The sequence below is a fragment of the Marinobacter sp. F4216 genome (genome assembly GCF_019931195.1).
Taxonomy (GTDB): Bacteria; Pseudomonadota; Gammaproteobacteria; order Pseudomonadales; family Oleiphilaceae; genus Marinobacter; species Marinobacter suaedae.
Genome location: NZ_JAIOUO010000006.1, coordinates 1 through 230,686, shown reverse-complemented (window position 1 = coordinate 230,686; position 230,686 = coordinate 1). Strand labels below are relative to the sequence as shown.

At 59.2% G+C, this 230,686-nt stretch carries 191 protein-coding genes, 2 tRNA genes and 1 riboswitch (1 of these 194 cut by a window edge); of the genes, 102 read left to right on the top strand and 91 right to left on the bottom strand.

Annotation, left to right across the window (positions count from 1 at the left end; all coding sequences use genetic code 11):
- The 3 genes in view from K8I84_RS13100 to K8I84_RS13090 are tightly spaced (at most 24 nt apart) and all read left to right on the top strand, a layout consistent with a single transcriptional unit that may run on beyond the window.
- Positions 1 to 970: the 3' portion of a CmpA/NrtA family ABC transporter substrate-binding protein gene (locus K8I84_RS13100; RefSeq protein ID WP_223795224.1), read on the top strand. 419 nt of this gene lie to the left of the window's left edge; the window shows 970 of its 1,389 coding nt (coding positions 420-1,389); the start codon falls outside the window, past its left edge; it ends in the stop codon at positions 968 to 970.
- A 24-nt stretch (positions 971 to 994) separates the two neighbouring features.
- Complete coding sequence (locus K8I84_RS13095; protein WP_223795223.1) at positions 995 to 1,987, top strand: ABC transporter permease; 993 nt, start codon at positions 995 to 997, stop codon at positions 1,985 to 1,987.
- 11 nt (positions 1,988 to 1,998) lie between these two features.
- Positions 1,999 to 2,868 (top strand): ABC transporter ATP-binding protein, encoded by an 870-nt coding sequence (locus tag K8I84_RS13090; protein ID WP_223795222.1) that lies wholly within the window; start codon positions 1,999 to 2,001, stop codon positions 2,866 to 2,868.
- A 6-nt stretch (positions 2,869 to 2,874) separates the two neighbouring features.
- On the opposite strand, the gene K8I84_RS13085 is transcribed toward K8I84_RS13090, so the two are convergent.
- Positions 2,875 to 4,173, bottom strand: coding sequence for a nitrate regulatory protein (locus K8I84_RS13085; protein WP_223795221.1), 1,299 nt, complete (start codon positions 4,171 to 4,173; stop codon positions 2,875 to 2,877).
- 332 nt (positions 4,174 to 4,505) lie between these two features.
- Between K8I84_RS13085 and K8I84_RS13080 the strand changes: the two genes are divergently transcribed.
- From K8I84_RS13080 to nirD, 3 genes are read left to right on the top strand one after another with little or no spacing between them, the layout of a single operon-like run.
- Entirely contained in the window at positions 4,506 to 5,738 is a 1,233-nt protein-coding gene (locus tag K8I84_RS13080; RefSeq protein ID WP_223795220.1) for an NAD(P)/FAD-dependent oxidoreductase, read from the top strand.
- 30 nt (positions 5,739 to 5,768) lie between these two features.
- On the top strand, positions 5,769 to 8,276 hold the full coding sequence (gene nirB / locus K8I84_RS13075) for a nitrite reductase large subunit NirB (RefSeq protein ID WP_223795219.1): 2,508 nt from the start codon (positions 5,769 to 5,771) through the stop codon (positions 8,274 to 8,276).
- Positions 8,277 to 8,295: 19 nt separating this feature from the next.
- The gene (gene nirD / locus K8I84_RS13070) at positions 8,296 to 8,664 is read left to right on the top strand and encodes a nitrite reductase small subunit NirD (RefSeq protein ID WP_223795218.1); all 369 of its coding nucleotides are present in this window, start codon (positions 8,296 to 8,298) and stop codon (positions 8,662 to 8,664) included.
- Here the strand turns inward: nirD and K8I84_RS13065 are convergent.
- Both K8I84_RS13065 and K8I84_RS13060 read right to left on the bottom strand, forming a co-directional pair.
- A complete protein-coding gene (locus K8I84_RS13065) occupies positions 8,654 to 11,821 on the bottom strand; it encodes an efflux RND transporter permease subunit (RefSeq protein ID WP_223795217.1) in 3,168 nt (1,055 codons plus the stop codon). The two genes, nirD and K8I84_RS13065, sit on opposite strands and share 11 nt — an antisense overlap.
- Positions 11,821 to 12,867: an efflux RND transporter periplasmic adaptor subunit gene (locus tag K8I84_RS13060; RefSeq protein WP_223795216.1), complete on the bottom strand. Its 1,047-nt coding sequence runs from the start codon at positions 12,865 to 12,867 to the stop codon at positions 11,821 to 11,823. Before K8I84_RS13060 ends, K8I84_RS13065 begins: the two co-directional genes overlap by 1 nt.
- A gap of 232 nt (positions 12,868 to 13,099) precedes the next feature.
- Here K8I84_RS13060 and K8I84_RS13055 point away from each other — a divergent pair, with 232 nt between their 5' ends.
- A complete protein-coding gene (locus tag K8I84_RS13055; protein WP_223795215.1) occupies positions 13,100 to 14,467 on the top strand; it encodes a WS/DGAT/MGAT family O-acyltransferase in 1,368 nt (455 codons plus the stop codon).
- Here K8I84_RS13055 and K8I84_RS13050 read toward each other — a convergent pair whose 3' ends face one another.
- Complete coding sequence (locus tag K8I84_RS13050; RefSeq protein ID WP_223795214.1) at positions 14,468 to 14,884, bottom strand: NINE protein; 417 nt, start codon at positions 14,882 to 14,884, stop codon at positions 14,468 to 14,470.
- A gap of 93 nt (positions 14,885 to 14,977) precedes the next feature.
- Positions 14,978 to 16,078 (bottom strand): helix-turn-helix domain-containing protein, encoded by a 1,101-nt coding sequence (locus K8I84_RS13045; RefSeq protein WP_223795213.1) that lies wholly within the window; start codon positions 16,076 to 16,078, stop codon positions 14,978 to 14,980.
- Positions 16,079 to 16,299: 221 nt separating this feature from the next.
- Here K8I84_RS13045 and K8I84_RS13040 point away from each other — a divergent pair, with 221 nt between their 5' ends.
- Positions 16,300 to 17,205, top strand: coding sequence for a metal-dependent hydrolase (locus K8I84_RS13040; RefSeq protein WP_223795212.1), 906 nt, complete (start codon positions 16,300 to 16,302; stop codon positions 17,203 to 17,205).
- 50 nt (positions 17,206 to 17,255) lie between these two features.
- Here K8I84_RS13040 and K8I84_RS13035 read toward each other — a convergent pair whose 3' ends face one another.
- From K8I84_RS13035 to K8I84_RS13025, 3 genes are all read right to left on the bottom strand, one after another.
- On the bottom strand, positions 17,256 to 18,038 hold the full coding sequence (locus K8I84_RS13035; RefSeq protein ID WP_223795211.1) for a class II glutamine amidotransferase: 783 nt from the start codon (positions 18,036 to 18,038) through the stop codon (positions 17,256 to 17,258).
- A gap of 54 nt (positions 18,039 to 18,092) precedes the next feature.
- Positions 18,093 to 19,199: a GGDEF domain-containing protein gene (locus tag K8I84_RS13030; protein WP_223795210.1), complete on the bottom strand. Its 1,107-nt coding sequence runs from the start codon at positions 19,197 to 19,199 to the stop codon at positions 18,093 to 18,095.
- Positions 19,200 to 19,309: 110 nt separating this feature from the next.
- Positions 19,310 to 20,125, bottom strand: coding sequence for an SDR family NAD(P)-dependent oxidoreductase (locus K8I84_RS13025; RefSeq protein ID WP_223795209.1), 816 nt, complete (start codon positions 20,123 to 20,125; stop codon positions 19,310 to 19,312).
- A 248-nt stretch (positions 20,126 to 20,373) separates the two neighbouring features.
- Here K8I84_RS13025 and K8I84_RS13020 point away from each other — a divergent pair, with 248 nt between their 5' ends.
- Both K8I84_RS13020 and K8I84_RS13015 read left to right on the top strand, forming a co-directional pair.
- On the top strand, positions 20,374 to 20,832 hold the full coding sequence (locus K8I84_RS13020) for an NfeD family protein (protein ID WP_223795208.1): 459 nt from the start codon (positions 20,374 to 20,376) through the stop codon (positions 20,830 to 20,832).
- Between the two features lie 2 nt (positions 20,833 to 20,834).
- Complete coding sequence (locus tag K8I84_RS13015) at positions 20,835 to 21,869, top strand: SPFH domain-containing protein (RefSeq protein WP_223795207.1); 1,035 nt, start codon at positions 20,835 to 20,837, stop codon at positions 21,867 to 21,869.
- An 18-nt stretch (positions 21,870 to 21,887) separates the two neighbouring features.
- On the opposite strand, the gene yfbR is transcribed toward K8I84_RS13015, so the two are convergent.
- Positions 21,888 to 22,481, bottom strand: coding sequence for a 5'-deoxynucleotidase (gene yfbR, locus K8I84_RS13010; RefSeq protein WP_223795206.1), 594 nt, complete (start codon positions 22,479 to 22,481; stop codon positions 21,888 to 21,890).
- A gap of 104 nt (positions 22,482 to 22,585) precedes the next feature.
- Here yfbR and K8I84_RS13005 point away from each other — a divergent pair, with 104 nt between their 5' ends.
- A complete protein-coding gene (locus K8I84_RS13005) occupies positions 22,586 to 23,425 on the top strand; it encodes a substrate-binding periplasmic protein (RefSeq protein WP_223795205.1) in 840 nt (279 codons plus the stop codon).
- On the opposite strand, the gene K8I84_RS13000 is transcribed toward K8I84_RS13005, so the two are convergent.
- Together K8I84_RS13000 and K8I84_RS12995 are read right to left on the bottom strand one after the other, a co-directional pair.
- Positions 23,406 to 26,147 (bottom strand): DUF748 domain-containing protein, encoded by a 2,742-nt coding sequence (locus K8I84_RS13000; protein ID WP_223795204.1) that lies wholly within the window; start codon positions 26,145 to 26,147, stop codon positions 23,406 to 23,408. The genes K8I84_RS13005 and K8I84_RS13000 overlap by 20 nt on opposite strands.
- Positions 26,148 to 26,231: 84 nt before the next feature.
- Positions 26,232 to 27,518 (bottom strand): MHYT domain-containing protein, encoded by a 1,287-nt coding sequence (locus K8I84_RS12995; protein ID WP_223795203.1) that lies wholly within the window; start codon positions 27,516 to 27,518, stop codon positions 26,232 to 26,234.
- Between the two features lie 226 nt (positions 27,519 to 27,744).
- Here K8I84_RS12995 and pdxH point away from each other — a divergent pair, with 226 nt between their 5' ends.
- The 5 genes from pdxH to K8I84_RS12970 are packed head-to-tail and all read left to right on the top strand — an operon-like array spanning position 27,745 to position 30,524.
- On the top strand, positions 27,745 to 28,380 hold the full coding sequence (gene pdxH / locus K8I84_RS12990; protein WP_223795202.1) for a pyridoxamine 5'-phosphate oxidase: 636 nt from the start codon (positions 27,745 to 27,747) through the stop codon (positions 28,378 to 28,380).
- Positions 28,349 to 29,116: a 4'-phosphopantetheinyl transferase family protein gene (locus K8I84_RS12985; protein ID WP_223795201.1), complete on the top strand. Its 768-nt coding sequence runs from the start codon at positions 28,349 to 28,351 to the stop codon at positions 29,114 to 29,116. Before pdxH ends, K8I84_RS12985 begins: the two co-directional genes overlap by 32 nt.
- A gap of 9 nt (positions 29,117 to 29,125) precedes the next feature.
- On the top strand, positions 29,126 to 29,707 hold the full coding sequence (locus tag K8I84_RS12980; protein ID WP_223795200.1) for a DNA-3-methyladenine glycosylase I: 582 nt from the start codon (positions 29,126 to 29,128) through the stop codon (positions 29,705 to 29,707).
- 56 nt (positions 29,708 to 29,763) lie between these two features.
- Positions 29,764 to 30,069, top strand: coding sequence for a DUF6482 family protein (locus K8I84_RS12975; protein ID WP_223795199.1), 306 nt, complete (start codon positions 29,764 to 29,766; stop codon positions 30,067 to 30,069).
- Positions 30,066 to 30,524, top strand: a complete 459-nt coding sequence (locus tag K8I84_RS12970) for a DUF3429 domain-containing protein (RefSeq protein ID WP_223795198.1) — start codon at positions 30,066 to 30,068, stop codon at positions 30,522 to 30,524. Before K8I84_RS12975 ends, K8I84_RS12970 begins: the two co-directional genes overlap by 4 nt.
- Before the next feature lie 4 nt (positions 30,525 to 30,528).
- Here the strand turns inward: K8I84_RS12970 and K8I84_RS12965 are convergent, their stop codons facing one another.
- The 8 genes from K8I84_RS12965 to K8I84_RS12930 form a co-directional block, all read right to left on the bottom strand.
- The gene (locus K8I84_RS12965; protein WP_223795197.1) at positions 30,529 to 31,530 is read right to left on the bottom strand and encodes an RNA polymerase sigma factor RpoD/SigA; all 1,002 of its coding nucleotides are present in this window, start codon (positions 31,528 to 31,530) and stop codon (positions 30,529 to 30,531) included.
- 269 nt (positions 31,531 to 31,799) lie between these two features.
- Entirely contained in the window at positions 31,800 to 33,254 is a 1,455-nt protein-coding gene (locus K8I84_RS12960; RefSeq protein ID WP_223795196.1) for an aspartate kinase, read from the bottom strand.
- 50 nt (positions 33,255 to 33,304) lie between these two features.
- Positions 33,305 to 34,573, bottom strand: a complete 1,269-nt coding sequence (gene ectB / locus K8I84_RS12955; protein ID WP_223795363.1) for a diaminobutyrate--2-oxoglutarate transaminase — start codon at positions 34,571 to 34,573, stop codon at positions 33,305 to 33,307.
- 193 nt (positions 34,574 to 34,766) lie between these two features.
- The gene (gene ectA / locus K8I84_RS12950; protein ID WP_223795195.1) at positions 34,767 to 35,282 is read right to left on the bottom strand and encodes a diaminobutyrate acetyltransferase; all 516 of its coding nucleotides are present in this window, start codon (positions 35,280 to 35,282) and stop codon (positions 34,767 to 34,769) included.
- A gap of 151 nt (positions 35,283 to 35,433) precedes the next feature.
- The gene (locus K8I84_RS12945; RefSeq protein ID WP_223795194.1) at positions 35,434 to 36,411 is read right to left on the bottom strand and encodes a hypothetical protein; all 978 of its coding nucleotides are present in this window, start codon (positions 36,409 to 36,411) and stop codon (positions 35,434 to 35,436) included.
- A 20-nt stretch (positions 36,412 to 36,431) separates the two neighbouring features.
- Positions 36,432 to 37,835, bottom strand: coding sequence for a sodium:solute symporter family transporter (locus tag K8I84_RS12940; protein ID WP_223795193.1), 1,404 nt, complete (start codon positions 37,833 to 37,835; stop codon positions 36,432 to 36,434).
- A gap of 283 nt (positions 37,836 to 38,118) precedes the next feature.
- Positions 38,119 to 39,087 carry a radical SAM protein gene (locus K8I84_RS12935; protein WP_223795192.1) on the bottom strand — a complete coding sequence of 323 codons (969 nt, stop codon included), beginning with the start codon at positions 39,085 to 39,087 and terminating at the stop codon, positions 38,119 to 38,121.
- The gene (locus K8I84_RS12930; protein ID WP_223795191.1) at positions 39,074 to 41,263 is read right to left on the bottom strand and encodes an FAD-dependent oxidoreductase; all 2,190 of its coding nucleotides are present in this window, start codon (positions 41,261 to 41,263) and stop codon (positions 39,074 to 39,076) included. Before K8I84_RS12930 ends, K8I84_RS12935 begins: the two co-directional genes overlap by 14 nt.
- 277 nt (positions 41,264 to 41,540) lie before the next feature.
- Between K8I84_RS12930 and K8I84_RS12925 the strand changes: the two genes are divergently transcribed.
- Both K8I84_RS12925 and K8I84_RS12920 read left to right on the top strand, forming a co-directional pair.
- A complete protein-coding gene (locus tag K8I84_RS12925; protein ID WP_223795190.1) occupies positions 41,541 to 42,158 on the top strand; it encodes an RNA polymerase sigma factor in 618 nt (205 codons plus the stop codon).
- Positions 42,152 to 42,412, top strand: a complete 261-nt coding sequence (locus K8I84_RS12920) for a zf-HC2 domain-containing protein (protein ID WP_223795189.1) — start codon at positions 42,152 to 42,154, stop codon at positions 42,410 to 42,412. Before K8I84_RS12925 ends, K8I84_RS12920 begins: the two co-directional genes overlap by 7 nt.
- A gap of 28 nt (positions 42,413 to 42,440) precedes the next feature.
- Here K8I84_RS12920 and K8I84_RS12915 read toward each other — a convergent pair whose 3' ends face one another.
- The gene (locus tag K8I84_RS12915; protein WP_223795188.1) at positions 42,441 to 43,154 is read right to left on the bottom strand and encodes a DUF6969 family protein; all 714 of its coding nucleotides are present in this window, start codon (positions 43,152 to 43,154) and stop codon (positions 42,441 to 42,443) included.
- Positions 43,151 to 43,903 carry a cytochrome c peroxidase gene (locus tag K8I84_RS12910; protein ID WP_223795187.1) on the bottom strand — a complete coding sequence of 251 codons (753 nt, stop codon included), beginning with the start codon at positions 43,901 to 43,903 and terminating at the stop codon, positions 43,151 to 43,153. Before K8I84_RS12910 ends, K8I84_RS12915 begins: the two co-directional genes overlap by 4 nt.
- A gap of 492 nt (positions 43,904 to 44,395) precedes the next feature.
- Here K8I84_RS12910 and K8I84_RS12905 point away from each other — a divergent pair, with 492 nt between their 5' ends.
- The 3 genes from K8I84_RS12905 to K8I84_RS12895 are packed head-to-tail and all read left to right on the top strand — an operon-like array spanning position 44,396 to position 46,583.
- On the top strand, positions 44,396 to 45,148 hold the full coding sequence (locus K8I84_RS12905) for an amino acid ABC transporter substrate-binding protein (protein WP_223795186.1): 753 nt from the start codon (positions 44,396 to 44,398) through the stop codon (positions 45,146 to 45,148).
- 17 nt (positions 45,149 to 45,165) lie between these two features.
- Complete coding sequence (locus tag K8I84_RS12900) at positions 45,166 to 45,840, top strand: amino acid ABC transporter permease (protein WP_223795185.1); 675 nt, start codon at positions 45,166 to 45,168, stop codon at positions 45,838 to 45,840.
- A complete protein-coding gene (locus K8I84_RS12895) occupies positions 45,837 to 46,583 on the top strand; it encodes an amino acid ABC transporter ATP-binding protein (protein WP_223795184.1) in 747 nt (248 codons plus the stop codon). The genes K8I84_RS12900 and K8I84_RS12895 overlap by 4 nt, the downstream gene beginning before the upstream one ends.
- Positions 46,584 to 46,595: 12 nt before the next feature.
- Here K8I84_RS12895 and K8I84_RS12890 read toward each other — a convergent pair whose 3' ends face one another.
- The 8 genes from K8I84_RS12890 to K8I84_RS12855 all read right to left on the bottom strand — a co-directional run bounded on the left by K8I84_RS12890 (position 46,596) and on the right by K8I84_RS12855 (position 55,574).
- Entirely contained in the window at positions 46,596 to 47,294 is a 699-nt protein-coding gene (locus tag K8I84_RS12890; protein WP_223795183.1) for an SDR family NAD(P)-dependent oxidoreductase, read from the bottom strand.
- A 64-nt stretch (positions 47,295 to 47,358) separates the two neighbouring features.
- Positions 47,359 to 47,592, bottom strand: coding sequence for a formate dehydrogenase subunit delta (locus tag K8I84_RS12885; protein WP_223795182.1), 234 nt, complete (start codon positions 47,590 to 47,592; stop codon positions 47,359 to 47,361).
- The gene (fdhD, locus tag K8I84_RS12880; protein WP_223795181.1) at positions 47,585 to 48,460 is read right to left on the bottom strand and encodes a formate dehydrogenase accessory sulfurtransferase FdhD; all 876 of its coding nucleotides are present in this window, start codon (positions 48,458 to 48,460) and stop codon (positions 47,585 to 47,587) included. The genes K8I84_RS12885 and fdhD overlap by 8 nt, the downstream gene beginning before the upstream one ends.
- On the bottom strand, positions 48,441 to 51,341 hold the full coding sequence (gene fdhF / locus K8I84_RS12875) for a formate dehydrogenase subunit alpha (RefSeq protein ID WP_223795180.1): 2,901 nt from the start codon (positions 51,339 to 51,341) through the stop codon (positions 48,441 to 48,443). Before fdhF ends, fdhD begins: the two co-directional genes overlap by 20 nt.
- A gap of 17 nt (positions 51,342 to 51,358) precedes the next feature.
- The gene (locus K8I84_RS12870) at positions 51,359 to 52,897 is read right to left on the bottom strand and encodes a formate dehydrogenase beta subunit (protein WP_223795179.1); all 1,539 of its coding nucleotides are present in this window, start codon (positions 52,895 to 52,897) and stop codon (positions 51,359 to 51,361) included.
- 13 nt (positions 52,898 to 52,910) lie between these two features.
- The gene (locus K8I84_RS12865) at positions 52,911 to 53,435 is read right to left on the bottom strand and encodes a formate dehydrogenase subunit gamma (protein WP_223795178.1); all 525 of its coding nucleotides are present in this window, start codon (positions 53,433 to 53,435) and stop codon (positions 52,911 to 52,913) included.
- A gap of 143 nt (positions 53,436 to 53,578) precedes the next feature.
- Complete coding sequence (locus K8I84_RS12860) at positions 53,579 to 54,202, bottom strand: YbhB/YbcL family Raf kinase inhibitor-like protein (protein WP_223795177.1); 624 nt, start codon at positions 54,200 to 54,202, stop codon at positions 53,579 to 53,581.
- 151 nt (positions 54,203 to 54,353) lie between these two features.
- On the bottom strand, positions 54,354 to 55,574 hold the full coding sequence (locus K8I84_RS12855) for a CaiB/BaiF CoA transferase family protein (RefSeq protein WP_223795176.1): 1,221 nt from the start codon (positions 55,572 to 55,574) through the stop codon (positions 54,354 to 54,356).
- A 222-nt stretch (positions 55,575 to 55,796) separates the two neighbouring features.
- On the opposite strand from K8I84_RS12855, the gene K8I84_RS12850 reads away from it, so the two are divergent.
- Complete coding sequence (locus tag K8I84_RS12850; protein WP_223795175.1) at positions 55,797 to 55,973, top strand: hypothetical protein; 177 nt, start codon at positions 55,797 to 55,799, stop codon at positions 55,971 to 55,973.
- An 11-nt stretch (positions 55,974 to 55,984) separates the two neighbouring features.
- Here K8I84_RS12850 and K8I84_RS12845 read toward each other — a convergent pair whose 3' ends face one another.
- The 4 genes from K8I84_RS12845 to K8I84_RS12830 all read right to left on the bottom strand — a co-directional run bounded on the left by K8I84_RS12845 (position 55,985) and on the right by K8I84_RS12830 (position 59,346).
- A complete protein-coding gene (locus tag K8I84_RS12845) occupies positions 55,985 to 57,376 on the bottom strand; it encodes an alanine/glycine:cation symporter family protein (protein ID WP_223795174.1) in 1,392 nt (463 codons plus the stop codon).
- 35 nt (positions 57,377 to 57,411) lie between these two features.
- A complete protein-coding gene (locus K8I84_RS12840; protein ID WP_223795173.1) occupies positions 57,412 to 57,972 on the bottom strand; it encodes a TIGR00730 family Rossman fold protein in 561 nt (186 codons plus the stop codon).
- 43 nt (positions 57,973 to 58,015) lie between these two features.
- Entirely contained in the window at positions 58,016 to 58,567 is a 552-nt protein-coding gene (locus tag K8I84_RS12835) for a carboxymuconolactone decarboxylase family protein (RefSeq protein WP_223795172.1), read from the bottom strand.
- A gap of 224 nt (positions 58,568 to 58,791) precedes the next feature.
- Positions 58,792 to 59,346 carry a carboxymuconolactone decarboxylase family protein gene (locus K8I84_RS12830; RefSeq protein WP_223795171.1) on the bottom strand — a complete coding sequence of 185 codons (555 nt, stop codon included), beginning with the start codon at positions 59,344 to 59,346 and terminating at the stop codon, positions 58,792 to 58,794.
- Positions 59,347 to 59,459: 113 nt separating this feature from the next.
- Between K8I84_RS12830 and K8I84_RS12825 the strand changes: the two genes are divergently transcribed.
- The 3 genes from K8I84_RS12825 to K8I84_RS12815 all read left to right on the top strand — a co-directional run bounded on the left by K8I84_RS12825 (position 59,460) and on the right by K8I84_RS12815 (position 63,044).
- The gene (locus tag K8I84_RS12825; RefSeq protein ID WP_223795170.1) at positions 59,460 to 60,065 is read left to right on the top strand and encodes a TetR/AcrR family transcriptional regulator; all 606 of its coding nucleotides are present in this window, start codon (positions 59,460 to 59,462) and stop codon (positions 60,063 to 60,065) included.
- A 168-nt stretch (positions 60,066 to 60,233) separates the two neighbouring features.
- Positions 60,234 to 61,544, top strand: coding sequence for an NAD(P)/FAD-dependent oxidoreductase (locus tag K8I84_RS12820; RefSeq protein ID WP_223795169.1), 1,311 nt, complete (start codon positions 60,234 to 60,236; stop codon positions 61,542 to 61,544).
- 174 nt (positions 61,545 to 61,718) lie between these two features.
- Entirely contained in the window at positions 61,719 to 63,044 is a 1,326-nt protein-coding gene (locus tag K8I84_RS12815; RefSeq protein WP_223795168.1) for a fibronectin type III domain-containing protein, read from the top strand.
- Between the two features lie 141 nt (positions 63,045 to 63,185).
- On the opposite strand, the gene K8I84_RS12810 is transcribed toward K8I84_RS12815, so the two are convergent.
- Positions 63,186 to 63,259: transfer RNA gene (locus K8I84_RS12810), tRNA-Gly, on the bottom strand.
- Between the two features lie 71 nt (positions 63,260 to 63,330).
- Between K8I84_RS12810 and K8I84_RS12805 the strand changes: the two genes are divergently transcribed.
- From K8I84_RS12805 to K8I84_RS12795, 3 genes are all read left to right on the top strand, one after another.
- On the top strand, positions 63,331 to 65,082 hold the full coding sequence (locus K8I84_RS12805) for a potassium/proton antiporter (protein WP_223795167.1): 1,752 nt from the start codon (positions 63,331 to 63,333) through the stop codon (positions 65,080 to 65,082).
- Positions 65,083 to 65,163: 81 nt separating this feature from the next.
- Positions 65,164 to 65,724 (top strand): murein L,D-transpeptidase family protein, encoded by a 561-nt coding sequence (locus K8I84_RS12800; RefSeq protein WP_223795166.1) that lies wholly within the window; start codon positions 65,164 to 65,166, stop codon positions 65,722 to 65,724.
- A 196-nt stretch (positions 65,725 to 65,920) separates the two neighbouring features.
- Positions 65,921 to 66,199, top strand: coding sequence for an Lpp/OprI family alanine-zipper lipoprotein (locus K8I84_RS12795; protein ID WP_223795165.1), 279 nt, complete (start codon positions 65,921 to 65,923; stop codon positions 66,197 to 66,199).
- A 60-nt stretch (positions 66,200 to 66,259) separates the two neighbouring features.
- Here the strand turns inward: K8I84_RS12795 and K8I84_RS12790 are convergent, their stop codons facing one another.
- The 8 genes from K8I84_RS12790 to K8I84_RS12755 form a co-directional block, all read right to left on the bottom strand.
- Positions 66,260 to 67,054 carry a slipin family protein gene (locus K8I84_RS12790; protein ID WP_223795164.1) on the bottom strand — a complete coding sequence of 265 codons (795 nt, stop codon included), beginning with the start codon at positions 67,052 to 67,054 and terminating at the stop codon, positions 66,260 to 66,262.
- A gap of 34 nt (positions 67,055 to 67,088) precedes the next feature.
- On the bottom strand, positions 67,089 to 68,534 hold the full coding sequence (locus tag K8I84_RS12785) for an NfeD family protein (RefSeq protein ID WP_223795163.1): 1,446 nt from the start codon (positions 68,532 to 68,534) through the stop codon (positions 67,089 to 67,091).
- Between the two features lie 25 nt (positions 68,535 to 68,559).
- A complete protein-coding gene (locus K8I84_RS12780; RefSeq protein ID WP_223795162.1) occupies positions 68,560 to 69,312 on the bottom strand; it encodes an SDR family oxidoreductase in 753 nt (250 codons plus the stop codon).
- A 47-nt stretch (positions 69,313 to 69,359) separates the two neighbouring features.
- Complete coding sequence (locus K8I84_RS12775) at positions 69,360 to 70,397, bottom strand: L,D-transpeptidase family protein (protein WP_223795161.1); 1,038 nt, start codon at positions 70,395 to 70,397, stop codon at positions 69,360 to 69,362.
- 54 nt (positions 70,398 to 70,451) lie between these two features.
- The gene (locus K8I84_RS12770) at positions 70,452 to 71,021 is read right to left on the bottom strand and encodes a TMEM165/GDT1 family protein (protein WP_223795160.1); all 570 of its coding nucleotides are present in this window, start codon (positions 71,019 to 71,021) and stop codon (positions 70,452 to 70,454) included.
- Between the two features lie 226 nt (positions 71,022 to 71,247).
- The gene (locus tag K8I84_RS12765; protein WP_411722684.1) at positions 71,248 to 72,564 is read right to left on the bottom strand and encodes a DHA2 family efflux MFS transporter permease subunit; all 1,317 of its coding nucleotides are present in this window, start codon (positions 72,562 to 72,564) and stop codon (positions 71,248 to 71,250) included.
- Positions 72,565 to 72,642: 78 nt separating this feature from the next.
- Entirely contained in the window at positions 72,643 to 73,068 is a 426-nt protein-coding gene (locus K8I84_RS12760; RefSeq protein WP_223795158.1) for a MarR family transcriptional regulator, read from the bottom strand.
- 156 nt (positions 73,069 to 73,224) lie between these two features.
- Positions 73,225 to 74,514: an MFS transporter gene (locus tag K8I84_RS12755; RefSeq protein WP_223795157.1), complete on the bottom strand. Its 1,290-nt coding sequence runs from the start codon at positions 74,512 to 74,514 to the stop codon at positions 73,225 to 73,227.
- Between the two features lie 268 nt (positions 74,515 to 74,782).
- Between K8I84_RS12755 and K8I84_RS12750 the strand changes: the two genes are divergently transcribed.
- The 3 genes from K8I84_RS12750 to K8I84_RS12740 all read left to right on the top strand — a co-directional run bounded on the left by K8I84_RS12750 (position 74,783) and on the right by K8I84_RS12740 (position 78,687).
- Positions 74,783 to 75,685, top strand: a complete 903-nt coding sequence (locus K8I84_RS12750) for a WYL domain-containing protein (RefSeq protein ID WP_223795156.1) — start codon at positions 74,783 to 74,785, stop codon at positions 75,683 to 75,685.
- 9 nt (positions 75,686 to 75,694) lie between these two features.
- Positions 75,695 to 77,446: an ExeM/NucH family extracellular endonuclease gene (locus tag K8I84_RS12745; RefSeq protein ID WP_223795155.1), complete on the top strand. Its 1,752-nt coding sequence runs from the start codon at positions 75,695 to 75,697 to the stop codon at positions 77,444 to 77,446.
- Positions 77,447 to 77,616: 170 nt separating this feature from the next.
- Positions 77,617 to 78,687: an AraC family transcriptional regulator gene (locus K8I84_RS12740; RefSeq protein WP_223795154.1), complete on the top strand. Its 1,071-nt coding sequence runs from the start codon at positions 77,617 to 77,619 to the stop codon at positions 78,685 to 78,687.
- Here the strand turns inward: K8I84_RS12740 and queE are convergent, their stop codons facing one another.
- Complete coding sequence (queE, locus tag K8I84_RS12735) at positions 78,688 to 79,344, bottom strand: 7-carboxy-7-deazaguanine synthase (RefSeq protein WP_223795153.1); 657 nt, start codon at positions 79,342 to 79,344, stop codon at positions 78,688 to 78,690.
- Positions 79,344 to 80,009: a 7-cyano-7-deazaguanine synthase QueC gene (gene queC / locus K8I84_RS12730; RefSeq protein ID WP_223795152.1), complete on the bottom strand. Its 666-nt coding sequence runs from the start codon at positions 80,007 to 80,009 to the stop codon at positions 79,344 to 79,346. Before queC ends, queE begins: the two co-directional genes overlap by 1 nt.
- A gap of 188 nt (positions 80,010 to 80,197) precedes the next feature.
- Here queC and K8I84_RS12725 point away from each other — a divergent pair, with 188 nt between their 5' ends.
- Positions 80,198 to 80,713: a hypothetical protein gene (locus K8I84_RS12725; protein ID WP_223795151.1), complete on the top strand. Its 516-nt coding sequence runs from the start codon at positions 80,198 to 80,200 to the stop codon at positions 80,711 to 80,713.
- 512 nt (positions 80,714 to 81,225) lie between these two features.
- The gene (locus tag K8I84_RS12720) at positions 81,226 to 81,498 is read left to right on the top strand and encodes a hypothetical protein (protein WP_223795150.1); all 273 of its coding nucleotides are present in this window, start codon (positions 81,226 to 81,228) and stop codon (positions 81,496 to 81,498) included.
- Between the two features lie 24 nt (positions 81,499 to 81,522).
- Here the strand turns inward: K8I84_RS12720 and K8I84_RS12715 are convergent, their stop codons facing one another.
- From K8I84_RS12715 to K8I84_RS12705, 3 genes are read right to left on the bottom strand one after another with little or no spacing between them, the layout of a single operon-like run.
- The gene (locus tag K8I84_RS12715; RefSeq protein ID WP_223795149.1) at positions 81,523 to 81,936 is read right to left on the bottom strand and encodes a response regulator; all 414 of its coding nucleotides are present in this window, start codon (positions 81,934 to 81,936) and stop codon (positions 81,523 to 81,525) included.
- A gap of 48 nt (positions 81,937 to 81,984) precedes the next feature.
- Positions 81,985 to 82,527, bottom strand: a complete 543-nt coding sequence (locus K8I84_RS12710) for a hypothetical protein (protein ID WP_223795148.1) — start codon at positions 82,525 to 82,527, stop codon at positions 81,985 to 81,987.
- A gap of 27 nt (positions 82,528 to 82,554) precedes the next feature.
- Positions 82,555 to 86,142, bottom strand: coding sequence for a response regulator (locus K8I84_RS12705; protein ID WP_223795147.1), 3,588 nt, complete (start codon positions 86,140 to 86,142; stop codon positions 82,555 to 82,557).
- Between the two features lie 78 nt (positions 86,143 to 86,220).
- Between K8I84_RS12705 and K8I84_RS12700 the strand changes: the two genes are divergently transcribed.
- On the top strand, positions 86,221 to 87,291 hold the full coding sequence (locus K8I84_RS12700) for a hypothetical protein (RefSeq protein WP_223795146.1): 1,071 nt from the start codon (positions 86,221 to 86,223) through the stop codon (positions 87,289 to 87,291).
- A gap of 16 nt (positions 87,292 to 87,307) precedes the next feature.
- Here K8I84_RS12700 and K8I84_RS12695 read toward each other — a convergent pair whose 3' ends face one another.
- Positions 87,308 to 87,559 (bottom strand): hypothetical protein, encoded by a 252-nt coding sequence (locus K8I84_RS12695; protein ID WP_223795145.1) that lies wholly within the window; start codon positions 87,557 to 87,559, stop codon positions 87,308 to 87,310.
- Between the two features lie 195 nt (positions 87,560 to 87,754).
- Here K8I84_RS12695 and K8I84_RS12690 point away from each other — a divergent pair, with 195 nt between their 5' ends.
- Positions 87,755 to 88,099: a hypothetical protein gene (locus K8I84_RS12690; RefSeq protein WP_223795144.1), complete on the top strand. Its 345-nt coding sequence runs from the start codon at positions 87,755 to 87,757 to the stop codon at positions 88,097 to 88,099.
- Here the strand turns inward: K8I84_RS12690 and K8I84_RS12685 are convergent.
- On the bottom strand, positions 88,096 to 89,388 hold the full coding sequence (locus K8I84_RS12685) for a serine hydrolase domain-containing protein (RefSeq protein ID WP_223795143.1): 1,293 nt from the start codon (positions 89,386 to 89,388) through the stop codon (positions 88,096 to 88,098). The two genes, K8I84_RS12690 and K8I84_RS12685, sit on opposite strands and share 4 nt — an antisense overlap.
- 233 nt (positions 89,389 to 89,621) lie before the next feature.
- On the opposite strand from K8I84_RS12685, the gene ybaK reads away from it, so the two are divergent.
- Positions 89,622 to 90,092: a Cys-tRNA(Pro) deacylase gene (gene ybaK / locus K8I84_RS12680; RefSeq protein WP_223795142.1), complete on the top strand. Its 471-nt coding sequence runs from the start codon at positions 89,622 to 89,624 to the stop codon at positions 90,090 to 90,092.
- Between the two features lie 3 nt (positions 90,093 to 90,095).
- Entirely contained in the window at positions 90,096 to 91,259 is a 1,164-nt protein-coding gene (locus K8I84_RS12675; protein WP_223795141.1) for a cation:proton antiporter, read from the top strand.
- A 104-nt stretch (positions 91,260 to 91,363) separates the two neighbouring features.
- On the opposite strand, the gene K8I84_RS12670 is transcribed toward K8I84_RS12675, so the two are convergent.
- The 9 genes from K8I84_RS12670 to K8I84_RS12630 all read right to left on the bottom strand — a co-directional run bounded on the left by K8I84_RS12670 (position 91,364) and on the right by K8I84_RS12630 (position 104,567).
- The gene (locus tag K8I84_RS12670; RefSeq protein ID WP_223795140.1) at positions 91,364 to 93,607 is read right to left on the bottom strand and encodes an NADP-dependent isocitrate dehydrogenase; all 2,244 of its coding nucleotides are present in this window, start codon (positions 93,605 to 93,607) and stop codon (positions 91,364 to 91,366) included.
- A gap of 306 nt (positions 93,608 to 93,913) precedes the next feature.
- Positions 93,914 to 95,902, bottom strand: a complete 1,989-nt coding sequence (locus K8I84_RS12665; RefSeq protein WP_223795139.1) for an acetoacetate--CoA ligase — start codon at positions 95,900 to 95,902, stop codon at positions 93,914 to 93,916.
- A gap of 16 nt (positions 95,903 to 95,918) precedes the next feature.
- Positions 95,919 to 96,698, bottom strand: a complete 780-nt coding sequence (locus K8I84_RS12660; RefSeq protein ID WP_223795138.1) for a 3-hydroxybutyrate dehydrogenase — start codon at positions 96,696 to 96,698, stop codon at positions 95,919 to 95,921.
- A 13-nt stretch (positions 96,699 to 96,711) separates the two neighbouring features.
- Positions 96,712 to 98,076: a TRAP transporter large permease subunit gene (locus tag K8I84_RS12655; protein WP_223795137.1), complete on the bottom strand. Its 1,365-nt coding sequence runs from the start codon at positions 98,074 to 98,076 to the stop codon at positions 96,712 to 96,714.
- On the bottom strand, positions 98,076 to 98,714 hold the full coding sequence (locus tag K8I84_RS12650; protein WP_223795136.1) for a TRAP transporter small permease subunit: 639 nt from the start codon (positions 98,712 to 98,714) through the stop codon (positions 98,076 to 98,078). Before K8I84_RS12650 ends, K8I84_RS12655 begins: the two co-directional genes overlap by 1 nt.
- 116 nt (positions 98,715 to 98,830) lie before the next feature.
- Positions 98,831 to 99,883, bottom strand: a complete 1,053-nt coding sequence (locus tag K8I84_RS12645; RefSeq protein WP_223795135.1) for a TRAP transporter substrate-binding protein — start codon at positions 99,881 to 99,883, stop codon at positions 98,831 to 98,833.
- Between the two features lie 332 nt (positions 99,884 to 100,215).
- Positions 100,216 to 101,628: a sigma-54 interaction domain-containing protein gene (locus tag K8I84_RS12640; RefSeq protein WP_223795134.1), complete on the bottom strand. Its 1,413-nt coding sequence runs from the start codon at positions 101,626 to 101,628 to the stop codon at positions 100,216 to 100,218.
- A gap of 147 nt (positions 101,629 to 101,775) precedes the next feature.
- A complete protein-coding gene (locus tag K8I84_RS12635) occupies positions 101,776 to 103,881 on the bottom strand; it encodes a D-(-)-3-hydroxybutyrate oligomer hydrolase (protein ID WP_223795133.1) in 2,106 nt (701 codons plus the stop codon).
- Positions 103,882 to 104,207: 326 nt separating this feature from the next.
- Positions 104,208 to 104,567, bottom strand: coding sequence for a DUF6164 family protein (locus K8I84_RS12630; RefSeq protein ID WP_223795132.1), 360 nt, complete (start codon positions 104,565 to 104,567; stop codon positions 104,208 to 104,210).
- 104 nt (positions 104,568 to 104,671) lie between these two features.
- Between K8I84_RS12630 and K8I84_RS12625 the strand changes: the two genes are divergently transcribed.
- From K8I84_RS12625 to K8I84_RS12610, 4 genes are read left to right on the top strand one after another with little or no spacing between them, the layout of a single operon-like run.
- Entirely contained in the window at positions 104,672 to 106,084 is a 1,413-nt protein-coding gene (locus K8I84_RS12625) for a DUF2868 domain-containing protein (protein ID WP_223795131.1), read from the top strand.
- On the top strand, positions 106,081 to 107,511 hold the full coding sequence (locus K8I84_RS12620; RefSeq protein WP_223795130.1) for a GTPase/DUF3482 domain-containing protein: 1,431 nt from the start codon (positions 106,081 to 106,083) through the stop codon (positions 107,509 to 107,511). Before K8I84_RS12625 ends, K8I84_RS12620 begins: the two co-directional genes overlap by 4 nt.
- Before the next feature lie 50 nt (positions 107,512 to 107,561).
- On the top strand, positions 107,562 to 107,957 hold the full coding sequence (locus K8I84_RS12615; protein ID WP_206644867.1) for an ectoine synthase: 396 nt from the start codon (positions 107,562 to 107,564) through the stop codon (positions 107,955 to 107,957).
- A gap of 11 nt (positions 107,958 to 107,968) precedes the next feature.
- Entirely contained in the window at positions 107,969 to 109,156 is a 1,188-nt protein-coding gene (locus tag K8I84_RS12610; RefSeq protein ID WP_223795129.1) for a CynX/NimT family MFS transporter, read from the top strand.
- A gap of 12 nt (positions 109,157 to 109,168) precedes the next feature.
- Here the strand turns inward: K8I84_RS12610 and K8I84_RS12605 are convergent, their stop codons facing one another.
- On the bottom strand, positions 109,169 to 109,987 hold the full coding sequence (locus K8I84_RS12605; protein ID WP_223795128.1) for a RimK family alpha-L-glutamate ligase: 819 nt from the start codon (positions 109,985 to 109,987) through the stop codon (positions 109,169 to 109,171).
- A 148-nt stretch (positions 109,988 to 110,135) separates the two neighbouring features.
- Here K8I84_RS12605 and K8I84_RS12600 point away from each other — a divergent pair, with 148 nt between their 5' ends.
- Positions 110,136 to 111,008: a translation initiation factor eIF-2B gene (locus tag K8I84_RS12600; protein WP_223795127.1), complete on the top strand. Its 873-nt coding sequence runs from the start codon at positions 110,136 to 110,138 to the stop codon at positions 111,006 to 111,008.
- Here K8I84_RS12600 and hrpB read toward each other — a convergent pair.
- The 6 genes from hrpB to K8I84_RS12570 all read right to left on the bottom strand — a co-directional run bounded on the left by hrpB (position 110,950) and on the right by K8I84_RS12570 (position 117,609).
- A complete protein-coding gene (gene hrpB, locus K8I84_RS12595; RefSeq protein ID WP_223795126.1) occupies positions 110,950 to 113,451 on the bottom strand; it encodes an ATP-dependent helicase HrpB in 2,502 nt (833 codons plus the stop codon). The genes K8I84_RS12600 and hrpB overlap by 59 nt on opposite strands.
- Before the next feature lie 69 nt (positions 113,452 to 113,520).
- Positions 113,521 to 114,186 carry an SCO family protein gene (locus tag K8I84_RS12590; protein ID WP_223795125.1) on the bottom strand — a complete coding sequence of 222 codons (666 nt, stop codon included), beginning with the start codon at positions 114,184 to 114,186 and terminating at the stop codon, positions 113,521 to 113,523.
- Between the two features lie 19 nt (positions 114,187 to 114,205).
- Positions 114,206 to 115,126, bottom strand: coding sequence for a heme o synthase (gene cyoE, locus K8I84_RS12585; RefSeq protein ID WP_223795124.1), 921 nt, complete (start codon positions 115,124 to 115,126; stop codon positions 114,206 to 114,208).
- Positions 115,123 to 116,178 carry a COX15/CtaA family protein gene (locus K8I84_RS12580; protein WP_223795362.1) on the bottom strand — a complete coding sequence of 352 codons (1,056 nt, stop codon included), beginning with the start codon at positions 116,176 to 116,178 and terminating at the stop codon, positions 115,123 to 115,125. Before K8I84_RS12580 ends, cyoE begins: the two co-directional genes overlap by 4 nt.
- A 65-nt stretch (positions 116,179 to 116,243) precedes the next feature.
- Positions 116,244 to 116,885: a hypothetical protein gene (locus K8I84_RS12575; RefSeq protein WP_223795123.1), complete on the bottom strand. Its 642-nt coding sequence runs from the start codon at positions 116,883 to 116,885 to the stop codon at positions 116,244 to 116,246.
- The gene (locus tag K8I84_RS12570) at positions 116,866 to 117,609 is read right to left on the bottom strand and encodes an SURF1 family protein (protein ID WP_223795122.1); all 744 of its coding nucleotides are present in this window, start codon (positions 117,607 to 117,609) and stop codon (positions 116,866 to 116,868) included. Before K8I84_RS12570 ends, K8I84_RS12575 begins: the two co-directional genes overlap by 20 nt.
- Before the next feature lie 82 nt (positions 117,610 to 117,691).
- Here K8I84_RS12570 and K8I84_RS12565 point away from each other — a divergent pair, with 82 nt between their 5' ends.
- Positions 117,692 to 117,895, top strand: coding sequence for a twin transmembrane helix small protein (locus K8I84_RS12565; RefSeq protein ID WP_223795121.1), 204 nt, complete (start codon positions 117,692 to 117,694; stop codon positions 117,893 to 117,895).
- A gap of 11 nt (positions 117,896 to 117,906) precedes the next feature.
- Here K8I84_RS12565 and K8I84_RS12560 read toward each other — a convergent pair whose 3' ends face one another.
- Genes K8I84_RS12560 through coxB form a run of 4 tightly spaced genes read right to left on the bottom strand, consistent with a single transcriptional unit; the run spans position 117,907 to position 122,197 of the window.
- On the bottom strand, positions 117,907 to 118,794 hold the full coding sequence (locus K8I84_RS12560) for a cytochrome c oxidase subunit 3 (RefSeq protein ID WP_223795120.1): 888 nt from the start codon (positions 118,792 to 118,794) through the stop codon (positions 117,907 to 117,909).
- Between the two features lie 16 nt (positions 118,795 to 118,810).
- Complete coding sequence (locus K8I84_RS12555; RefSeq protein WP_223795119.1) at positions 118,811 to 119,413, bottom strand: cytochrome c oxidase assembly protein; 603 nt, start codon at positions 119,411 to 119,413, stop codon at positions 118,811 to 118,813.
- 18 nt (positions 119,414 to 119,431) lie between these two features.
- The gene (gene ctaD / locus K8I84_RS12550; protein WP_223795118.1) at positions 119,432 to 121,015 is read right to left on the bottom strand and encodes a cytochrome c oxidase subunit I; all 1,584 of its coding nucleotides are present in this window, start codon (positions 121,013 to 121,015) and stop codon (positions 119,432 to 119,434) included.
- A gap of 57 nt (positions 121,016 to 121,072) precedes the next feature.
- Positions 121,073 to 122,197: a cytochrome c oxidase subunit II gene (gene coxB, locus K8I84_RS12545; RefSeq protein WP_223795117.1), complete on the bottom strand. Its 1,125-nt coding sequence runs from the start codon at positions 122,195 to 122,197 to the stop codon at positions 121,073 to 121,075.
- Between the two features lie 203 nt (positions 122,198 to 122,400).
- Here coxB and K8I84_RS12540 point away from each other — a divergent pair, with 203 nt between their 5' ends.
- From K8I84_RS12540 to K8I84_RS12530, 3 genes are all read left to right on the top strand, one after another.
- Complete coding sequence (locus K8I84_RS12540; protein ID WP_223795116.1) at positions 122,401 to 123,729, top strand: MATE family efflux transporter; 1,329 nt, start codon at positions 122,401 to 122,403, stop codon at positions 123,727 to 123,729.
- A gap of 208 nt (positions 123,730 to 123,937) precedes the next feature.
- Entirely contained in the window at positions 123,938 to 124,588 is a 651-nt protein-coding gene (locus K8I84_RS12535) for a hypothetical protein (RefSeq protein WP_223795115.1), read from the top strand.
- 89 nt (positions 124,589 to 124,677) lie between these two features.
- Complete coding sequence (locus tag K8I84_RS12530; RefSeq protein WP_223795114.1) at positions 124,678 to 125,064, top strand: DoxX family protein; 387 nt, start codon at positions 124,678 to 124,680, stop codon at positions 125,062 to 125,064.
- A gap of 64 nt (positions 125,065 to 125,128) precedes the next feature.
- Here K8I84_RS12530 and K8I84_RS12525 read toward each other — a convergent pair whose 3' ends face one another.
- Positions 125,129 to 126,952: a diguanylate cyclase gene (locus K8I84_RS12525; protein WP_223795113.1), complete on the bottom strand. Its 1,824-nt coding sequence runs from the start codon at positions 126,950 to 126,952 to the stop codon at positions 125,129 to 125,131.
- 157 nt (positions 126,953 to 127,109) lie between these two features.
- Between K8I84_RS12525 and K8I84_RS12520 the strand changes: the two genes are divergently transcribed.
- Complete coding sequence (locus K8I84_RS12520) at positions 127,110 to 127,340, top strand: DUF1653 domain-containing protein (RefSeq protein ID WP_223795112.1); 231 nt, start codon at positions 127,110 to 127,112, stop codon at positions 127,338 to 127,340.
- Positions 127,341 to 127,463: 123 nt separating this feature from the next.
- On the opposite strand, the gene K8I84_RS12515 is transcribed toward K8I84_RS12520, so the two are convergent.
- The 4 genes from K8I84_RS12515 to prlC all read right to left on the bottom strand — a co-directional run bounded on the left by K8I84_RS12515 (position 127,464) and on the right by prlC (position 134,385).
- A complete protein-coding gene (locus K8I84_RS12515; RefSeq protein ID WP_223795111.1) occupies positions 127,464 to 128,525 on the bottom strand; it encodes a ribonucleotide-diphosphate reductase subunit beta in 1,062 nt (353 codons plus the stop codon).
- A gap of 208 nt (positions 128,526 to 128,733) precedes the next feature.
- Positions 128,734 to 131,502, bottom strand: a complete 2,769-nt coding sequence (locus K8I84_RS12510; RefSeq protein ID WP_223795110.1) for a ribonucleoside-diphosphate reductase subunit alpha — start codon at positions 131,500 to 131,502, stop codon at positions 128,734 to 128,736.
- A gap of 110 nt (positions 131,503 to 131,612) precedes the next feature.
- Positions 131,613 to 131,826: riboswitch (cobalamin riboswitch) on the bottom strand.
- 205 nt (positions 131,827 to 132,031) lie between these two features.
- Positions 132,032 to 132,283 (bottom strand): YheV family putative zinc ribbon protein, encoded by a 252-nt coding sequence (locus K8I84_RS12505; protein ID WP_223795109.1) that lies wholly within the window; start codon positions 132,281 to 132,283, stop codon positions 132,032 to 132,034.
- A gap of 56 nt (positions 132,284 to 132,339) precedes the next feature.
- A complete protein-coding gene (gene prlC, locus K8I84_RS12500) occupies positions 132,340 to 134,385 on the bottom strand; it encodes an oligopeptidase A (protein WP_223795108.1) in 2,046 nt (681 codons plus the stop codon).
- Between the two features lie 97 nt (positions 134,386 to 134,482).
- Between prlC and K8I84_RS12495 the strand changes: the two genes are divergently transcribed.
- Positions 134,483 to 135,025, top strand: coding sequence for a gamma carbonic anhydrase family protein (locus tag K8I84_RS12495; RefSeq protein WP_223795107.1), 543 nt, complete (start codon positions 134,483 to 134,485; stop codon positions 135,023 to 135,025).
- Between the two features lie 176 nt (positions 135,026 to 135,201).
- Positions 135,202 to 135,651 (top strand): Hsp20/alpha crystallin family protein, encoded by a 450-nt coding sequence (locus K8I84_RS12490; RefSeq protein WP_223795106.1) that lies wholly within the window; start codon positions 135,202 to 135,204, stop codon positions 135,649 to 135,651.
- Positions 135,652 to 135,688: 37 nt separating this feature from the next.
- Here the strand turns inward: K8I84_RS12490 and K8I84_RS12485 are convergent, their stop codons facing one another.
- Positions 135,689 to 136,006: a PA4642 family protein gene (locus K8I84_RS12485; RefSeq protein WP_223795105.1), complete on the bottom strand. Its 318-nt coding sequence runs from the start codon at positions 136,004 to 136,006 to the stop codon at positions 135,689 to 135,691.
- A 214-nt stretch (positions 136,007 to 136,220) separates the two neighbouring features.
- Here K8I84_RS12485 and K8I84_RS12480 point away from each other — a divergent pair, with 214 nt between their 5' ends.
- Genes K8I84_RS12480 through K8I84_RS12470 form a run of 3 tightly spaced genes read left to right on the top strand, consistent with a single transcriptional unit; the run spans position 136,221 to position 140,288 of the window.
- Positions 136,221 to 137,582, top strand: a complete 1,362-nt coding sequence (locus K8I84_RS12480; protein ID WP_223795104.1) for a glycine cleavage T C-terminal barrel domain-containing protein — start codon at positions 136,221 to 136,223, stop codon at positions 137,580 to 137,582.
- Positions 137,583 to 137,632: 50 nt separating this feature from the next.
- Entirely contained in the window at positions 137,633 to 138,568 is a 936-nt protein-coding gene (locus K8I84_RS12475; RefSeq protein ID WP_223795103.1) for a methylenetetrahydrofolate reductase, read from the top strand.
- Complete coding sequence (locus K8I84_RS12470) at positions 138,552 to 140,288, top strand: formate--tetrahydrofolate ligase (protein WP_223795102.1); 1,737 nt, start codon at positions 138,552 to 138,554, stop codon at positions 140,286 to 140,288. The genes K8I84_RS12475 and K8I84_RS12470 overlap by 17 nt, the downstream gene beginning before the upstream one ends.
- Here the strand turns inward: K8I84_RS12470 and K8I84_RS12465 are convergent.
- Both K8I84_RS12465 and K8I84_RS12460 read right to left on the bottom strand, forming a co-directional pair.
- The gene (locus tag K8I84_RS12465) at positions 140,280 to 141,392 is read right to left on the bottom strand and encodes a GlxA family transcriptional regulator (RefSeq protein WP_223795101.1); all 1,113 of its coding nucleotides are present in this window, start codon (positions 141,390 to 141,392) and stop codon (positions 140,280 to 140,282) included. The genes K8I84_RS12470 and K8I84_RS12465 overlap by 9 nt on opposite strands.
- Positions 141,393 to 141,528: 136 nt before the next feature.
- Positions 141,529 to 144,099, bottom strand: coding sequence for an FAD-dependent oxidoreductase (locus K8I84_RS12460; protein WP_223795100.1), 2,571 nt, complete (start codon positions 144,097 to 144,099; stop codon positions 141,529 to 141,531).
- A gap of 237 nt (positions 144,100 to 144,336) precedes the next feature.
- Between K8I84_RS12460 and K8I84_RS12455 the strand changes: the two genes are divergently transcribed.
- Both K8I84_RS12455 and K8I84_RS12450 read left to right on the top strand, forming a co-directional pair.
- Positions 144,337 to 146,043, top strand: coding sequence for a chloride channel protein (locus tag K8I84_RS12455; RefSeq protein WP_223795099.1), 1,707 nt, complete (start codon positions 144,337 to 144,339; stop codon positions 146,041 to 146,043).
- Positions 146,030 to 147,169 (top strand): ABC transporter substrate-binding protein, encoded by a 1,140-nt coding sequence (locus tag K8I84_RS12450; RefSeq protein ID WP_223795098.1) that lies wholly within the window; start codon positions 146,030 to 146,032, stop codon positions 147,167 to 147,169. The genes K8I84_RS12455 and K8I84_RS12450 overlap by 14 nt, the downstream gene beginning before the upstream one ends.
- 16 nt (positions 147,170 to 147,185) lie before the next feature.
- On the opposite strand, the gene aroE is transcribed toward K8I84_RS12450, so the two are convergent.
- From aroE to K8I84_RS12425, 5 genes are all read right to left on the bottom strand, one after another.
- The gene (gene aroE, locus K8I84_RS12445) at positions 147,186 to 148,013 is read right to left on the bottom strand and encodes a shikimate dehydrogenase (RefSeq protein WP_223795097.1); all 828 of its coding nucleotides are present in this window, start codon (positions 148,011 to 148,013) and stop codon (positions 147,186 to 147,188) included.
- The gene (gene hemF / locus K8I84_RS12440; RefSeq protein ID WP_223795096.1) at positions 148,003 to 148,932 is read right to left on the bottom strand and encodes an oxygen-dependent coproporphyrinogen oxidase; all 930 of its coding nucleotides are present in this window, start codon (positions 148,930 to 148,932) and stop codon (positions 148,003 to 148,005) included. The genes aroE and hemF overlap by 11 nt, the downstream gene beginning before the upstream one ends.
- 8 nt (positions 148,933 to 148,940) lie before the next feature.
- Complete coding sequence (locus K8I84_RS12435) at positions 148,941 to 149,513, bottom strand: L-threonylcarbamoyladenylate synthase (protein ID WP_223795095.1); 573 nt, start codon at positions 149,511 to 149,513, stop codon at positions 148,941 to 148,943.
- Between the two features lie 43 nt (positions 149,514 to 149,556).
- Entirely contained in the window at positions 149,557 to 150,726 is a 1,170-nt protein-coding gene (gene dprA / locus K8I84_RS12430; RefSeq protein ID WP_223795094.1) for a DNA-processing protein DprA, read from the bottom strand.
- A 73-nt stretch (positions 150,727 to 150,799) separates the two neighbouring features.
- Positions 150,800 to 151,822 carry a LysM peptidoglycan-binding domain-containing protein gene (locus K8I84_RS12425; protein WP_223795093.1) on the bottom strand — a complete coding sequence of 341 codons (1,023 nt, stop codon included), beginning with the start codon at positions 151,820 to 151,822 and terminating at the stop codon, positions 150,800 to 150,802.
- Positions 151,823 to 152,224: 402 nt separating this feature from the next.
- Between K8I84_RS12425 and def the strand changes: the two genes are divergently transcribed.
- The 8 genes from def (at position 152,225) to K8I84_RS12385 (ending at position 160,380) form a co-directional block, all read left to right on the top strand.
- Positions 152,225 to 152,728: a peptide deformylase gene (gene def, locus K8I84_RS12420; protein WP_223795092.1), complete on the top strand. Its 504-nt coding sequence runs from the start codon at positions 152,225 to 152,227 to the stop codon at positions 152,726 to 152,728.
- Positions 152,729 to 152,830: 102 nt separating this feature from the next.
- Positions 152,831 to 153,766: a methionyl-tRNA formyltransferase gene (gene fmt, locus K8I84_RS12415; RefSeq protein WP_223795091.1), complete on the top strand. Its 936-nt coding sequence runs from the start codon at positions 152,831 to 152,833 to the stop codon at positions 153,764 to 153,766.
- A gap of 1 nt (position 153,767) precedes the next feature.
- On the top strand, positions 153,768 to 155,069 hold the full coding sequence (gene rsmB, locus K8I84_RS12410; RefSeq protein ID WP_223795090.1) for a 16S rRNA (cytosine(967)-C(5))-methyltransferase RsmB: 1,302 nt from the start codon (positions 153,768 to 153,770) through the stop codon (positions 155,067 to 155,069).
- Positions 155,066 to 156,439 carry a Trk system potassium transporter TrkA gene (trkA, locus tag K8I84_RS12405; protein WP_223795089.1) on the top strand — a complete coding sequence of 458 codons (1,374 nt, stop codon included), beginning with the start codon at positions 155,066 to 155,068 and terminating at the stop codon, positions 156,437 to 156,439. Before rsmB ends, trkA begins: the two co-directional genes overlap by 4 nt.
- Before the next feature lie 131 nt (positions 156,440 to 156,570).
- Positions 156,571 to 157,596 (top strand): glycine--tRNA ligase subunit alpha, encoded by a 1,026-nt coding sequence (gene glyQ / locus K8I84_RS12400; RefSeq protein ID WP_223795088.1) that lies wholly within the window; start codon positions 156,571 to 156,573, stop codon positions 157,594 to 157,596.
- Positions 157,597 to 157,598: 2 nt separating this feature from the next.
- The gene (glyS, locus tag K8I84_RS12395) at positions 157,599 to 159,680 is read left to right on the top strand and encodes a glycine--tRNA ligase subunit beta (RefSeq protein WP_223795087.1); all 2,082 of its coding nucleotides are present in this window, start codon (positions 157,599 to 157,601) and stop codon (positions 159,678 to 159,680) included.
- 30 nt (positions 159,681 to 159,710) lie between these two features.
- Positions 159,711 to 160,289 carry a D-glycero-beta-D-manno-heptose 1,7-bisphosphate 7-phosphatase gene (gene gmhB / locus K8I84_RS12390; RefSeq protein ID WP_223795086.1) on the top strand — a complete coding sequence of 193 codons (579 nt, stop codon included), beginning with the start codon at positions 159,711 to 159,713 and terminating at the stop codon, positions 160,287 to 160,289.
- Positions 160,290 to 160,303: 14 nt separating this feature from the next.
- A tRNA-Pro gene (locus K8I84_RS12385) sits at positions 160,304 to 160,380 on the top strand.
- A 54-nt stretch (positions 160,381 to 160,434) separates the two neighbouring features.
- Here K8I84_RS12385 and K8I84_RS12380 read toward each other — a convergent pair.
- A complete protein-coding gene (locus K8I84_RS12380; RefSeq protein ID WP_263283147.1) occupies positions 160,435 to 161,973 on the bottom strand; it encodes a phospholipase D family protein in 1,539 nt (512 codons plus the stop codon).
- A 222-nt stretch (positions 161,974 to 162,195) separates the two neighbouring features.
- Between K8I84_RS12380 and K8I84_RS12375 the strand changes: the two genes are divergently transcribed.
- Positions 162,196 to 164,559 carry an EAL domain-containing protein gene (locus tag K8I84_RS12375; RefSeq protein WP_223795084.1) on the top strand — a complete coding sequence of 788 codons (2,364 nt, stop codon included), beginning with the start codon at positions 162,196 to 162,198 and terminating at the stop codon, positions 164,557 to 164,559.
- 45 nt (positions 164,560 to 164,604) lie between these two features.
- On the opposite strand, the gene K8I84_RS12370 is transcribed toward K8I84_RS12375, so the two are convergent.
- Entirely contained in the window at positions 164,605 to 165,045 is a 441-nt protein-coding gene (locus tag K8I84_RS12370; protein WP_223795083.1) for a DUF4864 domain-containing protein, read from the bottom strand.
- 141 nt (positions 165,046 to 165,186) lie between these two features.
- Here K8I84_RS12370 and K8I84_RS12365 point away from each other — a divergent pair, with 141 nt between their 5' ends.
- The 4 genes from K8I84_RS12365 (at position 165,187) to recD (ending at position 175,202) form a co-directional block, all read left to right on the top strand.
- Positions 165,187 to 165,477, top strand: a complete 291-nt coding sequence (locus K8I84_RS12365; protein WP_223795082.1) for a DUF6482 family protein — start codon at positions 165,187 to 165,189, stop codon at positions 165,475 to 165,477.
- Between the two features lie 202 nt (positions 165,478 to 165,679).
- Positions 165,680 to 169,255, top strand: coding sequence for an exodeoxyribonuclease V subunit gamma (gene recC / locus K8I84_RS12360; RefSeq protein WP_223795081.1), 3,576 nt, complete (start codon positions 165,680 to 165,682; stop codon positions 169,253 to 169,255).
- The gene (recB, locus tag K8I84_RS12355) at positions 169,252 to 172,980 is read left to right on the top strand and encodes an exodeoxyribonuclease V subunit beta (RefSeq protein WP_223795080.1); all 3,729 of its coding nucleotides are present in this window, start codon (positions 169,252 to 169,254) and stop codon (positions 172,978 to 172,980) included. The genes recC and recB overlap by 4 nt, the downstream gene beginning before the upstream one ends.
- Positions 172,977 to 175,202 carry an exodeoxyribonuclease V subunit alpha gene (recD, locus tag K8I84_RS12350; protein WP_223795079.1) on the top strand — a complete coding sequence of 742 codons (2,226 nt, stop codon included), beginning with the start codon at positions 172,977 to 172,979 and terminating at the stop codon, positions 175,200 to 175,202. Before recB ends, recD begins: the two co-directional genes overlap by 4 nt.
- Positions 175,203 to 175,209: 7 nt before the next feature.
- Here recD and K8I84_RS12345 read toward each other — a convergent pair whose 3' ends face one another.
- On the bottom strand, positions 175,210 to 176,997 hold the full coding sequence (locus tag K8I84_RS12345) for an ABCB family ABC transporter ATP-binding protein/permease (RefSeq protein WP_223795078.1): 1,788 nt from the start codon (positions 176,995 to 176,997) through the stop codon (positions 175,210 to 175,212).
- Positions 176,998 to 177,228: 231 nt separating this feature from the next.
- On the opposite strand from K8I84_RS12345, the gene gabT reads away from it, so the two are divergent.
- Positions 177,229 to 178,506, top strand: a complete 1,278-nt coding sequence (gene gabT / locus K8I84_RS12340) for a 4-aminobutyrate--2-oxoglutarate transaminase (RefSeq protein ID WP_223795077.1) — start codon at positions 177,229 to 177,231, stop codon at positions 178,504 to 178,506.
- Between the two features lie 153 nt (positions 178,507 to 178,659).
- Positions 178,660 to 179,415: a VC0807 family protein gene (locus K8I84_RS12335; protein ID WP_223795076.1), complete on the top strand. Its 756-nt coding sequence runs from the start codon at positions 178,660 to 178,662 to the stop codon at positions 179,413 to 179,415.
- Between the two features lie 91 nt (positions 179,416 to 179,506).
- On the opposite strand, the gene gyrB is transcribed toward K8I84_RS12335, so the two are convergent.
- From gyrB to dnaA, 5 genes are all read right to left on the bottom strand, one after another.
- A complete protein-coding gene (gene gyrB / locus K8I84_RS12330; protein WP_223795075.1) occupies positions 179,507 to 181,921 on the bottom strand; it encodes a DNA topoisomerase (ATP-hydrolyzing) subunit B in 2,415 nt (804 codons plus the stop codon).
- 73 nt (positions 181,922 to 181,994) lie between these two features.
- Entirely contained in the window at positions 181,995 to 183,125 is a 1,131-nt protein-coding gene (recF, locus tag K8I84_RS12325) for a DNA replication/repair protein RecF (RefSeq protein ID WP_223795074.1), read from the bottom strand.
- Positions 183,126 to 183,246: 121 nt separating this feature from the next.
- Positions 183,247 to 184,518 (bottom strand): ABC1 kinase family protein, encoded by a 1,272-nt coding sequence (locus K8I84_RS12320; RefSeq protein ID WP_223795073.1) that lies wholly within the window; start codon positions 184,516 to 184,518, stop codon positions 183,247 to 183,249.
- A gap of 14 nt (positions 184,519 to 184,532) precedes the next feature.
- The gene (gene dnaN, locus K8I84_RS12315; RefSeq protein WP_223795072.1) at positions 184,533 to 185,636 is read right to left on the bottom strand and encodes a DNA polymerase III subunit beta; all 1,104 of its coding nucleotides are present in this window, start codon (positions 185,634 to 185,636) and stop codon (positions 184,533 to 184,535) included.
- Between the two features lie 61 nt (positions 185,637 to 185,697).
- Positions 185,698 to 187,149, bottom strand: a complete 1,452-nt coding sequence (dnaA, locus tag K8I84_RS12310; RefSeq protein WP_223795071.1) for a chromosomal replication initiator protein DnaA — start codon at positions 187,147 to 187,149, stop codon at positions 185,698 to 185,700.
- A 655-nt stretch (positions 187,150 to 187,804) separates the two neighbouring features.
- Here dnaA and rpmH point away from each other — a divergent pair.
- The 6 genes from rpmH (at position 187,805) to K8I84_RS12280 (ending at position 192,696) form a co-directional block, all read left to right on the top strand.
- Positions 187,805 to 187,939 carry a 50S ribosomal protein L34 gene (gene rpmH, locus K8I84_RS12305; protein WP_004579611.1) on the top strand — a complete coding sequence of 45 codons (135 nt, stop codon included), beginning with the start codon at positions 187,805 to 187,807 and terminating at the stop codon, positions 187,937 to 187,939.
- 13 nt (positions 187,940 to 187,952) lie between these two features.
- On the top strand, positions 187,953 to 188,354 hold the full coding sequence (gene rnpA / locus K8I84_RS12300) for a ribonuclease P protein component (RefSeq protein ID WP_223795070.1): 402 nt from the start codon (positions 187,953 to 187,955) through the stop codon (positions 188,352 to 188,354).
- Between the two features lie 5 nt (positions 188,355 to 188,359).
- Positions 188,360 to 188,656, top strand: a complete 297-nt coding sequence (gene yidD / locus K8I84_RS12295; protein WP_223795069.1) for a membrane protein insertion efficiency factor YidD — start codon at positions 188,360 to 188,362, stop codon at positions 188,654 to 188,656.
- 4 nt (positions 188,657 to 188,660) lie between these two features.
- Positions 188,661 to 190,358 (top strand): membrane protein insertase YidC, encoded by a 1,698-nt coding sequence (gene yidC / locus K8I84_RS12290; protein WP_223795068.1) that lies wholly within the window; start codon positions 188,661 to 188,663, stop codon positions 190,356 to 190,358.
- A 68-nt stretch (positions 190,359 to 190,426) separates the two neighbouring features.
- Positions 190,427 to 191,797, top strand: coding sequence for a tRNA uridine-5-carboxymethylaminomethyl(34) synthesis GTPase MnmE (gene mnmE, locus K8I84_RS12285; protein WP_223795067.1), 1,371 nt, complete (start codon positions 190,427 to 190,429; stop codon positions 191,795 to 191,797).
- A gap of 149 nt (positions 191,798 to 191,946) precedes the next feature.
- The gene (locus K8I84_RS12280) at positions 191,947 to 192,696 is read left to right on the top strand and encodes a substrate-binding periplasmic protein (RefSeq protein ID WP_223795066.1); all 750 of its coding nucleotides are present in this window, start codon (positions 191,947 to 191,949) and stop codon (positions 192,694 to 192,696) included.
- 93 nt (positions 192,697 to 192,789) lie between these two features.
- Here K8I84_RS12280 and K8I84_RS12275 read toward each other — a convergent pair whose 3' ends face one another.
- Complete coding sequence (locus K8I84_RS12275) at positions 192,790 to 194,610, bottom strand: acyl-CoA dehydrogenase C-terminal domain-containing protein (protein WP_223795065.1); 1,821 nt, start codon at positions 194,608 to 194,610, stop codon at positions 192,790 to 192,792.
- A gap of 248 nt (positions 194,611 to 194,858) precedes the next feature.
- On the opposite strand from K8I84_RS12275, the gene K8I84_RS12270 reads away from it, so the two are divergent.
- From K8I84_RS12270 to K8I84_RS12140, 27 genes are all read left to right on the top strand, one after another.
- Positions 194,859 to 195,422: a DUF3833 domain-containing protein gene (locus K8I84_RS12270; RefSeq protein WP_223795064.1), complete on the top strand. Its 564-nt coding sequence runs from the start codon at positions 194,859 to 194,861 to the stop codon at positions 195,420 to 195,422.
- 24 nt (positions 195,423 to 195,446) lie between these two features.
- Entirely contained in the window at positions 195,447 to 196,544 is a 1,098-nt protein-coding gene (locus K8I84_RS12265) for an efflux RND transporter periplasmic adaptor subunit (protein WP_223795063.1), read from the top strand.
- Positions 196,545 to 196,546: 2 nt separating this feature from the next.
- On the top strand, positions 196,547 to 199,693 hold the full coding sequence (locus K8I84_RS12260) for an efflux RND transporter permease subunit (RefSeq protein ID WP_223795062.1): 3,147 nt from the start codon (positions 196,547 to 196,549) through the stop codon (positions 199,691 to 199,693).
- Between the two features lie 228 nt (positions 199,694 to 199,921).
- Positions 199,922 to 201,220, top strand: a complete 1,299-nt coding sequence (locus K8I84_RS12255; RefSeq protein WP_223795061.1) for an MFS transporter — start codon at positions 199,922 to 199,924, stop codon at positions 201,218 to 201,220.
- A gap of 340 nt (positions 201,221 to 201,560) precedes the next feature.
- Entirely contained in the window at positions 201,561 to 203,447 is a 1,887-nt protein-coding gene (gene mnmG / locus K8I84_RS12250; protein WP_223795060.1) for a tRNA uridine-5-carboxymethylaminomethyl(34) synthesis enzyme MnmG, read from the top strand.
- Positions 203,448 to 203,456: 9 nt separating this feature from the next.
- Positions 203,457 to 204,089: a 16S rRNA (guanine(527)-N(7))-methyltransferase RsmG gene (gene rsmG, locus K8I84_RS12245; protein WP_223795059.1), complete on the top strand. Its 633-nt coding sequence runs from the start codon at positions 203,457 to 203,459 to the stop codon at positions 204,087 to 204,089.
- 33 nt (positions 204,090 to 204,122) lie between these two features.
- Positions 204,123 to 204,917, top strand: a complete 795-nt coding sequence (locus K8I84_RS12240) for a ParA family protein (RefSeq protein WP_223795058.1) — start codon at positions 204,123 to 204,125, stop codon at positions 204,915 to 204,917.
- Positions 204,918 to 204,977: 60 nt separating this feature from the next.
- Positions 204,978 to 205,853 (top strand): ParB/RepB/Spo0J family partition protein, encoded by an 876-nt coding sequence (locus K8I84_RS12235; protein WP_223795361.1) that lies wholly within the window; start codon positions 204,978 to 204,980, stop codon positions 205,851 to 205,853.
- Positions 205,854 to 206,119: 266 nt separating this feature from the next.
- Positions 206,120 to 206,521, top strand: a complete 402-nt coding sequence (locus tag K8I84_RS12230) for a F0F1 ATP synthase subunit I (RefSeq protein ID WP_223795057.1) — start codon at positions 206,120 to 206,122, stop codon at positions 206,519 to 206,521.
- 19 nt (positions 206,522 to 206,540) lie between these two features.
- Complete coding sequence (gene atpB, locus K8I84_RS12225; RefSeq protein ID WP_223795056.1) at positions 206,541 to 207,413, top strand: F0F1 ATP synthase subunit A; 873 nt, start codon at positions 206,541 to 206,543, stop codon at positions 207,411 to 207,413.
- Positions 207,414 to 207,486: 73 nt separating this feature from the next.
- A complete protein-coding gene (gene atpE / locus K8I84_RS12220) occupies positions 207,487 to 207,744 on the top strand; it encodes a F0F1 ATP synthase subunit C (protein WP_012138088.1) in 258 nt (85 codons plus the stop codon).
- Between the two features lie 67 nt (positions 207,745 to 207,811).
- The gene (locus tag K8I84_RS12215) at positions 207,812 to 208,282 is read left to right on the top strand and encodes a F0F1 ATP synthase subunit B (protein WP_223795055.1); all 471 of its coding nucleotides are present in this window, start codon (positions 207,812 to 207,814) and stop codon (positions 208,280 to 208,282) included.
- Between the two features lie 15 nt (positions 208,283 to 208,297).
- Positions 208,298 to 208,834, top strand: a complete 537-nt coding sequence (locus tag K8I84_RS12210; protein ID WP_223795054.1) for a F0F1 ATP synthase subunit delta — start codon at positions 208,298 to 208,300, stop codon at positions 208,832 to 208,834.
- Positions 208,835 to 208,862: 28 nt separating this feature from the next.
- Positions 208,863 to 210,407 carry a F0F1 ATP synthase subunit alpha gene (gene atpA, locus K8I84_RS12205; protein WP_223795053.1) on the top strand — a complete coding sequence of 515 codons (1,545 nt, stop codon included), beginning with the start codon at positions 208,863 to 208,865 and terminating at the stop codon, positions 210,405 to 210,407.
- Positions 210,408 to 210,481: 74 nt separating this feature from the next.
- A complete protein-coding gene (gene atpG, locus K8I84_RS12200; protein ID WP_223795052.1) occupies positions 210,482 to 211,342 on the top strand; it encodes a F0F1 ATP synthase subunit gamma in 861 nt (286 codons plus the stop codon).
- A 55-nt stretch (positions 211,343 to 211,397) separates the two neighbouring features.
- Positions 211,398 to 212,789, top strand: coding sequence for a F0F1 ATP synthase subunit beta (atpD, locus tag K8I84_RS12195; RefSeq protein ID WP_223795051.1), 1,392 nt, complete (start codon positions 211,398 to 211,400; stop codon positions 212,787 to 212,789).
- 48 nt (positions 212,790 to 212,837) lie between these two features.
- Positions 212,838 to 213,260: a F0F1 ATP synthase subunit epsilon gene (locus tag K8I84_RS12190; RefSeq protein ID WP_117618963.1), complete on the top strand. Its 423-nt coding sequence runs from the start codon at positions 212,838 to 212,840 to the stop codon at positions 213,258 to 213,260.
- Between the two features lie 137 nt (positions 213,261 to 213,397).
- The gene (gene glmU, locus K8I84_RS12185) at positions 213,398 to 214,768 is read left to right on the top strand and encodes a bifunctional UDP-N-acetylglucosamine diphosphorylase/glucosamine-1-phosphate N-acetyltransferase GlmU (RefSeq protein ID WP_223795050.1); all 1,371 of its coding nucleotides are present in this window, start codon (positions 213,398 to 213,400) and stop codon (positions 214,766 to 214,768) included.
- 29 nt (positions 214,769 to 214,797) lie between these two features.
- A complete protein-coding gene (gene glmS, locus K8I84_RS12180) occupies positions 214,798 to 216,630 on the top strand; it encodes a glutamine--fructose-6-phosphate transaminase (isomerizing) (RefSeq protein WP_223795049.1) in 1,833 nt (610 codons plus the stop codon).
- A 226-nt stretch (positions 216,631 to 216,856) separates the two neighbouring features.
- On the top strand, positions 216,857 to 217,183 hold the full coding sequence (locus K8I84_RS12175; protein ID WP_223795048.1) for a hypothetical protein: 327 nt from the start codon (positions 216,857 to 216,859) through the stop codon (positions 217,181 to 217,183).
- A gap of 8 nt (positions 217,184 to 217,191) precedes the next feature.
- Positions 217,192 to 217,410 carry a hypothetical protein gene (locus K8I84_RS12170; RefSeq protein WP_223795047.1) on the top strand — a complete coding sequence of 73 codons (219 nt, stop codon included), beginning with the start codon at positions 217,192 to 217,194 and terminating at the stop codon, positions 217,408 to 217,410.
- A gap of 436 nt (positions 217,411 to 217,846) precedes the next feature.
- Complete coding sequence (nhaB, locus tag K8I84_RS12165) at positions 217,847 to 219,352, top strand: sodium/proton antiporter NhaB (protein WP_223795046.1); 1,506 nt, start codon at positions 217,847 to 217,849, stop codon at positions 219,350 to 219,352.
- 214 nt (positions 219,353 to 219,566) lie between these two features.
- Positions 219,567 to 220,268 carry a substrate-binding periplasmic protein gene (locus tag K8I84_RS12160; protein WP_223795045.1) on the top strand — a complete coding sequence of 234 codons (702 nt, stop codon included), beginning with the start codon at positions 219,567 to 219,569 and terminating at the stop codon, positions 220,266 to 220,268.
- Between the two features lie 358 nt (positions 220,269 to 220,626).
- On the top strand, positions 220,627 to 222,537 hold the full coding sequence (locus tag K8I84_RS12155) for an efflux RND transporter periplasmic adaptor subunit (RefSeq protein ID WP_223795044.1): 1,911 nt from the start codon (positions 220,627 to 220,629) through the stop codon (positions 222,535 to 222,537).
- A gap of 14 nt (positions 222,538 to 222,551) precedes the next feature.
- Entirely contained in the window at positions 222,552 to 224,699 is a 2,148-nt protein-coding gene (locus K8I84_RS12150) for a hypothetical protein (RefSeq protein ID WP_223795043.1), read from the top strand.
- Positions 224,700 to 224,730: 31 nt separating this feature from the next.
- Positions 224,731 to 226,131 (top strand): efflux RND transporter periplasmic adaptor subunit, encoded by a 1,401-nt coding sequence (locus K8I84_RS12145; RefSeq protein ID WP_223795042.1) that lies wholly within the window; start codon positions 224,731 to 224,733, stop codon positions 226,129 to 226,131.
- A 45-nt stretch (positions 226,132 to 226,176) separates the two neighbouring features.
- A partial coding sequence (locus K8I84_RS12140) for a DUF4347 domain-containing protein (protein ID WP_223795041.1) occupies positions 226,177 to 230,686 on the top strand: 4,510 nt, incomplete at its 3' end.

Sequence of the window (230,686 nt, the reverse complement as noted above, 5' to 3'; positions counted from 1 at the left end):
GCACATTGAAAAAGAGGGCGACAAGCCAGTCCACCCCATCAGCGCCAGCGCCCTCAAGCCTGTGGTTGAAGAATCCCGCGCCAACGGCGAACGTTTCCGCATGGGCATGGTGTTCCCTGTATCTACCCACAACTACGAGTTGCGCTACTGGCTGGCCGCCGGCGGCCTGAATCCGGGGTTCTACGCTCCCCAGCGCGGTGATACCAGTGGCACCCTGGAAGCCGACGTGCACCTGTCGGTGACCCCGCCCCCCCAGATGCCGGCCACCATGGAAGCCGGCACCATCGCCGGTTACTGTGTGGGCGAACCCTGGAACCAGCAAGCCGTGTTCAAGAACATTGGCGTGCCGGTGATCACCGACTACGAGATCTGGCCCAACAACCCGGAAAAGGTGTTCGGTGTCACTGAATCCTGGGCCGAGGAGTACCCCAACACCCACCTGCGCCTGCTGCGTGCCATGATTCGTGCCGCCCACTGGCTGGATGAAAACAACAACGCCAACCGGGAAGAAGCGGTTGAGATCCTGGCTCGCCCGAGCTACGTGGGTGCCGATGCCGAAGTCATTGCCAACTCCATGACCGGCACCTTCGAATACGAAAAGGGCGACGTGCGTGAAGTACCGGACTTCAACGTGTTCTTCCGCTACAACGCCACCTACCCGTACCCGTCGGATGCCATCTGGTATCTGACCCAGATGCGTCGCTGGGGCCAGATCGCCGAAGCCAAGCCGGATGACTGGTATATGGAAACGGCTGCCAAGGTGTACCGCGGAGACATCTACGCCAAGGCCGCCCAGTCGCTGATCGACGAGGGCCTGCTCAACGCCGAAGACTTCCCGAATTTCAGCGAAGAGAACTTCGAGCGCCCGTTCCAGGGCAAGCTGATCGACGGTGTGGCGTTCACACCCCGCCAGCCCAATGCCTATATCGACAGCTTTGAGATCGGCCTGAAAGGCACCGACACCCCCTGATCGGGCGTCGTCCAGGAGAACGCTATGAATACGCTAACCACTACCTCCAGCCCCGAGCAAAGCACCTGGCTGAAATCCCTGCCCAGCCGCATCAACGATGTTGAATGGGGGCAAGCCACTAAACAGCTGCTGCTGCCCATACTCGGGATTCTGATCTTCTTGGCTTTCTGGCACCTGACGGCCCCCCGGATCGACACGTCCCTCGGGGCGTTTCCGGGGCCCACCCAGGTCTGGGAGCAGGGTGGGCAGCTCTGGCAGGAGCACGTGAACCAGCGCGAACGAGCCGACAAGTTCATCACCATGCAAGAGGAGCGCAATGCCCGGATTCTGGCCAAGAATCCGGACGCCGAGGTGAGGATCCGCGACTACCCCGGTGCGCCCACCTTCATCGACCAGATTGGCACCAGTATGATCACCGTGCTGGCCGGCTTCGTGCTCGCCACCCTCATAGCGGTTCCCCTGGGCATCGTGTTCGGTCTGAACAAACACTTTCAGGCGGCGGTTAACCCACTGATTCAGGTGTTCAAGCCTGTGTCGCCCCTGGCGTGGCTGCCGCTGGTGACCATGGTGGTTTCCGCCACCTACGTCAGCGACGACCCGATGTTCGAGAAATCCTTTCTGACCTCCATGATCACCGTCACCCTGTGCAGCCTGTGGCCCACGCTGATCAATACCAGTGTTGGGGTGGCCGCGGTGAGCCCGGACCTGGTCAACGTATCCCGGGTGCTTCGGCTACCATTCCTGACCCACGTGCGCAAAGTGGTACTGCCCTCGTCCGTGCCGATGATTTTTACTGGCCTGAGGGTGTCCCTCGGGATTGCCTGGATGGTGCTGATCGCCGCGGAAATGCTGGCTCAGAGCCCGGGCCTGGGCAAGTTCGTCTGGGATGAATTTCAGAATGGCAGCAGCCAGTCCCTCAGCCGGATCATGGTGGCGGTACTGACCATCGGCTTTATCGGCTTCCTGCTGGATCGCGCCATGCAGGTGATCCAGAAGAAAGTGGCCTGGAACGAATAACGGAGAAGACCATGAGCAAAACGCATCTTGAACTGACCGGCGTCGACATGAGCTTCGACACCCCCAAGGGCGAGTTCCTGGCGCTGGACAACATCAACCTGAAGATCAAGAAGGGCGAGTTTGTTTCGCTGATCGGCCATTCCGGCTGCGGCAAGTCCACCGTGCTGAACATTGTCGCCGGCCTGCTGCAGGCCTCCAAGGGCGGCTGCGTGCTGGATGGCCACGAGGTCAACTCGCCGGGCCCCGAGCGGGCCGTGGTGTTCCAGCACCACGCCCTGATGCCCTGGCTGACGGTGTATGAGAACGTCGAACTGGCGGTGCAGCAGGTATTCCGCAAGACCATGAGCAAACAGGAACGCCGGGACTGGATCAACCACAATCTAGAGCTGGTCAATATGACCCACGCCGCCAGCAAGCGACCGGGGGAAATCTCCGGGGGCATGGCTCAGCGGGTGGGTATCGCCCGGGCCCTGGCCATGAAACCGTCCGTTCTGTTGATGGATGAGCCGTTCGGGGCGCTGGATGCCCTGACCCGGGCCCATTTGCAGGATTCACTGATGGATATTCAGAAGGACCTGAATAACACCGTGATCATGATTACCCACGATGTGGACGAGGCGGTTCTGCTGTCCGACCGCATCATCATGATGACCAACGGTCCGGCCGCCACGGTGGGAGAGGATCTTCGCATCGACCTGCCACGCCCCCGTAACCGGGTGGAACTGGCAGACGACCCAACCTACGTGCATTACCGTCAGGAAGTACTGAAATTCCTGTACGAAAAACAGCGCAAGCTGGAAACCATAGCTCCCCGTCGGGCTGCGCAGGCAGCGGAAGAAACCAGCGAAAAAACGGAGGAGGCCAAGGCCGCGCGGGCCTGAGCCGGATTACTTCAGCACATCCGCCATGGACAACAGGGCACGGGCGACATCCGTCAGCTTCTTGCCCTGATCCATGGCCAGCTTTCTCAGCAGGCGATGGGCCTCGTCGTTGTTGATTCCCCGATGATCCATCAACAGCAGCACCGCTTTTTCCTGGGTGCGACGTTCCTCCAAGGCATCCCTGGCACTCTGTAGTTCATCGTCCATCTGTTGCAGACGGCGGGTCTGCTCCTGGACGAGGTCAAACAGCGAGCGACCAAATCGCTCGCCCACGCCCTCACTGTTCCAGGCATTTCCTTGGCCAGTGTCATCACCCGAGTCAAACAACACCACCACCGGCTTGGGATCTGGAGCCTGCGCATCCAGGGACGCTATCAGGGTTTCCTGGTGGGCCAGGGAATTCCTCGCTTCGGCAAAACGCTCGACGCAACGGCTGTGAAAGCAGCCCTCCACCGCATCTTCCACCGTTTTCAGCTCGTCCATCCGCTCCGACAGGAGGGCAAACCATCGGTCTGCCAGCTCAGGGTCCATGGACTTGTAGCGCCCGGCCGAACAGCCCAGCTGCCGCAGACGTTCAATTTCTGCTTCGCGCGGATGTGCCCGGAGGTTCTGCCAGAGCGCTTTACTCTCCGCATCGGCGAAGCTGACGAACACCTCGAAACAGCGCTCCTGTGCTTCGACAAGGTGCATCATGCGCTTTGACTGTGCATTGCTGAAGGTGCCGCTGGAAAACCCGGCCGAGCCAACGGCGCGTTCCTGACCGCACAGTTCCTTGCCATTCATCAGATGAACCATCGCCACCAGAAGCCCGGCGATGGACGGATCCACGACGGTTTCGGCGGCCTCGAAGACCACCGTGATCAATTCCTGCACCAGCTTGCAATACGCCTCGGTGGCGTCCTCTACGGGCAACACCCGCTTCTCGACACGGGCACGCAACGATGGCAGTTGCTCCAGACCGTGCAGGGCGCTGGCCAGGCGGTTCAGTAACCGGCTACTGACCGGATGCGCGGTTAATTCCCGGTGAACCTCGGCCAGTGCCTGCTCGAACAGATCGCGCAGGCGATCGGACTCCTGGACCATTGCCAGGCGCTCCGCCGAAAATTTCTCACCACCGGAGCCCAGCAACACATTCGACGCCCCTCGTTCCCGCTGCAGACCGTGCACCAGATTACTGATGCTCTGCACAACCTTCCCCATCTGCAGGAAGTACTGCAGGTTCATCAACTCGCACTGGCGTGAGGCAATCAGGTAATCCGCGGCAGAGGGGGTGACCTCCCTTTGCGTCTGCTTTCTGGTACTCATGGCAAAACTCCAGTCCTTCAACTCCGAATAACAGGATTGGAGCAATTACCGGGCCACTGTACGGCCTTAAAAATGGGCATTCGCCCCAGTTCGGGGCAGTTTTCCCGCATTCGGACCGGGCCTTTACCGTCAAAACCCCTCCAACTCACTGATTTTTATAGAGGCTGAAAACTGGCATGAAGATCGCTAACTAACCCGTAAGGATGAACGCTTTGGCCATGGATTTGGCTGGATCATCAGATCATTGTTGTTGGCATTGGCGCCGGACCATTGATTCCCTGAGGGGATGAGATGCTCCGGCTTTTTTCGTTTCTGGACACAAGGATTTGGGCATGGACCGGAACAGCGAGCGCACACTCATCGTCTGCGGCCACGGCATGGTGGCGCAGCGATTTCTTGAAGAGTTAATGGCAAGTGCCAAACGGCCCTTCGAGCGTATCGTGGTGTTCAATGGCGAATCCTACGCGGCGTACAACCGGATACAGCTGCCCGCCTTGCTGAGCGGCGAAGCGCAGGAACCCAGTCTGATCCTGCAACCGGAAAACTGGTTCACCGCCCACGGAATCGAAGTTCACTACGGCGAACGGGTCACCGCCATCGATCGGCACAAGCAAACCATCATCACCAGTGCTGGCCGGTCTGAAACTTATGACACCCTGGTGCTCGCTACCGGCTCGCGCCCGGCCAGTCTCGGCATTCCGGGCGAGCAGCTTCAGGGGGTCCGTTATTTTCGGGACATCAACGACGCACGACACCTGATCGATCAACGCCGGCGTCGGCGCCGGGCCATGGTGGTCGGCGGTGGATTTCTCGGGCTGGAAGCCGCGGACGGACTGCAGCGACTGGGCCTGTCAGTAACAGTCCTGCACCGCTCCGGGCATCTGCTGAACCGGCAGGTGGATAGGACCGGCGGCCAGTTGCTGGCGGCCCAACTTGCCTCCCGTGGGCTGGACATCATGACGTCGTCGGCTCCCATACGGATTCTGGGTGACCACGATGTGCACGCGGTTCAACTCGCCGACCAGACCCTGCTCAGTACCGACCTGGTGGTGATTGCCACCGGCATTGTGCCCAACAAGGAACTGGCTCAAGACGCCGGACTGTCCTGCGGTCGGGGTATTCAGGTGAACAACCGCATGCAGACCAGCGATCCCGCCATTTATGCGCTGGGCGAATGCTGCGAAGTAGAGGGCGAAACCTTCGGCCTGGTGGAGCCCGGTTACCGGCAAGCCAGGGTGCTGGCCGGTGTCCTGGCTGCCACGGAACGCGCCCCGGCGTTTGAAAGCGCTGTGCTCGCCACCCGCCTGAAAATCAGCGGTATGCCGGTGTTTTCCTGCGGCCAGCACGCTCCGGACGACACCACTGAATCGTTGGTCTGGCAAGACCTGGGGACGGACACCTACGGCCATCTGATGATCCGCGACGAACGCCTGGTGGGGGCGGTCCTGTTGGGCGACACCCGCCAGGGCCCCTGGTACCAGGAGTTGATCAAGAAACAAACCGAAGTTACCGCCTTTCGGGCTCAACTGGCCTTCGGCAAACCGTTTTGTGAGGCGGCGGCCTGAGCCGACTGCCCAAGTAATGAGGACGACACCGTGAGTAAAAAGAACCTGATCGTTGTTGGCAATGGCATGGTCGGCCATCACTTCCTGGAACAGTTTGTTGTCAGCGACGTGGCAACGGAATATCGCATCCTCGTGTTCGGCGAGGAAAAACAGCTCGCTTACGACCGGGTGCACCTGTCCGAATACTTTGCCGGCTCCACCCACGCCGATCTCGCCATGGGCACGGCGGACTGGTACGCCAGCAACGGCATCGACCTGCATCTGAACGAACAGGTCACCGCTATTGATCGTGTCCGGAAGATCGTCACCACACCCAGGGGTGACTACTCGTATGACGAACTGGTGCTGGCCACCGGGTCCTATCCGTTTGTGCCCCCCATCGACGGCCGGGACCGGAATCACTGTTTTGTCTACCGCACCCTGAAAGATCTGGATGCCATTCGCGCCAGTGCACAGGGCGGAAAAACCGGCGTGGTTGTGGGCGGCGGACTGCTGGGTCTGGAGGCGGCGAATGCCCTGAAAAGTCTCGGTCTGGAAGCCCACGTGGTGGAATTCGCCCCGCGACTGATGCCGGTGCAGCTGGATGCCGAAGGCGGCGCGCTGCTGCGCCAGAAAATCGAAGACCTGGGCGTGTCAGTGCACACCGAAAAGGCCACCACCGCCATTGTGGAAGGCGAAGCCGCCCGGCTACGGATGACCTTCAGCGATGACACCCACCTGGAAACCGACCTGATCGTGTTCTCGGCGGGTATCCGCCCCCAGGATACCCTGGCCCGGGCCAGTGGTCTGGAGGTGGGTGAGCGGGGTGGCATCGTGGTGAACAACCAGTGCACCACTTCGGACCCACACATTCACGCCATCGGCGAATGCGCGCTCTGGAACCAGCGCATTTTCGGTCTGGTAGCGCCGGGTTACACCATGGCCCGCACGCTGGCAGCGGCCCTGAACAAGGATTCATCAGCAGCGTTCACCGGTGCCGACATGAGCACCAAGCTCAAGTTGCTGGGCGTGGACGTGGGCTCCATCGGCGATGCCCACGGGCAAACCCCGGGCGCCCGCAACATCCGCTTCAATGACGAGCAGGCCGGCTACTACCGTCGCATGGTGGTCAGCAACGATGGCAAGAAACTGCTGGGCGCCATCCTGGTGGGCGACAACAGCAAGTACGACACGCTGCTGCAGTATGCCCTTAACGGCATTGATCTGCCCGCAAACCCCGAGAGCCTGATCCTGCCAGATAGCGAAGGCGGCGCACCGGCGCTGGGCCCAGATGCACTGCCGGAAGGGGCCACCATCTGTTCCTGTCACAACGTGTCCAAGGGCGATATTTGCTCGGCCATCGACGCCGGCTGCTCGGACCTCGGCAGCGTCAAAGGCGAAACCAGGGCCAGCACCGGCTGCGGCGGCTGTACGGCACTGTTGAAAACGGTGGTGGACAGCGAACTGGCCAAGCGCGGCGTTTCGGTCAGTAAGGATCTGTGCGAGCACTTCCCCTATACCCGTCAGGAACTGTTTCATCTGGTCAGGGTGAACGGCATCCGCACCTTCGGGACCCTGATCAGCCAGCACGGCAAGGGCCATGGCTGCGATATCTGCAAGCCGGCGGTGGCGTCCATTCTCGCCTCCTGCTGGAACGAGCACATTCTGGCCACCGACCACGTGCCGCTGCAGGACACCAATGACACCTTCATGGCCAACATGCAGAAAAACGGCACCTATTCGATTGTGCCCCGGGTGCCCGGTGGCGAGATCACCCCGGACAAGCTGATCGCCCTGGGCGAAGTGGCGAAGGAGTACGATCTGTACACCAAGATCACCGGCGGCCAGCGCGTGGACCTGTTCGGGGCCACCCTGAGTGAATTGCCGGAGATCTGGGAAAAGCTCATTGCCGCCGGATTCGAGACCGGGCACGCCTACGGCAAGGCCCTGCGGACGGTGAAGTCCTGTGTCGGCAGCACCTGGTGCCGATACGGCGTTCAGGACAGTGTCGGCATGGCCATCGAACTGGAAAACCGCTACAAGGGCCTGCGGGCCCCCCACAAGGTAAAAATGGCGGTATCTGGCTGCACCCGCGAATGCGCCGAAGCCCAGAGCAAGGACTTCGGGGTGATTGCCACCGACAAGGGCTGGAACCTCTACATCTGTGGCAATGGCGGTATGCGCCCACGCCACGCTGACCTGTTCGCCACCGATCTGTCCGACGAGGAACTGATTCGCACCATTGACCGGGTGGTGATGTTCTATGTCCGCACCGCTGACCGACTGCAGCGGACCAGTGTTTGGATGGAGAACCTGGAAGGCGGCATCGACTACCTGAAACAGGTGGTTTTGAAAGACAGCCTGGGTATCTGCACCGAGCTGGACCAGCACATGGCCGACATTGTCAGCACCTACCAGTGCGAATGGAAAACCGCCGTGGAGAACCCGGAGCAACGCAAACGTTTCCGGGAGTTCGTCAATGCGACGGAGCAGAAGGATCCCGTTCAGCAGTGGACCGAAGAGCGCGGTCAGCGCCGCCCGCTGGCCGACCCGGCTTGATGGCCAAAGGAGACAAACAATGAGCAACAACACCCAGCAATGCAGCGTATGCCGGCTCCGGGATTTGATTCCCGGCTCGGGTATTGCCGTCTGGACACCCGCCGGCCCTGTCGCCATTTTCTATCTGCCAGAGCAAACGCCGTCGATGTATGGGATCAGCCATCACGATCCTTTTTCCGGCGCCAATGTGCTGGCCCGTGGCATCACCGGCGATCTCAAGGGGCATCTGGTCGTGGCGTCTCCCATCTACAAGCAGCATTTCGACCTCCGCACGGGCGTCTGTCTTGAAGATGAAAACGTCCGGATCCCCACCTATCAGGTGCATGTGGACGGCGGCGATGTGCTCGTCGACGTGCCGGCCGAAGAGGACGAGGCCGCTACCGCCTGACCGTACCCGTGACGGTGCGGTCCCGGAGCGAAAACACCAGGATCGCCAGGGCCGGCAGGAAGGTGACCGTCACAATGGCCGCCCCCATCAGCCCGAACAGGACGATGGCTCCCACGCCCCGGTACAGTTCGGTGCCTTCCCCGGGCAGGAATACCAGCGGCGACAGGCCGCAAATGGTGGTCAGGGTGGTCATGGCAATCGGGCGCAGCCGGGTGGCCACCGCATCGACCACCCCCTCGACCACATTGCCGCCCTGGTGGCGGAGGTTCTGGCGGGCCTGATCCAGTACCAGAATCGGGTTGTTCACCACGGTGCCCATCAGGATCAGGAAGCCCAGCATGGTGATCATATCGAACGGCTGGCTCAGGGGCTGAAGCCCCAGCAGCGGCAGCATACCGCCCACCAGATTCATCAGCGCCAGCCCGACGATGCCTCCGGCAACGCCGAGCGGAATGGCGGTCAGGATGAGCAGCGGGAATCCCCAGTGGGCAAAGATGGCCACCAGCACCAGGTAAACAATGGCAATGGCGATGATGAAATTACCGGTAAGGGCGTCACGGGTGGCATTGAGCTGATCGCTGGCCCCGGAGATTTCCACATCCACGCTGGCCGGCAGTGTTCCCTCTTCCCGCATGGTCTGGAGCAGCTCAGTGCGTACGCGTTCCACCCCGGTTTCCAGCGGCACCTTGCCCGGCGGGATGACATTCAGGGTAACTGTGCGCCGACCGTCCACGCGCCGGACCACACTGGTATCCACTGTTTCCTCCAGAGTCGCAATGCTGGAAAGTGGCAGGGTGGCGCCATCCGGCGTATGCACCATGACATCGGGCAGACTGGCCAGTTGCACCCCCTCGCTGGCCTGACCGTAGACATAGATGTCCACCTTGTCGTCGTCCAGAAAGAAGTCGCCGATATAGCTGCCTTCCGTCAGTGAGGCCACCGTGAAGCCGATGGCCTCGGTGTCCAGGCCCAGCTCTGCCACGCGGTCCCAGTCCGGCCGGACCTGCACCAGTGGCTGAGCCAGGGACAGGGTCGGCGGCTGGCTCTGGATACGTGGGTTGTCAAAAATGGTTTCGGCCTGGCGATAGGCCGCGTTGGCAGCCCGATAGACCGACGCCAGATCCGGGCCGGAGATATCGAGGTTGATGCTGCGGGTGCCTCCATCGTTGCTCGATATGATGGAGCCTTTCGCGGCAAACGCGCGCATGCCCGGGAACTCTTCGTAGACCCGGGTGATTTCATCCATCAGCGCCTCAATGTGGGTGGGCTCCAGGGTTTCGGCGATGATCCGCATACCGGTGGGTGACACCTGCATGTTCAGGTACGCCATGGGCGGGACTCGGGTCTCGCCTGCAGCATACGCCAGGCCATCGGCATTCACGTGGGGCAGGAAATGGTCCTCGACCTGCCGGGCAATGGCGGCCATTTCACTCAGATTGTAACCAGGCGGTGCGTTCATAAAGGCGAAGGTCTTGGGTTCTTCGCCCTCAGGCAGGTACTCTGCCGGCGGCGTCAGGGCCAAAATGACCCAGGCACTGACCAGAACGGTCACAACAATCACCAGGGTGCGGCGCAAGGATTCAGACACCAGCCACCGAACCGCCCGCAGCACCGACGTGGACCAGCCGCCTGCGGTCACATTGCCATACTGATCGGTTTCCGTGGCGCTGCGGCGAAAATCGAGCCGGGCGCACAGGGTGGGGATGATGGTGATGGCCACCAGCATGGAAGCCAGGATGGCCGCTGAAATGGCAATGGCCACATCGGAATACAGTTGCCCGGCTTCCTCTTCGATAAACAGGATCGGCAGAAACACCAGCAGCGTGGTGGCGGTCGAAGCGAACACCGCTGGCCACACCTCCTGCACACCCTTGAGCGCCGATTCGAAGCGGTCCAGCCCCAGACGCCGATGGCGCTCAATGTTCTCCAGTACCACAATGCTGTTGTCCACGGTCATGCCGATGGCAAAGGCAATGCCGGCCAGGGAGATGACGTTGATGGTCCGCCCGGTAAGCAGCAGCCCCATAAACGCGGCGATGGCGCACAGAGGAATGCCGCAGACACCGGCCAGGGTGGCCCGGCCCGAGCGCAGAAACAGATACATCACCAGGGTGGCGAAGACAGCGCCAATGCCCAGGTTGGTCCAGACATTGGCGATGGACGCCTCCACGTAGCGGGCGTCGTCCGCTGTGAGCTCCAGGATCATGCCCGCGGGTTCAAGCACTTCCTCGTTGATGGACGCCACCTCGTCCATCATCGCGTGCTTGATATCAATGACATTGGAACCGCTCTCGCGCCGGACCTGCACGCCGATCACCCCTTGGCCGTTGACGATCGCCAGCTCCCGGATGCGGGAATGGCCGGTCTGGACCCGGGCCACGTCTCTGAGCCGCACCACACTGTCGCCCTGACGGCGGATAACCAGCTGTTCCAGCTCGGAAATATCCTCAAACCGCCCGACCGTCCGCAACAGGTAGCGGCGCTTGCCCGCCTCCAGTTCCCCCCCGGAGACATCCCGGTTGCGCTGGTTGATGGCGTTACGCAGATCCACAAGGCCAAGGCCCCGCTGTGCCAGCGCCGCTTCGTCGACCAGGATCTGAATCTGCCGGTCAGCCCCCCCCCCGATCTCAACCTCGGACACCCCGGACACACTTTCCATTCGTGGCCGCACCCGGTCTTCGATGAAATCACGCATCAGCTGGATATCCAGTTCCCGGGGGTTTCCCGGCAGGGTGGACACTCTCAGATACATGAAGGAATTAGAGGAGAAGGACGCAGCGACAATCCGGGGCTCGTCCACGTTCAGAGGGTAATCAGGGACCTGGCTGAGGGCATTGTTGATCTGGATAAGGGTTTCGGTGATGTCCACTCCGAACGGAAATTCCAGTTCAATCTCCGCGCTGCCACTGAAGGCGGTAGCCATCATCCGGCTCAGGTTGGGCACGTTGCGGAGATAACGCTCCTGCTCGATCAGGATTTCCTTCTCAATGTCCTGGGGCGTCGCGCCGGGCCAGCGGGTTTCCACGGTCACCGTGCGCACTTCCAGATCCGGAATCATCTGGACCGGGATGCGAAAGGCAGCCGCAGTGCCCAGGATCGCTATGATAAGGGCAACGACAGCGACCAGCGTGCCGCGCCTGATGATGGCTGAAAACATTACCGGGCCTCTCGGGCAGCCAGCCGGACCGTGATGCCCTCCGTCAGCGACTCGTTGCCGCGCACCACCACCTGCTCGCCCCCGTCAAGACCACGGGTGATTTCCACCTTGCCCTGAAAGGCCAGACCAAGCTGGACCCGCTTTTCGCTGACGGTGTAGGTGTCATCCCCCGCAGGCGTGGCAATCCACACGGTAACGCGGCCTTCGGGGTAACGGTTGAGGGCATCCCGGGATACGGTCAGTCCGGATTCGCCGGTGCTCACCTGCAGGGTGGCCTGCACCGCCATGCCCGGCCAGACCGTCTCACCTTCCGGTGGCCGCGCCCTCAGCAGAAAGGTACGGGCCTGGGGGTCGGTCACCGGCACCCGCACAGTGATCGGCGCTTCCTTCAGTTTGCTGTGCTTTCCGACACGAGCCAGTAACCGGGAACGTTCGTCCAGGCGATGCAGGTATTCCTGGGGCACTTGAAAGTCGAGGCGCAGGTGGGTGATGTCCACCAATTGCATGATCTCACCGCCGGGTGTGATCCACTCGCCCAGGTCGACACTCCGGCTGCTGACCACCCCGTCGAACGGAGCCAATACCTGATGTCGGCGCACCATGACTTCCATCAGGTTGAATCTCGCCTGATTTCGGGCCAGGGACGCCCGTGCCGCCACGACATCGTTCTCCCGGCTGCGCACCTCGGTGGCGGCGATGTTCCGTCCGGCGCCAACAGACTGGGCTTCCTGTAACCGGCGTTCAGCCTCCGCCAACAGCGCCCGGGCCTGGCTGGCTTCCGCTCTGGCCGCCGCCAGTTCGTAAACCGCCTGCTCATCGTCCAGCTCTACCAGGACATCGCCCCGGGCCACCTGGTCGCCCGTGTCCACCGGCACCGAGTCCACCAGACCGGCGACAGCCGGGGAAATACCCGAGGCCTTCAACGGATTCACCGTGCCATTGAGCGGGATCTCATGCAGAACCGGTTCCCGGGCGACCGTTTCCAGACGCACATCGGGCGCCTGCTGCGCCCTGACCCCGGCCGACAGCCCCGTCAGCAGGATCAATACTGCGACACACCCAGCCCAGCACCTTGTCTTCACGCCATGTATGCCTGACTCTGTCGGCAAAGACTCACCTCTTGCGTATTGATTTCCCTGATTAACTGCTACGACCCTAACCTTAGTTCAGACCTGACCGGCAGAAACCGTCAATTCTGCGGACCGGTCAATGTCCGGGTGCCAAACCTTCGGCTACCATCAAAGTCATCCACACCAAGCCCAGAACAAGGATCGTCATTTGAAATCTCTCAGCCCCACCGATCAGCTGTTTCTCTGGCTCGAAAAGCGCCAGCAACCCATGCACGTGGGCGGGCTCCAGCTGTTCTCTTTTCCTGACGATGCGCCGGACGATTACGTGGCCCAGCTGGCCGGGCAGCTCCGCCAGCACACTCATGTGACAGCACCGTTCGATCGCCGCCTCGACACCCGCCTGACGCAGCCGGTGTGGGTGCACGACGACCACCTGGATCTGGAGCATCACTTCCGGTTCGAGGCACTGCCCACACCGGGACGAATACGGGAATTGCTGACCTTCATTTCGGCCGAGCATTCACACCTGATGGATCGGGAACGGCCCCTGTGGGAATTGCATCTGATCGAGGGCCTGCAGGACCGGCAGTTTGCCCTGTACATCAAGGTGCATCATTCGCTGGTCGATGGTATGTCTGCCATGCGCCTGATTCGGCGCATGTTGTCGTCCGACCCGTCCCAGCGGAACATGCCGCCCATCTGGGACCTGCCGGCTCGCTCCGGGCGGGACGATGGCCCGGAGCCAAGTCTGTGGCGTACGCTCCGACACTGGCTGGGCGAATCGGGCAAGCAGCTGGGCACCTTGCCCACCGTTGCCCGGGAGATTCTTCGCACAGTCAACGAGGCCCGCAAAAACCCCGTGTACGATTCCATCTTCCACGCGCCGCGCAGCGTCCTGAACCAGAAGATCACCGGTTCACGCCGTTTCGCCGCCCAGTCGTTCGGCATGGAGAGAATCCGTCGGATATGCCATGCCTATGGCACCACCGTAAACGATGTGGTGATGGCCATGTGCGCCACGGCGTTGCGGGTGTACCTAATGAACCGGGACGCCCTGCCGAAAAAGCCACTGGTGGCCATGGTGCCAGTGTCCCTGCGGCACGACGACAGCAGTGCCGAAGGTAATCAGGTGGGCATGATCCTGGCTTCGTTGGCAACCGACCTGAGCGAGCCGGCAGAACGGCTGATGCACATTCACCGGGAGGTTCAGGAGGCCAAGGATCGCTACGCCCAGATGTCGTCCGAGGAAATCATCAACTACACCGCGCTGATGATGGCACCGGCCGCCTTCCACCTGCTCACCGGCATGGCGCCGGACTGGCAGACCTTCAACGTGGTCATCTCCAACGTGCCCGGCCCGAAAGAGACACAGTACTGGAACGGCGCGAGACTGGAAGGCATGTACCCGGTGTCCATTGCGATGGACCGTCTGGCCCTGAACATGACGCTGACCAGCTATAACGATCAGGTCGAATTTGGCCTCATCGGTTGCCGGCGCACCCTGCCCAGCCTCCAGCGGATGCTGGATGGGCTGGAGCAGGGGCTGGAAGAGCTGGAACAGGCGGCGGGGCTGTAATCAGCCGAACCGCCGTTCCCGGTTGCGGATGGAAATCTGGTCGTTCAGGGTCCAGAAATCATAGAGCACACCAAGCAGGAACAGACCGCCGGTGAGCAGGTAGATGATGCCGCTGATCCACTTGCCCATGTACATCCTGTGCAGGCCGAAGACACCGGTGAACGTGAGCAGTAACCAGCCAATGTTGTAGTTGACTTCCCCGCTTCGGAACCGGATGTCCGCCTCCCGGTCCATGGCCGGGATCAGGAACAGATCGATGATCCAGCCGACAAACAATAGGCCCAGGGTGAAGAACCAGATGGTGCCGGTCACTGGCTTTCCATAGTAAAACCGGTGAGAACCCAGGAACCCGAAGATCCAGAGCAGGTACCCGAACAGCTTGCTGTGCGTATCCTTCACGTCCAAGTCAGTGGTCATAAAACGTCCCGATAATGATTGGTTTCAAACAGTTATATGGGTGCCCGGACGAAAATACACAAGGGCTGATGAGACGTTTTTTGCCAGCGCCGGTCAGGGACCAACGTCGGGCGCCGGATCGGTTTCCCGGAATTCGCCAGCCGACTTGCCGGTCCACTTCCGAAACGCACGGCTGAAATTGGACAGATCCGCATACCCCAGTTCATAGGCAATTTCGGTTGCTGACTTGTTGGTATAGCGCAGCAACTGAATGGCCCGGTCTTTCAGTACCGCCTCAACGATTTCCCGATAACTGGTATCGCGCTCTGCCAGCCGTCGTTTCAGGGTTCTCGAGGATACGAAAAAGCGCTCGGCGGTGGCCTCCAGCGAGGGCAAAGGCCCCGGCATCATCCGCAACATGTTTCGAATGGCCAGACTGATGTCCCCTTGCTCCTTCAGCGCCTTTTGCAGTTCCAGCTCGCACTGCTCCCGGGCCATGCGGGACGCATCCGCATCGGCCAGCCGCATCGGCACGGTCATCAATTCGAGGGGAAACACCAGCGTGTCTTCAGGCTGCCCATACTCGAAGCGCACGGGCAACTGGCGCTCAAAACGCGGGTAGTAAGGTGGCTCAAGCGCCCTCAGACGGACAATCACACCTGGCAGCTTGCCCTGTTCCATGATCAGCCCCCGCTGCCCCGCGATGCCACGGTCCAGTAGCTGTTCGGTCAGGTAAATCAGGGTCGCGCTGACGGTCTCCAACAGGAAGTCATACAGCTCCGGCAGTCCAGGCTCTGCGTGCAGATACATCCGCACCTGATTACCGGTGATGGAATAATCCATACTCAGAAAAGGGGCCCGCAACTGCAGATAACGCTGCACCGAGGCGACCGCAGCCGAGAAGGTCGGACTGGTGAGGGCCGCGAAGCCCAGCGTGCCATGAATGGTCAGGCGCAGCTGCCGTGCCAGCGCAAAGCTCAGGCCATCCGATCCCGCCAGATGGAGGGCACGCTGGGCCAGCACAATCGCATCGGTCGCGAAGACGCGGCTGTCGCTGGATTTCAGGTCATCGGGAGTAACATTCAGGCCCTGGAACATCAGCCGGTCATTGTGCCCAAGCCGGCGGACCGTCTCGGCCAGTACCTTCATGTAAACGCCGGGAACCAGCGACAACCCCGCTGTCCGTCGTTCCTGACCCGGTCCGGTTCTGGTCATGGTGGTTCCTTCCCGGTTAAGAGTACAAAGCAATGTCACCGACTCTATCAAAAGCCCTCATGGCCGACAGTGGGGCCGGCCCTGGGTCCACTCCGTCAATCCGGCCAATCGACAGGCCCCGTGTCCCAACCTGAACGGAGACCGTCCCCTAATCGCATTCCGACACTCTCTGGATTTCCACAAACTGGGGCCATGACATCCGCCCACAAGGGAGTACAGACATGCAGACGTCAGATGCCTCAGCCAAATCGGGGGCGATTCCGCGAAAAGCCTCACACACGCCAGAGACCGTGACCATCAAGCCCCAGCGTATGGGCTTTACCTTTGATGCCAGGGTGCCCCGGTACTGGGTCAACAACAATTACCTGGTCAGCCACACCATGAATGCCCTGTCCGTTCTATTCCCCCAGGGCGAACAGTTCTTTGTTGACTCTGTGCGCGCCTTCCGAAAGGACATTCAGGACGAAAAACTGAAGCGCGAGGTACGAGGCTTTATCGGTCAGGAAGCCATGCATTCCCTGGAACACGACGCTATGAATCAACACGTTGCCGAACTGGGCATGCCCGTGGAAGCCATGGAACAGGACCTGAAACAACTGCTGGATGTGGTGAGGTTGCTGCCGGAGCGCCACCAGCTGGCCATCACCTGCGCCCTGGAACACATCACTGCCATGATGGCGGACTTGCTGCTGGAGCGTGACGATGTCCGTGCAGACCTGCACGAGAGCATGCAGCCATTGTGGGTCTGGCACGCCATCGAGGAAACCGAACACAAGGCAGTGGCCTACGATGTGTTCAAACAGGCCGGCGGCACCTATACCGAACGTGCGTTTTACCTGTTACTCAGCACTGCCGTTCTGGGAGTGGTGGCAAGTTGGTTCACTGCTCGCATGATGCTCAGGGATCGCAAGCGCTTCTCGCTGACAGACTCGGCCCGGGGCCTCTGGCAGCTATGGGGCAGGAAGGGCGCGTTTTCGAGCCTGATTCCCTCGTGGCTGGATTACTTCCGCCCGGACTTCCACCCCTGGGACAAGGACAACAGCGAACGGGTCGCTGAGTTCAAGAAACAGATCGAGCAGCACATCGCGCCGGAGTACCAGGCAACCAACCGGCGAACATTGCAGTAATTCGAGCATGGCTGGCCTGTCGTAGCCGACTGGCAAGCAGGCCGGCAGCATCATGCTTCGCCAGCGTGTCCCTGCAAGACAACACCGCCCTGACGCCACAACCGCCACTCCCCGGGCTGGTAGATATCCCAGACTTCGTCGGCCGTGAGCGGTTCGGTCACGATCACACTGACCACATCATCGGGCGTGGTTTCAGACTCGAAATCGACAATCACATCGGCATCCCTGAGTCGTGCCGGCCCAAACGGTGCCCGGCGGGTGATGCAAGCCATCTTGGTGCTGCAATAGGTAAAGAGCCAGTCGCCGTTACTCAGCAACAGGTTGAAGACCCCGAGCCGGGAAAACTCGACCGACAGCTGGACCAGATGCTGCACCAGGTCCTCGGCCGGCGTTTCCCTGTTGCAGTGATCCCTCAGGTGATTGAGCATCCGGCAGAACAAGGCCTCGCTGTCGGTGGAGCCGACCGGCTCGTAAAACCCAGGCTGTGGTTTGACGTCCGAAATCTGGCCGTTGTGGGCAAACACCCAGTACTGCCCCCACAGCTCCCGGATAAAGGGATGGGTATTGGCCAGGCAGACACTGCCCACATTGGCCTGACGAATATGGCAGATGGCCACTTCACTCTTGATCGGGTGGGTCTGAACCATTTCGGCAATGCGGGAATTGGCGCTGGCGTCCACGTCGTGGAACGCCCGCACACCCTTGCCTTCATAAAACGCGACTCCCCAGCCATCCTTGTGCGGACCGGTTGCGCCGCCGCGTCGGGTCAAGCCGGTGAAACTGAAGCACAGGTCGGTGGGGGTATTGGCGCTCATGGCCAGCAATTCACACATAGGGCAGTCCGTTCGTTCAGGGATAGCTCAGAACCTGCTCCAAGGGTACCTGATTCAGGCGGCGCCGCCAGCCAATATATCCCGTGAACGGAGCAGACCCGGGGCCTCTGCCGACACCACGCAGTTGCGCCCGGCCGTCTTACCCTTGTATAGCGACCGGTCGGCCATGGAGAACAGGGTTTCCGCCGTATGGCCGTGTCTGGGCCAGTGGGCAATGCCAAAGGATGCGGTCACCCGTATCCGGTCTTCGCCGTACCGCAAGTCCCTGTCAGCAATCACCTGCCGGAGCTCATCCATCAGCTCAAAGGCATGGTCGGGCCGGACGTTACGCAGAATCAGACCAAACTCCTCGCCACCAATGCGCCCGACGAAGTCCGTGGCCCGCAGTCTTTCCTGCAATCGGCTGGCGATGTGTTTCAGGACCTTGTCGCCGGCAACATGACCGAGGGTGTCGTTAATCAGCTTGAAATGGTCGATATCCATGATCACCAGAGCAAATTCGGCGCCGCTGCGTTCACTTTCGGCCAACGTGCGGGCCAGCGTTGCCTGGAAGCTGCTGCGGCTGGGCAGGCCGGTAAGGCCGTCGGTCTGGGCCACCTCCACCAGCCGGCTCTCCGCCTCTTCCCGTCGCACTTCGTACAGGTGAACAAAGGTCAGCATCAGGCCCGCGCATAACACCATGTTCAGAAGATCGATGGCGACCTGGGGGCTGTCAACGCTTCCGAGGTAACGGTAGTAGAAATAACAGCCCAACATCATGAAGGGCATACTGAGGATCAATCCCTCATGCTTGCCCAGCAGCAAATAGGCCAGCACTGGCATCATCAGTACCCAGACGAATGCGGTCACCGAGGCATTGGGCAGGATCATGATGATCAGGAAGAAGGAGAACAGAGAGGCCAGATAGAGATAGATCCACTGCTGCAGCTGTGGTGTGGTTTTCAGCCACCAACACCCGATAAACAACACGACACTGGCCAATAGCTCTGCACCACCCACCCAGAACGCGCCCGCCAGAAACTGCATGCACGCAAACAGCACAAGGGCTGTGCCGGTTACGGTAAACAGGAGTCGTGTCAATGAACGGCGATGACTCTCCCTGAGGCCGGAGCGGCTGTGCTCCAGTGTTGCCCCCAAATCCATTTGGTTTGGCTTATCCATGCTGATCGTTTTCTTTCCCTGACGTCTCAGCAAGTATAGGTGGTTTTTCCTGTCTGCCAACAGGACAAGCACTGCCGTGTGATGGCCGGATGACTCCGGCCATCCGTTCCTTACACGTAAAGGTTCTTGCGCGAGAAACGCTCCACCAGAGGCTGGTAGGCGGCGCCCAAAAGCCGGTTGATGGCGTCGATGCCCCAGGCGTCCGGACCGACAAGGATGCGGGATTCATTGCGCAGGATACCTTTGACGATGGTGTTCGCAGCCTTTTCCGGGGTCGTGAGAGCCAGCTTGTCAAACCCCTTGCGGAGTCCTGCGGCATTCTCCGATTTGCCCATGCGCGCGGCGTTGGCGATGTTCGTCCGGATGCCCCCCGGGTGTACGCAGCTCACTTCCACCGCCTGTTCCTCCAACTTCATTTCCTGCCGCAACGCCTCGGTAAAGCCACGGACGGCGAACTTGGCTGAGTTGTAGGCGCTTTGCTTGGGCACGCCAATCAGCCCAAACACACTGGAAATGTTAACCACATGGCCATCACCGGATTCGATCAGATGCGGCAGGAAGGCACGTGTGCCGTGGGCAACCCCCCAGAAGTCGATGTCCATCACCCACTTGAAGTCTTCGTCGGTCATTTCCCGGACCGACGCCGACAGAGCGACACCGGCATTGTTGATCACCAGGTTGACCTGACCAAAATCCTTCCGTACCTGTTCAGCATGGGCGTAGATTGCATCCCGGTCTGACACATCCAGGTGGTAGCTTTTGACCTCAACATCACCGAGCGACTTCACCGTTTCCGCCAACCCGGTGTCATTGACATCGGACAACGCCAATCGGCACCCCTTGGCAGCTAGCGCCTGGGCCAGTGCCCGCCCAATTCCAGAACCCGCACCGGTTACCACAGCCACCTTGTTGTTCAGATCCTTCATAAGTGTCAGTTCTCCTCGCTGACTGAGTTGAATGCAACGCCCCGTTTATTTTGTCACGCGCGGGAAGCCGCCCTTCTTTAGTAAGGCAGATTCTTTATCAATTGGCCTCCCCCTGAACATGACTTCGCCCACAGAACTGAGAGGCACTTCGGTCACCCGAAGACTCGGCACACGGATTTGGATACAATCAGGGCCCGAAGGCCAACTTCCTGATTTGGCCCAACTCTCTGAATTACTGGACGTTACCTATGGAATGGAGCCTCACGCATTTCTGGCTGATCCTGGCCCTGGTGCTGAGCCTTGCTGAACTTACCTCCGGCGTTCTGGTGCTACTGGCACTGGGCGTTGCCGCTGCGCTGACCGCCCTGGTGGCGTTTCTGGGCGCGTCGCTCGAAGGTCAGCTGGTCGCCATGGGCATTTTCTCCGGCATCCTGGTACCGGTGGCAATCCGCTGGATACGTCCCCGCTTCTCGCCCAAGGGCGTGGCCTATGGCACGACCGGCACTGGCGTAGAACACCAGCAGCGCTATCGCACCCTGAAACGGGATTTTGATGGTGCCACCGGCATCAAGGTGAACGGGGATTTCTACCGGCTGCGCGTTAAGAGCACGGGCCAGACCGACCTGCCCGAAAGCACCGAAGTCATCTTTCAGCAGTTTGACGGCACCACCGCCGTTGTCGAAACGACCCACAACACGGAGCAGTAAACATGGAAGCATTCATCTCACCGGGACTGGTGATCAGCCTGGTTTTCGTTGTTATCGGCATTTTTATCATCGCCAAGGGGCTGGTGATTGTCCGCCAGTCGGAGGTCATGGTCATCGAGCGCCTGGGTTCCTTCAACCGGGTGCTGGAAAGCGGGGTAAACATCATCATCCCGTTTATCGAGCGGCCACGCCCGATCACCATGATCCGCTACGTGCGCATGGGCGAGGACTACCATCCGGTCACCAGCGACGAAACCCGCATTGATCGCCGCGAGACGGTGATGGATTTTCCGGGCCAGCCGGTGGTGACCACCGATAACGTGACGGTCAAAATCAACGGCGCGCTCTACTACCAGATCATCGATCCTCGCCGGGCCGTGTACGAAGTCGCCAACATGAGCCAGGCCGTTGAAGTTCTTGCCAAGACCACCCTGCGTTCGGTGGTGGGCAAGATGGAACTGGACAAACTGTTCGAGTCCCGCAGCGAGGTCAACAACGCCATTCAGGCTGAAATGGAGGAGCCAGCCTCCAAGTGGGGGGTCAAGCTGACCCGGGTGGAAGTCCAGGACATCAGCATGCCGGAAGAAGTGGAAGAAGCCATGCGCCTGCAGATGGCAGCCGAGCGTAAGCGCCGGGCGACCGTGACCGAAGCCGAAGGTGAGAAGTCGGCAGCCATTGCCATGGCCCAGGGCCAGCGGGAGTCCGCCATCCTCAATGCCCAGGGCGATAAGGAATCCGCCATCCTCCGGGCCCAGGGTGAGCAGGAATCCATCCGCCTGGTGCTCAGTGCCATGGGCGAAACGGAACAGAACAAGCAGACCGTTATTGGCTACCTGCTGGGGCAAAGCTACATCAAGGTATTGCCCAACATGGCCAAAGACGGCGAGCGGATCTTCGTGCCCTACGAGTCTTCTGCGCTGCTCGGTTCCATGGGCATGTTCCGCGAACTGACTGGCAGCCCGGAAGACGTGGTTCGACAGTCCCTGCAACGGGATGGCCTGCGTGCCGGCGTGCTCGGATCAGCCGCCGACGCCTGACCCATCCGGGAAGCGGGGTTACTCCAGCAGGTTGTCCAGAGGGCGGTCGTAGCTGGGCGCAAACACCTGCAGGAAATACTCCACTTCCCGTAATCCCTCCTGTACGAGCCGTGCCCGGATTTGCCGGGCCGCCGGCTCGAATTCTGAATTGCCAGCCCGGATCTCCGCCTCGCACTTCAACAATGCCGACAGGCGATCGGCAGCCTTGATCAGTTCCTTGTCTTCCGCCGGCAAGCGCGATTCCCGCACATAGGGCGAAAAATCGTCCCGCAGATCCTCCGGTAACAACGCCAGCAGTTCCGCTTCCGCTTTGTGTTCGATATCGCCAAAGGCTTCTCGCATGACTTTGGAGTGATATTTGACCGGCGTGGGCATGTCCCCGGTGATGACCTCGGTGGCATCGTGATACAGGGCGGCCGCCGCGATGCGATCGGCGTTCACCTGGCCGCCAAAATGCCGGTTGCGGATCAACGCCAGGGCATGGGCTAACGTCGCCACTTCCCAGGAGTGGGTCGCGACATTCTCCTCAATGGCGTTGCGCATCAGGCCCCAGCGCTTTATCCACCGCAGGCGCGATACGTAGGCGAAGAAGTGGCTGGCAACGTGTCCCATGTTTCTTAATCCCATTTTGCAGAACTTTATAATCTTGTCATTCAGGGTCTGTGTTGCAGGTGGTAGGCTGCAACTGAGTCATCTGATCCAGAGGCAGTCACCCTATGTCCGTTACTGGTCGGTTTTCACGAACCTTCTTGCAGCTTGCCAGCACAGCCCTGCTGGCCGGTTGGCTGCCCATTGCCCAGTCGGAAACCGTCATCACCCTCGGCGCCTATCATTTCCCGCCGATTGCGGATATGGGCAGCAACCAGAAACCCAAAGGGCTATTAGGTGATCTGATCACCGCTTTGGAAGCGGCCCACGACGACCTGGACATCCGAGTTTTTCACACCTCGCCGAAACGGCGCTACCTCGATTTTGAAGCCGGACGGTACGACATCATCCTCTTTGAAAGCGCCGACTGGGGCTGGTCGGACCGGGATGCCTTGATCAGCCAGCCCATCCTCGTTGAAGAGGAAGTGTATGTTGCACTGAACAAACCCGACCGGGACCAGTCGTTTTTCGATGCCATTGCCAGTCGCAGCATTGTCGCCATGTCCGGCTACCATTACGGTTTTGCCAACCGTGAGACCGATCCAGACGTGCTCCGGCAGAACTTCCGTATCGAGTTCTCCGACAACCACAGTCGAAGCCTGCAGCTGATCAAAGCGGATCGACCGTCACTGGCGGAAGTTGCCATCATCAACCGATCCTATTTACGCGACATCCTGGCAGAGAACGACGTTTGCCGGTCCGAGCTGCTTATTTCGGACAAGCCAGACCAGCGTTACCAGTTGCGCGTGATCGGCCGCAAGGAAGGCCGGGTAACCGCGGACGACCTCATGCGGCTACTGCTCCCGCTGATCGCCAACGGCTCCTATGCTGAACTGGTCCACAAGTGGGGCCTTCAACTACCGGATAACCTGCCTGCCCAGCTCGCTGCTAACGGGCATCCAGAGTAAGCTCGATGCTCACAAGGCCTTCGTCGGGCACCGTGGCATTACTGGATGCGTCTAGCAGGTAGAGTCGGTCCGGGGACACGCCCTGACTCTCTGCCAGGAAATTGCGAACCACCTGAGCCCGCTCAGAAGCCAGGTTGCTCAAGGCGTTCGGGGACAGGTCACTGCCATCTACATCCGGGGCCACAGCGCCACGAATATTCAGGATCAACTCTGGCCGGTCTGCCATGCCTTTTGCCAGAGCTGCCAGTTTTTCCTGTTCCGGCTTCGACAACTCGGCACTGCCGGCCCCGAAGTTGACCACGCCCAATTCTTCGCTGGTGAAACCAGCCAGATCGACAATCGAACCCAGAATAGTGAAGGGTGCTGCCGCCGCTTTGACCAGTAAATTCACAAAGGTTTTCCGGATCACATCCCGGACACTGAAACTCGGGTCTGACAGATCGCCACTTACCGGCAGGTCCAGTTCGATCACCCCGTCGCCGTCCTTCAGTACCGCCAGCCCGAGGGCCACCGGTGCGTCTACCGCCTCATCGCTGTCGACCACTTGACCCAGTTCGATCTTATCGAGCACAACGTGATTGTTGGCATCAAGGCGGGTCCCGGCAATCTTGTAGTCAAGATTCAGATCCATCTTGCCACTGTCGACGTGATAACCAAGCCTCCGACTGAAATAGGGTGAAAGCTGGGGCAGGGAAAGACCATCCACTGTGAGCTGCAGATCGTTGGTGGCATCGGAACCCAGGGTTCCGATGGTGCCGGCAAACTCAAGATCAGCGACCTTGTCGATCCGACCCCGCAGGCTGACTTTACCCTCCTGGGGCTTGATATTGCTCAGCCCGGTAACGCTACCGGAGAAGCGGTCTAACGAGGTGGTGACCGGCGGTTTCAGGCTTCGGTCGGTGTACGCCACCGAACCCTCCTCCAGCATTAGCTGGCCGATTCGGAAAATGAAGCCGGGGGTATCACCGGCAGCCGAGGGCTGTGCGCCGGAGTCCCCCGTTTTTGCGCCACCCTGAGGCCCAATCGAAGCCACGTTGAGCGCATTATTCGCCCCCCGGATCAGTCCGACAGCCGGCTGGGTGAGTGTGACCGTGCCGATTTCCAGGCGTGCGGGGCTCACGTTGTATTCAATGGGTGCCAGCCTCAAGGCTTTCCAGGTCAGCAACTCGCCCTCCTGCTCGGGAAGGCGGAGTGCCAGATCGGCAATCTCTGCCGTGCCGCTGAACGTGCCCGTGAGTGGATCCTGCTGACCATCCAGATCCAGGTTTCCATCAAGGCCGAGCGTGCCATTGACCACCCTCAGGTTGGCATTTTGCTGTACATAGGGACTGACAGCTTCCAGCGCCACCCCGGAGACCGCCACCGCACCTTCGAACGTAAACGGCTGCGGTGTGACCTGGCCATCGAGGGAAAACTGGCCGCCGCTGGCCAGGGTGGCCCGCAACTGGTAACCGATCGGCTCATCCAGCCGGTGGCTGGCGTTCCCCACCTCAAGAGACAGCTGTTCCAGGGCCAGTTCGGCCGGTGTGTCCAGCATGGCATCGCGCCAGGCAATGCGACTGTCCGCCAGGGCAATCCCCTGCACCGACCAGCGGAAGGGTGAGGCGACCGGCTCGGCGGAGGGACTTTCTGCATTCGGTTCTCCGGAGGTTTCTCTCGGCGCTTGCCCCGGAGACAGTGGCACCAGCCAGTCGATCTGCCCGGATTCATTACGGGCCAACGCCATGTCCAGGCCGGTGATGCTGACCTCGCCGATGGCGGCCTCCCGACGAGCCAGATCAAAGGTTATCCGGTCGACCGTGAATGCCCCCGTGGACAGGGCGGCCAGCTCGCTATCCGGCGACAACGCCAGTGCCAATCCCTGAAGGGATACTTCACCGTTGCGGGTGGTTAACTGGAATACCTCACCGCCGGCCAGATCATAATCGGCACTCAGACTGATCTCTCCGCCACGAAAGTCGTAGGGCAGAAAGGGCGCGAGGAAGTGCTTGAGGTTATCGTAGCCAAGGCCAGTGACGTTTATAGAACCCTGCGATGCCAGCGGCACCACGCTCAGGTCGCCCTGCCATTCGATGGTGTCGTCCCCGAGGGCGGCCTGCACATTGTAGGTGCTGCCGGAATCGTCCCGGCGCCAGGTGGCCAGATCCAGAAGATTCAGGTCCAGCGGGGTGATCCGGAACTCTGCCGGCTGGGCCGTGCCCCGGCTGAAGTCCCGGAACAGCAGTTCGCCACCGTCGATCGCGAGTTCACCAAAATACAGGCGCGGTGGCGCTGCCTGATCGGCGTCGGTCGCTTCCTGCTCAGGCGCACTGCCGACGGGATTATGGGTTTGCCAGTCACGGGCAAAATTGACTGAATAGTCTTCCAGCAAATCCAGACGGATAAACGGTTCCTGGAGCTGAATGGCCTCAAAGCCAACAATGCCCCGGACCAGCTGGAACAGGTTCAGGTTCACAAACAGGCGGTCGAAACCGAGCACCGGTTCGCCACTGTCGTCCTCTGCGGACAGTCCCAGCGCTTCTACACTGAGCGCGAAGGGATTGATGGAAACCTGGGAAATCTCCCCCTGCCAACCCATGCGCTCGCTGAGCTGCTCTGGCAGATTCTTCTCGAGCCACCATGGCAGAATCAGAAAGCCGACGATGGCGTAGAGCAGCACCAGAACAGCCAGTACGATGAGCAGTGTGCGTGCCAGAGGGGTATGTTTTCGGCTTTCGGCCACAGCGTTCTCTCCTTTTAAGCACCTAGCCCAAGGCCTTCATGGCTTGTGCCTTGTGACTAGAATAGCCGCCAAGGCACTGTTTTGTCAGCTATGTCCCAGATGCCCCGGCAAGGTCAACTCGGCATCCGCTGTCACCTTGTCAAAGTGACCAATCTGATCCAGCGGACGTGGCACCATGGCAGCACGAATCAGTTTCCGGCTGGAGGCGCCGGTGAGCGGGTATACCGACTGTCCGGCCCGCCAGGTAATCGGTCGGCCCGCCACCGAGATGGTTTCATCGATCTGGCGCAGACGGCGATACAGGAATCCGTAATCTGACCGCTGGTAGTCCTTCAAGACAATCACAAAGGCGCTGGAGGAGTATCGGGCCAGGTACGCGGACCCGGGCAAATACTCTTTCAGGGTATTGCAGACATCCATGGCAAGCTGGTCCAGCACATCGGGTTCCAGCCAGCTGGCCAGGTCGCGGAAGTTCGCCATATCCAGATAGATCAGCGCGAACTGATCTTCCCGGTCCGGATCCCGGGCCAGACTATCCAGCAGGGTTTGCTCCAGCCCCGCCCGATTGGGCAGACCAGTGAGCCGGTCGACAAAGGCCATCTGTCTGACCCGGCGGTTTTCCTCGGCCTTGCGCCGGTCCAGGGCGCGGCGATCGCGCACATCCACCACGGTTATCACCAGGGCCACCGCCAGCAACGCGACGCTGGCCACGGCCAGGGGAATGCCCATCCACTGGCCCGACAAACCGTTATCTGCGGCAGGCACCGCGCCTTCCGGATACATGAACGCCAGCATGCCGGTGTAGTGCATGCCGCAAATGGCCGCCGCCATCACCAGGGCGGCGACAAACTGGAACAGCACGACCCGACCGCCTTCCACGCTTCGCAGGTACCGGCAAATTGCCAGCGCTGCGCCGGAGGCCAGCACCGCAATCACCACCGACAGCAGCAGGAAGCCTGAATGGATTATCGGCGCTTGGGACATGCGCATGGCATACATGCCGAGGTAATGCATCACCACAATGCCGCTGGCCATGGCCAGGGCCGCCGTGGAAAACGGCACCGCGCCCACCCGGTCGCGACTGATGATGTTGAGCGCCAGACCCGAGGCGAGCACCGCAGCCACCCAGGACAGCCCGGTCATCAGGGTATCGAAGGACATGGGCACATCCATGGGCATGGCGCGCATGCCGACGAAGTGCATGGTCCAGACACCGGATCCCATCACCAGTGAGCCACCAATCAACCAGCGACGCCGTTCCTCTCCCCGCGCGGTATTCAGGCGGGTACCAAAATACAGGGCGGTGTAGGCCGCCAGCACAGCCACCACATAAGACGCTGTTACCAGCGATGAATCGTAATCCGCCAACATCGTATTGACCTCTCTGCTAATTCGACTTGCGGGATTTGTGTGGGCGTTTCCCCTACCGGGCGAACACTTAACTGCCGGGATTTACGGAACAGACTGACTCCGGCCTTCCCGGTTTTGTTGTCATTCTGTAACCGTGTGACTTAATACCGGCCCTGACAGGGCCTGCGGAACCCGATATGCTCTGCGCTCGTACCGATGACAGTTTCTTGATCAGGGGGAAGAGGTTATGGACATCGGCGATATGCGTCGGGACTTTGAAAGCGAAGGCCTCGACCGTGAGGGTCTGGAAGACGATCCGGTCCGCCAGTTCCAGCACTGGTTCGAGGATGCCCGCAGAGCGGAACTGCTGGAACCCAATGCCATGTCCCTGGCCACCACCGGTCGGGACGGTATGCCGAACCTTCGCACCGTATTGCTCAAGTATTTCGACCCGAACGGCTTTGTGTTCTACACCAACTACAGCAGCCGCAAGGCCCATGAACTGGAGGAAAACCCCCAGGCGGCACTGCTGTTCCCCTGGATTGGCCTGAACCGGCAGGTGCGCATTCAGGGCAGGGTGGAAAAGGTCAGCAAGGCCGAATCCCTGCGCTATTTCGCCTCCCGGCCCCGGGGCAGCCAGATTGGCGCCTGGGTGTCGGAGCAGAGCAAGGCCATTATCTCCCGGGGCCTGCTGGAGCAAAAAGTGGCGGAAATGAAGCGCAAGTTCAGCGCGGGGGATGTGCCACTGCCCAGCTTCTGGGGCGGCTATCGGGTACGACCGGAGCGAGTCGAGTTCTGGCAGGGTCGCCCGAGTCGCCTGCACGATCGGTTCGAATACGTAAGGGATGGCGATGGCTGGACCATTCAGCGACTCCAGCCCTGACCAGCTCCCTTCCATCTGGCTATGTCAGGAAGGCAGCACCTGCCTGGCCGAGGAACCACCCTGGCTGATCCGTCACGAGCGGGAAACCCTCCGCTCACTGACTGGGCTGCGCAGGAGCGAATACCTACTCAGCCGATGGCTGATCCGTCAGGCACTGGCCGGCGCCAGTAACCAACCGGCGGACGCCTGCAGACCTGTGTCCGGTCGGCCGGTCCGGTCAGAGGCACCAGGGGGCTGGCGCTTGTCACTCAGCCACAGCCAGGGCCTGGTCGCCTGTGCCACAAGTCACGGTGTGCCGGTCGGCATCGACCTGGAACCGATCCAGCGAAGGCCGCGCTGGCAATCCATCGTGCGCCGCTGGTTCAGCCTGAGGGAGCAAACCTGGCTGCTCGAGGCAGACGATCCAATGGCCTTTCTGACGGTGTGGACCCTGAAGGAAGCGTGGCTCAAGGCCACGGGACGCGGCATCGCCGGCAACCTGCAAACCCTTGAGGTCCTGCCCGGATTCGAGCTCATCGGTGATCGGCCCGAACCGGACTGGCAGGCCTGCTGTTTCCGGTTACCCGATTGCCTGGTTACCCTGGTGTGGAAAGGCACCACAAACGGTCTCCCAGCCGTTCATCAGGTCAGCGCGCCGCAAACGACTCAAACCCTCTTGGGGTCTGAGCACCGGCAACTGGATGCATCGGTCGCGCTCAGGCAAACCATACAATCAATACACGTTGAACAGGAGTAAGACGGTCTCATGTCCGAAACCCAGCGCTGCCCCTGGTGCGGCACCGATCCACTCTACGTTCACTACCACGATACCGTCTGGGGGCGGCCGGAATGGAACCCGCAGGCCCTGTTTGAAAAGCTCTGCCTGGATGGCCAGCAGGCCGGCCTGAGCTGGATTACCATCCTGCGTAAACAGGAGACCTACCGCGAAGCCTACGACGGCTTCGATCCGGAAAAAATCGTCCGTTACAACGACCAGAAAGTGGCCGAACTGCTGGCCAACCCGGGCGTGATCAGGAACCGCTTGAAAGTGCAGTCGATCATCAAAAACGCCCGAGGATTCCTGGATCTCCAGGAAAAAGGCGACAACTTCGCCGATTTTCTATGGAAGTTCGTCGACGGCGCACCAATCCAGAATCACTGGCAAACCTTCGGGGAAGTGCCCGTCACTACCCCGGAAGCCGAAGCCATGTCCAAGGCGCTGAAGAAAGCCGGCTTCACGTTTGTCGGCCCCACCATCGTCTACGCCTTCATGCAGGCGGTGGGCATGGTGAACGACCATCTGGTCGCGTGTCCCCAGCACCGGGAGTGCCGGGCCCTGGGTAACTGATCTCAACCCCGCACCGGGTCGTAAGTACCTCACACCCGCAGCCGGGGAGCAACACGGTGAGAATTACCCTCGAAGAATTGAGAGAACAGGCCAGGCCTGAGATCGAGCTGCTGGAGATCCTTTCCCTTGAGGGCCAGCACTACATGGCCCGACTTACCCTGAATGGCGGAACATTCCTGCTGTCTGACAAAGCCGGGCATACCCGTCTGTTCCGCAGCTCATGGGAAGTTCAGGACACCCTCGGGAGTCTTGACGTCTGGGAAACCGAGATCGTTCATCCTTCCGCCTACCATGAAATGGTGGGCATGCCTGCGGATGACATCGAACCGCTTCGTATCCGCATTCACAAGGATCGGTCATGATTTCGGTATCCCGTATTGCCGTGCTGGTGGGTCTGGCGGGGCTGGTTCCCTTTCTGGCGGGCGTCCTCTCGCTCTATCTGCTGCCCCAGTATCACGGCTCCATACTCTACTGGTTCTACCTTTACAGTGCGGGCATTCTTGCATTCATGGCTGGTGTCTACTGGCCCATTGCCATGCAGCTGGGTGACCGGACCTATCCGCAATCCCCGGTCGTGACCATTGTGCTGAGCCAGGTCTTTTTCCTCACCGCCGGCCTGGGCCTCATTCCTCCGGTCGGCGCCCAGGTGTTCATTTATACCGCGGCTTTCGTCGGGCTTTGCCTGGTCGATGTGAAGTGGATGAAAAGTTTCTGGCCGTCGTGGTACCTGCGCCTTCGGTTACTGCTCACGTCGGTTGTGGTGGTGTGCCAGATACTGGTCGCTGCCTGGTATTTTGCCGTCACATCCGGGGCCTGAGAATTCAGGCCCCGAATACCTCGTCCGGATCGTCAAACAGGGTTTGCAGCTTCTTCAGGGCCAGTTTCTCAATCTGACGCACCCGCTCCCGACTTATACCCATGTCATCGGAAATCACCTGCAAGGTTTCCGGCGCTGGTAAACCCAGCCCGTACCGACGGGACAAGATCGCCTGTTCGCGGTCCGTCAGTTTGTCGAACATGGATTTCAGGGCTCGCCGGTTATCCCGTTGCGCCATCGAATGCTCGGGCACAGCCTGCTCCTCACCGGCCAGGCTGTCGCCGAGGGTAACGGAGCCATCCTGCACCAGCGGCAGTTCGGTGGACACTTCCCGCAATGCCAGCGCCCGAAGCTCACTGATGCGTGAGGGCGACGCCTCCATCTCCCGGGCCAGTTCAGCCTGGGACGGCGTCCTGCCCAGGCTCTGGTGCATCCTCAGGGACGCCTTCTGTAACTGCCGGATCTCATCCACCACGTTTTCCGGGGTATGAACCACCCGGTTACCGCGCTGCAGACAACGCTTTACCTCTTCGCTAATCCACCAGTAGGCGTAAGTGGAAAACTTGAAACCCCGGCTCGGATCAAATCGCTCCGCGGCCTTGATCAGACCCACGTTGGCGTCCTGAATCAGGTCAGACATGGGAATACCATGCTGGCTGTATCGACGAGCGATGTGTACCGCCAGTCGCAGATTGCTCTGAATCAGCTTACGGCGGCAGGCAGCGGCCAGACGTAGGGCGCGGCGGGGGCGGACAGGGAGTTGGCAGACAGAGCTGTCGAGCGCGCCAATCGCCGTCCGGTAGGTTCGTGGCGTCTCCTCCGGCAGGTCCAGCGCAGCGCTGATTACCCGGTAACAGGTATTCAGCTTGCGTGACAGACGCCGTTCCGCCTCATCAGTCAGCAATTCATACCGGGACGCATCCCTGAAATACAGCCCAACCAAGGTTTCCCTGTCGCCGTCCTGCGGCGAGGTCGGAGTCGGTCCCAGCCTTTTGGATTCAAGCATGGCAAAGGGTCCGGTGTGAAATTTAAAGAGGATACGTAATCGGGTAGGGGGTGGATTCCCGGAGAAACCGACGGGAGGATCGTGGCAATACAGAGTAAGAGGGAGGCGATCGCAGGAGAAAGCGGGCAGAAGCGGGGGAAGGTGATCGGTCAGCGCCCGGCATGAAAAACCTGCGTAAGCAGGCCGGCCAACCGGGCGCCCCGATCTGGAGGCAAGACGTCCTCCATTATCGTCAGGCGGAGCGACCGGTTCCGCCTGACGATAACCCGTTACCCGACGGTCGATGCAGCGACGATCGCGTATTCGTGGTTGTGCGGCTCAATCAAAGCCGCGTGCAGGGCCGCGATGGCCTTGTCGTAGTGGTCTTCGTCCACCACGAACTGGAGATCCACCTGGCGCATACTGTGGTGCAGGGCCAGCACGCTGATATCCGCGTCCATCAGGGCATTCACCGAACGGCCCAGAATATCCGTTGCCTTCATATCACTGCCGATGGCAGACACCAGGGCCACCTTGCGCGTGTTGATCTCAGCGTTCGGGAATTCTTCCTTCAGCGCCTTGACCACCCGCTTGACGTTCTTCAGGGTGCCATCCACGTAGTGGGTAATCGTGTTGGCATTGGTGTCCTTGGACATGAACCGAACCTTGAAGCGGCTCAGCACGTCCAGGATCCGACGGTCCGAACCCGGCTCGCCCTGCATATCCTGATCGAACACCTCAACCGCAAACACACCCTTGGTGCCGGCGATGATTTCCACCTGCGGTGTTTCACTGACGTAGTCGCCGGTGATCAGCGTACCGGTGTGCTCCGGCTCGAAAGTGTTCATCACCCGCAGGGGAATCTCGTTCTGGCGCAGACCTTTACCGGCACGGGGATGGATCGCTTCCATACCCAGGTTCGCCAGTTGGTCGGCCACGTCGTAGTTGGTGCGGCCAAGGGGAACCACTTTCTCTTCGCCCACGATCTTCGGATCGGCGGAGCTCAGGTGGTATTCCTTGTGGATGATCGCTTCGCGAGCATCGGTGATCACCGCCACCCGGCTGAAGGTCATTTCGCTGTACCCCCGGTCAAAGGTACGCATCAGGCCTTCTTTACACTGGGTGTAGCCGGTCACGATCGGCAGTTCGCGGCTCAGGTCCACCGCATCAAACGCCTGCTTCAGTTTCTGGTCCAGTGGCAGCAGTTCCGCATCACGCCAGCCGGTCAGATCGACAAAGCGAGCATTGATGCCTTCCTGCTGGAGCTTCAGGGCGGTATTGAACGCACTATGTGCCTCACCGATACCAGCGAGCATTTCCCGCACGGTCAGCAGATGCTCTTCCAGCTGGAACTGGCCATAGGAGCACAGACGCTGGAGATCGATCAGACAGCCGCGAACACCTTCGATACGGTCGGTGATGAACTGGTCCGCCTGCTGCTTGAGCATCGGGTCTTCAAACAGCTCACCGTTGATGTCGGTGAGGAATTTCACCAGCTTGGTGAGATCGTCGCCCCAGGCCCAATCGGATTCTGCGTCGGCAAACAGGGCGTAAACGCCCGGCTCACCGGTTTTCTTGTGTTCCAGAAGTTCGTTGGTGACGCCACCGTAGGCAGACACCACGAAAATCCGTTGATAGAGGTCGTCCTTGCTGCGATTACCAATAATGATGTTATCGCGGACGGCCTCGTAATTACTCATCGAGGTACCGCCGATTTTCTCGACGGTATGTTGTTGTGAAGCCATACCTGTGCCTTCGTTAACTGCAGAATGTGTGGAGTGGATGAGAAGGCGCCTTACGACGCCTTTTTGACCCCTTCCTGCATAATTTCATCCACGCTTTCTGCAAGAATAGCAGCACCTTTCTTCAGGTCGTCCTCGCTGGTGGTTAGCGGCATGAGGCACTTGATCACCTCATCGTTCGGACCACTGGTCTCAATGATCAGGCCTTTCTCGAAGGCACGCTTGGTGATCGCGCCGGTGATATCGGCGTTTTTGGCCTCGATACCACGCATCAGGCCGCGGCCCTTCATCTTGAACTCACCCTGGTACTTGTCGCAGATAGCCTGCAGGGCATCGCCCAGTACCTTGGTCTTGGCTTTCACTTCGTTGGCGAAAGCGTCATCTTTCCAGTAAGTCTCGACAGCGGTACGGGCGGTGATGAACGCCATGTTGTTACCACGGAAGGTACCGTTGTGCTCACCCGGGCCCCATACGTCCAGTTCCGGCTTGAACAGGACCAGTGCCATTGGCAGGCCATAGCCGCTCAGAGACTTGGAGACTGTGACGATGTCCGGCTTGATGCCGGCAAATTCGAAGCTGAAGAACTCACCAGTACGGCCATTACCCGCCTGGATATCGTCAAGAATCAGCAGGATGTCGTGCTTCTTACACAGCTCGGACAGTCCCTTCAGCCACTCAGCGCGACAGGCATTTAAGCCACCTTCACCCTGTACGGCCTCAACAATGACCGCCGCTGGCAGTTCAATACCGGAAGAACTGTCGCTCAGCAGCTTGTCCATGATGGCCAGGCTGTCTACGTCTTCGCCCAGGTAGCCGTCGTAGAACATGAAGTCGACGTTACCCAGAGGGGTGCCAACGCCGCCACGGTGGTGCTTGTTACCGGTCGCAGCAACCGCGCCCATGGTCACACCGTGGAAACCGTTGGTGAAGGAGATAATGCCGTTACGGCCTTTCACCTTACGGGCCAGCTTCATGGCCGCTTCTACACAGTTGGTACCGGTCGGGCCAGTGAACTGCATTTTGTAGTTCAGGCCGCGGGGCTCAAGGATGTGCTTCTTGTAGGACTCGATGAAGTCGTGCTTGGCCGTGGTAAACATATCCAGGCCCTGGGAAACACCGTCAGACTCGATGTACTCGATCAGGGCTTTCTTCAGGATGTCGTTGTTGTGGCCGTAGTTCAGGGAACCAGCGCCAGCCAGGAAGTCGAGGTATTCAGTACCATCTTCGGCGTAAATGTGCGCGTTCTTGGCACGGTTAAAAATCACCGGGAAGGCACGGCTGTATACACGTACTTCGGATTCAGTCGTCTTGAAAAGTTCCATTGTCTTGCCTCTTAGCATGTCAGGTTCGAGGTAGATGCGCGGGAGTTTGCCGGTTATTGCATAGTCGGTCGCGACAAACTGCCGTGCGTTGATTGAAGCCATCTGGCAGGCCTACCTCAGTGGCCTGCCGGCTCGCCAATTCAAAGCTCACGATTGTTCGCAGTCGGATTGCTCGTTGTAAGGAGCGATGCGATCAGGGCGACTTCGTGAAAGGACCGATCCGCAGCAGATGCTCTGAATCGTGCACGCCACCGAAGTGGGCGTCTTTCTCGAAGTGCTCGTGATGGATCAGCTCAGCGCCCATATCACGAGCGAATGAGCGGAACAGCGCCCAGGATGCCTCGTTATCCGGAGTGATCGTAGTCTCCAGGTGTGTGACGTTCTTGCACACATCCCGGCCAACGATTTCCTTCAACATCCGCTTGGCCAGACCGGCGCCACGACCTTTCTCGTGGACCGCTACCTGCCAGACGAACAAGGTCTCGGGCTGCTGGGGGAGGATATAACCGGAGATAAAGCCGACCAGATCGCCGTCTTTCTCCGCCGCCACGCCGGTGTCGGCAAAGTGGCTGCACTGCAACAGGTTGCAGTAAATCGAATTCGGATCCAGTGGCGGACACTCGTCAACCAGCTGGTGGAGTCGGTAGCCATCATCCTTCGTCGGTACGCGGAGGGTGATGGCGGTGGTATTCGAACCTTCAGATGTCATAACGTGATTTAGTTCGTCTCAAAAAGTTAGTGGTGAATTATATAGACCACGAAATATTTATCAAGTCGGGCCTTCCTGAAGCGAAACCGCCCGGCCAGCACACGCCTATCAAGCGTAGCCCGGCTTTTGTTTAACGCCAGTGACGAATCCGTTACGAAATTGAAACAAAAGAGACCCGCCCGAGCTCCAGAGCGGTTCCCTGGACCAGGCGTTGCCGGTAAGACACGGCCGCATCCGAGCCGTCAGGCCAGATACGGTCGAACTGCTGAAGCCAGGCATCAGACTCGAAGGCCACCGGCTGGAGAGATACACACACCGCGCCCAAAGAAGCCTCGATCAGCGTATCGTCAGGCGTTCCAGGGTACTCGGGGCCGGCAAGGGCTATGCGAGTGACCAGGCCACGGGCGTCTGCTTTGAGATTTCCCATCCCGGCCGAGCCGTTGTTGACCACCACCCGGTCCCGCCCATCAACCTGCCCGCCCCATAGCACCGGCAGGCAGGTATGAGTACAGGCGATAACATCGGCACCGGTGGCCGCAAGCCATTGTTCCACGACTCCAGAATCCGACGCAGTGTTTGCACCACTAAACGACTCATGAGCCAATCCCCAGCCCGCCAGGGACTCCGGGTCTCCATGCAACACCAGAACCTTTAGGCCTCCAAAGAACAGACAGCGATACCGGGGGAGATCAGACAGTTTTTCTTGGAGGTCAGAATGTCGGCTCGCAACCGCTTGCAACCGATCCATAATGCGATTGGAGCGATTGACCACACCCTGATCAACAAAGTCCGGGTAGGCACAACCACAGCCGGCACCGTCACTGGGATTGGCCAGCTCGTACTCGACGTTGCCCAGGCTCACCGTATGCTGCAGAACCCGGGTGTTAATATCCCGGAACAGCGCATCCTCCGCGTTGAACCAGTTGAAATCGCCATTGAACACCAGCCGGATACGCCGCCCCTGCTGTTCCTCAAACCAGGCCATCCGTTCGATTTCATCAAGAGCCAGAGGGTTTCCATACAGGCCACCGACGATATAGAGAACATCGGCCTCTGCCGGTTCAGGCTCCTTGCACAGATCCTCCGGGCGGTATCGATAAGCCAGTGGGCAACTTCGTCCTTCCGTCATGATTCCTCCTTGATGGACGTCTATGCCTCACCGGCCGCCAGTGAACGCCCCGCCAACCGACGCACCACCAGCGGCAGGAAAAATCCGGCCGAACACAATAGGAAGCCGTAGGCGTTCACGCCCAGCAGCATGGCATACTTGCCCTCACCAATGGCCCAACTGGCCGGAATCAGGCCCGCCGCCAGCAACACACCAAGGCCGAGTCCAGTCCAGAAACTCAGGTGGAAGCTCCACGGTGACCATTGGGTGAAGCCGTAAAACAGGAACACCGGCGCCAGCCCCATCACCATGGTGCCTGAGATGGTGGTGGCCTTGAGTATGTCGGTACCGGCGAACATGGGCAGGTTACCGGCAACGGCAAAGATCACCATCACCACCGCCCCCACGCGAATGCTCGGCAACCGCTCACTGGCCCGACGCGCCAGCCGTGGCAGGTCCACCGCCAGCGACTTGGCCAGCGAGGTGAAGGTGGAGTCCAGCGTCGAGCCGGCCGAGGTCATCATCACCACGCTCATAAAGAACAGTGCTGCCAGGCCGAGGGACTGCCCCACGGCTGCGGGCGCATTGCCCATGGCCTCGATGCCGTTGATGCGGGCATGGACCCCTACCAAGCTGAAGATGAATACCGCGACGAAGCCCAGCAGACCAGCCACCACGAAGCTCTTGAGCATGGTCTTTTCCCTGTTCACAAAGCCCCGGTCGGTCAGCACCGGATCGTGGAACGGGTAACTGAACATCTGCAGCAGGGCCACCAGCAACAGGTCAAAGCCGGCATCCAACCGGAACTCGCCATTACTCAGCAGGGAACTGGTGTCGTTGGCCGGAATAATCAGAAACAGCACCGCACCCACGAAGAACACGAACACCACCGCCTGAATGACATCGGTAAAGATTGACGACCGCAGCCCGCCCTTGAGGCTATAGGCCAGGGTGAAGGCGGTAAACAACATGGCTGCCACGTAGTATTCCCACTCGCCCGGCAGGCCGAAGTAACCACCCACTACCGCAGTGTTACTCCACACCTCGTTATACAGCCGAATCAGGATGGCCGCCGCAAAGGCCAGCGCGGCCAAACGGCCAAAGCGGGAAGTGAGGAAATCCTGCAGGCTGCGGGCACCGGTCTGGGTGCGGATCAGGTAGATGATGTAGCCGGCCACCGGAATCGACAGCCAGTAGCTGGCGTAGGCCAGGCCACCGGTGACACCGTAGGCCGCGCCGAGGTTGGCGGCGTTGGTGACGGATTTGGCGAAGATCCAGCTGATAAAGATACTGGCGGTCAGTGACCACTGACCCACCGGGTTACCCTGATCATCCGCACCCTTGTAGAACGAATTGGCGGTCTTGCTCTTGGGCGACAGCACGTACATCACCACGCCGTAAACCAGCAAAAAGCCCCAGAACAGGGCGCCTTCAAATGTCGTCATTATTCACATCCACGTTTTTTAGTATTCGATCCAAACATCGCCGTTCGGTCGGTGGAGCGGGTGTTTATTTGAATTGAGAAAAATGTCTGAGCGCAGCGAGTTCTTTTCTCAATTCAAATGAATGCCCGGTTCACCAGCCACCCGACGGTTTAACAGGTTGCGCGATAGTGCGGGGGCGGCGGGGCGATACGCCTTTCTCTGGGAAAAGAACTCGCTTCGCTCAGACACCTTTTCCCGGCCGAAAATTATCTCCCCCCGCACCTGGCTCAGTTGCATACTGTTATCAGGTGGGCGCGGAGCAACTGGCCCCGAACCGGTAGCAGGAAAAACACCGGTGGTGCCGCAACATAATGCGTTCATCCATACTCTCGGCCAGCGAGGTGCCCAGATCGTACTGGGGGTCGTCATCCACCAGCGTGCAGGCATACACCCGCACCTGATCGCCCTTCTTCACCAGCATCCGGGTGTAGGTACACATGAAGTGCGCCCGGCTCTCCCTGGTCGGGTACTTCTCCATGCAGCCCTCGGTGATCTCCGGGCTGCCATCGTCAGACCCCGGTGTCCCCAGGTCCGGGAACGCCGTGAATGCAAGGTCCTCAGGGATACCAGCCTTCCGAAAAATCTCCCGGAACGTCGTTTCCACCTCCGCCGGGTTCTCGCTCGCATCGGTCTGGCGAGCGATGGACACTTTGAAGCCGAGATCCACCAGCAACCGAATACCGTCCAGCGCGCCGTCGAAACTGCCCTCGCCCCGATCCTTGTCGTGACGCTCCCGGTCCGGGAAATCGAGGCTGACCCGGAAATGGATCGGATAGGGATTATTGAGCAGGGGTTTCACCTGATGAATCCGCTTGTGCAACGGCTCGGTGGCGTTGGTCAGCACGAAACAGGGGCGGTGCTGGCTGGCATAGTCCAGGATGTTGACGAAGTCCCGGATCACGAACGGTTCACCACCGGTGAAGGAAAACTGCTCCACGCCCATATCCAGCGCTTCGTGGATAAACGGCTTCACATCACTCAGCTTCATCCCGGGAATCCGGCCATCTCCCGGGTGCGACCCCTCAAGACAGAATGGGCACGCCAGGTTGCAGGCGGTGCCGGTGTGAATCCACAGTTCTTTGAGCTTGTCGGCGTCGATGTACCCCCTGGGGTCGCCGTTTCGGGTGTGGGTCCAGCTGTCGAAGGCCCGCGGTTCCAGGATTTCCACCGCGGGAATCCGCTTGCGGGCCTCTCGTGTTTCAATCAGGGGCATACACGCTCCTTGGGGTATTGGTGTCTTTGCCACGGCGCCAGCCGTGCAGTTTTTCCAGCAATTTCAGAACGCCTTCCGGCGCATGGGCACGCTTCCATTCACCGGCCGCGAACTTGGCCGATTCATTCCAGGTCGGGTAGGGATGGATGGTGCCCAGAATCTTGTTCAGGCCCAGGTTGTGTTTCATGGCCAGGGTGAATTCCGCGAGAATTTCCCCGGCGTGGGCACCTACCACCACAGCGCCCAGGATCTTGTCCTTGCCCGGCGGGGTGAGCACTTTGATAAAGCCGTAATCCTCACTTTCGGCAATGGCCCGGTCCAGGTCGTCCAGGCCGTAGCGGGTTACCTCGAACTTGATACCCTTAGCCTTCGCCTCGCTTTCGCTCAGTCCAACCCGGCCGACTTCCGGCGAGGTGAAAGTCACCCAGGGCATCACTCGGTAATCCACGTTAAAGCGCTTGAACTGACCGAACAGACCGTTCACCGCGGCGTACCAGGCCTGGTGGGAGGCGGCGTGGGTGAACTGGTAGGGGCCAGCCACATCACCACAGGCAAACACGTTCGGATAACGCACGCTCATGTCTTCTTCCACCGGCACCGTGCCGTTGGCCAGCGGTTCGATACCGAGCTTTTCAAGACCCAGCCCGTCGGTATTGCCGGTGCGGCCCACTGCCACCAGTACCTGATCGAAAGGAATACGCACCCGTTCGCCCTCGTGTTCGCAGTACAGGACTTTCTCGCCGTCCTCGATGCGGAATTCGCTGGCGCTGTGGTTCAGGCGAACATCGATGCCATCGGCTTCAAACTGCTTCTGCACCACCTCGGCCACATCCGGGTCTTCCTTGGCGAGCAACTGCCCACCTCGCTGTACCTGGACGACCTTCGAACCCAGGCGGGCAAAGGCATGGGCCAGTTCCGACCCGATCGGCCCGCCACCAAGCACCAGCAGGCGCTCCGGCTGGTCTTCGATGGACCAGAGGTTGTCGGAATGCAGCGGGTCCATACCCTCAAGGCCGGGAATCGGCGGCAGCGCCGGCTTGCCACCGGTGGCGATGACAATACTGCGGGCAGTCAATCGCTCGGTGTGGCCGTCGTTATGGGTCACTTCCAGTTCCCAGGGCGACACGAAGGTGGCCTTGCCGGCGATGCAGTCCACACCCAGCTTGCGATAGCGCTCGGGCGAATCGTGGGGTTCCACCTTGGCAATGATGCGATGCACCCGGTCCATGATGTTCTTGAACGAGCCTTTTACCGGCACCGACTCCAGGCCGTAGCGATCGGCATGGCGCAGGGTATCGGCCGCCCGGGCCGAGCGGATCAGCGCCTTGGAAGGCACGCAGCCGGTGTTCAGGCAGTCACCACCCATCTTGTTCTGTTCGATCAGGGCCACCCTGGCCTTCACGGCCGCCGCGATGTAAGCGGACACCAGACCGGCGGAACCCCCGCCAATCACCAGCAGGTTGTAATCGAAGGTCTCCGGCTTTTCCCAGCCCGCGTACACACGCCGGCGGCGAATGAAGCCAACCACAAACTTGGCGATCAGCGGGAACAGGCCCAGCAGAGCAAACGACAGCAGCAGGTCAGCGGACAGAATGTCGCCGGTGGACTGGACCTGGGCCAGCTGGGTGCCGGCATTCACGAACACGAAGGTGCCCGGCAACATACCCAGCCAGCTGACCAGAGCGTAAGTGCCCAGCTTCATGCCGGTCAGGCCCATGGCAATGTTAATCAGGAAGAAGGGGAACACCGGCACCAGCCGCAGGGTGGCCAGGTAAAAGGCACCGTCTTTCTCGATGCCACGGTCCATTTTGGCCACCGTTGCCGCGTATTTCTCCCGCAGGTTATCGCGGACCAGGAAACGGGCCACCAGGAACGCCAGGGAAGCACCGATGGTGGAGGCAATCGATACGGCCGCCAGGCCGTACAGATTTCCGAAGAAGGCACCGCCGGCCAGGGTCATGATGGCGGCACCCGGTAACGACAGTGCCGTGACCATAATGTAGATCAGCATGTAACCGCCGATGGCCAGCCCGGTGTTATCGGCTATCCATGCCTGCAGGCTCTGTTGATGGGTTTTCAGGTAATCCAGGGTCAGGACATCCTGAGCACCACTGGCCCAGAAGGCGACCACCACCGCGAGGATTACCAGGATCATCAGCCATTTTTTCCGATTCATCACTTCTTCCCGTGTTGTGGATTCGATACTGCACTGATGCCAAGTCCCGGCCATTGTTACAGTTGTCTTGAAAAAATTCTCCCAAATCCAGATCGTTAAGAAAGAGATTACGCCGTAAACCTCACAAAAGTTTCACCAGACGGTCCCAATCCCCGCACAATTGCAGGATCTGTTATAAGCTGAGACAGGCCACTGATTTTCTCTGGGGGATGGGAAACCTTCAGCCCCGACGACGGACAAAGCAGGACTGGTTGAAAGGACAACAGGGAGCCAATCCGTGAGCACGCCCAACGCGCTGGACGAACAGAACCTGATCGAAGCCCTGAAGCGGGGCGACCAGTCCGCCTTCGAACAGGCCGTATCCGAACACACCGCTGGCATGATGTCCGTGGCCCGTTTCTATGTGGACCCGTCCTCCGCCGAGGAAGTCGTGCAGGATTGCTGGGTGACCGTGATTGAGGCCATCCAGCGCTTTGAAGGGCGCTCCAGCCTGAAGACCTGGCTCCACAGAATCGTCGCCAACCGGTGCAAGAACCGTCTGCGAACCAGCAACCGGGAAATCAACACGGACTTTAGTGAAGCGCTGGAGCCGGAGCTGGATAACCGGTTCAAACCCTCGGGCCGCTGGGCCACGCCCCCCAGGCTTCGCTTTGATGAATCGGCCGATGCTCTGATGGAAAACGGTGCCCTGAGCGACTGCCTCGACAAACATCTGGGCCAGTTGCCGGAAACCCAGCGCTCGGCGCTTATTCTGTACGAGGCCCATCAGCACAAATCCGAGGATGTCTGTAACATTCTGGATGTCAGCGCCTCCAATCTACGCGTGATGCTGCATCGCGCACGGCAAAAAATTTTCCTGATGGTGGAAACATTCCAGGAGACAGGCGAATGCTAATGTGTCGGGACCTGGCGGGCATTGCCAGTGACTACATCGACGGCGAACTGGGCTTTGGCAAATCCCTGTCGATCAAGGTGCATCTGATGATGTGTAAAGACTGCCGCTCCTTTATCGGCAACCTGCGCATGAGCGCACGGCTGATGCAGGGGCACTCCTCCGCACGGGTGGACGGCGACGTGATCGACCGGATTCAGGATCGGGTGACTGCCGCACTCGAGGAACGCAAGCCACCCAACAACCCCGGCCAGTAAACCCCGCAGCCCGGCTCCCTGACCCCAATTATGCCCTACGCCGCCCGGCGCGTTGGCGTTGTTCCTCGGCCAGCGCCGTGGCCCAGAGCTCCACATCGATCGGCAGGTTACCGGTGATGTCCAGCGACCGGTCTTCCAGTGTTTCCTCCAGCGGCAAGGGATGAGCCGCCACCACCTGATCCCGGTGCAGCAACAACGCTTCAATCTGGGGCCGGAAGCATCGCACCATGGCGGTCAGCCAGCGGTTAACCGGCCAACTGGGGTAGGCGTGGTCCATCTCGAACCGTTCCAGAACCTGAACAATCCGATTAGCCGGCAGCCAGCTTTCGTCGGTGACCCAGCGGTTCACAGCGAACAGGTCGGTGGGGTATCCCCAGGCGTCCATGGCAATCGCCACCAGATGCACTACCTGATCGTCCCCCGCTGGCCCCAGCACCGGCGCCTCACCCAATGGAATAGCGCCGTTGCGCAGGAACAGGTGAAAGTGGCCGTGCTCGTCGTGATCGTCGCGATGGGCATGGTAGTAATACTGGGAAGCGGACTCGGCATCGAACACGTCGCCCTGCGGGTAATGGTCCAGCTCGTAAAACGGACCCTGCCCTTTGAGGACCTCGCCAACGATGTTAAGACCGGCTTTCTCCAGTACCCGGTAGCTTTCCCGGATATCATCCACCGCCGCCAGGCTGGTGAGAATCTGCTGATCCGTCAGTGCGGATAACGCCGGTATCTGAAGTTCTGTCATTGCGCCTGCTCCTTGCCGCCTTTCAGGGCACAGGGATTAGCCGCCAGCTCAAGCCGGACCTTCTCGGTGTAGGCCGTCAGGGCCGCCAGTTCTTCGCTGTCCCAGGGCAAGGGATCGGCCGCCATGGGCTGCACCATGCAGATCTGGACCATTTCATCAAGATGCACGCTGTCCATGCCGAAAATATTCTTCGCCATTTCCACGGAATGGGGGTAAGCGCTGGCGAAGGTGGCCTGGTAGCCCGCACCATCGGCATGGCAGCTCTGGCAGGACAGGCCATTGGTACTCAGGGACGTATCACTGAACAGTTTCTTGCCCATGGCCACCAGCGCACAGGGATTGCCCTCGTAGGGCTGATAACCGGCCGGGCGGGTGACTCGCTTGGCGGCACAGGGGTTGGGCTTGGCCGCGCACTTGCCCCCGGCCGCACAGGGATTGCAGCCCTTGGTGGCACACGGGTTACAGCCTTTGGCGGCGCACGGATTACATTTCATAGCGCAAGGGTTTTTGGCAGCACAGGGATTCTTTGCAGCGCAGGGGTTCTTACCTGCACAGGGATTACACCCTGCCTTGCACTGCTGGCTGGCCTTGCATTTGCCTTTGCACGGAGAGCAGGGATTGCAGGCGGCCGAAACAGCTGCCGGCACCGCCAGCAGTGCGGTCATGAGCATGGCCGACCACCAGGCCGTGCAGCGGTGTTCGCCCGATGCCCGGATTGCTTGTCGAAGTGGGTGGAGGTTCTTGTTCATGGTGTTCTCTCCCTCGTTTCATCGTCAGTGGCCCGCTTCGGGCCGATGCACCGCGCACAGCGGTTAAACGGGAGACACTTGAGTTCTGCAACCATTACACCCGTGAACCAATTTATTCATGTTCGAAGACCCGGGTGTCCGGGTGAAAGGTATACCAGGCAAACCAGAACCCGCGGGTGGCGGGCAACAAAGCCCACTAGCCATTGGTTAGATAGAAAACGGTGAACAGGTAGCTGGAACATGGAGCGACTCCGATTCTTGCCAGCGGCGAACTCCCGAAACCCGCCCACAGCATCAAGGACACCGGGGACAACGATTTGTTACCAGGCCGGCCAGAACATCGCTGAAATCGCCAGAAGACAGGGCTCTGGGAAAGCCCGTATCGATGCAAAGCCTTGTCGTGTTAGGCTAAGGCGCCCTTTTGGCTCTATTATTCAACGTCGTACGCCGCAGATGCGGCACCCACTCAGGAAATTCAGGAAGGAAACGATAATGAAAACCCTGCTAGCGACTGTTCTTGTATTACTGTCCCTGGTGTCTGCGCCACTGTTCGCGGAAGAGACCAAGCTCCGTGTCGGAATGTCTGGCCAATACTTCCCGTTCACCTTTGTTGAGCAGGATACCCTGAAGGGGTTTGAGGTGGATGTGATGGACGCCATCGCGGAAGAGATGGGCCGCGAGGTGGAATACCGCACCGCAGCGTTCTCCGGCCTGTTTGGTATGCTCGGTTCCGGCCGAATTGATACCGTAGCCAACCAGATCACCATCACCGAAGAGCGCGAGAAGGCCTACCTGTTCAGCAAGCCCTACGTTTACGACGGTGCCCAGGTAGTGACCAAGCAAGGCAATGACACCATCAATGGTGTGGAAGACCTCAAAGGCAAGACCGTGGCGGTCAACCTGGGTTCCAACTTCGAAGCCCTGCTGCGCGAGTTGCCCTATGCCGACGAGATCAACATCAAGACCTACGACAGCAACATCGAGCGTGACACCGCCCTGGGCCGGGTTGATGCCTTCGTGATGGACCGTGTCAGCGCCAGCCAGATCATCCGGGAAAAGCCGCTGCCCCTGCAGCTGGCCGGCCCGACCTTCTCCAGCATCGCCAACGCCTACCCGTTCCCGAATACCGATGAGGGCCGTGCCCTGCGGGATGAGGTGAATGCCGCCCTGAGCACCCTGCGCCAGAACGGAACGCTGAAAGCGATTTCCGAGAAGTGGTTCGGTACTGACATCACCGCTCCCTGAGCACAGGCGATAGCACAATGAGCACCCTCGACGTCGACTACATGCTAGGGCTGGTTCCGGTCCTGCTCGGATACCTGCCCCTGACCCTGCAGCTGGCGTCGATCGGTATGCTCCTGGCGCTGATCCTGGCGTGCCTGTTTGCGGTGGTTCGGGTCCTGAAGATTCCGGTACTTAACCAGTTCACCATTGTCTTCATCTCGTTCTTCCGGGGCACGCCGCTGCTGGTGCAGCTTTTCCTGTTCTACTACGGGCTCCCCCAGCTGTTCAGCGCGCTGACGGTGATCGATGGCATCACTGCAACCATCATGGGCCTGACCATGCACTTCGCCGCCTACATGGCCGAGTCCATTCGGGCCGCCATTGTCGGCGTTGACCGCAGCCAGACCGAAGCGGCGCTGTCCATCGGCATGACCAACGGCCAGCTGATGCGCCGGATTATTCTGCCCCAGGCCACCCGCGTGGCCCTGCCCACCCTGATGAACTACTTCATCGACATGATCAAGGCCACCTCCCTCGCTTTTACCCTGGGTGTGACCGAACTGATGGGCGCCACTCAGAAAGAAGCCTCCGGCAGCTTCCTGTATTTTGAAGCCTTCATTGTCGCGGCTGTCATGTACTGGATCGTGGTGGAGATTCTGTCGTGGCTGCAAGGCAATCTGGAAACCCGCCTGAACAAGGCCTATAGCCGATGATCAAACTGACCGGCCTGCGCAAACAGTACGGTGAAACCGTGGTACTCGACGGTATTGACCTGACCGTGGAGAAAGGCGAAATCGTGGTCATTATCGGCCCGTCAGGGACGGGTAAATCCACCTTGCTGCGATGTGTGAACTTTCTCGAACAACCCACCGCCGGCGAGCTGACGGTGGGCGACCTGACGGTTGATGTGGAGAGGGCCAGCAAGCAGGACGTCCTGCAACTGCGCCGACATACCGCCTTCGTGTTCCAGAACTACGCCCTGTTCGCCAACAAGACCGCGCTGGAGAACATCGCCGAACGGCTGATCGTGGTGGACCGCTGGCCGAAGGCCAAAGCCCACGCACGGGCGCGGGAAATCCTTGAACGGATTGGCCTGGCCGACAAGGCCGATGCCTACCCGGCATCGCTGTCCGGCGGCCAGCAGCAGCGCGTGGGCATTGGCCGGGCCATGGCCACCGGCGCGGAAGTGATTCTGTTTGACGAGCCCACCTCGTCACTGGACCCGGAATGGGTGGACGAAGTGCTGGGCCTGATGAAGCAGCTGGCCGCCGAACACCAGACCATGATTCTGGTGACTCATGAAATGGCCTTTGCCCGGGACGTCGCGGATCGGGTGGTGTTTATTGAGGGGGGCCGGATTGTGGAACAGGGGCCGCCAAGCGACATCTTCTACCACCCCCAGGACCCACGCACCCGGGATTTCCTGCAAAAAATCCTCGCTACTCATCAGGTGTGAGGGGCAAGAAGCCTACCAGGACTCCCCGAAGGGCCTGAGATCCAGCTCGAACGTCCAGGCCGACGGTGCTTGTTGTGTCAGCATCCACACTGCATCGGCTACGGCAGATGGCTGGATAAAGAACTCATCGGGTTTGTCTGGCAGGGCCCGACGGGTGCGCGGCAGGTCCACCACGCCGTCGAGGATCACGTTGGCCACATGAATTCCCTCGGGCCCCAGCTGCCGGGCCAGCGACTGGGCCAGACTCCGCTGGGCCGCCTTGGCCGACGCAAAGGGTGCGGTGTTGGCCCGGCCACGCAACGCAGCGGAGGCACTGGTGACCACGATACTCGCGTGTTCCTGTTGGCGTAGCTGGGGTAACAGCGCCTGGGTGGCGGCCACCAGCCCCGCCACGTTGATGCGCCAGCTCGCCTCAAATTCTTCCAGGCTGGCTTCTTCGGCACTTTTGAAGATACCGCCACCTGCGTTATAGAGCAGCACTGACACCTCACCCAGCTGCTGCCGGATACTCTCGAAGACCGCGGGTACAGCATCCAGATCGGTGGCATCGTAAACCAGCGCATGGGCATTGGGCAGCTCATCGGCCAATCGGGTGAGGTACTCTTCGCTCCGGGCCAGCATCGCCACCTGATAGTCTTCAGCGCAGAATCGCCGAACCAGGGCTTCGCCATTCCCGGGGCCTACACCCACCACCACACATACCTTGTTCATGTTCCACCTCCGTTTCATTGCCAGCTGTGGGGCGCATCCCGCAACGCGTGACGGAGGCGCCTGTTTACGATGGCTGAAGTTCGCTCAGGCGGGCAATCGCCAGTTTCGACACGTCAGACAGCTGCGCCCCATCAGCACGGGCGTACTCCGTGATTCTTTGCTTCATACTGCGCGCCCAGAATTTGCGCAGATGGGTAGCCACAGCCTCTGCCGCGCGGGCCTCGTCTCCGTGATAAATGTTGTTGTCGCTGATCTGGTTGATCATCTGGATCAGGTGGGCCAGCTCCTGGTCAGTCATGGTTAGCCTCTTCCGTCTGCGGTTCACTGCGATGGTAGATAACGTGGCGTCCGGGCCGGGCAAACGCGATCAGCGTCATACCTGCCTGCCGGGCCAGCCTGATCGCGAGGGCCGTGGGCGCAGACAAGGCCACCAGACAGGCAATTCCGACACTGGCGCACTTCTGCACCATTTCGTAGCTGGCGCGACTGGAAACCAGCACAAAGCCATCCCGAAACGCGTCGTCGCCAAAGCTTTGAAGCTGCGCACCGATTAACTTGTCCAGTGCGTTGTGACGGCCCACATCCTCCCGGGCACACACAATGTGGCCCCGACTATCGCACCAGGCGGCCGCATGGGTGGCACCGGTCTGCTCCTGAAGCTGCTGATGCTCGCGCAGGTGGGCCAGGCCACGCTGTACCGCCCCATCTCCGGGTACCGGGGCAGGCGTCACCCGGGCGACCGCTGGAATTGCCTGCTCCAGCGATTCCACACCGCACAGGCCACACCCCGTGCGTCCGGCAAAGTTTCGACGCCGCGCCTTCAAACGAGCCAGGCACTCCCCGGCAATGTGCATTTCCACACTGAGCCCCAGCTCACTGGCTACCACCTCGAGGTCGAACAGCTGGTCAGCACCATTCAGGATGCCTTCGGTCATGCTGAATCCCAGCGCAAAATCCTCAAGATTGGTAGGCGATGCCATCATCACTGCATAGGACACGCCGTTGTAGACCAGAGCCACCGGGATTTCCTCAGCGACACTGTCCAACCCGGGCGTGCCGACGACGCCACCTTGCACCTCAACCACCAGCTCCCGAACCGGAAGTGGCAGAGAGCTGTCGGCCGCGCCCGGAGGCTGGCCACCCAAATTACTTGAGCGCTGGGGCATCGGTTGCCTCCGGATCGGGGCTGGCTGTCTTCAGCAACTGGTGCTGACGTTCATCGAACTGCTCGAAGTGCCGCTGCCAGGCAGAGGGCTGGGAAACCTTCTCCACCTGCACCGCCGTAACCTTGTATTCCGGGCAGTTGGTGGCCCAGTCAGAGTTTTCAGTGGTGATGACATTGGCCCCGGTTTCCGGGTGGTGGAAGGTGGTGTACACCACCCCGGGCAGCATCCGCTCACTGATGCGGGCCCTGACCACCGTCTGGCCGACACGGCTGGTGATACCCACCCAGTCACCCTCACGGACGCCCCGCAGTTCCGCATCACTGGGATGAATTTCCAAAACATCCTCCGGATGCCACTTGCTGTTGTTGGTTCGACGGGTCTGGGCACCCACGTTGTACTGGGTCAGGATCCGCCCTGTGGTCAGCACCAGCGGGTACTTGCGGGTGGTTTTCTCGTTGCTGGCCACGTATTCGGTCACCGCGAAATGCCCCTTGCCAATGGGGAAGTCCTGCACGTGCATGGTGGGCGTGCCTTCCGGATGGGCGTCGTTGCAGGGCCACTGGATACTGCCAAGACGATCCAGCTTGTCGTAGCTGACGCCGGCAAAGCTGGGGGTCAGACGGGCGATTTCATCCATGATGTCAGATGGATGACTGTAGTTCATGGGGTAACCCATGGCATTGGACAGCGCCATGGTGACTTCCCAGTCCTCCAACCCGGCAATCGGGGGCATGACCCGGCGTACCCGGTTGATCCGCCGCTCGGCGTTGGTGAAGGTGCCGTTTTTCTCCAGGAAGGTGGAACCGGGCAGTAACACATGGGCGTACTTGGCGGTTTCGTTCAGGAAGATGTCCTGCACGATCAGGCAATCGAGCGAGGTCAGCGCCGCCTCCACATGCTGGATATTCGGGTCGGACTGGGCCACGTCCTCGCCCTGCACATACAGCCCTTTGAAATGGCCCGCCACCGCAGCATCAAACATGTTGGGAATGCGCAGCCCCGGCTCGTCATCCAGGGTCACGCCCCACTCGGCCTCAAAGTGCTGGCGAACCGCAGCGTCGCCGACATGCTGGTAACCCGGGAATTCGTGGGGGAAGGAGCCCATGTCGCAGGAGCCCTGTACGTTGTTCTGACCCCGAAGCGGATTCACACCAACGCCCTCTCTGCCCAGGTTGCCCGTGGCCATGGCCAGATTGGCAATGCCCATGACCATGGTGGAGCCCTGGCTGTGCTCAGTCACCCCCAGGCCATAATAGATGGCGCCGTTGCCCGCTTCGGCAAACAGCCTGGCGGCCTGACGCACCAGAGCAGCAGGTACTCCGGTTACGACCTCCATGGCCTCCGGCGAATTCCGCTCCTCGGCAATGAACTCGCGCCATTCCCGATAGGCCTCGGGGTCACAGCGATTGTCGATAAAGTCATGATCTTCCAGACCTTCGGAGACCACCACATGACCCAGGGCGTTGATCATTGCCACATTGGTGCCCGGGCGCAGGGGCAGGTGGATAGCCTCACCACCATGGGGGGTATGGAGCAGGTCAATCCGGCGAGGATCGATCACGATCAGTTTGGCGCCCTGGCGCAGACGTCGGCGCATCTGGGAAGCAAACACCGGGTGGGCGTCGGTGGGATTGGCGCCGACAACAATCATGGCGTCCGACTTCATCACCGAATCGAAGGTCTGGGTGCCGGCGGACTCGCCAATGGTGGTTTTCAGGCCGTAGCCGGTGGGGGAATGGCAAACCCGGGCGCAGGTATCGGTGTTGTTGTTGCCGAACGCGGCCCGGATCAGTTTCTGCACCAGATAAGTTTCCTCGTTGGTGCAGCGGGAGGAGGTAATACCTCCGATACTCTCCCGGCCATACTTATCCTGGGTGGCCCGCAGCCGGCGGGCGGCGAATTCAATGGCTTCGTCCCAGGATACAGTCCGCCATGGGTCGTTGATGGCATCCCGGATCATCGGCTCGCGAATGCGATCCTTGTGGGTGGCGTAGCCAAAGGCGAAGCGGCCTTTCACGCAGGCGTGGCCGTGATTGGCATCGCCGCCCTTGTAGGGCACCATGCGCACCAGCTTGTCGCCCTGCATCTCGGCCTTGAAAGAGCAGCCCACGCCGCAGTAGGCGCAGGTGGTCACCACGCTGTGCTCCGGCTGACCGGACTCGATCACACTCTTTTCCATCAACGTGGAGGTGGGGCACGCCTGCACACAGGCGCCACAGGAGACGCACTCGGAATCCATGAATGGCTCGTTCTGGCCCGCCGACACCTTGGACTCGAAGCCACGGCCGTCGATGGTCAGGGCAAAAGTACCCTGCACCTCTTCACAGGCCCGCACGCAGCGGGAACAGACAATGCACTTGCTGGGATCAAAACTGAAATAGGGATTGGAGGCGTCGGTTTCCGCATCCAGATGGTTCTCACCGCTGAAGCCATAGCGCACCTCCCGCAGTCCCACGACACCGGCCATGTCCTGCAATTCGCAGTTGCCGTTGGCTGGACAGGTGAGGCAGTCCAGCGGATGGTCGGAAATATACAGTTCCATGACGTTCCGGCGCAGCCGGGCCAGCCGATCGTTCTGGGTGGTCACCGCCATACCGTCAGCCACCGGTGTGGTGCAGGCCGCCGGGTAGCCACGCCGCCCTTCCACCTGAACCGCGCATAACCGGCAGGAACCAAAGGCTTCGAGGTTGTCCGACGCACACAGCTTGGGGATGTTGATGCCTACCATGGCCGCCGCCCGGAGCACGGAGGTGCCCTCGGGCACCCGGATCGCCTTGCCGTCGATGGTCAGCTCAACCAGTGTCTCCGATGTGCTGGGCGGGGTGCCGTAGTCCAGATCCGGATCCAGATGCCGTTGATCGGGCTCGTAGTATTGCAGCATGCCTTGCCTCCCTCCGGTCAGCCTGTCAGGTCGTCCGGAAAATGTTTCATGACACTTTGGACCGGGAACGGGGTCATCCCGCCCATGGCACAGAGCGAACCATCCACCATGGTTTCACACAGATCTTCCAGTAATGCGAGATTCTCTTCCGGGCGCTCGCCGGCCCGGATGCGGTCAATCACTTCCACTCCGCGCACCGAACCAATGCGGCAGGGCGTACACTTGCCGCAGGATTCCACAGCGCAGAATTCCATGGCGAAGCGGGCCTGCGCGCCCATGTCGACGGTGTCGTCGAAGACCACGACCCCTCCGTGGCCAATGCCGGCGCCGAGCCCGGCGAAGGCCTCGTAATCCATGGGGGTATCCCACTGGCTTTCCGGCAGGTAAGCCATCAGCGGCCCACCCACCTGTACCGCCTTCATGGGCCGGCCCGACAGGGTTCCGCTCCCGAAATCCTCCAGGATCTCTCGCAGCGTCACACCGAACCCCAGCTCAATGAGACCGCCCTGGCGAATGTTGCCCGCCAGTTGGATCGGCAGTGTGCCCCGGGACCTTCCCATACCCACGTCGGCATAGGCCGATGCACCCTGGGCCAGAATGAACGGTACGGTCGCCAGGGACAGCACGTTGTTAACGATCGTGGGCTGACCGAACAATCCGTGAATGGCCGGCAGTGGAGGCTTGGCGCGCACCAGCCCGCGCTTGCCTTCCAGACTCTCCAGCAGGGACGTCTCCTCACCGCAAATGTAGGCCCCGGCCGCCAGCCGGACTTCCAGATAAAAACTCTGCCCCGTGCCGCGGACGTCTGCCCCCAGGTAGCCCTCGGCCTCTGCCCGGGCGATGGCCTCGTCGAGGATGCGGTGGGCCACCGGGTATTCCTCCCGGAGGTAGATGAACCCCTGGTCCGCGCCCACCGCCAGACCGGCAATCACCATGCCCTCGATCAGCAGGTAGGGATCACACTCCATCACCAGCCGGTCGGCGAAACTGCCGGAATCGCCTTCATCGGCGTTACACACAATGTATTTCTGCTGGTCATCCGGCTGGTCCAGCACCGTTTGCCACTTGATGCTGGTTGGAAAAGCCGCGCCGCCCCGGCCTCGCAATCCAGATTCCTTGACCTGATCGACAATGGCCTGGCCCGACAGTTCTACCGCCCGGGCGAGGCCCTGAAAGCCACCGTGATCGCGATAGTCGTCGATGGAAAGCGGATCGGTCAGGCCGATGCGAGCAAAGGTCAGACGCTGCTGCCGCTTGAGGTAGGGGTGATCTTCAATGTTGCCGAGGCAGGATTCGTGGTCCCGGCGGGCTTCGAGCAGCCCAGCCTCAATCAATGCAGACACGTCGTCGGGCTCCACAGGGCCATAGGCGATCCGGCCCTGACCGGTATCCACCTCCACCAGGGGCTCCAGCCAGCACAGGCCACGGGAACCATTGCGTACGAGGGTAATGGACTGTCCCCGATCATCGGCCGCCTGCTGGATCTGTCTCGCTACCTCATCCGCCCCCAGTGACAACGCCGTGGTGTCACAAGGCACATAGATTCGAATTGCCATGCGTTTCCCCTGTTTATTGCACTTCGAGTGTCGAGGTGGTGAGTTGTTCCGCCAGCAGGTCAAATTTCTCCGGCGTCATCCGGCCGAGAATCCGGTCGTCCAGGCGGATGGAGGGCGCACACGCGCAGTTGCCCAGGCAATAGACGGGCTCCAGGGTGAATTCACGATCGTGGGTGGTCTGGTGAAAGCCGATCCCGAGGCGCTGCTGTATGTGCGATTCCAGCGCCCGGCAGCCCATCGACTGGCAGGCCTCGGCCCGGCAGATTTGCAACACATGGGTCCCGGCAGGCCGGGTTCGGAAATGATGATAAAAACTGATGACGCCGTGGATTTCGGCGCGGGTCTGCTGGAGGGCCTCGGCGATGACGGCAACCGCTCCCTCGGGAATGTAGCCGATGCGGTCCTGGATTGCGTGCAGGATCGGCAGGAGTGCGCCGGGCTTGTGCCGCAGTGCATTCACCTCCTGCCGGATGGAATCCTCATTCCACTCGCCCTCGGCTCCCTCCGTGGGCAGCGGGTATTCTGTCGGGGTAGCCATGGCCTGTCCTGCCGTGATTAAGCGCTTTCCCTAATCGTGGTCCCTTAGCGGCAAGTTTTCCAGCTGTATACAAGATCAACCAGGGCAATTTATCGCTGTGCCCGGAGACCGGTCACAGCAAAGAATCCCAAGCTCGTTCGGAGTCAGCGAAGATCCGGGTTCAGGGTGTAGGTACCGGTGACTCGCGCACTGTCGAGCACGTGCCCTTTCATGGCCTCGCGCACCGCATTGCCATCGAATTCACCTTCAAGGCCCAGGCTGTCCACATCCAGGGCAAAAATCTCGAAGTGATAATGGTGAATGATTTCATCATTCCACGGTGGGCAGGGGCCGTCGTATCCGCAATAGGTACCACCCATGTCCGGGTTGCCGGCGAGAAACTGGGTGTAGTTGTTCACCCCACGGACGCCGATCGGACCGGGGCCACCCGCTTTTCCTTTCGGGGCGACGCCATCGCTGTCCTCGCCTTCGGGGATACGGCGGGTATCTGCCGGAATATCCACCAGCAGCCAGTGGAAGAAGTCCACCCGGGGTAAATCCGCGGCGACCGTCCGGCCTTCCTTGTTCACATCGTCGGCAACACTGGGCACATCCGGATCGAACATGATCACCGCAAAGCTCCTGGTGCCGTCGGGAACCTGGTCCCACACCAGTTCCGGATTCTTGTTCGGGCCAAAGCTCATGTGATCGGTCGAACTGTAGACTCCGAACGCAAATCGCTCCGGAATCGGCTGCCCATCCTCAATACCTCGGACTTCTAGTTTCACAACCATCCCTCCTGTTGATTGTCAGACGCCAGTCGGCCGGCCCCGAAGGCCACACCGGAATTGACCACACCCGGTTGTATCAATGGCGTCCGCCTGTTGTCCAGATTAGCAGAGCCCGGAAGATCCGAATGACAGACCACAACCACCCGCGTCAGATCACCCGCTTGTCCCTGAGTTCTTCCCGACGTGCCTCGTCCAGCCCCAGAATAGAACTGAGAACCTCGTCGGTATGGGCGCCAAGTGCGACACCCACGTGCCGAACCCGCCCCGGGGTATCGGACAGGCGGGGAAACACCTGTTGCATGGGCAGTGGGTCGCCATGACGGTCGGGGACTTCAACGATGCTGTCGCGCGCCCGGAAATGGGGGTCGTCCAGCATTTCCGGTGCACGGTAGACCAGACCGGCCGGAACGCCGGCCTCTGCCAGTACATCGACAATCTGCTGGGCGTCATGCTGACGGGTCCAGGCCGCCACCAGATCATCAATGGCCAGCTGGTTCTCGCCCCGCGCCCGATGAGTAGCGTAATCCGGATGGTCTGCCAGCGTCGGCTGCCCCATGGCGTTGCACAGGCGGGCAAACACCGTGTCCTGATTGGCGCCAATGACCACATCACGGCCGTCACGGGTCGGATAGGCGTTGGACGGTGCCAGACCTGGCAGGAAGCTGCCACTCCGCTCCCGCACCTTGCCCGCCCGGGCGTAGTCCGGGATCAAGCTCTCCATCATCGCCAGTACCGATTCGTAGATGGCGCTGTCGACCATCTGCCCTTTGCCGGTCCGTTCCCGGTTTTGCAGCGCCACCAGCGCGCCGAGGGCTCCGTGCAGTCCCGCCAGCGAGTCGCCAAGAGAAATACCCACCCGCACCGGGGGCCGGTCCGGGTAACCGCTGATGTAGCGCAACCCGCCCATGGCCTCGCAGACGGCGGCAAAGCCTGCCCGCCTGGCATAGGGTCCGTCCTGCCCAAAACCGGTGACCCGGACCATCACCAGTCTACGGTTCAAGGCGGACAGCACGTCATAACCCAGGCCCCATTTTTCCATGGTGCCGGGTCGGAAGTTCTCGATCAGCACGTCCGCTTTGGCCACCAGCTCCTTCAGGAGTTCCTGGCCCTCCGGCTGGCGCAGATCCAGGGTCACGGACTTCTTGTTGCGACCAATCACGTTCCACCAGATCGGGTCGCCGTGTTGATCTTCGGTCCCCCACTGGCGCATGGCATCGCCCTTGCCGGGCGGTTCAATCTTGATCACCTCGGCACCGAAATCGGCCAGGATCTGGCCACAATAGGGGCCGGCAATCAGCTGACCCAGCTCCAGAACCCGGATGTTCTCCAGAGCCATGGGGGAAGAGGGGGATGGGGTTGTTGTGGACATTCTTGGTTCAATCCCTTGTCACTTTTGTTGCTGTTCTGCGCGAGATCGTCAGCGGGCTCGGAACCCACTCTGCCAAAAGCATACACCGTTTGGTCACCGGAGAGCCGCCGGGATGCACACGCCAATGAGCCGGAACCTTCTCCCGCCTGGGCGGACCAACTTGATCATGCCGGCGAATGAGCCATAGTTGAACAGATTGAAGCCCCCGGGGAGGATCCAGCCATGGCCGACGAAGACTATAAAAAACTGCATCCCATTCTGAGTTCGGTGACCCAGACCTACGTGGACCTGTACACCAACAAACCCAACGAGAAAAACCGTGAGCAGCTGATCAAACTGGAGCAGTTGCTGCACGAGAAACTGGAAAAGCTCAAGCAGGCCCGGGAAGCCGGGGAATAATCCGGAAACCTTCAATCCTGCGACACGGAGAGGCTGCGGGTTCTGAAATACTCCCGAGTGAGCCGGACCACAAGGGGCGACAACAGAACGATGGCAATCAGGTTGGGAATCGCCATCAGGCCGTTTGCAATGTCGCACAGGCCCCAGATCAACTCCAGATCCATCACAGCCCCGACCGGCAGCAGACAGCAGAACAGGTTTCGGTAAAGGGTAATTCGTTCCGACCCGAACAGGTATCCGGTACCCCGTTCGCCGTAGACGCTCCAGCCCACCACACTGGAAAACGAGAAGAACAGCAACGAGAGCGTGACGGCGAGCTTGCCCAGATCCGGTACCGCTGCATTGAACGCCATGGTAGTGAGTTCGGAGCCACTGACGCCAGTGGTCCATACGCCCGTGGTAATAATCACCAGGGCAGTAATCGTGCACACTACCAGCGTGTCGAACAGCGGCCCGTTCATGGCTACCAGCCCGGCCCGCACCGGTTCATCGGAACGGGTCGCGGCCATGGCCATGGGGGTGGTGCCCAGTCCCGCCTCGTTACTGAACACCCCCCTTGCCACCCCGAACTGGATCGTGGTCATCACTGCCGCGCCAGCGAAGCCGCCAGTGGCCGCCGTTCCGGTGAAGGCGTCACCGAGTATCAAGGCCAGGGCACCGGGAATGCGATCCACATGAATGCCCAACACCACCAGGGCACTGCCCACGTAGACCACGAACATCAGAGGCACCAGTCGGGACACCACCTTGCCAATGCGGCGAATACCGCCGACGATCACCAGCCAGATCAGGACGGCGTACACCACGCCGATGCCCAGCTTGACACCTAGGACGTTGGCCTCGTCCGGTGCATACGCCAAAACGTCTCGAAGCGAGAACTCCAGGGTATCGGCCACCGAGTTGGCCTCCACCATGTTGCCGGTGCCAAAGGCCGCCAGTATTGCGCAGAAGGCAAAAAACCGGGCCATTGGCTTCCAGCGCGGGCCAAGGCCACGCTCGATGTAGTACATGGGGCCGCCGGCATAGCCCGTTTTCGGGTCATAGGTGCGATAGACCAGCGCCAGGGTGGTGCTGGCGAACACCGTTGCCATGCCGACGACTGCGGTCACCCACATCCAGAAAATGGCACCGGGGCCGCCCAGGGCGATGGCGGTGGCGACACCGGCAATGTTGCCATTGCCAATGGCGGCGGAGAGGGCGACGGTCAATGCACTGAAGTGGCTGAGTTCACCCGCCCGGGAGGTTTCGGCATCCCGGCCACTGACAATGCGCAGGGACAGCCAGAGGCGAAAAAGCTGAATAAAGCGAAGGCGAACGGTGAGGTAGAGGCCGGTTCCCACCAGCAACAGAATGGTCAAGGGACCCCAGACAAATTCTCCGACGCCTTCAACCAGCTCCAGCACGCAACAAGGCCCCTCCTCTGGGCGTGATGGTCAGATCAGCCCCATTTGTCGTGGGGTGCCGTGTAGTTGCGGAAAGCCATCAGCAACTGCTCCGGTGTGTCCGTGAGCACCAGCATGTCGATGTATTCCTGCCTTAAAAAACCGGCTGCGGCCATGGTGCCCGCCATGTCCAGCAGATGATCGTAAAAGCCGTCCACGTTGTAGAAGGCGCAGGGTTTCTTGTGCAGGCCAAGCTGGCCCCAGGTCCAGGCTTCGAAGATTTCTTCCAGCGTGCCGATGCCCCCGGGCAGGGCAACAAAGCCATCGGCCAGTTCCGCCATCTTGGCCTTGCGCTCATGCATGTCCCGGACAACAAACAGTTCGGTAAGACTGCTGTGCGCAAGTTCCTGGTTCCGGAGGTGTTCGGGAATAACCCCGTAAACCTTGCCGCCATTGGCCAGCACCGAGTCAGCGACAATGCCCATCAGCCCTACGTGACCGCCACCGAAGACCAGATCAATACCATTGTGCCCAAAGAAGGCGCCCAACTCGGCGGCCTTTTCGGCAAACCGGGCGTGATTGCCCGTGCGGGAGCCGCAGTACACCGCGATTTTCATAGTCTGGTGGTCCCTCCTGAACGGATGTTTCCTTCCATACCAATCATTCCTTCTTCCATTCAAAGGGTCGGAAAGGCTCGTCGATGGGGGTCTCGGCGATGTGATTGATGTAGTTACTCATCACTTTCTGAGACAAGATAAGGATTACTTCCATCACCTGCCGGTTGCCGTAGCCGGCCTTGTAAAAGGCATCCAGATCCTCACGGCTGACTTTCCCACGCTTGCGCACCACCGCCAGGGTAAAGGCTCGCAACGTTTCCAGTTTCGGGGTGGGCAACGGGCTCTCGTTGCGCAGCGCTTCAATCAGCCCCTCGGACACCTGCATACTCCTGGCGATACCCGTATGGGCCGGCACACAATAATGACAGGCGTGTTCCACATTGATGGATTGCCAGACCACGGTGCGCTCGTCGTTATCGAAACTGCTGACCATCACCAGCTCATGCAGAGTCTGGTAGGCGTTCAGTACACCCGGCGCCTCGGCCATCACCGCGTGCAGGCCCGGAATCATGCCGAACACCCGGCAGGATTGTTCCAGCAGGGGTTTGGATTCTTCCGGCGCGGAATTCAGATCGTGCAGTGTAAAGTCATTCATCACCGCCTCCTCACATTCGATACACCCATCTGACCTCAAAGCAGTATGGCACGGGAATCCCGGCCCAACCGCCAACCGGTTCCTGATCCGGATAGATGGTCCGGTCGTTCAACGAGTTCTGTCAGTGCAGGGGGAGGGAGATGGATTGACCGGGCGAAAGCCGCCCGGCCTGGAAGGCGGCGCCCCGACCGAGGCGCCGGTTTAAGCACCCGATTGCCGGGCTATTACTTCGCTTTCTGCCATGCGAAGGGCTTGAACGGCTCATCCACCGGTGTCTCGGCGATGTGATTGACGTAGTTGCTCATCACCTTCTGGGACAGCACCAGAATGATTTCCAGCACCTGCCGCTGGCTGTAACCGGCACCGTAGAAAGCGTCCAGATCTTCGCCGTTGACTTCACCACGCTTTCGAACGACCGCCAGGGTGAAGGTGCGCAGGGCTTCCAGCTTGTCGCTGGGCAGTGGTGTTTCGTCCCGCAGGGCGTTTGTGATCTCGTCCGAGACCTTCATGCTCTTGGCAATGCCGGTATGCGCGGGGACACAGTAATGGCAGGCATGCTCCACGTTGATGGTCTGCCACACGACGGTGGTCTCGTCGTTGTCAAAGCTGCTGCCCAGAACCAGTTCATGCAGTTTCTGATAGCCATCGAGAAGACCCGGGGCCTCAGCCATAACCGCGTGCAGATTGGGAATCATCCCGAACGCCTTCTGAGATTTATCCAGCAGCGGTTTGGATTGCTCTGGCGCGGAATCGATATCGTGCAGGGTAAAGTCTGTCATGTCGCTCTCCTTTCTTGAATGATCGCTCAACAACGCGAACCCTAACTATTTTTGAGCGATCATTCAAGTTATAATTGAGTGAGCATTCAACAAATAATCTGATGATCACGGATATGGCCCGACAAGCCCGGTACGACAGACCAACATTGCTGAATAAAGCCATCTCGCTGTTCTGGGATCGCGGTTACCACGGCAGCTCCATGAAACAGATCGAGCAGGCCCTGGATCTCCGTCCCGGCAGCATTTACGCCGCCTTTGGCAGCAAGGACGGATTGTTTGCCGAGGCCCTGGCCACCTACGCGGATCAGGGTCGGCTAGAGCTGATGGGGTATCTGGAGAGCTCGGAGTCCATCGTCGATGGCCTGCAGACCTATCTGCGTGCAATGGCAGGCACCGCATCAGCGTCCGCCGACAAACCGGCACGGGCCTGCATGATCATCAAGACCCTGCTGGAATCGAGCCGGACCCACCCGGAACTGGCCGGGCAGGCCGAGCAGATTCTGGCGGACGTCCGCAAGGCACTGGCTGAAGCGCTGGAACAGGCCAAAATGGCGGGCGAGCTGGCCGACCATACCGATTGCGAGCGCCTGGCCCGCCTGATCCAGGCTCAGATCGTGGGCCTCCGTTCCATGGCCGAACGAGGCCTGAGTCCGGAAGAACTGACAGAACTGGCCAGCGACGTGTCAGCCATACTGGACGCCTACCGGGCCCGGCACTGAACCCGGCCCGGCAGAAGCGGCACCGGTCGCCAATTGTGCCCACTTGCATCGGCAGGCTACTATAGCCCCCTCAGCCCACACCCACCCTTTCCCGACAATGCCGAGTGATAACAGCCAAGCGTTTTGGTCCCAGAGCGTTTGCCTCTTTTCACTTCTGGATCGGACACTATGGATAACCTTCAGCACATCGTGGTGGTGGGTGGCGGCGCAGGCGGATTGGAACTGGTCACCCGGCTGGGCAACAAACTGGGCAAGAAACGCAAGGCGCGCATCACGCTGGTAGACGCCGGCCTGACCCACGTCTGGAAGCCCCTGCTGCACGAAGTCGCCTCCGGCTCCCTGGACGCCAACGCCAACGAGATCAACTACCGGGCCCACGCCCGCAAGCACCACTACGAGTTCCAGCTGGGCCGAATGTGTGGCCTGGATCGCCGAAAGAAGGAAGTGGTGATTGCCCCCTTCCATGACCAGGACGGTGAGGAAGTGGTGCCGGAACGACACCTCCAGTACGACACCCTGGTGATTGCCGTGGGCAGCACTGCCAATGATTTCGGTACGCCGGGGGCGCAGGACCATTGCCTGTTCCTGGACAGCCTGAAGCAGGCCCGGCGATTTCATAACCTGATGCTCAACGCCTTCCTCAGGAAAAACCACGAAGCGCAGCTCGATCGGCCCCATACCCTGAATATCAGCATCATCGGTGCCGGTGCCACCGGTGTGGAACTGGCGGCGGAGCTTCGACTGGCGTCCCGGGAACTGCCAGTCTACGGCATGAACCACCTGACTCCCTCGGATGTGTCTATCAACATCGTCGAGGCCGCTGACCGGATCCTGCCCGCGCTGCCGGCCAGATTGTCTGCCGCGGCAACCCGGGAACTGGAGCGCCAGCAGGTACAGGTACACAGCGGGCAGCCCGTAAGCGAGGTCAAGGCCAACCGGATCATCATGCAGGATGGATCCGAACTGGCTTCGGAAATGACCATCTGGGCCGCGGGCATCAAGGCACCCGCGTTTCTGGCCAATCTCAACGGGTTGGAAACCAACAAGAGCAACCAGCTGTTGGTCGAGCAGACCCTGCAAACCACACAGGACACCGATATTTTCGCCCTCGGCGATTGCGCGGCCTGCCCGCAGCCAGACGCCGACCGTCCGGTACCGCCCCGGGCCCAGGCCGCCCATCAACAGGCCGATACCCTGTTCAAGACACTGACTCGCCGCCTGCAGGGAAAAGAGCCCGTGCCGTTTGTCTACAACGATCACGGCTCGCTGATCAATTTCAGTCGCTATACCACTGTGGGCAACCTGATGGGCAACCTGTCGGGGCGGAGCATGTATATAGAAGGCAAGGTGGCACGGTTGTTTTACGTGTCGCTCTACCGCATGCATCAGGTGGCGCTACACGGCTTCGTACGGACAGGCGTCATCTGGCTGATGGATAAAATCAGCCGGGCCATGCACCCGAGGCTGAAACTGCACTAGGGTCAGGGTGGCCAGGCTCCAAGCCTGGCCAAAACCAGACAACCTAAAAGAATAAAAAGAACTCGTATATAAACACATGAACTAGGCGCTCCCTGTGCATATCGGCATTATCTGCCATCTTTAACCGTGACGAGTAAGGTTCCTGTCTTCAAAGCACCCACAGAGGACGCTGTCATGGTTAAAGCCAGCACCGCGATACTTCTGGCTGTCGTCGCCTCATTCTTTGCAGGTTGTGCCACACAAACTCCCGGCCCGGGGGACCTCCCGCCGCCCGCTGCGGTCCCCACCACCAGCGACCCGGGTTTTGTCCAGTTTCGTTACTTTGACAACATCAGCGGCTCTGACATTTCCAACCTGACCGAAACGCCGGCATTTCCCGATAACCCGGACCGGGTGGAAAGCCTGACCTCGCTCGAAATGAGCAATCGTGGCAACAACTATGGGGCCTGGGTGCGGGGTTTTATTATGGCACCAGCGACCGGAGACTATCGGTTCTTCATCAGCGCTGACGACGCCGCACAGTTATTGCTGAGCCCGTCGGACCAACCAGGGCAGGCCGGGATCATCGCAACCGTGCCCGGTAAAACCTCCCAAGGGGACTACAGCAAATACAGCTCCCAGGCGTCCGGTATCCAGAGGCTGACGGAAGGGCAGCCCTATTATTTTGAGGTTCTCTTCAAACAGGGCGGCGGACCGGACCATTTCAGCGTTGCCTGGGAAGGACCTGGCCTGGCCCAACAGGTGATCGGCACCGATTACCTGTATAGTTGGTCCGAATCCGGCTTTGGCGACGGGGAAACCACTCAGGAGGCCTACTCCCTCGGTTATCGCGTCGGTTACCTGGATGGCAGCGAAAACCTGGCGTTCAATCAGCTTTATCCGCCCCTGGACGAAGACGGTGATGGCCTCTACGACAACTGGGAAATCGCCAACGGCCTGAATCCCGGTGATCCGAACGACAGCAATAATGACCCGGATGGCGATCTGATCTCTGCAGCGGATGAATTCCTGATCGGAACCCGGGAAAACAATCCGGATTCCGACGCCGATGGCATGCCCGATGGCTTCGAGTATGCCTCCGGGCTGGATCCCCTCGACTCCGCCGATGCCAGCACGGATCTCGACAACGATGGCTTTACCAATCTTGAGGAGTACGAGGCCGGCACGTCTATCAATGACTCGCAAAGCTTTCCGGTCGTTGACGATGGCGGCACAACAACCGATCCGGTACCCACCACCGGAACAGCCATCATCAGCTGGACGGCACCTTCCACCCGTTCCGACGGCACCTCTCTCGCCCTGAGCGAGATCAACTCATACCTGGTCAAATACGGGACAAGCGAGACAGCACTGGACCAGTCGGTGGTTATCCCCGGCTATGAGACCTCGGCAACCATCGAAGGTCTGTCAACGGGCACCTGGTATTTCACCGTGCAGACGGAAGACACCGGTGGACTGCTCAGCCCGCCATCTCCGGCCGTCTCGAAGACAATCAACTAGGCCAGGAGTAAGAGAACACAAGTTCGCCGATCAACCTCTCCGGTTTCCTCGGAAGCCGGAGAGTGCCTGCCCAGCAAAAAATCATAGAACTCTGATATATAGTAGTGTTTTGGCTCATCGACAGGTAAGAGTCGTGTAGAGTGGAGCGGGTGAAGGGAATCGAACCCTCGTATGCAGCTTGGGAAGCTGCCGTTCTACCATTGAACTACACCCGCGTATGCAATGGGCCGCGCAAAAATATAGAGTGCTGGCACACGGTTAGGCAAGCACAGAGTCTGGAGTTGTGATGGACCCCACCCTTACCCTGATGGGTGCCCTGATGCTGGTGATCAGCATTCTGCTCAGCCCGCTGTCCAGCCGGGTTGGCATGCCGGTGCTGCTGATATTCCTGGTTGTCGGCATGATGATGGGCCAGGACGGCCCCGGTGGCATTGAATTCGACAACTTTCCTCTGGCATTCCTGATGGCCAACCTGGCGCTGGGGGTCATACTGCTGGATGGCGGCATGAGGACCCGTGCCGAGACCTTCCGGGTAGGACTGCGACCAGCCCTGATGCTGGCCACACTCGGGGTATTCCTGACCGCCGGGGGCGCTGCCGTGGTTGCCCACTGGGTGTTTGACCTGCCCTGGCTGCTATCACTGCTGATCGGCGCCATCATTTCCTCTACGGACGCTGCCGCGGTCTTCTCCCTGTTGCAGGGCCGGGGCCTACACCTCAACGAACGGGTCAGTGCCACACTGGAGATCGAATCCGGCAGTAACGATCCCATGGCCATCTTTCTGACGCTGCTACTGGTCACCCTGATCGGTAACGAGGACGCCAGCGCCGGCGGTGAAGCGGCGACGATGCTGGCCAAACAGATGGGCATTGGGGGCATCGCGGGCGTGCTGGGAGGACGCCTGATCGCCGAACTGACCAACCGGATCCGGCTGACGCCCTCCCTGTATCCACTGCTGGTCGCCGCCGCCGGCATTGCCGTATTTGCCGGAACCAACGCCCTGGGTGGCAGTGGCTTCCTGGCGATTTATCTGGCCGGTGTGGTGATCGGCAATCGCGAGGTCCGGATGATGCCGATGATCCTTCAGGTACACGACGGCCTGGCCTGGCTGGCCCAACTGTGCCTGTTCCTGATGCTGGGCCTGCTGGTATCGCCCTCCGAGTTGTGGCCGCTGGCCGGTGGTGGCCTGATCATGGCCCTGGCACTGATTCTGATTATTCGTCCGCTGGCCGTTACACTCACTTTGCTGCCATTTGGCTTCAACCGCCGGGAGCTGGGATTTATTGGCTGGGTCGGTCTGCGGGGTGCGGTTCCCATCGTACTGGCACTGTTCCCGGTAATGGCCGGGTTGCCGGAGTCCCAACTGATATTCCACATCGCGTTCTTTATCGTCCTGGTCTCGCTGGTGGTGCAGGGCACCACCATGGCACCTCTGGCCAGAAAGCTTAAACTGGAGGTGCCCTCCGGCGAAGACCCGTACCGGCGATTGCCACTGGATGTGCCGGCGGCCGGTGGCCATGAGCTCATGCTGTTCCCCTTACGGGGCAAACCCTGGGAGACCCCCCGGCCACTGGGCCAACTTCACCTTCCGGAAAAAACCGCCGTGGCTGGCGTATTCCGGAATCAGGTCTGCCTGCAGCCAAACGTGGACCTGCAGGTGGTCAGCGGTGATGTGCTGGCCATGTTTGCCACCCCCGGTGTCCTGCCCGAACTGGGCAAGGCCCTGAGTGGTCGGCACGCGCCCGAATATCTGGCCGAACGGGCCTTTTTCGGGGACTTTGTGCTCAATGGCGATGCGCTGCTGGGGGATGTGGAGCAGGTTTACGGCATCGAATTCGACGACTTGCCACCCGAGCTGTCACTGGCGGAGTGCTTCGCCAAACGCACCAGAGGCCACCCGGTAGTGGGCGATACCGTTTTGCTGGGGCCGGTGACGCTGGTGGCGAGAGCAACCGAATCCGATCGGGTCACCAAGGTAGGCCTCAAGATGGAGGGGCCAGGCACGAAACATCAGAAAAAAGATCACGCCAAAAGTTAACAAAAGCTCTCAACATTGGCCTGGCGGCCTATGTTATAAATGCGCCTGTGCAAAGATTAACCATTGGTAAGTTCACTAAACATGTTTTCCCGATTTTTTTTAAGCGCCTGTCTACTGGCAGCCACCCTGATTTCTCCAGCCGCGGTGTCGGCAACTGAGCTGTTGGCCAAGGCTGACACCCATATGCCAATGCCGGCCTCGTCTCAGGCTGAGTCGCTGGACATCAGTCAGGTGCTGGTGCGAAAAGGTGAGCGTCGGCTCTACCTGATGGATGGTGAGCGGGTGGTGAAGAGCTATCGCGTATCCCTGGGCGATAACCCCGAGGGCCACAAGCTCTATGAGGGTGACGAACGCACCCCGGAGGGTGATTACGTTCTGGACTGGCGCAACGCCAGCAGTGATTTCTACAAATCGATTCACATCTCCTACCCGAACGAACAGGACAGGGAACAGGCGAGGGCCTGGGGACAGGACCCCGGCGGCAGCATCATGATCCACGGACTACCCAACGAAGTCGGCGACATGGCATTTGCCTACCGCGGACTGGACTGGACCGATGGCTGTATTGCCGTGACCAACGAAGAAATGGATGAAATCTGGCAACTGGTCGCGGACGGCACCCCAATTCGAATTGTTCCGTGAACTTTCCGTGACAGCAGCATTAAGTTGTTGTCACGTGGTCGAAAAATTTACGTACCCTTTGTTAACATTTTGGCTCTGAGTGTTTTACACTGAGAAACGATCCGGTTGTCAATGCCCTTTGGGCGCGATTGACAGGAAGTCATCTATACTGATTTCCGGAGCATAGGAAATAACTCGACCAATAAGGGGAATCATAATGCGTAAACTGACGATCGCCGGGTTCGCTCTGGCCACTGCTATGACTGCAGGCTGCGCCTCCAACCAGGCTGCCGTTGACGAAGCAACTGCAACCGCGAATTCTGCCGAGCAGACTGCCGAAAATGCTCTGAGCACCGCTAACAGCGCTGCTTCCTCTGCTCGCACTGCACAGCAGACTGCTGAAGAAGCACTGGCTGCTGCCAAGGCAGCTGAGCGCGCTGCTAACGAAGCAAACGAGCGCGCCAAGCGCATGCTTGAGCAGTCCAGCATGAAGTAAGACTCGGCCTGAGCCGACGTCTAAAAGGCCGGTTTAACCGGCCTTTTTTATGCCTGCTTTTTAAGCCTCCGCATCCGGAGCCGCATCCCCGGTTCCCTTGCCATCCTTCGATTCCAGAAAGCCTTTTACCAGCTCCAATGGTAGCGGGAAGACAATAGTGGAGGCGTTGGTGTTGCTCATATCCGCCAGGGTTTGCAGGTAACGCAGCTGCATGGCCCCATGATTGGCAGACATCACCTGAGCGGCTTCTACCAGTTTCTTCGAGGCCTGAAGCTCGCCTTCCGCATGGATCACCTTAGCCCGACGTTCCCGCTCTGCCTCGGCCTGACGGGCAATCGCCCGGATCATTGATTCGTTCAGGTCAACGTGTTTGATCTCCACATTCGCCACCTTGATACCCCACTCCTCCGTCTGTGCATCAATGATGTCCTGAATATCGGAATTGAGTTTGTCTCTCTCGGACAACATTTCATCGAGATCATGTTTACCCAGAACCGATCGTAGTGTGGTCTGCGCCAGCTGGCTGGTCGCGGAATGATAGTCCTCCACCCGGATAATGGCCCGTTCCGGGTCCACCACCCGGAAATACAGTACGGCGTTTACGCGCACCGTGACGTTATCCTTGGAAATCACGTCCTGACTGGGCACATCCAGAACGATCACCCGCAGATCGACCCTCACCATTTGTTGAATCCCGGGGATCACGATAATCAGGCCCGGCCCCTTCACACCCTGGAAGCGACCGAGGAAGAACACCACGCCACGCTCGTATTCCGGCAGGATCTTGATAGCCGACGCGAGGATCAGCAGCAGCACCACCGCGGGCGCAATGTATGGAATCAGTTCACCAATCATAGATCCTCCTTGGTTTCATTCGACCGTTTACGGATCAGGCGTTGTCGTGCTTCACCTCAACCGAAACCGTCAGCCCCTCAACCCCGGTTACCCGAACGCTATCGCCCGACTGCACGGGCTCCTGGCTCACTGCGTTCCAACGCTCACCACTTAATCGGACGTGCCCTCGGAAATACTCGTGTTCGCGGACAAATTCATCCAGCGCGACACCGCTCTCATGGGCAAGTTGCTCGCCGCCACTGACCGGATGATGGCGGCGCAAGCGAATGAACTTGGTCACCGTCCACAACATAAATCCGGCGGCGACAATCGCTGTACCACCAATGGTGGGCAATGAGATATCCCGATGCGAGCCATCCATCAAAATGACCGAACCGGTGACAAAGGCAACTATGCCCCCGATTCCCAGAATCCCGAAGCTGGGGACAAACGCCTCCCCGACCATAAACGCCAGCCCCAGCAGGATCAGCGCCAGTCCGGCGTAATTGACAGACAACACCTGAAACGCAAAGAGCGCCAGAATCAGGCAGATCGCACCGATCACACCCGGTACCACCGCCCCAGGATTGGCCAGTTCAAAGACGATGCCGTAGAAACCGATGATCATCAGGAAGTACGCGACATTCGGATCGGTGATCACCGACAACAGGCGGGTTCGCCAATCCGGCTGTGCCCGCACCACCGACAGGCTCGCGGTGTCCAGTGTGCGCTCACCGGTAGCCATACGCACCGTGCGACCATCAATCTGTTCCAGAAGTTCGCTGAGGTTATCCGCCACCACATCAATCACATTACGCTCCAGCGCCGCGGCAGCACTGAGGTTTACCCCTTCCCGGACCGCTTCTTCAGCCCAATCGGCATTGCGGCCGTGACGATTTGCCAGCCCCCGAATGTAACTGACGGCATCCTCCAGCACCTTGCGTTCCATGGCGGTGCCGCCCCTGCGCTTGCCGTCCTCATCCTTGCTTCCATCCTGGGCTTCATCGCTGGTGTCAGGCTGCTCAGACGGTTGAGGATCGCCCCCTGGCAGTCCGCCCATCTGTACCGGGGTTGCAGAACCGAGGTTGGTGGCTGGCGCCATCGCAGCAATGTGGCTGGCGTACATAAGGTAAGTGCCCGCACTTGCCGCGCGGGCCCCGGCGGGAGACACATAGCTGACCACCGGCACATCAGAGGCCAGAATCACCTTGATGATGTCGCGCATGGAATCCATCAGGCCACCGGGCGTATCCATTTCCAGTACCACCAGGTCGGCTTCACCGCTCTCAGCTCGTCGAATGCCACGGGTAACGTAATCCATGGTGGCGGGGCCGATCGCGCCTTCGATGGAGAGGACAAGCACGGTATTGGTGGATTTGGAGTCGGCCGAGAGTGGCTGTATGAGGGCGGCCAGACCAATCAGGCACGCGAAAAAAGAGATAAGCGCCCACAGCCGAAGCATGGGGTAAGGGAGGGTCCTGGCGGGTCGGTGACTCTGCATACGTCCTCCCCGTCTTGGGGAACGATCAGAACATTTTTGCCAGTACCGGTTCCGGCAGCCGTTTCAGGAGGAAGCCAATGGGCGACCAAGGCCAACTCGGTACGTAGCATTCCTTTTTGCCGGACTCGATGGCCTTAACCATCGCCTTGCAGCCGGTCCGGACATCCACGGCGAAGGGCTTGTTTTTCACCTTCTCGTTAATCGCGGTATTGATATAGCCTGGATACAGTGTAGTCACCCGGATCGGAGATTTCGTCCTCGTCAGTTCGACACGCAAGCCTTCCGATAGTGCCGCGAGGCCCGCCTTGGTGGCACCATACGTAGTGATATTTGAGGGCATACCGCGCACTGCGGACACCGAGGACACGGTCACCAGGTGGCCATGGTTCTGGGCCCGGAAAATTTCCATGGCCGCTTCCATCTGCGCGAGGGCAGAGACAAAGTTGGTTTCTGCCGTCTGGCGATTGGCATCGAACTGGCCTGTCCCCAGTGGCCGGCCCATGCCGACACCGGCATTGACGATGATCCGGTCGATGGTGCCGAAGTCGTCCCGGAACGCGCGAAAAACGTCGAAAACTTGTGAGTGATTGTCCACATCCAGTGCACGAACACTCACCGTAATATTGGCGTGGGAGGCCTCTAGCTCGGTTTTCAGAGCGTCCAGGCGCTCTGTGCGGCGGGCACACAGGGCCAGATTGTTGCCCCGGGCGGCGAATTCGCGGGCCATGCCCTCGCCCAGACCAGAGCTTGCGCCGGTAATCAGAATGGTCGAACTCATACACACCTCCCTGTTGAGATAAGGTCCCCCGATCACCGGCCTGCCCGTCAGAAGTATAGCGTTTCCCGGGGATCGCCCGGGGTCCGGGGCTTTTTCTTGCGCTCGTCGGCCACGGTGGCCACCTGCTCGCCAATCATGGTCGGAATACCATCCGCCTGTTCCACCGCCAGCTCGATGGCGCGACGCTTGACCTCCACACCCGGATGCCGGAGGCGGAAAGCTTCCACTTCTTCAGACACCTGGCGCCAGAGTCGATCCCGCTCCTGCTGCGGGTACTCTTCTTCCGGGCGGTGCACTTCCAACCACACCTCGCCGCCAGACAGACCGATCTTTACCGGGTCGTGGATGACCTGCACCGGGGTGCCTTTGTCTACCTGATAAACGAAACGGGAAATGTCCTCGTTGTACATCCGGAAACAGCCATGGCTGACGGCGGTTCCCACTCCAAACTTTTTATTGGTGCCGTGAATCAGGTAACCCTCTTCACTGAGTAGCAGCGCATGAGTGCCCAGAGGATTATCCGGCCCCGGTGGAATCATCTTGGGCAGGTATTCACCACTGCGCTCGTACTCGGCCCGGATGCTGGCCGGGGGGTACCAGGCCGGAGATTCCAGGCGCATGGTGACCTCTGCGCTGGTCAGCGGCGAGGGGTTTTCTGCCGTGCCCACGCCAACCGGATACACCTGGACCCCATTGTCGGTGAAGTAATACAACCGGTATTCGGCCAGGTTAATCACAATGCCCTCACGGCGGGTTTCCGGTAGCACATACTGACGTGGCAGAGTGATGGTGGTACCTTCACCCGGCAACCAGGGATCCACGTCCGGATTGGCCTTGACCAGTTCCAGGTAACCCAGTGCGTTGCGGATTCCGATGTTAGCGAAGGTGTCTTCGTACCGGGTTGTGAATACATCCAGCCGACCCGCCAGGTCACCGTTCAACTCAAACGTCGGCACCCTGGGGGCGCGGTCATCCGCACTCTCACCGGCACCCTCGGCCTTATCAGCCAACGGCGCACTGGCTGTCGCATAGGCCGCAGGAGCTGCCAGGGCCAGCACGGTCAGGGTCAACACTCTGAACAACATACAATTCTTTTCCACATTCAACAGGTTATCTGTCTTCAGAGACCGTCTCCGGGCTCATGAGTTCATTACCGTGGCGGCCACCGTGACGACCGCCAGGACGACAAACAGCAGGCTCGCACCGATACGTGCCGTCGTCAGTGGCAGTCGCTCCATCAGCCAGCGGCCCGCCATAATAACCGGGATATTTGCTACCAACATACCCACGGTGGTTCCAATAATAACCCAGACGGTTTCCGTAAAACGCGCCGCCAGTACGACCGTCGCGATCTGGGTCTTGTCGCCGATCTCCGCCAGGAAGAACATGACGGTGGTGGCAGCAAAGGCGCCGAGCCCGAGAAACCGGGAATCGTCGCTGTCGTCCTTGTCGGGAATCAGCAACCATCCCGCAATGGCAATGAAGCTGATCGCCAGTATCCAGGGCAGCCAGGCCTCCGGAATCCATCCGGCAATCCAGGCGCCCAGCCATGCCGATAACGCATGGTTCAGAACCGTAGCCAGCAGTATGCCAAGGATGATGGGCAGGCGCTTGCCATAACGTACGACGAGAAACAGGGATAATAACTGGGTCTTGTCACCGATTTCGGCGATGGCTACTGCAGCCGTCGATGCGAGAAAGGCTTCCATATTGTGCTCCGGGGCGGATAACAGACATGAGGCAGCACATCTTCCGCCCCTCGGAGATGTCCTGCCTCAGGTCTTGCCAATTCCACCGAATTGTCGGTGGGACACGACAGCCATGGAGATTGAGCCCCAAGTGTGTTGACTGCCGTCCGCCATGTACTGAAGCGTTATGCGGAGGCTACTCCCCTGAAGGAGGGCAAATTTTAACCACTGCGTCACCGGCACGCAACTAGTCCCGCATTTTCCACACCGGAATCACCGCCAGGGCGACAAAGATGGCCACCAACCACCAGGCCGAGTGGAACGCCGTCAACGTCGGCACACCACCGCTGTGCTCCCCGAATTCAATGGTGAGGGCCACCATATTGACCCCCAGGGCACCGCCCAGCTGACGGGTAAAGTTGATGGTGCTGGAACCGGCACCCAGTTGCTCAGGAGGCAGGGGATTCAGGGCTCCGGTAGACAGTGCCGGCAACATGAAACCAATGCCGACCCGCCCGAGAACGGCCCAGAAGGCCAGCCAGAAGAACGCCAGCTCCAGATCCGACAAGGCAAACAGAACCGCCGAGCTGGCAAACAGGCCGATACCGATGATGACCAGCCGACGGGCGCTCTGCCTGTCGGCCAGTCGGCCAGCGATTGGAAACGTGATGCCAAGCACCACCCCGGCCGGCAGCATCAGCAAGCCGGCTTCCGTGGCCGAGAAGCCCAGCGCCGTCTGCACAAACAGGGGGATCAGATAGGTAGAGCCGAACAGGGCCAGCCCCAACGCCAGCGCACCAAGATTGGCACACAGGAATACCGGTTGTTTCAGCAAGGTCAGACGAGCCAGGGGGTGAGGCGTGCGGCGCTCATGGGCCACAAAGCAGACCAGCAATGTCGCGGAGACCAGCGCCCCGGCCACCACTCTCCACTCCTGGCCGGCCAGATCCTGCAAGCGGTTGAGGGTATCCAGAGTCACCCCGAGGGTTGTGCCCAGCAGTGCAAGACCAGTCAGATCGAACCGGTAGGATTCGGGGCGCCCCTCGGGCAACGGAAGAAAACGCCAGGCCATGAACACACCCAGCAGGGTGACTGGCGCAGGTGCAAACATCACGAAGCGCCAGCTCAGCTGATCGACGAGGAAACCACCCAGAACCGGGCCAAGCGCCGGCGCAAGGATCACCCCCATGCCATAAATGCCCATGGCGCGCCCCCGCTGATCCCGGGGAAAAATCCGGAACACCAGGTACATGCCCATGGGCTGCATCAGGCCGGCCATCGCGCCCTGCGCCACACGGGCAGCAATCAGCTGATCCGGTGACACGGCGAAGCCGCCGGCCACGGAAATGACGGCAAACAGGAACATGGCGCTGGCGAGGGTTTTCCGGATCCCCAGGTGATCCAGCAACCAGGCGGAGGCGAGCATGGTGGTGGTCATGGCCGCAATGAAACCGGTAGCCAGCCAGTGCACCTGGCCCTGACGGATACCAAACTCCAGCATGATGTCGTGCAGGGCCACGTTCACCACGGTGGCGCTGAGCACCGAAGCCATGGTGCCCAACATGACTGTCGCTACCGCCAGCCAGCGCCAGCGGGAACCGTAGCGGGCTATGAGGCCATCAACGGTTTGCTCGCTCAAGGCTTATTTCTGCTTTTCAGCGTTTTCCAGGATCTTGTGAAACACCCTGACAGTGCACTCGATGTCCTCGTCGCTGATGCCTTCCAGCATGTCTTCCCGAAGCTTTTCAGCGCGTTCGGACAGTTCATCCATAAAATCTCGACCAGCCTTGGTGAGATAAAGGCGACGGGCACGGCGATCGCTCGGGCAGGGGCGACGCTCAATCAGATCCTGCTGTTCCAGGCTGTCCAGCAGCCGAACGAGGGTGGGATTTTCAATCGCCATCAGGGACGCCAACTCTCGCTGGGTCAGTCCTTCACCGCCCTTGGACAGGTACACCATGGTGCTCCATCGGGCCTGGGTTACGCCGAGGTCCTTAAGGCGCTCATCGAGCATCTTGCGCCAGCGGCGGGTTACCCGGGCCACGGCAAAGGGGAATTGGTCTTTCATGGCGTAAACTCCATCATTAAGGCAGACATGGGGTCCGCCGAACACCGCATGGGGCCCTAAAAGCACCCACATACTCACCATATCGGAAGGCCAATAATAGTATGCTAATCATTCCGATAAAGACAAGTTCAACAACGAACAATCCAGCCTGTCGTGCTACGGGCTCTCCTGCCGTTGCTCCTGCAGTTTAAGCTCCTCGACCTCATGGGATTCGTGAAATTCGGTGTTCCGCGGATCCATCTCGGTGAGCACCGGCGATGTTTCCGGCATGGCCGGCACATAGTGCTCCTGCGCTTCCACGGGCACGTCTTCGGTATGACTGATCCGATAGCTGGTGATCACACACAGCAAGAACAGGAACCCGGCATTGCCCATAAACAGGCCAGCCGGCCCCAGTACGTTGATCAGCTCTGCCATCACTACAGGGCCAATCACGCTGCCCACGCCATAACTCAGCAATAGGGTGGCGCTGGCAGCGACGATCCGGTTGCTTTCCATGCGGTCGTTCGTGATGGCAACGGCAATGGGGTAGAGAGCAGCCGACAGCCCGATCATCAGCCCAACCGCAAAAGTGAGCAGCCAGAAATTGGCCGCCCCGAAGTAGGCCACCACCCCGGCAGAGCCAGCAGCCGTCATCGCCACCCAGAACATGACCCGACGACGATCGAAGTGGTCACAAAGCCGACCCAGTGGCCAGGCAACGATCATGGCTGCCACAATGGCGCTGGCCATGAAGCTGGAGGTCTTGGCCACATCCAGTCCAGTCAGTGTGGCGTACACCGGACCAAGCGCGTAGAAACCGCCCACCAGTACCCCGCAAATCAACGCCCCGGCCACGCCGGAGAAGGACTCCCGCGCGAGGGTGAATATCGAAATACGGTGTACCTGCTCGATGATGGGCGCCTCCATTCGGGTGAGGGCCAGGGGCACCAGAGCCAACGTGAGCAGAATAGCGGCCAGCGAGAAGGGCATGAAGTTGGCGGGATCGCTGACATTTACCAGCAACTGGCCACCGGCCGCCGAGAGATAAAAGACAATCTGGTACACCGCAAACAGAGCGCCGCGGTTTTCATTGGTTGCCCGGCTGGAAAACCAGCTTTCGATCACCACCAGAACACCTGCAACACTGAACCCGGACAGAGCCCGGAACAGGCCCCACACAGGCTCATAGATAACCATGGGGTACAGGAGCGCAACCACCGCTGCGACCGCAGCAAAGGCGGCAAACGCCCGGATATGGCCTACCCGTTCAATGATGGTGTGAACGTACAGGGTGCCGAGTACAAAGCCGATCGAGTAACAGACCAGGATCCAGCCGATAACGTCCGGAGAGACCTGCTCAAAGCTAAGGCGAATGCCCAAAAGCGTCATCAGAAAGGCATTGCCACTGACCAGCAGGACGATGCTGATGATCAGGGCAGACAGGGAGGCGACCATTCGGGTCATAACCGAAGACTCCGGGCATACCGCGGGGACGGCGAGGAAAAGGTGGCTTTAAGATACTGATTTAAGGACAATATTGTAATTCATATCTGTACCTGACTACCTACTAAGCAGTTCCCGAGATATCTCGGCAATTCTTACAAATCGGCCTGCAGCGACCGCCACCAGTGCATTTAACACTGTTTTACATTAAGGTCACGTAACACACCGGTTTTGTTATAGCGGGTAACATGAAAACAGATATCCATTCTCAACCCTTGAGCGCCTGGTTATGAAAAAGACGGACTGGCCCATCCGCTGGGATTTGCTGCTTCGCTATCGACTGATTGAAACCATTGCCCTGTGGGAAGGTCGTCTAACCACGAACCATATCTGTCATAGCTTTGGCATCGGCCGCCAGCAGGCCTCCAAGGACATCAACACCTACCTGCGAGAACTGGCACCGGATAATCTGGAGTACGACCGCCACCTCAAAGGTTACGTTCCGTCTGACCAGTTCCGGCCGGTGGTCACTCATGGCACCGTCAATGAATACTTTGACCTGCTGGCGCGTCAGCAAACCCTGAGCAGCACCTTTGAATCGCTGAATATCACCCTCCCGGAAAGTACCATACTGCAAGTGCCGGGCCGGGTGATTGAACCTGAAACCATGCGGGCAGTCATTTATGCCACCCGTCATGGCCGCCAGCTGAAGGCCAGCTATCTGTCCCTAAGCCGGCCGGAACCGGTAGAAAGCTTCCTCGAACCCCATACCGTCGTTTGCATCGGAAACAGCTGGCATGTGCGGGCCTGGTGTCACGCCAACCGGGAGTTCCGGGACTTCGCTCTCCACCGCTTCGTACGGCCACCGGAAGCCCTGCGTCAGCGGGCCAAACAGAGCAGCCAGCAAGACGAGGACTGGAATCGAGAGGTCACCATGGACCTGGTGCCTGACCAGCGCCTCAGCGAAGCCCAGCAGCAGATCATTGCCCGGGATTACGGCATGGAACACGGGCACCTGCACATCCGCACCCGCGCAGCGCTGGCGGCGTATACACTGTCCGCGTTGGGCATTACGCTGGACAGCCAACACCCCGACCCCCTGGTGCAGCAGCTGGAACTGGTTAACCCGGACCAACTCGGCTTTGGCAGCCGGCGCGAGCGTGCACTCAAGGCCGTTGCCGGCCTTAGCTAGAACACCGGTTTGAGCCTGCCTCCCGTGTTCCGACGAACACTTTCTGCGGCTCTGCTCCTCCTTATCCCCATCGGGTCGGTCGCCAGTGAGTGCGGCGCACCGGCCACGCCCATTTCCGAGATTCAGGGCTCAGGCCCCAGCTCGCCCCTGGCTGGCCAAACGGTAACGGTGGAAGGGATACTCACCCTGGACTCGCGGATGACCGGTGGCTGGCGAGGCTTTTACCTTCAGCAGGCGGACCATCAAACCGATGGAGACCCCGGGACCTCTGAAGCCATCTTCGTTTACACCCAACGTAAAGGGGGCAGAGCAGGCGACCGCCTGAGAATTACCGCCTCCGTTAAGGAATACCACGGACTCACCGAACTGGTGGGGGTAAAGCAGCTGAGCAACTGCGGCAAGGAACTCCTGCCGGAAGCCATCACGGTAACGCACCCCTGGAGCACGCCACCGGAAGCGCTGGAGAACATGCGCATCAGGCTCGATACCCCGCTGGTGGTGGTCGATAACTACCAGCTCGCTCGTTACGGCACACTTGCTCTGGCCGCCGCTGACGGGATCATCCCCACGGAAGTTTCCACCCCGGACGCCGCCACCAAAGGCAACGCCCAGCGCCTGGTTCTCGACGATGGTCGGGCAACCGAGCATCCCCGACCAATTCCCTGGCCGCCAGGCGGGTTATCGACCACACAGACGATCCGGGCGGGCGATCAGGTAGCGGGGTTGTCCGGTGTGCTGGATTTTCGGTTCGGGGAATGGCGGCTACAGCCGGACAGCGCTCCCGACTTCCAGAAAACAAACCCGCGAACACCCGCCCCCGAACGCCTACGGTCGCCTCACATCCGTGTAATGACCATGAATCTGGGCAATCTGTTTAACGGCAACGGCAACGGCAAGGGCGATGGATTTCCTGCTTCCCGAGGCGCCCGCTCAAACAAGGACTTTGAGGAACAACAACGTCGCCTGGTCAACGCGCTGACCGAACCGGACCCGGACATTCTCTCGCTCGCCGAGCTGGAGAACGACGGCTACGGCGCGAACAGCTCGGTCAGGGAACTGGCCAGCGCGTTAGGACCGGCCTGGCGCGTTGTGGAAACGCCCGGCGCTGATGGCTCCGATGCCATCCGGACAGCGTTGCTGTACCGGGCCGATCGCGTCCAGCCAGCTGGCAACCCCCGGCGGCTGACGACAGGACCGTTCCACAATCAGGGACGACCACCCATTGCCCAGGTATTCCGCCCCCTCAGTGGTGGTCCAGGCGTACGGGTGGTTTCCGTGCACTTCAAATCCAAAGGCTGCGGGGGCGCCCGGGGAGCCGATCAGGACCAGAAGGATGGCCAGGGCTGCTTCGCCAGCCGACGAACCCGCGAAGCAGAAGCAGTGCTGGACTGGCTGGCCACACAGCGGGATGATGACACCGTCGGAAGCCTGGTGACCGGTGACCTGAACTCCTACGCCAGAGAAACGCCGCTGCAGCGTTTCTACGCTCGTGGCTACACCAGCACGGTGCACGATCGGCATCCCTGCTCGGCGGAGCATTGCCCCTACTATACATTCCGGTTCAAGGGCGCCAGAGGCACGCTGGATTACGCCCTAGCCTCCCCCGGGCTGCAAGCAAGAGTTCTCGACGCGCGGGTCTGGATGATTAACGCCGATGAACCTCCCGTCATCGGGTACCAGAGTGACCTCGATCCCAAAACGGCCATTCCGTGGCGAACCTCAGACCATAACCCGGTCATCACCGACATCGGGCTCCATTAAGCGCACAACCATACGCTGAAACAGAGACTTATCGCACGGATTGTCGGGCCAGTTGGCCTGACAAGACTTCCATGGCCGTCATCAGAGCCATGGTACAGATGTACGAATACCCCATAATCGGAAACGTTGAGCAATACCCTGGAAGAGAACTTCACGGACGAGGACACACCATGCAAACCTCAACAGCAACGGCCCCGGATCTTGGGATGCCGGCTATCTACCTGCACCTGCTGGCCGAATTACTGGGTACCCTGGGCGTCGACGAGCAGGAGCTTTTACATCGCGTAGGCCTGAACCCACATCGGCTGAACTCCATGGACCTTCGGGTAAGCCAGTCCCAGGCCAGCGAGTTTGTTACCCGGGCCATTATCGAAAGCGGCGAACCCGGTCTGGGTATCATGCTCGCCAGGGAACTGAAGCTGCCCCTGCACGGTACCCTGGGTACGGCCGTCATGAGCAGCCAGACCCTGGCCGAAGCACTGGACCTGATGACCCGCTTTCTCACCCTTCGGGCACCTCAGCTGGAGGTAAGCCGGCTGATCAAAGGCGACAACGCCATCTACCGCGTCCACTGCGCCCGGGATCTGGGTCCGCTGCAAGGCTTCATCCTGGATGCCATGCTCTATGGCTGCGTCTACATGGGCAGCCAGCTGACGGGCACACTCGTGAAAGGCTGTCGCATGGAGCGAAGAGGTCCGGAGCCCGGCTACATCCACCGCTTCCGCCAGCAGATTCCCGTGCCGGTGATCTATGGAGCCATTGACGATGCACTGATCATCCCCGTGTCCCAGCTCGATTTACCGATTCGGTTCAGCGACGACCAGCTGGCTGCCGACTCCCGCTCCCAGTGCGAAGTCGCTCTGAAACAGTTAACCGAGGATGCGGGTTTCGCCTGCCGGGTGCGCTGGGTCATTGAAACCAGCCACCCCTTCCCGCCCAAACTGGCCAGGGTTGCCGCCACGCTGTTCGTGTCCGAGCGAACGCTCAAGCGACGCCTCCAGGAGGAGAGCATAAGCTTCCAGGCACTGGTGGATCAGGTAAGGCTGAAACAGGCCTGCGACCTGCTGGAGAAAACCGGGCTGAACCTCGGCCAGATTGCCGAGACCCTGGGCTACGCCGATGCCGCCAACTTCACCCGGGCCTTCAAGCGCTGGACCGGCATCAGCCCCAGCCAACACCGCAATGAATCGAGAAAGCCCCGACTTCGGGAACCACAGCATCCGGTGGCGGCAGCACTGTGATCAGTCGATGCCAAGGATCTTGTGCATCTGAAGGGTCAGGCGCCACTGGGGATGGGCGAGGCAGTACTCTGTCGCTTTGCGGGTGTTGCTTTGCTTGACCGGGTCCGCCCCCTGCTCAGGCATGGCCGGTGAGGCCATGGGGGACAGAAAGTAATGGCTGGCCTGGACGTGCTGGAACCGCTCCGGCATGGCCAGCGGCTGGGGATACACCAGTTTCAGCTCGTCACAGGTGGTGATCACCACCGGAGCATCGGCCTTGGGACTTACGCACAGCCAGTCGATGCCTTCCGGAGCGGGTAGTGTGCCATTGGTTTCCACCCCGACCTCGAAGCCTTCCTTATGGAACGCCTCGATCAACGGCTCATCCAGCTGCAGAAGGGGCTCGCCGCCAGTACACACAACATAAGGACGCCCCGGAGCGTCCGGCCAGAGTTTCCGAATGTGGGCAGCCAGTGCCTCGGGCGTGTCAAACCGTCCACCATTCTGGCCGTCTGTGCCGATGAAATCCGTATCGCAGAAGTTACACACCGCACCAGCACGATCCTTTTCCCTTCCGGTCCAGAGATTGCACTTGCTGAAACGACAGAAAACCGCCGCCCGGCCTGCCTGGGCACCTTCGCCCTGCAGGGTGTAGAACGCCTCTTTTACCCGGTACATCAGACCTGCACCTCATAGGTCAGCGGGTCTTTCACGCCATTAACGGAGAAGGCTTCCAGCCGCTCAACGCAGGAACCGCAAACACCACAGGCTTTATCCCGGCCGTTGTAGCAGGTCCAGGTCTGGCCGTAGTCCAATCCCAGCTTCAAGCCCTCGGCAAGAATTCCGCCCTTGTCCATCCGCAGGAAGGGCGCCTCAATAGCCACCGGCTGGTAGTTGGCAATACGGCATACCGCGTCCATTTTCTCGACAAACTCCGGACGACAGTCCGGATAAATGGCATGGTCCCCCCCATGGGCGCCATACCAGACGGCGCTGGCCCCCACTGTCACTGCGTAACCGGTGGCCAGGGAGAGCAAAATCATGTTGCGGTTGGGAACCACCGTCGACTTCATGCTCTCTTCTTCGTAGTGCCCTTCCGGCACATCGCGGTCATAGGTCAGTGCCGATCCGGACATGACCTCGCCCATGGCACGAATATCAATGACCTTATGGGGAATTGCCAGGGCTTCGCACACCGACCGGGCACACTCCAGCTCACGTACATGACGCTGACCGTAATTGAACGACAGGGCATAGACCTGGTAACCCCGGGCGCGAGCCCGGTGCAGCAATGTGAAGGAGTCCATGCCTCCGGAATAGATAACGACCACAGAATCGGTCATTCGGTAACCCCATATGGTAACAGTTGAACTTCAGTGGCTTACTGCCACCCCCCTGAAACACAGGGTTGTCATCAAGCCTTTACATTCAAAGGACAGATTGTAACAGCGCCGGACCCGACATGGTTCGCCTAACCGGTCCAGTACCGGTAAACTCGTCCAAAAAATAATGCATCAACTACACTGAGCCAATGATTAATAGCACCTGCCCGGCATTCATCGATTTCGAGGCCTCCAGCCTCGACCTGATCGCGAGCTACCCCATCGAGGTCGGAATCTGCATGCCGGACGGCACACTCCATAGCTGGCTCATCACCCCCCATGTTCTGTGGAAGGACTGGTCCGAGAGCGCAGAAGGCATTCATGGCATATCCCGCACGCTGCTTGATGCCGAAGGAATCGCCGTGCGCGAGGTTGCTCATCAGCTCAATGGCATGCTGCCGTCCCAGGTGTTCTGTGATGCCTGGACGTTCGACAGTTTCTGGCTGCACCGACTGTTCAAAGCCGCACGGGTACAACCGGCTTTTCAGCTGGAGTCGATCTCCTCACTGCTCAACCCGGCTCAGGTCCGCGAATGGTCAACGGTGCGCCAGGGTGTGATCGCAGATCTGGGCCTCCCCGTGCACAGAGCCGCCAACGATGCGCTGATCCTGCACAAGACCTGGCAGCAAATTCAGCTGCTCGGTTCATCGACGAGTGCGAGCTGATCCCGCCAGCGTCCCCTCCCCAATTCACGATGCGGTTAATCTCTCCTGGAGTCGGGAGTCCCTGACTTTTCTGCGGGCAAAAAAAACGCAGCCAAAAGGCTGCGTCAAAAAAAGGAGAGATCCATTGGGTTCCCAGCGCGGCGGGAACCTAGGATTGCACAACGTAAAAACACGTGACGATGCGAATTATGGCTCTGAGCCCTTGGTACGTCTGTACGGGTTTGCCGAAGCCGGCACCCTATTGCAAAGCGTCCATAACCCGATACACTGAGCTACAACCAAACCCAAGGGATACATGACCAGATGATTTTGAAAGCCCGACTCAGTACCACTGCAGTCTGCCTGCGAGCGCAGTCTGTTCAGCTGATGGTAAACGATTCATAACGGCTTTCGGTCAGTCCCGGGAGCCTTCTGAGCGACCGGGGCCGCTTCTCTGCTAACCCCCGGTCGCCTTTTGGCACCGGGGGTTTGTGTTTTTTGCAGCCGCAAAACAACAGTAGGGAGAAAACGTCATGAGAAGACATTCAACACGGCCCGCTACCAAGACCGCACCCAAGAGTGGAACTGGCCCGCTCAAGCGGCCGGAAAAACTGCCGCTACTGGATGCCATTTGCCGAAAACTGAACCAACGGGTCAATCTGGACGACGAACAGCGTGTCCTGGGTGTGTATGAGCGGGGCTGGATTTTCAAAGGCGTTCTGGGCAATCTGGATGGCGCCGAGGCGCGCTACGTTCGCGCACTCGCTGCCCGTTACAATTCCTGGATAGCCCGACAGGTAGCCTGAGAGGAAAACTGCGGGCCTGTCCGGTCAGTGTTGCCGGCTCAGGCCCTGCAGGGCTTGAACCTCCGCGCCGTGAACCATCACGTAATTGTTCACCACATCAAACACTTTTTCCTGAGAGTAGGGCTTGACCACGTAGCCGTTGGCACCGGCGCCGATTGCCCGCTGGATGCTGTCGATGGAGTCGTCCGCCGTCACCAGAACCACGTACTGCTCATCGCGAATCGTCTTGAACTCCTGCATCAACTCATGGCCATCGCCATCCGGCAATCCCAGATCCAGAAGAATAATCTGGAACTCCTGATCGGCGAAGGCGGCCCGGGCTGACGCCGCGTTCGCGCAGCCGACGACCTGGGTTGCACCGGCCTGGTACAACATGTCGATCAGACGCTCCTGCATAATCGGTTCGTCCTCAACCACCAGTACTCTGATCTCACTCATCGACTGCCTCCTGCCAAAGGTCCAAATACAGTCATTGTATTACTCCGGTTACAGTGCATCGTTGCCCGTCCGACGGGGTAAATCCAGCGGCTCCGGTCGTGCCCGGGTGGCCGGTGGTACATCCTGGTCCGCCCTGGTCTCGGAAGACGCCTCAGCATCGCCCCTGATCAGGATGTTGCTGATTCCCACCGCCGTGGAATACAAGGCAATGGCCAGAATCAACAGAACGGGCTGGATAAACGCGACGAAGCCCGGCACTTCCACGCTGCCAAGTATACTCAGGATCAGGATCATTGCGGGCCCCAGAACCGTGAACAGGGTCAAGGCAATAAAAAAGACAATCCGCTCCTTGTAGGGCCCCAGTTCCCGGTTACTGACCAGGCCAAGAACAAACTTGCCGATGGCAAGGCCCGCGAGAATGGCGGCAGCAATACTCAAATCCGGTCGTAACAGGGTTTCGTAGAGTCGGCCATCCCACAGCCGCTGCATGAGAATGACCAGGAACGGGAAGAGTACAAACAATACATCGGCGTAAGTCCCATACATCAAGCTCAGGGAATGACGCTCTTTGTGGTACGGGTTGTCAGTCATGACTTCTCTCCAACCTTACTTTCTCGGTTAATCCCTAATGGAGGATTCAGACGCCGCACGGGCCTGATCAATCAACTCCACCAGGCTATCCAGCTCTGTTCGGACGCGCTGCCAGTCCGGAGACTCAGCCTTCAGCAGGCCCTCGATCATGCCGGCCTGGCGGGTCATCCGGGGATATCCCATGGCACCGGCAGTGCCCTTGATCTGATGGACCTGGGACCGAAGAGCCAGAGCATCTCCGGTGGCAAAGGTCTGCTCCATCTGATCCCGATGCCCCGCCAGGCTCCGCCGGAACTTTCGGACCAGGTGCTTGATGTCTTGATCTTCCGACACCCGCCCGTGCTGACTTTTTGCCGGTGGCAAATAGCGCTCCAGCAGAGCCAGCAAATGGCCCTGCTCAACGGGTTTGTTCAGCGCCGCCTCACACCCGGCTTCGATAAGCGCATCGATTTCCTTCCGGTCACCGGCGGTAAACGCCACAATCGGCCGGCGGAAGCCCGCCTGTCGCAGCAAGCGGGTGGCGGCTACACCATCCATGTCGGGCATGTGCCGGTCCATCAGAATCAGTTGAACCGAGTCGGACAAGGCACGACGCACGGCTTCCTCTCCACTCGACACAGTGGTCACACCAAGGCCCTGACGTGTGAGCAAGCGCTCCATCAACTGGCGATTCTGTTCGTTGTCCTCAGCCACCAGTACCTGACCCTTGAACTTCGGTTCCAGTGATTCCACCGTGTCAGCATGCACATGGAGGTAACGCGCCAGCACCTCGTAGAAACGCTGTTTGTCGATCGGTTTGGCCAGATGCTCGTTGCAGCCGGCAAGCTTGTAATCCGCGATATCCTCGGCCATCACGTTGGCGGTCAGGGCGATGACCGGGGTATTGTTACCCGCTTCCCGCAGCGCGGCTGTGGCATCGCGACCGTTCATGACCGGCATCTGTATATCCATCAGAATCAGGTCGAACTCTTGCCGCAACGCCAGTTCCAGCGCTTCCGCGCCATTGCCCACATGCACCAGCTCAGCCCCGGTTCGGGCCACCAGCAGCGACACAAGGCGCCGATTCACCTCGTTGTCTTCAGCGCACAAGATGCGGCCGGACAGCTTCGGCGCCATCACCATCGGCAGATTACGCCGACGCTGGCTGAGCTCAGAAGCATCCCGCAGGAAGTGCACATCCGCCAGGGAACCGGTGCGAATCGACACCTCAAACTCACTGCCCTCACCGTAGGTACTGCTGACCGTGATGGTGCCGCCAAGCAGTTCCGCCAGACGACGGGAAATACTCAGCCCAAGACCGGTTCCACCATACTGACGGGAGATGGACGCACTGCCCTGGGCGAAAGGATCGAACAATCGCTCGAACTGCTCCGGCTTCATACCAATGCCGGTATCAACGATCGTAGCGATCAACCGCTCGCCCGGCGCATCGCAACGCACAATCAGGGAGATGGAACCCTTTTCCGTAAATTTCAGCGCATTTCCGCATAGATTAATGATGATCTGGCGCAATCGTGTGGGGTCGGTACGGATTTTCTCGGGCAGTGGGTACTCGCAAATAATCGAGAAATCGAGCCCTTTCTCCTTGGCCCGCGGCGCAAAAAAGGCGCGGATTTCGTCCAGCAGCTCGGGAAGGTGCACGGAAACTATATCCACACTGAGCTTGTTGGCGTCGATCTTGGAATGGTCAAGAATGTCGTTCACCAGATCCAGCAGATGTCGACCGCTGCTTACCACGGTTTCCGCACTGGTCTTCTTCTCCGATTCACTCAGCCGGGGATCCAACAGGGTTTCCCCATAACCGATGATGGCAGCAAGAGGGGTGCGGATTTCATGGCTCATGTTGGCGAGAAACTGACTTTTGGCCTGCGCCGAGTTGCGGGCAAGATCCTTCTCCAACCGCTCCTGTTCCCGTTCGCGCTCGATCCGCCGGCGCTGGTGGGTTTCAGTCAGGTCAATGCAGGTGCCTTCCAGATACAGCGGCTCACCATCGGAATCGTAGACCGTGTGCAGTGACAGGTTGGCCCATCGCTCCTCGCCATCGCGGTTCAGATACCGGGCCTCAATACCTTTGGCAGCACCCGTGCTTTCCAGCAGTTCAATGACCCGGCGCCTTAGCTCGTCATCGGCAATACAGCTTTCCAGTACATCCGGATTGCGCTCAAGCAATTCCTCGTTGCTGGCATACCCCATCAAGTCGGCCATGGCGGGATTCGCTGTCAGCAGGCGACGGTCCGGGGACATCTGGAACACGCCCTCAATGGCGTTATCAAACAGCGACTGGTAGCGCTTGAGGTTAGAGAGCGCCCGGCGACTCCAGTCCAGGGCTTCGCCCTGGACCTGCTTGATCTGGTCGGCGAGGGCAAAAGAAAACAGGATTACCTGGGCAACCACGCCAATCTGCAGGGAATAGTTGGTAAGCGGGTTCAGGGGCAAAACCCCCATCACCGTCAGCGCATAAACACCGAAGCCAATCAGCGCCATGGTCCAGGCGAAGAAGTAGGATTTCGCCGCCGGATTGTAATAGCGCCAGGAAACGTAACTCACCACGATCAGGTTGAGGCTGATCAGGATGGAGCCGATCACACTCCATTCCATCGCCACCTGATACGGCATGAAGAAACACAGTACAAAGGTGACAGCCACGACCCACAAACTGACCTTGATAACCGTGTCTAGATGGGGGGAACGCTCCTTCGTTTCCAGCAGGTGACGCGCCATCAGGAATCCCCAGAGCCAGATCGCAATAATCTGGAAATGCAGGTATTCCTTGCTCAACAGGGCAGGACGGCTCTCCAGCAACTGGATTCCGTGTACCTGTTCGGTGACGATGAAAATACCGGCCGATACCAGGTACAGCACGTAGTAGATAATACTGCGCTCACGGACCGACACGGCAACAAACAGGTTATAGGCCAGGATGGCGAAAATCGCCCCCAGCAGAACACCCCGGAAGGCTTCGTCGATGGAGATCTTCTCGATGTAGCTGTCCGGATGCCAGATACTCAGCGGAAGTCGAAAGGTGTTGGTATTGGTGATTCGGAGATACACGGAGGTGACCACCCCCGGATCCAGATCCAGACGGAAGGTCGGGTTGGGAACGGCCAAATCTCGCTCGGACCAGTTATCCCGGTATCCGGCCCGGGCCTGCTGTAGCAGTTCACCATCCCGCACCAGAAACAGGCGGACATCGTCCACCAGCGGCAACGCCAGCTCCAGAATCCAGTTGGTCCCTGCGGCGGTGCCCACTGGCCGCATGTCCAGCCGAACCCAGTAAGCGGAATCGGTATAGCCGAAATTCAGCGTGCCGCCATCGTGCAGGTTAAAAGCCCGGAGCCCGCGATCCTTGATATCAAAGAAGGCCATGCTCTGGTCCGGATCTTCCAGGTACCAGAGACAACCACCGAGGTCCTGGACGCTGCTGGTTCCGCTGCCGAGAATCAGCATTCCATCACGGCAAGGAGTCTGGCTTGCCTGCACTGGGGACAGCAAGGCCGACAGGAAAAACAAAAGCAGTAGCGTGCGGATAACTGCTGTGAGTGCTGGCGAACACCGGTGCCGCAAAATGTGATCTCCGCGAGGGCAGATGCCTGTTTTATGATTTATTGTCAGCATTCGATCCTGGGAACAACATCCCACTAAATTAGTACTTTAGTCCTAAAACCCTGGTAGCGCACCTCAAGGCTTTTCGAAATGAGACATTCCTGCATTTTCGTGGCGGTTGCCGCCGGAACACTCAGCCTTGCGGGCTGCGGACTCGAATCGTCCGGATCTTCATCCTTCAATCCAGCCATCAATGTCAGTCTCGGTTTTTCCTCGTTCACCCTGACAGAGGCGATGGACACCACCCTTTTCAACGACCTTTATCAAGCCGTCGAAGCCGACCCGGCCGATCCAGATTTCTCGGATGCTCAACGGGTGGCCGAAAACATCCGTGAGGAACTGTCCGTTTTTCTGAACCTTGGGCTGTCGGAAGATAAGTCGACCATCACAACGGTCAGGAATCCCCTGGATCTGATGCGCAGAGTTATCGGTGAAGACGAGGTTACAAGCTTTACTGAGGCCAGGCAGTACATCAGTGAAAAGATTGACGCCAAAGAGGTCGGAATCTACGACACCACCACCAACGGCGTCTCAGTTCAGTTCACGGATCAGGGCGCTGCAGAGGCAGAGGCAGGGGCGGAACTGACTGACTATTTCTGGGTATACCCTACGGTCAAGTGGGTTCACACTCCCGACACCACCGGCAACGTCATTCGAACTCTGGTCTGGGTCGCTGCTGGAACCTTTCCGGAAAACAGCACCCGCCCGAGTGCAGCGCTGGGCACGGAGTTCCTGGGCAGGGATTTTGCAACCGCCGGCTACAATGATGAAGCCCGGATTGTCACTGAAGGTACGGTGGTGATTGAGGGCGAGCGGGAAATGAGCTTTTCACGAACCTACACCGGCTTACAAGCCGACACCGTCATCATTGACGGCACCCGGATTGGAACCAGTGAATTTCCAGAGGATCCTGACAAGCCCAGCGGAACCAAAGAGGGCGCCAAATTCAGCTTTGCCGGCCAGCCTGAGGACATCTCCTGCCTGAAGTTCGAAATGGACTACTCAGTGCCCGAGGTAAGAATCTATACTTCGAGCGGGGAGGCACCCAGGCTCGCCAATCCGGAAAGTCCTGATGAGACAATAATCAATCCGGATTATTGCACCAATCTGGAATCACCGACCTTCAAGTACTCATCGGCGCCCACAGGCTTGCGATCCTGACCCACGAACGGGCCGATCACCACAGGGGCCGATCTGTCAGTAACGCGGTTTCCAGAAACCCTTTCTTACGATTAATCATCCGCTGGAAGGCGGAAATCATGATCTCGGCGTGGGGCGCCCGGTTCAGACGAAGCGTCTCGATGCGACGCTCCAGGTGCTCGACTTCGGAGCAGACCTTCTGTTGAACGTGGTCCCGAACACTGTCGTGGTGGTCCAGCATCACCGGGCGTTCCGAATAGGCACTGCAGTTCTCAACAGGCTTGTCCATATGGCCTCTCATCCAATGAGTCGTGGTTGTCCATTGACCATGGTCGAATTCTGCACACCTGACGGACAAAGCGCAATAAAAATGAATGGAGTTTCATTTTTATCGAGAGGCGTGTCACAGGTCATTGTTCATTTAACGCCAGATTCACTGCTATAGTTCCAATTAACAAACACTTATCGGCGGCCCGGAACCACCATGACCCAGACGTCTGTTGCCCACACCCTGCGCGAATACCTCTCCCTGCTTGAACTGCTGGACGATGCCTACTGGGAAGCTGGCAGCATCCGCCACAAAGACATGGTGTATGACATCATCAGCATCTTTCATCAGGAAGTGGCGGAAATGAACAAGCTCAGTGTTCAGGATCATCACTACCCCTACGAGATGATCACCGAAGGAATCCGACGGGTGGTTCCGAAACTGGAATACCTGGATGAAAACCGTGAGGACGTGATTCAGAGGACCCAGACACTGACGGACTTCCGGGATGTGGCGTCGTCAGTGCTGGGCATACTCGAGGCACAGCTGAGATCGGTTTAACTGGCCGTCATGGCAAGCGGCCGCTGCGCCTCTGGAATAATGGGAAACTGATTGCAAACAGTGTAAACAAACCTGGCCAGTGCCGGCAGGTGGTGACCCACAATGGATATGCCGGTATTCACCAGGGACACGGATATATCCCGCGCCGGATCGGCCCAGCAGAGTTTGTTGATCAGCCCGATATGGCCAAAGGCATAGCGGCTCTGGGGCCCCCACAACCCCACCGGATTACCCCCGAGCATCAGGCCCGCGCTGAATCTCATCGGGATCATCATGGTCCGGTCGATCTGCAGCGACCCATATTGCTGAACGGCCCGATGTACGGTGGCTTCACTGCAGATTCGTTTACCGTTCCAAACCCCGCCGTTGAGCATCATCTGGAAGAAACGCCCCATCTCCTCGGCAGTACCACACAGATTGCCAGCCGGAATCACCGCCTCCTGAAAACGGGGATCATTGGACACCCTCTCCACCGTATTGATATCCGCGCCCAGTGCGCGCCGAATGACCCAGGACACCGGAAATCGCGGCGTCGGCCCGGTGGCGTAGTTGGAAGCCAGATCGTTCAGGTGCTCAGGTTCAATGCCGTAGGTAAACCATCTCATACCCATCGGCTGGCGCAGGTGGACATCCAGGAAGTGCTCAATGCTCTGGCCAGTAACTTTCTCCAGCACTCGTTGCAGCACGAACCCGCCCGTGATGGCGTGGTAGGCCACCTTGGCACCGTCCACTTCCACCGGCCGGGCTTCGCACAGCAGGCGCCAGACTTCATCGCGATCCCACAACACGTCAATGGGGGTATCCGTGCGCAGGGCGGGAATACCGCCGCGATGGGATAACACCTGATGCAGGGTAATGGTGCGCTTGCCGTTCTGGGCGAACTCCGGGCAGTAGTAAGACACCGGGTCCGTCAGGTTCACCAGACCCTGTTCGGCCAATATGTGCATCAGTAGAGCCGTCACCGCCTTGGAGGCAGAAAAGAAGCAGACCGGTGTCTCGGTAGTCATCGGTACCGTGGGTCCGTTGGCCGGGTCATGGGGGCCATTGCCATGGGCGTGCCCGATGGCCCGATGAAGGATTTGCTCGCCTTTGTGGCGCAGGGACAGCTGCATGCCGGGATGGACGCCGGTGCGGTAGAGGCATTCCACGCTGTGCCAGATTGCTTCCGCCGTTTCACTGCTGACACCTACGGCTTCCGGCTTTTCACCCGCCACATCACGAACGGTGACGGAGGACAGGTCCTTGGGTATCCGGCTGCTGTGCAGGACATGGCGAGCAATTCGATTCATCCGATAAACCTTCTTCAAGCATACGTTGGGCCCAGTGTCGTCACTGAGCCCGGGAGGGTCATTGGCCACAGGCAGGTACTGTGGCTGTCAGCCAGTCCAACACCTGACGACCATAGGTAGCCATTATGAACAGACACACCTTTCGGTACCAGAGACAAGCGAAGCGGTCTGCTGTGGCTGCGGACTGTGTTAAGTTTTAGGCATTCAAGAACAAAAAGGACAAGGACCTCACCATGACCCCCGGCATCAACGCGCTCAAGAAGGCAGGTGTGGCCTTCAGGGTGCATGAATACGAACATGATCCCGACAGCCAGAGTTATGGCCTTGAAGCCGCCCAAAAGATGGACGTGGAGCCTGCCCGGGTATTCAAAACCCTGGTGGTCCTGGTTGACGGAAAGTCCATGACCGTTGGCATCGTGCCTGTACAGACCCAACTCAGCTTGAAACGGATAGCGAAGGCGACGTCGGGAAAAAAAGCCACCATGGCGGATCCAAAGGCGGTAGAACGAAGCACCGGCTATATACTCGGTGGGGTAAGCCCTCTCGGCCAGAAACGCCCCCTGAAAACGTTTATCGATCAGTCGGCCGAAAGCTTCGAGACCATCTTTGTCAGCGCAGGGCGCCGGGGACTGGAAATTGAATTGTCACCACAGGATCTGAGCGCACTCCTGAACGCTGCCTTCGTCCCGTTGCAGCAGGAGTAAACCGTGGAACACACCCAGGACCTGCTCCTGATTGGGGGCATCATGTTGCTGGCGCTGGGCGCCCACACCCTGGGCCAGCGACTCCATGTTCCCCGGGTCACGCTGCTGATCCTGGTCGGTACGCTGGCCGGCCCGGAAGTGCTGGATCTGGTGCCAGCGTCGATCAGCGACAACTTCCCTCTGGTGACCGAACTAACCCTGGCCATGGTGGGCTTCCTGCTCGGCGAACGGATGTCGGTCCGGGATCTGAAACAGGGCCGGGAAGCCATTATTGTCAGCCTCGCGGTCACGCTGGTCACCGCGGGGCTGATCTTTGTCGCGATCTGGGCCGTCACCGGAGAGCTTCTGGCCGCACTGATCCTGGCCGCCATTGCCACCGCCACCGATCCCGCAGCAACCCTGGATGTGGTTCGACAAACCCGGGCCAGGGGGCCGCTCACTCGCCTGGTCACCCAGGTGGTGGCCATTGATGATGCCTGGGGGGCACTGCTGTTCAGCGTACTGCTGGTGTTCGCCATGCTGGTTTCCGGCAACGGCGCAGACGTGACCGGAACGGCGCTGCACGGACTGTACGAAGTGGCGGGCGCGATTCTTCTGGGTGCCATTCTAGGTCTGCCCATGGGTTGGTTGACCGGCCGACTCAAACCCGGCGAGCCCATGTTGCTGGAATCCGCGGGGTTCGTATTCCTTGCCGCCGGCCTGGCCGGTGCCCTGGAAGTGTCCTACCTGCTGACCTGCATGACACTGGGGGTCACAGTCGCGAACGTGGCCAGCCACCATGTACGCCCGTTTCGCTCGATCGAGGGCATCATCGAGCCCTTCCTTGCCATGTTTTTCTTTCTTGCCGGCTTCCGGCTTGATTGGTCTGTGCTGCCAACCGTGGGCGGCATTGGCATGGCGTATATCATCGTGCGAATCATCGGACGCGTGGCGGGTGGCTTTGCGGGTGGGGTGCTGGCCGGCTCAGACCCGAGGGTCCGCTTTCATTCCGGCGCGTGCCTGCTGCCCCAGGCGGGGGTGGCCATGGGGCTGGCACTGGTCGCCTCAGATCGCATTCCTGAACTCACCTACTTGGTCCCCCTGGTTATTGCTTCCACCGTGTTGTTCGAACTCATTGGCCCGCCGGTCACCATGCACCAGCTCAAGCAGGCAGGCGAAATTCGCTAGCACCGGGGCCACAAGCCCAAAACCCCATAAAAAAACCGGAGAGCCCCTGCGGACTCCCCGGTTTTCCTTGTTCCTGACCATCCTGCTTACCGCAGGACCGGAGATCAGCTCACCGACGCGCGGGCGTCGGACAGGATCTTGTTCAGGGTTTCGCTCGGCTGCATCACCTCGCAGACCATGTCCTTCGGTGCGTGGTAGTAACCACCGATATCGGCCGGATGGCCCTGGATCACGGTCATTTCCTCAAGGATCTTGTCCTTGTTCTCTTCGAGCTGCGCGGACAGCTTGCTGAAGAATTCCTTCAGCTGCGGATCGTCGTCCTGCTTGCTCAGTTCCTCAGCCCAGTAACGGGCCAGGTGGAAGTGGCTGCCACGGTTGTCCAGCTCACCGGTTACGCGAGACGGCGACTGGTTGTTTTCCAGCAGGCGCTCAGTGGCCTTGTCCAGGGTCTGACCCAGCAGACGGGCGCGGTCGTTGGACTGCTTTTCACCCAGCTCATCCAGTGACACGGCAATGGCCAGGAACTCCCCGAGGGAATCCCAGCGCAGGTGATTTTCCTGAATCAGCTGCTGTACGTGCTTGGGCGCGGAACCGCCAGCGCCGGTTTCGTACAGGCCACCACCGTTCAGCAGCGGAACAATGGACAGCATCTTGGCGCTGGTGCCGAGCTCCAGGATCGGGAACAGGTCGGTGAGGTAGTCGCGCAGTACGTTACCGGTGACCGAAATGGTATCCAGGCCACGGATCAGGCGCTCCATGGTCCAGCGGATGGCGCGAACCGGGCTCTTGATCAGGATTTCCACACCTTCGGTGTCCATCTCGGCCAGGTACTTCTCGACCTTCTGGATCAGCTGGGCATCGTGGGGACGCTCGTCGTCCAGCCAGAACAGAACCGGCATACCGGAGGAGCGACCACGGTTCACCGCCAGCTTCACCCAGTCACGGATCGGCAGATCCTTGGTCTGACAGGCACGCCAGATGTCACCTTCTTCAACCTTGTGCTCGGTCAGAACGCGGCCGTCGGCATCAACGATGCGCATGATGCCGTCTTCCTGCATTTCGAAGGTCTTGTCGTGGGAACCGTACTCTTCAGCCTTCTGCGCCATCAGACCAACGTTCGGTACCGTACCCATCGTGGTGGGATCAAACGCACCATGGGTCTTACAGAAGTTGATCACTTCCTGGTAGATGGTGGCGTAGGTGGACTCCGGCATAACCGCCTTGGTGTCCTTCAGCTTGCCATCACGGGCCCACATCTTGCCGGAATTACGGATCATCGCAGGCATGGAGGCATCAACAATCACGTCGCTCGGTACGTGCAGGTTGGTGATGCCCTTGACGGAATCGACCATGGCGATTTCCGGGCGGTGCTCGTAGCACTTGTGCAGCTCTTCCTGGATTTCTTCCTGCTTGGATTCCGGCAGCTCCTTGATCTTCTCGACCACGCTGGACAGACCGTTGTTCGGGTTCACACCCAACTCGTCGAACAGGTCACCGTACTTGTCAAAGAGGTCCTTGTAGTAAATCTTCACCGCGTGTCCGAACACGATCGGGTGAGAGATTTTCATCATGGTCGCCTTCACGTGCAGGGAGAACATGACGCCGGTCTTTTCGCAGTCGGCGATCACGTCCTCGAAGAATTTGCACAGGGCTTTCTTGCTCATGAACATGGCATCGAGGACTTCGCCTTCCTGCAGCGGCAGGCTGTCCTTCATGATGGTTTGCTCACCCTTGGTGTTTTCAAACACGATCTTGGCATCGGTGGCCCGATCCAGGGTCAGGGACTGCTCGCTGGAGTAGAAGTCGCCGCCACGCATGTGGGCAACGTGAGTGCGGGAAGCTGGGCTCCACTCACCCATGGAATGGGGGTACTTGCGGGCAAACGCCTTCACCGCGGTGGGCGCACGACGATCGGAGTTACCTTCACGCAGCACCGGGTTGACCGCACTACCTAGCACTTTGGCGTAACGGGCCTTGATCTGCTCTTCTTCCTCAGTCTCAGGGTGTTCCTTGTATTCCGGAACCTTGTAACCCTGCTCGTTCAGCTCGTTGATGGCCGCACGCAGCTGGGGGATCGAAGCAGAAATGTTCGGCAGCTTGATGATGTTCGCATCCGGGTCCTTGGTGTACTCGCCCAATTCAGCCAGGGCATCCGGAACCCGCTGGTCTTCCTCAAGGTAGTCCGGGAAGTTCGCCAGGATACGCGCCGCAAGGGAGATATCACTGGTTTCAAATTCAATACCAGCCGGCTTGGCATAGGTTTCCAGGATGGGAAGCAGTGACCGGGTGGCGAGAGCAGGTGCCTCGTCAGTCAGGGTATAGACGATCTTGGCTTTGGATGATGTCATTTTCGTCCTCAGGCAAATGGGTGGGTTCAGGACGGTCACGGCACAGTCATGCGTCTTGTGAACGCGAGACACGAGCAATGACTGATCAGAAACTATTGATAGGCTTATTAAGATAACATTTTTTCGGAAATCAGCGTTACGATCTTAGTATAAAAACGGAGTATCCAAGCTCAAAAAGCGATAAACAGACGCCGATGCACTGCTAATTTACGAAACTTTCATACATTCCGATGGTTAACGGGAGGGATGTCCGACCACGAGGCGCCGGAGCACGGACGGGGCCCGTGGAGGCCCCGTCCGGCAGGATCAGGCGGGCAGCAACTCAGCCTGCCGGAAGCGTTCCCGAATCTGGTCCAGCGCTTCGGGATTGGCCAGCGCATCGCGGTTATCCGCCTTGGCGGACCCGTTGATTAGACGGGCGACGGCCAGTTCCACTTTCTTACCACTGCGGGTGTAGGGAATATCCGGCACCTCGACGATGTGTCGGGGCACGTGGCGTGGACTGGCTCCCTCACGGATGCGGGTTTTCAGAGTTTTCTCAAGGCCCTCCGTTAAGGCCTGGCCCTGGGCCGGTACCACCAGAAGAACCACTTCCACATCGCCATCGATCTGGCGTCCTACTACCAGGCTGTCCTTCACTTCGGCCACCGTTTCCACCTGGCGGTAGATTTCCGCCGTACCGATGCGCACACCACCCGGGTTCAGGGTGGCGTCGGAACGGCCATAGATAATGGCGCCACCGTGCTCGGTGAACTCAATGAAATCGCCGTGGGCCCAAACGCCGGGGAAGGTTTCGAAATAGGCGGAGCGATAACGGGCACCGTCCGCATCATCCCAAAACGACACCGGCATGGACGGCAAGGGCTGCCGGCACACCAGCTCACCCCGGCCTTCGCTGACCGGCCGCCCGTCATCCCCGTAAGCCACGGCGTCGACACCGAGGAAGCGGCACTGGATTTCACCCCGGCGCACCGGGAGCAGCGGGGTAGCCCCGACAAAGCAACCACAGATATCGGTGCCACCGGCGATGGAGCCAAGCAGAACGCCCGGTGCGCCGTCTTCGTAGACCCAGTCGTAGTCCTCGGGCAGCAGCGGTGACCCGGTGGAGAAGAGCACCCGCAGGGCACTCAGATCCAGATCTTTGGCCGGCTTCAGTTCCGCCTTACGACAGCCGGCAATAAAGCGAGCGCTGGTACCGTAATGGGTGACCTTTTCAGTGGCCACGGTTTCCCACAGGCTGTTCAGGGTCGGGTAACCGGGCGAACCATCCACAGTGATAACCGCAGCGCCGGTCATCAGCGCAGACGCTTGCCAGTTCCACATCATCCAGCCGCAGGTAGTGAAGTACAGGAAGCGGTCTTCCGGCCCCACATCGCCGTGCAGCATCAGCTCTTTCGCGTGATTGACCAGCAGGCCGGCGTTACCGTGCACGATGCACTTGGGCTTACCGGTAGTACCCGAGGAGTACAGGATGTAAACCGGGTGATCCGGTTTCTGTGGCGTAAAGCTGGGCGCCTGGCCAGCGCCGAAGGCAATGGCCTCTTCCCAGGTGTTCACCAGATCACCGGCGATGGGCGCCTCACCCGGTAACTGCTGCACACTGATAACGCATTTCAGGGACGGCAGTCCGGCGACCAGCCCGGCAAACTCTTCCTGGCGCGCAAACACCTTGCCGCCGTAGCCATAGCCATTCACCGCAATGAGCGCCGAAGGCTCGATCTGGCCAAAGCGGTCGAGGATCGCCCCGGAACCGAAATCGGGCGAAGCCGAGCTCCAGATGGCCCCCAGGCTGGTGGCCGCCAGCATGCCAACCATGGCTTCATAGCCGTTGGTAACCACACCGGCCACCCGATCTCCCGCCACGATGCCCTTGCTTCTGAGGAAGGCTTCGAACGCGCCAACGTCCGCTTTCAGTTCGCCGTAAGTCCGGCGCAGCACGGGCCGGGTTTCACAGTAGGCGACAATGGCTTCCCGATCGGCGTGTTCACCGTCAGCCAGTCGCAGCAAATTGGCCGCGAAGTTCAGTGTCATGTCCGGGAACCATTCGGCTCCCGGCATGTCCCGGCTGCCCAGCACCTGTTGGGCCGGGGTATCGCAGACCAGGCCGCAATAGTCCCAGACCTTGGCCCAGAAGGTGTCCAGCTGATCAATCGACCACTGATGCAGCGCGTGATAGTCCTCAAACGGGCCATAGCCCTGCGCTTCCAGCCAGATTTTGAACTGGCCCATGCGGGAGTTCCGAAGGGTGTCTTCCGACGGAGACCAGACCACCGGTGACTGTTCTGTGTTACTCATCTGACGCTCCTGACAATTACTGCATGTGCCAGCCGTGGCTGACCACGATAGACTGACCGGTCAAGGCGGCAGACGGGAAGGCCGCCAGATGGACCGCGACTTCCGCCACATCCTCAAGGGTGGTGAACTCACCGTCGACGGTGTTTTTCAGCATCACCTTGCTGATCACATCCTGCTCGGAGATGCCCAGTTCTTTGGCCTGCTCCGGAATCTGCTTGTCCACCAGCGGGGTGCGAACAAAGCCCGGGCAGATGATGTTACTGCGAACGCCATGCTCGGCGCCCTCTTTGGCTACCGCCCGGCACAAGCCCAGCATGCCGTGCTTGGCGGCCACATAGGGCGCCTTCAGCGGTGATGCTTCGAGGGAGTGCACGGACCCCATGTACAACATGGTGCCACCGCCACTTTCGTACATCTGCTTGAGAGCCGCGCGGGTCACCAGGAAGGCCCCGTCAAGGTGCACGCTCATCACCTTGCTCCAGTCGGCGAAGGCCAGCTTGTGTACCGCATCGATGTGCTGGATACCTGCGTTGGCGAGGGCGATATCCAGCCCACCCCAGCGTTCGACAATGGCAGCGACGCCCTCATCGACGGCCTGTTCATTGGTGACGTCCATCGCCAGCGCCATGGCGGTGCCGCCCGCTTTTTCAATGGCTTCAGCCGCTTCCTTCGCTCCCTCGAGGGTCAGGTCGGCCACCGCGACTTTGGCACCCTCCCGGCCGTATTGTTCCGCGATGGCCCGGCCGATGCCTCGTCCGGCACCGGTAATCAGTGCAATCCGGTTTTCAAGACGCATGCTTCAGGTCTCCTCAGTCATAAGCCACGCTGGGCAGCCAGGTCGCAATTTCCGGAACCAGGAACACGATGGCCAGGGCTACCAGCTGAATGATGATGAACGGCACCACGCCGCGATAAATGTCGGTCACCTTGATCTCCGGCGGCGCCACACCCTTGATGTAGAACAGGGCGAAGCCGACCGGCGGGGTCAGGAAGGACGTCTGCAGACACATGGCAAACAGGATGGTGAACCACACCAGGTCGAAACCCAGTTGCTGCACCACCGGCGCCACCAGTGGCAGGATAATCAGGGTTATTTCCACCCAGTCCAGGAAGAAGCCCAGCAGGAAAACGGCAAACAGGATGGTCAGGACAATGCCGTAAGGCCCGAAGGGCAGACTCAGCAGGGCATCTTCGATAACCGCGTCACCGCCCAGCCCCCGCAGGACCACCGAAAACGCGGTGGCGCCCAGAAAGATGGCGAAGATAAACGCCGCTGTGCGGGTGGTCTGCTGCATAGAGGAATTCAGCACCTTCAGATTCAGACGTCCCGCCATCAGGGCCAGCAGCAGCGCACCCAGGGCACCGACACCAGATGCCTCGGTGGGCGTGGCAATGCCGGCGAAGATGGAACCTAGCACCCCCAGAATCAGCGCCGCTGTCGGCAGTACTGCCTTGGCCACTTCCCAGACCACGCCCCAGCTGACCTTCTCCAAGCCTTCGGGAACCGGTGCAACGTTGGGCTGGAACAAGGGTCGCAGCATGGCATAGGCCACGTACATGGCACCCAGCAGCAGGCCCGGCAGGAAGGCCCCCATAAACAGGTCACCCACCGACGCCTCGGGAACCGCCAGGCGATCGGCCATCAACACCAGCATGATGGAGGGCGGAATCAGGATACCCAGCGTGCCGGTAGCGCACGCCGTACCGACCGCAAAGCCCTTGTCGTACTTGTTTTCCATCATCACTGGCAGCGACAGCATACCGAGCAGTACCACGGACGCACCGATGATGCCGGTAGTGGCGGCCAGCAGCACGCCAATCACGATGACCGTGACGGCAAACCCGCCACGCACATTACCAAACAGCTTCACCATGCTGTTCATCAGGCGTTCGGCCACGCCAGACTGGTCCAGCATGATGCCCATGAAGATAAACATGGGCAGCGCCACGAGCGTCTCGCTTTTGACGATGTCCCATATCCGTTCGGGCACCAACCCCATGGATGAGGGGTAATCAAACCATAAATTGGCACCAAAGTTTTCCACCGCCACGACCCCGACGACGGTCCAGATAACAGCGGTTCCACCCAATACCCAGGCAACCGGGTACCCGGTCATCAGCAGGACCCCGAAGGTCAGGAACATGCCGATTACAAAAAGCGTTTCGAGCTCCATCAGTTCGCGTCCTCTTTCTTGTCATTCCCGGACTCAACCCGGATCGGGCGGGGGAAGCCAAACAACAGAGCGGTTACCTTGAACAGGCGTGACAGGGCCGCAATCATAATCAGCGCAAAAGACAGGGCCAGGATGGCCTTGAGCACCCAGCGATTGGAAAGGCCTGCGGGCGCCTGACTGGTTTCGCCAAGCTCCCATGAGCGAATGGCGTAGGGCACCATCTCGTACACCGCTAACCCGAGAAACGGCAGCAGCAGAATCAACAAACCGAAGAATTCGATCCAGCCCTGGGTCCGAAGGGACAGGCGCTCGTGAATCACGTCGACGCGGACGTGGTCGTCGACCACCAGGGTGTAGGCCAGGCCAAGAAGCCAGCCTGCGCCCGCCAGGTGCCACTGGACCTCTTCCAGAAGGACCGATCCCTGGCCAAACACATAGCGGCCAACCACCGCCCAGATAATGACGCCCGTCACTACCAGCCAAAGCCAGGAGGCGGTTTTGCCAATGGCCGTCAGAACAGAATCGAGCCACTGACTGATGCGGGTGGTGGGCAATTCAGTGTGGTGGTGAATCAGCTCGTCTGCACCACTTACGGACACACGCCGGTTAGGCTGCGGGCCCTGATCAGACACCGTCATAGATGATCACCTCACTTGGAAGGCAATAATGTTGAACAATGAATGGCCAGGAAGGCCATCCACCGGAAAAGAGCACCGGCGTGGTAGCCGGCGCTCTTTCAACGCTCAGGCCGGTCTTACAGGTCGGCCGGCAGGTAGGCGCGTTCGTCCCACACTTTGTAGGATTCCATGAACGCTTGTTGGCTCTCGTACACACGCTTGAAGTCCTCATCCTTGGAGGCTTCTTCTGCCAGAACCTCCTCGGTCACTGCCTTCAGCTCTTCCAGAACTTCGCGGGGGATTTGATCAGCCTGAACGCCCTTGTCCTGGAAACCAGCCAGAACAGCGCCGTTCTTGTATTCACCTTCGGCCAGGCCACGGGTAGTGGCGGCGGTGCAGGATGCATCAACCAGGGCTTTCTGGGCCTCGGTCGCACGGTCCCACTCGGCCTTGTTGATCAGCATGTACTGAGCGGTGAACTGCTGGTGCCAGCCCGGGAACAGGTTGTATTTGACCACCTGGTCGAAGCCCAGAATCTGGTCGATAGCCGGCATGGAGAATTCGGTCGCATCGATGGTGCCTTTCTCCAGCGCCTGGTACAGCTCGCCACCCGGCATCATGGTGACCGACGCACCCAGCTTCTCCAGAACCTTGCCGCCCAGGCCGGCGAAGCGGATCTTCATGCCGTCGTAGTCGTCCAGGCTTTCGATCTTGTTGGCATACCAGCCAGCGGTTTCAGGCCCGATGATGCCGCACAGCTGGGCGTGCACCTTGAAGCCCTTGTTGGCATAGACTTCCTGCAGCATCTCGTGACCGCCACCGTAGTAGTACCAACCGATGTAAGCCCAGGGCTTCATACCGAAGGGAACTGCGGCGAACAGGGGTACCGCAGGTACTTTGCCCTGGTCGTAACCGATCCAGGTGTAGCCGGCAGATACCTTGCCGTCGGACACGGACTGCAGGATGTCGAAGGGAGGAACCAGCTTACCCGGCTCGTAGACCCGGACCTGGATGCTGCCATCAGAAGCCGTCGTCAGGTTGTCCGCAACCCATGCGGCAGGGGAACCCAGGCCTGGCAGATTGGTGGCGAAAGCGACAGGCATTTTCCAACGCAGATCATCTGCGAAGGCGGAACCCGTGGTCAGGGCGATCGCACCGGCCACACCGGTGAGGGCCTTCAGAAGTTTCATTGGCAAGTCTCCTAACATTGTTATTGTGTCTGGTACGCCGTACAAACCGGCGAACCGAGTCTGAGTATAGTCAGGTAACGCAGACAATGAAGACGGACTTATCCAAAGGGAGGGGGGTCCAACTGAAAGGCGTCAGTCTTATTGTCTGCGTTATTCTGACGTCCTGCAGAGTGATAAAAGCAGACACTATGCCAATAACGTTTTTATTATAGGTTTCAAAAGCTTATTGTTTTTCCGGGCCGGCTTACCGAGGCTAAATTGTCTGGTTCTCCGGACAGCTTAAGACATCCGTCTAATTAAGCTGTCCGAATTCCAGGACATCTGTCCACAAATCAGGACATCTTTGCCAGTTTCTCGTAAAGAACGGATCGGGAAATGCCCAGCAGCTTCGCTGCGCGGGTGCGATTGCCCCGGCTGGCCACGAGGGCCTCCTCTATGGCCTGGGCCTCGGCGTCCGCGAGGGTCCTGGCCAGAGGCCGTATGGGCTGCGGGGCGAGAGAAGAATGGGATCGTCTTCGCCCCTTGGGCAATACCTTGAACACGGCATCAGCATCCAGCAGCCCCCCTTCCTCACTCATGGTCAGGGCTCGCTCCAGCACATTCCGCAGCTCCCGGATATTGCCCGGCCAATCGTAACTGCCCAGGGCCGACACCCCGGCATCGGTAATCTCGGCATGCATGCCGAGATTTTCACAGATTTCACCCAGAATGGCCTCACACAGTACGCCGAGGTCTGCCAGACGCTCCCGCAGGGGTGGTATCGGTATTTCCAGCACGTTCAGGCGGTAGTACAGATCAGACCGGAAACCTCCGTCTTCAATCATCGCCTCCAGATTGCGACTGGTCGCCGCGATTACCCGGACATCCACCTGATCCACCTTGTTGGAACCGAGAGGCTCGACTTCCCCCTCCTGCAGGGCGCGCAAAAGTTTGGCCTGAAGGGGCAGCGGCATATCGCCCACCTCGTCCAGGAACAGGGTACCGCCGTTGGCCAGCTGGAACTTCCCCTCCCGGTTACGCCGATCCGCGCCGGTATAGGCGCCCGGGGCAACCCCGAAGAACTCTGCTTCCAGCAGGTTGTCCGGGATGGCGGCGACGTTGACACCGACAAAAGGCTTGTCGGCCCTCGCGGAAACCGAATGAATCGCCTGGGCCAGTACTTCCTTCCCGGTGCCGGTTTCGCCCAGCAACAACACAGGCATATCACGCCCGGCTGCCAGTCGGGCCCTACGCTTGACCTCCAGCGCGGGAGGGCTGGCGCCGACGAAATCCCCCAGGCTGTAACGAGTGCCCCGGGCTTTCTTGGCCAGCGCCTTGCGTGCTGCTGCCAGGTCCTGATGCAGACGGCGGTACTTGGCCACCAGCGGCGTTAGCGGTTGAAGATCGTCGTAGAGAACAAAGGCGACCGCACCCTGTACCGTGCCTGTATCATCAAAGAAGGGAACCCGCGTGACCACCAGCTGCTGATGGTCATGCTCCATGATGTCCAGCAACAACGGCTTGCCGCTGCTGACCACTTCGGGCATTCGGGTATGTGGTATAACCTGACGGACCGGTTTACCCAGGGCACCTTCAAGATCGGTCAGCCCCAGCAAACGGCCGTAGCTGTGATTGATCCAGGTGATGCAACCGTCCTGGTCAACGGCAATAGCGCCGGCACTGGCTTCCTCGAACATGGGAAACAATGCTTCGATAAGATCTCGGGTCAGCCCGCTTTTGTTTTTGTCATTGAACAGCTTTGTCATGTATCCCGTACCAGCAACTGCTTGATTATGCCTCATAGGAATCACTCGCCTGTCCGGATTTCCGGACACGAAACACGAAGTATAGGAGCCTCTTTTCAGGGCTGCAAACGCAAAGCCCCGACAAAGTCGGGGCGTGTGAACTGACGCTCAGTCTGGAATAACCACCTGATTATCCTCGAATAAAATTCGATCCTCCGGCGACGGATTTGCCGCGATGGGAGGCAGATTTGCAGCGGTTAACGGGTTGGCAATTGAGCCTCTGGGCACCGTACGCACCACCTGGCTCGGCGGCAGTGGCTGGCGCTCGGTGAGGTTTGCCCAAACCAGATCCAAGGCCTGGAAGTAGTAGTGGTGCAGGGGAACGTAACGATCGGCGATGCCCGGAAAGCCATTCAGTACATCCAGGTGATGGGCGTTAAGGATTTCGTAGTATCGCAGGTTACTTTTTTTGCCCTCAGCCCACTGGTTCAGGCCGAAATAAGAGCGCGAGGTATGGTTAATGGGAAGAATCGCATCGGCTCTGCCGGTCACAAATACCGTTGGCTTGCGGCGCAGGTTGCCGTTGGCGCGCACCTCTGAAATACCGATGGAAAGTGCTTCTGACACACGGGCAGCATCCCCCTCCAAAGGTACACCGGTCACAGGATCCCGGCCCTCCACCAGACCTCTCAGGCACAGTAGGGCTTCCAGGCCATAGTCGAACTGACCGGAACTGGGCGAGACACTGGCCGCCAGATTAGTCGGCTGGCCGGCCGCGCCATCATAGACCAGATTGACGCCAGCACTGGGCGGGATGCCGTTACTGGCAGAGAACAACGCCGCTTCGGTGGCGGGCGCCAGTGGCGTCACGCCGCCAGTCGGCCCGGTGGCGGCAAAGCTCAGGTTACAGACCCTGTCCTCAACGCCGGCCCGGGCGTAGGCGTTGGCATAGGTCGTCGAGATACTCTGAGCCACAGCCAGCCCGAAGTGAATCGGCGCCAGCAGATTCTGCTCGGGCTGTATGGCGAAGTCTTCATTCAGGATACGCAGCGCCTCCGTTGCCCATTCGTCCAGATTGGCCCCGGCCACCAGTCCGTTATGCGCCAATGCCTGGCAAATATTCGCGCCAATGAAAGACGGATTGAAGACAGCATTAAATGGCGCCACATCGCGGACTGCCGGGGCCTGGTTGGCACAGCCCTGGTAAACCGCCAGCGCGGTGGAGTAATCCAGCAGGCTGCGGCTGTGATTGTCGATGACCGGCCCATCACCCTGGCGAATGGTGAAACTGGTATTCACCTCAGGATTCACGTTTGGCTCCGACACCGCCACGCCGTCAATCCAGCCCTGATCATCCAGTTCTGCCGCCCGTACCGAGGCGCCGCCACCGTTCGACACACTGGATGCGATCACCAGGGTATTGACTGGTTTGATGGTTTTCAGGGTATGGCCATTGGGCAGCTCACGACCGAACTGTTCGTTCAACACGTAGAAGCCAAACTCGATGGACTGTAATACATGTCGTCCCCAGTCTGCCTCCGGATTCATTCGCGAGTGGGCGTGTTTCCACGCCAGGCGATTCGGCCAGAGGGCATTGAAATCGGCGCGCTCCGAGTCCGACAGATCTGTCCGGAACTGAACCTGCTCGTCGGCCGTGGTCAGGGTGCCGTCCAACCGCTGGGCGGCATCGGTTTCAAGGTTATGGGAACCAGTGCCCGTACCTTTGTCGGTATAGGCCACCGCGCAGCCCTTTTTCAGCCCCCATTCACCGGCCGTGCCGATGGCGCCGTATATACCCCGGGAACCGGACGAGGGTGCCGTCACCATGCACGGCTTTTCAGGGTTGAACGTATCTGGCACCTGCACCATAACCGTTACAGGCACATCGCTCCCGGGCACCGTCATAAAGGCCCGGTACTCGTTCCCCGGAATCCGGCCGTCACCCTCGGCATCCACCATCGGGCCGAAAAACACCCCATAGCCGCCGCCAGGCACGGTATCCACCAGTGCTCGGTAGTTGTTGTAAATAGCAAGACGCCGTAGCTCGTCCGAGGTTGGAAACGCTGGATCGGTAAACGCCGGCGCCGGCCCTGCCAGTCCGGATGCGCCGAGGCCAGCGGTGAGCAAATCGTCGGTCACGCCGTCGTAGTAGGCCTGGGATACCTCACCAGCAACGAATTCAGGCTGAGCGTTGAAGGGCGAATAAGGCGCACCGTACGCGTAGGGGAAGAAGGCATTGGCGCCGACGAAGGCACCGAGTATGAGCTTGTTCATGATCAATCCTTTTTCATTGTTTTTGTTCAAAACTGCCGGGCACATCCGGAGCCCGAACGACACACTCCCGTGCCATGCGCATCCTGTGCCAATCAGACAAGACACTGTTTTGAATAGTCATTTTCTGATCAGCGGCGACAGAACCCCACGGGTAATTCCGGAATTCCGGACATTCAGTTTAGTCGGAAGCGCAGAGGAAGTTTTAATTTCGAGGGCTGGGGGCACAATGTCCTAACATCCGGACACTGTCTGGAATACGCGACACTGCGGGAAGAGCAGGCGCTGGACATCGGCACTTTCAGGGGCTGGCAGATACCAGCCCCTTATCAAAGCCGCAGGAAGGGCAACAGGCTGATACCGGCGATCACCGCGATAGCAACCACGGCCGCCAGGGCCCGTATCGGATGGCGGCGAATCATCGTCCAGACTCCGCCTACCTCGCCGGTGGCAAGTCCTTTTTCGTAGGCTTGCCGCTGGGTCTGCAGGCGCTGACGCTGATACTCATCAAGCAGCTGGCGGGCGCGCTCCGCCTCATCGTCATCGTGCACCCAGAAGCCCCCCATACTGATGCCCCAGAAGCTGGGAGGCGTTTCGTAGTAGTTCACCTCGTGCTCTTCGAACAGGGCGCGGATTTCATCCGCCTCGTCATCAAGCACATGGCGCAGATTCATCAGGTGGTGGGGCATGTCACACTCTGTGTTGGGTTCGGGATGGGTGCTTATTCGGCAGTGCAATAGCCGATATTCTAACATCAAAGGATGACGTACCGATTTCACTGCCGGGATACTGCATGACCGACGCACCATTGCGCCTGCTACTGGAGTTCGATGCCCTCAGCCAACGGGACCACAACCAGCCACCCGCATTCCTGCACCGGCGGGATCGTAAATTTGCCCTGACCTGTGAGCAAGAGGGGCACACCCCGGACGCCCGCCGCTGGTTGGACCACATGGCGCGGCTAAGTGGCCCGGGGGCATCCCCTGCTTCTGCCGACAAGACCCTGCGACTCTGGCGCCGGACCAATGCGGGTTTCATTCTGGCAGGGGGGGTCTTCGGCATTCTGACCATGCTCGGCCTGCTGTTCTACGATGGTGGCCAGCGCATCAACATTACCGCCTTTCTGGCCTTTGTCTTACTGCAGCTGCTACTGGCACTGTTTACCACCGTTCAGTCGATCGTGGGCTGGCAGCCCTGGCGCTGGCTGACCAGGCGCCTGAACCGGGGTAATGCCAGCGACACCGTACACCGGATCCAGCCCGCACTGATGGCAAGGGCCTCGCATCTGGGCGGGCTCAGTTTTGCCGTCACCGGACTGCTGACCTTGCTGATGATGGTGGTGGTGCAGGATCTGGCCTTTGGCTGGAGCACCACACTCAATACCGCAGCCGACAGCTACCATCGGATGTTGCAGACGGTATCCACACCCTGGGGCTGGCTATGGCCGGCGGCAGTGCCCGACCTGTCGCTGGTGGAAGCAACCCGGTTTTTCCGGGCCGGGAACCCGGATAGTGCCCTGAATCCGGCGCAGTGGGGCCAGTGGTGGCCCTTCGTGGTGGCACTCTGGGGATTCTGGGTTCTGCTGCCGAGGCTATTGCTGAGCCTTTTGTCCGGGCAAATCATCCGAAGCAAGGCGCGACGGCTGCTTGCGGCCCACCCCGGTATGAATGCGCTCCTGTACCGCATGGAAACCCCCACCATCGATACCGGCAACGAACACAACGACGCGGCAGACATGCCGGACACCCAGACTCCTACCGGCCTGTCACCGTTGCCGGAAAGTTCCCTGCTGCTGGCCTGGGCCGGGGCCGGTGATCCCGAACTGCCGCAATCGCTGACCGGGCCAGACACCCGAATCTTCAGAGCCGGCGGCCGGGCGAGCCTGGCCGAGGATCACGCCGCCATTGCCGGGATCGGCGAACGGCTGGCAGACCAGCCTGGTGCCACGGTGCTGGTGGTGACCCACTGCTGGGAACCACCCACCGGCGAGCTGCAGGATTTTCTGGAAACCGCCCTCGACAACTGGCCGCAACACACACCGGTCCATCTGGTCCCCCTCGCCCCAAACCCGAACCAGCCACCCGATGATAACCAGCTCAGGCAATGGTTGCGGTTTGCCCATCGGGCCGATGGAGAGGCGGTCGGAGTGAGCATCCTGCCGGGCACGCCCCGGGATGCCTTCATTGAACAGGAGGGCACGCGATGAGCCAGCCGCCCGTGTTTGCCGTGGTCGGCCACCCGAACAAAGGTAAGTCCAGCGTGGTCGCCACGCTGTCTCAGAACGATGCCATCGCCATTGCCATGGAGCCCGGCACCACCCGCAAGCGCCAGTCCTATCCGATGACCGTCGACGGCCGCACGCTGTACGTTCTGGTGGACACGCCCGGCTTTCAGCGCCCCCGTCGGGTGCTGGAATGGCTGGAAGCCCACAGTGTGTCGGCCTCGGACCGGGCAGAAACGGTCAAAGCGTTCGTCACCCAGCACCAGGGCGATGGGCGCTTTACCGACGAATGCGAGTTACTGACGCCGCTGATCGATGGCGCCGGAATCATTTATGTGGTCGATGGATCGGTACCCTACAGTGCCGAGCACGAAGCGGAGATGACCATCCTGCGCTGGACGGGCCGGCCAAGCCTGGCGCTGATCAACAGCATTGGCAGCGAGGATTACAGCGATACCTGGCAGTCCGCACTGGGCCAGTTTTTTCAGGTTGTCCGCAAGTTCGATGCCGTGCGCGCACCGTTCGAACAGCATTTGAGTCTATTACGGGCCTTTGGCCAGCTCGAACCGGACTGGGAACAGCCGCTGGAAGAAGCGACCGGTTTTTTGTCCGACCATCGGCGGAAATGCCGGAGTCAGTCCGCAGGCCTCGTCGCCAGGGCGCTCGAAGAAATGATGACCTATCGGGAAAAACGGACCCTCACCTCGGCCCAGGCCTCGGGAATGAGCGACGAACAGCTGGCCGAACAATTGCGGGAGCGCTGGTATCGCCACCAACGCCAACGTGAACAGACCCTGCGCATGGACATCGAGCACCTCTATCACCATCAGCGCATCCAGCGACAGGAAGCGGAGCTGGCCTGGCACAATGAGCACGACCTGTTCTCCGAGGACAGCCGCAGCACTTGGGCCGTAAGCAGGCGTTACCTGGCAACGGCTGGCTTCGGCGCAGGGGCGGTCAGCGGGGCAGGTATCGATGCGATGACCCTGGGGTATTCCCTGGGGGCCGGTGCTCTGGTGGGCGGACTTATCGGGGCAGCGGGCACTTACTTTTACGGCGACCGGCTGATGCTGCCGGCCCTGAACATCGGCGTGCTTAAGGACGGTTTCAAGACGGCCACCTTCGGACCGGTCCAGGATAGCCAGTTTGGTTACGTGATCCTTGGGCGTGCGGTTGATCACTGGTGGCACATCAGCCATCGCAACCACGCCGGGCGAGACCTGCTGGATCTGGAACCGGCGGATCACCACTGGCTTGAAAGCCTGGACAAGTCGTCCCGGCGGGCCATCCAGCTGGCCTTCGACAAATGCCGGAAACAACAGTCGATGGACGAGCGTCAGCAACAGAATTTCATCGCCGCCGTGGAGCAAAGCATGGTCACCTACGACGATTGGCGGTTGAATCGCCCCTGAGAGAGATGTTTATACTAAAGAGCTTTTCCAACCATAACCGGGGAACGCCTATGAAAATTGTACGAGTTCAAGACATCATCGGTACCGAGCGCGAAGTGACAGGCCCAGGCTGGACCAGCCGCCGCATGCTGCTGAAAAAGGACGGCATGGGGTTCTCTTTTCACGAAACCATCATCCCGGCCGGTGCTGAACTGAACCTGTGGTACAAGCACCACCTGGAAGCGGTGTACTGCGTTGCCGGTAACGGCTCGATCACCGATAAAGCCACGGGGGAGACCCACGAAATCACAGATGGGACCCTGTACGCTCTGGACAAGCACGACCAGCACACCCTGCGCGGCGGCACCGAAGACATGCGCCTGATCTGTGCCTTCAACCCGCCGGTCACCGGACGCGAAGTGCATGACGAAGACGGAGCCTATCTGCCAGATACCGGCGAAGACTGATTTGGTCTCTGGTGGCTGACCTAACAGCCGCACACACACCGCCACCGCCAGCGCGCCTGCTGCCGGTGGCGGTTCTGCTTTGGCTGGCCGGACTCTACCTGCGTGTACCGATTCTCGTTGCGCCCCCCCTGGCGCCGTTCATCAGTGACGAACTGGCGCTGTCCCAGGCGCTGACCGGCGCCCTGACCACCCTGCCCATCCTGATGCTCGCCGTAGGTGCCATGCCCGGCTCCCTGGCCATCAGCCGGCTGGGCCCCCGCAGCACTCTGGCACTGGCCATGGCCGTTATGGCACTGGGCTCGTCCGCCCGGGCGCTGGCAACGGACGCCAGCAGTATGATGGTGGCCAGCGCATTCATGGGACTGGGTGTGGCAATGATGCAGCCGGCGTTACCGGCCCTGTTACCGCGCTGGCTGGAGGCCCATCACCTGGCCCTGGGCACCGCCATCTACATGAACGGCATGCTGATGGGCGAGTTTATAGGCGCAGGCCTGACCCTGCCTGTGCTGATGCCACTGTTCGATCAGAGCTGGCGCGCCACACTGCTGGCCTGGTCGTTGCCGGCGCTACTCGTGGCCGGGGCCTTGTATCTGCCACGCCGGGGCACCACCGACCTGGTTACACGGGGCAATTGGCTGCCCGACTGGCGCAACCCCCTGACCCTGCAGATTGGCCTGGTACTGGGTATGTCCGGCTCGGTGTTTTTCGGGCTGAACGCCTACATGAGCAACCTGCTGGCCCAGCAGAACAGGCTGGACCTGCTCCCCGATGCCCTGTTCTGGTACAACGCCGCCCAGGTGGCCGCCTCCCTGGTCATGCTGAAAATGGCCCGGCGCTGGATGGGCCAGAAAGGAATCATCATTACCTGCGCGTTTCTGTGCCTTCTGGGAACCGCCGGCAGCCTGCTGCTGAAAGGCTGGGCTTTTATCGCCTGCGTCACCCTGGCCAGCTTCATTGCCGGCCTCCTGCTGATTCTTCTGATCGCTCTGCCACCCCTGGTGGCCCGGGCCGGCGAAACCGGCCGCCTTTCCGCGGGCAATTTCCTGGTGGGCTACACTGTGGCCTTCTCGGTCCCCATGGCCGGCGGGCTGCTGGCCGATGCAACCGGCGATGCCCGGCACGCGGTGCTGGTGATGCTGGGATATGGCCTGCTGGCCCTGCCTCTGACCCTGGTGCTCAACCTTCAGGCTCGCCGCTGATCACAAGGCCAGTCAGACCGCCGTGGGCAAGAACCTGCCCGGATCCGTGGGTCCATCCGGGTCGCGGGGCTCATGCTTCTGTTGGAGATAACTGAGGATGGCCTGCTGCAGGTCCCGGCCTTGCGCCAGCCCCTGGTTACCAAACAAGCGATTGAACTCCAGTACGTAGGGATAACCGGCAACCAGCGCGATATCAAAGCCGGCGTGATCCACTTCCAGCAGGCGCGCCAGCCGCAGCGCCAGGGCTGTCACCACCTCCGGCACCGGGGTGTCATCAATACGCCCACCCCGGGAGAGGTTGTTATAGAACCCCTGGTCGGACTGGACCCGCCAGTAGGCTGTCAGGACCTGGTCTCCAATCACCACGACCCGGGCATCCCGGTCGATGGGCAGGTATTCCTGAACATAGAGTACCGGGGTGCTCTCACAGTAACGTTGCCAGTCCTGCCGGGATTCGATCAGCCACACACCCTCGCCCATACTGGCCTTGGGTAGCTTGGCAACAAACGGCAACGACATGGTGTCCCAGATCATCTCCCGTTCCCGGGGCCCATTGGGCTCGATCAGGGTGAAGGGCGTGTGCTCGGGAGCAACACACTGGAACGCGCGGGTCATTTCTACCTTGTCGTGACCGATTCGATAGCTGGCAATACTCGGAAAGACCCGGCACTTGAGACCATGAACCAAGGCATTGAGTTGCCAGTATTCCGGAAACAGAACCCAGTCGGCGTCCTGCAGCAAAGGTTTGTGACGAAGGAAGTGCTCTGGCTTGAGCACGGTGGTGTCGGGAAAACCCAGGGTTCGGAAAACGTCAAATGAAACGAGCCGCATGGAGACGCACACATCAGCCAAAGTTAGCGCGGATTTTATCCGGAACCGGGAATCTGGCAAGCGTTTTCAATCACCACCCGGGCCCTGCATCAAGCCACCCGACCACTGCTAGGCTTCAGGTATCCGCTGACCTCACAAGGAGCGGCCCGTGAACCGGCCCAGACACTACCCGAACGAACTGATCGACACCCTCCGCAGCGATCAGACCTCCGGCGCTTCGCAGTTGGCAATGAAGGGACTGGAAGGGCTGAGGCGCTGGCTGGAACGGAATAATGTCTCGGCCCGAGAGCTGGAAACGGCACTGGACGACTTGCAGAACGCGCGACCCAGCATGGTGCCCATGGCCAACGCCATCACCCGCTGTCGAAGCCGGTTCGGTCACTGGCCGGATGCCGGCAACGTCTCCGCCCATGCCGCGTCGGTGGTGACCAGGGTCCTGTCTGAGCTGGCCGAAGCCACTGAGCAGGTAGCTCGCCACGGCGCCGACCTGGTACCGGCAGAAGCCACGGTCCTGACCCACAGTCGCAGCTCCCAGGTTCTGGCGTTATTCCGCCACCTCGTGGCCTGTCAGCGCCCGTTTTCGGTGATCTGTACCCAGAGCAGCCCGGGAAACGAGGGCTTTACCCTGACAAAGGAACTCGATCAGCTGGGAGTGGAGGTGACACTGATTACCGACGCCCAGCTGGGCCTGTTTGTGCCCGAGGCCAGCCTGGCGGTGGTCGGTTGCGATACCTGGCTGGCCGACCACCACTTCGTGAACAAAAGCGGTACCTATCTGTTAACACTGCTGGCCAGAGATGTGGGCATACCCTGCTGGGTTCTGGCCGATACCTTTAAAGACAGCCCGGATACCCGCGAGTCGATCACCCTTGAGGAATTATCGCCGGATGAAATCCGCGGCCCCAAGGGCGAACACATTCGGGTTCGCAACGTCTACTTTGAAACCGTGCCGGAAAGGCTGATCACCGGTCGGGTAAGCGAGCAGGGCGTTTCTTGGTTCCCTGCTGGGCTGGCGCGGTAAACGGGTCTTCTGGCCACGGATGTTTGGGGTAGCGGCCCCGCATGTCCTTGCGCACCTCCGGGTAGGCATTGCGCCAGAAGCTGGCGAGATCGGAGGTCACCGCAAGGGGACGCTGGGCAGGCGATAGCAGATGGATGACCACCGGTACCTGACCACCGGCCACCCTGGGCGTTTCGGTCCAACCAAACAGTGCCTGCAGTTTGGCAGCCAGGACCGGGCCATGGTCGGGGGTGTAGTCAAGGTTCACTTTCTGGCCTGTGGGAATGGTCAACGCTGGCGGGGCCAGTTCATGAAGCGCTTGCTGTTGGGGATAAGCCAGCACACCGGTTAAAGCCTGCGAGAGGTTGAGCTTCCCTACATCCGACCACTTCTGCATACCTGCCAGATAAGGGCCCAACCAGTCCTCAAGGGTATCCAGTAATGCCCGATCGCTGGCATCTGGCCATTGGTCCGGATAACACTGGCTCAACAACCGAACGCGGGCTACCCACTGCCGGGCCTCCGGGGTCCAGGGCAGGCTGGCCAGCCCCTTGCGACGCACGGCATCCAGCAGCCCCTGCTGGACCTGTTCCGGATCGAGCCGGGTCAGCATTTTTTCAGACAGGATCAATTTGCCAAGCCGGCGAACATAACGTGCCACCACGGTACCGCGTTGTTCGTCCCAGCCGGCGTCTTCCCCTTCCTGGATGTGAGATGCCAGATCCCGCTCAACATCCACGAGCTGGACGGGTGCCGCCAGATAGATCTTCGCTTCCCGGGCCTGTCCATCCAGATCCGCGGCCACCAACCACTCTTCCCGGGCCAGGGGATCGTCCTCTGGCAACATAGCACCCCGGCCATTGCTTAGCTGATAGCGGGGCGCGGAGCCGGAACGCCGGCGACCGATTCGGTCCGGATAGGCGAGGGCAAGAAGCCGACCGATGTCGGTGTCCGAGACATCACGATGGTTGTCGGAGGAATCGACAGAGGCTTTCCCGGCCAGTCGCCTGGCCGCTTGACGAACCGCCTTCAAATGGGCTGGATCTGACCGCGTATGCCCCTGCTCGCCGCGAAGCAGACGGACTCTCAGGTAAAGATCGGCACCGGCTCCCGGCCCCGCGAGATCCCTCTCTTCCAGCAAGGCCGCCAATTCGGTCGCCAGGTTACCAAGACCCAGTCGGCCGCCATGTATCACCATATGGGCCAGACGAGGATGAATACCCAGTCCTCTGGCCGTCTTGCCGTGGTCGGTGATCGCCCCGTCTGCGTCCAGCAAGTCCAGCCACTGCAACAGTTCCACCGCCTGGTGCCAGTGGGCCGGGGGCGGCGCATCAATCCAGGTCATCTGGTCGGGCGAACGGGCACCCCACTGGGCCAGTTCCAGCACCAATGGGGCCAGATCCGCTTGCTGGATTTCCGGGGGCGTGAAGTCCGCCAGTCCGAAGTGCTCGGATTCGCTCCACAGCCGGTAACACACACCCGGCTCTATCCGGCCAGCCCGCCCCTTGCGCTGCTCCGCCGATGCCCTGGATACCCGCCCGGTCACCAGCCGGGTCATGCCACTGTTGGGATCAAACACCGCACGACGCTGCTGGCCGGCATCGATCACCACCCGAACGCCGTCAATGGTCAGGCTGGTCTCGGCAATCGCCGTAGCCAGCACCACTTTCCGGGTGCCGGGGGAAGCCGGTGCGATGGCCTGATCCTGTTCTTCGGCTTTCAGGTTACCGTACAGAGGTGCCAGTAAGACGCCCTCAGGTAACCGACCCCGGAGTTGTTGTTCCACCCGTCGGATTTCGCCGGCACCGGGGAGAAACACCAGTAGGGATCCGTCCTGTTCGGTCAAGGCTTCGTGCACCGTCGCCACCACCTGATCCACCACGCGTGCCTGACGCGGTAACGGCCGGTACAACACCTTGACGGGAAACGCCCGTCCTTCACTGGTCAGCACAGGCACATCGCCCAGCACCCTGGCAATGGGGGCCGTATCCAGCGTTGCCGACATCACCAGCACCCGCAGGTCCTCACGCAGGGCTTGCTGGGATTCCCGCACCAGCGCCAGACCAAGGTCGGCCTGCAGGGAGCGTTCGTGGAATTCATCGAACAGGACCGCGGCGTAATCCTCCAGCATCGGGTCTTCCTGGATGAGGCGAGTCAGGATGCCCTCGGTCACCACTTCAATGCGGGTAGCGCTGGTGACCCGGGTATCCAGCCGGGTTCTGTAGCCCACGGTCTGCCCCGGCGACTCCCCCAGCAAAGACGCCATGAAACGGGCCGCCGAGCGGGCGGCGAGCCGTCGGGGCTCGAGCATCAGAATCCGGCCATCGCCACGCCAGGGAGCATCGAGCAGGGCGAGGGGAACACGGGTGGTTTTACCCGCACCTGGCGGAGCCTGCAGCAAGGCGGTGCTGGTCTGCTCAAGGGTGGCGGTCAGGTCGGGAAGAATCTGCTCTATGGGAAGCACGGCGGCCGGCACGAGGTTCGGTTGGTTCAGGCCCGCACAGGGCCGCGAATGGAGGCGAGTCTAACCGGCTCAGCTGCTTGCGCCAAGCCGGTTATCCCGGGCCCATTCGTAGATGCGTTCGAAGGCTTCTACCAGGGCTTCCGGACGGTGTGGAGGCTGGATGACCGCTGCCAGCTGTCCCTCCGGGTTCAGCAGCGCCAGGTGGCCACTGTGGTCAACCAGCAAGTCGCCATCGACCTCCCGGTGGACGAATACCGCGCTGAGACTCTTGGCAAGGGAACGGAGGGTGTCGACGTCACCAGTCAGGCCATGGAAGTTGGGGCCAAAGAAGTCGGTGTAGGCTTTGAGTTTTTCGGGGGTATCGTGCTCCGGGTCGGCACTGACCAGCAGGTAGTCCGGCTGAGGCAGCTCTTTCGATAACAGCTGGTTGGTCCGGCGCAGGTTGGCCATGGCAGCCGGGCAGATATCCGGGCAGTTGGTGTAGCCCACGAAGGCAAAGGTCCAGCGCCCCCTCAGGCTCTCCCGGGTCACGGTTTCACCCTGTTCATTGAGCAGGGTGAACTCCACGAGATCACGGGGCTGGTCGTACACGTAGGTGTTCAGCTCCGCCAGCACCGGGGCTGGTTCGGGCTCCTGCCCCCCGACCAGAAATACCTGTCTGCCGACTGCCATGCCAAAGACCAGGACAACCAGGAGCAGCAAAGCAAACAACGTCAGGCGGATCGAGCGGTTCATCAGGGCCCCGAATCAATAATCAGAAAAACACAAAGTGGTCGACCAGCAATACCACAAACAATGCCATCAGATAAGTAATGGAGTATTTGAAGGTATTGAACGCAACCCGGCGGTCGTCTCCTTTCAGCAAACGTACCGCATAGTGCAGGAAGCGCAACCCAAGCAACAGGGCACCCACCAGGTAGATGACTCCGGACATGCCGGTCACGAAGGGCAGCAGACTCACGGCCAGCAGAATGAGTGTGTACAACAGGATATGCAGCTCGGTAAACCGGTTGCCATGAGTAACCGGCAGCATGGGAATCTCGGCCTGTGCGTATTCCTCCTTGCGGTGGATAGCCAGGGCCCAGAAATGAGGTGGCGTCCAGGCGAAGATGATCAGCACCAGCAGCAGGGCGTGGCCCTCTACCTGACCCGTGACCGCAGTCCATCCGAGCAGGGGGGGCATGGCACCGGCAAGGCCGCCGATGGTGATGTTCTGGGGCGTGGCCCGCTTGAGGAACAAGGTGTAGACACCGGCATAGCCGACCAGCGAGGCCAGGGTCAGCCAGGCAGTCAGCTCATTCACTTTCCACATCAGTACCACCATGCCGACACACGCCAGCAAGCTGGCGAACAGCAAGGCATCGACCGGGGCAATCCGCCCGGTGGCAACGGGGCGCTTGCGGGTACGGGCCATGATGGTATCAATCTTCTGATCCACCACATGGTTCACCACCGCAGCCGCACCGGCCAGCAGCGCGATTCCAAGGTTGCCGTAGACCAGCACCTCCCAGCCGGGCAGGCCAGGCACAGCCAGCATCATCCCGATCACCGAAGTCAGAATCATCAGCGCCACCACCCGGGGCTTGGTCAGCTCCAGATAATCTCGCCAGGTAATGGAAGACGTTGATTCGCTCGCAACGGTTTGGGTCGGCAGCGCGTCCACGGATTTGCTCATGCCGTAACCTCCTGATTTATCATTGTTGTGTGTGCCACCCTGGCAGTGTGGGATTGTTTAAGCAAATGATGGCGCCAGATCAGGTGCACCACGGAAAGCAGCAGAATCGCACCCATGGCGTTGTGGGCAACGGCCACCCCAAGGGGGATGTGGAGCAGTACATTCGCAAGGCCGAGCCCAATCTGGGCAAGTAACACCCCCGCGACCAGGCCGATCGAGCCCGTCAGGCCGGATTCCCGCCTGCTGCGCCACATGGCCGCCAGCAACACCATGAAATAAACCAGAACCACGATAGCGCCCACCCGATGGGTCACATGGATAGCCACCCGACCATCCGCCGTCAGTTGACCTCCCAGGTAGTTGGGTCCCACCTGCTGGGTCACATCAAAACCATGCTGGAAGTCCATGCCCTCTGGCCACCACTGGCCCTGACAGGTTGGCAGATCGGTGCAGGCAACGGCGGCGTAATTGGCCGCCGTCCACGCCCCGAGGCCAATCTGCATCACCACCAGCAACAGGCCTGTGTATAACCAGGGCCCGAAACGACCGGGTAGGGTTCCGCTGTCTCTCCGGGGCCGCCCGCGCGCCAGACGTCGGAGCCGCAGGGTAAGGAGGGTAAGCAAGGTCAGGGTGGTGAATCCGCCGAGCAGGTGAAGCGCCACTACCTGGGGCCATAGCTTGAGGGTCACGGTCCACATGCCAAAGGCCCCTTGCAGGACAATAAAACCGGCAATGAACACAGGTAACTTGACCGGTAACCCCTGCTTTCGATGGCGAACGGCATAGGCCGCCAGCCCAAACACCACCAGACCCAGAGTCCCGGCGGCATACCGGTGAATCATCTCCGGCCAGCCTTTCTCCACATCCACCGGGGTTTCCGGAAAACGGGCGTTGGCAATGGCAATGTGAGCTTCACTCTGCGGCACGGTCAAAAAACCATAGCAGCCGGGCCAGTCCGGACACCCCAGGCCCGCATGAACGAGCCGGGTCCAGGCGCCCAGCATGATAACCACGACCGCCAGACCCGCAGCCACCAGCGCCCATTTCGCCATCGGTTGTGCTTCCGGGCGAGGTACGGAAAACGATTGATTCAAAGCCCTTCCCTCCGTGCCTGCGACTATCCGATCTGGGACAGTTTCAGCAGATGTTTCAGATCCTTGAGCATGTCCTTACCGGTGTGATCCCTGCCGTAGCGCATCATCACGTTACCGAAAGGATCCACCAGCAGAATGGACGAGCCGGTTTCCGGATCAACAGCCTCAGGCCAGGCGGGCTTCCCCCCACCGACAGGCGCGAGACGTTCCATCAACCGGTACTCCTCCGACCAGCGGGTTTCGAGATCGGCCGATACCGTGCCCAGTGCCGCTGCCCGGGAAACCCGGTTCGCGTTCTTGCCCAGGGCAATATTGACCTGGCGGGTCAGGTACAGGAGCTGTTCACAGCTGCTGTCACAATCGTTGGCAACCACTAACAGCATCCACTTGGCTTCGGCCTTGTCCGGGCCGAAGCGATCGGCCAGAGGCTTACCGGAGGCTGATTCGAGATTAAGGGTCTGAACAGGCACCGGGGGTTGAACGAGAGTGCCGTTGTTGGTGTGACCGGCGGGATTCAACCAGCCGGTGTAGAACATGATGGTGGCAAAGATCATCGGTCCAAAACCAAGTCCAAACAGCAGCATGGCAGTACGCCGGCCGCGACGAACCTGCTCTGGAGTTGGACCTTCCTGGTCAGAGACCTGGTTAGCCATTGTCGTTGTCATTATTGGCTCCTGTCTTTCGATAACTCGCAACTACGGTCAATACCACGAGAGCCAACGCCAAGGCAAACCATTGTGTCGCATAACCATAATGGGTTTGTGGTCCCATCCGGTCCGGTTGCCAATCAGCCCGAAAAGCACCTGGTTCACTGGGATTCGCCAGTCGGACAATGGCTTCTGGTAAATCTGGCTGCACACGCCTGGCGGTCTCTCCGGGCAGAGCCTGAACCCGACGTGGCCAGCTCTGCTCCCGCTCCTGCTCCGAAGCCTCCATAAGCACTGGAGGGTTCGGGTAGCCTTTCAGTCGGCCCCTGATCGCAACAATGCCTTCCGGCGCCTCCACCATCGGTAGCTGGTCACGGGTCCTGGGTGCCTTAACCCAGCCCCGGTTAATGACCACCGATGGTCCCTCGATTGGATGAAACACCGTGAGGACCTCATAACCAGACACACCATCACGGGTTCGATTATCCAGAAGCCAGCTGTTGCGGTCGTACCGGCCTTCCAGTGTGACCGGACGCCCCGGCTCAAGTTCACGCTCAACCAGTTCAGGCCAGGACAGCTGCAGTACGTCAAGCTGCCACTGGTCCAGCAGCTCCTGTTTCTGCCCCGCCCGATCCAGCTGCCAGAACCCGAGGCCCATCAGCAGCGGCAGCAGAACACCGGAAAACACCATCAGCCGCCAGTCAATCTGCCATTGGCGCTTATGTTCCGATCGCTCAGACATGCTCTGCTATAGTGTGCTTCGTGAGTGGGAAGGGCGAATGCCCCACAACCCGCCAACAACACATCCAATGCCGGGAGTTCCCATGCTTAAAGCTGTCATTGTGGTACTGATGCTTGCGGTCGTCGTCAGTCTTTTCAGCGGCCTGTTTTTTCTGATCAAGGACGGGGGCAAAACCAATCGGGTGGTGAACTCACTGGCACTCAGGGTGACGCTCAGCATACTGCTCCTGGCGATAATTCTCGTTGCAGTGTGGCAAGGGAGCCTGACGCTGAATCCGACTCCCTGAAGCCCTTACGATCAAATGATGTAGACGAAGACGAACAATCCCAGCCAGACCACGTCCACAAAGTGCCAGTACCAGGCAGCCGCTTCGAACCCGAAGTGGTTGTCCTCGGTGAAGTGGCCCTTGTAGATCCGGATCAGCATGATGGTCAGCATCAGGGCGCCGAGGAACACGTGAGCGCCGTGGAAACCGGTCAGCATGAAGAAGGTGCTGCCGTAGATGCCTGACTGGAGTGTCAGATCCAGATCCCGGTAGGCGTGAATATACTCGTAACCCTGGACAAACAGGAACACCACCGCCAGCGCGATCGTGCCAGCGAGCCAGAGCTTCAGTTTCTCCCGGTTACCGGCCTTCAAGGCATGGTGGGCAACGGTCACCGTGAACGACGAGGTCACCAGCAGTATAGTGTTGATTAACGGCAACCCCCAGGGGCCAATGACACTGTCAGCCGGAGGATAGGCCTCCGGATTGGGGTTGTTGATCAGCGGCCAGGTGGCTTCAAACCCTTCCCACAGCATGGCCGAACTGCCCCGGTCACCTTCACCGCCAAGCCAGGGCACTGCAAATACCCGAACATAGAACAGGGCACCAAAGAAGGCAGCAAAGAACATCACTTCCGAGAAGATGAACCAGCTCATGCCCCAGCGGAACGATCGGTCCATTTGGGGACTGTAGAGCCCTGAACGGCTTTCCCGAATGACGTTGCCGAACCAGCCAAACAACATGTAGGCCATGATCGCGGCACCAACCATGAACAGGAACCAGGAGCCGCCGGTGCTCTCGCCCTGCTTGCCATTCACCATAATTGAGGCCACGCCGTACAGGGTCAGCCCCAGGCCCACCGTCGCGACAATAGGCCACTTGCTTTGTTCCGGAACGTAATAAGTCTGGTTCTGCGCCATGTCACTCTCCGATGGCTTAGCCGTTTTCATTTGTTGTTGTGTTTTTCGATTGACCCGCCGACACCGTTACCGGCTTGCCCTGGTCGTACAACGTGTAAGACAGGGTCAGCTTGGTGATATGTTCAGGCAGCTCCCGGTCGACAATGAACACCAGAGGCATTTCCGTGCGTTCACCCGCTTCCAGGGGTTGCTGGTTAAAACAGAAACACTCGGTCTTGTGGAAATACAGGGTACCTTCAGAGGGAGACAGACTGGGCACCGCCTGGCCGACCATCGGCTCAGACGTCGGGTTTTCCGCTACATAGTTGATGGTCACTGACTCACCCGGATGCACCTTGATGCTGCGAACCTCGGGTTTGAATACCCAGGGCATGTCAGGGCCATTCTGGGCCAGGAACTGGACTTCCACGGTGCGGTTTACATCCACCTCGGAAACCTCGGTTACCTCATAGCGGCCGCCAGTCTTTCCGTTGATACCGGTGATTTCGCAAAACACCTCGTACAACGGAACCAGCGCGAAACCGAAGGCAAACATCCCCAACACGGCGGTCATACACCAGCCCACCACTCGGGTGGTGCTTCGACGTGCCGGGCCTGCCTGTGGTTTCTCGCTAGTCATAACTCCCCCTGAGGATCCTTACTTCACTTCCGGCGGTGTGGCGAAGGTGTGGTAAGGCGCCGGCGACGGGACCGTCCACTCAAGACCTTCCGCACCGTCCCAGGGCTTAGCGGAGGCTTTCTTGCCGCCACGCACGCACTTGACGACGATCAGCAGGAAAAGGAGCTGGGTGGCGCCAAACATGAACGCACCCACGCTCGATACCATGTTGAAGTCAGCAAACTGAAGCGCGTAATCGGGAATCCGCCGCGGCATACCGGCCAACCCCAGGAAGTGCATGGGGAAGAAGGCCAGGTTCATGCCGACGAATGACAACCAGAAATGGGTCTTGGCAAGGGTTTCGTCGTACATGTGGCCGGTCCACTTGGGCAGCCAGAAATACGCCGAAGCAAAAATGCCAAAGATTGCGCCCGGTACCAGGACATAGTGGAAGTGAGCCACCACGAAGTAAGTGTCATGGTACTGGAAATCCGCCGGCGCGATGGCCAGCATCAGGCCGGAGAAACCACCGATGGTAAACAGGATGACGAAAGCCACCGCGAACAACATGGGCGCCTCAAAGCTCAGTGCCCCGCGGAACATGGTGGCGACCCAGTTGAACACTTTCACCCCGGTGGGCACGGCAATCAACATGGTGGCGTACATGAAGAACAACTGGCCGGCGATGGGGATACCCACGGTGAACATATGGTGCGCCCAGACGACGAACGAGAGCAGGGCAATGGCACCCACCGCGTACACCATGGAGGCGTACCCGAACAGTGGTTTGCGGGAGAACGCCGGAATGATGTGGGATACCGCCCCGAACGCCGGCAGGATCATGATGTAAACCTCGGGATGCCCGAAGAACCAGAACACGTGCTGGAACAGCACCGGATCACCACCACCGGAGGCATCAAAGAAGCTGGTGCCGAAGTTGATGTCCATCAGCATCATGGTGACCACCCCGGCCAGTACCGGCATAACGGCAATCAGCAGGAAGGCGGTGATCAGCCAGGTCCAGACGAACAGGGGCATTTTCATCAGGGTCATGCCTGGCGCCCGCAGGTTCAGGATGGTAGCAATCACGTTGATGGCGCCCATGATGGAGGATATCCCCATGATATGGACGGCAAAGATAAAGAACGTGGTACTGGGCGGCCCATAGGTGGTCGACAGGGGCGCGTAGAAGGTCCAGCCGAAGTTAGGCGCGCCACCTTCCATGAACAGGGTGGACACCAGAATCAGGAACGCACACGGCAACAACCAGAAACTCCAGTTGTTCATCCGTGGCAAGGCCATGTCGGGCGCACCGATCATCAGTGGTAGCATCCAGTTGGCCAGACCGACAAACGCCGGCATGACCGCGCCGAACACCATGATCAGCCCGTGCATGGTGGTCATCTGGTTGAAGAATTCCGGGTTAACAATCTGCAAACCCGGCTGAAACAGTTCTGCTCGAATAACCATGGCCATGGTTCCGCCCAGGAGGAACATGGCAAAACTGAACACCAGGTACATGGTACCGATGTCTTTATGGTTGGTGGTCAGCAGCCAGCGGCTGATGCCTTTGGCTGGACCGTGATGATGCTCCTGGGCGTGGGTATCTGCGACCGCACTCATGAAAACCCCCGTTACCGCCGTTGTTCGTGGCTGGTGATGTCTGTTATCTGGCGTTGATTACTGCTCGTTCTTGTAATCAAAAATCTCTTTCGGCGTGACCATGTCGCCGGTGTTATTACCCCAGGCGTTACGCTCGTAGGTAATCACCGCTGCCAGGTCCACCTCGCTCAGCTGGTTGCCGAAGGCCTGCATGGCCGTACCCGACTTGCCGTTCACGACAATGTCGATGTGCCCTGCAATATCTTCCAGCACCATCTGACTCCCCTTCAGAGCAGGGAACGCCGGGGGCATACCGCTACCATCTGCCTGGTGACAGGCCGCGCAGGCAGTCTGGTAGGCGGTTTCGCCACGCTCCATCAGCTCTTCGAGGGTCCATTCTTTCTGGGTCAGCTCACGCTCTTTGGCAGCGGCTTCTTTCTGCTCGGCCACCCACATGGTGTACTCTTCTTCCGGTACGGCCTTCACCACCACCGGCATGAAGCCATGGTCCTTACCGCACAGCTCGGTACACTGGCCGCGATATATGCCGGGCTTGTCCACCCGGGTCCAGGTTTCGTTGATAAAGCCTGGGATGGCGTCTTTCTTCACACCAAACTCCGGCACCCACCAGGAATGGATGACGTCGTTGGCAGTCAGCAGAAAGCGCACTTTCTTACCCACCGGAATCACCAGGGGGTTATCCACCTCCAGCAGGTAGTTCTCGCCTTTCTTCTGCTGGTTGTTGATCTGGGCTCGAGGCGTGGAGAGGTTAGAGAAGTATCCAAAATCCTCGTTTATATATTCGTACTGCCATTTCCACTGGTAGCCGGTGACCTTGATATCGACTTCCGATTCATCGGTGTCGTACATGTCGACCAGAGTGGCCGTGGCGGGGATCGCCATGACTACAAGAATGATAAAGGGGATAACGGTCCAGAGTATTTCGACCAATGTGTTCTCGTGGAAATTCGCAGGTTTGTGACCCTGGGATTTCCGGTGAGCAAAAATGGACCAGAACATGACTCCGAACACCACGATGCCAATGGCAACGCAGATCCAGAGAATGATCATGTGAAGGCTGTAAATTTCATTACTGGTGCTGGTAACCCCCGGGGTCAGGTTCAGCGTCCAGTCCGCAAAGGACCAGGCGGGGAACGCAAGACCGCCGAGCAGGGCTCCTGCCCGCTGAGCGTGCACGCGCATACTGTGTCTCCACAGAGTGTTATTATTGTCGGGTTTTGAAAATCCCCCCGATTCAACCAGCGTTCGCACACACCGGAAAAACCAGAGTGGAAGCCTACTTATGGATACATCAATTTGAGTATAGACAGGGATTTTGAAAACACTAAAAAATCTAATAAACGCAAAATTGATAAAAAAACGGATTGCTTATTCGGTTTAGGAATATGCTGAAAAACCTGCCAGCGACAGACCGGCGACTCTGGGCCCTGGCATGGCCATTAATGCTGACCAACCTGACGGTACCTTTATTGGGGCTGGTGGATACCGCTGTGCTCGGCCACCTCGACAGTCCTGAATATCTGGGTGCCGTCGCCGTGGGTGCCAACCTGTTCAGCATCCTCTACTGGACCTTTGGATTTATGCGCATGGGGACCACGGGCCTTGCCGCACAAGCCTGGGGCAAGCGGGATCCATTTGGTCAGGTGGCCCTGCTGGTGCGCTCCCTGCTGCTGGCGGTAGGTATCGGCCTGCTGCTGATTCTGGTTCACCAGCCGCTGATATCTCTGGGCCTGACGTTGATGAATCCCAGTCCGGATGTGGCTGAGCTGGCTGCGGAGTATGCGGCGATTCGGATCTGGAGCGCGCCTGCCGTGCTGTGCCAGTACACGCTGGTTGGCTGGTTGATCGGCACCCAGTATCCCCGGGGGCCCATGTTGATGCTGATTGTCGCTAACGGCCTGAATATTGTGCTGGATGTGCTGTTTGTCAGCGTCTTTGGCTGGAACAGCCGGGGCGTGGCGATGGCCACCGTCATCGCCGAATATGGCGCGGCGATTCTGGGTATCCTTATTGTTTTATCCCGCATGCCGGAAGGACAACAGTTCACCCGGGCATTGCTGGGGGAACTGGCTGACTACCTGAAGATCCTGCGGGTTAACCGCTACATCATGGTGCGCACCGTTGCCCTGCTGCTGGTACTGGCTTTCTTTACCGCCCAGGGTGCCCGCCAGGGCGACACCATCCTGGCCGCCAACGCCGTCCTGATTACCTTTTTGCTGTTAATTTCCAACGCCCTGGACGGTTTTGCCAATGCCGCCGAAGCACTGATCGGTGAGGCCGTGGGCAGGGACAGTCGCCGCCATTTCCGGATGGTGTTCCGCAGTGCGCTGCGCTGGTCGTTGTGGGGCGCATTGCTACTGACGGTCATCTTCGTGGCCGGCGGGCGCCCGCTGATTGCGTTGCTGACTGATATCGAGGAAATCCGCCTGACCGCGTGGCAATACCTGCCCTGGCTGTGGCTGCTGCCCATGGCATCGGTGTGGGGCTTCTTCCTGGACGGCGTGTTCATTGGTGCCACCCGCACCCGGGACATGCAGAACACCATGCTGTTTTCCGCCCTCGGGGTTTTCCTGCCGGTGTGGTGGCTGACCACGGGCTGGGGTAACCACGGACTCTGGTTCTCCCTGATCTGTCTGATGCTGGCCCGGGCTCTCAGTATGGGATGGTTATGCTGGTCCTACACGAAAACAGGGGGTTGGTTTCAAACTCGCTGACATTGTCACAAACCCGTAACATTTGTGGCCTGTTTTTCTACCAAACCCGCCGGCAAGCCCTGAATTGTTGGCTACACTGTCAGAAAAGACAGGGCCGCCGGGATTGTTAACCGGGCAGTAAAGGCCCGATTGCCGTGCCTGACATCCATAAAAGAGAACGGGAAGCACCTTGCGACCTCAAATAGCTCATACACCGGCATCTCCTGAAATGACACCACAGGTCGTTTTAGAAATCATTGATCAGGCCAGGCGCAAGGAGGCACGGTCCGGCACCTTCCTCAAGCAACTGCGGGAGAAAGCCGTCGACCTCCCCTCATCCATCGTGATTGAGGGCTACCAGCCTGCGACCTGCCTGTTCCAGTTTGCTGTCGAGTACATCGAGATGGCCCCACGGCTGATCGAATGCGTGCACGCCTGCGCCCAGGAAGCGGGTTCCCTGGAGCTGTTTGAACCGTTTATCGAAACCGCCACCCAGTATTTCACCCAGCCCTCCGTGTTACTTCTTCGCTACGATGGTCTAGATGGCCTGCTCATTCGCGCCTATCTGTGCCATCGCCTGATGGAAGAGATGTACGAGAACAACCGGTCCATCCGTGCCGCCGATCTGGTGGATGTGGAGGCGACCCGGGCAAACCTGCTGGCTCACGAACTGATTGGCGAACCCTTTGCCAACGAACTGGACGATTCCATCGCGCTGACCGTGATGCAGATCGCCGGCACGCCCGATTATTACCACCTGAACCTGGACCCTTTTGTCCAGCAGGCCAACAACGCAGCCTGGAACTGGATGCGCCAGTACTGGGAAAACCTGCTGGCCCGGAACCACATCCGCTTTGCCCTGCGCTCCGGCCTGATCTGATTCCCACCGCCTTCAGAAACCTTTGATCCTGACCAGCCAACCGGTATGCTTGCGGCTTTCCGATACACTGGTTCCGGGAGACTCTGACCTTGCTTGAAAATGCCGATCTGGGAAAACTGTTTATTCGTCTGACCCTTGGCGGGCTGATGCTGTTCCACGGCATCGCCAAGCTGCTGAACGGAGTCGGCTTTATCGAGGGTGAGCTAGCCAGTCATGGGCTGCCTGCTTTCCTGGCCTACGGCGTCTTCATTGGCGAACTGATCGCTCCTCTGATGATCATTCTGGGCTACCACACCCGCATCGGTGCGTTGCTCATCGTGTTCAATATGCTGGTTGCCATCGCACTGGTGCACAGCCATCAGCTGTTGTCGCTGGGGCGCGGTGGCGGTTGGGCGCTGGAGCTGCAGGGGTTCTTCCTGTTTACCGCCATCGCACTGATTTTCCTCGGCCCTGGCCGCTATAAACTGAAAAACTGATCCGAACTGAGGTCGAGAATGGACAACGGCCAGGAACCACCGCCATGGTCGGGATCCAGGGAGGTTAATAAATACCGGGGTCGTGTTCAGACGTCACAGGCGCCGCAGCCTGAAGCGCACCGTGAGACATGACGCGATTGCGGCCATCCCGTTTGGCCGCATATAACGCCACATCAGCTCGCCGTATCAGCTCATCCGGGCTTTCGTCTCGGACCGGCACCATGGTCGCCACCCCCAAACTCGCTGTCAGCGCGATCACCACATCGTCCTCGCTTAACGGACGGACGGTGGCCATTTCGATGGCTTCCCGCAGGCGCTCTGCCACCTGCACCGCGCCCTCTTCGGTCGTGGAAGGCAACAGCACACTGAACTCCTCCCCGCCGTAGCGGGCCAGCAGGTCTCCCGAGCGCTTTATTTCACTGGCGCAAATGGCCGCCACCGTGATCAGGCAATCATCACCGACAGGATGGCCATAGCGGTCGTTGATAGATTTGAAGTGATCCACATCCAGCAATAGCAGACTCACCGGTTGCCCGTGACGAACAGCCCGGCCCCATTCCTCCGTCAGCTGCTCATCGAACTGGCGACGGTTGGCCAGCTGCGTCAATCCATCGGTCAGGCTGATGGTTCGCAGGCGTTCATTGGCCAGTTCCAGCTCCTCCGTACGCTCCCGAACCCGTTCCTCCAGGTTTCGGTTGGTCTGCTTCTGGGCATCCAGCGCCCTTCCCTGCGCTTTCAGCCGGCGACGCCGCTCCAGGTGCACCCGGTGGGCCAGGGCAAAAGACAACAGGATAACTTCCAGAGCGACCCCGATCTGGGGCCCTGCTTCCGTGAGAAAGGAGGGCGTCAGGTAGCCAAACTGATGGGCCGCCAGAATCAGGTGGCCCACCAGAAGGGGCGTCCAGGCCAGAACGAAAAAGCCGGCCGCCCGCCGCTTCTGGGCCCAAAAATACATCCCGATCACCCAGGCCGCCGGCATGCCCACGGCGGTAATCAGCGAGGCCATAAATATGCCTTCCCGGTAGTACCCCGCCATACCAATAGCCACGCTGAGGATGGCTCCTGCAAGTACCAGAAGCAGGATCCGATAGCCCATCGCACTGTACTGGCGAACGGACAGGAAGCGAATTGTAAACATGGTCGCGGAAAACAGAGCCACGCCGATGATTAGCCCGGTGAAATAGCGGTTGATGGAGGGAGCCCCGGGCCATACCCACTGGAACAGCAAACCATGCAGATGCAGATGCACCAGACCGGCGGACAGCAGTGTCAGTACCAGCCAGGGGTAGGTAGGCTGGCGAACAATCTGGAACAACAGCAGATTGAACAGGGCGAGGGCCGCGATGAAACCGACAAACATGGCCTGCCAGCCATAGGACACCTGCTCGGCGGAGATAAACTCTTCCGGGGTTAGCAGATTCAGGGGAATCTGCAGAATGCCCTCGCTACGCACCCGGATGTACGCGGTCAGTGATTCTTCAACGATGGGAATCGGTAAGGCAAAGTTCCGGTGCCGAAGGGGACGGCTGTTGAAAGGTCGGGCGTCCCCCGTGAGATAACGCAAAAGGACATGGTTGTTGGCGGACCAGTAGATATCCACCTCGTCCAGCAGCGGGTATCCGACCTCCAGGATTCGCAGCGCCGGATCTTGTGGCACCGGCACCCGTATCCAGACCGCGTCCTCCCTGAGCCCCAGGTTCAGCACGTGGTCCAGGTTGGCGCTTTGCCAGTGGCTCTCGTCCAGTGCCATCACCTGTTCAATGGTGAGTCCGTCGGCATCGTCCGCCAGCCAGGCATAATGATCGATTGCAAACGCCTGCCGAACGGTGCCCAGAAGCAGGAGCACAACCACTGTGAACCATGGCCAGGAGGCAACAGGTTGCTTCATATTCAGTTTCCGGTTTTACGGCCCAACCACTTGGACTACACTTCCGAAGGCCTGAACAGAAATTCGACACATCTAGGAAACACCCCTAAGTCTAGACGCTTACGCGTACCCCCGTCCGACATCCGACACCATCCACCAACTGGCAGAGGGATGACTTATGAACGACCACAAGCCCAGTTTGGAGCCCGGACGCTACCGGCACTACAAGGGCAGGGATTACCAGGTCATTGAATTGGCCCGGCACAGTGAAACCGAGGAGTGGCTTGTTGTATACCGCTGTTTATACGGTGACTTCAGCCTTTGGGTTCGCCCTCTGGCCATGTTTCGGGAAACCGTGGAACTGGCAGGCGAACAGGTGCCCCGCTTCGCACGGATAGGAGACGCCTGAAACGGGCTGGGCGGTGGCGCGACGCTGGGGCTTCGGTTGGCTGGCGGCCATGGTGCTTTAATCCATCAAGTCTGAGTCAATACGCGCAGCTTGCCCGGTGCAGGCTGCGCGAGGTTCAGGGAGCTACCACTGCAGCTGCGCACCGGTCTGGTATTCGATCACCCGGGTTTCAAAGAAGTTCTTTTCCTTTCGCAAGGCCGCCTGCTCATCCAGCCAGGGCGAGACGTTCTTCGCACCCGGGAACGGCTCGTCCAGGCCGACGGTCCGGGCCCGCCGGTTGGCCACGAAGCGGAACTGTTCGCTGTGGTACTCGGCGGAATAACCCAGGATCGGTTCCCGCAGGATGTAGCTGGCGTAGGCGGTTTCCGCCGCTTCGGACTCGTCCCACATGGCGCGCACGGCCTGCGGGTCGAAGCGGATGTTTTCTTCCTCGACGATCTGGTTGACGACTTTCAGTCCGAAGGAGAAGTGCATGGCCTCGTCCCGCAGAATGTACTGCAGCTGCTCGCCGGTGCCTCGCATCAGACCCCGGCGCTGCAGGGCGAAGATGGGGCTGAAGCCGTTGTAAAACCAGGTACCCTCGAAGACAGCCGCAAAGAACAGGTAGGACATGATGAATTGCTGCAGGTCGTCCCGGTTGCGCAGGTTCATGTCCGGGCGCATGGCGGCGTCCAGCCGGCGGTTGGCAATCTGGATCTTGCCGTTGATCGCGGGCACCACCCGGTAGCGGTTATAGATCTCGCTCTGGTCCAGATTCAGGGTTTCGATGCAATGCTGGTAGGCCCAGGTGTGCATGGCTTCCTCGTACACCTGCCGGGCCTGGTAGATCTGCAGTTCCGGCGCGCTCATCTTTTCCATGACCGCCAGGCCGATGTTGCGCATGGCCAGGATGTCGGAGGTGGTGAGGTAGGCCAGTACATTTTCATACACGTGCTTTTCCGCATCGGTTAGGCGGTGGTGGTAGTCGTGAACGTCCGGGGCCATGTTCACGTCCAGTGGGGTCCAGTGGTTTTTGTTGGCGTTCATGAAGTACTCCCAGGCCCAGGGATACTTGAACGGTGCGAGCTGGTTGATGTCGGTGTCGCCGTTGATCACCCGTTTGTCGTCAACGTTGACAGGGTGCGGTCCGCCGGGTTGGCTAGCGTTGGGTTTTGTGGCGGTGGCGTCGTCGTTCCAATCGAGCATGGTATTCGTCCTCAATAATATGTTTCTGAAATTTAGGCGGTAACTGTGATGTCCGAAGAAGCGGGCCGGGGGCTCTTTCGGGACCGTCTCTGGCCATGGACGGCCAGCGTCGAGCCCTACAGGGACGTACTCGTGGGCGTGTCCCGAAAGAGCCCCCGGTCTGATTCCGGCTCAGAAATCAGACCGCCTGCTCCTAAAAGGAAACGGCTTACTGGCATGCCTCGCAGTCCGGATTGTCGATGGAGCACACCTGCGGCGCCGGAGCGGCCTGTACCGGGGCGGATTTCTCAGCACCGGTGGCGCCCAACGAGCGCAGGTAATAGGTGGTTTTCAGGCCTCGCTCCCAAGCCAGCTGGTACAACGCATCCAGTTTCTTGCCGTTGGGTTCGGCCATGTACAGGTTCAGGCTCTGGGCCTGATCCAGCCATTTCTGACGGCGGGCGGCGGCTTCCACCAGCCATCGGGCATCGATTTCGAAGGCGGTGGCGTAACGGGCCTTTAGTTCATCCGGGACGCGGTCGATCTGCTGCACGGAGCCATCAAAATACTTGAGGTCGTTGACCATGACCTTGTCCCACAAACCCTCGGCTTTCAGGTCTCGCACCAGGGACGGGTTCACCACCGTGAACTCCCCGGACAGGTTCGATTTCACGAACAGGTTCTGGTAGGCGGGTTCAATGGACTGGGACACTCCGACGATGTTGGAGATGGTGGCCGTGGGCGCGATGGCCATGACGTTACTGTTGCGCATGCCGTACCGGGCGATCAGCTCACGCACGGGCGTCCAGTCCAGCCGGGTGCTGGTATCGAGTTTCAGGTCACTTTCCCGGCGGGCTTCCTTCAGCAGCCGAATGGAGTCGATGGGCAGGATGCCCTGGTGCCAGAGGGAACCCTCATAACTCTCGTAAGCCCCCCGCTCGACCGCCAGGTTGGCCGAAGCGCGGATGGCGAAGTAGCTGAGCTGTTCCATGGCCACATCCGCAAACTCCACCGCTTCACGGCTGCTGTAGGGCAGGCCGAGCATATAGAGCGCATCCTGAAAACCCATCAGGCCGAGGCCGACCGGGCGATGCCTGAGGTTCGAATGGCGCGCCTGGGGTACCGCGTAATAGTTGATGTCGATAACGTTATCGAGCATGCGCACGGCGGTGTTCACGGTGCGCTCCAGTCTCTCCACATCGAGCTCGCCATTGGCGATGTGGGTCGCCAGATTCACCGAGCCGAGGTTGCACACGGCGATCTCCTCGGCACTGGTGTTCAGGGTGATTTCGGTACACAGGTTGGAGCTGTGCACCACGCCCCGGTGCTGCTGGGGCGAGCGCAGGTTGCAGGGGTCCTTGAAGGTGATCCACGGATGGCCGGTTTCAAACAGCACAGTGAGCATCTTGCGCCAAAGCTGCTTGGCCGGAAGTTTCCTGAACAGGGTGATCTCGCCCTGTTCCGCCAGCGCTTCATAGTGCTCGTAACGTTCCCTGAAGTCATTGCCGTAAAGGTCGTGCAAATCCGCTACGTTGCTGGGGGAAAACAGGGTCCACTCCCGGTTCTCACGCATGCGTTCGATGAGCAGATCCGGCACCCAGTTGGCGGTGTTCATGTCATGGGTCCGGCGGCGTTCGTCCCCGGTGTTCTTGCGCAGCTCCAGGAATTCCTCGATATCCAGGTGCCAGCTTTCCAGGTAGGCGCACACCGCTCCCTTGCGCTTGCCACCCTGGTTCACCGCCACGGCGGTATCGTTCACCACCTTTAGAAACGGCACCACGCCCTGGCTCTGGCCGTTGGTGCCCTTGATGTGAGAGCCGAGCGCACGGACCGGCGTCCAGTCGTTGCCCAGGCCACCGGCCCATTTGGAGAGCAGGGCGTTGTCGCGGATGGCCCCATAAATGTCAGAAAGGTCGTCGCCCACGGTGGTCAGGTAGCAGGAAGAGAGCTGGGAGTGGCGGGTGCCACTGTTGAACAGGGTGGGCGTGGATGCCATGTAGTCGAACGACGACAACAGGTTATAGAACTCGATGGCGCGGGCATTCGGGTCATCCTCCCGCAGGGCAAGCCCCATAGCCACCCGCATGAAGAACACCTGGGGCAGCTCCAACCGGGCTTTGTTCCAGTGCAGGAAATAACGATCGTACAGGGTCTGCAGGCCAAGGAACCCGAACTGCAGATCCCGCTCCGATTGCAGGGCCGCGCCCAGACGCTCCAGGTCAAAGGCAGCCAGGGCTTCATCCAGCAACTCGTAACGAATACCCGCTGCGACAAAGGCACTCAGTGCCTGTGGATAAAGTTCTTCCAGCGGCAGGTTCGTGGATAAATTCAGCGCGCGGGCACTTTCCAGCCGTAACTGTTCCAGCAGCAGGCGTGCGGTGACCAAGCTGTAGTCCGGCTCCTGCTCGATGCGGCTGCGGGCGGTCATCACCAGGGCAGAGAGCACGTCTTTCTCGGTGATGCCGTCGTAGAGGTTGGTCAGGGCATCCTCGACCAGTGAACCCCCGTCAATGCCATCCAGACCATGAGCAGCCTTGTCCACCTGTCGTTTCATCAGCCCCAGATCCAGCGGCGCCTTTGTGCCACTCGCCGTTGTGATCGTCAGGTGGGGGTGAGCTTCGACCGGGGCCTCGTGGGCCCGCTGCCGGGCATGCTCTTCCCGGTACAGCACATAGGCGCGGGCGACTTTCTGCTCCTCCGCCCGCATCAGCGCCAGTTCCACCTGATCCTGAATGTCTTCGATGTGGGCCTTGCCACCGGCTTTCAAACGGCGGCCAATGGCCTGGACAACCTGACCGGTAACTCGCTCGACGGCATCGTGAATGCAGGCTGAGCCGGCGGCCTGGTCGCCCTCCACGGCCAGGAAGGCTCTGGTGACGGCGACCGTGATCTTGGCTGGATCAAAGCCAACGAGGGTACCGTTGCGCTTGATGACCTGCAGGGTTTCGGTGTCGGATGAATAGGGCGGCTGGGATTCCGCCAGGGCTGAGCTGGACATGCGTTCACTCCTGAATACGCGTTAGGTTCCTTCACCATCGCGTACGCAGGGGCACACCACGCCGTAAAAACGGCTGGGGATAACCGGGTCTGCTCACCCTGAGTCGCGAAGGTGCAGTTCGTATCCCTGGCAGGTCTTCGGACTCAGGGGCGTGAATCGTTCGATTCGGCCTTGCGTGGCGACTTCCCGGCTTGCGCCAGTGTCTTCATGCCACGCTCGTTCCCCAATACCGCTGCGCGTCAGTTCCGGATTCTCACCGGATTCCCGACACCAAGCCGCTCACAAAACAACATATGGTGTCTAACCAAGGATATAGGCACTATATAGAGGTATTTTGAACGGAGCAACCTAACCCTGAGGCCGGCCTCACTTTTAGTTTCGTGCTTTGGAAGAAAAACGAAAAACCAGATCGAGAGGGTCTGGAGGGTCTTTTCTGAAGGGAAAGTTGTCTGAGCGCAGCGAGTTCCTTTCCCGCAAGAAAAGGCCGTCCAGGCCCTCGCCGCCCCAAACCAATAACGCTAGAAAGCGGTCAGTCCTCCTGCCCCGCCTTGAAAAACACCACCTGCTGAACCGTGTGGTCATCGGTGTTGGTGCGCTTGTTCACCCGGGTTTCCAGCTCCGGCACCTGCGGCTCTTTCTGCTCGGACACCGCATCGGAAAATCCACAGGCCACACACTCGCGCACCTGATTGCCCTCGTCCGTGGTGTGCATCTTGATCTTGTCCATCTCCGCACAGCGGGGACAAACGGCGCCAGCAATAAAGCGCTTGGGACTCGGCATAACTTACTCCGTAATACATTCACCGGCAGTCATTACGACTGCCGGTACACAGGGGATCAGGCGGCCTCGTCCGTGATGCCGGATTGTTTGAGCAGGGCATCCACCTCGGGTTCGCGGCCCCGGAAAGCCTTGAACAACTCCATGGGCTCCTGGGAGCCACCTTTTTCCAGAATGTTCTCCAGGAAGGCCTTGCCGGTGTCCGGATCAAAGATGCCGTTTTCCTCGAACAGGGAGAACGCATCCGCCGCCAGCACTTCCGCCCACTTGTAGCTGTAGTAACCCGCGGCATAGCCACCGGCAAAGATGTGGGAGAAGGCATTGGGGAAGCGGTTGAATTCCGGTGCTTCCACCACAGCGATTTCCTCACGGACCTGACGATGCATATCCAGCGGATTGGTCGGCGCCTGCTCTGTGAATTCCGCGTGCAGGCGGAAATCGAACAGGGAAAACTCCAGCTGACGCACCATGCCCATGCCGGACTGGAAGTTCTTCGCCGCCAGCAATTTCTGCAGCAGATCTTCCGGCAGCGGCTCACCGGTTTCATGGTGCGACGCGATCAGCGCCAGGGATTCCGGGTTCCAGCACCAGTTTTCCAGGAACTGGCTGGGCAGCTCCACCGCGTCCCAGGCCACGCCATTGATGCCAGACACATCCAGCACCTCTACCTGGGTGAGCATATGGTGCAGACCGTGGCCGAACTCGTGGAACAGGGTCGTAACCTCATCGTGGGTCAGCAGGGACGGCTTGCCGTTGACCGGGGGCGTGAAATTACAGGACAGGAAGGCCACCGGCAACTGCAGCGTGCCTTTCTGATTGCGCCAGCGCACCCGGCAGTCGGCCATCCAGGCGCCACCACGCTTGCCTTGACGGGCGAAGAGGTCAAGGTAGAACCAGGCCACCGGCTCACCGTGTTTACTGATGCAGTAGGCGGTTGCGTCCTCATGCCAGGTTTCGACGTCCGGGCGCGCCTCAATCTGAACGCCGAACAGTTTTTCCGCCACACGGAACAGGCCGGGAATCACTTTATCCACAGGGAACCAGGGGCGCAGGGTTTCCGGGGAAATGTCGTACTGTTTCTGGCGGAGCTTCTCGCTGTAGTAGCCCACGTCCCAGGCGTGCAGATCCTCGAGACCGTGTTCCTGCCGGGCAAAGGCTTTCAGTTCGGCGTATTCTTTCTCCGCCACCGGCTTGGCCTTGGCCGCAAGCTGATTCAGGAAGCCAAGCACTTCATCCACGCTGCGGGCCATCTTGGTGGCCAGGGAACGCTCGGCGTAGTTGTCGAAACCCAACAACTGGGCCAGGGCGTGCCGGCGCTTCAGGATTTCCGCCATCACCGGCGTGTTGTCCCAGGTACCGGCATCCGGGCCCTGGTCGGAGGCTCGGGTCACAAAGGCCTCGTAGACTTCACGGCGCAGTTCGCGGTTGTCGCAGTAGGTCATCACCGGGTAGAAGCTGGGGAAGTCCAGGGTAATCACGTAGCCTTCCAGGTCTTTCTGGGCGGCGGCCTGCTTGGCCCCTTCCAGGGCGCTTTCGGGCACGCCCGCCAGTTCGGAGGCGTCGGTGATGTGCTTGTACCAGTGCTGTGTCGCGTCCAGGACGTTGTCACTGAACTTGTTGGACAGTTCCGCCAGTTCCCGGGACAGGTCCGCATAGCGCTTTTTCTTGTCCTCGGGCAGGTCCACACCGCCCAGGTGGAAATCCCGCAGGGTGTTTTCCACCGACTTGCGCTGGGCTTCGCTCAGATCTTTAAAGTCATCGCGCGCCGCCAGTTTTTTATAGGCGTTGCACAGGGCTTCGTTCTGGCTGATCTCGGTGCTGTATTCGGTGAGTTTCTCCAAGCACTTTTTGTACACTGCCCGCAGCTCATCGGTGTTCATCACACCGTTGAGATGGGAAATCACCGACCAGGCGTTGCTGAGTCTATCGTCCAGCGCCTGCATGGGCTGGGCGAGGGTGTCCCAGGAGGGTTCCTCCTGCTCGGCCAGCTGCTGAATCTTCATGCGGTTCTCGCTGAGAATCTGGTCGATGGCCGGCTCCATGTGCTCGGTGCGGACATGGCTGAACTTCGGCAACAGATCATCAGACAGTAACGGGTTGTTCATAGGCCCCCTTCTCAGCAATGTTTGTCTAAGGTAGTTTCAGGCGACTCCGATGGGGTGGGAGCCTCCCGGTAATTCATTCTTCTAACGGGTATATGTAATGACGAATGTACGTTCTCACAAGGGTAACACGCCACAATTCGGCGAACGCGCGTGGATAGATCCCAGTGCAGTGGTGATTGGCGATGTCAAAACCGGCGATGACTGCTCGATCTGGCCGATGACCGTGGTCCGGGGCGATATGCACCGCATCCGTATTGGTGACCGTTGCAGCGTACAGGATGGCTCCGTGCTGCATATTACCCACGCCAGCGACTTCAACCCCGGCGGACACCCGCTCACCATCGGCGATGACGTGACCATCGGCCACAAGGCCCTCCTGCACGGCTGCACCATAGGCAGCCGGGTGCTGGTGGGCATGGGCTGCATCATCATGGACGGCGCGGTGGTTGAGGACGAGGTGATTGTCGCTGCCGGCTGCCTGGTTCCACCGGGCAAGGTACTGAAATCCGGCCATCTGTACGTGGGCTCACCCTGCAAGGAGGCCCGTCCGCTGACCGACAAAGAACGCTCTTTCTTCACCTATACCGCCGCCAATTACGTCAAGCTGAAAGACGAGTACCTGTCAGAGAACGACAACTGACCCAGATCAAAATTTGATCACTCGACTCTTGAAAAGCGATTGGGTGAACCTACATTCCTGAATAGCAGAAGTTCACGGATAACCATCCGGCCCCGGCGCCACCGGTTGGAGCTGTTCCGCGAGCGAAGCTGAGACAACACCGTTCAGATTCGTATTCGTGAAGAGGAGGGTATCCCATGAGCAATGTCGCCCGTTGGAATCCAATCAATGAGTTCGAGGATTTGATGAACCGGTACAACCGGGTCTTCGGACTGTCCCGCTCCGGCGGAGAAAGCAAAGACGTGTTCAGCCGCAGCGACTGGGCACCGGCAGTGGACATCAAGGAAACACCGGAAGCCTTCACCATCGAGGCCGAGCTCCCAGGCATGGATCGCAAGGATGTGAAGGTGACCGTCCACGATGGTGTGCTGAGCATTGAGGGTGAACGCAAGCATGAGGAGGAATCCTCAGACAAGAAGCTGCACCGGGTAGAGCGCTATTACGGCAGCTTCCTGCGGCGCTTTACACTGCCCGACAACGTGGATGAAAACAGTGTGAAGGCGGCCTTCAAGGATGGCCTGCTGACCCTGACCCTGCAGAAAGCGGAGCCAAAGGAACCCAAGGCCATCGAGGTGGATGTGCACTAAAACCGGTGCATGTTAGCCCACCGGGCAGTCGCCAGCGTCAGTGGCTGGCGGCTGCTGCCTGTTTTGCCCCGGCCTTTTTCAGCGCCTCGGCATAGTCCACGCTGCGACGATGCTGGGAAATCAGATCCAGAATGGTTTCACTACGCTCATTGACAGCATTCAGGTTCCGCCCTGCCTCCCGGAAGAACCCAATAAAGCGCTCAAAATCCTCCGCACGCATGGCCTGATAGGCTTTCAGCAGGGCATGGAAATCAGGGTTCAGGGTTTTGTCATAGGGGTCAATGGCGAGAAAGCTTTTGACCCGCTCATCGCTCCATTCCTCACCAATGACCTTGGGTTTGTCTGGTCCACTCATAATCGCTCCCTCATTGCTTTATCGAACAGTCTGGGCGCCACAGTATAAGGCCCTGAAAAATTTAGGGTTATATGAATTCAGCATGAGCGTCTTCGCCCCGGCTATAAGGCCTTGCCGTTTTTGGTCGCTTCCATGTCGTTTCGGTTCCACCTGCCAATCCCAAACACGGTCACATTGATGCTATCAACAACCCACCGAGGAGGGGGAGACAGCCATGGCCGTCAAATTCGAGGAAGCACTGCAGAATTATCCGCAACAGCGAGCCGGCGCCGCAAGGCAACCCGACTCGGTCGACCAGTCTAACCGCAAGGTGCCCATTAACCTGCGCCAGTCCGGCCCGACACCGGTGGAGATGCTGATTTCCACCCGGGTTCGCAAATCACCTTACTGGCACCTGGCTTACGAGGCAGGCTGCTGGCGCGCCACCGTGTACAACCGCATGTACCATCCGCGGGGCTACGTGCGCCCGGAGCAGGGCGGCGCCATGGTGGAGTATGAGTCTCTGGTGAACGACGTCACCATGTGGAATGTCGCCGTTGAGCGCCAGATCCAGGTCAAGGGTCCGGACGCCGAGCGCTTTGTGAACTACGTGATCACCCGGGACGCCACCAAGATCAAGCCCATGCGCGGCAAGTACGTCATCCTGTGCAACGAGGATGGCGGTATTCTCAATGACCCGGTGCTGTTGCGGGTGGCCGAAGATGAGTTCTGGTTCTCCCTGTCCGACAGCGACCTGGAGCTCTGGCTTCGGGGCGTCAACATCGGCATGGGCTTCAACGTCAGCATTGCCGAAATCGACGTTTCTCCGCTGCAGATCCAGGGCCCGAAATCCGAAGCACTGATGGCGGACATGTTCGGCGATGAGGTTCGCGATATTCCCTTCTACGGCCTGATGGAAGGCCAGGTGGCCGGGCACGATGTGATTGTGTCCCAGACCGGCTTCACCGGCGAGAAGGGCTACGAAATCTACCTGAAGGACTCCACCAAGTACGCCGAGGATGTGTGGTACGCCGTGCTGGCAGCCGGCGAGCCCCATAACCTGCGAGTAATCGCCCCGGCCCACCATCGGAGGATTGCCGCCGGCATCCTGTCCTGGGGCCAGGACGTGGACGCGGAGACCCTGCCGTTCCAGTGCAACCTGGCCTATCAGGTACCTAGGAACAAGGAAGCAGATTACATCGGTAAACAACGGCTTGAGAAAGTCCGGGATCAGGTGGAAGCCGGGAAACCGCCGTTCTCCCACCAGATGGTAGGCCTGCGGTTTGGCGGTGGCGAGGTTACCGACTATGCCAATGACTTCTGGCTGATCAGCCCGGAAGGCGGCGGCGACCCAGTGGGTTACGTCACTTCGCCCTGGTACTCACCAGAGCTGGAAACCAATATTGCGCTGGCCTGGGTGCCGTGCGAAAACACCGCCATCGGCACCAAGCTCACCGTGCATCTGCCAGTGGAATATGCCGCCCCGGACGGTTCAACCGCCGTCGAGGCTGAAGTGGTGGAAGTGCCCTTCCGTCCGTCGGTCAATCCCAATGCCCGGGAGCGCGCACGCGCCAAAGGCATCGACTTCGCGGACTGACTTTCAAGGCAGTACGCAGTACAGCAATGGTTAACAGCAGGTGATGCATTATGACGTTCGCCAAACAACTCCACGCGCTGACGCCACCAATGGACCGGGATGAAGCAGTACACCGGCACCTGCTGACGCTGTTGCAATCCGCTTCCATTGAAGCCTCGCCCCGGCAGATCAGCACCACCGAGGATCTGCCGCAACTTCTGCCGCCAGGGACGGCGGTCTACGTCCCCTTCCTGCCGAAGGGGCAGTTCAGCGATACACTGGCCGCCTGCGTTCGTTTACGCGAACTGGGCATGGAGCCGGTGCCGCACCTGCCCGCCCGGATGGTGGAAAGCCGGCGGCAGCTAGAAGACTGGCTCGCCCAGTTGCAGGAAAGCCCGGTGGACCGGTTCCTGCTGATCGCCGGCGACCGGGATCCGGCAGCCGGCCCCTTCCCCGACACTCTGGCCATCCTGGAATCCGGGGTGCTGTCCAGCTTCCGCTTCAAGGGCATTGGCGTGGCGGGCCACCCGGAGGGCCATCCCCGGGCTGACCGGGCTACCCTGATCCGGGCCCTGGACATCAAACAGGAATACGCCCGCAGCACGGGCACCCGCCTGTGGGTGGTCACCCAGTTCGCCTTCCAGCCTGAGATCATCACGGACTGGCTGCAAAGCCTGGGCACCCTGCTGGAACAGGTGCCGGTCTACATCGGGCTGGCCGGCCCCACCCGCCTCAAGACCCTGATGGCCTACGCCGCCCAGTGTGGCCTGGGGGCATCCAGCAAACTGCTTCTCAAGCGCCCGGGCAGCGCCAGGCTGCTGAGGGCCTGGACGCCCGACGACATGATCCGTTCCCTGACAGAGTATTGCGTCGACAACCCCGACACCCTGCTCAAGGGCATACATCTGTTTCCGTTTGGAGGTTTGCGCCAGTCGGCGCAGTGGATTCAAGAGCACAGTCGGTCCCTGGAGGACCAAAGGAGACAGGCCAATGGGCTTCCGGTATAACGAACAGACTTCCGACACACCGGTGCTGGAAAACCTCAACATTGCCCCGAAACCGGACATTGAGATCGCCCGCTCGGTGCAGCCCCAGTCTATTCTGCTTCTGGCCCAGCGCCGGTTCGGCTTGCCCGCCGAGAGCCTGGTACCCTTCGGCCACTACAAGGCGAAGCTGGACATGGCCTACGTGGACACCTCCGAAACGGCGCCCCGGGGTAAGCTGGTACTGGTCACGGCCATGACGCCGACACCCGCAGGTGAGGGCAAAACCACCACCAGCGTAGGCCTGAATGACGGCCTGAACCGGCTTGGGGTAAGTTCCTCCGTGTGCCTGCGGGAGCCCTCCCTGGGTCCCTGCTTTGGCATGAAAGGCGGCGCCGCCGGCGGGGGCCGTTCCCAGGTGATCCCCATGGAGGACATCAACCTGCACTTCAACGGGGACTTCCACGCTATCACCACCGCCCATAACCTGCTGGCGTCGCTGATCGACAACCATATTCACTGGGGTAACGAGGCCGGCCTCGACCCGAGACAGGTCAGCTGGCGGCGGGTGGTGGACCTGACCGATCGCTCACTCCGGAACCTGGTGTGCGGGCTGGGCGGCAAGGCCCACGGTGTTCCCCGGGAAACCGGTTTCGACATCACCGTATCATCCGAGATCATGGCCATTCTGTGTCTGGCCGAAGGACGGCTCGATCTGCGCCGGAGACTGAGCAACATGCTGGTGGGGCGGCGAGCCGACAACACCCCCGTCACCGTGGGAGACCTCGGCATGGAAGGGGCCCTTTCGGTACTGCTGAAAGATGCCCTGCAACCGAATATGGTGCAGAGCCTTGAGCACAACCCGGTGTTTATCCACGGCGGGCCTTTCGCAAACATCGCCCATGGCTGCAATTCAGTGACAGCGACCCGTGCGTCCATGGCCCTGAACGACATTACGGTGACTGAGGCGGGATTCGGAGCGGATCTTGGGGCAGAGAAGTTCATCGACATCAAGTGCCGGCATTCCGGTCTGCAGCCGGATGCGGCGGTACTGGTGTGCACGCTTCGGGCTCTCAAACTGCACGGCGGTGTGCCCCGCAGTCGGATTTCAGATCCCGATACCGGAGCATTACGCATCGGTGCGGCCAATCTGGAGCGGCATATTCAGAATCTGCAGCAATTCGGCCTGAATCCGGTGGTATGCATCAATCGGTTCCCCGGGGATACTTGGGAGGAGCTCGAACTGGTACAGGCCCTCTGCAGGGACCTGGGCGTGAAAGCGGTACCCTCGGAGCACTGGGCCACCGGCAGTGATGGTGCTATCGAGCTGGCGCAGGCGGTGCTGGACGAGCTGGACGAGGGCAAGCCCGAAATCCGTTTCCTGTACGACGACAGCCTGCCCCTGGCAGAAAAGATCGAAACCATTGCCACCCGTATCTACCACGCCAGCCATGTGGAATTTACCGCCACTGCAAGACAGCAGCTAAGGGAGTATGAAGCCCTGGGGTACGGCTACCTGCCCGTCTGCATCGCAAAAACCCAGTACAGCTTTTCCGTCGATCCCTCGCTGATGGGCGCACCCTCGGGACACACCCTGCCGGTGAGGGAAGTACGACTGGCGGCCGGCGCCGGGTTCGTGGTTGCGGTGTGTGGGGAAATCATGACCATGCCCGGCCTGCCACGGCGACCGGCAGCACTCGATATCGGACTGGATGAAAATGGCCTGGTCGTGGGGTTAACCTGATTCGTTGGGCTGCCTGATCGTTCCGTATGTGGGCTCGGTACTGGCGCGGCGAAGCGCCTCCCCCGATGATGACAGTATCGGCTTGGGTTCCGCAGGCTCTGCGGGGTCCGAGTCGGTACCCCAGGCTTCCAGCCGTTCCTGCCGGGGCGCCCGCCCCATGATCTTGCGATAGCAACGACTGAAATGGGTAGCCGAGACAAAGCCACATACCGATGCGATTTCCACAATGGAGCAGGAGGTCTGTTTCAATAAACGGCGCGCCCGGTTCAGGCGCACACGAAGGTAATATCGAGACGGCGTGCAGCCCAGGTGTTTGAGGAACAGCCGTTCAAGCTGTCTTCTTGACGTTCCCGCCAGGACTGCCAGTTCGCCCAGCTCGATGGGCTCCTCGATGTTCGCCTCCATCAGTTGTGCCACTTCCGCCAGCCGGGGCTGAAGTTTGGCCAGACGTGGCAGCATGGGAATCGGTTGGGGCTCGGTCTCCTCACGCACCCGGTCGCACACAAACATCTGGGACACTGCGTTGGTCAGCTCGGCGCCATGACGGCGGGCCAGGAAGCTCAGCATCATGTGCATGGGCACCGTCCCACCGGTGCAGGTCATCCGTGTTTTCTGCAGGGTAAACAGGTGATTGTTGGTCTGCACCCGGGGAAAGTCCTCCTGAATGGCTTCCAGGCATTCCCAGTGGGCACTGCAGGCGTGGCCATCCAGCAGGCCGGCGCTCGCCAGAATGTAGGCTCCGGTACACACCGCCCCCAGCAACACGTTCCGACGAGCCTGCTGCTTGAGCCAGCGCACTTCGACATTGGAGAAACTGTGGGTGACATCCACCCCGCCAACCACAATCACCAGGTCGAAGCGGTCCTCTTCCCCGAGACCGGCATCCGGCATGACCACCATGCCGTCACTGGCACGGACGGCCGTTCCGCCAGCGGTCAGTAACGACCAGGAATAAAGCTCGATACCGGCCATCTGGTTGGCCATCCGAAGGGGTTCCACAGCAGTCGCCAGAGCAATAAGGGTGAAGTTATCGACCAGCAGGAAGCCGACCCGATAGGGCGCATGGGAGGGCTGGGATCTGCGAGGGTCCGGGTCGACGGACATGTTGCAACCTCCTCAAGTTGGAGGGTCTTTAGGCAGCCTGTACGCGAACGCGCAACAGACCACCTGCCCCTAACAATAGTTGCAACTTTTGGACCCGGCAATGTCATCCCGGTTCCGTCTGACCGGGCCCCTGGGATCAGGACATAACCCGCTCGTTGTCCGGATCAAGCAGGGCGCGATAGCCCACCGCCTCGACCCGAATAGGGTAACGCTCTTCAAAGTATTCCAACACCAGTTCCCTACCTTCCTGGGCATAGGCATCGGGCAGGTAACCCAGCAGAATATTTTTAGCCAGTGATGGCCCCCAGACAATGCTGGTGTTATAAGATCGGCGACCTTGGCTGTCCACCAGCACCTCGCCGGTGTCCGGGTCAAGGATGGGCCACTGCCCCACCGGGTAACGCAATACGCCGGCCGAATCCCGATGTTCGGTCATGGTCATTGTGCACAGATAGGCGGCCTGCCGGGGGAGTTCCCGCTGCTCCAGATAAGCCTGCTTGCCGTGGAAGTCGGCGTCCTTCACCTTGGGACGAGCCAGGCCGGCTTCGTACAGGTTGTACTCTGTCTCCAGGTCGGCATTCTGCAGGCGCAGGCTTTTTTCCAGCCGACGGCTGTTGGCGTAGGTTTCGATACCCACCGGAGTGACACCGGCGTCGTACAGCAGATCCCACATCTTCAACCCGTAGCTGAACGGGAAGTAAAGCTCCCAGCCCTGCTCACCGACATAGGAAATCCGGAACGCCCATACCGGTATGCCCTGTACTTCAATCTCCCGGGCGGTGGCGAAAGGAAAGCTCTCATGGGACAGTTCATCCGGGTTGCTGACCAGCTTGGCCAGGGTTTCCCGGGCCTTGGGTCCCCACAGCCCGAGAGTGGCCAGACTGTCGGTACGGTCTTCGATGCGAATGTTCTGGAATCCGTGTTTGCGGGCCATGCGGGTCATCCAGCAATAGTCCCGGTGGCCGGTATCGCCACCGCACACCACCCGATACTCGTCATCGGCCAGCCGGATGATGGTCAGGTCGGAATGCACGCCGCCGCGGGCATCCAGGAAGTGGGTATACACACCCTTGCCGAGAGGCGTAGTGCCCCCGACTTTCGCCACGGACAGAAATTCCAGCAAGCCTTCGGCGTCTGCGCCGGAAATGTCGAAGATGGCAAAATGGGACAGGTTGATCATGCCCACCGACTCGCTCAGTTCAAGCTGTTCGGCGTTGGACACCTCCCAGAAATGCCGGGCGTCCCATTCGTTCTCCCGCAAGGGAATACGATCCCGGTATTTGGACAGCAGAGTCGCTTCATTGGCGGCGTAGCCGTGGGCCCGCTCCCAGCCGGCTACTTCCATGAAGTAACCGCCCAGCTCCACTTCCCGCGGATAGAACGGGCTGGTGCGCATCTTGCGGCCGGTCTCGTAGGGCTCCCGGGGGTGAACCGCCGGGGTGTAAATCTTCTTGGCAATTTCATAGCACCGGCCGTACACATAGGCCGGGGTTTTCTGCAGCGGGTAGTGGCGGGCAATATCGACGCTGTGAGGGTCCATGTCCGGGCTACCGTGGGTCATCCAGTCCGCCAGCAGCTTGCCGGCCCCCGGGCCGTCTTTCACCCACACCGCTTCACAGAACCACAGGTTACGCACCTCCGGGGACTCACCCATCAGCGACCCCCCATCGGGTGTGACTGACAGCAGACCGTTGAATGAATGTTTCTCCTCCCAGCCCAGCTCGCCCAGGATCGGCGTGAGTTCGATGGCCTTTTCGTAGGCTTCCATCACCTGGTCCAGGGTCAGGTCCCGCATGGACGGAGACATACGTGCCTCCTCGGGTTCGGCGATGGCACCGGGGTACACCAGTCTGGGATTGTCTGGCTCATAGTAGCCCCATTCGATCCGGCCACCTTCGGTGGTGGTGGGGTCGCCGGTATCCCGCACGTAGGCGGAGTTGCCCTGGTCCCGAAACAGGGGATAGACGATCTGCTTGCCGGTGCCTTTGAGCTCTTCATAAGGTCCGAAAAACAGCAGCGGGTGTTCCAGTGGCATCAGTGGCAGGGCAGCGTTGGCGGTGTAGGCTAACAATGGGCCCCAGATCCCCATGCACAGGACCACATACTCGGTTTCGATATAGCCTTTGTCGGTTTCAACACCCCGGACCTGGCCATCCTGCACGTCGATGCGGGTGGCGGGCGTATAAGCAAAAGCCTGCAACTTGCCGGTGGCGACCGCCTCCTCCACCAGGTCGCCGGCCACTTTCTGGGAGCGGGGCACCACCAGTCCGGCGTCCGGGTCCCACATGGCGCCCTGAATCTGGCTCTCATCCAGCAGCGGAAACAGTTCCTTGGCTTCGCTCGGGGAAATCATGCTGACATTGGTGCCAAACGCCTTGCCCGAGCCCACCTTGCGGCGCAGCTCGTCCATGCGTTCGTCGTCGTCTACCCGGGCAACTTCCATCCCGCCGCACTTCACGTAGTTGCCGCGTTTTTCATAGAAGTCCTGGCTGTATTTCGTGGTGTAGATATTCAGCTTGTCGTGGGAGGTGGTGAAACAGAAATCCGACGCGTGTGAGGTGGAGCCGATGTCCGTGGGGATCGCGGATTTCTCCAGGCCGACAATATCATCCCAGCCCTGTTCGATCAGGTGATGGACCACCGAGGATCCCACAATACCGCCCTGACCGATGATCACGACTTTCGCACGTTTCGGTAGTTGTGCCATTTTTGGCCTCCCGTTTTCTGCATCCTATGGCGCCCCGGACCGGACGCGCCCCGCCTGTTGTCAATGTGGTCCTGATTCCGTCCCCGGGGTGATTTCATTACGACATGCACTCGTCCAAAAACGGCACCGCAAATCCGCGAGCCGACCCGCTTACCCTCAGGCCCCCAGTGGCGCCTCGTTGAGCCATTTGCCAAACCAGACTTTACTTGCAGTATGAACCACCATGACGTTCAACAGATGACGTACCGCATTGCCATGGTCACCCTGGTGGCCATTGCGGTCGGTATCGCCGGGTCGCTGGCGGCCATCGGCTTTGTCGAGGCGGTGCACTGGCTGAACGATCTGCTGCTGATTTCCCCCTACGCACGGGTCCAGGCCGGGAACCAGCCGGGGCTGGTAGCGCTTGCCACCCTGGTGGTGCCGACACTCGGCGGGCTGCTGGTTGGCCTGGTGACCCGGTACCTGATTCGGGAACGGCGCGGGCTGGCACCGCCGGACGCCATACTGGCGGCCCAGACCCCGGGCCCCACACCGGGCTTTCGCAGCGGGCTGGCATCAACCCTGGCGGCCCTGCTGTCCCTGGGCAGTGGTGCCTCGGTAGGGCAATACGGACCGCTCGTGTATCTGGGGGCCATGTTCGGCAATCTGGTGGGCCGGCTGCGACTGAATCTCCGCCACCAGCGTTCCATCGCCATCGCCTGCGGTGTGGCGGCAGCCATCTCGACCGCGTTCAATGCCCCGATCGCGGGACTGGTCTTCGCCCACGAGGTCATCCTGCGGCATTACTCCCTGCGGGCCTTTGCGCCTGTTACCGTGGCGGCGGCCACGGGCTACATCATCGCCAACGTGATTTTCGACCGGCCGGCGCTGTTTCTGGTCGAGTTCTCCCGGGTTGAACACAGTTACGAGTTCCTGCTGTTTGCCCTGGAAGGCGTGCTGTGTGCCGGTCTGGCCTGGGTTTTTCTCAGGCTGCTCCGGCTCAGTTCCCGGGTCAGCCGGCGCTACATTGCTCCGGTATGGGCCCGCCCCGCCGTGGCCGGACTGCTGGTTGGCTTGGTGGCCCTGTGGATTCCGGAGATTCTGGGGATCGGGCAGGAAACCCTGCGCTTTGCCACCATTGAAAACGCTTTTGGAATCAGCGAGCTCACACTGATTGTCGTGGCCAAGCTGGTGCTGACGTCACTGTGCCTGGGATTCGGATTTGTCGGCGGCGTGTTCAGTCCGGCCCTGCTGATCGGCATTTTGTTTGGGGCACTCTATGGTACGGTGCTGCCACACCTGGTTCCCGTCGCCTATTCAGGACCGGTGGTGTATGCCATTTGTGGGATGATGGCCCTGGCCAGTTCGGTGATTGGCGCACCGCTGACCACCATCCTGATCGTGTTCGAGCTGACCCGTAACTACGACCTGACCATTGCCGCCATGGTCGCCGTGGTCTTCGCCAATGTGGTTTCCTACCGGGCGATCGGTCGTTCCCTGTTTGATCTGGAACTCCGGGCCCGGGGTTTTGACCTGACACTCGGACGGGACAAGGCCATCCTTGAGTCGCGCCCGATCCGCGATTACCTGTCCACCCGGTACACCACCGCCCAGGGTATGGAGTCCGTTGAGACGGTGCGCCAGCGGCTGGCCCGGGAGCAGCGGGCCGAAGCCATGGTTGTCGATAACAGAGGCATTCTGTTGGGTGTCATTCGCTTGCAGGCCATCATTAACAGCGCGCCGGACACCCCCATCCTGCGATTGGCGCTGCGGGACTTTACCCGCTTTGATGAGAAGACCTCGGTCTGGCAGTCCATGGAACTCCTCCGGGGGTTCCTGGGCGAGGCCGTGCCCCTGGTGTCCGGGGAAGGACAGTTACTGGGTGTCGTTCCCGAGGAGGCGGTGATTCGGGCCTACCTTGAGATCGTGCACGAACTGCGGGAGGAGGAAAATGAAGGGGCCTGACTTGTTGGTGATCCTGCTCTTCTCCTGCGTACTGCCCCCCCAGGGATGGGCAGCAGAACAGCCGGCACCTGACACCGAAGCCGAGCAACCGGAACCGGAGGTGCTGACCGTGGCCACATGGGGCGGGGCCTATGAGGATAGCCAGCGGCGCGCCTATTTCGAGCCCTTTACCCGGGCAACGGGCATTGCCATCGAGACTGTCCCCTATGACGGCGGCATCCGGCCCCTGAAACGGCATCTGGCCGGCGGCGAGGTGACCTGGGATGTGATCGACATGATCGAATCGGACGCCGACGTGGCCTGTGCACAGGAACTTTTGGAACCGATCGAGCCGGACATTCTGCTGCCAACGCCCGATGGTACGTCTGCGCAGGAGGATTTCATGAAAGGGGCCATCCAGCCCTGCTTCATCACCCATCTGGTATTTTCAACGGTGATTGCCTACAACGACGAGGCCTTTCCCGGCGAGAAACCAGACAGCGTTGAGGATTTCTTTGACCTGGAAACCTTTCCGGGCAAGCGCGCGCTTCGGCTGTCACCCACCGGGCTTTTTGAATGGGCGTTGCTGTCGCTGTCGGTGCCGCCGGAGCAGGTGTACGATTTGCTGAGCACGCCCCGGGGAATGGAACTGGCGTCCGAGCGGCTGGACTCCATTCGAGATTCCATCATCTGGTGGCAGAACGGCGAGGAGCCCGCCCTGCTGCTAGCCAGTGGCCAGGCCACCATGGCCACGGGTTACAACGGCCGATTCTTCCACGCCAGGGTGATGAACGATGTGCCCATTTCCGTGATCTGGGATGGCCAGCTGATCGGTTTCAACAGCTGGGCCATTCCCCGTGGTACCGCCCAGACAGAGCAGGCGCAGGCTTTTATTGCCTTTGCCACCCGCACGGACCGGATGGCTGCACACGCCAATCTGATCAGCTACGGACCCACACGGGATTCCGCCCGCAAGCGCATTGGCCTGCACACCGATAACCGGGTGGCGATGCAGCCCCACATGCCGACGGCGCCGGGCCACATGGACCACGCCCTGATGCGGGACCACCGCTGGTATTCGAAAACCGTCGACCTGCGGGAGCGATGGTTCAAAGCCTGGCTGTCGGAGAAAGACGCAACGCCATAGGTCGGTGGTGCCGGTCTCAGTCGTTTCGCAATACATCCATCACGGCGCTGGTGTTAGGGGTAACGCCCCGCCAGATCCGGAAAGACTCGGCCGCCTGTTCAACCAGCATGCCCAGCCCATCCATTACCCGGTTGGCGCCGCGGTCCAGAGCCCACTGATTGAAAGTCGTGGTCTGCAGGGAGTACATCATGTCGTAGACGGCGGTCCCGTCCCTGATCACCGTTGCCGGCAGCGGTGGCAAATCACCCTGCAGGCTGGCACTGGTGCCGTTGATGATCAGGTCGAAGGGACCTTTGGCCTGCTCAAAGCCACAGGCGGCCAGCTGGCAACCGGCGGCCTCGTCAGCAAAGAGCTTCACCAGGCCGTCGGCCTTGGCCACGGTCCGGTTGGCGATGATCAGTGACGCCGGGGCCTCCGCCAGCAAGGGGCCCAGCACGCCGCGCACGGCACCACCGGCACCGAGCACCAGCACTCTGGCGTCTTTCAGGCGGATCCCCTGGTTGACCGTGAGGTCCCGCACCAGGCCACAGCCATCGGTGTTATCCGCCGCCAGCAGGCCCTGATCATCCTGAAACAGGGTGTTCGCCGCGCCGGCCTTTTCCGCCCGGCCGGTGCGTTGGTCGGCCAGCCGCCAGGCCTGTTCCTTGAAGGGGACGGTTACGTTCAGCCCCTTGCCGCCGCGCTCGAAAAACTGCTGCACGGTGCCAGCAAAATCGTCCAGGGGTGCCTGGATGGCGGTGTATTCCAGCGCTTCACCGGTTTCGCTGGCAAACAGGCTGTGAATCCGGGGGGATTTGCTGTGGCTGATGGGGTGGCCCACCACTGCATAGAGATCATTGTTCATCGCTTACCTCCAGCCAGTCCCGGCCGGTCAGGAAGAACTCGGTCAGTTTCGCCTCTTCGGTGTTGGGCTCCGGAACCCGGGCATAATCCCAGCGCACCAGGGGCGGCAATGACATCAGGATAGACTCGGTCCGGCCACCGGACTGCAAACCAAACAGGGTACCCCGGTCATACACCAGGTTGAATTCCACGTAGCGCCCCCGCCGGTAGAGCTGGAAATCCCGCTCACGCTCACCGAAGGGCAGCGTCTTCCGACGCTGGACAATGGGTTCGTAGGCTTCGATGTAGCTGTCACCCACAGACCGCATGAGGGCAAAATCCTGCTCGAAATCACCGGTGTTGTGGTCGTCGAAAAACAAACCGCCAACTCCCCGGGGTTCATTCCGATGCTTGAGGAAAAAGTAATCATCGCACCAGGCCTTGAAGCGCGGATACAGGTCAGCACCAAAAGGTTCACAGGCGCCTTTGGCGATCCGGTGCCAGTGCACGCAGTCTTCCTCGAAGCCGTAATACGGGGTCAGGTCGTAGCCGCCGCCGAACCAGTACACCGGCTCGCTGTGTTTCGGACGAGCAATGAAAAAGCGCACATTGGCGTGCGAGGTCGGCACATAGGGGTTATGGGGATGAATCACCAGCGACACGCCCATGGCTTCCCATGGAGCACCCGCCAGATGCGGGCGATGGGCGGTGGCGGAAGCCGGCATAGTGTCGCCCATCACATGGGAGAAGTTGACCCCGCCTTTTTCAATCACTTTGCCATCGGAGATCACCCGGCTGATGCCACCACCGCCTTCCGGGCGATCCCAGGAATCCCGGATAAAACCGGCGCCTTCATCCACGGATTCGAGCCGGGCACAGATGCGTTCCTGCAACCCCAGCAGATAGTCTTTAACGGCAGAACTGTCGGCGTGATGTGGCATGGGTTCTCCTAGCGAAGCTGTTGTCCCGAGACAATATCAATGATGCGGCTTGGCTTACGGTTGCCCCCCAACTGGCCGGGCACAACCCGGTCCAGCTCACCCGCGAAATACCGGTGTACCTGCCAGGGATAGCGGGCCGGTTCCCGCCCGGCGGGATTGCAGGACGTGGATACCAGCGGCATACCGGCGGCCTCGCACAGGGCCCGGACCACGGGATGATCGCTGACCCTCACCGCGATCGCACTGTGCTTGCCACGAACCCACTCCGGGGTCTGCTGCAAGACATCCGGCAACAGCCAGGTAACCGGGCCGGGCCAGTGGCGGATGGCCTCCTGCTGCAGGTCCTCCGGTAAAGGATCGAGCAGAAAACGCACCTGATCAACCGAACTGGCGACCAGGATCATGCCTTTTTCCATCGGGCGGGCCTTCAGGTCGAGGATGCGCTCGACCGCCAGCTGGTCCCAGGGATCACATCCCAGGCCCCAGACCGCCTCGGTCGGGTAAGCGATCACGCCGCCCTGACGAATCGTCCGGCGGGCCAGGTGCAGTTGCCAGTCACTGAGGGGAGAGAAAGCAGCCATTTCTGTGTTCGTGAATCAATCCGGATTGTGGGTCTCGCACGCTTCACGACGTTCGCTGGTAACCTCCGGGTACGGTCGTGACCAGGCCCTGTAATTCCAGCAACAGTAACGACTGCATGAGCTGATCGGCAGACAGACCGGTCGTGAAGCTGAGTGCGTCTGTGGACTGCGGATCATACCCTAAAGCCTCAAAGACCGCGATTTCCCGATGTTCGAGGCCACTCAGGGGGTTAGCTTCGCCCGTCCCGTTTCCGAGAGGCGTGGACTGCTGCCAGCTGGCACCCAGCTCCGCGACAATATCCTCGACGCTCTCGACCAGCGCTGCGCCCTGTTTGATCAGATGATGACAGCCCCGGGACACCGGGCTCTGCACCGGGCCGGGAATGGCAAACACCTCCCGGCCCTGCTCCATTGCCAGTCGTGCGGTAATCAGCGAGCCGCTCTTCAGACCGGCCTCCACCACCAACACGCCCCGGGCCAGGCCACTGATAATGCGGTTGCGTTGCGGAAAATGGGCCGGACGAGCGGGCGTCCCCGGCGGGTATTCGGAAACCAGCAAGCCGCGCTCCAGGATTCGGCGCGCCAGCGGCCGGTGCCGGCCGGGATAGAGGTTATCAAGCCCGCAACCAATCACCGCCAGGGTGGGGGCATTCACGTCCAGCGCCCCGGCATGGGCCGCACCGTCGACTCCCAGGGCCAGCCCACTGGTAACCAGCAGGGAGCACGCACTCAGTTCGGCGGCGAACCGTCGTGCCAGCGATAAACCCGACGGGGTCGCATTGCGGCTGCCAACAATCGCAATCTGTTCCCGCTGCAGCAACGACACGTCACCCAGGGCAAAGAGCACCCAGGGTGCATCGTGGATGTGTCTCAGAGGTTCCGGATAACAGGGGTCGGCGAAGGTAAGGATCTGAATGTTCTGCTTGCTGCACTGATCGAGGATCCACAGAACCTTGCTCACCACGGGGTCGCTTCGGTCGCGCCGCTGCCAGGCCTGAATGACGTTAACGGCTTTGGTTGGCAGGCCACAGGCACCCAGGGTTGCCCGAGTTACGGAGAGCAAATCGATCGGTGAGGGCCACTGCTCAAGGAGTTGCGCCCGGGATTTCGGCCCGACGCCGGGCAGGCAGGTTAATAACAGCCAGGAAGCAGAGTCCTGGTCAAAAGCGCCGGGCTTGGCATCCCGGCCCTTCGGGGAAGGGTGTCTGGTCACGGTATCGTCCTTGAATACAAAAAGGCCGGACCATCCTGGCCCGGCCGTGCACGGTCACAGAGGGTTCAGGTGATCAGGGATTGACTACCTTGTCACCAACCGAGAGCGCGCGGGTCGCCTGTAGAATCAGGCCATAGCTCATCTTCTCGTAGGCCTGGAACACCATCATCAGGCCGGCACGCTCGGAGGGCAGCTCGATGGTTTCGCCGGTGACCGGGTCACGCACCAGGTTGCCGGCCTTCAGCACCGCCATCACGTTGCCCGGCTCCAGACCATCGCGGGTACCGCGGTTAATCACCACCACATCGTACTGGCCGATCTGGGTAACACCACCGTCAACCCCGATCATCACACCTTCCACGTCCTGGCTCGGAGAACTGGGAGAGAAGCTGGTGGAAATCGGACGGTTCACGTTGGTCAGCAGACGGTCACCAATGCGCACTTCCTCGCTGGACTTGGTCAGATCAACGGTCAGGACCTCGCCGTTTTCGGCGCTCACATTACCGGCAGCGACACTGCGTGCTTCAAGACCCAGGAACTCGCCGGTTTCCGGATCAACATACTCCTTGCTGCGGCGGAACACGCCAACCTTGTCCGCCGGCTTGTCGCCGCGGGCGTAAATGCGGTCACCGGCACCGGTGATGATCCGGCTGTCTTCACCTTCCAGCACGTAAGGCGCGCCTTCCAGTTCTTCCGGAGACACGATTCGGGTGTCGGTCAGGAAGCTGCTGATGGCATCCAGCGGAATCGCCGGAATCGGGCTGGTCAGGGGCTCGGAACGCACTTCCGGTGACAGTTTGACCACGCCGTTATTGGACGCCACTTTGGTCACGCGGGGCTGGCCATCAATGTACACCAGCGCCAGGCGGTCGCCCGGGTAGATCAAATGAGGGTTCTCAACCTGCGGGTTCACGTGCCAGATTTCCGGCCAGTACCAGGGATTGTTCAGGAAACGGCCGGAAATATCCCAGAGGGTATCGCCCTTAACCACGGTGTAGCGTTCAGGATGGTCGGTTTTAAAGTCGGGAGCGGCCTGGGTCCAGGAGGCGAACAGCAGCATCGATGACGCCGCCAGTGAGTACAGCAGTTTCCTCATTGTATAAGTCCTTGATCGCGTGCCTTGAATCTTTGCATTTTTAGTGCGCAGTCTGGAGCCTGCAGCTTATTGGATTATTTCCCGATACTATAGAAGATGTACTGGGATTTGTGATGTTATCTTTTGTTCTTCGAGTAGATTCTATCCCGCCTGCGAAAGATTTTAACTATCAACTGATCAGTTTGTACTCAATCGACGAATTGTTGGATAATGGGCGCAATACGAAGAGTGCTCTGGCATCCACGGCTTTTAGTCGATTATGTGATCGAACGTACCATGTTTGCACTGCACACGGTCGCATTTTGGCGACTTGCTTCACGCGCTTGCAGAAATTTACAAAGTTACCGGGGCTTTTCTTGCGTTGCAGTCCCGGGCTAAAGCCCCAAAAGCTGAAGATACACCATGATTTTAGAGATTCTCGAATACCCGGACCCACGTCTGCGCACCATCGCCAAGCCGGTTGAAGACGTAACGGACGACATCCGCACGCTGATCGACGACATGTTCGAGACGATGTACGATGCGCCCGGCATCGGCCTGGCCGCTACGCAGGTGAACGTGCACAAGCAGATCATTGTCATGGATCTGTCTGAGGACAAAAGCGAGCCACGTGTCTTCATCAACCCGGAAGTCGAAGTTCTGGACGGCGACCCGGAAGCCATGCAGGAAGGCTGCCTGTCCGTACCCGGCTTCTACGAAGACGTTACCCGCATTGAGCATTGCATGATCCGGGCCCTGGACCGGGACGGAAAGCCGTTCGAACTGGAAGCCCGAGGCCTGCTGGCGGTGTGCATCCAGCATGAGATGGACCACCTGAACGGCAAATTGTTCGTGGATTACCTAAGCTCACTCAAGCGCAACCGGATTCGCAAGAAACTGGAAAAGCTCCACAAGAAGAGTGCCTGATCGAACTTGATCGGTTCTGGCCCTGGGGCTTGAATAAAACTATCGTGGACCGGGTTACAGACCCGGTCTTTTCGTTTTCAACTGAACAGAGACGTCAGCACCGTGCGACTTGTTTTTGCCGGCACCCCGGACTTCGCTGCCTCCGCCCTGAAAGCCCTGTTGGGCACTTCCCACACCATTGTTGGCGTGTACACCCAGCCTGATCGTCCTTCCGGTCGCGGCCGAAAGCTGATCCCCAGCCCGGTCAAACAGGTCGCACTGGACGCCGGCATTCCGGTTTTCCAGCCAGTCAGCCTGAAAACACCGGAGGCCCAGCAGGAACTGGCAAACCTGAAAGCAGACGCCATGATTGTCGCTGCCTACGGACTGATCCTGCCCAAGGCCGTGCTGGAAATTCCGGTCCATGGTTGCATTAACATCCACGCCTCCATCCTGCCCCGCTGGCGCGGCGCAGCCCCCATCCAGCGAGCCATTGCCGCCGGCGACGAAGAAAGCGGTATTACCATCATGCAGATGGATGAAGGCCTGGATACCGGCGCCATGCTGCTGAAAGTCACCACGCCCATCGAATCCACGGACACCGGGGGCAGCCTCCACGACCGGCTCGCCGAACTGGGAGGCCAGGCCATTGTAAACGCTATGGATGCCATGGAGCAGGGCGGTTTGACGGGCGAAGCCCAGGACGATGCCGACGCCTGTTACGCCCACAAACTGTCGAAAGAAGAAGGGCACATTGACTGGTCGCGGGACGCCTCGGCCATCGAACGGCTGATCCGCGCCTTCAATCCCTGGCCCGGCACCTTTACCGACCTGGGCGACCAGCGCATCCGGATTCACCAGGCCGAAGTACTGGCCGAGCAGTCCGATGAGCCGGCCGGCACCGTGATTCGCCGGGAACGAGACGGTATTGATGTGGCCTGCGGCGCCGGTACTCTTCGGATTACCCGCCTGCAATTGCCAGGTGCCCGGGCCCAGAGCGCCAACGACCTGATCAACGGCGGCAAGCAGTTACTGTTGCCCGGCGAGGAGCTGCGCTGAGATGGATACCCATGGCTTGCCCCTGCGCGCCGCAGCTGCCAACGTTCTACTGGCGGTTGAGAACGGGCACTCGCTGACCCAGTGCCTGCCCCCGGCGCTACAGCAACTGGCTCCGGAAGAAAGGCCCGCTCTGCAGGCCCTCTGTTTTGGCACCAGCCGCTGGTTTCACCGGTTAGACGGGGAACTGCAAACCCGGCTTAAAAAGCCCCTGCGCAAGCAGGATCGGGTTGTGCATCACCTGATGCTGATCGGCCTTTTCCAGCTTCGTTTCAGCCAGCAGGCGACCTACGCCGTGCTGAATGAGTCCGTGGAAGCTTGCCGTGCCCTGGACAAGCCACACCTGACCGGCCTGGTCAACGGTGTACTGCGAGCCGCCGAACGGGAGGGCGCACCAGAGCCCGCGGACAATGCCAGCCGATTCAGCCACCCCGAATGGATGGTGGAAAAGCTGCGCCACAACTGGCCGGACGACTGGCAAGAGATCCTGGCCGCCAACAACGAACAGGCGCCGATGACCCTGCGAGTCAACGCCCGTCGTCTGACCCGCGATGCCTATCTGGATTTACTTGAAGAGGCGGGTATTGAGGCTGCACCAACACGCTTCGCGCCCCAAGGCATTCAACTGACTCAGCCGGTACCTGTGGATAAGTTGCCGCACTTTGCCGATGGCGCGGTCAGTGTTCAGGACGAAGCCGCCCAACTTTGCACTACCTTGCTGGACCTTGCACCGGGTCAACGGGTGCTCGATGCCTGCGCGGCCCCGGGCGGAAAAACCTGCGCCATCCTCGAAGCCTGCGATGGTTTGAATGAGGTGGTTGCCATTGATGAGTCGGCCGAGCGCCTGCCCCGCGTGCAGGAAAATCTCGACCGCCTGGACCTGGATGCCACCCTGAAGCAGGCCGATGCCGCCAATACCGGGGAATGGTGGGATGGCAAACCGTTCGACCGGATTCTGCTGGATGTTCCCTGCAGCGCCAGTGGTGTGATTCGGCGTCATCCGGACATCAAGCTCCTGCGCCGGGAATCCGATATCAGCCCCCTGGCCGCGATTCAACTGGGCCTGCTGAATGCCATGTGGGATATCCTTAAGCCCGGTGGGCGACTGGTGTATGCGACCTGTTCGGTATTTCCCCAGGAAAACCACCGTATAATTCAACGATTCCGCAAACAAAAAGACGGCGTCCAGCTTGTGGAGCCGGACGTTGCCTGGGGGCGGGACATGGGCGCGGGCCGGCAGTTGCTGCCCGACCCCGACAGCCATGATGGCTTCTTCTACGCTGTGCTGGAGAAACCCGACGCATGAAGATCCTGATCCTAGGTGCCGGCCAGGTGGGTGGCACACTGGCCGAGAACCTGGCCAACGAGGCCAACGACATCACCGTGATCGACAGCGACGGTGCCCGCCTGCGCGAGCTGCAGGACCGACTCGATATCCGAACCGTTCAGGGCAGGGCCTCCTACCCGAGTGTTCTGAGACAAGCCGGCGCTGCGGACGCAGACATGCTGATTGCCGTTACCAGCAGTGACGAAACCAACATGGTGGCCTGTCAGATTGCCAGCATCATGTTCAAGACCCCCACCAAGATCAGCCGGGTTCGTGCCGGAGCCTATCTGGCCCGCAACGAACTGTTTGGTGAAAACGGCTTCCCCATCGACGTCATGATCAGCCCGGAGCATCTGGTTACCCGGCACATTACCCGGTTGATCGAATACCCGGGCGCCCTGCAGGTGCTGGAATTTTCCAAGGGTCTGGCGCGACTGGTGGCCATCCGGGCGACCGAAGGTGGCCCGCTGGTTGGCCACGAACTGTCCTACCTGCGTACCCACATGCCCCGGATCGACACCCGTGTAGCGGCCATTTTCCGCAAGGACCGGCCGATCATGCCCCAGGGGGATACGGTGATTGAGGACGGCGACGAGGTGTTCTTCATTGCCGGCACCAACCACATCCGGTCGGTGATGAGCGAGCTCCAGCCACTGGTGAAGAACTACAAACGAATTTTCATCTGTGGCGGCGGCAACATCGGCCAACGACTGGCCCAGACCCTGGAAAACCGCTACCAGGTCAAGCTGCTGGAGCGGGATCACGAGCGCTGCGTGATGCTGTCGGAAAACCTGCGCAAGACTGTGGTTCTGGAAGGGAACGCGGCCAACAAGGACATCCTGCTGGAAGAAAGCATCGAGAACACCGATGTGTTCTGCGCAGTCACCAACGATGACGAAGCCAACATCATGGCCTCGCTGCTGGCCAAGCGGCTGGGTGCGCGCAAAGTCTTCACCCTGATCAACAACCCGGATTACGTCGACCTGATCCAGGGCGGCGATATCGATGTGGCCATTTCACCCCAGCAAACCACCATCGGCAGCCTGCTGACCCACGTACGCCGGGGCGATGTAGTAAACGTTCACTCACTACGCAGGGGCGCGGCCGAAGCCATTGAGGCCATCGCCCACGGCGATCACCGGTCGTCAAAGGTCGTCGGGCGTCGGTTGGACGAGATTTCCCTGCCCGAAGGCACCACCATCGGGGCCATCGTTCGCCACAACGAAGTGCTTATTGCTCATGACCACCTGCGGATTCAGCCGGATGACCACGTCATCCTGTTCCTGGTGGACAAGTCGCGGGTCCGGGACGTGGAAAAACTGTTCCAGGTCGGGCTCACCTTCTTCTAGTTGAAAATCAAAGTGCAGGACCCATCTTAGAAATCCCTTCCGCGCGAGCGTATAATGCGCCTTTTTTCAGAGTGCCCGAGGCTTTTCTGGCCGGCGGGCGCCACACACAGACCGATCTATAGGCATTCGTCGTGACAGACAAGGCAACGAAAACGACTACTCCGGACATCAAGACCTTTCAGGGTCTGATCCTGGCTCTTCAGAATTTCTGGGCAAAGCACGGCTGCGTTGTGCTGCAACCCCTGGATATGGAAGTGGGCGCCGGTACCTTCCACCCGGCCACCTTCCTGCGGGCCATCGGCCCGGAAACCTGGAACGCCGCTTACGTTCAGCCCAGTCGTCGCCCGACCGATGGCCGATACGGTGAAAACCCCAACCGCCTGCAGCATTACTACCAGTTCCAGGTGGTTCTGAAGCCGTCTCCGGACAACATTCAGGAGCTGTACCTCGACTCCCTGAAGGCCCTGGGGCTGGACCCGCTGGTGCACGATATCCGCTTCGTCGAAGACAACTGGGAATCGCCCACACTGGGCGCCTGGGGACTGGGCTGGGAAATCTGGCTGAACGGTATGGAAGTCACCCAGTTCACCTACTTCCAGCAGGTCGGCGGCCTGGAATGCTATCCGGTCACCGGCGAGCTGACCTATGGCCTTGAGCGGATTGCCATGTATCTGCAGGGTGTGGACAGCGTCTACGATCTGGTCTGGACCGAAGGCCCCGAGGGTGTGGTCACCTACGGTGACGTGTTCCACCAGCAGGAAGTGGAAATGTCCACCTACAACTTCGAACACGCCGATACCGAATTCCTGTTCCACAGCTTCGATGTCCACGAGCGTGAAAGTGCCCGACTGATCGAAGCCGGTCTGGCCCTGCCCGCGTACGAGCAGGTTCTCAAGGCCTCCCACACCTTTAACCTGCTGGACGCCCGTCACGCGATCTCCGTGACCGAGCGTCAACGCTTTATCCTGCGCGTACGTACCCTGGCTCGGGCCGTGGCCCAGGCTTACTTCGACAGCCGACGGCAGCTGGGCTTCCCGCTTGCCCCAGACAACCTCCGGCAGGAGGTTCTGGCCGCATCCGAGGCCGCCGATAACGCCGCCAAAAAGAAGAAGGGTAAGAAAGCGAAGCAAGCACAGCAGGAAAAGGGGAACGCATAATCATGGCAACTCAGGATTTTCTGGTCGAACTGGGTACGGAAGAACTGCCCCCGAAAGCACTCAAGCCGCTGTCTGATGCCTTCACTCAGGGTATCGCCAAGGGCCTGAAAGAAGCCGGCATCGAGTTTGGCAGGGTAGAAGCCTTCGCCGCGCCACGCCGGCTGGCGGTTCGGATCCGTGATCTGGCCGATGCCCAGCCAGACAAGTCTGTAGAAAAACGCGGCCCGGCGGTCAAAGCGGCCTTCGACGATGCCGGTAACCCGACACGGGCACTGACCGGTTTCGCCACCTCCCTGGGTGTGACCCCGGATGCCCTCGACACCCTGGAAACCGACAAGGGCGCCTGGGTGGTGTATCGCACGGTGGAGCAGGGCCGGGCCACCGAAGACCTGATGCCCGAGCTGGTGGAAAAATCTCTCGCAGCGCTGCCCATTCCCAAGCGCATGCGCTGGGGTGCCCACCGCACCGAGTTTGTCCGCCCAGTTCACTGGGTCGTCCTGCTGTTCGGTAACAAGGTTATTGATGCCGAAATCATGGGCCTGACCACCGGCAACCAGACCCGGGGTCACCGTTTCCACAGCCCGAAGACACTGATCATCCCGACCCCCAGCGATTACGAAGTCGTACTGAAGCAGGAAGGGTATGTGATCGCTGACTTCGCCGAGCGCCGGGATATGATCCGTTCGGGCGTGGCACAGCTGGCCAAGAGCGAAGCCGGTGGCACAGCGGTGATCGATGATGACCTGCTGGACGAGGTGACCGCACTGAACGAGTGGCCGGTTCCGCTGATGGGCCGTTTCGAGGAACGTTTCCTGGAAGTGCCGGCAGAAGCACTGGTTTCTTCCATGGAAGAGCACCAGAAGTACTTCCACGTGGTGGATGGCGATGGCCGGATCATGCCGTTGTTCATTACCGTGGCCAACATCGAGAGCAAAGACCCGGCGCAGGTCATTGAAGGCAATGAAAAAGTGATTCGTCCGCGCCTGTCGGACGCCGCTTTCTTCTACGAGACCGATCGCAAGACCAGGCTGGAAGAGCGTATCGACCAGCTCAAGCCGATCGTGTTCCAGGAAAAGCTCGGCAGCATCTACGACAAGTCGGTGCGTGTCGCTGCACTAGCCAGGAAAATTGCCGAAGCTATCGGTGGCGATCCTGCGAAGGCCGAGCGCGCCGCCATGCTCGCCAAGACCGACCTGGTCACCGAGATGGTTCTGGAGTTCACCGATCTGCAGGGCATCATGGGCCAGTACTATGCCATCAACGATGGTGAAGCCGAGGATGTAGCCAAGGCACTGAACGAGCAGTACATGCCGCGACACGCCGGCGACGACCTGCCGACCACCCTGACAGGCTGTGCCGTGGCACTGGCCGATCGCCTGGATTCCCTGGTGGGCCTGTTTGGCATCAACCAGCCGCCGTCCGGTACCCGCGACCCGTTCGCCCTGCGTCGTGCGTCCCTGGGTGTTCTGCGCATCATCATTGAGCGCGAACTGCCGCTGGACCTGCAGACCTGCTGCGAGTGGGCCGAGGATAACTTCACGGTGCTGACCGAGAGCAACACCGCCGCCTCGGTGGTGGATTACATGCTCGAGCGTTTCCGTGCCCACTACGAAGAGCAGGGCATTCGCGCCGAAGTCTACCTGGCGGTGCACGCCCGTCGCCCGACCCGTCCGCTGGACTTCGACCGTCGGATCAAGGCGGTGGAAAGTTTCCGCCAGCTGCCAGAGGCCGAAGCCCTGGCGGCGGCCAACAAGCGGGTGTCCAATATCCTGACCAAGCAGGGTGGGGATGCTGTCGGTGAATCCGTGGACGCCAGCCTGCTTCAGGATGCAACGGAAAAAGCCCTGGCCGAGCAGATCGACCAGCAAGCCGACACCGTGGTGCCCCTGTTCGAGCAGGGTGACTACGCCAGTGCCCTGCGTTCCCTGGCCAGCCTGCGCGAAACTGTGGATAACTTCTTCGATGAAGTGATGGTGATGGCGGACGACGAGGCGATCCGGAACAACCGGCTGGCGCTGCTGAACCGTCTGCGTAACCTGTTCCTGCGGGTGGCGGACATTTCCCTCCTGCCGTCCAACAGTTAAGCGCCAGGACGACCGGAGCAGTAGCAGCGCATGCTGATCATCCTGGATCGGGACGGGGTCATCAATCAGTACGATGGCAGTTATATCTGCTCGCCTGATGAGTGGCACCCGATTCCCGGCAGCATTGAAGCAGTGGCCCGGCTGTGTCACGCCGGCCACCGCATCGCCATTGCCACCAACCAGTCTGGCATTGGCCGGGGCTACTACGACGTAGACGCCCTGGATGCCATGCACGACAAGCTGGAAGGCCTGGTAGAAGCGGCCGGCGGCTGCATCGACCTGATAACCTACTGCCCCCATCACCCCGATGATTATTGCCGGTGCCGGAAGCCCCGGATCGGTCTGCTGGAACAGATCCGCGCCCATTACCGTCTGGACTCTCTGAAGGGCGCCATCATGGTGGGTGACAGTCGCAAGGATCTCGAGGCAGGTGTATCGACCGGGTGTGATGTAGCGCTGGTGAGGACCGGGAACGGCCTGGATACCGAGCGTCATCTGGCGGAACGCCCGATTCCCCGCGTCCAGGTCCCGGTCTTCGATAACCTCCGTAGTTTTGCCGATGCCCTTTTGTCGTCCGAGGGCTGGCAAAAGCAGATCGAATCCGTATAATACCGGCCGTTGATCGGCGTGTGGCGCAGCTTGGTAGCGCACTTCGTTCGGGACGAAGGGGTCGCAGGTTCGAATCCTGCCACGCCGACCACTATTCCCTCCCTTCTTTAGTTTTTCCGTTACCTGCTCTTCGCCAGGTTCCGTCTCACAGCATCGATTCGATGGGCATCAGTGAGAAAAAGATCACCATCATCCGTTTGAACGGGCCGCTCTCCGGATCATGGTCATGACGGACCACCTCGTCACCGTTACGCTCGATCCATTCCAGATCGCCATCGTCATCCAGCATCACTTCGTAAGCCACCATGGGTACCCGCTCATCGAAGTAGGTATCGAGCTGACCGGCCAGTTTTTCACTTTCGATCAGAAACCCCAGTTCGGTATTCAGGTTGGTGGATCTGGGATCGAAATTGAACGAGCCCACGAACAGGGTTTCACCATCAATGGCAAAGGTCTTGGCATGAAGGCTGGACGAGGAACTGCCGGATAATCCCTGAGTGAGGCGTCGTTCAACCGATTCACGGTCCCCCTGGGGGCGCATCTCGTACAGCTCCACGCCCGCTTCCAGAAGGGGTTTTCGGTACTTGGCGTAACCGGCATGCACCATGGCTACGTCATTGGCCTGCAGCGAATTGGTCAGGATCCGCACATCCACCCCTCGCTCTTCCAGTTTCCGGAAGATATCCACACCCCGTTTGCCCGGCACAAAATAAGGGGACACCAGGGTCACCAGCTCGGTCGGCTCGCCCAGGGCAACCTTCAGCTGTTCACTGAGCAGATCTTCCTTATCTGCTTCCTGCAGTGCCTTGGACGGGTCGTCGCTCACCATGGTTACCGGTGCCCAGGTGAACTCCAGATCGCCGGTCAGCAGATTCTGTAAGAAGTTAGAGCGCTCCACGGCCTCGACGTACTCGAGTGCCTCGTCACTGGCTTCCAGTGCCTGGGCATTGGACATGGTTTCCCACAGCTGATCGTCCTCAGGTTCCGGCAGTATCAGGTTTGCCGGGTACGCTGAGTCCGACGCCCAGTAGATATCGAAATCCGATGACAACCGATCCACGATCGGACCCACCGCCAGCACATCCAGATCGGTGAACAGGGCACCTTCGCCAACCCCAAAGTATTCATCCGCGATGTTGCGGCCACCAATAATGGCCGCCTGGTTGTCGGCGGTGAACGATTTGTTATGCATGCGGTGGTTCAGGCGGGGAAAGGCGACAAAGTAATTCATCCATTTGGGGCTGCGGGTGACAAACGGGTTGAACAGCCGGACTTCAATGTTCGGATGGGCGTCCATACTAGCGAGCGCGTTGTCCAGATCACCAATCCCGTTGTCGTCCAGTAACAGGCGCACCCGAACCCCACGCTCGGCCGCCCGGTAAAGGGAGTAGAGCAACATGGTGCCGGTAATGTCGTTCTGCCAGATGTAATACTGAACATCCAGCGAGGCATCGGCGCCCTCGGCCAGAAGCACCCGGGCCGCAAAGGCATCGTAAGGGTCCGCCAGGGGCACGATGCCACTCAGCCCTTCGTTGTCTTCCAGCGCCGGGGCAATGGCACCGCCCAGCCGGGTATCCGAGGTGTACTGAAATGACAGGGCACTGCTGCCCGGGCGATCGTTCATCGCCGGGAGTGCACAGCCGGACAGAACGGCAACAGCCATCAACAAGGCCAGAACAGGCATTGAGCGAAACACTGAATAATGGGGCACGGCACCTTTCCTCTGCACCGTTGACGCCGGCTGGCGACAAGGAATGATCTCCTGGTTCACCTTTTCAAGTTAGTCCGTGACAGCCGGTTTGTCATGGCGCGCCTAACTTAAAACTTTTTACATCAATATGTTGTCTGATTGTTACAAATCTTTTGTGTAATATTGGACGCTTTTGCAGCCTTTGAAGGCATCTGTATGGCGACCATCCAATTAGAAAGACGACGTCAGGCCGCACTGGAAAAGCTTGGAGTCCTCGACACCCCACCAGAAGATCGATTTGAACGCATCACTCGCATTGCCCGGAGCCACTACGGCGTAAAGATCGCGCTGTTCTCGCTGCTGGATAATGACCGGCAGTGGTTCAAATCCCGTCAGGGCACCGAACTCGAACAAACTCCCCGCTCCATTGCCTTCTGCGACTACGCCATACAGCAAGAGGACGTGATGGTGGTGATAGACGCCACCAAAGATACCCGCTTCTGCGACAATCCACTGTTGGACGAGCCCCACAACTTCCGTTTTTACGCCGGCATGCCGGTTCGTGAGCCCGGCGGCTTCCGCATTGGTACCCTGTGCATCATCGACGACCGTCCACGGTCTGTGTCCGACCTGGATCTGGACGTCCTTAGGAGTCTTGCCAGCATCATCGAGGATGAACTTGAGCGCTCCATAGTGGCCGCCGACAAGGGCGATTACCTTCAGATTTCCCTGATGAACCGAGCCATTCACCGCGCCCAGAATATGTTCCTGTCGAGCACCGACGATCGGGCCGCTTTCGAACAGGTGCTTCACGACCTGCTGACCCTGACCGGCAGCCAGTTTGGTTTCATTGGTGAAGTGCGCCACAGGGAATCAGACCAGCCGTTCCTGCAGATTGATGCCATATCCAATATTGCCTGGAGCGACGAAACCGAAGCCTTTTACCAGCAAATTGAGCGCCGGGGCATGGTGTTTGAAAACGTGGATAACCTTCTGGGTCGTCCGATGATGACTGGCGAAGTCATTATTTCGGACAACGTCACCGAAGATCCCCGGGGTGGTGGACTGCCGCAAGGTCACCCACAGTTGAATACCTACATTGGCATTCCGGTGTTTTCCGGTGAGAAACAGGTCGGTCTGATCGGGCTGGCCAACCGGCTTGAGGGTTATCGAAAAGGTCTGGCCGAGGAACTCGCGCCGCTGCTGCAAACCATCGGTAATCTGATCGGGCACAAGCGACTGTACGAGGAAAAGCTGGAGCACAAGAAAAGCCTGGAGAAAGCCGCCAATTACGACACTCTCACCGGTCTGCCCAACCGCCGCCGCCTGACCAAAGTGTTTCATCAGGAAGTCACTGAGGCGGACAAACGCAAGGGGCGGTTGGCTGTCTGTTTCATTGACCTGGACGGTTTCAAAGCTATCAATGATGAGCATGGTCACTCGGTTGGCGATGCCGTGCTGAAGACCGTTGCCAACCGCCTGCGATCGACGGTGCGGAGTAACGATACTGTGGGTCGACTGGGCGGGGACGAGTTTGTGGCCATCCTGCGGGATGTGGATTGCTCCAAAGTATACAACCGCTTGCTGGAAGCCATTCGCCAGCCGATCAAGCACAACCACCTGATACTGAGTTTATCCGCCAGTATGGGAGTGACCGTCTACCCCAACGACAATGCGGACACCGACCTGCTGCTGCGTCACGCCGACCAAGCCATGTACGCCGCCAAGGAATCGGGCAAGAACGGCTACAAGTTGTTCGACCTCGAAACCCACCAGAGCCGGGAAGAGCGGGTGAGGGTGCTGGAACAAATCGATACCGCCCTGAAAGAAAACCAGCTCGTACTCTATTACCAGCCAAAGCTGAATCTGAAGGAACAGACCATCGACGGCTTCGAAGCACTGATTCGCTGGAACCATCCGGAAGAAGGCGTGTTGAGCCCGTATCGGTTCCTGGAGCAAATTGAGTACACCGAATACGCTAGGGAAGTGGGTCTGTTCGTTCTGAACTCCGCGGTTGAAGTGGTGGAAAGATTTATAGAGCAGGGGCTGCCTTACACCCTGAGCATCAACCTGAGTCCATCTCATTTTTTGAGTGAGCCTTTCCCGGACGATATTGAAAAAGCGCTGGAAGGGCGTAACCCGGAAGTACGGAAGCGCCTGACCCTGGAGATCCTCGAGACAACGGCACTGGACGACACCGACCGTGTTATCCGAAACCTGGGTATCTGCCAAAAGCTGGGGGTGGGTATCTCCCTCGACGACTTCGGCACCGGTTATTCGTCCCTGACCTATTTCCGGATGCTTCCGGCCCAGGAGATCAAGATCGACCGGTCGTTTGTTCAGGGCATGACCCGTGACGGCGAGAACGCCATGATCGTGCAGGCCATCGCAAATCTGTCCCAGAGCTTCAATCGCCGAACCGTGGCAGAAGGTATCGAAACTCAGGATCTGGAAGAGCAGGTTATCGACTTGGGCTGCGAGATTGGCCAGGGCTACCTTTACAGTAAGCCCGTTCCGTTCGCAGAGGTCATGGAGTGGGCCAGACGTTTCACGTGGGAAAACCGGTACGAGGCGAGCTGATCCTGCTCGCCTCGCTCATTCCTCCAGATCTCAATCTTGTCGGGGTCATATTCCGGGGTCAGACGGCGCCAGGCGCACGCCCGCAATCTTCCATTCTCCCCGGATTTTCACCATTCGATAGTAGCCGTCCCAGTGAAGTCCGTTCGGCCCGCTGATTTTCACGGTCTGAATCTCAAAGGCGCCGTGTGGGATGCGTTTAACGAACTCGATGCCGCTCGCACCATGGACCGCCGGATAATGCTCCCGAACCATGTCCACAAATTGGTCTGACGACTCGAATCGGCGCTTGATGCCTTCCGAGGCATACGTCCAGGCTCCCTCTTCATCGTCGTTGGCGAACGCTTCTATTTGCCGGATGATGGCGTCTCGAATCGCCACATCGGTTTCATCTTCGGCGTGCAGCAGAGTTGGCAGTAGTGTCCAGGCGCTGACGATCAGAAAGGGCAGTACCGACCAGCCTCGGTGTGCAGCTCGTGTGGTTTGCATGACCAAACCCTCCTCTAAGCAGCCTCACTTCAGTTTACGCCATCACCAATCATTCAGATCGTTTTCTGGTTAATTTTTGACCTGACAACGAATCACCGCCGTATAAGTCTTCATGGTTCAACCGCAAGCGGGAGACTCTCGATGCATATGAAGTTGAGTTCAATGAAAGCGTTGAAAAAGCAGACCATCGATATGTTAGAGATCGTGTCGATGGAGGGGCGTTACTACATGGCCCGGTTTTACGTGGGAGGGCACGGCTACGTGCTGACCGATGAAGAGGATCGGGTCATGATGTTTTCCGGCGCCTGCGCAGCCCGCGACGCGTTTCACGGCATGTCGGTCACCAAGACCGAAGTCATACCGCCGACCGGCACCGATGAGATGATCGGCATGCCGGTCACCACCTCCGAATCCATGCGAGTCCCCTTGTAGGTTGTAGGTCGCTGACCGAGTTGTTCGAAGCAGTCAGAAGAGGGTAGCCATGACCCTCTTTTTTGTGCTCAGGCACATCCGTTCAATGCGACCGCCCCCGCCCTGACGTTCAGATATATTGGGTCGGATAACGGTCTGATTTTCTTCCCGATTGCGATACCCTGTATAGAGTCGCACGCAGGTTTTCCGCACAGGGAGTTTCATGGCCAACCACTCCGCCACCCAGCCTGGCTTCTACGCCATTCACGCCAACCACCTGGAAGACCTCCGCCGGGCGGTGGTCTTCCTGTGCCGGGAGCACCCATTACCACCCCTGGAGAGCGAAACCTTTCTGGTGCAAAGTAACGGGATCGCCCAGTGGCTGAAGCTGGCGCTGGCCGAGAAACGTTCCGAGGATGGCTCCGAAGGCGGGCTGGGCATTGCCGCCGGCATGGACTTCCTGTTCCCGGCCCGATTTATCTGGCAGGCCTACCGGGCGGTGCTACCCGAGGGTGAGGTACCGGAGCAATCTCCCTTTGATAAACAACGACTGGTGTGGCGCCTGTACCGGATGTTGCCAGACCTGGAAGGACAGGATTCGGCCTTTTCCCCCCTGGCCCGGTTCATGGATGGCCAGAACACCGCCCTTCGGATCTATCAATTGGCGGAAAAAATAGCGGACCTGTTTGACCAGTACCAGGTATTCCGTGCCGACTGGCTGGCCGCGTGGGAAGAGGGACGGGACATCACCATCTCCGCCCGGGGCGAAGAGCGCCCGCTGGAGCCGGAAACCCGCTGGCAGGCCGTTTTGTGGCACTCCCTCGTGCAGGATACCGAAGGACTGTCACACACCAGCCGGTCCCGCATTCACACCCGGTTTGTGGACCTGGGCAGGCAACTGCCCGCGCCGTCCAACCCGGCCCGACTGCCCCGGCGCATTGTGGTGTTTGGCGTCTCCTCGTTGCCCCGCCAGGCCCTGGAGGCACTGTCTGTTCTCAGTCGGTTCACCCAGGTGGTGCTGTGCGTCCACAACCCCTGCCAGTTCTACTGGGCGGATATTGTCAGTGACCGGGACCTGTTGAACGCTCAGCGGAAAAGGGGAGCCAGGCATCCCACTCTGTCTGCGGTGACCGACCCGGAGCTTCTGCACCAGCACGCCAACCCCTTGCTGGCGGCCTGGGGCAAACAGGGCAGGGATTACATCCGCCTGCTGGATGAATTCGATAACCCGGAAGAATACCGGGGTCAGCTGGAGACGCCGGACCAGAAAATCGACATTTTCTCGGCCCACGGGGATCCGCAGAGCCCCCGGATCCTGCACCAGCTGCAGAACGACATCTATAACCTGACGCCCCTGCCGGACATCCGCGCGGAACATCGACGGCTGGATCCGGCCCGGGACCGCTCCCTGAGATTCCATGACGCCCACAGCCCGCAACGGGAAGTGGAAATCCTGCATGATCAGCTGCTGGCCGAGTTCAATGCCGACCCGCGCCTGCGCCCGCGGGATGTGATGGTGATGGTGCCGGACATCAACGTCTACGCACCGCACATCCAGGCGGTCTTCGGCCGCTATCAGCCCGGCAGCCGACGACACATCCCGTTCACCATCTCGGATCAGGGCCAGCGCCACCATGATCCGGTGCTGATCGCGCTGGAAACGCTGCTGTCTCTGCCCCGCAGTCGCTTCGGTGTCAGCGAGATCCTGAGCCTGCTGGAAGTGCCCTGCATCCGAACCCGCTTCCGGATCGAGGAAGCCGAGATTCCCCTGGTCCGGCGCTGGGTGGAAGGTGCCAACATCCGCTGGGGCCTGCACGGGCAGCATCGCGCCAGCCTGGATCTGCCAGCAGAGTTGGAACGCAATACCTGGCAGTCCGGATTGCGGGCCATGCTGCTGGGCTATGGTATGGGTGACGATGAAGCCTGGGCCGGTATCGAACCCTACGGCGAAGTGGCTGGCCTGCAAGCGGCCGTGGCCGGTCGTCTGGCGGAGTTTCTCGGATGCCTGGAAAGCCTCTGGTCGGCCCTTCAGGAAGACCGCTCAGCAGCAGCGTGGGAGCAGCAGGTCTCGGCTATGCTGGAAACTTTTTTCCAGGAAGCGGAAGGGCACGATCTGCTGCTGCTGAACCGTTTTCGCCGACAGGTCGAACAGTGGCTCGACGATACCGCTGCCGCCGGGCTAACGGCAGAACCTCTGCCACTGGATATTGTCCGGGATGTGCTGCTCGCGGGTCTGGATGAAGGCGGCCTGAATCAGCGTTTCCTGGCCGGCAAAGTCAACTTCGCCACCCTCATGCCGATGCGTGCGATCCCCTTCCGCCACGTGTGCCTGCTGGGGATGAACGATGGCGATTACCCTCGCTCCCGGCCGCCGGTGGATTTTGACCTGATGGCCAACGACTATCGCCCGGGCGATCGCTCCCGACGGGAAGACGACCGTTACCTGTTCCTGGAGGCGCTGCTGTCGGCCCGTGAACAGCTGTACGTCAGCTGGGTAGGGCGCAGTATCCGGGACGATTCCGAACGTCCGCCCTCGGTGCTGGTCAGCCAGCTGCGGGACCACATCGACGCCCTTTGGCACCCGGCAGGGGAAACCGGGACATCCGTGACCCGGGCGCTGACCACCCAACACCCTCTGCAACCCTTCAGCCGGGCGTATTTCCCGCTGGCCAATGAACAGGGTGGGCACGAGGAGAAGCCTGTCAGCTCCCTCACGGCGATTCTGCAGGCGGGCAATCTGTTTACCTATGAGCGGGAGTGGCGCACCGCCCACGGTGTGCAGAACCGTCCTGACACGTCGGGCCCCCTGCCTTACCAGAAGCCAGAAGAGGCCATCAGCCTGAACGATCTGGCCAACTTCCTGAAACGGCCGATAGAGACCTTCTACCAGCGGCGGCTGCAGGTGTTTTTCGACGAAGTGGCCGAGGAAGACACCGACAACGAAGCCTTTGACCTGACCGGTCTGGACCGCTGGCGACTGGACAACGAACTGATCCAGCAAGCGGTGCTGAAAGCCGGCTGCCATGAAGAACTGGACGCCCGGCTGGAACAGGCCCTGGCGCGGATGGCCCGGCGCGGCGACCTGGGTATGGGGGTAACCGAACACCGGCTGCGCAGTGAATTGAAGCCTCGCCTGCCCAATCTGTTCGATCGCTATCAACGGGAACTGGCCAACTGGCCTGCGGTGCTGGCCGAACCGGAGGAATTCACCAGCACCTTTGAGAACGACGAAGGCGGGGTGAAGGCGGAAGTGGAGATTGCTGACCTGATTGCCGACCTGCGGCAAAACGAACACGGCCAGCGGTGTCGTCTGGTGATCGCCGGTTCCAGTCTTCTTTCCGGTGCCGGGAGAACGGGCAAAATCCGGTACCCCAACCTGCTGAAAGACTGGGTGATTCACCTGGCCGGCCAGCTGTCAGACCGGCCGTTCGAAACCCGCATCCTCGGCAAGGAAGAAAACAACAGTTTCCGGTTCGAGCCGTTACCGCCTGAGACCGCCCGGCGCCATTTCCAGGCCCTGATCTCGGCCTGGATGGCGGCCACCACCCGGGCTTTGCCAGTGCACGCCGAAACCGCCTTTGCCTGGATTCCCTGGTTGCAGAAAGAAGATCCTGAGCGCGCCCGGTCCGAGGCAGAAGTGGCCTACCTCAATGCCCTTGAGCGGGACAGGGGATACCTGGCGACCAGCTTTGATCACCCCGACGCCATTCTCGACAGCAGTGAATTCGAGCCCCTGGCCAGGGCCCTGTATATGCCGCTGTGGGAACACGCCAAGAAATCCAGCAAGGGGAAGGCATGAGCACAGAGACAAACCAGACGAGTCCGAACCTCGATCCCCTGACCCTGCCCCTGAACGGCAGTACCTTGATTGAGGCCAGTGCCGGTACCGGCAAAACCTTTACCATCGCCATCCTCTACGTACGCCTGGTACTGGGGCACGGCCAGGCAGCCGGCAACCCGCTGGCCAGCGGCATACTGCCGCCGAACCTGCTGGTGGTGACCTTTACCGACGCCGCCACCAAGGAACTGCGGGACCGTATCCGGGCTCGGCTGACCCAGGCCGCCGAGGTGTTTTCCGACGCCGGTGAGGTTCAGGAACCGACCGCGGAAACCAGGCTGCTGTACCAGCTTCGGGACAACAGCTATCCCGACCCGGACACCTGGCCGGAATGCCGAAAGAAACTGTTACTGGCGGCGGAATGGATGGACGAGGCCGCGGTGTCCACGATCCATGGATGGTGTAACCGGATGCTGAGCGAACACGCCTTTGACAGTGGCAGCCTGTTCAAGCTGACCCTGGAAACCGACCAGGGTGAATTGCTGGACGATGTGGTTCGGGATTACTGGCGAACATTCATTTACCCGCTGGACACCGGCCTGATGGACGAAGCCCTGCGGCACTGGAAAACCCCGCAAGACCTCAGGCAGTCGATCCGGGGACTGTTATCGGACGCGAACAAGCTGCCAGCACCCGCCGGCAACCCGGGCGAGGCCATTGATCGGCTGGTCCGGCAACGGCGCGAACGGTCCCGGGAACTGAAAGCTCTGCCCTGGCAGCAGTGGCAGGCAGAGGTAGTGCAGCTACTGGACGACCTGAATAAGGGCAAACGTCTGCACGGGGCCAGCAAGAATGCCATGGTCAAGGCCTGGGGGCTGCTCACCGGTTGGGCCGAATCCGGGGACGCGCTGCCCGATAAAATCGAGTCCGCCGGTTTCACCAATCAGACCCCGGACGGGTTGGCCGGCGCTCTGAAGGGCGAAGGACCGGTCCCGGAACATCCCGCCTTCGATGCCATCGCCGAGCTGAAGGACTTTGCCCGGGATTCCGGCAGTGCCCGGTCGGATATTCTCAAACACGCCAGTGTCTGGGTCGCCGATCGGCTGGAATCGGAAAAACAGAAACGTTCCGAAATGGGCTTTGATGACCTGCTCACCCGGCTCGACACCGCCCTGCATGGCCCCCGGGGCGATCAGTTGGCGGCTACCATTCGCCGGCAGTTCCCGGTGGCCTTGATTGATGAGTTCCAGGATACCGACCCGACCCAGTACCGGATCTTCAACCGGATCTATCGGGTCGAGGACAACGACGCCGACACCTGCCTGCTGATGATCGGTGACCCGAAACAAGCGATTTACGGTTTCCGTGGGGCGGATATCTATACCTATCTGGAAGCGCGCCAGGGCGTTCAGGAGCGAACCTGGACCCTGGGGCGTAACTTCCGGTCCTCCGAAGCCATGGTGGCGGCGGTCAACCGGGTTTTCGACTACGCCGATCAGAACCGTTCCGACGGTGCGTTCCTGTTCGGCAGGGGCGACACCACGCCGCTGCCGTTTCAGGGCGTCGACGCACAGGGCACCAAGCGGCAGTGGTGCATTGATGGCGAGGCCCAGCCCAGCCTGAGCTTCTGGACGCTCGACAGTGACGAGGAAGACAAAAACGGTGCTCCCAAGCCTCTGGCCAAGGGACGAGCCACCGATCTGGTTGCCGAGACCTGTGCCAGTGAAGTGGCACGCGTGCTGAGCCTGGGGCAAGTGGGGCGGGCCGGATTTGCCCTGCATGAGGATCCCGAGGATCTGGAACCGGTCAAGCCACAGGACATTGCCATCCTGGTCAATAACCGCAACGAAGCCGCGGCGGTTCGTGACGCCCTGGGTCGTCGGCGAATCAAGAGCGTGTACCTGTCCGACCGGGATTCGGTCCTGCGGTCCAGGGAAGCCCAGGAAGTTCTGTGCTGGCTCAAGGCAGTTGCCGAGCCCGGGCAACTGTCTCTGGCCCGTGCCGCCCTGGCCACACCAACCCTCGCGCGCTCCTGGCAGGACCTGGACCGGCTGCTTACCGATGAAGTCGCTCTGGAACGGGAAATCAAGCGGTTCGAGCAATACCATCACCAGTGGCAGACCCAGGGTGTCCTGCCCATGCTCCGTAGCCTGCTCATGGACTTCGAGGTGCCCGCCCAGCTCCTGCAGCGGGCCGACGGTGAGCGAAGACTTACCGACATTCTGCACATCGCCGAGCTGCTGCAACAAGACAGCCTGCAGATGGACGGCGAGCACGCCCTGGTGCATCACTACACCCAGATCCTGCGAGCGGCCGACGAAGAGGACGAGCACCGGAGCCTGCGACTGGAAAGCGATGCGGGCCTGGTGAAGGTCATCACCGTGCACAAATCCAAGGGCCTCGAGTACCCACTGGTATTCCTGCCGTTCGGCACCGCCTTCCGGGCAGAAAGTGGCAGCCGGGCCTATGTTCGTTTTCACGACGAGCAGGGCACACTGGTGACGGCCTTTGATCCGTCTGCCGAACTTCTGGCCAGGGCCAACCGGGAACGGCTGGGGGAAGACATCCGCAAGCTCTACGTGGCCCTGACCCGTGCCCGCCATGCAACCTGGGTGGGTGTGGCAGCCATCAAGGACTGGACCGACAGTGGCCTGGGGTACCTGATCGGTGGCGATAACAACAAGGATCAGACGCTCGCACAGTGCCTCGAACCCCTGGTTCAACCTGAGCCCGCCATCCAGTTGATGCCGTTACCGGAACCCAGCCACGGGGAATACACCGAGCAGGCGCCGGATGCCCTGGGCCCCGCGCTGGAGTCCCTGCGCGAGGCGCGGGAAGACTGGTGGATTGCCAGTTATTCCACTATCGAATACACCGGCCTGTCCGGCAGTGGCGTGGTGTTTGGTGGCGAGATGGAAGATGCGGAGAGCCAGAACCTGCGTGAAGAAGGCAAGATAGATAATGTCGATGCTCAACCGGCGATCTCCACCTACAGCCAGCACCACTTTCCCCGGGGAGCCGGAGCCGGGACCTTTCTGCACGAACTTTTGGAATGGTGCTGCGAACAGGGTTTTGCCGTTGTGGCGCGTGATCCGGAAAACTTTCGTCAGTACGTGACCCGTCGCTGTACCACCCGGGGCTGGGGTGAATGGGCCGACTCCCTGAGCCAATGGATGCTGGAGCTGATCCAGACGCCCCTGCCACTCGATCGCACCACCGATACCCGGGCCGCCCTGACGGATCTGGGCACGGTGCGGCCGGAACTGGAGTTCTGGTTTGAAAGCCGGAACGTCTCGATCAGGCGCCTGGACCAACTTGCCACCGAGAACACCCTGGACGGTGCCGACCGCCCACGGGCGGAAGAGAACCGGTTTAACGGCATGGTGAAGGGATTTATTGATCTGGTGTTTGAACACGAGGGGCGGTATTACGTGCTGGATTACAAATCCAACCATCTGGGTGAGGACGACAACGCCTATACCCAGCAGGCCATGGGCCAGGCCATTCTCGACAAGCGTTACGACCTGCAATACCTGCTGTACCTGCTGGCCCTGCACCGGTTGCTGAAGGACCGATTGAAAGACTACAGCTACGACGAGCATATGGGAGGCGCGGTTTACCTGTTCCTGCGGGGATACCGGGGACCGACCTCGGGCGCCTTTGTGGATAAGCCACCAAGACAACTGATCGAAGCGTTGGATACCCTGTTCGATGGCGGGACAAGAAAAGGGGAGGTGGCCGCATGAGCCCGAAGCGACCGTCTGATCTGCAGTTTGCGCTCGATCTGGACACCGACAGTCCCGACACCTCTGCACCAGAGCAGTCCGAACCACAGACCCTCCTGGGGGACTCAGAGGCCATGATGGGCCTGCTGGCGCAATGGCGAGGAAATGACTGGCTGCAACCACTGGATGTGGAGTTCGCCCGGTTTCTCCGGCAGTCATCCACGGAGCAGGGGGAACCGCTGGATCCCATCGTCATTCTGCTGGCCGCACTGGTATCCCACCAGGTCGGTCGCGGGCATGTGTGTATCGACCTGCATGCCCTGCTGAGCGCCCCCCGAAGCACCCTGCCACTACCGCCGGAAGACGGCCACCGAACCGACGGCGCTGAAGCCTGTCTGATGCCGGAGGACATCCTCAGCGAGCTGTCGGTGGAAACCTGCATGGCCGCTCTGAATGGATCTTCTACCGTAAGTAATGGCTCACTGACTACACCATTGATCTTGTCGGGAACCAAGCTCTACCTTCGCCGTTTATGGCGTTGCGAGCAGCAGATTGCCGAAGGGATCAACGCCCGGTTATCCGCCCCCACCGAGCTCACGGACGTCAATTCGGAACCTGCCAGAATGCTCGCGACAACCCTGTCTCGGCTGTTCAGGCAGAATCCCGACGGCGGGGTGAACTATCAGAAGCTGGCCTGTGCCCTGGCGGCCAGAAACCGGTTTGCGGTGATTACCGGTGGCCCGGGTACCGGCAAAACCACCACGGTCGTGAAGCTCCTGGCAGCCCTTCAGGCGATCGCAGGTGCCAGGGTCAACAATGGGCAGGCTTGCCGGGTGTTCCGGATTCGCCTGGCAGCCCCCACCGGTAAGGCGGCGGCGCGGCTGAATGAGTCGATCAGTAAAGCGGTCGAGGAGCTGCCGTGGGATGAACTATCCGGCTCCCTGCAAAAGGATGATATTCCCACCAGGGTCACTACCCTGCATCGATTGCTCGGCAGCCGGCCTGACTCCCGCCGCTTTCGTCATGATCGGGAGAATCCGCTGATAGCGGATATTCTGGTGATCGACGAAGCCTCCATGGTGGATGTGGATATGATGGCGTCGGTGTTTGACGCTCTGCCCGAACACGCCCAACTGATCCTGCTGGGGGATAAAGATCAGCTGGCGTCGGTGGATGCCGGTGCGGTGTTGGGGGAACTGTGCCAGCGCGCTTTCGAGGGCCACTACAGCGCGGAGACAGCCCAGTGGCTCAGGGAGGTAACGGGCTACGAGTTACCGGAGGATCTGCAGCAGGGGGATGGACGGGGCCTGGACCAGGCGGTTGCCATGCTGCGCAGGAGTTACCGGTTCGAGGAAAACAGTGGCATCAAGGCGCTGGCCGACGCGGTGAACAACAGCGCGTTGAGTGACGACTTGCTGCACAAGTGTCGTGACAAGTCGTTCAACGATCTCGCCTGGCTGGGCCCGGATACGCCGGTAAAACTGCCTGGAGATCTGCAACAGCTGATCGCCAATCACGCGGTTACGGGCAGTCCCGAGTGTTTTCAGAATGCCGGTAAAGACCGCCAGGTCCGGGGCACCGAGGTCAGGCCCCCGGTAGGCTATGGCCATTATCTTCAGTTGATGAACGATCATAATCTCAACGCCCGGAACCCACGCTCGGACTGGGAGCAGCTGGCCCGGCAGGTTCTGGAAGCCTTCGCGGATTTTCAGATTCTGTGCGCAGTACGACAGGGGCCCTGGGGCGTGGATGGCCTGAATGAGCTGGTGGTTGAGCATTTCTCGGGCAAGGGCCTGATCAGAACCGGTGAGGGCCCGTGGTACAATGGCCGTCCGGTCATGGTAACCGGCAACGATTACAATCTGGGCCTTATGAACGGCGATGTGGGCATCACCTTCCGGGTGCCATGGGGCCAGGACGCCAAACCCATGCCGATGGTCGCCTTCCCGGCCTCTGACGGCTCCGGCGAGATCCGCTGGATATCCTCCAGCCGGCTCCAGCAATTCGAAACGGTGTTTGCCATGACCGTGCACAAATCCCAGGGCTCGGAGTTCACCCACACCTGCCTGGTGTTGCCGGACCGGCTCAGCCCGGTGATGACCCGGGAACTGGTGTACACCGGCATTACCCGCGCCAAACACTGGTTCAGCCTGATTACCGGCGATCCCCGGGTACTCCGCGACAGTGTTCAGCAACGGGTGGTCAGGGCCTCTGGCCTGGCCGGGTTACTGGGGCAGGACTGACGCAAGCTCAGTCCGACTGGTGCTGTTGATGCCACATCCGGGCGTATTCGCCATTCAGTGCCAGCAGGGACAGGTGATCCCCACTTTCAACGATCCGTCCGTCGGACAGAACAAGGATGGTGTCGGCGTCGCGGATGGTTGACAGACGGTGGGCGATCACCAGCGTGGTTCGCTGGCGACTGACTTCTCGCAAAGCCCCCAGAATGGCGTGTTCGGACAGGGAATCGAGGGAAGACGTCGCCTCATCCAGAATCAGCAGGGGCGGGTTTTTCAGAATCACCCGGGCAATGGCAACCCGTTGCTTCTCGCCACCGGACAGCTTCAGACCACGCTCGCCGACACGGGTTTCGTAGCCGTCGGGCAGGCTGTGGATAAACCCTTCCAGATTGGCCATCCGGGCCGCTTCGTACACTTCCGCCTCGGTGGCGTCTGGACGGCCATACGCCAGGTTCTGATACAGAGTGTCGTTGAACAGCACCGTGTCTTGGGGTACCACCCCGATCGCGGCTCTCAGGCTGTCCTGGGTCACCTCCCGGATGTCCTGGCCATCGATCCGGATACTACCCTGGTCTACATCGAAAAATCGGAACACCAGGCGGGCGAGGGTAGACTTGCCGGCGCCGCTCGGACCAACCACGGCCACCTTATGGCCGGCGGGAATCCGGAAGTTCACGTCAGTCAGAATGGCCCGGTCCGGACGGTAGGCAAAGAAAACTCGATCAAACGCCAGTTCCCCCTGGGCCACCGTCAGGGGCTTGGCACCGGGTGCATCCACAATGGCGGGTTTATCGGCTAACAGGCCGAAGAGGCGCTCCACGTTTACCAGCGCCTGACGGATTTCCCGGTAGACGAACCCCAGGGCATTCAGGGGAATAAACAACTGAATCAGGTAGGCATTGATCATGGTGAGATCCCCCAGGGTGATCTCGCCGGCAGCCACCTCACGCACCGCCATGGCCATCAGGCCGATCAGGGCCAGGCCGATGATCAGCGCCTGACCGGTATTCAAAACCGCCAGTGACAGCCGGTTCTTCAGCCGGGCACTTTCCCATTGCTCCAGATCCCGGTCGTAGCGTTCGGCCTCGTAGCCTTCGTTATTGAAGTATTTGACCGTCTCATAGTTCAACAGACTGTCCACCGCCCGGGTGTTGGACTGGTTATCCCGGTCATTCGCTTCCCGGACAAACCGGGTGCGCCACTCGGTCACTTTGACGGAAAACAGCACATACACCACCACGGCCACCAGTATGGCCACCACGTAGCTGGCACTGAACACCACGAGGAGGATGGCCGCCACCATGAGGATTTCCAGCAGGGTGGGAACAATGTTGAACAGGGTAAACCTCAGCAGGAAGCTGATGCCGTTGGTGCCCCGCTCAATATCCCGGGCCAGGGCGCCGGTTTTCCGGTCCAGATGGTAGGCCAGCTCCCGTTCATGCAAATGCTCGAACACCTGCAGGGAGACCCGCCGCATGGCCCGCTCCGCGACCCGGGCGAAAACCGCATCCCGGAGTTCACCGAACAGGGTGGAGCCGAACCGGAGCATGCCGTAAGCCACGACCAGTGCAACGGGAACCCACAGCAGGAGTTCCTCAGGCCGGGTCTGATCGAGGTAATCAACGATGTATTTGAGCGCAACCGGGGTGGCGACCGTCGCCACTTTGGCGAGCACCAGCAGGCCAAGCGCCAGAATCACACGGCCCCGGTATTCCATCAGGTAGGGCCACAAACGGGCAATCAGGCTCCAGTCGGGCTTGTGGTTGGCGGGGTAGTCATGGTCGGCAAATGAGCGCAAGGGCGTCTTCCTTGAGAGTGGGGCAGCCAGAGAGCGTTGCCAGTGGCCGCTGGGAAAGCCGAAGGGAAGAGTCTACCCGAAATTTTCCGCCCCAGCTGCACAGCGCTCAGCCACCGCGATTCAAGGCGGAAGACGATCAGCTATGCAATGTGCTGGTTTGTTGTTCCTTGCGGGAATCCCTACACTGATGAATGAATCTTCAAAAGACGAAGCCATGGAGGAGACGGGACTGTGAGCAACAAAGAACTGCAAGCCCTCAAAAAGCACTATGTGGCCGCCGGGGCCGCCAGTGCCAGTGACCAGTTTGCCGATCACGCCAGTAACGCGGAAATCTGGGATGCCGATGGTAACCGGCTGATTGATTTCGCGGGCGGCATCGGGGTGCTCAACATTGGACACCGTCACCCGAAAGTGGTGGCCGCGGTCAAGGCCCAGCTCGACAAACTGATGCATACCTGCCAGACCGTCATGCCCTATGAGGGCTATGTAAAGCTGGCAGAGCGCCTCAGCGGCGTGGTTCCGGTCCGGGGCCATGGCAAGGTGATGCTGGCGAACTCCGGTGCTGAGGCTCTGGAGAACGCGGTAAAAATTGCGCGGGCGGCCACGGGAAAAACCAACGTCATCTGTTTCGACGGGGGTTATCACGGCCGGACCTTCTACACCATGGCCATGAATGGCAAGGCTGCGCCCTACCAGACCGACTTCGGCCCTATGCCGGGCTCGGTGTACCGCGCGCCTTTCCCGGTGCCCTATCACGGGGTGTCCGAGGAAGAGGCCCTCCGTGGGCTCAGGATGACCATGAAAGCCGACTCCCCCGCTGCCAATACCGCTGCCATCATTCTGGAGCCGGTACTGGGTGAGGGTGGTTTCTACCCGGCGCCGCCGAGCTTCCTGAAAGAAATCCGGAAGATCTGCGACGATAACGACATCCTGATGATTGTCGACGAAGTTCAGAGCGGTTTCGGCCGCACCGGCAAGATGTTCGCGATCGAGCACAGTGGTGTGGAACCGGACATCATGACCATGGCCAAGAGCATGGCCGATGGTATGCCCATCTCCGCCATCGTCGGCACCGCCGAGTATATGGATGCCTCCGGCCCGAACTCCCTGGGTGGGACCTATACCGGCAGCCCCACGGCCTGTGCGGCAGCCCTGGCGGTATTCGATGTGTTCAAGGAAGAGAATATTCTGGATAAGGCCAATGAGCTCGGCAACAAACTGAGCCAGCGGTTCAGCCAGTGGCAGGAACAGTTCGAGCATGTGGACAACATTCGCAATCTGGGCCCGATGGCCGCCTTCGAACTGGTGGAAAGCAAATCCAGCCGGACACCCATGCCACAGCTGGCCGCAAGCATTACCCAGAAGGCCAAGGAGAAGGGGCTGATCCTGCTCAGCTGTGGCATGTACGGCAATACCCTTCGCTTCCTGATGCCAGTGACCATTGAGGACCGGGTGCTGGAAGAGGGTCTGAATATCGTTGAAGAGTGCCTGAAGGAAGCCGGCGCCTGATGTAAACGAGCCTTAATCGCCGGCGGTGTGAACCATTTACGGGGTCCGCCGCCGGTTTCGCCTTCGGTCCCCTTGCCAATTATCGTATACTGGCCCAACAGCCCCTGCTTAGCAGGGATGTTCCTGCTCAAGCAATCCGACGGGCCGCTCGATATGAACACTCCGAATACCTCCGGTCGTCCAGACCACAAACCTCGCCCCTTTATCGATTTACTGGTCAGTATCGTCATCCCTTCCGTGATCCTGATGAAATTCAGTGGGGATGAACACCTGGGCAGCGTCAACGCGCTGATCATCGGCCTGGCCTTTCCGCTGGGTTGGGGTCTGTTTGAACTGGTGCGCTACGGGAAGAAAAACTTTATCGCCGTGCTGGGTCTGATCAGTGTGGGTCTAACCGGCGGTATCGGTCTGCTGGAGCTGGATGCGGGTTGGCTGGCCATTAAGGAAGCGGCCATTCCTGCGCTGATCGGTCTGGCGGTCCTGGTGTCGTCCTGGACCAAATACCCGCTGGTACGCACGCTGTTGTATAACCCCAACGTTCTGGATGTGGATAAGATCCATCGTGCGCTGGAGGAGAAGGGCAATGTGGCAGAATTTGAGAGTCGTCTGCTGAAGGCCACCTATTTCTTTGCCGGTACGTTTCTGTTTTCCTCGATCATGAACTACATCATCGCCAAGTGGATCGTGGTCAGTCCCTCCGGTACCCAGGCCTTTAATGAGGAATTGGGCCAGATGACGCTGGTCAGTTACCCGATAATTGCGATTCCGTCGATGATCATGATGCTGCTGATTTTCTATTACCTGTGGCGGACCATTCGAAGACTCACCGGTTTCAAGCTGGAGGAAGTCATGGCGCCTCACTTGCTGGACGAGGACAAGTCGAAAAACTGTTCAGCCTCGAACGATTAGATTCCGGGCGAAAAGACGGAGCCAGTCACAATAAAAAAGGGGCGCAGGATAAAACCTGCGCCCCTTTTTCACACCTGTTCGTTGAGTGAAATCAAACGTCCAGGTTGGTCACTTCCAGTGCGTTGGTCTGGATAAAGTCCCGACGCGGTTCGACCTCATCACCCATCAGGGTGGTAAAGATCTGGTCCGCGGCAATGGCATCCTCTATGGTGACCTTCATCATTCGACGGGTTTCCGGATCCATGGTGGTCTCCCACAGCTGCTCCGGGTTCATCTCACCCAATCCCTTGTAGCGCTGAATGTTCAGACCGCGCTGGGCCTCTTTCATCAGCCACGCCAGTGCGCCCTCAAAGGACAGCACCGCCTGTTTGCGTTCACCACGCTGCACATAGGCACCGTCCTCGATCAGACCGTCCAGAGTCTCACCCATGCGGGCGATGGCGGCGTAGGACGAGGATTCGAAGAAGTCGTGGTTAAACACGTAGTCGGTTGGAATACCGTGCACGTGAATGGTCACTTTCGGCAGGTACAGACCGCGCTCTTCGTCCCGACTGACCGAGAATACGTACTTGGTACCGGTACGGGTGTCCAGATCCAGACCTTCGCCCAGGCGAGCCACCCAGCGAGCCACTGCAGCTTCTTCCTTCAGGTGTTCGGGCTTCAGTGTCACGTTGCTCACCATCTGCTCCAGAACCTTGGCCGGGTAGGCACGGGACAGGCGCTCGATCATCGCCATAACAGCCTGATAGTCCTTCACCATGGTTTCCAGCGCGGAATCCTTGATCGCCGGTGCGTCCGGGTTTACGAACAGCTGGGCGCCTTCCAGAGCGGTCTGGGTGAGGTAGGCTTCTTTGGCCTTCTCGTCCTTCAGATACTCTTCCTGCTTGCCACGCTTAACCTTGTACAGGGGAGGCATGGCAATGAACACGTGGCCACGTTCGATGATTTCCCGCATCTGGCGGAACAGGAACGTCAGCAGGAGTGTGCGGATGTGGGATCCGTCCACGTCGGCATCGGTCATGATGATGATGGAGTGGTAACGGAGCTTGTCCGGGTTGAACTCTTCGCGGCCAATGCCGCAGCCCAGGGCTGTAATCAACGTGCCGACCTCGGCGGAGGACAGCATTTTGTCGAAGCGGGCTTTCTCCACGTTCAGGATCTTACCCTTGAGCGGGAGGATTGCCTGAGTCTTGCGGTCCCGGCCCTGTTTGGCGCTGCCGCCGGCCGAGTCACCCTCCACAATGTACAGCTCGGACAGGGCAGGATCTTTTTCCTGACAGTCGGCGAGCTTGCCGGGCAGCCCGGCAATGTCCAGCGCGCCCTTGCGGCGGGTCATATCCCTGGCCTTGCGCGCGGCTTCACGGGCCCGAGCAGCTTCGATCATCTTGTTGACGATGGTCTTGGCTTCATTGGGCTGTTCCTGCAGGTACTCCGAGAAGCTCTGGTACAGTTCCTGTTCCACCGCCGTTTTAACTTCAGAGGACACCAGTTTGTCCTTGGTCTGGGAGGAGAACTTCGGATCCGGTACCTTCACGCTGATAATGGCGGTCAGGCCTTCACGGGCATCGTCACCGGAGGTGGCCACTTTAGCCTTCTTGCCCAGACCCTCGTGCTCGATGTAATTGTTCATGGAGCGCGTCAGGGCCGCCCGGAAGCCGGCGAGGTGAGTACCACCGTCCCGCTGGGGAATGTTGTTGGTAAAGCAGAAGATATTTTCCTGGAAGGCGTCGTTCCACTGCATGGCCACTTCCACAGAAATACCATCCTCACGATCCATGTTGAAGTGGAAAACCCGGTTCAGCGGCGTTTTATTGGTGTTCAGGTGCTCTACGAAGGCCTTCAAACCACCTTCATACTCGAAAACTTCTTCCTTGCCAGAACGCTCGTCGGTCAGGCGGATACGAACACCACTGTTCAGGAACGCCAGCTCACGCAGGCGTTTCGCCAGAATATCGTAGTGGAACTCGATCTGGGTAAAGGTTTCGGGAGACGGGACAAAGTGCACACTGGTACCGGAGGCGTCAGTTTCTCCGACGGCTGTCAGCGGGGCATTGGGAACACCGTGGGTGTAACTTTGCTCGTACACGGTTTTGTCACGGCGAATGGTCAGGGTCAGGGTAGAGGAGAGGGCATTAACCACAGAGACCCCAACGCCGTGCAGACCGCCGGAAACCTTGTAGGAGTTATCGTCGAACTTACCGCCGGCGTGCAGCACGGTCATGATCACTTCGGCTGCCGATACACCTTCCTCCTCGTGCATATCCACTGGGATACCACGACCGTTATCTTTAACCGTGATGGACTCGTCCGGGTGAATAATGACGCCAATTTCGGAACAGTAGCCGGCCAGAGCCTCATCGATGGAGTTGTCCACCAATTCGAAAACCATGTGGTGGAGGCCCGTGCCATCGTCGGTATCACCAATGTACATGCCGGGGCGCTTGCGCACCGCATCCAGTCCTTTCAAGACCTTGATGCTGGAGGAATTGTAATTCGATTCGCTCATTAGAGACTCCTGAAGGGTGTACCGGTTTAATCAGCCGGAGGGAATCAGCCCTCGGACCAGAGTTTGCCCGGCATTATTCTTCTATCAAGTTGCCATGTTCCACGTGGAACATTCGATATTCCGGTGCCATGCCACGCCCCCATAAATGATCGACGGACGGTCGCTGGATTGAGGTGATAAACACCTGACAACCCAACGCCTGCAGTCGTTGCGCCAGCATGGCTTGATGCTCGTCATCCAGTTCGGCGTTAATGTCGTCCAGCAAGAACGTAACTTGCTTGCCCTTTTCCGCCAAAACCATCCCCTGGGCAATCTTCATAAGAATGACCAGGGTTTTCTGCTGTCCTCGGGAGAAGGTCTCCGATACCGGACGGCCCTGAAACTTGATGCGGACATCCGCTCGATTAGGACCGTACAGGGTATGCCCCATCTTAAGTTCCTGTTCCCGGTGGCCGGCCAGAACATCGGCCAGAGACTGGGAAACATCCCAGCCCGGGTACAGGTCCACTTTCAGTCCTTCGGTCCAGCTGACCTCCAACTCCCGGATCAGGTGATCGAAGGCCGTCCGAAACTGCGTAAAAGTCTCCTGCCTGGCGGACGTCAGACGCTCACTGACCGCCGCATACTGGGCATCCCAGACCTTTAACAAGCCATCGTCGAGTCTACCATTTCTGAGCATTTTATTCCGCTGTGACGTGACTCTTTGGCACTGTTGCCAGGCCGAAGCAAAAGAAGGTTCCACGTGGAACACTGCCCAGTCGATAAACTGTCGCCGTTTGCCCGGCGCTCCGGCCACCACGTCAAACACACCAGGATCAATCACCGAGACCGGCAGGTGCCTGGCCATTGCCGACAGGCTACGAACACTTTCACCGTCTACCCGAAGCGCCGTCTCTTTCTGACTGATGTCTCTGGACAAACCAACGCGATGGGCGAGCTCCTCCGAAGCCTGGTCTGAGTCAGCGTTCAACCTGCCCTGATCCAGCCCACCAAAGACAGTGAATTTCTGCTCGCCATGGCGGGCCACCGCCTGATGCCGATTTACCCGGAAAGAGCGGCCCAGGCCAAGATACCCGATTGCCTCGAGCACGCTGGTTTTACCGCTTCCGTTGGCACCGAATAAAAGATTAAACGAGGGAGAAAAGCTCACCGCCTCCGGAGACAAATTCCGGAAATTCTGAGTTTGAAGTTTGACTAGCGCCATAAATTGGAAGACTCAGACCAGGCAAGCCTGCAGGATGGAACACGCAATAAAAAAAGGGCAGCGAACCGTTCGTCGATTCGCTGCCCTAGTGTACAAAAGCCACTTACCGAAGGCGACTGCCTCAGTGCAACATATTCAGTCGCTCGTCCATAAACACGTCCATCTCCGGCGCAAGAATGTGCACGTAGCGGTCGAAATACAAGAACTGTTTCAGCAGCAGGGCAAACTCCCGGGGGAAATGCAGACCGTGGCTTTCCCCGATCTTCACCATATCCATCAGAATATGGTTCACGTCGTCCTCCGCCTGCTCCATTTCATAAGGCACCTGGTCCGGTACCATCTTGTCCATTTGCTGGTACAACCGACGAAGGTCCGCCGCGAGCTCACTGACCTGAACCGTTTCCCGGGTGATGCCGATCCGAATCATCGCATCCGCCATGCCTTCAAAATTCCCCACCATCACCGACGAAATGAAATCACTCACGGCCTGCCAGGTATCCGGTTTGATTCGCCCGACGATACCGAAGTCGATAAAGCCAACCCGACCGTCTTTCAGAACCATCAGATTTCCGGCGTGCACGTCCGCATGGAAAAACTCGCACTGGGTCAGACTGGAAAACCAGGTATTCATCGCCGTAATCAGGGTGCGCTCCGGATCACGGGCATAGCCCCGGATACTCTCCAGATCCGTCAGCGGTACGCCATGGAAGCGTTCCATGGTCAGGACCCGGCGGGTACTGCAGTGCTCGTACACCAGCGGTACCGTCGCGTCCTCATTGTGGGTATCGTGCAGGAAGTTCCGGAACACCTTCAGGTTGTTCGCTTCCTTGATGAAATCGCACTCTTCCATCATGGTTCGCTGAATTTCTTCCACAATCCCGGACAGCGACGTCCACGACAGTTTTGGCGCCAGAGTCTCCAGAATCTTTGCCGAGGCATACAGGAAATTGAGGTCGGTGAGCAGAATGTTTTCCACACCGGGCTTCTGCACCTTGATCACCACATCTTCGCCTGTTACCAATCGGGCTGCGTGGACCTGGGCAATCGACGCCGATGCTAGCGCGACCGGATCAATATGGGAATACACCTGATCCAGAGGCTTATCCAGCTCCTCCCGAATAATCTTCTTGATCACGCTGAACGGAAGGTTCGGAGTTTTATCCAGACAGTACTGAAACTCCTCAACGTATTCCTTCGGGAAAAACGTCGGGGAGCTGGCAATAAACTGTCCCAGCTTGATATAGGTCGCCCCCAGGGATTCGAACGTCTGACGAACCAGCCGTGGGGTAGGGGGGCGTTCGCCCCGAACCCAGTCGACTCCCGTGCGTCCGAGCACGGACAGGGTCTGCCCGATTCTCAGTGCGCCTTTGATTCCATTCGTTACGGTGCCCATCAGCTAACGTCCTCCTAGAGCCTCATCGGCATGACAACATACAGACAACGATTGTCTGTCTGCGATTCAATCAGTGCGCTGCTGTTGGGGTTCGACAGGGTGATCTTCACCTGCTCCTCATCCAACGCGTTCATTACGTCTACCAGATAGCCTACGTTAAAACCGATCTGCAGGGATTCGCCCTGGTACTCCACCGGCAGCGCGTCTTCGGCCTGTTCCTGGTCCGGGTTGTTGGCGAACACCTGCAACTGATTCGATGACAGGTTGAGCCGAACACCCCGAATATTCTCGTGGGACAGGATACCTGCCCGCTGAAGGGTGTTCTTCAGCACCGACCGGTCCGCCATGACAATTTTGTCGCCACCCCGTGGAATGACCCGGTTGTAGTCGGGGAACTTGCCTTCGATCAGCTTGGACGTGAAGGTGTAGGCACCCACGGTCGCCCGCAAATGATTCTCACCAATCACCAGGGTCACCGGGTTTTCCACATCATCCAGCAAACGGGCCAGTTCCAGCACACCTTTACGGGGCACGATCACCTGTCGCAATTCGGGACAACCGGTGGCCATTTCCTGATGCGCCATCGCCAGGCGATGCCCGTCGGTGGCTACCGTGCGCACATGGCCCTGATCCACTTCCAGCAACAAACCGTTCAGGTAATAGCGAACGTCCTGCTGGGCCATGGCAAATGCGGTGGCATCCAGCATCCGACCCAGTTCCTTCTGCGGCAATTCCAGACGAAAACTTTCGTCCTCATCTTCCACGTTCGGGAAATGTTCCGCCGGCAATGTGGACAGAGTGAAGTGGCTCGGGCCGCTGCGTACGTGCAGCCGATCCCCTTCCAGTCCCAGCTCGATGGGCGTTTCCTCGCTCAGTGCGCGGCAGATATCGGCCAGCTTGCGAGCCGGCACGGTGATCCGGCCCGGCTGGTCCACGTGCACCGGCGTGACACGTCCAATAAGCTCCACTTCCATATTGGTACCGGTCAGCGTCAGGGTATTGTCTTCGGCCACCAGCAACACATTGGACAGCACCGGCATGGTCTGCTTCTTTTCCACAACCCCGGCAATGCTTTGCAGAGGAGTCAGGAGGGATTCACGGCTGATCGTCAGTTTCATGGCACTCAGCTTCGTTGTCGGTTTAAAGAAAGAAGGTTTATTCCAAACACGACCACCGGCATCAGGTGGTCAGCAATCGCATAAAATTCTGGTAGTCCTCGCGGATGCCCGGGTCAGTCTCCTGCAGTTCGACAATCTTCTTGCAGGCGTGCAACACCGTGGTATGGTCCCGGCCGCCAAAAGCATCGCCGATTTCCGGCAGGCTGTGATTCGTCAGTTCCTTGGCCAATGCCATCGCCACCTGCCGGGGACGCGTGACTGTCCGGGTCCGTCGCTTTGACAACAGGTCCGCTACCTTGATCTTGTAATACTCAGCCACCGTACGCTGGATGTTGTCGATACTCACCTGCTTTTCATGCAGGGCCAGCAGATCCTTGAGGCTCTCCCGGATAAACGGTGGGGTAATCTCCGAGCCAGTGAAGTGAGCATTCGCTATCACCAGACGAAGCGCCCCCTCTAGCTCTCGAACATTCGACCGGATTTTCTGGGCAATAAAGAAAGCCGCTTCGCTGGACAGTTTCACGTTCGACTGATCTGCCTTCTTCATCAGAATCGCCACCCGCGTTTCCAGCTCCGGCGGTTCCACCATCACCGTCAGTCCCCAGCCGAACCGGGATTTCAGTCGTTCTTCCATGTCCACGATTTCTTTCGGGAACCGGTCGCAGGTAACGATCACCTGTTGCCCACCTTCCAGCAGCGCATTAAAGGTGTGGAAAAACTCCTCCTGGGACCGTTCCTTGCGGGCGAAGAACTGTATATCGTCGATCAACAGTGCATCCACCGACCGGTAGTACCGCTTGAATTCGTTGATTGCGTTCAGCTGCAGGGCCTTGACCATATCCGCCACAAATCGCTCTGAACGCAGATAGGCCACTTTCGCACGGGGATTCTTGCGGACGATCTCGTTACCAATGGCATGCATCAAATGGGTTTTACCCAGGCCCACGCCACCGTAGAGAAACAACGGGTTGTAAGCGCCTCCGGGGTTTTCCGCCACCTGCATGGAGGCCGCCCTTGCCAGCTGGTTGGACTTACCCTCGACAAAGGTTTCAAAGGTAAAGCCTTCATTAAGATAACTCTGGTGCTTGATGTCACCTTCCACCTGCACCGACCGGCGCTCGGTGTCGGCTGGCCTGGCCGCAGGCGCTGTGGTGGCTGTTGCGGCCACGCCTTTTTCTTCTTCCGTCAGCCGGCCGCCACTTTCTTCCTGCACTTTGCTTTTTTCTGGCTGTGGCGCCTGCGACCTCGCGACCGGTTCCCCCGCCTTGGGCGCAGACCCCACCTTCAAGGTCACTCTCGGCGCCTGGCCCCCACCGATATCCTTTAATACTTCTTCTATACGGCGCAGGTATTTTTCGTTCACCCAATCCATCACAAAGCGGTTTGGGGCAAACAGCATCAACTGCCCGTCCCGCTGATCGGATTGCAGCGGTCTCAGCCAGGTATTGAACTGTTGTGCCGGAAACTCGTCCCGGAGTATTTCAAGACATTGATGCCACATACGGTTTGGCACGTTGGCCAGCTCCAAAGTTCTACAACGGCACTCGTCGAAACGACCTTTCTTCATTTCAACAGGCGGACTGCGGATTTTACCCTGACACCCTCTTCAGTAAAAGGCTCACTCGCACTTCATGAACACCCTGTGGAAACTTTTTATAAGGTTTTTCATTTTGTTACGCACTTACCTACAGGCTTGTGTACAGAAAATTTCTTTCTTTGCAGTTACCCACACCCTTGTGTGTATACCCTGGGTTCAAGCTCGTGATGAGTACAGGGACAACCAGTGGGATAACTCCACCGAATCCCGGAAAGCCACTTTGTCCACATTTCCTATCAACGATGTCCACAGACCTTAAGGCCGTTTTTCAAGCCCCTTATCATCAAGCCATCACGCTGACCTTAAAGTGTTTTTCTTGGTTATCAACAGAAAACGGATACCCTAATAACAGTAATAAATATCTTTTAAAAAAATTCTAAAAAGACTTATTAACTCTTATTAGTCATTCGCCTGTTCCAGAATTCTCAGCCGTCCGCGTTTTCACGTAATACCCGAACGCTCAGAAGCATTGAATTCCAGACCGTATTTGCATAGAATGCCGCTCCTGTTTTGGCTGTACATTTTCCAGCCAGTTTGGAACTCCCAATTTACGAACTGTGAGATCATCACCATGAAAAGAACGTTTCAACCGAGCGTCCTGAAGCGTAAGCGCGTTCACGGCTTCCGTGCCCGTATGGCAACTGCCAATGGCCGCAAGGTAATTGCCCGTCGTCGCGCCAAGGGTCGCGCACGCCTGTCTGCGTAATCCCGTTCGCCTCATGAAGGCTTTGAGTTTCCCGAAATCACACCGTCTGCTACGACCAGCTGATTACGGCAAAGTCTTCAATGACGTGCAGATCAAGGTTCCTCATCGGAATTTTCTGATCCTGGCCACGCCGAACCAACTCGGCCACGCCAGGATCGGCTTGATCTTCTCCAAGAAGAACCTGAAGCTCGCCGTCCAGAGAAACCGGATCAAGCGTCAGGTCAGGGAAAGTTTTCGCCAGCAGCACCATCTGCCGGAAATGGATATAGTTCTTCTGGGCCGTCAGGGACTCAAAGACCTGGATAATCGGGCGATTCAGAAGGCACTGAGCGACCTCTGGCGACGACTGAACAAAAAGCATCAGCTCTCTCAGACGACCGAGGCTCCCCCTGCCGATCTCTCAGATAGGAGATAGGGTCAATGCGCAAACTCCTGCTCTTACCCATTCGCTTCTATCAGTACGCCATCAGCCCCATGATGGCTAGCCATTGCCGACACTACCCAACCTGTTCACAATACGCCGTCGAAGCCATTACGCATCACGGTGCCCTGAAAGGCCTTTTGCTTGCGACCAAACGATTGTCGCGATGCCATCCCTGGTCTGAAGGCGGTTACGATCCGGTACCTGGCACAGAACCACAACCTGTAGCATCGTGTGACCGACACGAGCTTGGGCCCAAGGCTCATTCACCAACTACTATCCGAACCAGACATTAATTTTATGGATATTCAACGCTTTGTCTTGTACGCCGGACTCGCCATCGTCAGTTACCTGATGGTGCTTTCCTGGAACGAGGATTATGGTCAGCCGGTAGAAACGGCCCAGGTCAGTGAAACCGCCTCCATCGAAGGTGGCACCGATGGCATGGTGCTTCCCCAGGAAGGCTCCGGCTCCAACACCGGCGAAGAGTTCTCGGTACCAGGAACCTCCAGTGATGAGCAGGCACCAGCTGCCAGCGATTCGGACGTAGCCAACCGGTTCATCACCGTTGAAACCGATGTGTTGAAACTGACCATCGATCGTGTGGGCGGCAATCTGGTTCGCAGTTCCCTGCTCAACTACGACGAATCACTGAATAAGCCCAAGCCGCTGGAACTCTTAACCAGCACCGAGTTCCGCACCTATGTGCTGGAAAGCGGTCTGATCGGCCGTCAGGGGCCGGACAGCCGTTCCAGTGGTTCAGCTCCGGTCTATCAGGCCAGTACCGATGCCTTTACCCTTTCTGAGGGTGAAGATCAGCTGACCGTGGATCTGAAACTGACCACCGAGCAGGGCGTCAACCTGACCAAGCGTTACATCTTCGAACGGGACAGCTATCAGGTGGACATCCGCTACCTGATCGACAACCAGTCCAGCGAATCCTGGCAGGCCAATTTCACCGGCAAGATTGTTCGTGATCAGGCCCCGGACCCCACCAGTCAGAACACCATGGGCATTCAGGCCTTCCTGGGGCTGGTCGTCAGCACTCCGGAAGATCCCTATGAAAAGATCGATTTGAGTGATCTGTCTGAAACACCTGTGAACCAACAGGTCACCAACGGCTGGATGGCCTTTTTGCAGCATTACTTCCTGACTGCCTGGGTGCCGGACCGCGACCAGCTTGCTCAGTTCCAGACTACCCGTCGGGGCTCTTTGCACGTGATGGGCTTCGTTTATCCGGCAACCAAGGTTGCCCCGGGTGAGAGCGCTGAAGTGGGTGCTCAGGCCTATGTCGGTCCCAAGATCATCGATCGTCTGGAAGCCATGGCTCCAAACCTGGACCGTACGGTGGACTTCGGCTGGCTGTTCTTTATCTCCCAGCCCCTGTTCATCATCCTGGACTGGTTCCACAGCCTCGTTGGTAACTGGGGTGTGGCGATTATCCTGTTGACCATTCTGGTCAAAGCTGTGTTCTTCCACCTGTCCGCCACCAGCTACCGGTCCATGGCCAAGATGCGTGCGGTTGCGCCCCAGCTGACCCGCCTGAAGGAACTGTACGGTGACGATCGCCAGCGCATGTCCCAGGAGATGATGGCACTGTACAAGCGGGAAAAGATCAATCCGCTCGGTGGCTGTCTGCCGATCCTGGTCCAGATGCCGGTGTTCATTGCCCTGTACTGGGTACTGTTCGAAAGCGTTCAGTTGCGCCACGCGCCGTTCATGCTGTGGATTCAGGATCTGTCCCAGATGGATCCGTACTTCATCCTGCCGATCCTGATGGGCGCCAGCATGTTCCTGCAGATGCACCTGAACCCAACACCACCGGATCCCATGCAGGCCAAGATCATGAAGATGATGCCGTTCATCTTTACCGTGTTCTTCCTCTGGTTCCCGGCCGGTCTGGTTCTCTACTGGCTGGTCAACAACATCCTGTCCATTGCCCAGCAGTGGTACATTACCCGCCAGATTGAAGCACAAGTGGCAGGCAAAAACCGGTAAACGGTTTATCCTGATCCAGACAGAGGCTCCTTCGGGAGCCTCTTTGGTTTTGCCAGAAAGGAACACCCATGACCTCATCGTTCGATACCATTGCCGCCATTGCCACAGCCCCCGGACAGGCTGGTGTGGGTATCGTCCGGGTCTCGGGCCCGGCCGCCGGGAAGATCGCTCAGCGCATACTGGGCTATGAGCCCAGGCCCCGTTACGCCCATTACGGACCCTTCCTGGATTGCGAAGGCGAGCTGATCGATGAGGGCATCGGCCTGTTTTTCCCCAACCCGAATTCGTTCACCGGGGAGGATGTGTTCGAACTTCAGGGTCACGGTGGAACCGTCATTCTGGATCTTCTGCTCAGGGAGGTGTGCGACCTGGGAGCTCGGCTGGCCCGTCCTGGCGAGTTCTCGGAGCGGGCATTCCTGAACGACAAGCTGGATCTGGCCCAGGCGGAGGCCATTGCCGACCTGATTGAAAGCAGTTCCGAGCAGGCTGCCCGCTGCGCCGTACGTTCCATGCAGGGGGTGTTTTCCCAGCGGGTCAACGATCTGGTGGATGCGGTCACGCACTTGCGTATCTACGTCGAGGCGGCAATCGACTTTCCCGAAGAGGAGATCGATTTCCTTGCCGATGGTAAGGTTGCGGCCGATTTGCAAGGTCTGCTCGAGCAGCTGGAGACGATTCTGGCCGAGGCCCAGCAGGGCACTATCCTGCGGGATGGCATGAAGGTAGTGATCGCCGGCCGGCCCAATGCCGGGAAATCCAGCTTGCTTAATGCGCTGGCCGGACGCGAGGCGGCGATTGTCACCGCCATCGAAGGCACCACCCGGGATGTGCTGCGGGAACATATCCACATCGATGGCATGCCCCTGCACATCATCGATACCGCGGGTCTGCGGGACAGCCCTGATGAGGTGGAACGTATCGGCATCGAGCGGGCCTGGGAAGAAATCCGCCAGGCCGACCGCATCCTGCTGATGGTGGATGCGACCACCACCCCGGAAACCGAACCTCACGAGATCTGGCCGGACTTCATTGACCAGTTGCCGGCAAATGCGCCGGTATCGGTGATTCGTAACAAGGTCGACCTGTCTGACGAGCCGGTGGGCATCAGCGCCGCGCCCCATCATTCCGCACCGGTAATCCGGCTGTCGGCGAAATCCGCCGAAGGGCTGGAAGTACTGCGGGACCACCTGAAGCAGTGCATGGGCTTTGCCAGTACCACCGAGGGTGGCTTCCTGGCCCGGCGCCGGCATCTGGATGCCCTTGAGCGCGCCAGAGAGCTCCTGGTACAGGGACAAAATCAGTTGGAAGGGTACGGAGCAGGGGAGTTGCTTGCCGAGGATCTACGGGCGGCTCAGGATGCGCTGGGAGAAATCACCGGTCACCTGTCGCCGGATGAACTTCTGGGCAAGATCTTCAGCAGTTTCTGTATCGGGAAGTAGCGGGTCCTCATTCGTAGAGGCTTCTTCCCATTACGAAAACTAACAATTTATCTCTGCCACAGCGCAGCAGCCTAGGTAAACTCCCTCGGATTTTCCGGAGCCTACCGTGGTTTCCGACGCTCATGTTTTACTGGTTAAGGAGATAACCTGTGCAAAAGATCATCGCTTTCTTCGTTGCCGTGCTGGGTTTTACCAGCGTTTCAGTTCCTGCCCTGGCGACTGAAAAACTGTATATCTACACCGAGAATTTTCCTCCCTACAACATGAGTTCCACCGGGCGGGCCTTCGAGCATACCGGTGAAGGAATTGATGGCCTGTGTACCGAGTTGGTGAAGGCAGTTCTTGACGCGTCTGAACTGGATTATGTCATCAAGCTGCGCAACTGGGACTACGGTTACAACCGGGCATTGAGCAAGAAGAACCATGGTATTTACTGCACCACGTATACCGAAAACCGTGCGCCTGAGTTCCAGTGGGTTGGACCGCTGACCAGTAACCTGTGGACCGTTTTTGCACCGGCCGGCTCGGATCTGGAGATTGATAGCCTGGAGGACACCAAAGACATGCTTTATGCCGGGTATCGGGGGGATGTCATGACCGAGTACCTGCTGGAGCGTGGCTATCAGGTCTCTGAAATGGAAAGTGACGACGTGAACCCCAAGCGCCTGGAGTTGGGACAGGTAGACCTCTGGATTGCGGATCGTCTGGCGGGTCCTTACTTTGCGTCACAGCAGAATGTGGAAGGACTGGTGCCTGTTTACTCGTTCAATAACACGGAACTGTACCTTGCCATGAATCTGGAAACCCCCGATGAGGTCATGGATAAGCTGAATGAAGGGCTTGAAACCATCAAGCGTAATGGTTTGTACGAGGCGCTTCAGACCAAATACGGGCTCTGACAGAGCACTCCGTTGTCTGCACCAGGGGGAAGCCGATCGCTTCCCCCTGGTCATGAACAAGGTGCCTAAACCAGCCGCCTGCTTTTGTCGGTCTCAGCGGGTGCAGGCCATATCGCCCGCCTCGAGTTGCATCATCGTATTCGCTGGCGCGAGCATGGTGGTGGCATGGCCCAGCGCCCTCGGCAACAGGCGCTGATAGTAGAATTCCGCCGTCGCCAGCTTGGCCCGGTAGAAGGCCTCGCTCTCCTCGCCACCGGTGTCCAGCTTTGCCACCGCCACTGCTGCCTGTCGGGCCCAGATGTAGGCCATGGTCACGTAGCCGCTGTACATCAGAAAGTCGGTGGCTGCCGAGCTGACCACATCCCGGTCCTTGCGCGCGGCCAGCATGACTCTGACCGTGAGCCAGTTCCACTGGCCTGTCAGTTTCAGCAGCTCCAGTGCCATCGGGCGGAGCTGACTGTTGGTCAGGTGTTTGCGGGCGAAGTTGGCGACCTTCAGGGTGAATTCCCGGACGGCGCCGCCTCTGGTCATCAGCAGGACCTTGCGGCCAAGGAGATCCAGCGCCTGGATGCCGGTGGTGCCCTCGTACAGGGTGGCAATGCGGGTATCCCGGACAATCTGTTCCATGCCGTGTTCGCGGATGTAGCCGTGGCCGCCGAACACCTGCATACCCAAATTGGCCGCCTCATTTCCCAACTCCGTGAGGAAGCCTTTCAGGATCGGGGTGAGGAAGCCCAGCTTGTCGTCGTACTTATCCACAGCCTCTTGGTCCCCGCGCATATGGCCATCGACCATGTGGTCGGCCAGCCGGGCCGCGTAATACAGCATGGCCCGGCCGCCCTCGGCAATGGCCTTCTGAGTCATCAACATACGGCGCACATCGGCATGGTAAATCAGGGCATCGGCCACCTGCTCCGGTTCCTTCTTGCCGGACAGCGCCCGCATGGAGCGGCGTTCCCGGGCATAGTCCAGTGCCCATTGATAAGACAGCTCGGCGGGCCCGACACCCTGGATGGCGGTGCCGATGCGCGCGGTGTTCATAAACGTGAACATGCATTCCAGGCCCTGGTTCTCCGGGCCGATCAGATAGCCCGTCGCATGGTCGAAGTTCAGCACACAGGTGGCTGACGCCTTGATGCCCATTTTTTTCTCGAGTCCGCCGCAGGTCACACCGTTCCGCTCTCCGACACCACCGTCCGGGGTGGGCAGGAACTTGGGCACGATAAACAGGCTGATACCCCGGGTGCCCTTGGGCGCATCCGGCAGGCGCGCCAGTACGATGTGAATAATGTTCTCGGTGAGGTCATGATCCCCGGAGGAGATGAAAATCTTGGTGCCGGTCAGCTGGTAGCTGCCGTCGGCCCGGGGCTCGGCCCTGGTCTTTACCTGGCCCAGGTCGGTGCCGCACTGGGGTTCGGTCAGGCACATGGTGCCGCTCCAGCGGCCCTCAACCAGGGGTTCCAGATAGGTCTGCTGCTGCTCGTCACTGCCGTGCAGAAACAGCGTATTCATGGCCCCGAGCGACAGGCCCGGGTACATAGAAAACGACCAGTTGGCGGTGCCCATCATTTCCTGCTTGAACAGGCCCATGGAGGCAGGTAGTCCCTGGCCGCCAAACTCCTCCGGAGCGGACAGGCCCTGCCAGCCCCCGCTGGCGTATTGCTGGTAGGCGTCCCGGAAGCCGTTGGGGGTTCTGACCTCACCATCCTCCAGCCGGCAGCCTTCCTCATCGCCGGTCTGATAGAGCGGACTGAGCACTTCCTCGCAGAACCGGCCACACTCATTCAGTACCGCGTCGACAATGTCTGGGGTGGCGTTGGCGCCGGTGCTCAGAGTGCGATAGTGGCCGGGGTAATCGAACACTTCGTTGAGCAGGAATTTCATATCGCGCAGTGGTGCTTTGTAACTGGGCATACCGGATCCTCGCTGGTCAGCATCTCGGAGAGGCGCGGGGCTTGCTGCCTCCAATAGCGCAGGTTTTACGGCATTCCTGACGGGCTGCCATTGACGAAAACCGCTTTGGCCTTTGTCAAAAGAGCGAATTGGCCGAAATGACGGACAGGGAACCCGACCATCTCGTTGCTGATCGGTGACCGGCGAAGAGGCGTATGAGTTGAAGGGCCAAAGGCGTTTATCCACAGACCATTACGAGTGTAAAAGTCATGCAAATTCCGATTGATAGAGGCCTCTCAACTGGCCTGATTCGCCACCTGTGGTTACTGTGTTGTGTCTGGATCCTGACGGGCTGCGCCGGACCCTCCCTGGAGGATTACGACACCCGGGAACCGGCCCTGGTTCCCAGCGAGTTTTTCGTCGGCAATTTATCCGCCCGCGGTGTGGTCAAGGATTTCTCTGGTGAAGTTGTTCGCACCTTCGACGCCGATATCAAAGCCAGTTGGACCGACGATGGCATCGGTACGCTGGATGAAGTGTTCCGCTTCGATGATGGTGAGGTGCAAACCCGGGTCTGGACCCTGACACCGGTGGAAGACGGTTACCGGGCTACCGCCGGTGATGTGGTGGAGCCGGGCCTGATGCGCTGGCAGGGAAATGCGATCCATATGAATTACGTGCTTCAGGTGGCCTATGGCGATGGTACTCTGGATGTACGAATGGACGACTGGATGTACCTGGTGACCCCGGACACGCTGATCAACCAGACCACCATGAGTAAATGGGGCATCGATGTGGGCGAGGTGGTGCTGGTTATCCAGAAGCGCCCCTGACACTAAGGAAAACGACGGAATTTTATGGGTAAACAATGGCTGGTTGCGTTGATATTGGTGGTTTTCGGACTCGGTGCTCTGTTCACCTTCGAAAAGCTGGGTACGAACACCGCGGCCGACGGTCAACGGGAGCGGCCAGCCCAGGTAGTTAATACTCGCTTACCGGAGACGGCTACGGTAAGCGACGTGGTGAAGTCTGTGGGTAGCCTCAGCGCCCTGAGGGCGGTTGAATTGACGGCCGAAGTGAGCGGGCGGGTGGTCTCACTCAACCTGATGCCCGGAGCCAAGGTCGCGCAAGGCGAGATGTTGGTGCAGTTGGATGATCGCCAGGCCACGGCCGACCTCCAGGTGATCGAAGCACGTCTGGCCGAAGCACGCCGGCAACTGAAGCGGGCTCAAAGCTTGCGCGCCAACAACAGTATTTCCCAGTCCCAGGTGGATGAATTGGCCACCACTGTCCGGATCGCCGATGCCGAACGTGAGGCAGCGGTGGTGCGGCTGGAGAACCATCGTATCCGGGCACCTTTTGCAGGTGTGGTTGGCCTGAGCGACCTGTCTGAAGGGGCCTACATCGCCGTCGGCACGATGCTGGCCACGCTGGATGAGGTTGATCGGATGGAATTGAAGTTTTCCATCCCCGAACGATTCCTGGCCGATTTACGCGTTGGGTTGCCGGTCGAGGGATCTTCGCCAGCGTATCCCGACCAGCCCTTCAGCGGTGAGCTGGCGAAACTGGGGACCCGGGTAGACCCGGTTAGCCGCACCTTGCCGGTCCGTGCGTTGATCAATAATCCGGAGGGTCGGTTGCGGCCCGGTCAGTTTATGTCAGCGACCGTCACGCTGCAGGAGCGCGAGGCGTTGGTGATTCCAGAGCAGGCAGTAATGGTGCGCGGGGACGAGCATTATGTGTTTGTTGCCGAGGATGGCGTGGCCCGACGCGTGTCGGTAGGCATCGGTGCCCGGATGCCGGGCAGGGTGGAGATCACCCGTGGGCTGAGTCCGCAGGACGCTGTGGTCGTCACTGGCCAGGATCGACTCAGCAGCGGTGAACGGATTCGGGTGGTCGATGACCAAAACGCGATACCGGACAACCGGTTCCTCGGTGCTCTGGAGTCTTCCTGACCATGGTGTTGTCGGATATTTCCATCAAACGTCCGGTCTTCGCCACCGTCGTTAGCCTCCTGATTGTGGTGTTCGGCGTAGCTGCGCTGCTGGGGTTGCCGGTCCGGGAGTATCCCGACATCGACCCGCCCGTGGTGTCCATTGCCACCAATTACCCGGGTGCGGCCGCAGAAGTGGTGGATACCCAGGTAACCCAGATCATCGAGGGCGCCATCAGCGGTATCGAGGGTATCCGTTCCATCGAATCCTCCACCGAGCAGGGCGAATCCCGCACCAGTGTGGAGTTTTCCACAAGCCGGGATGTGGATATTGCCGCCAATGATGTCCGCGATGCGGTTGCACGGGTGGCCGACCAGTTGCCGGATGAAGCCGATGCACCAACCGTCAGTAAGGCGGATTCCGATGCTCGTCCGGTGCTGTGGGTCACCCTGCGCAGTGATCTGTGGGACAGTGCCGAACTGACCGATTTCGCCGACCGGGTATTGGTGGATCGGTTATCGGTGCTGGAGGGCGTGGCCAATGTGATCATCGGTGGCGAGCGACGCTATGCCATCCGGATCTGGCTGGACCTGGAACGGATGGCCGCCCGGGATATCACGGTGGCCGAGGTCGAACAGGCGCTGCGTAGCAATAACGTCGAGTTTCCCGCCGGATCGGTGGATTCCGCTACCCGTACGTTTACTGTCCGTGCCGATGGCCGGTTATCCACAGTGGAGGAATTCCGCTCCCTGGTGCTGCGTCGGGACGACGCCAGCCTGCTGAGGCTGGGTGATGTGTCTGATGTCCGGATGGGGGTGGAATCCGACATTACCCGGTTGCGTGCCAACGGGGAGACCGCCGTTGGTCTGGGCATCATTCGGCAGTCAAAATCCAACATCGTGGCAGTGTCCGATGCTGTAAAGGCTGAACTGGATGCGATTCGCAGCACATTGCCGCCTGAAATCACGCTGACCAGAAGTTACGACGAATCCATTTTCATTCGGGCCTCCACCCGAGAGGTGCTCACCACTCTGGCCATCGCCGTGTTGCTGGTGGTGCTGGTCATCTTCATCTTCCTTCGGTCCTGGCGGGCGACCCTGATCCCGGCGGTGACCATACCCGTTGCTGTTATTGGGGCCTTTATCGGGCTCGGGTTCTTGGGCTTCTCGATCAACGTACTCACCCTGTTGGCGGTCATTCTGGCCATTGGCCTGGTGGTGGACGATGCCATTGTCATGCTGGAGAACATTCAGCGCCGGATTGATCAGGGGGAGCCGGCGTTGCTCGCCTCCTACCGGGGGGCCCGGCAAGTGGCATTCGCGGTGGTTGCCACCACACTCACCCTGGTGGCGGTGTTCGTACCGATTTCATTCATGGGCGGTAATGTGGGCCGCCTGTTTGCCGAGTTCGGCTTTACCCTGGCGGCTGCGGTGGTGGTCTCCAGCCTGGTGGCACTGACTTTGACTCCCATGCTGTGCTCAAAGTGGCTGCGCCACAGCCCGGAAACCGACGAAGGACATCGCCTGTGGGCTGCCTCGGAACGGGTGTTCCATGCCCTGACCCGGGGCTACGAGCGGTTGCTGGTCGCCTCCCTGCGTCTGCCGGGCTTATTGATTGGCCTGGGGCTGGTGGGCACCCTGATTTCGGCACTGGTCTACCCGAAACTGGCCCAGGAATTGGCGCCGACCGAAGATCGGGGCATCATCATCCTGCCCACCAGCGCACCCCGCGGGTCGACGGTGGAATATACCGACCATTATGTGCGTCAGGTCGAACAGATCCTGATGCCGTACCTGGAAAGCGAGGCTTCGGACCGGTTTCTTGCGATCGTGGGCTTCCGTGACGAGGAGGACAACGCGTTCCTGATTATGGGGCTGACGCCCTGGGAGCAGCGAAGCCAGAAGCAGCAAAACATCACTAATGAACTGCGCGCCAAACTCGGCCAGGTGTCCGGTATCCGGACTGTGGCTGTGAATCCCTCCGGCCTGGGACGGCGTGGTTTTGGCCAGCCTCTGGAGTTTGTGATTGCCGGGCCGGATTACGCGTCCGTTCAGGCCTGGAGTGAGGAAATACTGGAACGGGCCAAGGAAAACCCGAATCTGTTGAATCCGGATATTGATTTCGAACTCACCCGACCCGAGCTTCGGGTGTCCATCGACCGGGAGCGGGCGGCGGATCTAGGCATTACCGTACAGGACGTGGGTACTACCCTGCAGACTTTGCTGGCATCCCGAAATGTCACTACCTATGTCGATCGGGGCCAGGAGTACGACGTGATTCTGCAAGCGGCGGAGCGCGATCGCGCCACTCCGGAGGATCTGGGGCAGATCTTCATGCGCACCCGGGACGACGGCGAACTGATTCCCTTGCAAGCGTTGGTGTCTGTCGAGGAAGCGGGCACCAACCCTGACCTGAAACGTATTGACCGGCTCCCGGCCGTGGTGCTCAGTGCGTCGCTGGCCGAGGGCTACGATCTCGGCTCGGCGCTGAAGTACCTCAACACCCTGGCTGTGGATAACCTGCCACCGGAGGCCCGAACCAGCTACCAGGGCCTGGCCCGGGAATTTGAGGAGTCTTCCGCAGCGGTCTATATCACCTTTGGTTTGGCCTTTCTGGTGGTGTTTCTGGTGCTGGCTGCCCAGTTCGAGAGCTGGATTCATCCGCTGATCATCATGTTGACGGTGCCGCTGGCAGTCACCGGTGCTCTGTTGGCGCTCTGGTGGTCGGGCATCAGTCTCAATATCTACAGCCAGATTGGCATCATCATGCTTCTCGGTCTGATGGCCAAGAATGGCATCCTGATTGTCGAGTTCGCCAACCAGCTTCGTGACCGGGGCTACGATATCCGGGAGGCGATTCTCAAAGGCGCCAGTCTGCGTTTCAGACCGGTGCTGATGACCACCATATCGACGGTGTTTGGAGCGATTCCACTGGTATTGGCGACGGGCGCTGGTGCCGAGAGCAGGGCGTCCATTGGCGTGGTCATTCTGGGTGGTCTGGTGTTTGCCACCACATTGACGCTGTTCTTGATTCCGGTGCTCTATAACCTGCTGGCCCGCTTTACCCGTCCCACCCGTGCCATTGAGCAGGAGCTGGATCGCCTGGCCTCCGGTTCTTCGGGAGGCGCTGGCACGGCGTCTGCTCCGCAGGGCAGGGCAGAAAATTTCTGATTCTTCGGCCAGTCAGGATCCCCTTTACAGGGTGGCGGGAAACGCTATGGCAAAGGTCGCCTACTCGGGCTAGGTTACTCATGGTAATGGTCTCTGGACCTGCTCGGCGTTACTGCTTTCCATGCCTCAGCAACCGCCGGTACAGAGCGTTGTCCTGCTTCGGGTTTCCGCCCCAGCGCAGTGCAAGAAAGCAAACGGCTTGTGGATAAGTGCATCAAAAGGACGCCTATGGCAAAGCACAGTCAGTTCCGGTTGTTGGCCGAGCGACGTTTCCTGCCCTTTTACCTCACCCAGTTTTCCGGGGCGTTTAACGACAACCTTTACAAGAATGCCTTGCTGCTGTTGATAACGTTCAGCGCGGGCGGTGTGATGGGGATGTCCGTCAATCTGGTGGTTAACCTCGCGGCCTTTCTGTTCATCCTGCCGTTTTTCCTGTTTTCCGGCATTGCCGGCCAGCTTGCAGACCATTATGAAAAGTCCCGTATTATCCGCTGGGTCAAGCTGGCAGAGATCCTGATCATGGGGCTGGCCGCCGCCGGTCTCTGGTTTGGCTGGTATGAGTTGTTGTTGGTGTTGCTGTTTCTGATGGGCACCCAGTCCACGTTCTTTGGACCGGTAAAATACGCGATTCTTCCACAGGTTCTGTCCGACGATGAGCTGGTGGGCGGCAATGGTCTGGTGAGCATGGGTACCTTTGTCGCCATCCTCCTCGGTACCATTGCGGCAGGCTTGTTGATGACGCTGGAAGCTCCGGCGCGCTATACAGCGGTGGCCGTTGTGGTCATGGCGGTTCTCGGGTATCTGGCGGCCCGGCAGGTACCACCGACTCACGACCGGCATTCCGCGGTGACGGTGCGTCTTCGTCCGGTGGTGGAGACCTGGAGGTTGATGATATTGGCGGCACAGCGTCGTCAGGTTCTGCTGGCCATCCTCGCCATTTCCTGGTTCTGGTTCCTGGGCGCGGCCTACCTCACCCAGTTTCCGAATTTTTCCCGGGTTCATCTGGGTGGGGACGAGACCGTGGTCACCCTCCTTCTTGCACTGTTCACGATCGGCATTTCCGTGGGTGCGTCCCTGTGCGAGCGATTGACCCGGCACAGGGTGTCCCTCAAGCCCGTGCCCTGGGGGGCGCTGGGGTTGAGCCTGTTTGGTATCGACCTGTTCTTTGCTGTGCCGGATTTCCCGGAGTCTTCGATCTGGCTGACGTTCCTGACCAACCCAACCTATCTCCGGGTGCTGATCGACCTGATCGGAGTGGGTATCTCCGGGGGGCTGTTTATTGTGCCCCTGTATGCGTTTATCCAGCATGAAACGCCCGCTCACCAGCGGGCACGAATCATCGCCGCGCTGAACGTGATCAATGCGCTGTTCATGGTGATCAGCGCCTTGGCGGGTATGGTTGTACTGGGGATTATGAATGTGGATATCCCGGGTTTTCTGTTGTCTCTATCTCTGCTTAATGGCGTCGTTCTGGCGCTGGTTACCTATCTGCGTACCCGAGAGTTTTCGGTTTCTGTGGATAAATAGTTGAACAACCTTCGTATAATCCGTGGATTAAAATTAAAAAAGCTTTATATACCAATTAATTGACGTTGTTTTACATGTTCCGTAAGCGTCTTTTTGCTTGTGGATATTTTTTTGAAAACTCTTCTGAACAGGTTTCTACAAGGCGCTGAAAAGCTGTGGGTTTCGGCAAATCCCTACGGTTGTCCGCATGATAACTGGCAGTTTCTGGGCGCGTTTCGGTCTGTACCACTTCCACCGGTCGTTCACGGTGGTTAAAATTTGCACATTCACACTGCATTTTGACAGGCGAGACGTTATACTCGCCGCCCTGTTTTTATCCCCCTGATTTCTGAGGTGAACTGTGGATTTTCCGACCCGTTTCGATGTCATTGTCATTGGTGGCGGTCATGCCGGTACCGAGGCCGCTCTGGCGGCAGCGCGCATGGGCTCACAGACCATGCTGCTGACGCACAACATTGAGACCCTGGGGCAGATGTCCTGTAACCCGGCCATCGGGGGTATTGGCAAAAGTCACCTGGTGAAGGAAATCGATGCCCTCGGCGGCATCATGGCGAAAGCGACCGACCAGGCGGGAATCCAGTTCCGCATCCTGAACAGTCGCAAAGGGCCCGCCGTCAGGGCTACCCGAGCCCAGGCGGATCGAGTCCTCTACAAGGCCGCAGTGCGTCATGCGCTGGAGAATCAGCCCAACCTGACACTGTTCCAGCAGGCAGCAGATGACCTGATTGTGGAAAACGACGTGGTGACCGGTGTGGTCACCCAGACCGGCATTCGATTCCGCGCACCCAGCGTGGTGCTGACCACCGGCACGTTCCTGGGTGGCGTTATCCACATTGGCATGCGGCATCACGCCGGCGGGCGTGCGGGTGATGCGCCTGCCAACGCTCTGGCTGCGCGCCTGCGGGAGCTTCCCTTCAATGTGGGTCGTCTGAAAACCGGTACACCCCCGCGTATCGATGCCCGCTCGGTGGATTTCTCCGTGATGGACGAGCAGTGGGGCGATAACCCGACACCTGTCATGTCGTTTGTGGGCAGCCGGGATGAACATCCGGAACAGATCTGCTGTTATGTGACCCGCACGACGGAACAGACCCACGACATCATCCGCAGCGGCTTTGATCGTTCGCCCATGTTTGCCGGCAACATCGAGGGCGTCGGGCCACGCTATTGCCCGTCCATCGAGGACAAGGTCAATCGCTTTGCCGACAAGGACTCGCACCAGATTTTCGTCGAGCCGGAAGGCCTGACCACCAACGAACTCTATCCGAACGGGATTTCCACCAGCCTGCCGTTCGATATCCAGCTGGCGGCGGTGCGCTCTATCCCGGGTTTTGAGAATGCTCACATCACGCGCCCGGGCTATGCGATCGAGTATGACTACCTGAATCCGCAGGATCTGCGCCATACCCTGGAAACCAAGTTCATCGGTGGCCTGTACTTCGCGGGCCAGATCAATGGCACCACCGGCTACGAAGAAGCCGGTGCCCAGGGCTTGTTGGCCGGTATTAATGCGGCGCTAAGAGCGCAGGAAAAAGACGAGTGGTACCCGCGCCGGGATGAGGCATATTTGGGGGTTCTGGTAGACGACCTGATCACCATGGGCACCAGCGAGCCGTACCGTATGTTCACCAGCCGGGCGGAGTATCGCCTGATTCTGCGGGAAGACAACGCCGATCTGCGTCTGACCGATGTAGGCCGAAAACTGGGCCTGGTGGACGATGACCGCTGGCAGAAGTTCAACGAAAAGCGTGAGGCTATTGCCCAGGAGCGGACTCGTCTGGAGTCGACCCGGATTCATCCGAACACCGACGCGGGGGAGCGGGCCAATGGCTTCCTGAAGCAGCCGCTGAATCGGGACCAGTCGCTGGCGGAGCTGTTGCGTCGTCCGGAAATCGACTACAGCCACATTGCCGACATTGGTGCGGAACGGGTGAGTGATGCCAACGTTGCCGATCAGGTGGAAATCGAGATCAAGTATGAGGGGTACATTTCCCGCCAGGCGGATGAGATCGAGCGTCTGCGCCGGAACGAAAATACCCGTCTGCCCGTCGATCTGGACTACGACCAGATTGGTGGCCTGTCCAATGAAATCAAGCAGAAACTCCAGGCCGTGCGCCCGGAAACCGTCGCCCAGGCGTCCCGGATTCAGGGCGTGACCCCGGCTGCGGTCAGCCAGATTCTGGTGCATCTCAAGAAGCGTGATCTGCTGAAGAAGCAGAGTGCCTGAGCCGCGCCTATGACCAATTCACTCTGGCAGCGCCAGCTCAGCGATGGGCTGGCGACCATGACTATCTCCCTCAGCGAAGGCCAGCAGGAACAGTTGCTGGCCTTTCTGGCTTTGCTCAACAAGTGGAATCGGGCCTACAACCTGACCGCCGTCCGTAATGAGACGGAAATGGTGTCGCGACAACTGCTCGACAGTCTGAGCATCCTGTCCTGGGTACAGACCGATCACCTGCTGGATGTAGGCGCCGGCGGTGGTTTGCCGGGTATTCCGCTGGCGATCGCTCTGCCGGATAAACAGTTCACCCTGCTCGACAGCAACGGCAAGAAGACCCGTTTCCTCAACCAGTGTGTTCTGGAGCTGGGTCTGAACAATGTGTCGGTCATCCATGGTCGCGCTGAGGATTGCCAGCCTGAGCAGCCTTTCACTCAGATCAGCAGTCGGGCGTTCACGGCACTGGAAAACCTGGTGGACTGGTGTGGTAGCTTGTTGGCGAAAGAGGGCGAGTTTCTTGCCATGAAAGGCCAGTTTCCGGATGATGAAGTGGCTGCCCTTCCTGCCGGTTGGCAGGTAAAATCCCGTCATACCCTGGCGGTTCCCGGATCAGACGGTGAACGCCACCTTCTGGTGGTTGGCCGGGCATAGCAATTCCAGACATCCCCAAACAGGAGACCAGACATGGCGTGCGTGATCGCAGTGACCAACCAGAAAGGCGGCGTGGGAAAAACCACCACCTGTGTCAACCTTGCTGCGTCTCTGGCTGCCATAAAGCGCCGGGTTCTGCTGGTGGATATGGATCCGCAGGGCAACGCCACCATGGGCAGTGGGGTGGATAAAAACGCCCTCAAGCTCTCTGGTTACGATGTGCTGACCAAGCGAGCATCGGCTGCAGAGGTGGTCTTTCTGGCCGAGGCATCGGGGTTCAAGCTGCTACCGGCCAATGGGGATTTGACCGCGGCCGAAGTTGAACTGATGAATGAAATCGGTCGTGAGCACCGCCTTCGCCTGGCTCTGAACAGCGTTCGTGATGACTACGACTACATCCTGATCGACTGCCCGCCGTCACTGAGCCTGCTCACGGTCAACGCCCTGTCGGCTGCGGACTCGGTACTGATCCCGATGCAGTGCGAGTACTACGCACTGGAGGGGCTGGCCGCACTGATGAACACCGTCGAGCAGATCCAGGAAACCGTCAACCCGGAGCTGGAGATCGAAGGTCTATTACGCACCATGTACGACCCCCGAAACAGCCTGACCCTGGATGTTTCTGCCCAGCTGAATGAGTATTTCGGTGACAAGGTCTATCGTGCCGTTATTCCCAGAAACGTACGTCTCGCCGAAGCGCCCAGTTATGGCATGCCGGCCCTGAAATACGATCGCGCCTCGAAAGGGGCCGTGGCTTATCTGGCCTTGGCTGGCGAAATGGTGCGCCGGCATGGCGCAAAAAAGACATCTGAGCCGGTTGCGGTGTAACATACCGTCCTGTCATTGACTGACATCGATCGAATTACAACAGGAAGAATGACTGACACCATGGCGGCGAAGAAAAGAGGATTGGGTGAGCGTGGACTTGGCGCCCTGCTGGCGGGTTCCAAGGTGAATCTGGATCAGGAAGTGGCCGAACACGACGGTGAACTGCGTGAAGTACCCATCGATCTGATTCAGCGCGGACGCTACCAGCCCCGCCGGGACATGGATCCGACCGCGTTGCAGGAACTGGCCGACTCCATTCGACAGCAAGGGGTCATGCAACCGGTGGTCATTCGTCCGATCGGTGAAGGCCGCTATGAACTGATTGCCGGTGAACGTCGCTGGCGCGCTACCCAGATGGCGGATCTCGACCGCATTCCGGCCATCATCCGCGATGTACCGGATGAAGCGGCCATCGCCATGGCGCTGATTGAGAATATTCAGCGGGAAAACCTGAATGTTATTGAAGAAGCCTTCGCCCTCCAGCGCCTGCAGGACGAATTCGGATTGACCCAGGCGCAGGTGGCCGAAGCCGTGGGCAAGTCCCGCACCACCATCACCAACCTGCTCCGTTTGATCAGTTTGACCGAAGACGTGCGATTGATGCTTGAGCACGGCGATCTGGAGATGGGCCATGGTCGCGCCATGCTAACCCTGCCCCCGGAGCAACAGATGCAGGTGGCCAAGCAGGTGGTCGCCAAGTCTCTTTCGGTTCGCCAGACTGAGGCCCTTGTTCGTCGAATCCAGCAGGAAAAACCCGGTGACCAGAAGCGGGAGCCGGCTGCCCTGGATCCCAATATCCGGGCCTTGCAGGATGACCTCGCTGAGCGCCTTGGCGCCCGGGTCTCCATTGCGCACGGTCAGCGTGGTAAGGGCAAGCTGGTGATCGAATACAGCTCTCTGGACGAACTCGATGGCATATTGGGCCATATCAAGTAATTTGTGACCAAGGCATCGTTTTCGGTGCCATTTTGTAGCACTGAATCGAGCGGCTACACAACATGTAGTGGTCCTTCATCGTTTGTTCGCCTATTTGTGTCCCAACCCCCGAAATCCCTCTGCGCAAGCAGTTTTGCGCCGCCTAACCGGCCCCGCGTTTTGTTGATTCACATCACTTGAACACATATAATCTCCGCGCTCGTATCGGTGTAGTTGTCTACTTTTTGAACTGCAACGGGTTAATGCACCGTATTCCCGGGAAGAAAATGACGAAACCAGCTCCACGCGGTTTACACCGCCCACCGATTGCACGGTGGTTTTTTTTACAAGGTGTAGTGTTGGTGGTGGTTAGCCTGGCGTTTCTTGGTTTGCGCGGTCAGGTATCGTGGTATTCAGCGCTTTTGGGTGGCACCATTTTTTTGCTGTCCAACGGTTATTTTGCGCTCAAGGCATTCCGCTACTCCGGCGCGCGGTCTGCCAAACAGATCATGAATTCTTTTTACAAGGGTGAGGCCGGCAAGCTCATCCTTTGCGCCGTTGGTTTCACAATGGTGTTCAAATGGATTCAGCCGCTCGACATCGCGGCACTCTTTTTAACATTTGCGATCATGCTGGTTACCAATTGGTTTACGCCAATGCTGGTGGGCAGCAAAACGCAGCAAAGCTAACTGGACCTGGGAACCCGTTATGGCAGGAAGTGCATCCGAATATATAAAGCATCACCTCCAGAACCTCACCTACGGCAAACTGCCAGCCGGCTATGAGCGGGCTGACGGAACCGTACTCGAAGAATCAACCTGGACACTCGCCCACACCGGGCAAGAAGCCTCTGACATGGGCTTCTGGGCTCTTCATATCGACTCACTTGGCTGGGCCATTGGTCTGGGCGTTCTGTTCCTTTTCCTGTTCCGCATGGCCGCCAAGCGCGCGACATCCGGCCAGCCGGGCGGATTGCAGAACTTCGTGGAAGTCATGGTCGAATTCGTTGATAACAGCGTAAAAGAGACCTTCCACGGGAAAAACAAGGTTATTGCGCCCTTGGCACTGACCATCTTCTGCTGGGTTTTCCTGATGAACCTGATGGACCTGGTGCCGGTAGACTTCCTGCCGCAACTGTTCCATATGATGGGCCTTGAGTACATGAAGGTGGTACCGACCACGGATGTGAACGTGACGTTGGGTATGTCCCTGTCCGTGTTCGCTCTGATCATCTACTACAGCCTGAAAGTGAAGGGCGTGGGTGGCTTCCTGGGCGAATTGACCCTGCACCCGTTCTCTTCTGACAACCTGTTCCTGAAGATCCTGCTGGTTCCGGTGAACCTGCTGCTGGAAGGCGTGAGTCTGATCGCCAAGCCGATCTCCCTGGCTCTGCGTCTGTTCGGTAACCTGTATGCCGGCGAGCTGATCTTCATCCTGATTGCGCTGCTGCCGTTGTGGGCGCAGTGGACACTGTCTGTACCCTGGGCGATCTTCCACATTCTGGTCATCACCCTGCAGGCATTCATCTTCATGATGTTGACGATCGTGTACCTGAGCATGGCTCACGAAGACAGTCACTGATCGGACACCATTGAGACGTAGTTTTTAAACCCTAACCCCTTAAATTGAAACTTAACTAAAACTAGGAGTTATCATGGAAACTGTAGTTGGAATGACCGCTATTGCTGTTGCACTGCTGATCGGCCTGGGCGCCCTGGGTACTGCAATCGGCTTTGGTATCCTCGGTGGCAAATTCCTGGAAGGCGCTGCGCGTCAGCCGGAAATGACCCCGATGCTGCAGGTCAAAATGTTCATCGTTGCTGGTCTGCTTGACGCCGTAACCATGATCGGTGTTGGTATCGCTCTGTTCTTCACTTTCGCCAACCCGTTTGTCGGCCAGATCGCCGGTTAATTGAGTCTGTCACCGGGGCCCCGACCCCGGTCAATGATTCTGAACGAAACAGGCGAGAGGTGAAGACGTGAACATTAATCTGACGATGATTGGTCAAGCCATCGCGTTCTTTATCTTTGTCGTCTTCTGCATGAAATACGTGTGGCCGCCGATTATGGCCGCACTGCAGGAGCGTCAAAAGAAGATCGCTGACGGACTGGCTGCTTCTGATCGTGCAGCGCGCGACCTGGAACTGGCTCAGGAGAAGTCTGCCCAGGAACTGCGCGAAGCAAAGCAGCAAGCAGCAGCCCTGATTGAAGAGGCCAACAAGCGTGCCGCCCAGATTGTGGAAGCTTCCAAAGATGAAGCCCGCAAGGAAGGCGACAAGCTGATTGAGCAGGCCAAGGCCGAAATTGAGCAGGAGCGCAATCAGGCTCGTGACGCTCTGCGTGCAGAAGTTGCCGCAATTGCTGTCGCCGGTGCTGAGAAAATCCTGGAAACCTCTGTCGATGCCTCCAAGCACAACGAAATGTTGGAAAAACTGGCGGCAGAACTGTAAACGACGAGGTTCATCATGGCAGAACTGAGAACGCTGGCCCGACCCTACGCTAAAGCAGCATTTTCCGCCGCTCAGGAGCTGAATCAGCTCGCCGAGTGGGACAAGGTGCTGACCGTGGCTGGTCAGGTCACTGCGAATGCAGACATTCGACGGCTTCTCGCAAATCCGGGTCTCGAAGAGCAGAAGAAAGCGGAACTCATCCTGGAGGTTGCCGGCGAAGAGGCGACCGATCAGGTTCGCAATTTCTTCTCGGTGCTCGCTGGAAACCAGCGTCTGGCGCTTCTTCCGGAGATTGCAGTGCTCTTCAACACGTACCGGGCTGACCTGGAGCGCACTGTTGACATTGACGTCACCTCAGCATTTGAGCTGACGGACGAACAGCAACAGAAGCTCGCCCAGGCACTGTCCGAGAAACTCGAGCGGAAAGTGTCACTCGCAGCGTCGTTGGACAAGTCTCTGATTGGTGGCGCCGTCATTCGCACTGGCGATCTGGTCATCGACGCATCTGTACGCGGAAAGCTGAAAAAGCTGGTCGAGACTCTGGGCTCCTGATTTCAGCACAAGGTTTGAGGATATTGGCATGCAGCAACTGAATCCATCCGAGATCAGTGACATCATCAAGAAGAGAATCGAAAAGCTCGATATCTCTTCCGAAGCAAAGAACGAAGGTACGATCCTGTCCGTTTCTGACGGCATCGTACTGATCCACGGTCTTGCCGACGTAATGTACGGTGAGATGATTGAATTCGCTAACGGCACTTACGGTATGGCTCTGAACCTGGAGCGTGATTCCGTAGGTGCGGTTGTTCTGGGTGACTACGAGGATCTGGCCGAAGGTCAGAAGGTTCGTTGCACCGGTCGCATCCTGGAAGTACCGGTTGGTCCGGAACTGCTGGGCCGCGTTGTCGACGGTCTGGGTAACCCGATCGACGGCAAGGGCGATCTGGGCACTGACCTGACTTCTCCGGTTGAGAAGGTTGCTCCGGGCGTTATCGCTCGTCAGTCCGTTGATGAGCCGGTACAGACCGGTCTGAAAGCGATCGACACCATGGTTCCCATCGGTCGTGGTCAGCGTGAGCTGATCATCGGTGACCGCCAGATCGGTAAGACTGCGGTTGCCATCGACGCGATCATCAACCAGAAGAACACGGGCGTAAAGTGTATCTACGTTGCCGTAGGTCAGAAGCAGTCTTCTATCGCTGCGGTAGTACGTAAGCTGGAAGAGCACGGCGCTATGGACCACACCATCGTGGTTGCTGCGGGTGCTGCTGATCCTGCAGCGATGCAGTTCCTGGCTCCGTACGCCGGTACTGCGATGGGTGAATACTTCCGTGACCGCGGTGAAGACGCCCTGATCGTATACGATGATCTGTCCAAGCAGGCTGTAGCCTACCGTCAGATCTCTCTGTTGCTGCGTCGTCCGCCAGGCCGTGAAGCCTACCCGGGTGACGTATTCTACCTGCACTCACGTCTGCTGGAGCGCGCTTCCCGCGTTAACGCCGACTACGTTGAGCAGCTCACTAACGGTGAAGTGAAAGGTAAGACCGGTTCTCTGACCGCGCTGCCGATCATTGAGACCCAGGCCGGTGACGTATCTGCGTTCGTACCGACCAACGTAATCTCCATCACTGACGGTCAGATCTTCCTGGAAACCAACCTGTTCAACTCCGGTATCCGTCCGGCGATGAACGCAGGTATCTCTGTATCCCGTGTTGGTGGTGCAGCCCAGACCAAGATCATGAAAAAGCTCGGCGGTAACATCCGTCTGGCCCTGGCTCAGTACCGGGAACTGGCCGCGTTTGCCCAGTTCGCTTCCGACCTTGACGAAGCAACCCGTAAGCAGCTCGAGCACGGTCAGCGTGTTACCGAACTCATGAAGCAGAACCAGTACAGCCCGCTGTCCGTGGCTGAGATGGGTACGGTTCTGTTTGCAGCCAACGAAGGCTTCTTGGACGACGTTGATGTCGAGAAAGTGGTTAAGTTCGAAGCGCAGCTCCTGGACTGGATGCGTTCCGAGCAGAAAGAACTGCTGGACAAGATCAACGTTAAGGGCGATTTCAACGACGAAATCGCTGCCGGCCTGAAAGCTGCACTGGAGAAATTCAAGACCACTCAGAGCTGGTAAGAAAGCAGGCCTGCAACCCCGGTTGCAGGCCAGTTTCGTAGCAACGAGTGTCTAACTTGAGAAGGCAGTGAGTTATGGCCGTCGGCAAAGAAATACGTAACCAGATATCAAGCATCAAGAGCACGCAGAAGATCACCAGCGCCATGGAAATGGTTGCGGCGAGTAAGATGCGTAAAGCTCAGGATCGCATGCAGGCAACTCGTCCGTATGCCGATAAGATGCGTCAGATGATCGGGCACATTGCCAAGGCGAATGCTCAGTACAAGCACCCGTTTATGGTGGAGCGTGACGTCAAGCGCGTCGGCTACATCGTGGTGTCAACTGATCGTGGCCTCTGTGGTGGTCTGAACATCAACCTGTTCAAAGCGCTTGTCCGCGAAATGAAAGCGTGGAACGAGAAAGGCGTGGAGGCTGATCTTTGTGCGATCGGTCAGAAAGGCGCGTCTTTTTTCCGGAGCTATGGCGGCAATGTCGTTGCGGCATTGACCCACCTGGGTGACAACCCAAGCTCAGACAAGCTCATCGGCAACGTCAAGGTTATGCTGGACGCGTTCTCAGAAGGCAAGATTGATCGTCTGTATCTTGTTTCAAACGAGTTTGTGAACACCATGACCCAGAGCCCGAAGGTGGAGCAACTACTGCCCCTGCCTCCGAGCGAAGACGACGAAATCAAGAACCAGTGGGATTACATCTACGAGCCGGACGCCAGGCAGATTCTTGAAGGCCTGATGCCGAGATTCATCGAGTCCCAGGTTTACCAGGGCGTGGTTGAAAATCTGGCTTGTGAGCAGGCTGCGCGGATGATTGCCATGAAGAGCGCTACTGATAACGCTGGCAGCATCATTGACGAGCTTCAGTTGGCTTACAACAAGGCCCGTCAGGCAGCGATCACCCAAGAGATTTCGGAGATTGTGAGCGGCGCGGCTTCGGTCTGATCCCGCCCACGATCCAACTGGTTTTATTGACTATTAAGATAACGAGGAACCGAGCATGAGTAGCGGACAAATCGTTCAGATCATTGGCGCGGTTATCGACGTGGAATTTCCACGTGACTCCGTGCCAAAAGTATATGACGCACTGCTGCTTGAAGGTGGCGACACAACTCTGGAAGTCCAGCAGCAGCTGGGCGACGGTGTTGTACGTACCATCGCCATGGGCAGCACCGAAGGCCTCAAGCGTGGCCTGACCGCAACCAACACCAACGCACCTATCTCCGTACCGGTCGGTACCCAGACTCTGGGCCGTATCATGGACGTTCTGGGTCGTCCCATCGACGAGCAGGGCGACATCGGTGAGGAAGAGCGCTGGGCTATCCACCGTAAGGCACCGGGCTACGCGGATCAGTCTGCCTCCGCAGACCTGCTGGAAACCGGTATCAAGGTTATCGACCTGATCTGCCCGTTCGCCAAGGGTGGTAAGGTTGGTCTGTTCGGTGGTGCCGGTGTAGGTAAAACCGTAAACATGATGGAGCTGATCAACAACATCGCGAAAGAGCACTCCGGTCTCTCCGTATTCGCAGGTGTTGGTGAGCGTACCCGGGAAGGTAACGACTTCTACTATGAGATGAAGGAGTCTAACGTTCTGGATAAAGTGGCCATGGTTTACGGCCAGATGAACGAGCCCCCCGGAAACCGTCTGCGTGTAGCTCTGACCGGCCTGACCATGGCTGAGAAGTTCCGTGACGAAGGCCGTGACGTACTGTTGTTCGTTGACAACATCTACCGTTACACCCTGGCGGGTACCGAGGTATCTGCACTGTTGGGCCGTATGCCTTCCGCGGTAGGTTACCAGCCGACCCTGGCCCAGGAGATGGGTGAGCTGCAGGAGCGTATTACCTCCACCAAGACCGGTTCCATCACCTCCATCCAGGCGGTATACGTACCGGCGGACGACCTGACTGACCCGTCTCCGGCGACGACGTTCTCTCACCTGGACGCGACCGTAGTACTGAGCCGTGACATCGCTTCCAAGGGTATCTACCCGGCGATCGATCCGCTGGACTCCACCTCTCGTCAGCTGGACCCGCTGATCATCGGTCAGGAGCACTACGAAGTTGCGCGTGGCGTGCAGACCAACCTGCAGCGTTACAAGGAACTGAAAGACATCATCGCCATCCTGGGTATGGACGAGCTGTCAGAAGAAGACAAGCTGACTGTAGCCCGTGCCCGTAAGATCGAGCGTTTTCTGTCCCAGCCGTTCCACGTTGCTGAAGTATTCACCGGTTCTCCCGGTAAGTACGTGTCCCTGAAGGAGACCATCAGCAGCTTTAAGGGCATCCTCAACGGTGACTATGACGACATGCCTGAGCAGGCGTTCTACATGGTCGGCGGCATCGAGGAAGCGGTCGAGAAAGCGAAGGAAATGAAGAGCAAAGGCGAGTAAAATCAGCCTTAGCACCGATTTTCCGGATCGATCAAAGAGGCAACTGACATGGGTATGACCGTGCATTGTGACGTGGTAAGTGCCGAAACAAAGATCTATTCCGGATTGGTTGAAATGCTGATCGCAGCGGGCTCTGAAGGTGACCTGGGTATTGCCCCGGGTCACACTCCGCTGCTGACAGAGCTGAAGCCAGGTCCTATTCGGATTATCAAGCAGGGCGGTGAAGAAGAGATTCTTTACGTGTCTGGCGGGTATCTGGAAGTTCAGCCCAATCTGGTAACTTTGTTGGCGGACACAGCGGTTCGTGCAAAAGATGTGGACGAAGCGGCTGCACTCGAGGCTCAGAAAGAAGCCGAGAAGGCACTTGCCAACAAAACCGGTGAATTCGAATACTCCCGTGCCGCTGCAGAGTTGGCCGAAGCTGTGGCACAGCTTCGCACCATCCAGCAGCTGCGGAACAAAATGCGCTAAGCGTTTTGATTTCGGAGTAACCGAAGACAAAAGCCGCACCCTGAAACACTGTATTACCGTTTTATCAGCGGACTTTACAGTGGACCAGGAAGCGGCTTTTTTTATTTTGAGAGCAACAGGAAAGACTGGAGGCACGTTTGTCCACCAAGCCCTTACACGTAGTGATTCTGGCAGCCGGCCAGGGTTCGAGAATGAAATCGGCCCTACCGAAGGTACTCCATGCAGTCGCTGGTAAACCCATGCTCCACCATGTGATTGAAACGGCAGAAAAGCTTGGCGCGGACAAGATTCATACGGTAATCGGGCACGGAGCGGAAAAGGTTCGCGAAGCTTCTGACGGACGCAATGTTCACTGGGCCGTTCAGGAAGAGCAGCTGGGTACCGGTCATGCGGTCGCTCAGGTGTTGCCCGAATTGCCGGACAACGCGCGTGTGCTTGTTCTGTATGGCGATGTGCCTCTGATTAAAGAAGAAACTCTGGCCCCGATGGTCGCTACGCTGGATGAACAGACGCTGGGCCTGCTGACGGTCACGCTGGACGATCCCCAGGGTTATGGCCGTATCGTTCGCGATGAATTGGGTAAGGTTGTAGAAATTGTTGAGCAAAAGGATGCCAGCGCTGAGCAACAGGCCATCCAGGAAGTCAATACCGGTATCCTTGCAGTGTCTGCCCGGCATCTCAAATCCTGGCTTCCAAGCCTTTCCAATGCCAATGCCCAGGGCGAATACTACCTCACCGATATCATCGCCATGGCGGTTCAGAATGGCCTTGACGTGTCGGTTTCCCAGCCCGCCAATGAGTTTGAAGTGCAGGGGGTGAATAACCGTCTGCAACTCTCGGAGCTCGAGCGCTGGTATCAGCGCAAAGAAGCGGAGCGGTTAATGACTGAAGGTGCCACCCTGGCTGATCCCACCCGAGTCGATGTGCGGGGCGAACTGACTATTGGCAACGACATCCTGATCGATATCAACGTGGTGTTCGAAGGCCAGGTGGAACTGGGTAACAATGTGTCTATCGGTCCCAACTGTGTCATCAAGGATGCTCGAATCGCCGAGGGCGCCAGCATCAAGGCAAACAGTGTGATCGAAGGTGCCAGCGTTGGCGCCAATGCGGAGATCGGACCGTTTGCCAGGCTCCGTCCGGGTACCGAACTGGCCGCCGGAACCAAGGTCGGTAACTTCGTTGAAACGAAAAAGGCCATTGTGGGTGAGGGCAGCAAGATCAATCACCTCAGTTACGTGGGGGATGCCTCACTGGGTCGTAATGTGAATGTGGGTGCAGGCACCATCACGTGCAATTATGATGGTGTTAACAAGCATCAGACGATCATCGGCGACGGTGTGTTTGTTGGTTCAAACACCTCGCTCGTAGCGCCCGTAGAAGTAGCAACTGACGCGACCATCGGGGCGGGCTCCACCATCACGCGAAATGTGGCTGATGGTGAGCTGGCCGTCGCACGGGGGCGCCAGAAAAATATTTCGGGCTGGGAACGTCCGACCAAAGATTAAACAGGTTCTAAAAGACAGGTGAAAGCAGCATGTGTGGCATTGTAGGGGCAGTTTCGGAAAGGGACGTTCAGGGAATTCTGCTGGAGGGTCTGCGCCGCTTGGAATACCGCGGCTATGATTCTGCTGGCATGGCGGTCGTCGATGGCGAGAATTCCGTCCAGCGTGCCAGGGAAGTGGGCAAGGTTGCCTCCCTTGCGGACGCTGTCGAGTCAAACCCACTGACCGGTCATGTCGGTATTGCCCACACCCGTTGGGCGACCCACGGTGAGCCCTCGAAACTCAATGCCCATCCCCACATGTCCGGCGACCGCCTGGCCATAGTCCACAATGGGATCATCGAAAACTACCAGGAACTCCGTGAGGAGCTGAAGGCTGAAGGCTTTGAGTTCACCTCGCAGACCGATACGGAAGTGGTGGTTCACCTCATCGAGAAACACTATCGGCAGCTCGGCAAGGTTTACGACTCTGTAAAAGCAGCCATCAGCCGCCTGCGTGGTGCGTATGCGCTCGCCGTTGTTCATTCTGACGAGCCAGACCATCTGGTGGTTTGTCGTGAGGGCAGCCCGCTGGTGATTGGCGTTGGCATTGGTGAGAATTTTATCGCCTCCGATCAGTTGGCTTTGCTGCCGGTAACTGACCGGTTTATTTTCCTCGAGGAAGGCGATATTGCGGATATCCGTAGGGAAGGTGTGACCATCCACGATCGCGAGGGCACGCCGGTCGAGCGCAAGGTTACGCGATTCGAGCATGGTGCAGACTCTGCCGATAAAGGCGAGTACCGGCATTACATGCTGAAAGAAATTTACGAACAGCCGAAAGTGATCAAGGCCACCATGGAAGGCCGAATCACCGATAGTCGGGTACTGGAACAAGCCCTTGGCACCGAGGCGGCCAACTTGTTGAAGGACGTCAACCACGTCCAGATCATTGCCTGTGGCACCAGTTATCATGCCGGTATGGTCGCTCGTTACTGGATCGAAGAACTGGCTGGGGTTGCCTGTTCTGTCGAAGTGGCTTCTGAATTCCGCTACCGCAAGCATGTCATTCAGAAAGACACGCTGTTCCTCTGTATTTCCCAGTCCGGTGAAACGGCCGATACCCTCGCGGCCCTGCGTCAGGCCAAAAAGGCGGGATTCCGAGCTGCCCTGGCTATCTGCAACGTGCCAGGCAGTTCCCTGGTGCGCGAATCCGATCTGGTCATCATGACGCAGGCCGGGCCGGAAATTGGCGTAGCGTCCACCAAGGCATTCACGACCCAGTTAACAGCCCTGCTGATCTTTACCGTGGCACTGGCCCGTCATAATGGACTCTCTGCCGAGCGGGAGGCGGAAATCGTAAAGGCCATCCACGAGTTGCCCGGACAGGTTGAAAATGTACTGGCTCTGGATGGTGAGATCGCCGAGTTGTCCAAGGCCTTCATGGACAAGCATCACAGCCTTTTCCTGGGGCGGGGCTCCCAGTTCCCGGTTGCCCTTGAAGGGGCTCTGAAGCTAAAGGAGATTTCCTACATTCATGCGGAGGCGTACCCTGCCGGCGAACTGAAGCATGGGCCTCTGGCGCTGGTTGACAACGAAATGCCGGTTGTCACTGTGGCACCGAACAATGAACTGCTGGAAAAGCTCAAGTCCAACCTCGAAGAAGTCAGGGCTCGCGGTGGAGAACTGTTTGTCTTTGCCGACAAGGATGCTGAGGTTCAGGAAGAGGAAAACATCCATGTGATGCAGATTCCTCCTGTGCACGAGATCACGGCGCCGATTGTCTACACCGTCCCGCTTCAGTTGCTGTCCTACCATGTGGCGGTATTGAAAGGTACGGATGTGGATCAGCCACGGAACCTGGCCAAGAGTGTGACGGTAGAATAAGGTCAATCTTCGGTTAGTGCCGAGTTATTTTCCCTCTGAGATTTCGAATCTGTTGCCCGGCAGGGATGGCCGGGCTAAATCAACAAGGAGCGTTGCAATGTTTCAACTGAATACCCTCAAAAACGGTTTGCTGGCTTTTGGGTTGTTGTGGGGGGCTTCGTCTTCAGCTGCACCACTCTCGAGTCAGGATGTCGAATGATTCATCGCCTGTTTTACCGAACTCAGCGTGCTGGCCGATGAATTCGGCGACCTGGAAGATCCGGATTCAACCATAAAGTCCGATCTGACAGCCCCCTATTCCCAGCTGGTTCGACAGAGCAAACCTCATCCGTCCTTCCACAAACTGGTTGCCATCACCGACGATCACGGCTTCGACAGTCCGGAAGCGTTTGGCCTTATCGCGGATCAGATCTTTCTGACCTACGGTGTTATTCAGTTGAAATCCGATCCACACGCGCAGCAGATCCGGCAGCACTTCAGTATGCCAGCCACCGCTCAGAGTCTTGAGGACAGCGCTGATGAGTATCTTCAGCGGGCTTGCCGGAGGAAATGAGGGAAGAAATGGAGCGCAATCTCAGAGAAGCCATCCAGGGCGCCACCCAGTTCGCGGTTCATTTGGAGTCAGTGTCTGAGCAGGATATTCAGGTCGTGCAGCCTTATCTGGCCAGGCTGCAAACCTTCTTCGAAGCTGAGGCCGTCAACGATGACGGTTACGGTGATGAATTCGATGAGTACGACAGCTCTTACGGTGATTCTCTCCAGAGCGACTCCCATTGTTAGTTCCCTCGACTACTGGCCAGTGGCTCACAGGTGAAGTGAGCCTCAACCGCCTTCGATCTGGCTGTTTCTGATTGTCTGCGGAGATACCCTGGTCATCCCCGGACCCGATGATGTCTCTTTCACTCTCCAGACCGCTGGACTCACCGATGAAGTCACACACCATTTTCGGATTCCCGGTTCCACTCGACCAGTCCCCAGGGGTTGGGAATCCCTGCCACAAAACTCTCGAACTGATCTTCGACCATACGCCAAACCGCCACAGTTAGAGGTCCCCTTCCTACAGTGCTCATGCATCAGCTGTGTGCGTGACGGTTTGACAGTGAACTGCGAGCTTGTGTGTTTATTTTGTAGTGACTTGTACTAACCGGATCTCTACCTATGGAAACTATCTGCTATGATGCGCGCGCCTGTTTAACTACCCACTAGTGATTTCGTCATGCCATCCACCGTTCTGGGCGGGTTTACCGCTAATTTTCTGGGCAATGCCCCCGGCTGGTACAAACAGCTGATCATCCTTTTTCTCATTATTAATCCGCTGGTTGTCTGGACTCTTGGTCCTGGTGTCGCTGGTTGGGTACTGGTTGGTGAGTTCATCTTCACCCTCGCCATGGCACTGAAGTGCTATCCGCTATTGCCCGGTGGACTGCTGGCCGTTGAATCCCTGCTGATCGGCATGACCTCTCCGGATGCGGTGTATCACGAAGTGCTGGCCAACTTCCCGGTCATCCTGCTGCTGATGTTCATGGTGGCGGGTATCTACTTTATGAAGGACCTGTTGCTGGTTACGTTTACCCAGATTCTGGTGGGTGTCCGTTCCAAGTCGGCGTTGTCGCTGTTGTTCTGTGCCGCGGCGGCAGTCCTGTCAGCGTTCCTGGACGCCCTGACGGTAACGGCGGTGATCATCAGTGTGGCGGTGGGTTTCTATTCCGTTTACCACAAGGTGGCTTCCGGCAAGGGGTATCACCACAACGACCACAACGCACAGAGCGATGAGCATGTGATTGAGCTGCACCGTGAAGACCTGGAGAACTTCCGGGCTTTCCTTCGCAGCCTGCTGATGCACGGTGCCATTGGTACCGCCCTGGGTGGTGTTGCCACCATGGTGGGCGAGCCCCAGAACCTGTTGATTGCCAAAGTGGTTGGCTGGAACTTTGCCGATTTCTTCCAGGCCATGCTGCCGGTCAGTTTCCCGGTATTGCTGGCTGGCCTGGCAACCTGCTGGGCGTTGGAAAAGCTTCGCTGGTTTGGCTATGGCACCCGTTTACCGAAGCCGGTCCGCCGGGTACTCGAAGAGTTTGCTGAAAACGAGCGCACCAAGCGCACCAAGGCGGATCAGGCAGCCCTCTGGGTTCAGGCCCTGGCGGCCGTGGTACTGGTTATTGGTCTTGCCTTCCATCTGGCAGAAGTGGGTCTGATCGGCCTGCTGGTCATTATCCTGATTACCTCGTTCACCGGGGTGACCGACGAGCACCAGATTGGTAAGGCGTTCCAGGAGTCATTGCCGTTCACCTCCCTGTTGGTGGTGTTCTTCGCTATCGTAGCCGTGATCCACGAACAGCACCTGTTCAAGCCAATCATCGATCTGGTGCTGAGTCTGCCGGAAGACGTTCAGCCGGGCTGGTTCTTTATTGCCAACGGCGTGCTGTCGATGATCAGTGACAACGTGTTCGTCGCGACGGTGTATATCAGCGAAGTGAAGCAAGCACTGGAAGCGGGAGTGATCAGCGAGCAGCATTTCCGTAACCTGGCGGTGGCCATCAACACCGGAACCAATCTGCCGAGCGTGGCGACGCCAAATGGTCAGGCGGCCTTCCTGTTCCTGCTCACATCGGCGATCGCACCCCTGGTTCGGTTGTCCTACGGCCGGATGGTGGTCATGGCATTTCCCTACACCCTGGTGATGGGTGGCGTTGGCCTGTTTGCGGTGGTGAGCCAGATCTGACGTCGAAGCTCACAGTTTTCAGCGGTTATTGGTGCACAAAAGTTCAAGTCTGGTAATCTTGGTCGCATCCAATAACAACCAGATGTTCATGAATAACCGCTGTAACTTCTCTCCTCTGCGGAAGTCTTTCCGGCACTTTATTCTGTGCTTGGGATTGTTCGCCTCCCTTATCTCGGGCACCGTATTGGCTGCTCAATCGGGAGGTAATTCCAAATTGCTCCGTATTGCCTATGTGGAGTTTCCGCCTCTCACCTATCGTTCTCCGCAAGGGGAACCTGCTGGAATTTTTATCAACATTACCCGGCGCTTGGTAGAACAAGCAGGTTACGTTGCGGAATTTGTTTATCTGCCCACATCCCGTGCCTATCTCTACCTGAAAAATGGTGAGATTGATGTCTGGCCTGGGATGACCAACATCCCCAGCCTAAAAGGGCAAATCCTTGAAAGCTGGGCTAGTCCATTCAGTTTTTTTCTCTGTGCGTGGAGCTTGAGCAATAACGAACCGTTGACCCACTTTGATGAATTAAACGGTAAAACGGTCATAGTAATTTCTGGATACACCTATAACGGGTTGCTTGGATGGCTTAAGGCGGCTGAGGGTATCCGGGTTACCGAAGCGCCGAGTCACAGAGCGGCTGTTGAGATGCTCAAGTTGAAAAGAGGCGATTACCTGCTGGATTACCGTTCACCTGTCCGCGACATACTGTCTGAGGAGGAGAAGCAACTGTTCACTGAAGTGCACGTGCGGCGAAGAAACGGGGCCTGGTTGTTCTCACTGGCCAACCCCCGTGCTGCCATCCTGCGTGAGGTATTCGATGATGCCTACATGCAGCTGCTTGAACAGGGGCTGGTACCTCCCGTGCAAGACAAAAGTCCGGGACCGGTCATGCCCGGATTCCCGGAGCAGTTTCTGTAACACGTAATCCCGAATTCCTGGTTTCCGAAAGGAACTTCTGCTGCTGAGCGTTTGGCGCGTTCCACGAATCCCGCTTTTTCTTCTTAAAACTCTACCGCGACATAAATCCTGGCCGGGTAGTCCGGCCACAAGCCCCACGTTATTAAACTGATTGTCACAGTTGTCGGAAAGATTTGAGGCGTCTGGGCTGAGGATTTCATACCAGAGCAACGCCAGTGAAGGATAAACGGTGCGTAAACACTTGGAAAATAGATAAAAATCATATGTGTACCTAAAGTAAACACATGTTTACACAATTAACAAAGTTTAAGGAGTATCGGCAGGCCATACTGAACTTGGTTCAGTGGAAGAATGGTTTATGTCCAACAGCGTACTAACACCGGCAAGGCGTGCAGACAAACGTTCCGAAGAGCGGAAGACTCCTGAGTCTGTCGAGCCTCCAGCCTTTGATCGGGTGCCGGCGAATTCCAGCCCCCGTGTAGACGGGAACCCCAGTTCCAACGAGGTTTCGGCTGAATTGGCCCGTAAATGGCTGGCTTGGCAGTGCCGGATGGTGACAGGCCTTATCCGCGGCGCACTCTACTTGCCAGAAAACGCCAAGCGTCTGGGTGCGGCTGTTTCCTGGTGGCCCGAGAAGGGCGAAGGGGAATCTCTTCTGGTGGATGCCGCTGCCCAGGCACTGGCGGGCAATCGAAGCGTAGTTCGCTCCCAGCAGCATTACGGGCCAGACAAACAGCGGGTTTGTGAATTAATCGCCACTCCGTTCTTTGTTGATAATAAGCCGGTAGCCGTCGTCGCAGTTCTGATCTCGCCTCGCTCTGTGGCCCAACAGAAAGCAGTATTGCAGTTGCTCCAGTGGGGTGGCCTGTGGATGAAAACGCTGGTGCAGCAGCATTCAATCGCACAGCGAGAAGCAGGTACTTTTGCCTTAAGGGCGATGACCGCTATTCTCCGACATCCCTCCTCCCATACAGCGGCGATTGAGACAGTCAATCAGCTCGCGAATCAATTCCGCTGCGAACGAGTCAGTATCGGTTTTCGTCAGGGGCTGCCTGTCCGCCTTCAGGCGATGTCTCATATGGCCAGCTTTGATCCACGGACCCAGATGGTGCGAAGAACAGAAGCGGCCATGGAAGAGGCTGTGGATCAAGGCATTGCCATGATATGGCCCACCATTCCGGGTCAGAACTCGGTGGTCTCCAGGGCCCATGCCGAATTGGCGAATCAGCCGCAAAGTGTCGCTGTTTGCACAATCCCGTTACGAGGGCGATCAAAGGTTATCGGGGCTGTGACGCTGGAACGCGATCTGAAGGACCCCTTTGACGAGGAAACGGTCGCTTTGTGTCAGTCCCTGGTCGCTGTCGTCGGCCCCGCGTTGGAGTCGAAAATTCAGGATGAGCGTTCCTTCTGGTTGAAAGGCATTGAAGCATTCAAGGAATCAGCCGCAAGTGTCTTTGGCCCATCATTCATGAGGTTAAAGGTGGTGACGCTGACGGCACTGGTGTTGCTCGGTGCCTTGTCATTGGTGGACGGAACTTACGAGATGACTTCGCCGGCCAGCATCGAAGGTGCCGTTCGTCAGGTCCTGGTGTCGCCACAAGACGGCTATGTGAAAAGCGCTGGGGTCCGGGCGGGTGATGTGGTCACGGAAGGCCAGTCGATAGCCTTGCTGGATGATCGCGATCTGCAGCTTGAACGTCAAAAATGGCAGAGCGAGTACAACAAACTCCAAACCGAGTATCAGGAAGCGCTGGCCGAGAGCGAGCGGGTTACGCTCAGTGTCTTGCGTGCCCAGCTTGACCAGGTGAACGCTGAAATCCAACTGGTCGAAGAGCGGATAAAACGAACACAACTGCGCGCGCCTTTCGATGGTGTCGTGGTCACTGGTGACTTGAGCCAATCGGTCGGGGCGCCGGTTGAGACTGGCGAGGTGCTGTATGAAGTTGCGCCGCTGGAGAGTTATCGAGTGGTGTTGGAAGTGGATGAGCGGGATATGGCGGGCGTGGAAAAAGGCAAGACGGGGCGTCTGATCATCTCGGCGCTACCTGAAACCACCTTTGACCTTGTCATTGATCAAGTCGTGCCGGTAGCGGTCTCCAGTGATTCACGAAACTTTTTCCGGGTCGAAGCCTCGCTGGAACAGCCTGCACCTATGCTGCGCCCGGGAATGCGGGGTGTGGCCAAGGTGGATATGGGACAACGCAGTTTGCTGTGGATCTGGACTCACTCGATCGTTGATCGAGTCCGTCTCTGGTTCTGGGCGGCCTGAGGGGAGAACGACAAATGACCGTGGCATCCCAAAATCCCCATTGGCCTTTACTTGCCGGGTTGCGGCCCAGGCTGCGTCAGCACGTAAGAACCCACTCCCAGCAATACCGTGGTGAACGCTGGTACCTGTTGCGCGATCAATCCAACAGTCGTCATCTCCGTTTCAGCGCACCGGCTTATGAGTTTGTTGGTCGACTCGACGGTGAACTCACGGTGGAAGAAATCCACCACAGGATAAGGATCGTTCTGGGTGAGGATGCGCCGACCCAGGATGACATCGTGCTGATTCTGACGCAGTTGTTCGCGATGGATCTTCTGCGCAGTGAATTGCCGGCCGAGGCCAAGGAATTCTTTAACCGTTTTCAGGATGAGCGCCGTCTTCGCAGGCAACGAGCCTTCATGAACCCCTTGGCGATCCGGATTCCGTTGCTGGATCCCGACACGATTCTGAATCGCCTCATGCCGTGGATTCGCCCGGTGTTTTCCAGAGCCGGAGTGGTCGTCTGGATACTCCTGGTTGGTTTAGCTGGCCTTCTGGGTCTGACAAATATTCCCGAAATCAGCGCATCGGTAAACCGGGATATCCTGTTACCGGCCAACCTTGTTCTGATGCTGCTGACCTTTGTGGTTATCAAAATAGTGCATGAGTTTGCCCACGCCTTTACGGTGAAAATGTGGGGGGGCGAAGTGCATGAAATGGGGATAACACTTCTGGTTTTTGCGCCGGTGCCGTATGTGGACGCCTCTGCAGCGTGGGAGATACGTGACAAGTACAAACGGGCACTGGTCGGCGCGGTAGGTGTACTGGTCGAGTTATTCATCGCTGCACTGGCGCTGTTCGTATGGCTGGCCGTTGAGCCTGGTCTGGTGCGCGACGTCGCGTTCAACGCAATGTTGATTGGTACTGTCTCGACCCTTCTGTTCAACGCCAACCCGCTGTTGCGATTCGATGGTTATTACGTACTGCAGGATCTGGCTGAAATTCCCAATCTCTATGCCCGCTCAAGCCGCTACTACCTGTATCTGATTCAGCGTTATCTGTTTGGTATTGAATCCGCTCGTTCCCCAGTGACGGCCGCCGGCGAGTCAGTCTGGTTTGCTGTGTATGGGCTGGCGGCCTTTATCTATCGGTTGTTCATTCTTGCCGTCATCGTGCTGTTTCTGGTGGAAGAATACCTGTTTATCGGGGTTGCCCTGGGCGCCTGGGCGATGGGGACGCAAATTGTTCTGCCGCTCTATCGTGGTACCCGTTTTCTGCTCGAAGGGCCGTCGCTGGCGGGTCGGCGTAAACGGGCTACGGGAGTTTCCGCACTAACGATCGGTGGTGTGAGCGCCATTCTGTTACTCGTGCCGGTATCACTCACCAGTCAGGCACAAGGCGTTGTCTGGGTTACCGAGCAGGCCCTGGTCTATAGCGGTGCAGAAGGGTTGGTGGAAGAGGTGTTGGTGGAACCCGGAACGCCTGTCGAGGCCAATACACCTCTGGTTCGCATGAGCGCCTTTTCACTGGAAGCTCAAATTTCAAAACTGGATGCGCGCCGCCGGGAGTTGGAAATTCGCATTGCCGCCGAGCGTTTGAATCAGCGCGTGAAATCGAAATTGCTTGATTCAGAGCTTCGTTGGGTTGAAGCCGAGCTGGCGATGCTGAAAACACAGCAGGACTCCCTGATCGTGCGTAGCCAGGTCGCCGGTGTGTTTGTGCTGCCTGACGAAAGCAGGTTCGTCGGACGTCACCTGCGAAAAGGTGAGCTGATCGGTTATGTGATCAGCCCGGAGCGCCTGATCGTGAGGGCGGTCGTGCCGCAATCGAAGATAGGCCTGGTGCGAGAAAAGGTCTCCCAAGTTGAGGTCCGGGTTGCCGAACGGTTGAGTGAGACGGTGCAGGTTCATGTCAGTCGAGAGACGCCGGCCGGCAGCACGGTGTTGCCCAGCAGAGCCCTGGGTACTGCCGGCGGCGGGGCCATCGCGGTAAAGAAGACCGATAGCGGGGGAACCTCTGCCGCAGAAGAGGTGTTTCATGTAGATCTGTCATTGCCCGAGGGTTTCAATGTGGCCGGGGTGGGAGAGCGCGCCTACGTGCGCTTTGATCATGGCGCTGAGCCTCTGGCCAGCCAATGGTTGCGCAGTGGTCGCCAGCTGCTGTTGAGCAGGCTCGATTTCTGACCCTACAAGTATTCAGCAGGAGAGAATAAGAATGAAAATAAAAGCACGGGTCTCGCTCCTGTTCGCTCTGATAACGAATGCAGTCGTCAGCGTTCAGGCAAACGAGCATCCACGGGAAGAAGCTGGTCACGCCATTCCCATCCAGGACTGTGTCATGCAGCCCAGTGAAATTGTCGATGTGGGCAGCGCCATACCCGGCGTTGTTGATGCCATCCACGTTTATCGCAGTGACCGGGTAGAAAAAGGCACCGTCATTGTCGAGCTTGAATCGAGTGTGGAACGGGCCTCTCTGGAGCTGGCCCGGATTCGAGCCGGTATGGATACGGCCATAGAGTTACACCAGGAACGTGCCGAATTTGGTTCGCTGACTGAAAAGCGTATGCGGGAACTGTTACGTAAATCCGCCATCTCCCAGCACGATGTGGATCAGTCGAAAACCGAAGCGCGCATTGCGGAACTGCAGGTCAGGCAACAGCAGGATGAGAAGGCCCTTGCAGAGCTTGAATATCACCGGGCAAAAATGATCCTGATGCAGCGCAGTATCCGCAGCCCCGTCGCGGGCGTGGTCATGGAACGCTTCAAATCGGTGGGTGAGTTTGTGGAAAACGATCCTCTGGTTCGTGTTGCTCAATTAGATCCCCTGCATGTGGAGGTCATCGTGCCGGTGGATTATTGGGAGCAGATCTCGCCGGGTATGGAGGCGGAGGTGAGCACGGGCTATGGGACCTCAGCCGAATACCGTGCAACGGTTGAGCGAGTCGATCGTGTTGCTGATGCTGCCAGCGGCACCTTCGGTGTTCGCTTAAGCCTGCCCAATCCCGATTATCAAATCCCTGCCGGCCTACGGTGTCAGTTGAGCTTTTTACCGCCGTCTCTGGATGAGCCCGAACAGGTTGCCGAGGCTGCGGAGAGTGGGGCTCCCGTCGAGGTCGCTGACGAGTATCCGCCAGAAAGCTGTTACAGCATCGGCCCCGTCGAAGACGAAGCCACTGCTCAAGGGCTTGCCGAAAGGCTTGAACAAGCAACAGAAAAGTTGCAGTTACGCTCGGTCAGTAACAACGTAACGGCAGGCTATCAGGTGCTCGCGGTGGAGCCCTCCAACTCTCAGGACGCTGACGAATTACTGGCCCGCCTTGATCAAGCAGGCATTACCGACCGATTCGTTCTGGCCGGGGGCGAGCATAAGGGCCGTGTAGGTCTGGGGTACTTTAGTAAGCGAGCGTTCGCAGAGAAACGTCAGGATGCGCTTGGTCTGTTGGGCTTCGAAACGGAGCTTCTGCCGGACAGAAAAGACGTCCAGGAATATTGGCTGGAAATGGCTGTGTCCGGCAAAACCGATCTATCCGACCAGTTACAAAATACGGTCGCAGCCCTTGATTCGACAGCCACCTTCAAGCCGATGGCTTGTTACCCGGAATTGGCCGAGCGCTGAGTTCAGTGTTGACGGAAAGGGGTCTCAGATGGAGTTAGGCACCTGATGGATAAAAAACAAAAAAAACGCGGCGCCCCACTCATCGAGGCTCTTGAGCCACGGATGCTGTTCTCGGCGGATATGTTTGCCGGGGCCGCTGATAATCCGGCTACCGACGATTCCCTGGCCACGTTGCTGGACGACACGGCCGCAGTGCTTGAAAAACAGCGTGCCCAGCTGGCAAAAGAACAGACCCAAAGCGAACCCTCGGAGCTAAGCCCCCAGGATCAAGAAGTAACTTCGCCTGCGACGGAGACCTCTGTTCGTACCGAGTTGGTCTTTGTGGATACCGATACGCCCGACTACCAGCAACTGGTCGATGGCATGCTCTCTGAGAGCGATGACGATCGCCGGTTGGAAGTCATCCTGCTCGACAATAACCGCGATGGCATCGAACAGATAACCGCAACGTTGCAGGATTATCAGGCGGTAGACGCCATCCACATTATTTCTCACGGTTCTGATGGCGCCGTTGATCTGGGCAGCGGTCAGCTCAGTAACGAGAATCTGCTTTCCTATCAAGGCCAGCTGCAATCCTGGGCAGAGTACCTGGATTCCGACGCAGACATTCTTTTCTATGGCTGTGACCTGGCAGCGTCCGAGTCCGGTAAAGGCCTGATCAATGAAATCAGCGAATTGACCCAGGCCGACGTTGCGGCCTCCGATGACTTGACCGGTCACCAAAGCCTTGGCGGCGACTGGGATCTGGAATATCAGGCCGGTGACATCGAAGCGACCGTCGCCATCAGCGACAGTCAGCAGAGCCAGTGGCAGAACATTCTGCCGACATTGAACGGTGCGAACGATTTACAAACCATTGACGAAGACCCGGTCAGTAATAACGGCACCCTGGTTACCGACCTCATCGCGGGCCAGATCACCCATCCCCCCGGCCCCGGCGGTGGGGTTGATGGCATCGCAGTCATTGCCGTCGACGACAGCAACGGTACCTGGGAGTACACCACCGACGGCGGCACCAACTGGATCGCCTTTGGCGCGGTAGACAGTTCAGCGGCTCGTCTGCTGGCAGCCGACGCCAACACCTCGGTGCGCTTCGTGCCAGATGCGGACTGGAACGGTACGGTTACCGACGGCATCACCTTTCAAGCCTGGGATCAGACCTCCGGCACGGCCGGTGGCACGATGGATTTGAGCACCACCTTTGTCCTGGATTCCTTTGAGAACGGCTATAGCGGCAACAATGGCAGTGTCAACTGGAGTGACTCTTGGCAGACTACTGGCGCCAATATCTCCATTAGCAGCGCGGGCTCGGTGGTCGATGGTTCGTACCTGCAGATTGGCCTGAACAATGGTACCTCCATTGAGCGCGAGGTCGATCTAAGCGGAGCGACCTCGGCAACGTTGAGTTTTACCTATGAGGAGAGCTACAACGTCGAAACCGGCACGGTTATCCTTGAGATATTCGACGGCGCCAACTGGAACCCACTGCAGACATACTACATCAATCAAGACAACTACGTGGGAAACGTGGGGTCTTTCGAATCCTTTGATATCAGCGCCTATGCTGCGGCCAACACGACGATCCGCTTCAAAGTAGACGCACCGGCAACCGGTGCACTGATGTACATCGACGATGTCAGGATCGATTTTACCACCTCCGGGACCGCCGGAAGCTCCGCGTTCAGCGCCGAGTCAGCCAGTAGCAGTGTCACCGTGAACCCGGTCAACGATGCCCCCATCGACCTGACAACCACATCCAACACTCAGGGCGGGATCAGCCTCAATGAGGACGGTGGTAACGATACGTATCTTGTCGCCGACAGTGGACTGCCAAGCCCGCTTAGCCAGTTCACGGTAGAGGTGCAGTTTGAAGGCAAGAACACCTCTCCCGATCACGAGACGGCTTTTATTTCCTACAACACGGGATCCGGGGATGTGCTCAGCATCCAAACGGTGTCATCAACGGACACGAATAACCCGAACGCGCTTGAGCTCGATATCGGCACCGGTACTCCAGTGTATTCGGATGCTATTGATTACAACGCGGCCCTGATGGATGGGCAGAGCCACACCCTGTCTGTGAGCTGGGACAACACCGCCGGAGACTGGAGCATATACATCGATGGCGTGTTGGTAGACAGCGGCACCGGATTATCGGCAGGCGAGACGATTCCGACGGGCGGAACTTTGATGTTCGGTCAGGAGCAGGACGGCGCCGGCGGCAGCGGCAGTTTGGATCCGCTCCAGCACTTTAACGGCACGCTGTATGATGTCCGGCTCTTCGATGATGTGCGCACAGCCACGGAAGTGGCGACGCACTACTCCGAGACGCTGCCCAGTAACGAACCTGGCCTGGTTGCGAACTGGATATTCGACAATCTGTCCGACAGTGGCGGGGTCATCGATAGCGTCGGCGGTAACAACCTGACCGTGGGGCACGCCAGCGGCGCAGGGTTCACACCGAGCAACCCGGAACTGATCCTTTCCGTGCTGGATACTGATGTCAACGGAACCGTGGTCGGTACGCTGTCGACCATTGATCCAGACATTGGTGACAGCTTTACTTACACGCTTCTCGATAACGCCGGTGGCCGTTTCGACATTGATCCGGTCAGCGGAGAGATCACGGTTCTGGATGCCTCCCTGATCGATTACCAGACCGCGACATCACATGCCATTACGGTCCAGGTCACTGATTCAGGTGGGCTGACCTACAGTGAAATCTTCACTATTGAAGTCGTTGACGACACCAATGCCGCGCCTACCGGTTCCGCCCTGGAAGATACGGCGCTGTCATATACGGAGAATGATGGAGCGGTCGCGATCACTTCCACGCTGGCCATCACCGATGCAGATGACACGAACATTCAATCGGCCGTCGTGCAAATTACCGCAGGATACATCAGTGGCGAAGACGTCCTTGGTTTCACGGATCAAAACGGCATTACCGGTTCCTTCGACGCTGCCACTGGAACCTTGACGCTGACCGGCAGTGCCACGTTGGGGCAATATGAAACGGCACTCCGCTCAATCACCTATAACAACACCAGCGAGAATCCGGACACAACGACTCGTACGGTAAGCTTCACCGTCAATGATGGTAATGCCAACAGCAATACCCAGGCGCGTGATATCGCCATCACGTCGGTCAATGATGCGCCGACGGTGGGCACCAATGCGGCAGCAACAGTGGCCGAGGGTGGCCAGGTAACCATCACCTCGGCGATGCTTAGCGGAGCTGATCCCGACGATGCGGGGGCCGAACTGACTTATACGGTCACCAGCGGGCCGACCAATGGCCAACTGGAACTGACGACCAATCCCGGCGTGGCGATCTCCTCGTTTACTCAGGATGACATCGACAACAACCGCCTGATCTTCGTCCACGATGGATCGCAGGTGACCACGGACGCGTTTGGTTTCTCCCTGGCCGATGGTGGTGAAGACGGAGCGGCGTCAGCCACGGATACGTTCAATTTCAACGTGACCAACGTCAACGACGCACCGACGGCGGCGAACAATACCATCACGACCAACGAAGACACCGTCTATACCTTTACGGCAGCTGATTTTAAATTCAGTGACATCGACGGCGATGCACTGGCCAGCGTTCAGATTACTTCTTTAGAAAGTGCCGGATCTTTGCAGCTCAACGGTGTGGACGTCACCCTGAACCAGGTGATCACGAAGGCCGATATCGATGCGGGTAACCTGACTTTTACCCCGGTGGCTGATGCCAACGGTACCGGCTACGACAGCTTCGGTTTTTCTGTTAACGATGGCACGGCCGATTCGGCCTCAAGTTACACCATGACCGTGGACGTCATGGCACAAAACGATGCACCGACCACCTCGCCGGTCACGCTGGCACCGATTGCTGAAGACAGCGGTGCGCGCACCATCACCCAGGCCGAGTTGCTGGGCAATGCCAGTGATGCCGACGGCGATTCGCTCACCGCAACCGGGCTGGCCATCACCAGTGGCAATGGTCTTCTGACCGACAACGGTGACGGCACCTGGACCTACACCCCGGCCCCCAACGACGATACCTCGGTCAGCTTCAGCTACAGCATCACCGATGGGTCCGCCACCGTCGCCGGCAGTGCCACACTGGACATCACCCCGGTCAACGATGCACCGGTGAACACGGTCCCCGGTGCTCAAACGGTCAATGAAGATACGTCTCTGGCCATCAGCGGCATCAGTGTCACCGACGCCGATAATAATCTCTCCACCGTTCAGTTGACCGTCAACAATGGCACCGTGAATGTCACCCTGTCCGGCGCGGCCACGATCTCGGCTGGCGCCAACGACTCGGGTGATTTAACGCTCTCTGGTTCAGTGGCTGACATCAACGCCACCCTGGCATCGCTGACGTACCAGGGCAATCTTGACGTCAATGGCAGCGATACGCTGACGGTCCTGTCCACGGACAGCAACGGCGCGTCCGATAGCGATACCGTGGCGATCACCGTCACCCCGATCAACGACACGGCGGTGTTCAGCGGCGATACCTCGGGCAGTGGCGATGAAGACACGGTGATCAGTGGCAGCC

Coding starts and splice junctions, on each gene's coding strand:
- K8I84_RS12820 (WP_223795169.1), top strand. CDS start 60,234: ATGGATAACCTTCAGCACATCGTGGTGGTGGGTGGCGGCGCAGGCGGA.
- K8I84_RS13030 (WP_223795210.1), bottom strand. CDS start 19,199: ATGGATAAGCCAAACCAAATGGATTTGGGGGCAACACTGGAGCACAGC.
- K8I84_RS12765 (WP_411722684.1), bottom strand. CDS start 72,564: ATGTTGGGCACCATGGCTTCGGTGCTCAGCGCCACCGTGGTGAACGTG.
- K8I84_RS13050 (WP_223795214.1), bottom strand. CDS start 14,884: ATGACCACTGACTTGGACGTGAAGGATACGCACAGCAAGCTGTTCGGG.
- K8I84_RS12830 (WP_223795171.1), bottom strand. CDS start 59,346: ATGACAGACTTTACCCTGCACGATATCGATTCCGCGCCAGAGCAATCC.
- K8I84_RS12580 (WP_223795362.1), bottom strand. CDS start 116,178: ATGGCGAAATGGGCGCTGGTGGCTGCGGGTCTGGCGGTCGTGGTTATC.
- yidC (WP_223795068.1), top strand. CDS start 188,661: ATGGATATTCAACGCTTTGTCTTGTACGCCGGACTCGCCATCGTCAGT.
- K8I84_RS12690 (WP_223795144.1), top strand. CDS start 87,755: ATGACCCAGACGTCTGTTGCCCACACCCTGCGCGAATACCTCTCCCTG.
- K8I84_RS12365 (WP_223795082.1), top strand. CDS start 165,187: ATGCATATGAAGTTGAGTTCAATGAAAGCGTTGAAAAAGCAGACCATC.
- recC (WP_223795081.1), top strand. CDS start 165,680: ATGGCCAACCACTCCGCCACCCAGCCTGGCTTCTACGCCATTCACGCC.
- nirD (WP_223795218.1), top strand. CDS start 8,296: ATGAGCAACAACACCCAGCAATGCAGCGTATGCCGGCTCCGGGATTTG.
- prlC (WP_223795108.1), bottom strand. CDS start 134,385: ATGAACAACCCGTTACTGTCTGATGATCTGTTGCCGAAGTTCAGCCAT.
- K8I84_RS12535 (WP_223795115.1), top strand. CDS start 123,938: ATGACACCACAGGTCGTTTTAGAAATCATTGATCAGGCCAGGCGCAAG.
- K8I84_RS12795 (WP_223795165.1), top strand. CDS start 65,921: ATGCGTAAACTGACGATCGCCGGGTTCGCTCTGGCCACTGCTATGACT.
- K8I84_RS12700 (WP_223795146.1), top strand. CDS start 86,221: ATGAGACATTCCTGCATTTTCGTGGCGGTTGCCGCCGGAACACTCAGC.
- K8I84_RS12890 (WP_223795183.1), bottom strand. CDS start 47,294: ATGAACAAGGTATGTGTGGTGGTGGGTGTAGGCCCCGGGAATGGCGAA.
- K8I84_RS12720 (WP_223795150.1), top strand. CDS start 81,226: ATGAGAAGACATTCAACACGGCCCGCTACCAAGACCGCACCCAAGAGT.
- K8I84_RS13065 (WP_223795217.1), bottom strand. CDS start 11,821: ATGTTTTCAGCCATCATCAGGCGCGGCACGCTGGTCGCTGTCGTTGCC.
- K8I84_RS12490 (WP_223795106.1), top strand. CDS start 135,202: ATGAGCAATGTCGCCCGTTGGAATCCAATCAATGAGTTCGAGGATTTG.
- K8I84_RS12590 (WP_223795125.1), bottom strand. CDS start 114,186: ATGAACCGCTCGATCCGCCTGACGTTGTTTGCTTTGCTGCTCCTGGTT.
- pdxH (WP_223795202.1), top strand. CDS start 27,745: ATGGACATCGGCGATATGCGTCGGGACTTTGAAAGCGAAGGCCTCGAC.
- K8I84_RS12945 (WP_223795194.1), bottom strand. CDS start 36,411: ATGACGGAAGGACGAAGTTGCCCACTGGCTTATCGATACCGCCCGGAG.
- K8I84_RS12835 (WP_223795172.1), bottom strand. CDS start 58,567: ATGAATGACTTTACACTGCACGATCTGAATTCCGCGCCGGAAGAATCC.
- K8I84_RS12605 (WP_223795128.1), bottom strand. CDS start 109,987: ATGCGGCTCGTTTCATTTGACGTTTTCCGAACCCTGGGTTTTCCCGAC.
- K8I84_RS12380 (WP_263283147.1), bottom strand. CDS start 161,973: ATGCCTGTTCTGGCCTTGTTGATGGCTGTTGCCGTTCTGTCCGGCTGT.
- K8I84_RS12510 (WP_223795110.1), bottom strand. CDS start 131,502: ATGTCCAGCTCAGCCCTGGCGGAATCCCAGCCGCCCTATTCATCCGAC.
- cyoE (WP_223795124.1), bottom strand. CDS start 115,126: ATGAGCAAATCCGTGGACGCGCTGCCGACCCAAACCGTTGCGAGCGAA.
- K8I84_RS13085 (WP_223795221.1), bottom strand. CDS start 4,173: ATGAGTACCAGAAAGCAGACGCAAAGGGAGGTCACCCCCTCTGCCGCG.
- K8I84_RS12725 (WP_223795151.1), top strand. CDS start 80,198: ATGATTAATAGCACCTGCCCGGCATTCATCGATTTCGAGGCCTCCAGC.
- K8I84_RS12575 (WP_223795123.1), bottom strand. CDS start 116,885: ATGACAACGACAATGGCTAACCAGGTCTCTGACCAGGAAGGTCCAACT.
- rnpA (WP_223795070.1), top strand. CDS start 187,953: ATGAAGGCTTTGAGTTTCCCGAAATCACACCGTCTGCTACGACCAGCT.
- rpmH (WP_004579611.1), top strand. CDS start 187,805: ATGAAAAGAACGTTTCAACCGAGCGTCCTGAAGCGTAAGCGCGTTCAC.
- K8I84_RS13095 (WP_223795223.1), top strand. CDS start 995: ATGAATACGCTAACCACTACCTCCAGCCCCGAGCAAAGCACCTGGCTG.
- K8I84_RS12555 (WP_223795119.1), bottom strand. CDS start 119,413: ATGACTAGCGAGAAACCACAGGCAGGCCCGGCACGTCGAAGCACCACC.
- K8I84_RS12885 (WP_223795182.1), bottom strand. CDS start 47,592: ATGACTGACCAGGAGCTGGCCCACCTGATCCAGATGATCAACCAGATC.
- K8I84_RS12740 (WP_223795154.1), top strand. CDS start 77,617: ATGCAAACCTCAACAGCAACGGCCCCGGATCTTGGGATGCCGGCTATC.
- K8I84_RS12275 (WP_223795065.1), bottom strand. CDS start 194,610: ATGCCCAGTTACAAAGCACCACTGCGCGATATGAAATTCCTGCTCAAC.
- K8I84_RS12850 (WP_223795175.1), top strand. CDS start 55,797: ATGGCCGACGAAGACTATAAAAAACTGCATCCCATTCTGAGTTCGGTG.
- K8I84_RS12455 (WP_223795099.1), top strand. CDS start 144,337: ATGACGTACCGCATTGCCATGGTCACCCTGGTGGCCATTGCGGTCGGT.
- K8I84_RS12695 (WP_223795145.1), bottom strand. CDS start 87,559: ATGGACAAGCCTGTTGAGAACTGCAGTGCCTATTCGGAACGCCCGGTG.
- aroE (WP_223795097.1), bottom strand. CDS start 148,013: ATGAACAATGATCTCTATGCAGTGGTGGGCCACCCCATCAGCCACAGC.
- K8I84_RS12865 (WP_223795178.1), bottom strand. CDS start 53,435: ATGGCTACCCCGACAGAATACCCGCTGCCCACGGAGGGAGCCGAGGGC.
- K8I84_RS12790 (WP_223795164.1), bottom strand. CDS start 67,054: ATGATTGGTGAACTGATTCCATACATTGCGCCCGCGGTGGTGCTGCTG.
- K8I84_RS13090 (WP_223795222.1), top strand. CDS start 1,999: ATGAGCAAAACGCATCTTGAACTGACCGGCGTCGACATGAGCTTCGAC.
- K8I84_RS12505 (WP_223795109.1), bottom strand. CDS start 132,283: ATGCCGAGTCCCAAGCGCTTTATTGCTGGCGCCGTTTGTCCCCGCTGT.
- K8I84_RS12470 (WP_223795102.1), top strand. CDS start 138,552: ATGGGCTTCCGGTATAACGAACAGACTTCCGACACACCGGTGCTGGAA.
- K8I84_RS12240 (WP_223795058.1), top strand. CDS start 204,123: ATGGCGTGCGTGATCGCAGTGACCAACCAGAAAGGCGGCGTGGGAAAA.
- K8I84_RS12750 (WP_223795156.1), top strand. CDS start 74,783: ATGAAAAAGACGGACTGGCCCATCCGCTGGGATTTGCTGCTTCGCTAT.
- K8I84_RS12265 (WP_223795063.1), top strand. CDS start 195,447: ATGGGTAAACAATGGCTGGTTGCGTTGATATTGGTGGTTTTCGGACTC.
- K8I84_RS12870 (WP_223795179.1), bottom strand. CDS start 52,897: ATGGCAATTCGAATCTATGTGCCTTGTGACACCACGGCGTTGTCACTG.
- mnmE (WP_223795067.1), top strand. CDS start 190,427: ATGACCTCATCGTTCGATACCATTGCCGCCATTGCCACAGCCCCCGGA.
- K8I84_RS12985 (WP_223795201.1), top strand. CDS start 28,349: ATGGCTGGACCATTCAGCGACTCCAGCCCTGACCAGCTCCCTTCCATC.
- K8I84_RS12485 (WP_223795105.1), bottom strand. CDS start 136,006: ATGAGTGGACCAGACAAACCCAAGGTCATTGGTGAGGAATGGAGCGAT.
- K8I84_RS12905 (WP_223795186.1), top strand. CDS start 44,396: ATGAAAACCCTGCTAGCGACTGTTCTTGTATTACTGTCCCTGGTGTCT.
- K8I84_RS13025 (WP_223795209.1), bottom strand. CDS start 20,125: ATGAAGGATCTGAACAACAAGGTGGCTGTGGTAACCGGTGCGGGTTCT.
- K8I84_RS12915 (WP_223795188.1), bottom strand. CDS start 43,154: ATGACAGAACTTCAGATACCGGCGTTATCCGCACTGACGGATCAGCAG.
- K8I84_RS12685 (WP_223795143.1), bottom strand. CDS start 89,388: ATGAATCGAATTGCTCGCCATGTCCTGCACAGCAGCCGGATACCCAAG.
- K8I84_RS12660 (WP_223795138.1), bottom strand. CDS start 96,698: ATGCGTCTTGAAAACCGGATTGCACTGATTACCGGTGCCGGACGAGGC.
- K8I84_RS13035 (WP_223795211.1), bottom strand. CDS start 18,038: ATGTGTGAATTGCTGGCCATGAGCGCCAATACCCCCACCGACCTGTGC.
- K8I84_RS12840 (WP_223795173.1), bottom strand. CDS start 57,972: ATGAAAATCGCGGTGTACTGCGGCTCCCGCACGGGCAATCACGCCCGG.
- K8I84_RS12920 (WP_223795189.1), top strand. CDS start 42,152: ATGCTAATGTGTCGGGACCTGGCGGGCATTGCCAGTGACTACATCGAC.
- K8I84_RS12825 (WP_223795170.1), top strand. CDS start 59,460: ATGGCCCGACAAGCCCGGTACGACAGACCAACATTGCTGAATAAAGCC.
- K8I84_RS12775 (WP_223795161.1), bottom strand. CDS start 70,397: ATGTTGTTCAGAGTGTTGACCCTGACCGTGCTGGCCCTGGCAGCTCCT.
- yidD (WP_223795069.1), top strand. CDS start 188,360: ATGCGCAAACTCCTGCTCTTACCCATTCGCTTCTATCAGTACGCCATC.
- K8I84_RS12705 (WP_223795147.1), bottom strand. CDS start 86,142: ATGCTGACAATAAATCATAAAACAGGCATCTGCCCTCGCGGAGATCAC.
- K8I84_RS13045 (WP_223795213.1), bottom strand. CDS start 16,078: ATGACCAGAACCGGACCGGGTCAGGAACGACGGACAGCGGGGTTGTCG.
- K8I84_RS12255 (WP_223795061.1), top strand. CDS start 199,922: ATGGCAAAGCACAGTCAGTTCCGGTTGTTGGCCGAGCGACGTTTCCTG.
- K8I84_RS12800 (WP_223795166.1), top strand. CDS start 65,164: ATGTTTTCCCGATTTTTTTTAAGCGCCTGTCTACTGGCAGCCACCCTG.
- atpB (WP_223795056.1), top strand. CDS start 206,541: ATGGCAGGAAGTGCATCCGAATATATAAAGCATCACCTCCAGAACCTC.
- K8I84_RS12645 (WP_223795135.1), bottom strand. CDS start 99,883: ATGAAACTTCTGAAGGCCCTCACCGGTGTGGCCGGTGCGATCGCCCTG.
- K8I84_RS12615 (WP_206644867.1), top strand. CDS start 107,562: ATGAAAATTGTACGAGTTCAAGACATCATCGGTACCGAGCGCGAAGTG.
- K8I84_RS12665 (WP_223795139.1), bottom strand. CDS start 95,902: ATGAGTAACACAGAACAGTCACCGGTGGTCTGGTCTCCGTCGGAAGAC.
- K8I84_RS12150 (WP_223795043.1), top strand. CDS start 222,552: ATGACCGTGGCATCCCAAAATCCCCATTGGCCTTTACTTGCCGGGTTG.
- K8I84_RS12625 (WP_223795131.1), top strand. CDS start 104,672: ATGACCGACGCACCATTGCGCCTGCTACTGGAGTTCGATGCCCTCAGC.
- K8I84_RS12935 (WP_223795192.1), bottom strand. CDS start 39,087: ATGCCCCTGATTGAAACACGAGAGGCCCGCAAGCGGATTCCCGCGGTG.
- K8I84_RS12425 (WP_223795093.1), bottom strand. CDS start 151,822: ATGAGGAAACTGCTGTACTCACTGGCGGCGTCATCGATGCTGCTGTTC.
- K8I84_RS12145 (WP_223795042.1), top strand. CDS start 224,731: ATGAAAATAAAAGCACGGGTCTCGCTCCTGTTCGCTCTGATAACGAAT.
- K8I84_RS12805 (WP_223795167.1), top strand. CDS start 63,331: ATGGACCCCACCCTTACCCTGATGGGTGCCCTGATGCTGGTGATCAGC.
- queC (WP_223795152.1), bottom strand. CDS start 80,009: ATGACCGATTCTGTGGTCGTTATCTATTCCGGAGGCATGGACTCCTTC.
- K8I84_RS12540 (WP_223795116.1), top strand. CDS start 122,401: ATGCTGAAAAACCTGCCAGCGACAGACCGGCGACTCTGGGCCCTGGCA.
- recB (WP_223795080.1), top strand. CDS start 169,252: ATGAGCACAGAGACAAACCAGACGAGTCCGAACCTCGATCCCCTGACC.
- K8I84_RS12370 (WP_223795083.1), bottom strand. CDS start 165,045: ATGCAAACCACACGAGCTGCACACCGAGGCTGGTCGGTACTGCCCTTT.
- K8I84_RS12895 (WP_223795184.1), top strand. CDS start 45,837: ATGATCAAACTGACCGGCCTGCGCAAACAGTACGGTGAAACCGTGGTA.
- K8I84_RS12855 (WP_223795176.1), bottom strand. CDS start 55,574: ATGTCCACAACAACCCCATCCCCCTCTTCCCCCATGGCTCTGGAGAAC.
- K8I84_RS12465 (WP_223795101.1), bottom strand. CDS start 141,392: ATGTCCGTCGACCCGGACCCTCGCAGATCCCAGCCCTCCCATGCGCCC.
- atpA (WP_223795053.1), top strand. CDS start 208,863: ATGCAGCAACTGAATCCATCCGAGATCAGTGACATCATCAAGAAGAGA.
- glmS (WP_223795049.1), top strand. CDS start 214,798: ATGTGTGGCATTGTAGGGGCAGTTTCGGAAAGGGACGTTCAGGGAATT.
- atpG (WP_223795052.1), top strand. CDS start 210,482: ATGGCCGTCGGCAAAGAAATACGTAACCAGATATCAAGCATCAAGAGC.
- K8I84_RS12335 (WP_223795076.1), top strand. CDS start 178,660: ATGAACACTCCGAATACCTCCGGTCGTCCAGACCACAAACCTCGCCCC.
- nhaB (WP_223795046.1), top strand. CDS start 217,847: ATGCCATCCACCGTTCTGGGCGGGTTTACCGCTAATTTTCTGGGCAAT.
- K8I84_RS12755 (WP_223795157.1), bottom strand. CDS start 74,514: ATGACCCGAATGGTCGCCTCCCTGTCTGCCCTGATCATCAGCATCGTC.
- ybaK (WP_223795142.1), top strand. CDS start 89,622: ATGACCCCCGGCATCAACGCGCTCAAGAAGGCAGGTGTGGCCTTCAGG.
- K8I84_RS12655 (WP_223795137.1), bottom strand. CDS start 98,076: ATGGAGCTCGAAACGCTTTTTGTAATCGGCATGTTCCTGACCTTCGGG.
- queE (WP_223795153.1), bottom strand. CDS start 79,344: ATGTACCGGGTAAAAGAGGCGTTCTACACCCTGCAGGGCGAAGGTGCC.
- K8I84_RS12560 (WP_223795120.1), bottom strand. CDS start 118,794: ATGGCGCAGAACCAGACTTATTACGTTCCGGAACAAAGCAAGTGGCCT.
- K8I84_RS12715 (WP_223795149.1), bottom strand. CDS start 81,936: ATGAGTGAGATCAGAGTACTGGTGGTTGAGGACGAACCGATTATGCAG.
- K8I84_RS12930 (WP_223795191.1), bottom strand. CDS start 41,263: ATGAATCGGAAAAAATGGCTGATGATCCTGGTAATCCTCGCGGTGGTG.
- K8I84_RS12900 (WP_223795185.1), top strand. CDS start 45,166: ATGAGCACCCTCGACGTCGACTACATGCTAGGGCTGGTTCCGGTCCTG.
- K8I84_RS12785 (WP_223795163.1), bottom strand. CDS start 68,534: ATGCAGAGTCACCGACCCGCCAGGACCCTCCCTTACCCCATGCTTCGG.
- gyrB (WP_223795075.1), bottom strand. CDS start 181,921: ATGAGCGAATCGAATTACAATTCCTCCAGCATCAAGGTCTTGAAAGGA.
- K8I84_RS12970 (WP_223795198.1), top strand. CDS start 30,066: ATGATTTCGGTATCCCGTATTGCCGTGCTGGTGGGTCTGGCGGGGCTG.
- def (WP_223795092.1), top strand. CDS start 152,225: ATGATTTTAGAGATTCTCGAATACCCGGACCCACGTCTGCGCACCATC.
- K8I84_RS12565 (WP_223795121.1), top strand. CDS start 117,692: ATGCTTAAAGCTGTCATTGTGGTACTGATGCTTGCGGTCGTCGTCAGT.
- K8I84_RS12980 (WP_223795200.1), top strand. CDS start 29,126: ATGTCCGAAACCCAGCGCTGCCCCTGGTGCGGCACCGATCCACTCTAC.
- K8I84_RS12190 (WP_117618963.1), top strand. CDS start 212,838: ATGGGTATGACCGTGCATTGTGACGTGGTAAGTGCCGAAACAAAGATC.
- K8I84_RS12210 (WP_223795054.1), top strand. CDS start 208,298: ATGGCAGAACTGAGAACGCTGGCCCGACCCTACGCTAAAGCAGCATTT.
- K8I84_RS12630 (WP_223795132.1), bottom strand. CDS start 104,567: ATGCCCCACCACCTGATGAATCTGCGCCATGTGCTTGATGACGAGGCG.
- K8I84_RS12515 (WP_223795111.1), bottom strand. CDS start 128,525: ATGCTCGATTGGAACGACGACGCCACCGCCACAAAACCCAACGCTAGC.
- K8I84_RS12520 (WP_223795112.1), top strand. CDS start 127,110: ATGAACGACCACAAGCCCAGTTTGGAGCCCGGACGCTACCGGCACTAC.
- glyS (WP_223795087.1), top strand. CDS start 157,599: ATGGCAACTCAGGATTTTCTGGTCGAACTGGGTACGGAAGAACTGCCC.
- K8I84_RS12525 (WP_223795113.1), bottom strand. CDS start 126,952: ATGAAGCAACCTGTTGCCTCCTGGCCATGGTTCACAGTGGTTGTGCTC.
- K8I84_RS12480 (WP_223795104.1), top strand. CDS start 136,221: ATGGCCGTCAAATTCGAGGAAGCACTGCAGAATTATCCGCAACAGCGA.
- coxB (WP_223795117.1), bottom strand. CDS start 122,197: ATGCGCGTGCACGCTCAGCGGGCAGGAGCCCTGCTCGGCGGTCTTGCG.
- ectA (WP_223795195.1), bottom strand. CDS start 35,282: ATGACATCTGAAGGTTCGAATACCACCGCCATCACCCTCCGCGTACCG.
- K8I84_RS12270 (WP_223795064.1), top strand. CDS start 194,859: ATGCAAATTCCGATTGATAGAGGCCTCTCAACTGGCCTGATTCGCCAC.
- K8I84_RS12450 (WP_223795098.1), top strand. CDS start 146,030: ATGAAGGGGCCTGACTTGTTGGTGATCCTGCTCTTCTCCTGCGTACTG.
- rsmB (WP_223795090.1), top strand. CDS start 153,768: ATGGATACCCATGGCTTGCCCCTGCGCGCCGCAGCTGCCAACGTTCTA.
- dnaN (WP_223795072.1), bottom strand. CDS start 185,636: ATGAAACTGACGATCAGCCGTGAATCCCTCCTGACTCCTCTGCAAAGC.
- K8I84_RS12495 (WP_223795107.1), top strand. CDS start 134,483: ATGACGAATGTACGTTCTCACAAGGGTAACACGCCACAATTCGGCGAA.
- hemF (WP_223795096.1), bottom strand. CDS start 148,932: ATGCCACATCACGCCGACAGTTCTGCCGTTAAAGACTATCTGCTGGGG.
- K8I84_RS12635 (WP_223795133.1), bottom strand. CDS start 103,881: ATGAACAAGCTCATACTCGGTGCCTTCGTCGGCGCCAATGCCTTCTTC.
- K8I84_RS12650 (WP_223795136.1), bottom strand. CDS start 98,714: ATGACGGTGTCTGATCAGGGCCCGCAGCCTAACCGGCGTGTGTCCGTA.
- K8I84_RS13005 (WP_223795205.1), top strand. CDS start 22,586: ATGTCCGTTACTGGTCGGTTTTCACGAACCTTCTTGCAGCTTGCCAGC.
- fdhD (WP_223795181.1), bottom strand. CDS start 48,460: ATGCCCCAGCGCTCAAGTAATTTGGGTGGCCAGCCTCCGGGCGCGGCC.
- K8I84_RS12155 (WP_223795044.1), top strand. CDS start 220,627: ATGTCCAACAGCGTACTAACACCGGCAAGGCGTGCAGACAAACGTTCC.
- rsmG (WP_223795059.1), top strand. CDS start 203,457: ATGACCAATTCACTCTGGCAGCGCCAGCTCAGCGATGGGCTGGCGACC.
- K8I84_RS12235 (WP_223795361.1), top strand. CDS start 204,978: ATGGCGGCGAAGAAAAGAGGATTGGGTGAGCGTGGACTTGGCGCCCTG.
- K8I84_RS12710 (WP_223795148.1), bottom strand. CDS start 82,527: ATGACTGACAACCCGTACCACAAAGAGCGTCATTCCCTGAGCTTGATG.
- ectB (WP_223795363.1), bottom strand. CDS start 34,573: ATGGAACTTTTCAAGACGACTGAATCCGAAGTACGTGTATACAGCCGT.
- K8I84_RS12170 (WP_223795047.1), top strand. CDS start 217,192: ATGGAGCGCAATCTCAGAGAAGCCATCCAGGGCGCCACCCAGTTCGCG.
- fdhF (WP_223795180.1), bottom strand. CDS start 51,341: ATGCTGCAATACTACGAGCCCGATCAACGGCATCTGGATCCGGATCTG.
- atpE (WP_012138088.1), top strand. CDS start 207,487: ATGGAAACTGTAGTTGGAATGACCGCTATTGCTGTTGCACTGCTGATC.
- K8I84_RS12960 (WP_223795196.1), bottom strand. CDS start 33,254: ATGGCTTCACAACAACATACCGTCGAGAAAATCGGCGGTACCTCGATG.
- atpD (WP_223795051.1), top strand. CDS start 211,398: ATGAGTAGCGGACAAATCGTTCAGATCATTGGCGCGGTTATCGACGTG.
- K8I84_RS12640 (WP_223795134.1), bottom strand. CDS start 101,628: ATGACAAAGCTGTTCAATGACAAAAACAAAAGCGGGCTGACCCGAGAT.
- K8I84_RS12780 (WP_223795162.1), bottom strand. CDS start 69,312: ATGAGTTCGACCATTCTGATTACCGGCGCAAGCTCTGGTCTGGGCGAG.
- K8I84_RS13080 (WP_223795220.1), top strand. CDS start 4,506: ATGGACCGGAACAGCGAGCGCACACTCATCGTCTGCGGCCACGGCATG.
- recF (WP_223795074.1), bottom strand. CDS start 183,125: ATGGCGCTAGTCAAACTTCAAACTCAGAATTTCCGGAATTTGTCTCCG.
- K8I84_RS12570 (WP_223795122.1), bottom strand. CDS start 117,609: ATGTCTGAGCGATCGGAACATAAGCGCCAATGGCAGATTGACTGGCGG.
- K8I84_RS13040 (WP_223795212.1), top strand. CDS start 16,300: ATGCAGACGTCAGATGCCTCAGCCAAATCGGGGGCGATTCCGCGAAAA.
- K8I84_RS12375 (WP_223795084.1), top strand. CDS start 162,196: ATGGCGACCATCCAATTAGAAAGACGACGTCAGGCCGCACTGGAAAAG.
- K8I84_RS12770 (WP_223795160.1), bottom strand. CDS start 71,021: ATGGAAGCCTTTCTCGCATCGACGGCTGCAGTAGCCATCGCCGAAATC.
- K8I84_RS12230 (WP_223795057.1), top strand. CDS start 206,120: ATGACGAAACCAGCTCCACGCGGTTTACACCGCCCACCGATTGCACGG.
- trkA (WP_223795089.1), top strand. CDS start 155,066: ATGAAGATCCTGATCCTAGGTGCCGGCCAGGTGGGTGGCACACTGGCC.
- K8I84_RS12670 (WP_223795140.1), bottom strand. CDS start 93,607: ATGACATCATCCAAAGCCAAGATCGTCTATACCCTGACTGACGAGGCA.
- K8I84_RS12320 (WP_223795073.1), bottom strand. CDS start 184,518: ATGGGCACCGTAACGAATGGAATCAAAGGCGCACTGAGAATCGGGCAG.
- K8I84_RS13020 (WP_223795208.1), top strand. CDS start 20,374: ATGGAATGGAGCCTCACGCATTTCTGGCTGATCCTGGCCCTGGTGCTG.
- K8I84_RS12620 (WP_223795130.1), top strand. CDS start 106,081: ATGAGCCAGCCGCCCGTGTTTGCCGTGGTCGGCCACCCGAACAAAGGT.
- recD (WP_223795079.1), top strand. CDS start 172,977: ATGAGCCCGAAGCGACCGTCTGATCTGCAGTTTGCGCTCGATCTGGAC.
- K8I84_RS12475 (WP_223795103.1), top strand. CDS start 137,633: ATGACGTTCGCCAAACAACTCCACGCGCTGACGCCACCAATGGACCGG.
- K8I84_RS12940 (WP_223795193.1), bottom strand. CDS start 37,835: ATGACGACATTTGAAGGCGCCCTGTTCTGGGGCTTTTTGCTGGTTTAC.
- K8I84_RS12910 (WP_223795187.1), bottom strand. CDS start 43,903: ATGAACAAGAACCTCCACCCACTTCGACAAGCAATCCGGGCATCGGGC.
- K8I84_RS12965 (WP_223795197.1), bottom strand. CDS start 31,530: ATGCTTGAATCCAAAAGGCTGGGACCGACTCCGACCTCGCCGCAGGAC.
- K8I84_RS12815 (WP_223795168.1), top strand. CDS start 61,719: ATGGTTAAAGCCAGCACCGCGATACTTCTGGCTGTCGTCGCCTCATTC.
- K8I84_RS12460 (WP_223795100.1), bottom strand. CDS start 144,099: ATGGCACAACTACCGAAACGTGCGAAAGTCGTGATCATCGGTCAGGGC.
- ctaD (WP_223795118.1), bottom strand. CDS start 121,015: ATGAGTGCGGTCGCAGATACCCACGCCCAGGAGCATCATCACGGTCCA.
- yfbR (WP_223795206.1), bottom strand. CDS start 22,481: ATGGGACACGTTGCCAGCCACTTCTTCGCCTACGTATCGCGCCTGCGG.
- K8I84_RS13015 (WP_223795207.1), top strand. CDS start 20,835: ATGGAAGCATTCATCTCACCGGGACTGGTGATCAGCCTGGTTTTCGTT.
- gmhB (WP_223795086.1), top strand. CDS start 159,711: ATGCTGATCATCCTGGATCGGGACGGGGTCATCAATCAGTACGATGGC.
- K8I84_RS12435 (WP_223795095.1), bottom strand. CDS start 149,513: ATGGCTGCTTTCTCTCCCCTCAGTGACTGGCAACTGCACCTGGCCCGC.
- K8I84_RS12995 (WP_223795203.1), bottom strand. CDS start 27,518: ATGTTGGCGGATTACGATTCATCGCTGGTAACAGCGTCTTATGTGGTG.
- K8I84_RS12260 (WP_223795062.1), top strand. CDS start 196,547: ATGGTGTTGTCGGATATTTCCATCAAACGTCCGGTCTTCGCCACCGTC.
- K8I84_RS12760 (WP_223795158.1), bottom strand. CDS start 73,068: ATGAAAGACCAATTCCCCTTTGCCGTGGCCCGGGTAACCCGCCGCTGG.